Raw genomic sequence first — 230686 nt, 5'->3', positions numbered from 1 at the left:
GTTTTCCAACCAGCACGGGCCCCAGCTGACGAAATCATGCAGGAAACCGGCGCGGTAGGCGTATATGCCGATATGGCGGCGGTAGGGCACGCCTTCCGGCAACACATCAGGTTGCCTGGCAAACGCATCGCGGGCCCATGGCAAGGTCGAACGGCTGAATGTCAGCGCCAGGCCGTTGATGTCGCTGACCACCTTCACCACGTTCGGGTTGAACAGGGTCGCGATGTCTTCGATCGGCTCGGCCAGGGTCGCCATGCGGGCTTCGCCATGGGCTGCCAGGTTGGCGGCTACCTGGTCGATCACGCTCGGCGGGATCAACGGCTCGTCACCCTGCACATTGACCACGATGGCATCGGGCGCGAGGCCAAGTTTTGTGGCGACTTCGGCCAGGCGATCGGTGCCGGAGTTGTGATCTTCACGCGTCAGTACGGCTTCGGCGCCGAAGCCTTGGCAGGCTTCAATGATACGCGGGTCATCGGTGGCCACCACCACGCGCTCGGCGCTGCTTTTGCAGGCCTGTTCCCACACCAGCTGGATCATCGGCTTGTCGCCGATCAGTTGCAGCGGCTTGCCCGGCAGGCGGGTCGACGCATAGCGGGAGGGAATGACAACGGTAAAGGCTGTGGTCATTTATCCAGGCGCTCATCGGTGGTCAGGGTGCGGGCTTCGCTTTCGAGCATCACCGGGATGCCATCACGGATCGGGTAAGCCAGGCCGGCGCCTTTGCTGATCAGCTCGGTTTTGTCGGCGCTGAGCTTGAGCGGGCCTTTGCAGATCGGGCAAGCGAGGATATCGAGCAGTTTGGTGTCCATGAGTGTTTCCTGGAAAGAAGCGGTTTAAGGCAAGAGACGGGCAGGCAACAGACGCATCAACTGCGTGTCGAACCAGGCGACGAACGCCGGCGACGGCAGTGCATCCACCGCAAGGTACCACCAGTCGGGCTGGGCAAAGGCGCGGCACTTCACCGCGTCCTTCTCGGTCATGACCAGCGGCAATGACGGCGTAAAATTCAAGACCTCGGCACTGTATGGCGCGTGGTCGGCAAACGCATGGGGTATCGGCTGCCAGTGTAGCGTTTCAAGGGTATTGAAGAAACGTTGCGGGTTGCCGATGCCGGCGACCGCATGCACTTGCTGGCCCGGTGCAAAATGATCGACCGGCTGGCGCTCGCCGGTCTGTAGATTGACCAGCGCGGCGGGCTGCAAGCGAAAGGCAAAACCGTCCTCGCGGTCGCTGGCGGCGCCGTTATAGAGCAGCGCGTCGACACTCTGCAGCCGCTCCACCGGTTCGCGCAACGGCCCTGCCGGCAGGCAACGGCGGTTGCCCAGGCCACGGGCGGCGTCGATCAGCACCAGTTCAAGGTCACGGGCCAGGCGGTAATGCTGCAGGCCGTCGTCGGAGAGAATGAGGTCCAGGGTTTCACTGGCCAGCAGCGCCTTGACCGCACGGCTGCGATCGGGATCGATCATTAGCGGTACACCGCAGCGCTGCACAATCAACAAAGGTTCGTCACCTGCCACGTCAGCGCTGTGGCTGGCTTCGACCCGCCACGGCAACTGTGGTGGCTTAGCGCCATAACCGCGACTGACTACGCCCACGCGCAAGCCACTGCGTCGGCAGTGCTCGATCAACCAGAGGATCAAAGGCGTCTTGCCCGTGCCCCCCACGGTGATATTCCCGACCACCACCACCGGCACCGGCGATTGATAGATCTCGCCCTCACCCGCCAGGAAGCGTGCGCGCTTGCGTTGCACCACCCGGCGATACAGAGATTCCAGCGGCCGCAACAGTGCGAGTGCCGGATGGCCTTCGTACCAGGCCTTGAGCAAACGATCGGACATGGCCATCAGGGTGGGCTCGCCGCCTCGACGGTGGTCATGCGCAGATGGCTGAAGCCGAGCTTGCCGGCGGCATCCATCGCAGTGATCACGGCTTGGTGCTGGGTCTTGCCATCGGCGCTGATGGACAACGGCCGCTGGGTGTCACCGCCGGACTCTTTCTGCAACGCATCCATCAGGCTGGCGAGGTCGTTTTTCTCGAGCAACTGATTGTTCACCGAAAACACCCCGTCAGCGCTGATGGCGATGTCCAGTTGCTTGACTTCCTGGTCTTCGGCCGGCGAGCCGCTCACGGCTTCCGGCAGGTCGACGCGCAGCTCGGTTTGTCGGGTGAAGGTGGTGGTGACGACAAAAAACAGCAGCAGGATAAACACCACGTCGATCAGCGACGCGAGGTTGATATCGACATTTTCCCGTTGCTTGCGGCGAAATTTCACGCTTTGCCCCCAACCAGATCCACGTCACGGTCGCCCTGCACCACTTCCACCAGTTTGATGGCTTCCTGTTCCATACCCACCACCAGTTCATCAATGCGACGCTGCAGGAAACGGTGGAAGAATACCGAAGGAATACCCACCATCAGGCCTGCTGCCGTGGTGATCAGCGCCTTGGAAATACCGCCGGCCAGCACGGCCGCGTTGGTAGTCATGCCGGAGCCCATGAACGAGCTGAAAATATCGATCATGCCCAGTACCGTACCCAGCAAACCGAGCAATGGCGCCATGGCGGCGATGGTGCCGAGGGCGTTGATGTAGCGCTCCAGTTCATGGATGACGCGCGCGGCGGCCTCTTCGATGCACTCTTTCATGATCTCGCGACCATGTTTGGAGTTGGCCAGGCCGGCGGCGAGGATTTCACCCAACGGTGAATTGGCGCGCAGCTCCTTGAGTTTGTCCTTGTCCAACTGCTTGTTCTTGATCCAGGACCAGACCTGCCCCAGCAGATGCTCGGGGGTAACGCGACTGGCACGCAGGGTCCACAGGCGTTCGGCGACGATGCCGAGTGCGGCGATAGAGCTCATGATGATCGGCAACATCATCCAGCCGCCGGATTTGACCAATTCCCACACAGTGAATGTCCCCTCGAAAAAGTGCGCCACTTTACCATATAGGTTCGTCGGCCACAGACCCCATCGGCCGCGGCTGCCAGAGCCTAAGGTAACCGCTCGCGCCAGAACCTGCGTTGACTGCGCGCAACAACCGGTGGTGCGAAAGCGCCCAATTGCACGCGCACAGCACCCTGCTCGGCACTGTCATACACCTGGCTGCCCAACCGCTGGTAGCGCGCCATCACCTGGGGATGCGGATGGCCGAACGCATTACCCCGCCCCCGTGAAATAAGCACGGAAACAGGGGCGAGGCGCTCCAGAAACGCCCACGACGAAGAACTGCGACTGCCATGGTGCGGCGCTTGCAACCATTCAGTGGGCACCGCCAGCGGGGAAGCGAGCATGGCCTGTTCGGCGGCGCGGTCAATGTCGCCGGTCAGCAGCAGGCGCTCGCCATTGGCCTGCACCTGCAACACGCAAGACTTCGGATTGCCACTGATGGCGCCAGGCCACTGCCAGAGTTCGAACGTCACGCCGTCCCAGGTCCAGCGCTCGCCACTGATGCACGGCCGGGTGCCGAGAAACGCCGGCAGCCGGTCGGTTTCTCCACCCACCACGCGCTTGATCGGCAGGCCCTTGGCAATCGCTGCCGCACCACCGGCATGATCGGCGTCGGCGTGGCTGAGCAGCATCAGGTCCAAGGCCGCTACCCCAAGCTTTCGCAACGACGGCAACACCACGCGGGCGCCCAGGTCAAAGGTTCCGGAGCGTGGACCGGCGTCATACAGCAAAGTGTGGTGACGCGTGCGCAAAATCAGCGACTGTCCCTGCCCGACGTCCAGCTGCACGACCTCCACCTGCCCATGGGGCACCCGTTCTTGCGGCGGAAACACCGCCAGTAACAGCATCGGCCAGCCCAGCAGCCGAAACGGCACGCCCTTGGGCAGCAGGAGCAGCACCGCACCGAGCAGACTCACCAGCCAGTAGCCCAGCGGCACCTCGGCCGGGATCCAGGCAGGCATGTACCCGGCCAGCCACGCCAAGCCGTTGAACAAGCCGTCCAGCGCACCGCCCGCCAGCCACAGCAATCCATCACCCACCCACGGCAGCGGCAGCAACGCGGTCCCCAGCAACGCCAGCGGCAATACCACCAGGCTAATCCAGGGCACCGCAACCAGATTAGCGAACGGTGCGCTGAGGCTGATAGGCAGCCCCAGCACCAGCAAGACCGGAAACAACCCGATGGCAATCAACCACTGCGGGCGGGTCCACGCCTGCCAAAGGCTCCACGGTCCCAGCCGTCCGCCAAACGCCAGGACCAGCACAGCCACCGCCGCAAACGACAGCCAGAACCCTGGCTGCAGGCTGGCCAACGGCTCCAGGACCAGCACCGCATTGAGTGCCAGCAGCAATGGCCACCACAGCCCCAGATGCCGGAAGCGCAAGCGCCACAACAACACCAACCCGACCATCACGCAGGCGCGCTGCACCGGCACGCCAAACCCTGCCAGCACGCCGTAACCCAACGCGGCGCTGAACGCCAGGCCGCACGCCCAGGGCAGCCACGGCCAGGTTCGCGGCCAGCAGCCGTAGCGCGCCAACCCGGCGATCAACCCGTAGATCAAGCCTGCGAGCAAACCGATGTGCTGGCCGGAAATGACCAGCAGATGCACGGTGCCGGTGTCCTGCAACACCTGCCAATCGGTAGCGGCCAATCCGGAACCATCGCCCAATACCAGGGCCATCAGGCCGGCTTCCCGGCCCTGGGCATCCACCACCATCAGGCGCTGGCGCACGCTGTCGCGCCAGGCGTGACGGGCATGTGCCAGACGCTCGCCGTCCTTCACCGTACCGGTGGCGCCAATCCGCTGGGCCAGCAGCCAGGCTTCCTGATCAAAACCGTGGAAATTCAGCAACCCGGCCGGTCGCTTGAGGGTGATCGCCAGGCGCCAGCGTTCACCGCTGCGCACCGGCGGCCCGCCACGCCAGGACACCCGGATGCGCGTAGGCAACCGCGCGTTACGTGACCGGCTGTCGGTCAGTACGAAACGCACGCCCTCGCCCGTCTGTTGCGGCAGACCGGTGACCCACCCTTCCACCCAACGCGTCTGGCCGTCCAACGCTGGCCGCAGGCGGTCATCCAGGGCCCACTGTGCGCTGATGCACGCCCAACTCAGCCCCAGCAGGAAAAACGCCAAGGGGTAAGTGCGAAACGGCAACAGCATCAACGCCAGCACCAGCAGGGCGATCAGCCAGCCGGTTGCCGGCAATGCCGGTAGAAAACGCAAGGCCAGCAGCCCCAGCGCAAACGCGAACATCCCTGTCCTCATGAATCATCCTTTTCAAGTGATCCACTCAGTCTTAGCCGAGCACCCAGCGCGGCCTATGATGTTTTGTCACAAAGTCTGAATTTTCTGTTTATAGAATGCGGGCATACTTGCCCCTCGAACTGACCTGGACCCCTTATGCCCCGGCGCTTATTCAAACGGTACATGCCTGATCCCAGCAGTATCCGGGAACACAAGTCATTACAGTTTCTCGGCACGTTGCTGCATGACCCGAACCTCTGGCACCTCAACCGCCACTCGGTCGCACGCGCAATGGCCGTGGGTTTGTTCGCGGCCTTTATCCCGATTCCTTTGCAGATGCTGCTGGCGGCGGTCCTGGCGATCACGGTGCGCGGCAATATGCCCATCGCGGTCAGCCTGGTATGGCTGACGAACCCGATTACCATGCCGGTGGTCTTTATCTGCACCTACATGACCGGCGCCTGGCTGATGAATGTGCCGCCCCGCAGCCTGCCCGATGACCTGACCTGGGAATGGATCAGCGGCCAACTGAGCACCTTATGGCAGCCGTTCCTGCTCGGTTCAGTGGTGTTGGGGCTGGTGCTGGGCGCCCTCGCCTACTGCCTGACCATGGGCTATTGGCGCTGGTGGGTTGCCCATCAGTGGAAAAAGCGCAAACAACGCCGCGCCTAGCAGGCCCGCAAGCGCAACTGCACGCGCAACCCTTGCCCCACACCCTGCGCACTTCGCGCTCGGTGTAGCCGATGGCCTTGAGCTTACGGCGGGTCTGGCTGATGTGCATGCCGAGGCTGCTGTCATGGAGGCATAACCGCGTTGCAGCACGTGCTGATATAGAAAGGCTTTGCTGAGCACTTCTTCGCTGTTGCGATGCAGGTAGGCGGACTGCTGCGGGATTCATTAGTCTCTGCCAGTCATTCTTAATGGCTGATTACTCAATATTCCCCCGCCGCGGCCAATCGCCGCCGGACGCCAATTGGCTTGAAGATTGCCATCTGTCATTAATTTGCAAGATTCCTCACCGCGCAAATGGCTACACTGCGCAGGTGGCGCGGGCCGGATGCCCGCGCAATTCCGTAGATATCAATGTGGTAGCAGGAGAGTGGCGTGCTGACAAGAATGGGGATAAAAGGCCGCGTACTGTTGCTGACGTTATTACCGACCAGCCTGATGGCCTCGCTGTTGGGGGGCTATTTCACCTGGATGCAGCTCTCCGAACTGCAGACCCAACTGCTGCAACGCGGCGAAATGATCGCCGAGCAGTTGGCCCCGCTGGTGGCGCCCGCCCTGAGCGCTCGCAACACCGACCTGCTGGAGCGCATCGCCACCCAGTCCCTGGAGCAGCCGGACGTTCGCGCCGTGTCATTCCTCAGCCCGGACCGCGCATCGCTCGCGCATGCCGGCCCGACCATGCTCAACCAGCCGCCGATCGGCAACAGTTCCCACCTGCTGCAGCGCACCGGCAATGACGCCACCCGCTACTTGCTGCCGGTGTTTGGCCGCCATCGCAACCTCGCCGGCGACCTGATCCCGGATGAGGCCGATCGCCTGCTGGGCTGGGTCGAGGTGGAACTGTCCCACAATGGCATGCTGTTGCGTGGCTATCGCAGCCTGTTCGCCAGCCTGCTGCTGATCGCCATCGGCCTGATCTGCACCGCGGCGCTGGCCTTGCGCATCAGCCGTACGATCAACTCACCGATCGGCCAGATCAAGCAAGCCGTGGCCCAACTCAAGGACGGCAACCTGGAAACCCGCTTGCCACCGCTGGGCAGCCAGGAACTCGACCAGCTCGCCTCAGGCATCAACCGCATGGCCGAGACCCTGCAGAATGCCCAAGAAGAACTGCAACACAGCATCGACCAGGCCACCGAAGACGTGCGCCAGAACCTGGAAACCATCGAGATCCAGAACATCGAGCTGGACCTGGCGCGCAAGGAGGCCCTGGAGGCCAGCCGCATCAAGTCGGAGTTCCTGGCCAACATGAGCCACGAGATCCGCACGCCGCTCAACGGCATCCTCGGCTTTACCCACTTGCTACAGAAGAGCGAACTCACGCCGCGCCAGCTCGATTACCTGGGCACCATCGAAAAATCCGCCGACAACCTGCTGGGCATCATCAACGAAATCCTCGATTTCTCGAAAATCGAAGCCGGCAAGCTGGTGCTCGACAGCATCCCGTTCAACCTGCGGGACTTGCTGCAAGACACCCTGACCATCCTTGCCCCCGCCGCGCATGCCAAGCAGCTGGAACTGGTGAGCCTGGTCTACCGCGACACGCCGCTGGCGCTGGTGGGCGACCCGCTGCGCCTCAAACAGATCCTCACCAACCTGATCAGCAACGCGATCAAGTTCACCCGCGAAGGCACCATCGTCGCCCGGGCGATGATCGAGGACGAGCAGGAAGACAGCGTGCAATTGCGCATCAGCGTGCAAGACACCGGCATCGGCCTGTCCAGCCAGGACGTGCGCGCGCTGTTCCAGGCCTTCAGCCAGGCCGACAACTCACTGTCGCGCCAGCCCGGCGGCACCGGGTTGGGGTTGGTGATCTCCAAGCGCCTGATCGAGCAGATGGGCGGTGAAATCGGCGTCGACAGTACGCCGGGCGAAGGCTCGGAGTTCTGGATCAGCCTGAACCTGCCCAAGACCCGTGACGACGTCGAAGACCTGCCGTCCGCGCCGCTGCTGGGCCATCGCGTGGCCGTGCTGGAAAACCACGAGCTGGCGCGCCAGGCGCTGCAGCATCAACTGGAAGACTGCGGCCTGGAAGTCACGCCGTTCACCAGCCTTGAAAGCCTGACCAACGGCATCACCAGCGCCCACCAAACCGACCAGGCGATTGACCTCGCGGTCCTCGGCGTGACCGCCAATGACATCCCGCCCGAGCGCCTCAACCAGCACTTGTGGGACCTTGAACACCTGGGCTGCAAAGTGCTGGTGCTGTGCCCCACCACCGAACAGATGCTGTTCAACCAATCGGTGCCCAACCCCAACAGCCAGTTGCAGGCCAAGCCGGCGTGCACGCGCAAACTGCGCCGTGCGTTGTCCGACCTGATCAGCCCACGCCCGTCGCGCAGCGAACCGGGCGAGCCGCTCTCCAGCCGGGCGCCGCGCGTGCTGTGCGTGGACGACAACCCGGCGAACCTGCTGCTGGTGCAGACCCTGTTGGAAGACATGGGCGCACGGGTGCGTGCGGTGGAAAGCGGGTATGCAGCCATCGACGCGGTGAAACAGGACACCTTCGACCTGGTGCTGATGGACGTGCAGATGCCCGGCATGGACGGCCGCCAAAGCACCGAGGCGATCCGCCAGTGGGAAAGCGAGCGCAGCGGCACGCCATTGCCGGTGGTTGCCCTTACCGCCCACGCCATGGCTAACGAAAAACGCGCCTTGCTGCAAAGCGGCATGGACGATTACCTGACCAAACCCATCAGCGAGCGGCAACTGGCCCAGGTGGTGTTGAAATGGACCGGCCTGGCCCTGCGCAATCAAGGCCCGGAACGCGCCACCGACGGTCTCGGCCCCGGCGTGCAACTGCCGGTGCTGGATCATGAAGAAGGCTTGCGCCTGGCCGCCGGCAAGGCTGACCTGGCGGCGGATATGCTCGCCATGTTGCTGGCCTCCCTGGAGGCCGATCGCCTGGCCATCACCATTGCCCGCGACGCCAACGACAACAGCGCCCTGATCGAACGTGTGCACCGCCTGCACGGCGCGACCCGTTACTGCGGCGTACCGCAACTGCGCGCCGCCTGCCACCGCGCCGAAACCCTGCTCAAGCAGGACGACGCCAAGGCCCAGCACGCGCTGGACGAGCTGGACATGGCCATTGCCCGGCTGGCGAGTGAAGCGCGGGTTAACGCCTGAATACATTTTATGGGCTTTGGTCAATGTGGGAGCAAGCCCCCTCCCACCATTGATCAGCGTTTGCGACGGATTAATTGCAGGGAGCTTTTTGATGCGCGTCATTTTTTTCAGCAGCCAAACCTACGACCGCGACAGCTTTCTCGGCGAGCCGCTGCCGCCAGGCCTGGCGCTGCAGTTCCAGCCCGCCCGGCTCAACCTCGACACCGTGGCCCTGGCCGAACACCACGAAGTGGTGTGCGCGTTTATCAACGACGACCTCAGCGCCCCGGTGCTGGAACTGTTGACCAAGGGCGGCACGCGGCTGATCGCCCTGCGCTCGGCGGGCTACAACCATGTGGACCTGACCGCCGCCAAGCGCCTGGGCCTGACCATCGTGCGCGTGCCGGCCTATTCGCCCCACGCGGTGGCCGAACACGCGGTCGCGCTGATCCTCGCGCTTAACCGCCGCCTGCACCGCGCCTACAACCGCACCCGCGATGGTGATTTCAGCCTGCATGGCCTCACCGGTTTCGACCTGGTGGGCAAGACCGTCGGCGTGGTCGGTACCGGCCAGATCGGCGCCACCTTCGCCAAGATCATGGCCGGCTTCGGTTGCCAACTGCTCGCCTATGACCCCGTCCCCAATCCGCAGGTCGAGGCCCTGGGCGCACGCTACGTAACCCTGCCCGAATTGCTGGCCCAGGCGCAGATCATCAGCCTGCACTGCCCGCTCACTGCCGACAGCAAACATGTGATCAACGCCCGCTCGCTGGCGCAGATGCAGCCCGGCGCGATGCTGATCAACACCGGCCGCGGCGGGCTGGTCGACACCCCGGCGCTGATCGAGGCGCTCAAGGACGGCCAACTCGGCTACCTCGGGCTGGATGTGTATGAGGAAGAAGCGCAGCTGTTTTTCGAGGACCGCTCCGACCTGCCCCTGCAGGACGACGTCCTCGCGCGCCTGCTGACCTTCCCCACTGTGATCATCACCGCCCACCAGGCGTTTCTCACCCGCGAAGCCCTGGCGGCCATCGCCGGTACCACGTTGGCCAACATTGTCGCCTGGGCCGAGGGCCGGGCGCAGAACCTGGTCGAAGGATGATCAGCGGTCACATACCAGGCTCATGATGAGCCGGCACCCGTGATAGGATGCCGCGCCTATTTGGAGGATCCATGGCCGAACACGATTTCCGCTTCAGTTTGCTGAGCCCGCAACACACCCTGATCGAATGCCGCGCCCTGGTGCCGGGCCGTTACCAGGTGACTGGCAACGGTGGTTCGATCAAGCATGGCGACGTGCTGATCGTCACCCTGCGCGGCAGTAAAACCCTGTCGATGCGCCTCACCGTCGAAGGTGACGCGCGCTACTCCATCCGCCCGGCGGGCCAGTGGGTCGCGATGGCCCAGGGGCCGAAGTTCGGCGAGTTGGAGATTCACACCTGGAAGGTCAACTGCGACAGCTGCGATGCGGTGTTGGAGTTCGAATTTGCGGTGGAAACCAAGCTGACCAAAGCGCCGCTGCAACCGGCCGCCAATGCGCGGATCGCCGAGTTGGGCTGGGCCAGCGAGGGCGACAAGCACCGCTGCCCTAAATGCCAGAAGGCCGCACAATGAAAGGCCTGCTTCTGCTCGCCGCCGTCGGTGCGGCCTTGACGGGCTGTGCCGGGGACTCGGTCAAGCTCAAGCAGGATCACAGCTACGTGGTGGAATGGATTGGCGAACGGCCGCTGATGGATTACGCGCACCTGACCGTCACCCTCGGCGCCGATGGCCGCGCCTACGGCAATGGCGGCTGCAACCATTGGTTTGCGCCGTACACCCTGGAGGGCGACACGCTCAGCTTCGGCAAGATCGGCAGCACTCGCAAACTCTGCGGCGAAGCCCTGATGGAACAGGAACACCGCTTCTTCCAGGCCCTGCAAGGCGTGCAGCGCTGGGACATCTCGCCGATCGAACAGACGCGGTTCTGGCCGGCCGAAGGCAAGCCGATTCGCCTGTGGCTCGAAGAAGGCTGATGTTCCCAATCTATGGATTGATGGAAGCTAAATGTGGGAGGGGGCAAGCCCCTCCCACAGTTGTTTTGAGTTGTGGCTTTAACCGCGCAAGGCCTTGAGCTTGGCCAACACCCCTTCCGCCGTCTGCTCACCCATCAACTGCTCGCGCACCTTGCCCTTGTCATCGATGATGTAGGTCACCGGCAACGCCTCGCTGCGTGGAATATCGAAGATCCCCTCCGGATTCTGCGCCAGCACCGTGAACTTGATGCCCAGCTTCTCACTGGCTTCCTTCAATTCGGCGCCCTGCACATTGTCGAAGTTGACCCCGAACACGCCCACGTTCTGCGCCTTCAGTTGTTCGGCCAAGGCATTGAGCTCGGGGATTTCCGTGCGGCACGGGCCACACCATTCAGCCCAGTAATTGACCACCAGCCACTGCTTGTCCAAGCGCTCGGCCGCCACTTTCTGGCCATATTGGTCAACGCCGTAATCGTTACCGCAGCCGCTGAGCAGCAGGGTTGTGATGATCGCCAATGCACCGATCAGTCGCCTAGTCATGGGGTAATCCTTCGCAAAAATGAACGTTGGCTGCGACCTATCGCCTCTTACGGTTTAAGGACAGGTCGCTGCGCGGGTAGAATACCCGCCACCTTACGCAAGATGCGACCCGCACATGACCGATCTGACGCTTTATCACAACCCGCGCTGCTCGAAATCCCGCGGTGCGCTGGAACTGCTGGAAGCCCGCGGCCTCACGCCTACCGTGGTGCGTTACCTGGAAACCCCGCTGGACGCCGCACAGTTGAAGGCGTTGCTGGGCAAACTGGGGATCAGCGCGCGCCAACTGCTGCGCAGCGGTGAAGACGAATACAAGACCCTCAACCTGGCCGACGCCAGCCTCAGCGAAGCCCAATTGATCGCTGCCATCGCCGCGCACCCGAAGCTGATGGAACGCCCGATCCTGGAGACCGCCGACAAAGCCATCATTGGCCGTCCGCCGGAAAACGTAGTGGAGATCCTGCCGTGACGTCTCCGTATGTGCTGGTGTTGTATTACAGCCGCAACGGCTCGGTGAGCGAAATGGCCCGGCAGATTGCCCGGGGCATCGAGCAAGGCGGGATGGAAGCCCGGCTGCGCACCGTGCCGGCGATCTCCACCGAGTGCGAAGCCGTGGCGCCGAGCATTCCGGAGGAAGGCGCGCTGTATGCCAGCCTCGATGACCTGAAGCACTGCTCGGGCCTGGCCCTGGGCAGCCCGACCCGCTTCGGCAACATGGCCGCGCCGCTCAAGTATTTCCTCGACGGCACCAGCAACCTGTGGCTTACCGGCGCCCTCGTCGGCAAGCCGGCCGGTGTGTTTACCTCCACCGCCAGCCTGCATGGCGGCCAGGAGACCACGCTGATGTCGATGCTGCTGCCGTTGCTGCACCACGGCATGCTCATCACCGGCCTGCCCTACAGCGAACAAGCGTTGCTCGATACCCAGGGCGGCGGCACGCCGTATGGTGCCAGCCACCATACGGGGCCGGACGGCAAGCGCCTGCTCGATCAACATGAAATCGCCCTGTGTCGCGCCCTCGGCCTGCGCCTGGCCAGCACTGCCACGCTGCTGGAGAACGGCCGTGGCCAGAAAGCCTAAGGTCCTGCCGCCCCAGGCGTGGCTCGAGCCACGGGTCAAGGTGGCCCGGGCACTGAGCCTGCTGGCGTTTTTTGGCCTGGTGGGTTTGCTCTGCGTGTACTACCTGTTCGTCGCTGACCTGCACGGCGCACGGCCGTGGGTGATCCTGCTGATCGAATTGGTGCCACTGCTGGTGCTGGCGCCGGGCATGCTGCTGGGCAGCGCACGCGGGCATTCGTGGATGTGCTTTGTGGTGAACCTGTATTTCATCAAGGGCGCGCTGGCGGCGTATGACCCGAACCGGCAAGGGTTCGGGGTGCTGGAGATGCTGGCGAGCCTGGCGGTGTTTTGTACGGCGTTGTTGTATGTGCGGTGGCGACATCAGCTCAATCGCCGCCTGGCCGTTGATTCGCAAGCCAACTGATCACACCCTGTGGCGAGGGAGCTTGCTCCCGTTGGGCTGCGCAGCAGCCCCAAGATCGTTTGGGAGCGCTTCGCACTCCAACGGGAGCAAGCTCCATCGCCACAATAAGCGCTGATCAGTGGTTGACGGTGTAGGCCAACATCATCGACAACTGGCACATCGGCCGGCCACTCTCGGCATGCCACCGGTTGAACGCGCCCTGCACCGTCGCCAGGTCGCGCAGGCTGGTCGGCGCCTTGTCGACGATCTTCTGCGCGTTCAGCGCGGCAACCACGTCATAACTCGGCACAAACGTATCCTTGCCGACCATACGCAAGAAACGCGGCGCTGACAGCCCGCCGAGTTGATGGCCGTGCTTGCTCAGGTACTTCCACAGTCCGACGATATCGGTCACCGGCCAGTCGGCGACAAACGCGCCGAAGCTGCCCTTCTCCTGCTCAATGTCGAGGATCATCTGCGCATTGCGCGGCACACTCTTGAGCTTGCCCAGGTGGCGGATGATCCGCGTGTCCTGCATCAGCCGCTCCAGGTGCTCAGCGCCCATCAGCACGACCTTTTCCGGGTCGAAGCCAAAAAACACCTGTTCGAACGCCGGCCACTTGGCATCGACCACGCTGTGCTTCAAGCCCGCACGAAACACGCGCAGCGCCAGGGTCGACAGGTAGCGATCATCACTGATCTTGCGCAACTGCGCCGCAGTCTTGGGAACCGGCAGATGGGCTTCCAACTCGGCCGCCGAACCGAAGCGGTTCAGACAATATTCGTGCAGCCACTTGTAATCGCGCATGCCCTCTCCTGGCAATTGAATTGAAAACGGCGCCCGCGAGCGCCGTGTGTCAGAGCATCGAATCAGCTCAGAGGTTCACAACATTAACGAAGCGCGATGCGGCGGTTTCATCAATCTTCAGGCTGGCGAAGTCGAACAGGTTGCGGTCGGCCAACTGCGAGGGGATCACGTTCTGCAGACTGCGGAAGATGCTTTCGGTACGACCTGGGGTCTTGCGCTCCCAGTCCAGCAGCATTTCCTTGACCACCTGGCGCTGCAGGTTCTCCTGGGAACCGCACAGGTTGCACGGGATGATCGGGAACTGCTTGAAGTCGGAGTAGGCCTGGATGTCTTTCTCGTTGCAATACGCCAGCGGGCGGATCACCACGTTGCGCCCGTCATCGGCGCGCAGCTTGGGCGGCATGGCCTTGAGCGAGCCGTTGAAGAACATGTTGAGGAAGAAGGTCTCGACGATGTCATCGCGATGATGACCCAGGGCCATCTTGGTCGCACCGATCTCATCGGCGAAGGTGTAGAGCGTGCCACGGCGCAGGCGCGAGCACAGCGAGCAGGTGGTCTTGCCTTCCGGGATCAACTCCTTGACCACCGAATAGGTGTCCTTTTCAACGATGTGGTACTCGACGCCCAGCGCTTTGAGGTAGGCCGGCAGCACATGTTCAGGGAAACCTGGTTGTTTCTGGTCCATGTTGACGGCCACGATCTCGAACTGGATCGGCGCGACCTTTTGCAGATGCAGCAGCACGTCGAGCAGGGTGTAGCTGTCTTTGCCGCCGGAGAGGCAGACCATGACCTTGTCGCCGTCCTCGATCATATTGAAATCGGCGACCGCTTCACCGGCCAGGCGACGCAGGCGTTTTTGCAGTTTGTTCTGGTTGACCGTAAGAGTGCCCATGGCGCTTGGATCCGCAAAAGGTGTGTGACGAAAAGCCGGGTATTTTACCTTCATGACCCGCTGAGTTCCAATGTGGGATTGGGCTTGCTGTGGTGAGCGGGCTTGCCCCGCGCTGGGCTGCGCAGCAGCCCCATTGGATAGGCGATGAAAGCCCCCCTCCCACCTTGAATCACATCGCCACCTACAGACCCCGCCGCGATTAACCCCCGTGTTTACAGCGCAATTTGCTCTAAAGGCCTTACAGTCATTCCGGTCATCCCTTCCTATACTGCGACTAGAGGTCGCACATGTATCCAGGACCTTTGAGGCCATTTGGCCCGTGGGCGCTCCGATGGGGGGCGATGGTAACAACGACAGGAGTGACTGGCATGATCCATCACGTCGTGGGGCTATTTACCCATCCCGACCAGGAATGGCGGGAAATCCGTGGCGATAAAGAAGAAAGCATCGGCCACATGTACCTCACCCATACCTTGATTCTCGCGGCAATCCCCGCCGTATCCGCCTTTATCGGCACCACTCAGGTCGGCTGGGTCATCGGCAACCGCGCACCGGTGATGCTGACCCAGGAAAGCGCACTGTGGATGACCCTCATGTCCTACGCCGCCATGCTCGGCGGCGTGGCAGTGATGGGGGCGTTCATTCACTGGATGGCACGTACCTACGATGCCAACCCCAGCATGGCGCGCTGCGTGGCGTTTGCCACCTACACCGCCACGCCGCTGTTCATCGGCGGGCTGGCCGCGCTCTATCCGCATATGTGGCTGGGCATGGTGGTGGGCACGGCGGCCATTTGTTACACGGTGTACCTGCTGTACGTGGGGCTGCCGACGTTCATGAGCATCGACCCGGACGAGGGTTTCCTGTTTTCCAGCTCGGTGCTGGCCGTGGGCCTGGTGGTACTGGTGGCGATCATGGCGTTTACCGTGATCGTCTGGGGCTTGGGCGTGGGTCCGATCTACACCAACTGAGCGGATAAAACCGTAGGCAAGGCCACCGCAAGGTGGCTTTGTGCGTTATGCATGACCATTCGGCGCCTGACAGATTCGGAAACACCCAGCTTTGCGGCATACTGGACGTCTCTGGAGATATGTACAGCATGCCCGAGCAACTCAATACCCGCGTCGAAGATTGTTTCCTGCAAGCCGAATCCTTTTTCAAACGAAGCTTCAAACGCCCCCAGGTCAGCCTCAAGCTGCGGGGCCAGAAGGCCGGTGTCGCGCATTTGCACGAGAACCTGCTGCGTTTCAACCCACAGTTGTACCGTGAAAACAGCCAACACTTCCTCAAACAGACCGTGGCCCATGAAGTGGCGCACCTGATTGCCCACCAATTGTTCGGCGAGCGCATCCAGCCCCATGGCGAGGAATGGCAATTGATCATGCGCGGGGTCTATGAACTGCCGCCGGACCGTTGCCACACCTATGAAGTGAAGCGCCGCCAGGTGACTCGCTATATCTACCGATGCCCGTGTGCGGACAGTGACTTTCCGTTTTCGTCACAGCGCCATGGCATGGTGGCCCAGGGGCGGCGGTATTTGTGTCGGCGGTGTCGCCAGACCTTGGTGTTTACCGGGGAAACCCGCGTGGAGTAAGGGCCTCAACGAGGGCAAGCCCCCTCCCCATCCAAAGGGTGAACCGGGTAAAAATGTGGGAGGGGGCTTGCTCCCGATGGCGTCTGCTCAGTCACCCTACAACCCTGGCCCGCCGCAAGTCCTCTATGCGCTGGGCACTGAACCCCAACTCCGCCAATACCTCATCACTGTGCGCCCCAACCGCAGCGCCCATATGCCTGGGCTCAGGCAACCCCTCGGAAAACTTCAGCGGGCAGGCCAGTTGCGCCTGGGTCGAGCCATCGCCCCGTGGCACCTGGCTCACCAACCCCCGCGCCTTCAGCTGCGGATGCTCCACCGCCTCACGTAAGCTCAGCACCGGCTCCACACACGCATCCACCGCGGCGAACAACGCGCACAACTCATCAAAGCTGCGCTTCTCAAACTCGACCTGCAGCGCCTGCTTCAGCGCTGGCTGCTGATCAGGCCTCAGGCCCATCGACACCAAATCCGGACGACCCAACGCGTCACACAATGGCTGCATGAACGCGGGCTCGAGGCTGCCCACCGACATCCAGCGCCCATCCCGCGAGCGGTAATAGTCGTAGAAGCTGCCGCCATTGAGCACGTGGCCTTCTCGCTCCGGTTCCACCCCACACGCCAGGTAACCCGCACCGGCCATGGCGTTCAGGCTGAACGAGCAGTCGGTCATGCTCACGTCCAAGTATTGGCCGACCCCGCTCTGCTGCCGGGCAATAACCGCCGCCAGCAGCCCCACCACCGCATGCAGCGAACCGCCGCCCACATCCGCCAACTGCACGCCCAGCGGCAACGGCCCGGTGTCCTGGCGTCCGGTGTAGCTGGCCACCCCGGCCAGCGCCAGGTAATTGATGTCGTGCCCGGCGCGGTCCTTGTAGGGCCCGGTCTGGCCGTACCCGGTGATCGACACATAGATCAACCGGGGGTTGATCGCCTTCAATGCCTCATATCCCAGCCCCAACCGCTCCATCACCCCTGGTCGGAACTGTTCGAGCACAATGTCGTACTCTTTCACCAGCGCCCGTACGATCTCCAGCGCCTCGGCCTGCTTGAGGTCCAGCGCCAGGCTACGCTTGTTGCGGTTGAGGTAGGCATGGCTGGCTGACGTGCCCTGGTCGTGAGGCGGCAGGACGCGCAACAGGTCCATGCGCGTGGGCGATTCGATGCGCAGCACCTCCGCGCCCATGTCCGCCAGCATCAACGAGGCGAATGGGCCAGGCAGCAAGGTGGAAAAATCCAACACTTTGAGTGACGCCAAGGGACCTGACATGGAAACTCCATTTCGGCATTTGAATGCCCACAGACTAGGCAGCCTTGCGCCTACCGGCAATCGCCTGAACAGTCATCGACAGTGACCGTTTTGATCACGGCGGGCTTTTTCAGGGCGACGGCTTTATCATTGGCCGACGTTTGCTTGCAGAGTGTTCCATGAAGTTTGCGATTGCACTGTTTTCCGCCGCCCACGCGCCCTCCTCGCGCCGCGCCCTGCTGTTCGCCCAGGCGGCGCTGGCCGGCGGGCATGAGATTGTGCGGCTGTTTTTCTATCAGGACGGCGTCTACAGCGCGTCCAATAACCTCGTTGTGCCCCAGGACGAACAAGACATTGCGCACCAATGGCGCGAGTTTGTCAGCGCGCACCAGCTTGATAGCGTGGTGTGCATCGCCGCCGCCTTGCGCCGTGGCGTGCTCAACCAGGAGGAGGCCACGCGCTATCAACGCAGCGCGGTCAACCTCGAGGCGCCTTGGGAGCTGTCGGGTTTGGGGCAATTGCACGACGCCACCCAGGCCGCCGACCGCCTGATCTGTTTTGGAGGGCCGTGACATGTCCAAATCCCTATTGGTGATCAGCCGCCAGGCGCCGTGGTCCGGGCCAAGCGCCCGCGAAGCGCTGGACATCGTTTTGGCCGGTGGCGCCTTCGATCTGCCGATTGGCCTGCTGTTCCTCGATGACGGTGTGTTCCAACTGGCGCCGCACCAGGACGCCAAGGCCGTGCAGCAAAAAGACCTCAGCGCCAACCTCCAGGCGCTGGGCCTGTTCGGCATCGATGAGGTGTTCGCCTGCCGCCACAGCTTGGCCGCGCGCGGCCTCACGATGCCCGTCAGCGCCGAGCCGCTGGACAGTGCCGCGATCGCCGCGCTGATTGACCGTTACGACCAGGTGATTACCCTCTGATGTCGACTCTCCATGTGGTTTCCCACTCCCCGTTTACCGATAGCCGCCTCGACAGCTGCCTGCGTATGTGCGGCGCCGAAGACGCCATCCTGCTCTGCGGCGATGGCGCCTACGGGCTCCACAGCCCCGCCCTGCACACCAAAGGCGTGAAAGTCTTTGTGCTGGCCGAGGACATGCAGGCACGCAACCTGCCGCTCCCGGATTGGGCCGATAGCGTGGATTACCCAGGCTTCGTGCAGTTGTCGCTCGACTACGACAAGGTCAACAGCTGGCTATGAACACCCTGACCGTTGGCGCACGCACCCTGGAACTGGACAAGGACGGCTACCTCGTTGACCTCAACGCATGGTCCGATGAGGTGGCCAACGCCCTGGCCGCCGCCGAACCCCTGGAATTGACCGCGGACCATTGGGAAATCCTCACGCTGCTGCGTCAGTTCTATGCCGAATTCCAGCTGTCCCCGGCCACGCGCCCATTGATCAAGTACACCGCCTTGAAACTGGGCCCGGAAAAGGGCAACAGCCTGCACCTCAACAAACTGTTCAACGGCACTCCCGCCAAACTCGCCGCCAAGCTGGCGGGCCTGCCCAGGCCGACGAATTGCTTATGACCGACTTTGCCCCGCTGACCCTTGAAACGCCTGCCGAGCACCCGTTTGCGCCATTCGTGCGCATCCTGGGCAAAGGCAAGCGCGGTGCGCGCAACCTCACCCGCGAAGAGGCCCGCGAGGCCATGGGCATGCTGCTCGACGAAAAAGTCGAGGACACCCAGCTCGGCGCCTTCCTGATGCTGTTGCGCCACAAGGAAGAAAGCCCAGAGGAACTTGCAGGCTTCACCGAAGCCGTGCGCGAGCGCCTGCACGCCCCGGCACTGAACGTGGATGTCGACTGGCCCACCTACGCCGGCAAGAAACGCCATTTGCCGTGGTACCTGCTGGCGGCCAAGTGCCTGGCGCAGAACGGCGTGCGCATCCTCATGCACGGGGGTGGCGCACACACGGCGGGCCGGCTGTACACCGAGCAATTGCTCGAAGGTTTGCAGATCCCGCTGTGCCGTAACTGGCAGCAGGTCGAGTCCGCCTATGCGCAAGGCAACCTGGCGTTTATTCCACTGGGTGATTGGGCGCCGCAATTGCAGCGCATGATCGACCTGCGCAACACCCTGGGCCTGCGCTCGCCAATCCACTCATTGGCGCGCCTGCTCAACCCGCTGCAGGCACGCCTGGGGCTGCAAAGCATTTTCCATCCGGGTTATCAGGGCGTGCACCGCGATGCCAGCGGCCTGCTGGGTGACAATGTGATTGTGGTGAAAGGGGATGGCGGCGAGGTCGAGATCAACCCTGACACCCTCAGCCATCTGTACGGCACCACCGCTGGCGAAAGCTGGGACGAAGAATGGCCCGCCCTCTCCGCCCAACGCCACGTCAAGCCGGCCACGCTCGAACCCGAACACCTGAAGGCCGTGTGGCGCGGTGACGTTGAGGACAGCTACCCGCAATTGGCGCTGATCGCCACCATGGCCCTGGCCTTGCGCGGCCTGGGCCACCCAAGGGAGCAGGCCTTTGAATTGGCCCAGCAGTATTGGGCCGCACGGGACAAATCGATTTAATCGATTATTCACGCCCGGTATTTGCGCTTTTAGTTCGAACTCATCCCTTTAGACTGGGCTCCAACGCTTATTAGCCAAGGAGCCAGTCATGGGTTTGCTGATCGAAGGACACTGGAAAGACCAGTGGTACGAAAGTAGCGCAGATGGCGCTTTCCAACGCGAACAAGCGCAACGCCGCCACTGGGTGACCGCCGATGGCGCGCCCGGCCCGAGCGGCGAAGGCGGCTTCAAGGCCGAGGCCGGTCGCTACCACCTTTACGTGTCCCTGGCCTGCCCGTGGGCGCATCGCACCCTCATCCTGCGCAAGCTCAAGGGTCTGGAAAGCCTGATCGATGTGTCCGTGGTCAGTTGGTTGATGCTCGAAAACGGCTGGACCTTCGACAAGGCCCATGGCTCGACCGGCGACAAACTCGACGACTTTGCGTTTATGCACCAGCGCTACACCGCCGACACTGCGGACTACACCGGACGCGTCACCGTGCCGGTGCTGTGGGACAAAAAGCTGCAGCGCATCGTCAGCAATGAATCGGCGGAGATCATCCGCATGTTCAACAGTGCCTTTAATGAATTGACCGGCAACACTCTGGATTTCTACCCCGAGCCGCTGCGCACGACCATCGACACGTTGAACGAACGTATTTACCCAGCGGTGAACAACGGCGTGTATCGCGCAGGCTTTGCCACCTCACAGCAGGCGTATGAACGTGCGTTTGATGATGTGTTTGCGGAGCTGGATCACCTGGAACAGCATTTAGGCGACCATCGTTACCTGGCAGGCGAATACCTGACTGAAGCGGATGTGCGGCTGTTCACCACGCTGATTCGCTTTGATGCGGTGTATTACAGCCACTTCAAATGCAACCTGCGCAGGATTGCGGACTATCCGAACCTGTCGAATTGGCTGAGGGAAATGTATCAGTGGCCGGGGGTGGCCGAGACGGTGGATCTCGAGCATATCAAGGGGCATTACTACGCGAGTCACCGCACGATCAACCCGACGGGGATTGTGCCGAAGGGGCCGTTGCAAGCGTTTGATACTGCGCATGATCGGGCACAACTGAACGGCAAAGGCGTCTGCAGCTGATAAGTTACTGTGGTGAGCGGGCTTGCCCCGCGCTGGGCTGCGGAGCGGTCCCAGTAAAAACGCCGAGTTTTTTCAGAAAGAACTCGACGTCTGGTTTTGGGGCCGCTCCGCTGCCCAGCGCGGGGCAAGCCCGCTCACCACAGAAAGCCTGCCAGCTACAATAGCGCTGTCAGACCTGGGATTGTGCGCCTTCGAACCACTTCAGCTTCTCGCGCAACACCACCACTTCACCGACGATCACCAGCGTCGGTGCATGCACTTCATGCTCCGCCACCATGCGCGGCAAATCCGCCAGGGTGCCGGTGAACACGCGCTGGTTGGACGTGGTGCCCTGCTGGATCAACGCCGCCGGTGTATCCGCCGCACGCCCGTGCTTGATCAGCTGTTCGCAGATGATCGGCAAGCCGATCAAACCCATATAGAACACCAGGGTCTGCGAGGGTCCCACCAGGTCCTGCCAAGGCAGGTCCGACGTCCCATTCTTCAAATGCCCGGTGATAAAGCGTACGGACTGCGCGTAATCACGGTGGGTCAGCGGAATCCCGGCATATGCCGCGCAACCGCTGGCCGCCGTGATCCCCGGCACCACCTGGAACGGGATGCCATGGGCCGCCAGTTCTTCGATCTCTTCGCCACCACGACCAAAGATGAACGGATCGCCACCCTTGAGGCGCAGCACGCGCTTGCCTTGCTTGGCCAGGTCCACCAGTTGCTGGTTGATCTGGTCCTGCGGCACCGCGTGGTCGGCGCGACGCTTGCCGACATAGATGCGTTCGGCATCACGGCGACACAGTTCGAGGATCGCGGGCGCGACCAGGCGGTCATACAGCACCACGTCAGCTTGCTGCATCAGACGCAGGGCGCGGAAGGTCAGCAGGTCGGGATCACCCGGGCCGGCACCGACCAGATAGACCTCGCCCGGCGCATAAGGTGGCGCGCCATTGACCTTTTCGATCAGCAGGCGCTCAGCTTCATCGCCCTGCCCGGCCAACTGGCGGTCGGCAATCGGGCCTTGGAACACCTCTTCCCAGAACGCACGACGCTGCTGCACATCCGGGTACAACCCTTTGACTTGGGCACGAAAACGCGCCGCCAACCCGGCCAATTGGCCGTAAGTGGACGGAATCCAGGTTTCCAGCTTGGCGCGGATCAAGCGCGCCAGCACCGGCGCATCGCCGCCGCTGGACACGGCAATCACCAACGGTGAGCGGTCGACGATCGCCGGGAAGATCACACTGCACAAGGCTGGCGCATCCACCACATTGACCGGCACGCAACGACGCTTGGCATCGCTGGACACTTGCGCGTTCAGCGGCTCGTCGTCCGTTGCCGCGATGATCAGGGTGCAACCGTCGAGGTCGGCCTCCTGATAACCGCGCAACATCAGTTCCCCGCCACTGCCCTGCACCAGCTCACGCAACTGGTCTTCGATCTGGGGAGCAACCACTCGCAGCACCGCACCGGCATCCGCCAGCAGCCGGGATTTGCGCAAGGCAATCTCACCGCCACCGACGACCAACACGCGACTGCCGCGCAGGTTATGAAACAGCGGCAGAAATTCCATTTAGCGGATGACCTCAACGCCCGCCATGTACGGCTTGAGCACTTCAGGTACGCGGATAGAACCGTCAGCCTGCTGGTAGTTTTCCAGCACGGCCACCAGGGTGCGGCCTACAGCCAGACCGGAACCGTTGAGGGTGTGGACCAGCTCCGGCTTGCCAGTTTCCGGGTTGCGGAAACGCGCCTGCATGCGACGGGCCTGGAAATCACCGCAGTTGGAGCACGACGAAATCTCGCGGTATTTGTCTTGGCTCGGCACCCACACTTCCAAGTCGTAGGTTTTAACGGCGCTGAAACCCATGTCGCCGGTGCACAGCGCGAGTACGCGGTACGGCAGCTCCAGCAGTTGCAGGACGCGTTCGGCGTTGGCGGTCAGGCCTTCGAGGGCCTCCATGGAGGTCGACGGCTCGACCACCTGCACCATCTCGACTTTGTCGAACTGGTGCTGGCGGATCATGCCGCGGGTGTCACGGCCCGACGCACCGGCTTCGCTGCGGAAGCACGGGCTGTGGGCCACGAACTTCAGCGGCAGTTGCTTGGCGTCGAGGATCTCGCCGGAAACGATATTGGTCAGCGACACTTCGGCGGTAGGGATCAGGTACAGGTCGGCTTCGCCGTCGCGGCTGATCTTGAACAGGTCTTCTTCGAATTTCGGCAGCTGGCTGGTGCCCATCAGCGCCGGTGCCTGCACCAGATACGGGGTGTAGGCCTCTTCGTAACCGTGTTCGGCGGTGTGCAGGTTGATCATGAACTGCGCCAGGGCGCGGTGCATGCGCGCGATCGGGCCGCGCAGCAAGGCAAAGCGTGCGCCGGACATCTTGGCGGCGGTTTCGAAATCCAGGCCACCGGTCAGTTCGCCCAGGGCAACGTGGTCCTTGATCTCGAAATCAAAGGCTGTTGGCGTGCCCCAACGGCGGACTTCGACGTTGCCGTCTTCGTCTTCGCCAATCGGTACGGATTCGTGCGGGAGGTTAGGGATGCCGAGCAGGATCGAATCCAGCTCGGACTGAATTTTTTCCAGCTCGACCTTGCCGTCGGACAGCTCGGTGCCCATGCGCTCGACATCCGCCATCAGCGGCGCAATGTCTTCGCCGCGCTGCTTGGCCTGACCGATGGACTTGGAACGCGCATTCCGCTCAGCCTGCAGTGCTTCGGTGCGGGTCTGGACGGTCTTGCGCTGTTCTTCCAGCGCTTCGATGCGCGCAACATCCAAGGCAAAGCCACGGGATGCCAGGCGGTCCGCTACGTCCTGAAGGTTGCTACGTAACAGTTTGGAATCGAGCATGTCGGTCTCTCGTTTATCAAAGTTTGGTCAAGGACAGGCCGGCCCAGGTGGCGAGCAGCCCGCCGAACACGCTGATGCCCAGGTACCCGAAGGCTATCAGGGCCTGCCCGCTTTCCAGCAGGCGCAGCGTATCCAGTGAAAAGGATGAAAAGGTCGTCAGACCGCCTACAAAGCCGACAATCAAGCCGGCACGAATTTCAATCGGCACTTCCGGGCGCAACAGGAACCAGCCGTACAAGAGCCCGATGATCAGGCAGCCCACCAGGTTGACCGCCAGGGTCGCCGCATAAAAATGCTTCGGCCAGTTGGCGCTGACCCAGGTGCCAGCGGCGAAACGCAATAATGTACCAGCGATGCCGGCTGCGGACACGGCAAGAATCGTCTTAAACACTACTTTCTCCGTTGTTTGGGGCTGAGCCGGTCGAGTTGCGCGAGGTGATTGAGCTTTTCACCGATTTTCAGCTCCAGGCCACGGGGCACGGGTTGATAGAGCGGCAGCGGCTCAAGCTCATCGGGGAAGTAGTCTTCACCGGCCGCGTACGCATCCGGCTCATCGTGGGCATACCGGTATTCATCGCCATAACCCAGCTGTTTCATCAGCTTGGTCGGCGCGTTGCGCAAATGCATCGGCACTTCGAGGGAGCCGTGTTCGGCGGCGGCGCGCAGTGCGGACTTGAAGCCCATGTACACCGCATTGCTCTTTGGCGCACACGCCAGGTAGGTGATTGCCTGGGCCACGGCCAACTCGCCTTCCGGGCTGCCCAGGCGCTCCTGCACGTCCCAGGCGGCGAGGCACAGGCTCAAGGCGCGCGGATCGGCGTTGCCGATGTCTTCGCTGGCCATGCGCACCACGCGGCGGGCGAGGTACAGCGGGTCGCAACCACCGTCGATCATCCGCGCAAACCAATACAACGCGCCGTCCGGGTTAGACCCGCGTACGGATTTGTGCAGCGCCGAAATCTGATCGTAGAAGGCTTCGCCGCCCTTGTCGAAACGCCGGCGCGTATCACCGAGCAAGCTTTGCAGCAGGTCGACGCCAATCTCACCGCCGTCTTCGGCCAGGTCGGAGGCGTTCTCCAACAGGTTGAGAAAGCGGCGGCCATCGCCATCGGCGGCGGTGAGCAGGATTTTGAAACCCTCTTCGCTCACGCTGAGTTGCCGCTTGCCCAACCCCTTGTCTTCGTTCAAGGCGCGGTGCAGCAGCTTCTGCATCGCCACTTCATCCAGGCTCTTGAGTACGTAGACCCGCGCCCGCGAGAGCAAGGCGTTGTTCAACTCAAACGAAGGGTTTTCGGTGGTGGCGCCGATAAAAATCAGCGTGCCGTCTTCGACATAAGGCAGGAACGCATCCTGCTGCGACTTGTTGAAGCGATGCACTTCATCGACAAACAGGATGGTGCGCTTACCGTATTGCCCGGCCTGCTGCTTGGCGACTTCAACCGCCTGCCGGATCTCCTTGACCCCGGCGAGCACCGCCGAGACCGTTTCGAAGTGTGCATCCGAGACCTTCGCCAGCAGCCGTGCCAGGGTGGTCTTACCCACTCCCGGCGGCCCCCAGAAAATCATCGAATGCAGCGCGCCCTGCTCCAGGGCTTCGCGCAAAGGCTTGCCGCGAGCGAGCAGGTGTTCCTGACCGACGTACTCATCCAGGTTGGTCGAACGCAAGCGCGCCGCCAAAGGCTGGGCAATCGGGTCACTTCGAAACAGATCCATGGGCAGCGTTTGAAACCTCTAGATTATTCCTGGATCACGTCGGCACCCTTGGGGATGTCGAACTTGAACTTGGACGCGGGCACCCGCTGGTTGGCCTTGACCCCGGAGAACAGGATATCGGTGCGCTGGCCGACGCTGTCGACCAGGCGCATGTTATTGATCACGCCGTTGCCGAACGACAGGGACAGTGTGTCAAACAGCGTGTCCTTGGATTTCGGCTTGAGGGTGAACTCGATCACGTTGCTGGTTTGCTTGGAGGTGATGTCGAAACTGTCGTTGATTTTCGACACATCACCCGACAGCAACAGCGCCGGGGTCTGGTTCAAGCGCGGGTCGAGCTTCTTGATGGTCGCTTGCTCCAGGTCCGGGTCCCACAGGGTGACCTTCTGGCCGTCGGAAACGATGGTTTGCTCGGCCTTGCCTTCGGTGTGCCAGTAGAACAGGCCAGGGCGCTGCACGGCCATTTCGCCGGCAGTTTCCTGCAACTGGGTGCCACCGGCATCCAGGGTCATCTGGGAGAAGCGCGCGGTCAGGGTCTGGGATTTGTCCAGCAGGTTCTTCAGGCTGGCGACGGAGGCCGGGTCGGCGTGCGCCGAAACAGCAGTCAGGGCCAGTGCCGGCAACAACAGCATGCGGATAAGACGCATGGGAGTCCTCATTGAGTAGTCAGGGCGCGCCGCGTGTTGCCACGCGGCACGGGATCAGTCGCGCATCTGCCCGGGGGCAATGACTTCGCGCGAGCCGTTGGTGTTCATTGCGGTGACGACGCCGGCGTTTTCCATGGCTTCGATCATGCGGGCGGCGCGGTTGTAGCCGATTTTCAGCTTGCGCTGTACCGCCGAGATCGAGGCGCGACGGCTTTCCAGCACAAAGGCCACGGCTTCGTCGTACAACGCGTCGGTCTCGGCATCATCGTCGCCACCACTGCTGCCGCCGTCGAAGCCACTGCCGGCCTCTTCAACGCCCGCGAGGATGTCGTCGTTGTACTCCGGCGCACCGCGCAGTTTCCAGGCTTCCACCACACGGTGGACCTCATCGTCAGAAACGAAGGCGCCGTGAACCCGGATCGGCAGGCTGGTGCCCGGTGGCATGTAGAGCATGTCACCGTGGCCGAGCAGTTGTTCGGCGCCGCCCTGGTCGATGATGGTCCGTGAGTCGATCTTGCTCGACACCTGGAACGCCATGCGCGTCGGAATGTTGGCCTTGATCAGGCCGGTGATCACGTCCACCGACGGACGCTGGGTCGCAAGAATCAAGTGAATACCGGCGGCACGGGCCTTCTGGGCAATACGCGCGATCAGTTCCTCAACCTTCTTGCCGACGATCATCATCATGTCGGCGAATTCGTCGACCACCACCACGATGGTCGGCAGCTTGGTCAACAACGGCGCTTCGTCGTGAATGCTTTCGCGCTTGTACAGCGGATCGGTCAGCGGTGTACCGGCGTCCTGGGCTTCCTTGACCTTGGCGTTAAAGCCCGACAGGTTCCGTACGCCCATCTTCGCCATCAGCTTGTAGCGACGCTCCATCTCGGCCACGCTCCAGCGCAGGGCGTTGGCGGCGTCCTTCATGTCGGTCACCACCGGGCACAGCAGGTGCGGGATGCCTTCGTAGATCGACAATTCCAACATCTTCGGGTCGATCATGATCAGCTTGGCGTCGTCCGGGCCGGACTTGAACAGGATCGACAGGATCATCGCGTTCACACCCACCGACTTACCCGAGCCGGTGGTACCGGCCACCAGCAGGTGGGGCATTTTCGCCAGGTCGGTGATCACCGGCTTGCCGCCGATGTCGTGACCCAGGGCCAGGGTGACCGGCGATTTGAAGTTGTCGTACTCCGGCGTCGACAGCACCTCGGAGAAGCGCACGATCTGGCGGTCTTCGTTGGGAATCTCGATACCCACGGTGGTCTTGCCGGGGATGACTTCCACCACGCGCACGCTGGTCACGGCCAGGGAACGGGCCAAATCCTTCGCCAGGTTGGAGATACGGCTGACCTTCACCCCCGCGGCCGGCTGGATTTCATACCGGGTAATCACCGGGCCTGGGTGGATGGAGTCCACCGACACTTCAACGCCGAATTCCTTGAGCTTGATTTCCAGCAGATGGCCGACGGCCGCCAGGGATTCCGGCGAATAGTTGAGTTGTTTCTTTTCGGCCGGGTCAAGGATCGAGATCGGCGGCAAGGTGCCTTCGACGGCGCTGTCGACGAACAGCGGCGCCTGCTTCTCTTTCTGCACGCGGTGGCTCGGCTCGGCCGGTTTAGGCGGCGCGGGAGCGATCACCGGCGGCACCTGCTTCTCGCGGTCCGACATGTGTTTGCTCAGGGCCTGCTCGCGTTCGATCAGGCGTTCCTTGACCTTGGCCTGCTCACGCCGGTCCGGTGTGCTTGGGGCCACGACTTCGTTGACGCGGGTGTCCACTTCACGCAGCTGCGCCACCATGCGCTTGCGCTCGACGCGGGCCGCCCACCAGCGGTTGGCGGCGCCCTGGAACAGTTCCAGCAGGTCGAGGGTGATCTTGCCGGTCACGTCCATCACCTTGAACCACGATAGGTCGGTGAACACGGTGAGGCCGAACAGGAACAGCGCGATGAACATCAGGGTGCTGCCCTGGATATTCAGCGTCTTGCGCGCCAGGTCGCCGAGGCTTTCGCCCAGCGCCCCGCCCGCGCCCGCCGGCAGGCCGGTGGGTGCATGGAAATGAATGTGCGCCAATGCCGCCCCGGACAACACCAGGAACACCAGGCCGATCAGCCGCCAGGAGAACAGCCAGCCGCTCCACTGCCACGGCTCGTGACGCTGGCGGAAGATCTGCCAGGTCTTGATCGCCAGCAGCAATGGGAAGATATAGGCGAAGTACCCCAGCACCATGAACAGGATATCGGCGCTGTAGGAACCGGCAGGCCCACCGAAGTTCTGCACGTCTTCGATCTTGCTGTTATGGCTCCAGCCCGGATCGTCCTTGCCGTACGTCAGCAAGGCCATCATCAGGAACAGGCACAGCGCGCCGATGGCGATCAACGCACCTTCCTTGAGGCGATAATGCAGGTGCTGGCGCCAAGCGGGCACGACTGCTGCTTTAGGTGTTGCGGCGGATTTCTTCAAAACGGGTCTTTTCCTGCGCCTTTAGCGCGTCCATCTGTTGAATGACTGCAAATACTGCCCAATCCGGGCAGCTGAAAAATGAACGAGCGTGGTTGAATCTACTTTTAACACCGGGCGATTGCTGGATGAAATGGCAGCAGCGCCACAATGGCCGCATTGTACGGGTTTGTGTGCCTGATGCCACGCCGCTTGGCGTTCTTCAAACAGCCTGGCCAATGACATCTCACAAGAGGCCCAATTTGAGCATGCATTGTCTTTGCTGACAAAGGCTTATGAGCTGTTTTTACTAATCCAGGCAAGCTTGGCAAAATGCCTGCATGGGCCAGACCCGATTACGACCACGCCTTATGCAGAGAGTTGCAGAAACACCCGCTCACGCTAATGCGCGTCAATGGCCGATTCGGACTGGCCCCAGAGCGCTGTGTCGACAATAATCAACTCTTGGGGCAGACACCATCGCTGCCCACTCCCCTCCCCTTCCGTAAGCCTGGATGCCATGCTGACCTGGTTACAACGCGACTCACTGACTTTCCCCCCGCTGGCCAAAGCCATGCGCGAACCCAATGGCCTGCTCGCGGCCGGTGGCGATTTATCGGCCGAGCGACTGATCCAAGCCTACCGCCACGGTTGTTTCCCGTGGTTTTCGCAGGGCCAGCCGATCCTCTGGTGGTCGCCCGATCCCCGCACGGTGATATTCCCCGACGAGCTGCATATATCGCGCAGCCTGGGCAAATTGTTGCGCCAGCAGCGCTACGCCGTGACCTTCGACCAAGACTTCGCTGCCGTCATCCAAGCGTGTGCAGCACCGCGCGCCTATGCCGACGGCACCTGGATCACCCAGAGCATCCAGAACGCCTACTTGGCACTGCACCAGCGCGGCTATGCGCATTCGGTGGAGGTCTGGGACAACGGTGAATTGGTGGGCGGCCTGTATGGCCTGGCGATGGGCCAGCTGTTTTTCGGCGAATCCATGTTCAGCCGCGCCGACAACGCCTCAAAATTCGGCTTCGCCACCCTGACCTGCCAATTGCAGGCCTGGGGTTTTGTACTGATCGACTGCCAGATGCCCAATGACCACCTGCACAGCCTGGGTGCCCGCGCCATCTCCCGCAGCGACTTCGCAGGTTTCCTGCGCGACCATCTGGACCAACCCAACACTGGACCGTGGGTTTCTTAGGCGACTTGCGCGCTCCTGGCTTACACTTATTTGAAAGCTTATCCGAGGGTTGATCATGACCGAGTTGGCGCGTTTGAAGTTTTATGCCACTCAACCCCACTCTTGCAGCTATCTGCCCGACGAGCAGGCCACCACGCTGTTCCTCGACCCCAGCCAGCCTATGGACGTGCATGTGTATGCCGACCTGTCGGAGATGGGTTTTCGGCGCAGCGGCGATCATCTGTACCGGCCTCACTGCCAGAACTGCAATGCCTGTGTACCGGCACGCATCCCCGTGGCGCAGTTTCTGCCGGACCGCAACCAGAAACGCATCCTCAAGCGCAACGCCGACCTCACAGTGATGCCGGCCAAGCCTCGGTTTACCGAAGAATACTTCGACCTTTACCAGCGCTATATCGAGGAGCGACACGCCGATGGCGATATGTTCCCACCCAGCCGCGACCAGTTCTCTACCTTCCTGGTGCGCGACCTGCCCTTCTCGCGCTTCTACGAGTTTCGTGCAGACGGCCGACTGGTGGCCGTTGCCGTGACCGATTTGCTGCCTAACGGCCTGTCAGCGGTCTACACCTTCTACGAGCCGGCCGAAGAACGCCGCAGCCTGGGACGCTTTGCGATCCTCTGGCAAATCGGTGAGGCACTGCGCCAGGAACTGGAGGCGGTGTACCTCGGATACTGGATCAAGAACTGCAAAAAGATGAATTACAAGACCCAATATCGGCCTATTGAACTGCTGATTAATCAAAGATGGGTAACACTTAACTAGAACCCCTTGGCTTAAACACCCTTTTTCGGGCACAATGCACGCCGCTTTTGCCTGGCGCAGTTGCACCGGGCCATTCACTGGATACCGAGGGCTTTACTGCATGTCGAAAGAAGACAGCTTCGAAATGGAAGGCACTGTCGTCGACACCCTGCCCAACACCATGTTTCGTGTGGAGTTGGAAAATGGGCACGTCGTAACCGCGCATATCTCCGGCAAGATGCGCAAGAACTACATTCGTATTCTTACCGGTGACAAAGTGCGCGTCGAGCTGACGCCCTATGACTTGAGCAAAGGGCGCATCACTTACCGCGCTCGCTAAGCAAGTCAATACAAGACGCCCGGTTATGCCGGGCGTTTTTGTGTGCGTGCTATTTACCAAGCGCCAAAACCAAATGTGGGAGAGGGCTTGCTCCCGATAGCAGTGTTTCAGTCGCTACATGAGTGACTGATCTACCGCTATCGGGAGCAAGCCCCCTCCCACATTGGCGCCCGCAGCTATCGATCAGGCCATTTCAGCTGTGGTTTCGAACTCGAAGGTCAGCTCGCCATCCTTGAGGTCGATGTGCACCACGCCACCATGGTCGGAGAGCTCGCCGAACAGGATCTCTTCGGCCAATGGCCGCTTGATCTTGTCCTGGATCAGACGTGCCATTGGACGTGCGCCCATTGCCGCGTCGTAGCCACCCTCGGCGATCCAACTGCGCGCCGCCTCGGAGACTTCCAGTTGCACGCGCTTGTCTTCCAACTGCGCCTGAAGCTCGGTGAGGAACTTGTCCACCACGCTTTTGATAACCTCATGGCTGAGGCGACCAAACTGGATGATGGTGTCCAGGCGGTTGCGGAACTCCGGCGTGAAGCTTTTCTTGATCACTTCCATGGCATCGGAAGAGTGATCTTGATGACTGAAGCCGATCGAAGCCCGCGCAGCCGTTTCGGCACCGGCGTTGGTGGTCATGATCACGATCACATTGCGGAAGTCCGCCTTGCGCCCGTTGTTGTCGGTCAGGGTGCCGTGGTCCATCACCTGCAGCAGCAGGTTGAAGACTTCGGGGTGAGCCTTCTCGATTTCATCGAGCAGCAATACGCAGTGCGGCTGCTTGGTGATCGCTTCGGTCAACAGGCCGCCTTGGTCGAAACCGACATAACCCGGAGGCGCACCGATCAGGCGCGATACCGTGTGGCGCTCCATGTACTCGGACATGTCGAACCGCACCAACTCAATACCCATGGCCTTGGCCAACTGCCGCGCGGCTTCGGTCTTGCCGACGCCGGTCGGGCCTGCGAACAGGAACGAACCGACAGGCTTGTCCGGCGACTTGAGGCCCGCACGCGACAGCTTGATCGCGGTGGACAGCGCGTCGATGGCTGCATCCTGGCCGAATACGGTGAGTTTCAGGTCGCGCTCCAAGTTACGCAGCAATTCCTTATCGGAACTGTTGACGTGCTTAGGCGGAATCCGCGCGATCTTGGCCACGATGTCCTCAACCTGAGCAACGTCGATGCGCTTCACACGCTTCTCGACCGGCTGCAGGCGCTGGTAAGCGCCCGCCTCGTCGATCACATCGATGGCTTTGTCCGGCATGTGCCGGTCATTGATGTAGCGCGATGCGAGCTCAGCAGCCGCACGCAGAGCCTCATCGGTGTACTCGATGCCATGGTGCGCTTCGAAACGCCCCTTGAGCCCGCGCAGGATACCGATGGTGTCTTCGACTGAAGGCTCGGACACGTCGACCTTCTGGAAGCGACGCGCCAAGGCACGGTCTTTCTCAAAGATGCCACGGAATTCCTGGAACGTGGTCGAACCGATGCAGCGGATATCACCCGACGAGAGCAGCGGTTTGAGCAGGTTGGAGGCATCCATTACCCCGCCGGACGCCGCACCGGCACCGATGATGGTGTGGATCTCGTCGATGAACAAAATCGCCTGAGGGCGTTTTTTCAGTTCACCCAGCAACGCCTTGAAGCGTTTCTCGAAATCGCCACGGTATTTGGTCCCGGCGAGCAAGGCGCCCAGGTCCAGGGAGTAGACGACGCTGTTTGCCAGCAGGTCCGGCACCTGGTTATCGACGATGCGCTTGGCCAGGCCTTCGGCAATCGCGGTTTTACCCACGCCCGCCTCACCCACCAGCAACGGGTTGTTCTTGCGACGACGCGCGAGGATCTGCGCTACACGCTCAACCTCAAGCTCGCGCCCCACCAGCGGATCGATCCGCCCCTGGCGCGCCAGTTCGTTGAGGTTGCTGGCATAGGCATCCAGTGGATTGCCCGAAGAAGAAGACTCACCGCCCTCGTCGTCCTGCATTTCCTGCTCACCTTCGGAATGATCGCCGTGCCCAGGCACTTTGGAGATACCGTGGGCGATGTAATTGACGACATCAATACGGGCAACGCTCTGCTGTTTGAGCAGGAACACTGCCTGGCTTTCCTGTTCGCTGAAAATGGCCACAAGCACATTGGCGCCCGTGACTTCACGCTTACCGGAGCTCTGAACGTGGAAAACAGCGCGCTGCAATACCCGCTGAAAGCCCAGGGTTGGCTGGGTTTCACGGTCCTCGTCGTGCACGGGGATCAGTGGCGTGGTGGAGTCGATAAACTCCTGCAGGTCGTGCTTGAGTTTGTCGAGGTTGGCGCCGCACGCACGTAGAACGGTGGCGGCAGCTTCGTTATCCAAAAGTGCCAGCAGCAGGTGTTCGACGGTCATGAATTCATGACGCTTCGAACGGGCCTCCTTGAAGGCAAGATTGAGGGTGACTTCGAGCTCGCGGTTTAACATAGCTTCACCTCATACCCAAGTGGTCGGCGTTAACCGTCCTTCTCGATTTCACAGAGTAGCGGATGCTGGCTTTCCCTGGCGTACTGGTTGACCTGCATGGCCTTTGTCTCGGCGATGTCGCGGGTAAACACTCCACATACTGCCCGTCCTTCTGTGTGAACGGCCAGCATTACCTTGGTCGCCAACTCGCGGTTCAGGTTAAAAAACACCTCGAGCACTTCGACCACGAAATCCATCGGTGTGTAGTCATCATTGAACAAAACCACCTTGTACATCGGCGGCGCCTGTAAAGCAGGCTTGGCCTCCTGAACAGCAATGCCTGCAGAACCGTCGTCATCGTGTTCGTGATCCGGTCGATCCTGATTGAATGTTAGTCGAATCTGGCTGATTGCATGCATGGAAAGAAAGGTTCGTCAGTGGTTCAAATACAGTGGTGGGGGCGACCTGTCAGAATTTCAACTGCTGACCGATCGGTCGCCTTGACTATCGGCGAAACGGTGTTACAACCAATAGAACCCACAGTGGGTAAAAAAGGTCCGCGCAGTCAACCTTATTTATTCGGGTTAGGACGGATAAACTGGATGATACTCCAGTGATGGAGTCTGGTGCAGAGGGATATGGGTATGTCTGGCGTCAAGATCAGTGGCAAGGTCAAATGGTTTAACAATGCCAAGGGGTACGGTTTTATCATTGAAGACGGTAAATCCGAGGACCTGTTTGCGCACTTTTCAGCGATCATCATGGACGGATACAAAACGCTGAAAGCGGGACAAGCAGTCAGCTTTGAGATCATTCAAGGCCCTAAAGGACTGCACGCCGTGAATATCGACACAGTGAAAGAAGTCATTGCGAGCCCAGCAGCACGTGCGAGCGAAGCAGAAAAGAAACAAACGGCCTGACTCGCCGCCGAGCGTGTAGCTTGCGATAAAAAAACGGCCACCCCAATCAACTCGGGATGGCCGTTTTTTATGCCCGCGCGATTACATATGCGAAATCAACGCATCACCAAAGCCCGACGACGACACCAGTTTCGCGCCCTCCATCAGGCGTTCGAAGTCGTAGGTCACGGTCTTGGCCGAAATCGCACCGTTGGTGCCCTTGATAATCAAGTCAGCCGCCTCGGTCCAGCCCATATGGCGCAACATCATCTCTGCCGACAGAATCAACGAACCTGGGTTGACCTGGTCCTTGCCTGCATATTTAGGCGCAGTACCATGGGTTGCCTCGAACATCGCCACGGTGTCGGACAAGTTAGCCCCCGGCGCGATACCGATACCGCCCACTTCCGCCGCCAGGGCATCAGACAGGTAGTCACCGTTCAGGTTGAGGGTGGCGATCACGTCATACTCAGCCGGACGCAGCAGGATTTGCTGGAGCATCGCGTCGGCAATCGCATCCTTGACCACTACATTCTTGCAGGTCTTCGGGTTCTTGAACTGCATCCACGGCCCACCATCGAGCAGCGTCGCGCCGAACTCTTCGGCCGCCACTTCGTAGGCCCACTCCTTGAAGGCCCCTTCGGTGAACTTCATGATGTTGCCTTTGTGCACGATAGTCAGCGAATCGCGGTCATTATCCACCACATATTGCAGGGCCTTGCGCGCCAGACGCTTGGTGCCCTCCAGCGATACCGGCTTGATGCCGATCCCGCAATCCTGGTCGAAACGGATCTTGGTGACGCCCATTTCTTCCTTGAGGAACTTGATGACCTTGGTGGCCTCCGGCGAACCGGCCTTCCATTCGATCCCGGCGTAAATGTCTTCGGAGTTCTCGCGGAAGATGGTCATGTCCACATCGCCTGGCTTCTTGACCGGGCTGGGCACGCCTTCGAACCAGCGCACCGGCCGCAGGCACACGTACAGGTCGAGTTGCTGACGCAGGGCCACGTTCAGCGAGCGGATGCCGCCACCGACCGGCGTGGTCAGCGGCCCCTTGATGGACACCACGTAATCCTTGACCGCATCCAGGGTTTCCTGAGGCAGCCAGGTGTCCTGGTCGTAGACTTGGGTCGCCTTCTCACCGGCGTAAACCTCCATCCACGAGATTTTGCGCTTGCCGCCGTAGGCCTTTTCAACAGCTGCGTCGACCACCTTGATCATCACCGGACTGATGTCGACGCCAATACCGTCACCTTCGATGTAAGGGATGATCGGTTGGTCAGGAACATTGAGAGAATGGTCTGCATTGACGGTGATTTTGTCGCCGACTGCCGGAACCTGAATCTTCTTGTATCCCATGCTGAACTCCATCTATGGATTGAACATCTGGCTGCGTTCGAGCCTACTCCAGATAAATGGCGACTGAAACCTCGCGCCATGCTCATTTGCATCGAAAACAGCATAAATTGTCGCCTACAAGCCTGAAAGCAAAGGGAAAAGCGCCAATCTTGAGCACATCGTGCGACTTTAGGCGTAACCCGGCACCTGCGACCTTTAGACCAATGGACGACACACCTTTTGTATGAAGGCTCGGCGTAAGCATAGCGACCTATGTATAATGCCGCCGCTGACCAAAGAGTCACGACGGCGGACCGCTCTAGAACAGTGCCTTCCGCTACAAAGCAGGGCTAATACAATAGTCCACCCGCTTGACGCTCGACTGATGCAACCCAACATCACCGCGAAGAAACCTCGACATTTCGCTCATGGATGACTTTGAACGAACGCGCTCCACCCGGCGCATCTCGAGTTTCTGCGCACGCTTTCAGCAAAGAAGAGAGTTAATCCGAATATGCCCACCCGCTCGAAGATCATCTATACCTTCACCGACGAAGCCCCAGCCCTCGCCACCTATTCACTGCTGCCTATCGTAGAGGCCTTCACCGCTTCCGCTGATATTGCCGTGGAAACCCGCGACATCTCCCTCGCAGGGCGCATCCTCGCAAGCTTCCCCGAGCAACTGGGCACCAAGGCTATCCCGGACCACCTCGCCGAACTGGGCGACCTGGCCGTTACACCTGAAGCCAACATCATCAAGCTGCCTAACATCAGCGCCTCGACCCCGCAGCTGCAAGCCGCGATCAAGGAATTGCAGGCCCAGGGCTACGCCCTGCCGGACTACCCGGAAACCGTAACCACCGACGCGGAAAAAGAAACCCGTGCACGTTACGACAAGGTCAAGGGCAGCGCCGTGAACCCGGTACTGCGCGAAGGCAACTCCGACCGTCGCGCTCCGCTGTCGGTCAAGAACTATGCACGCAAGCACCCGCACAAAATGGGCGCCTGGGCTGCCGACTCCAAATCCCACGTTGCCCACATGAGCAGCGGCGACTTCTACGGCAGCGAAAAATCCGTACAGATCGAAGCCGCTGACGCTGTCAAAATCGAGCTGGTCGCTCAAGACGGCACTACCACCGTCCTGAAAGAAAAGACCACGGTCAAGGCCGGCGAAATCATCGACAGCGCCGTGCTGAGCAAAAAAGCCCTGCGCAGCTTCATCGCCGCTGAAATCGAAGACGCCAAGAAGCAAGGCGTACTGCTGTCGGTTCACCTGAAAGCCACCATGATGAAGGTCTCCGACCCGATCATGTTCGGCCAGATCGTTGCCGAGTTCTATAAAGACGCCCTGGCCAAGCACGCCGACGTGCTGGCACAGATCGGCTTCAACCTGAACAACGGTATCGGCGACCTGTACGCGCGCATCAAGGCCTTGCCTAGTGATCAGCAAGCGCAGATCGAAGCTGACATTCAAGCGGTCTACGCCGCTCGCCCTTCCCTGGCGATGGTCAACTCCGACAAAGGCATCACCAACCTGCACGTACCGAGCGACGTCATCGTCGACGCGTCGATGCCGGCCATGATCCGTGACTCCGGCAAAATGTGGGGCACCGACTGCCAACTGCACGACACCAAGGCCGTGATCCCGGATCGCTGCTACGCCACCATCTACCAGGCGGTGATCGAAGAGTGCAAAGCCAACGGCGCTTTCGACCCTACCACCATGGGCAGCGTGCCAAACGTTGGCCTGATGGCGAAAAAGGCTGAAGAGTACGGCTCCCACGACAAGACCTTCCAGGTCAAGGCTGACGGCGTCGTCCGCGTGACCGACAGCAAGGGCAACCTGCTGATGGAACAGAAAGTCGAGGCTGGCGACATCTTCCGCATGTGCCAGACCCAAGACGCGCCGATCCAGGACTGGGTCAAACTGGCCGTCAACCGTGCCCGCGCCAGCAACACCCCGGCCATTTTCTGGCTGGACCCTAAGCGTGCACACGATGGCGTCGTGGTCGAGAAAGTTCAGGCCTACCTGAAAGACCACAACACCGAAGGCCTGGAGATCCGCATCATGTCGCCGGTCGACGCGATGAAGTTCACCCTGGAGCGTACCCGCAAGGGCCTGGACACCATCTCGGTGACCGGTAACGTACTGCGCGACTACCTGACCGACCTGTTCCCGATCATGGAACTGGGCACCAGCGCCAAGATGCTGTCGATCGTGCCGCTGATGAACGGCGGTGGCCTGTTTGAAACCGGCGCCGGCGGTTCGGCTCCGAAGCACGTGCAGCAGCTGCTGGAAGAAAACTTCCTGCGCTGGGACTCCCTGGGTGAGTTCCTGGCCCTGGCCGCCTCCCTTGAGCATTTGGGTGTGACGTACAACAACCCGAAAGCCTTGGTACTGTCCAAGACCCTGGACCAGGCCACTGGCCAGTTCCTTGACAACAACAAGTCGCCATCGCGCAAAGTCGGCAACATCGACAACCGCGGCAGCCACTTCTACCTGGCGCTGTACTGGGCTCAAGCCCTGGCCGCCCAGACCGAAGACACTGCCCTGCAAGCGCAGTTCGGCGAACTGGCCAAGACCCTGGCCGCGAACGAAGCCACCATCGTGGCCGAGCTCAACGCCGTACAGGGCAAGCCAGTGGACATCGGCGGCTACTACGCGCCGAACCCTGAGCTGACCAGCAAGGCCATGCGCCCAAGCAACACCCTCAACGCGGCGATTGCCAAGTTGAAGTAAGGTTGTAAGGATGCAAAGAAGCCCCGGCCCTGTGCCGGGGTTTCTGTTTTATGTGCTTTTTTGCTGAAAAAACCTAATCAAAATGTGGGAGGGGGCTTGCCCCCGATAGCGGTGGGTCAGGCACAGATAGATCAACTGACACGCCCTCATCGGGGGCAAGCCCCCTCCCACACTGACGGTTATCCTGTTCCAGGACAGCACCGCATCTTAAATCCAGAGGTAACCATGACCTGGCAACCCCACATCACTGTCGCCACCCTCGTCGAAGACAACGGCCGCTTCCTGATGGTCGAGGAACTCAAGGGCGGTCGCGCCGTGCTCAACCAGCCTGCCGGCCACCTCGACCCGGATGAAACCCTCATCCAAGCCGCGGTTCGCGAAACCCTCGAGGAAACCGGCTGGGACGTCGAAGCCACCGGTATCGTCGGCATCTACCTCTACACCGCCCCCAGCAATGGCGTGACCTACCAGCGGGTCTGCTTCACCGCCAAAGCCCTGAAGCACCACCCGGACTATCAACTCGACGAAGGCATCCTGCGCGCCCGCTGGCTGACCCGTGACGAGCTGATGGCGCTGCGCGACGACTGGCGCAGCGAGCTGATCATCCGCTGTATCGATGATTATCTGGCCGGCCAGCGCCACAGCCTGGAATTGATCCGCCCTTCTCTTTAGCCTTGCGGGCCCAGGCCTGCTAGAATCGCGTCCTTTTTCAAGACACCCGTTGAAACCCTATGCGTGATCCAGCCCCTTCTGACACACAAAAGAAGCGCGTTATCGTCGGCATGTCCGGCGGCGTGGATTCTTCCGTTTCCGCCGTTCTGCTCATGGAGCAGGGTTATGAGGTGGAAGGCCTGTTCATGAAGAACTGGGAAGAAGACGATGGAACGGAATACTGCACCGCCATGGACGACCTGGCGGACGCCCAGGCCGTGTGCGACAAGATTGGCATCAAGCTGCACACCGCCAACTTCGCCGCCGAGTACTGGGACAATGTGTTCGAGCACTTCCTGGCCGAATACAAGGCCGGCCGCACGCCGAACCCGGACATCCTGTGCAACCGTGAAATCAAGTTCAAGGCGTTCCTCGACTACGCCATGATGCTCGGCGCCGACCTGATTGCCACTGGCCACTACGTGCGTCGCCGCGATATCGATGGCCGCACCGAACTGCTCAAGGGCGTGGACCCGAACAAGGACCAGAGCTACTTCCTGCACGCCGTCGGCGGTGAACAGATCGCCAAGACCCTGTTCCCGGTGGGCGAGCTGGAAAAACCCGAAGTGCGCAAGATTGCCGAGAAACATGGCCTGGCCACCGCCAAGAAGAAGGATTCCACCGGGATCTGCTTTATCGGCGAACGCCGCTTCAGCGACTTCCTCAAGCAGTACCTGCCGGCGCAGCCGGGTGAAATCAAGACCACCGACGGTGAAGTGATCGGCCGCCACCACGGCCTGATGTACCACACCATCGGCCAGCGCCAGGGCCTGGGCATCGGCGGCCTGAAAGACGCCGGTGAAGAGCCGTGGTACGTGCTGGTCAAGGACCTGGACAATAACGTGTTGATCGTCGGCCAGGGCAACGAACACCCGCTGCTGTTCTCCGGCGCGCTGTTGGCTTCCGAGATCTATTGGGTCAACCCGATCGACCTGAGCACGCCGCGCCGCCTGACCGCCAAAGTGCGCTATCGCCAGGGCGACCAGCCTTGCACCCTGGAAAAAACCGCCACCGGCTACCGGGCCACCTTCGATGACCCGCAACGCGCGGTCACCCCGGGCCAGTCCGTGGTGTTCTATGACGGCGAAATCTGCCTGGGCGGCGGCGTGATTGAAGTCGCCGAAGCCTGGAGCAACCCGGCATGAGCCCGACCCAGGAGCAATTGACGGCACTCGGCGGGGTTTTCCTTGCCGCCGTGCTGGTGGACAAGATCGCCAAGACCGGCCAGGTCACCGAGGCAGGCTTGACCTGCATGCTCGGCAGCCTGTTGATCCGCGACCCCAAGGACACCCTGGAAGTCTACGGGGGCGACGACCTGGCGCTGCGTGAAGGCTACCGCGCACTGATCGGCGCCCTGGAGCGCGACCCCAGCACCCTGCAGCGCGAGCCGTTGCGCTATGCCCTGTCGATGCTCGGCCTGGAGCGTCAACTGGCCAAGCGCGAGGACATGCTGGAGGTCATCGGCAAGCGCCTGCCGCAAATCCAATCCCAAGTGGAACACTTCGGCCCGGCCCACGAAAACGTGGTTGCCGCCTGCGGTGCGTTGTACCAGGACACCTTGAGCACCTTGCGCCAGCGGATCCAGGTCCACGGCGACATGCGCAACCTGCAGCAACCGAACAACGCCTCGAAAATCCGCGCCCTGCTCCTGGCCGGTATTCGCTCGGCACGGTTGTGGCGCCAGTTGGGCGGACATCGTTGGCAACTGGTGATCAGCCGACGCAAATTACTTAAAGAGCTTTACCCGTTGATGCGCAACGAATAAGTCGCACCAGCAGGCCTTTTTCAAGCCGTTACGCGTAATACGCCGGTCAGTTGGCAACGGACCGGCGGATTTTTTCATGTATGATACGCGCCCCATTTCGTTGCCCGACTGTCCGAGAACACCCCATGCAGCTCTCTTCGCTCACTGCGGTTTCCCCTGTTGACGGCCGCTACGCCGGCAAAACCCAGGCCCTGCGCCCTATTTTCAGCGAATACGGCCTGATCCGTGCTCGCGTGCTGGTTGAAGTGCGCTGGCTCCAACGCCTGGCCGCTCACCCCGCCATCAGCGAAGTGCCGGCGTTTTCCGCGCAAGCCAACGCTGTGCTCAACACCCTGGCGGAAAACTTCTCCCTGGAGCACGCCGAGCGTGTGAAAGAGATCGAGCGCACCACCAACCACGACGTCAAAGCCATCGAGTACCTGCTCAAAGAGCAAGCGGCCAAGCTGCCGGAACTGGCCCAGGTCAGCGAGTTCATCCACTTTGCCTGCACCAGTGAGGACATCAACAACCTGTCCCACGCCCTGATGCTGCGTGAAGGCCGTGATGACGTCATGCTGCCACTGATGCGCCAGACCGCCGAAGCCATCCGCGAACTGGCGATTCGCTTCGCTGCGGTGCCGATGCTGTCGCGCACCCACGGCCAGCCGGCCTCGCCGACCACCTTGGGCAAAGAACTGGCCAACGTGGTGTACCGCCTGGAACGCCAGATCGCTCAAGTCGCCGCCGTACCGCTGCTGGGCAAGATCAACGGCGCCGTAGGCAACTACAACGCCCACCTGTCGGCCTACCCGGAGATCGACTGGGAAGCCAACGCCCGAGCCTTCATCGAAGACGAGCTGGGCCTGGGCTTCAACCCGTACACCACGCAGATCGAACCGCACGACTACATCGCCGAGCTGTTCGACGCCATTGCGCGCTTCAATACCATCCTGATCGACTTCGATCGCGATATCTGGGGCTACATCTCCCTGGGCTACTTCAAGCAGCGCACCATTGCCGGTGAAATCGGCTCGTCGACCATGCCGCACAAAGTCAACCCGATCGACTTCGAAAACTCCGAAGGCAACCTTGGCATCGCCAACGCCCTCTTCCAGCACCTGGCCAGCAAGTTGCCGATCTCCCGCTGGCAGCGCGACCTGACCGACTCCACCGTACTGCGCAACCTCGGCGTGGGCTTTGCCCATAGCGTGATCGCGTACGAAGCCAGCCTCAAAGGCATCAGCAAGCTTGAGCTCAATGAGCAGAAGATCGCCGCTGACCTGGACGCGTGCTGGGAAGTATTGGCCGAGCCGATCCAGACCGTGATGCGCCGCTACAACATCGAAAACCCGTACGAGAAGCTGAAAGAGTTGACCCGTGGCAAGGGCATCAGCCCTGAAGCACTGCAAACTTTCATCGACGGCCTGGACATGCCAGCCGCGGCCAAGGCTGAGCTGAAACTGCTCACCCCGGCCAACTACATCGGCAACGCTGTAGAGCAAGCCAAGCGCATCTGATCCACGCAAGCCCCTTTGAGACGCCCGGCCGCGCCGGGCGTTTTTATTCCAGTCTGAAAAGTGCTTTTTTTCAATAGGTTACACATGAATCCTGATATCCCTCTTCAACTTCTGGGCGGCATCACGGCACGGGAATTCCTGCGCGACTACTGGCAGAAAAAGCCGCTGCTGATCCGTCAAGCCATCCCTGATTTCGAAAGCCCGATCGACGCCGACGAACTCGCCGGCCTGGCGCTGGAAGAAGAAGTCGAGTCGCGCCTGGTGATTGAACACGGCGAGCGTCCGTGGGAATTGCGTCGCGGCCCGTTCGCCGAAGATGCCTTCAGCACCCTGCCTGAGCGCGAGTGGACCCTGCTGGTGCAGGCGGTCGACCAGTTCGTGCCGGAAGTGGCCGAGCTGCTGGAGCAGTTCCGCTTCCTGCCCAGCTGGCGCATTGACGACGTGATGATCAGCTTCGCCGCACCCGGCGGCAGCGTCGGCCCGCACTTCGACAACTACGACGTGTTCCTGCTGCAAGCCCAGGGCAAGCGCAACTGGAAGATCGGCCAAATGTGCAGCTCCGAGAGCCCGCTGCTGCAGCACGCCGACTTGCGCATCCTCGCCGAATTCGAAGAAAGCGCCGAATGGGTGCTGGAACCGGGCGACATGCTCTACCTGCCACCGCGCCTGGCGCACTTCGGCATTGCCGAAGACGACTGCATGACCTACTCCGTGGGTTTCCGCGCACCGAGCGCCGCCGAAGTGCTGACCCACTTCACCGACTTCCTCAGCCAGTACCTGACTGACGAAGAGCGCTACACCGACGCCGACGCCCAGCCGGTCAGCGACCCCCACCAGATCCAGAGCGACGCGCTGGACCGCCTCAAGAGCCTGCTGGCCGAGCACATGAGCGACGAGCGCATGCTACTGACCTGGTTCGGCCAGTTCATGACCGAACCGCGCTACCCGGAACTGGTGGCCGGTGAAGAACTGGGTGAAGAAGACTTCATCAGCAGCCTGCAAGATGGCGCGATCCTGGTGCGCAACCCAAGCGCGCGCCTGGCCTGGTCCGAAGTCGACGACGACGTGCTGCTGTTCGCCAGCGGCCAGAGCCGTTACCTGCCCGGCAAGCTGCGTGAGCTGCTGAAGCTGGTGTGCTCGGCCGATGCGCTGCACAGCGAGAACCTCGGCGAATGGCTGGCGGATGAAGACGGCCGCGATCTGCTGTGCGAACTGGTCAAGCAAGGAAGCCTGGGATTTGCCGATGAATAAGATTCACGTCAGTGTCGCGGATTGGCAAAAGGATATCGCCGAGATTCGGCGCATTCGTGAAGCGGTCTTTATCGCGGAACAATCGGTCCCACCGGAGCTGGAGTGGGACGCGGACGACGCCGGCGCGGTGCATTTCCTCGCATTTGAAGGCGATTTTCCGATTGGCACCGCGCGCCTGCTGCCCAGCGGCGAGATCGGCCGCGTGTCGGTACTCAAGGACTGGCGCGGGCTGAAGGTCGGCGACAAGCTGATGGCTGCGGTGATTGGTGTAGCCGAGCAGCGCGGCCAGGCCAAGCAGTTCCTGAGTGCGCAGGTGTATGCGGCGCCGTTTTATGAGCGGCTGGGCTTCAAGATCGTCAGCGAGGAATTCCTGGAAGTCGGGATTCCGCACGTCGATATGGTGCGCGGGGCCTGATCCGAGACCGCGTCGCTTGCCCCCGATAGCTATTTCAGCAACACCCTTAATGCCCTGCCATGCCAGGGCATTTTGCCGTCTACGATTCAATTTGCGACCTGCCAGGCCGACAAACTGGCACTATCCAGCCTTTGACTCGCAGAGATAACGGACATGTCCCTACGCACCCTGCTCACCGCCCTCCTCCTGACCGCCAGCGTCTCGGCCGTGGCCGACACCGAAGTCGTCAACCTGAGCAACCGCACCAGCGCCGATCTGCTCCCCGTGGCACAGAACTTCATCGGTAAGGACGGTACCGTCAGCGCTTACGGCAACCAGTTGATCGTGAATGCCGCCCCCGCCAAGATCCAGGACCTGCGTGCCCTGCTTTCTCAACTCGACACACCCGCCAAACGCCTGCTGATCACCGTCGACACCAACGAAAACAACCAGCAGAACAGCGGCGATAGCCAAACCCGCATCATCAGCTACGGCACCACCAGCCGCGATGGCGGCATCCAGCAGATCCAGGCCAGCGAAGGCGTACCCGCACTGATCCAGGTCGGCCAGAGCGTGCCGCTGACCACCACCCAGCAGGACAGCTACGGCCGACTGCAAAACCAGACTCAGTATCGCAACGTGACCCAGGGTTTCTACGTGACCGCCAGCGTCACCGGCGAGACCGTTCATCTGGCGATCAGCACCAACCGTGACCGCATGAGCCAGGAACGTCCCGATGTAGTGAACGTGCAAAGCACCGACACAACCGTCAGTGGGCGGCTGGGCGAGTGGATCTCCCTGGCTGGCATCAATCGCGAGACCCAGGCCGACAAATCCTCTACAACCCGCAGCTACTCTACTCAGGGTCGCGATGACCTGACGGTACGGGTTAAAGTCGACACCTTGAACTGAAGCACCAAAAACTGACTGATGAGTCGTCTTAGACTAAAGATGTAGTGCTTGAAAAAAAGCACTACAAAACATTTGACGATCCAAAAAAGCATGGGCATGATGGCCTCGCTCCCGCTAATCAGGGGCCCTGGCAAGGGCCTTCGGATCGTCGCTCCAAGTTACCCACCTGAGCCGATTCGTGTCTGTACCGCCCACAAGGTGTGTTTGACGAGGTTGCGACTGGAACGAAGTTGTCCCGAGGGACGGAAGCTAACCAGGTAACCCGGCTACACACTGATGGATCGTACAAAGGCCCACGACGCCCGAAGACCGTTCGCAGTTCGCCCTTACCTGCTCAACTCTCCCTTGAGCCATCGTTCATCCCGTCGCATTCCCCGCCGAACCTGACTTGACCACCTAAGCTTCTGGTCAGCGAGCAGCCCTGCCCACGCAATGAATGCGTGGCTGGCAAACGGATACTTCAAACAAGACGCGACGAGGTTTTTTCCCATGGCACTGACACGCGAACAGCAAATTGCAGCCCTCGAGAAAGACTGGGCTGAAAACCCACGCTGGAAAGGCGTGACCCGCGCTTATTCCGCTGCTGACGTCGTCCGCCTGCGTGGCTCGGTTCAACCTGAGCACACCTTTGCAAAACTCGGCGCCGAAAAACTGTGGAAGCTGGTCACCCAGGGTGCCAAGCCGTCCTTCCGCCCCGAGAAAGATTTCGTCAACTGCATGGGCGCCCTCACTGGCGGCCAGGCAGTCCAACAGGTAAAAGCCGGTATCCAGGCGATCTACCTGTCCGGCTGGCAAGTGGCAGCGGACAACAACTCCGCTGAATCCATGTACCCCGACCAATCGCTGTACCCGGTGGACTCGGTGCCGACCGTGGTCAAGCGCATCAACAACTCGTTCCGCCGCGCCGACCAGATCCAGTGGAAAGCCGGTAAAGGCCCGGGCGATGAAGGCTACATCGACTACTTCGCGCCGATCGTGGCGGACGCTGAAGCCGGTTTCGGCGGCGTACTGAACGCCTACGAACTGATGAAGAGCATGATCGAGGCCGGCGCTGCCGGCGTGCACTTCGAAGACCAACTGGCGTCGGTGAAGAAATGCGGCCACATGGGCGGCAAGGTATTGGTTCCGACCCAGGAAGCCGTACAGAAGCTGACCGCCGCCCGCCTGGCCGCTGACGTTGCCGGCACACCGACCATCATCCTGGCCCGTACCGATGCTAACGCCGCTGACCTGCTGACCTCGGACTGCGACCCGTACGACCAGCCGTTCGTAACGGGCGAACGCACCCAGGAAGGCTTCTATAAAGTACGCGCCGGTCTCGACCAGGCCATCGCCCGCGGCCTGGCCTACGCGCCGTACGCCGACCTGATCTGGTGCGAAACCGCCAAACCGGACCTGGACGAAGCCCGTCGCTTCGCCGAAGCGATCAAAAAGGAATACCCGGACCAACTGCTGTCCTACAACTGCTCGCCTTCCTTCAACTGGAAGAAGAACCTGGACGACGCAACCATCGCCAAGTTCCAGCGCGAACTGTCAGCCATGGGCTACAAGCACCAGTTCATCACCCTGGCCGGCATTCACAACATGTGGCACAGCATGTTCAACCTGGCGCACGACTACGCCCGCAACGACATGACCGCCTACGTGAAGCTGCAGGAGCAAGAGTTCGCTGACGCCGCCAAGGGTTACACCTTCGTGGCGCACCAGCAGGAAGTGGGCACCGGCTACTTCGACGACATGACCACCGTGATCCAGGGCGGCACCTCGTCCGTGACCGCGCTGACCGGCTCGACCGAAGAAGAGCAGTTCCACTAAGCACCGCGTACACGGCCACTGCGGCCGCAAGGAAGACCTAACCGCAGTGCCGCACAACAATCACGCCCCGACTGGTTCGGGGCGTTTTTTTGCCTGAGCGATCTGCTCCGGGCCAATGAGAATCCAACTGTGGGAACGCATGCGGCCTGGAAATTTTGGGCAAAATATTGATCCAGAGCGGTATTTGCGTCGGATAAATCGGTTAAAAGATCCGCGTCAGCAACTAAGCGGTAATCAAGCAAGTAACGGCAACTTCCCTCGCTGCATGAGAAACAATCGCTTAAACTCCACGCAAACAATATTCATTATCATTTGGAGCATGAAAACTTCGTTACCGGTTAAACAAAACACATTTGATTAAATGCCCGCTAATGCCCGCCCCATAAGGGCTACAGCCCCAAGAAGGTGCACTATGTGCTTATTCCATCGAATAATTTCGCTATAGGAATTTTACTTGCCCGGTGTTTAGCCATAAAATCACCGCGATTGATTGCAGTGCGACATATCGTCACTGCATCGTTACTTTTTCGAGCTCAGAGACCTTTGCTCTCTGTTAAGGATTTCCAGCATGACCGAAGCGACAGGACTCATGGCCCACAACTGGGGCTTTGCCATTTTCCTTCTCGGTGTTGTCGGCCTTTGCGCCTTCATGCTTGGTGTCTCCAGCCTCCTCGGGTCAAAAGCCTGGGGCCGCAGCAAAAATGAACCGTTCGAGTCCGGCATGCTGCCTACAGGTGGCGCCCGCTTGCGGCTCTCAGCCAAATTCTATCTGGTCGCGATGCTCTTCGTGATCTTCGATATCGAAGCCCTTTTTCTCTTTGCCTGGTCTGTGTCCGTCCGCGAAAGCGGCTGGACCGGATTCGTCGAAGCTCTCGTTTTCATAGCAATTCTGTTGGCAGGCCTTGTCTACCTATTCCGAGTGGGCGCCCTTGATTGGGCTCCGGAAGCTCGTCGTAAGCGGCAAGCGAAGCTGAAACAATGAGGCTTTGGCGATGCAATACAATCTCACCAGGATCGACCCGGATGCTCCTAACGATCAGTACCCTATCGGCGAACGGGAAACCGTCTCCGATCCGTTAGAAGACCAAGTCCACAAAAACATCTACATGGGCAAGCTGGAAGACGTGCTGAGTGGCGCGGTCAACTGGGGGCGTAAAAACTCCCTGTGGCCGTACAACTTCGGTCTGTCCTGCTGCTACGTGGAAATGACCACCGCCTTCACGGCGCCCCACGACATCGCGCGCTTTGGCGCCGAAGTTATCCGGGCATCGCCGCGCCAGGCGGATTTCATGGTTATCGCCGGTACCTGCTTTATCAAGATGGCGCCGATCATTCAGCGTCTCTACGAGCAAATGCTCGAGCCAAAGTGGGTTATCTCCATGGGTTCGTGCGCCAACTCCGGTGGCATGTACGACATCTACTCCGTCGTTCAAGGGGTGGACAAGTTCCTGCCCGTGGACGTCTACGTGCCTGGCTGCCCGCCCCGCCCTGAAGCTTTCCTGCAAGGCTTGATGCTATTGCAGGAATCGATTGGCAAGGAGCGTCGCCCGCTTTCCTGGGTCGTCGGCGATCAAGGCGTGTACCGCGCCGAGATGCCTTCGCAAAAGGAACAACGCCGCGAACAGCGAATCGCAGTCACCAACCTGCGCAGCCCCGACGAAGTCTGATCCAGCACCGCTTCTTTTATAGAACGAAAACCTGGCTTCATTCTTTACGTTGACCGAAAGCGATAAAAAACCATGACTACAGGCAGTGCTCTGTACATCCCGCCTTATAAGGCAGACGACCAGGATGTGGTCGTCGAACTCAATAACCGTTTTGGCCCTGACGCCTTCACCGCCCAGGCCACACGCACCGGTATGCCGGTGCTGTGGGTGGCGCGTGCCAAGCTTGTCGAAGTCCTGACCTTCCTGCGCAACCTGCCCAAGCCGTACGTCATGCTCTATGACCTGCATGGCGTGGACGAGCGTCTGCGCACCAAGCGCCAGGGGCTGCCGAGCGGCGCCGATTTCACCGTGTTCTACCACCTGCTGTCGATCGAGCGTAACAGCGACGTGATGATCAAGGTCGCCCTGTCCGAGAGCGATCTGAGCGTGCCGACCGTCACCGGTATCTGGCCGAACGCCAGCTGGTATGAACGCGAAGTCTGGGACATGTTCGGGATCGACTTCCCGGGCCACCCGCACCTGACGCGCATCATGATGCCGCCGACCTGGGAAGGTCACCCGCTGCGCAAGGATTTCCCTGCGCGCGCCACCGAATTCGACCCCTTCAGCCTCAACCTCGCCAAGCAGCAGCTTGAAGAAGAAGCTGCGCGCTTCCGTCCGGAAGACTGGGGCATGAAGCGCTCCGGCACCAACGAGGACTACATGTTCCTCAACCTGGGCCCGAACCACCCTTCGGCTCACGGTGCCTTCCGTATCATCCTGCAACTGGACGGCGAAGAAATCGTCGACTGCGTACCGGACATCGGCTACCACCACCGTGGTGCCGAGAAGATGGCGGAACGTCAGTCGTGGCACAGCTTCATCCCGTACACCGACCGTATCGACTACCTCGGCGGCGTGATGAACAACCTGCCGTACGTGCTCTCGGTCGAGAAGCTGGCTGGCATCAAGGTACCGGACCGCGTCGACACCATCCGCATCATGATGGCCGAGTTCTTCCGGATCACCAGCCACCTGCTGTTCCTGGGTACCTATATCCAGGACGTCGGCGCCATGACCCCGGTGTTCTTCACCTTCACCGACCGTCAGCGCGCCTACAAGGTCATCGAAGCCATCACCGGTTTCCGCCTGCACCCGGCCTGGTACCGCATTGGCGGCGTGGCCCACGACCTGCCGAATGGCTGGGAGCGCCTGGTCAAGGAATTCATCGACTGGATGCCCAAGCGTCTGGACGAGTACCAAAAGGCTGCGTTGGACAACAGCATCCTCAAGGGCCGCACCATCGGCGTCGCCGCCTACAACACCAAAGAGGCCCTGGAATGGGGCGTCACCGGTGCCGGCCTGCGCTCGACTGGCTGCGATTTCGACCTGCGTAAGGCGCGCCCGTACTCGGGCTACGAGAACTTCGAGTTCGAAGTGCCGCTGGCGGCCAATGGCGATGCCTACGACCGTTGCATCGTGCGCGTCGAAGAAATGCGCCAGAGCCTGAAGATCATCGAGCAGTGCATGCGCAACATGCCGGCCGGCCCGTACAAGGCGGATCACCCGCTGACCACGCCGCCGCCGAAAGAGCGCACGCTGCAGCACATCGAAACCCTGATCACGCACTTCCTGCAGGTTTCGTGGGGCCCGGTGATGCCGGCCAACGAGTCCTTCCAGATGATCGAAGCGACCAAGGGTATCAACAGTTATTACCTGACGAGCGATGGCGGCACCATGAGCTACCGCACCCGGATTCGTACGCCAAGCTTCCCGCACTTGCAGCAGATCCCTTCGGTGATCAAAGGCGAGATGGTCGCGGACTTGATTGCGTACCTGGGTAGTATCGATTTCGTTATGGCCGACGTGGACCGCTAAGCATGAACAGCACGCTTATCCAGACAGACCGTTTCACCCTGAGTGAAACCGAGCGCTCGGCCATCGAGCACGAGCTGCATCACTACGAAGACCCGCGCGCGGCGTCGATCGAGGCGCTGAAGATCGTCCAGAAGGAACGTGGCTGGGTGCCCGACGGCGCCCTCTACGCCATCGGCGAGATCCTCGGCATCCCCGCGAGCGACGTTGAAGGCGTGGCCACGTTCTACAGCCAGATCTTCCGCCAGCCGGTGGGTCGCCACATCATTCGCGTGTGCGACAGCATGGTCTGCTACATCGGTGGCCACGAGTCCGTGGTCAGCGAGATCCAGAACAAGCTGGGCATCGGCCTCGGCCAGACCACTCCGGACGGCCGCTTCACGCTGCTGCCGGTGTGCTGCCTGGGCAACTGCGACAAGGCGCCGGCGTTGATGATCGACGACGACACATTCGGTGACGTGCAGCCCGCTGGCGTGACCCAATTGCTCGAGGGCTACCCATGACCCTGACTTCTTTCGGCCCGGCCAACCTGATCAAGCGTTCGCCTGAGACCCACCCGCTGACCTGGCGCCTGCGTGACGATGCCGAGCCCGTGTGGCTCGACGAGTACCAGGCCAAGAACGGCTACGCCGCTGCGCGCAAAGCCTTCGCCGACATGGCCCAGGACGACATCGTCCAGACCGTGAAAGACGCCGGCCTCAAAGGCCGCGGCGGTGCAGGCTTCCCCACGGGCGTGAAGTGGGGCCTGATGCCCAAGGACGAATCCATCAACATCCGCTACCTGCTGTGCAACGCGGATGAAATGGAGCCCAATACCTGGAAAGACCGCATGCTGATGGAGCAACTGCCCCATCTGCTGATCGAAGGCATGCTGATCAGCGCCCGCGCGCTGAAAACCTACCGGGGCTACATCTTCCTGCGTGGCGAATACACCACCGCCGCCAAGCACCTCAACCGTGCCGTGGAAGAAGCCAAGGCCGCCGGCCTCTTGGGCAAGAACATCCTCGGTTCGGGCTTTGACTTCGAACTGTTCGTGCACACCGGCGCCGGGCGTTATATCTGCGGTGAAGAAACCGCACTGATCAACTCCCTCGAAGGCCGTCGCGCCAACCCGCGCTCCAAGCCGCCCTTCCCCGCCGCCGTGGGCGTGTGGGGCAAGCCGACCTGCGTGAACAACGTTGAAACCTTGTGCAACGTGCCGGCGATCATCGCCGACGGCGTGGACTGGTACAAATCCTTGGCCCGCGAAGGCAGCGAAGACATGGGCACCAAGCTCATGGGCTTCTCCGGCAAGGTCAAGAACCCTGGCCTGTGGGAGCTGCCTTTCGGCGTGACCGCCCGCGAGCTGTTCGAGGACTACGCCGGCGGCATGCGCGACGGCTACACCTTGAAGGCCTGGCAACCAGGCGGCGCCGGTACCGGTTTCCTGCTGCCCGAGCACCTCGACGCACAAATGTATGCCGGCGGCATCGGCAAGGTGGGCACCCGGATGGGTACCGGCCTGGCGATGGCGGTCGACAACACCGTGAACATGGTCTCGTTGCTGCGCAACATGGAGCAGTTCTTCGCCCGCGAATCCTGCGGCTTCTGCACCCCCTGCCGCGACGGTCTGCCATGGAGCGTCAAGCTGCTGATGGCCCTGGAAAACGGCGAAGGCCGCGAGGGTGACATCGAGACCCTGCTGGGCCTGGTCGGTTTCCTCGGCCCAGGCAAGACCTTCTGTGCTCACGCACCGGGCGCCGTGGAGCCATTGGGCAGCGCAATCAAATACTTCCGCTCGGAGTTCGAAGCCGGCATCGCGCCTACCAGCGCCGCCGTCCCGCCTCTGGCGAGGCCGATCGTAGTCGGCGCGTAACGCTTAAAACAGGCGAAGGGTCCGTGCCCTTCACCTGCTCATGGGCTGACGCCGTAAAGGCTGTGTTGATGCCCATGAATAACAAGATTCCATTAGCCACGCCCGCTGACAACGGGCCAACGAAGAACTTTGAACCATGGCCACTATCCACGTAGACGGCAAAGCGCTCGAAGTCGATGGGGCGGACAACCTGTTACAGGCATGTCTCTCACTCGGCCTCGACATCCCGTATTTCTGCTGGCACCCCGCGCTTGGTAGCGTCGGTGCCTGTCGCCAGTGCGCGGTCAAGCAGTACACCGACGAGAACGACACGCGTGGTCGTATCGTCATGTCCTGCATGACCCCAGCCACCGACAACACCTGGATCTCCATCGACGATGAAGAATCCAAGGCGTTCCGCGCCAGTGTCGTCGAATGGCTGATGACCAACCACCCCCACGACTGCCCGGTCTGTGAGGAAGGCGGTCACTGCCACCTGCAAGACATGACGGTGATGACCGGCCACAACGAGCGCCGCTATCGCTTCACCAAGCGTACCCACCAGAACCAGCAACTGGGCCCGTTCATTTCCCACGAAATGAACCGCTGCATCGCCTGCTATCGCTGCGTGCGCTTCTATAAGGACTACGCCGGCGGCACCGACCTCGGCGTATTCGGCGCCCACGACAACGTGTACTTCGGTCGCGTTGAAGACGGCGTACTTGAAAGCGAGTTCTCCGGCAACCTCACCGAGGTCTGCCCGACCGGTGTGTTCACCGACAAGACTCACTCCGAGCGCTACAACCGTAAGTGGGACATGCAATTCTCGCCGAGCATCTGCCATGGCTGCTCCAGCGGTTGCAACATCTCCCCAGGCGAGCGCTACGGCGAACTGCGTCGCATCGAAAACCGCTTCAACGGCTCGGTCAACCAGTACTTCCTGTGCGACCGGGGCCGTTTCGGCTATGGCTACGTCAACCGCGAAGACCGCCCACGCCAGCCGCTGCTGGCCGATGGCGCCAAGCTGAGCCTCGACGCGGCGCTGGATAAAGCCGCCGACCTGCTGCGCGGCCGTAACATTGTCGGTATCGGTTCGCCGCGTGCCAGCCTCGAAAGCAACTACGCGTTGCGTGAGCTGGTGGGCGCCGAGCACTTCTACTCCGGTATCGAAGCCGGTGAGCTGGAGCGCATCCGCCTGGTCCTGCAAGTGCTGAACGACAGCCCGCTGCCCGTTCCGAACATGCGCGACATCGAAGATCACGATGCGATCTTCGTGCTCGGTGAAGACCTGACCCAGACCGCCGCGCGTATCGCGCTGTCGCTGCGCCAGTCGGTGAAAGGCAAGGCCGAAGACATGGCCGACGCCATGCGCGTCCAGCCTTGGCTCGATGCCGCCGTGAAAAACATCGGCCAGCACGCGCTGAACCCGCTGTTTATCGCAAGCCTCGCTGAAACCAAGCTCGACGATATCGCTGAAGAATGCGTCCATGCGGCTCCAGATGACCTGGCGCGCATCGGTTTTGCCGTGGCCCACGCCCTGGACGCCAGCGCACCGGCCGTCGAAGGCCTGGACGCTGAAGCCGGTGAACTGGCCCAGCGCATCGCCGACGCCCTGTTGGCCGCCAAGCGCCCATTGATCATTGCCGGCACCTCCTTGGGTTCCAAGGCACTGATCGAAGCCGCCGCCAACATCGCCAAGGCCTTGAAGCTGCGCGACAAGAACGGTTCCATCAGCCTGGTCGTGCCGGAAGCCAACAGCCTCGGCCTGGCCATGCTCGGTGGCGAGTCGCTGGACGCCGCGCTGCAAGCGGTGACCGACGGCAACGCCGACGCCATCGTGGTGCTGGAAAACGACCTGTACACCCGCACCGATGCCGCCAAGGTTGACGCTGCGCTGAACGCCGCCAAAGTCCTGATCGTCGCCGACCACCAGAAAACCGCCACCAGCGAGCGCGCCGACCTGGTGCTGCCGGCCGCCACCTTCGCCGAAGGCGACGGTACCCTGGTCAGCCAGGAAGGCCGCGCCCAGCGCTTCTTCCAGGTGTTCGATCCGAAGTACATGGACGCCAGCATCCTGGTCCATGAAGGCTGGCGCTGGCTGCATGCCCTGCGCGCCACCTTGCTGAACCAGCCAATCGACTGGACTCAGCTCGACCACGTCACCGCCGCCGCCGCCGCAAGCGCGCCGCAGCTGGCGCGGATCGTCGACGCCGCACCGTCCGCCGCGTTCCGCATCAAGGGCATGAAACTCGCCCGTGAGCCGCTGCGTTACTCCGGTCGTACAGCCATGCGCGCCGACATCAGCGTGCATGAACCGCGTACCCCGCAAGACAACGACACCGCGTTCGCCTTCTCCATGGAAGGTTATTCGGGTTCGGTCGAGCCCCGTCAGCAGGTGCCGTTTGCCTGGTCGCCGGGCTGGAACTCGCCACAGGCCTGGAACAAGTTCCAGGACGAAGTCGGGGGTCATATCCGCGCTGGCGACCCAGGCACCCGCCTGATCGAGACCCAGGGCGACTCGCTGAACTGGTTCGCTGCCGTACCGCGTCCGTTCAACCCGGCCCAGGGCACCTGGCAGGTTGTGCCGTTCTTCCACCTGTTCGGCAGCGAAGAGAACTCTTCGAAAGCCGCGCCGGTACAAGAGCGCATTCCAGAAGCCTACGTGTCCCTGGCCAAGTCCGAAGCCGACCGCCTGGGCGTCAACGACGGTGCCCTGCTCAGCCTGAACGTGGCCGGCCAGACCTTGCGTCTGCCGCTGCGCATCAACGAAGCATTGGGTGCCGGCTTGGTTGCACTGCCTAAAGGCCTCGCCGGCATTCCACCGGCGATCTTTGGCAAAACCGTTGACGGTCTGCAGGAGGCAGCGCAATGACCTGGTTCACCCCTGAAGTGATCGACGTGATCATCTCGGTCGTCAAGGCCATCGTGATCCTGTTGGCCGTGGTCGTCGCGGGCGCCCTGCTCAGCTTCGTCGAACGTCGCCTGCTGGGCTGGTGGCAGGACCGTTACGGTCCGAACCGCGTTGGCCCATTCGGCATGTTCCAGATCGCTGCCGACATGCTGAAAATGTTCTTCAAGGAAGACTGGACCCCACCGTTTGCCGACAAGGTGATCTTCACCCTGGCACCGGTCGTGGCCATGAGCGCCTTGCTGATCGCCTTCGCCGTTATCCCGATCACCCCGACCTGGGGCGTGGCGGACCTGAACATCGGCTTGCTGTTCTTCTTCGCCATGGCCGGTCTGTCGGTCTACGCGGTGCTGTTCGCCGGTTGGTCGAGTAACAACAAGTTCGCCCTGCTGGGCAGCTTGCGGGCCTCGGCCCAGACCGTGTCCTACGAAGTGTTCATGGGCCTCGCGCTGATGGGCATCGTGGTGCAGGTCGGCTCGTTCAACATGCGCGACATCGTTGAGTACCAAGCGCAGAACCTGTGGTTCATCATTCCGCAGTTCTTCGGCTTCTGTACCTTCTTCATCGCTGGCGTCGCCGTGACTCACCGTCACCCGTTCGACCAGCCGGAAGCGGAACAGGAACTGGCCGACGGTTACCACATTGAATATGCCGGTATGAAATGGGGCATGTTCTTCGTCGGTGAATACATCGGCATCATCTTGATCTCGGCCCTGCTGGTCACACTGTTCTTCGGCGGCTGGCACGGTCCATTCGGCATCCTGCCGCAGTTGGCGTTCTTCTGGTTCTTCCTGAAGACCGCGTTCTTCATCATGTTGTTTATCCTGCTGCGCGCTTCCATTCCGCGCCCACGGTACGACCAGGTGATGGATTTCAGCTGGCGCTTCTGCCTGCCACTGACCCTGATCAATTTGCTGGTGACTGCTGCCGTTGTGTTGTTGAACACGCCAGCGGCCGCGGTTCAGTGAGGATTTGACCCATGTTCAAATATATTGGCGACATCGTTAAGGGTACCGGTACCCAGTTGCGAAGCCTGGTGATGGTGTTCGGTCACGGCTTCCGCAAACGCGACACCCTGCAATACCCGGAAGAAGCGGTGTACCTGCCGCCGCGCTATCGCGGCCGCATCGTGCTGACCCGCGACCCCGATGGCGAAGAGCGTTGCGTAGCCTGCAACCTGTGCGCCGTGGCGTGCCCGGTGGGTTGCATCTCCCTGCAGAAAGCTGAAACCGAAGACGGTCGCTGGTACCCGGACTTCTTCCGCATCAACTTCTCGCGCTGCATTTTCTGCGGCCTCTGCGAGGAAGCTTGCCCGACCACCGCGATCCAGCTCACACCGGATTTCGAGATGGCCGAGTTCAAACGTCAGGACCTGGTGTACGAGAAAGAAGATCTGCTGATCTCTGGTCCCGGTAAAAACCCTGATTACAACTTCTATCGTGTTGCAGGTATGGCCGTTGCCGGTAAGCCGAAAGGCGCCGCACAAAACGAAGCCGAGCCGATCAACGTGAAGAGCTTGCTGCCTTAAGGAAGAAAGATGGAATTCGCTTTCTATTTCGCATCGGGTATCGCGGTTGTGTCCACGCTTCGCGTGATCACCAACACCAACCCTGTGCACGCCCTGCTCTACCTGATCATTTCACTGATCGCCGTGGCCATGACCTTCTTCAGCCTCGGCGCACCGTTCGCCGGTGTGCTGGAAGTGATCGCCTACGCCGGCGCCATCATGGTGCTGTTCGTGTTTGTGGTGATGATGCTCAACCTGGGGCCGGCTTCGGTCGCCCAGGAGCGCGTCTGGCTCAAGCCCGGCATCTGGCTCGGCCCGGTTGTCCTCGCAGCCCTGCTGCTGGGTGAACTGCTGTATGTGCTGTTCGCTCACCAGAGCGGCCAGGCCATCGGCCACACCACCGTAGACGCGAAAGCCGTGGGCATCAGCCTGTTCGGCCCGTACCTGCTGGTGGTCGAACTGGCGTCGATGCTGCTGCTCGCCGCAGCCATCACTGCCTTCCACTTGGGCCGCAACGAAGCCAAGGAGCAATGACGATGCCTGCTATCCCTTTGGAGCATGGTCTGGCGGTCGCCGGCATCCTGTTCTGCCTTGGCCTGGTCGGCCTGATGGTCCGCCGTAACATTCTGTTCGTGTTGATGAGCCTGGAAATCATGATGAACGCCGCCGCACTGGCGTTCATCGTTGCGGGTGCACGTTGGGGCCAGCCGGATGGACAAGTCATGTTCATCCTGGTGATCAGCCTGGCAGCCGCCGAGGCCAGTATTGGCCTGGCGATCCTGCTGCAACTGTATCGTCGCTTCCACACGCTTGATATCGACGCTGCCAGTGAGATGCGCGGATGAACATGATCTTTCTGACTTTCGTATTCCCCCTGATCGGTTTCCTGCTGCTGTCGTTCTCCCGTGGACGCTGGTCGGAAAACCTCTCGGCCCTGGTGGGCGTGGGTTCCATTGGCTTGTCGGCCATCGTTGCCGCCTATGTCATCTGGCAATTCAACGTGGCGCCGCCGGAAGGCGGTCACTACACCCTGGTACTGTGGCAGTGGATGTCGGTGGAAGGCTTCAAGCCTAACTTCGCCCTCTACGTCGACGGCCTGTCGATCACCATGCTCGGCGTGGTTGTCGGCGTGGGCTTCCTGATCCACCTGTTCGCGTCCTGGTACATGCGCGGTGAAGCGGGTTACTCGCGCTTCTTCTCGTACACCAACCTGTTTATCGCCAGCATGCTGTTCCTGGTGCTCGGCGATAACCTGTTGTTCCTGTACTTCGGTTGGGAAGGCGTGGGCCTGTGCTCGTACCTGTTGATCGGTTTCTACTACAGCAACCGCAACAACGGTAACGCGGCACTTAAAGCCTTTATCGTCACCCGGATCGGCGACGTGTTCATGGCTATCGGCCTGTTCATCCTGTTCCAACAGGTGGGCACGCTGAACATCCAGGAACTGCTGGTGCTGGCACCGCAGAAATTCCAGGTCGGCGACTTCTGGATCACCCTGGCCACCCTGATGCTGCTGGGCGGCGCCGTGGGTAAATCCGCGCAACTGCCCCTGCAAACCTGGCTGGCGGACGCGATGGCGGGCCCTACCCCGGTTTCCGCACTGATCCACGCGGCAACCATGGTAACTGCCGGTGTCTACCTGATCGCCCGTACTCACGGCCTGTTCACCCTGGCGCCGGATATCCTGCATCTTGTAGGCATCGTCGGTGGCGTGACCCTGGTACTCGCCGGTTTCGCCGCGCTGGTGCAGACCGATATCAAGCGGATCCTCGCCTATTCGACCATGAGCCAGATCGGCTACATGTTCCTGGCCCTGGGCGTTGGCGCCTGGGACGCGGCGATCTTCCACCTGATGACCCACGCCTTCTTCAAGGCCTTGCTGTTCCTTGCCTCCGGTGCGGTGATCGTTGCCTGCCACCACGAGCAGAACATCTTCAAGATGGGCGGCCTGTGGAAGAAGCTGCCACTGGCCTACGCCAGCTTCATCGTCGGTGGCGCCGCACTCGCAGCCCTGCCGCTGGTGACCGCCGGTTTCTACTCCAAGGACGAAATCCTCTGGGAAGCCTTTGCCAGCGGTAACCAGAACCTGCTGTACGCAGGCCTGGTGGGTGCATTCATGACCTCGCTGTACACCTTCCGCCTGATCTTCATCACCTTCCACGGTGAAGCCAAGACCGAAGCACACGCAGGCCACGGCATCTCGCATTGGCTGCCATTGTCGGTGCTGATCATCCTGTCGACCTTCATCGGCGCGCTGATCACCCCGCCCTTGGCCGGTGTACTGCCGGAAAGCGCCGGCCATGCCGGTGGCGCCGCCAAGCACAGCCTGGAAATCGCCTCGGGCGCCATCGCCATCGCCGGTATCCTGCTCGCGGCCCTGCTGTTCCTCGGCAAGCGTCGCTTCGTGACAGCCGTTGCCAACAGTGGCATTGGCCGCTTCCTGTCAGCCTGGTGGTTCGCCGCCTGGGGCTTCGATTGGATCTACGACAAACTGTTCGTCAAGCCCTACCTCGCCATCAGCCACATGCTGCGTAAAGACCCGCTCGACCAGACCATCGGTTTGATCCCGCGTGCCGCCAAGGCCGGTCACACCGCCCTGAGCCGCAGCGAAACCGGCCAATTGCGTTGGTATGCAGCTTCCATGGCGGCCGGTGCCGTGCTGGTGATCGGCGCCATCGTGGTGGTGGCGGTATGACTATGAACTTTGCGAACTTGCGAAAGGAAACGAGCCCGTCATGATTCTGCCCTGGCTAATCCTGATCCCCTTTATCGGCGGCCTGCTCTGCTGGATGGGTGAACGCTTCGGCGCCACCCTCCCCCGCTGGATTGCGTTGCTGACCATGTCCCTGGAACTCGCACTCGGCCTCTGGCTGTGGGCCCATGGCGACTATTCATTTGCTCCGGCACCGGGTGTCGATCCGACCTTCGCGCTTGAATTCAAGCACGTGTGGATCCAGCGCTTCGGCATCAATGTGCACCTGGCCCTCGATGGCCTGTCGCTGTTGATGATCCTGCTGACCGGCCTGCTGGGTATCCTCTCGGTACTCTGCTCCTGGAAAGAGATCCAGCGTCACGTGGGCTTCTTCCACCTGAACCTGATGTGGATCCTGGGCGGCGTGGTCGGCGTGTTCCTCGCCCTCGACCTGTTCATGTTCTTCTTCTTCTGGGAAATGATGCTGGTGCCGATGTACTTCCTCATCGCGCTCTGGGGTCACAGTTCTTCGGACGGCAAGAAAACCCGGATCTACGCGGCAACCAAGTTCTTCATCTTCACCCAGGCTTCCGGCCTGATCATGTTGGTGGCGATCCTGGGCCTGGTACTGGTCAACTTCAACAGCACGGGCGTGATTACCTTCAACTACGCCGACCTGTTGAAGACCAAGATGTCCCTGACCACCGAGTACATCCTGATGCTGGGCTTCTTCATCGCCTTCGCGGTGAAGCTGCCGGTGGTGCCGTTCCACTCCTGGTTGCCTGACGCTCACGCCCAGGCGCCGACCGCCGGTTCCGTGGACCTGGCCGGTATCCTGCTGAAAACCGCTGCCTACGGCCTGCTGCGTTTCGCCTTGCCGCTGTTCCCGAATGCTTCGGCCGAGTTCGCGCCGATCGCCATGACCCTGGGTCTGATCGGGATTTTCTACGGCGCGTTCCTGGCCTTCGCACAAACCGACATCAAGCGTCTGATCGCCTTCTCGTCCGTTTCCCACATGGGTTTCGTACTGATCGGCATCTACTCCGGCAGCCAACTGGCGCTGCAAGGCGCGGTGATCCAGATGTTGGCCCACGGTGTTTCGGCCGCTGCACTGTTTATCCTGAGCGGTCAGCTGTACGAGCGCCTGCATACTCGTGACATGCGTGAAATGGGTGGCGTGTGGTCGCGCATCGCGTACCTGCCGGCGATCAGCCTGTTCTTCGCTGCTGCATCCCTGGGCTTGCCGGGTACCGGTAACTTCATCGGCGAGTTCCTGATCCTGATGGGTGCCTTCGTGCAGACGCCGTGGATCAGTGCGATTGCTACCTCCGGCCTGGTGTTTGGTTCGGTCTACTCGCTGATCATGATCCACCGCGCCTACTTCGGCCCGGCCAAGTCCGACACCGTCCTGCAAGGGATGGATGCGCGCGAACTGATCATGGTGCTCGGCCTGGCGGTACTGCTGATCTACATCGGCGTGTACCCGCAACCGTTCCTGGACACTTCTGCCGCAACGATGCATGGCGTGCAGCAGTGGTTCGGCACCGCCTTCTCTCAACTCGCTTCGGCCCGGTAAGAGCGCTATGGAATTCACGATCCAACACTTTATCGCGCTTGCGCCGCTGCTGATCACCAGCCTCACCATCGTGGTGGTGATGCTGGCGATCGCCTGGCGCCGCAATCACTCGCAAACGTTCCTGCTGTCCTGTGCCGGTTTGAACCTGGCCCTGCTCTCGATCATCCCGGCCCTCAAGGTCGCACCACTGGCGGTCACGCCATTGATGATGGTCGATGACTTCGCGTTGCTGTACATCGCGCTGATCCTGGTCGCGACCCTGGCTTGCGTCACCCTCGCCCACGCCTACCTCGGCGAAGGCGGCACTGGCTACCCAGGCAACCGCGAAGAGCTGTACCTACTGATCCTGCTGGCTGCGGCCGGTGGCATCGTGCTGGTCAGCGCGCAGCACCTGGCGGGCTTGTTCATCGGCCTGGAACTGCTGTCGATCCCAACCTACGGCCTGGTGGCCTATGCCTTCTTCAACAAGCGCTCCCTGGAAGCCGGCATCAAGTACATGGTGCTGTCGGCGGCCGGTTCCGCGTTCCTGTTGTTCGGTATGGCCCTGCTCTACGCCGAAGCCGGCAACCTGAGCTTCACCGGTATCGGTCACGCCCTGGCGGCCACCAGCATGCCTGCGCCGATTGCCCAGTTGGGCCTGGCCATGATGCTGATCGGCCTGGCGTTCAAGCTGTCGCTGGTGCCCTTCCACTTGTGGACCCCGGACGTGTACGAAGGCGCCCCGGCGCCGGTGGCTGCGTTCCTGGCCACCGCGTCGAAAGTGGCTGTGTTTGCGGTGATGGTGCGTCTGTTCCAGATCTCCCCTGCCGCCAACACCGGTGTGCTGAGCACCGTACTGACCGTGATCGCCATCGCGTCGATCCTGTTCGGCAACCTGCTGGCCCTGACGCAGAACAATCTCAAGCGTCTGCTGGGTTACTCGTCCATCGCTCACTTCGGCTACCTGCTGATCGCCCTGGTGGCGAGCAAAGGCCTGGCCGTGGAAGCCATGGGCGTGTATCTGGTCACCTACGTGATCACCAGCCTCGGCGCGTTCGGCGTGATCACGCTGATGTCCTCGCCGTTCAAAGGCCGTGACGCCGACGCCCTGTACGAATACCGCGGCCTGTTCTGGCGCCGTCCGTACCTGACCGCCGTACTGACCGTGATGATGCTGTCCCTGGCCGGTATCCCGCTGACTGCCGGCTTTATCGGCAAGTTCTACATCGTCGCCACCGGCGTTGAAGCGCACGAGTGGTGGCTGGTTGCCTCGCTGGTCCTGGGCAGCGCCATCGGCGTGTTCTACTACCTGCGCGTGATGGTCACCCTGTACCTGATCGAGCCAAACCTGCGTCGTGTGGATGCCGAGCTGCATTGGGAACAGAAGGCAGGCGGCGTGATGCTGCTGGCCATCGCCCTGCTCGCGTTCTTCCTGGGTGTTTACCCACAACCGTTGCTCACCCTGGTGCAGCACGCGGTGCTGGGCGTTTGATCGCTTAGCGGGATGCAGTAAACAAAACGGCGCCTTCGGGCGCCGTTTTGCGTTTCTGGGGCCGGTGCTTTTACCCTCCTCTACTCAGGGAAATTTCCTCCTCCACCTGCCTCCTTATCTGGCATCTACCCGATGAGGGCCGCCGTATGGTGTTTGCGTTTTAGGAAAGTTCCCACAGCAGGGTCACTTGACCCAAGGCGGGTGGGCCACCAAACTATACGCAGGCTACGTACAGAGCATGGATGCTCTATTTATCGAACTGCCGGCCTTCGAGCGGCATCGCAAGGACTATCTGAGTGACGAGCTTTTCCACGGTTTCCAACAGGCGTTGATGAAGAACCCGGAAGCGGGAGACGTGATCGAGGGAACAGGCGGTTTACGCAAGGTTCGCTTTGTCGACGAACGACGCAACAAAGGCAAGCGCGGTGGCCTGCGGGTCATTGACTACGGGTGGTCGGGCGGCACGCAATTCTGGTTATTCACCCTGTACGGCAAACATGAACAGGACGACCTGACGCCACAGCACAAAAAAGCCCTAAAACACATGCTGGACAGGGAAATCAAAGCGAGAACACATCATGAAACGTGAAATCTTTTCCGAACTGGTCGAAGGCTTCGACGCCCTGGCAAACGAACGCCAAGGCAAAGTCACCCTGCGGACCCACAAGGTTCATCTCAACAACCTGGAGCCGCTCACCGCAGAGGAAGTGGTCGCCGTGCGTCAACAGCTCAACCTCTCCCGTGCCGTCTTCGCCATGTACCTGCGCACCAACACGCGTACGCTGGAAAACTGGGAGCAAGGCCGGGCCAAACCTAATGCCCAGGCCGCCACCCTGATTCGCCTGGTGGCGCGTTTTCCCGAGACCGTGGCACAACTTGCGGCGTTGGGTTGACCTGCAATGACCCCAATAAAAACGCCCCGAACATTCGGGGCGTTTTCCATTACAACGGCGTCAGAATGCGATACCGACCTTGAACCCGTACTCATCACGCTTGAGCTTGGTGTTGTCGGCCACGTCGGAATCACCGTCGAGCTTGTATTCGGTGCGGGTGTAGTACAGGCCTGCCATCACCGGCAAGTCGCCTTTCTGATTCATCAGCAGGCTGACTTCGGCGTATGGGTTGGTGCGGTCCTTGAGGTCCACGGTGTCGCTGCCAACATCATCCACCTTGAGCCTGGTGCGGCCATCGATAGTGCGACGGGCGCCGGCTTCGACGCGCAGGGTCATGTCATCGAACTGGTGGTTGTAGCCCAGGGCCGCCTTGGCGAACGGTGATTTATTGGTGAGCTTCACATCAAGGTTGTTGATTTCCGGCTCGTAGCGGGTCCAGCTGTAGCCACCGCCCACGATCACGTCGACAAAGTTGCGCGCATCCAGCGCGGCGCGCCAGCCGAGATCCAGGTCGGCCTGGCCTTCCTTGAGTTTGTTGTCGCTCTTTTCGCCGTACTTGGCTTCGATACCGGCTTGGTAGATGAAACCGGATTCGGCGGTGAGCTTGTTGCCAAAGTTGTAGAACAGGCCCGCTTCCGGCATGTGGCTCTTGTCGCTTTGGCTGCCGCCTTCGAATTTGAAGTCGTTGTAGCTGCCCAGGATCCCGAAGATGGAAATCGGGTCGGTGGACGGTGCGGCGAACACCGCAGCAGGCGCAGCGACCAGCGCCAGCAGCGAGGAACCCTTGAGAAATTTTCCGAATAGCTTGGACATCGTTTTACATCTCCTTGTCTGGTGAGCAAATTATTCAGGAACCGCTTCGAACCCTTGCTGGCGCGAAAGGTTCGAATTAATTTGCACCGATTTGAAGGTAAAACGGTTCAGCGAAGGCTCTGGATCAATACTCTCAAAAAACAGCCACTACGAGGCTATCAAGGATCTGGCGAAGCGACGCCGAGACCGGCACTTGAATGTCAAAGGTCCTGCCCAGCACATCCAGCAGCTCATCGGCACTGCCAAGCGTGCGTTTTTCGCTCGGCCGATCCAGGTAATGAACCGCGTAGCTGGCGTTGTTCAACGTATAGCGTTTACCCGGCGCCAAGCGTGCGACTTTCAGCTGGCCCACAAAGGGCGAACCCGGGTGCGTGGAGACGTACCAGTTGCCGATTTCATAGTCGATGCCCGCCTGTACTTGCAGATCGAACACATACAAGCCGCGCCACTCCCCGGCCACTTGCGCCCACAGCGTGTAACTGCCCTGCCCGTCGAAGGTCAGGCGATAAGGTTCATGCGCCGTGACCTGCAGCGCTTCAGTGTCCAACTGCAACGGGCTGCTGGGCACCATGCCGCCAAAGCCGACATCGCTGATATAACGCACGCCGTCCAGGGTCACCAGGCTCAAGCGATGGGTGCGCGCCGTGTGCGCATCCGGCGGCCCTCCCATCACCACCCGGCCGGTAATGCCGCGTGCATCAAAGCCGAGTTCCTGCAACAGCGCCAGGAACATCTGGTTCAGCTCATAGCAATAACCACCCCGTCCCTCCAGCAGCACTTTTTGCTCGACACTGGGCAGGTCGATCGGCACCGGCAGGCGCATCAACGTCGACAGGCTTTCGAAAGCAAAGGTGCACACATGGCGCAGTTGCAGAGTCTGCAACGTCTGCAAGGTCGGCGCTGGCGGCGCGTCATAGCCCAGGCGTTGCAGATAGAGGCGGCTATGGGTCAGCAGAGGCATGGCGCAATCCTTGGGCGCGAGATGAAGACGTCACTATGCCGCGCCAGCATGCAGATTGTCATTTTGAATGAACCTTTTTGAACGCTCCCGTATCCATCTATAACAACACAGGGAGGCAACATGAGTACCGCAAAAATCTACACCATCCACTACCAACTGCATGGCAAACCGAAGTCCTTTGTGGTGCGTGCCGAAGTGATGAACAACGCCGAGGCCTGGCACTGGGCGGCGGTCGATGCCGATATTGCGCACGTGAGTCGCGTGGGCCGCGTGGGGCACGAGCAGGTGAAGAAAACGACTCGGCCGTGGGCTGAAAAGTTTGGGATTACTGAAGTGACGTGGGTTGCGCCGAAGTAATCAGATGTCGCTAGACGAAGAAGGAAAGAATGCAACACCACCTGTGGTGAGGGAGCAAGCTCCCTCACCACAACGCTGGTTTTATGGCTTCTTTTATGGCTTCAAGTCGCCCAACGGATCATAGGCCGGCTTCTTTTCATCCTTGTCTTTCTTGTCCTTATCCAACGGTGCAATAGCCGGGCCGATAGGATCAACCTGCGGATCCGCCACGTCCGGCGAATCCGGGTCAAAACCCAGCTCATCCTTACCGCTGGAATGCTCGTCTGAAGACGGGCCTTTCGGAGTATCAATCACGGTGCTCTCCTTATAAAAAACGGACGGGCCTTGTTTAAAGCGGGCGGGCCTTGTCGTGGAGGTTTTCCAGGTCTTCCTCTACGCGTTCTACGTCGTCGTCCTGACGCTCCGCCGGGTCGTTGGGACGCAACGCATCGTTGTCGCGCTCCTCCTCACCGGGTGTGCGGTCAGGGTTCGGGGTACCGGGCGGTGGCTGGTTGTATTCAGACATGATGGTTCACCTCAAAGGGTCTACACAGGTTTAGAGAAACCGCCCTGCGCCATCGTTCAACTTGTTTGCCCAAGCGTGAGATGATGCTGGCCCCTTCTGGAGATACGACCCGGATGTTCGAGCTCAAACCCTGCGACCCTGTCACCTTCCGCCAGCAGACCCGGCGCAGCACGCTGATTGTCGCGGTGCTGTTCATGGCCCTGGCCATGTTGCTGTCGAGCCTGGCAGTGATGCTGTTCGGCGAGCCCGGCGGTGACAATTTACGTTTCAATGTCGGCGGCGTTTTCGCCGGGGTGCTGATCACCGTGGCGCTGGTGCGTGGCCCCTTCTGGACTCAGCCGTGGCTGGCGCCGGCGGTGTATGGCTGGCAACTCAAGCGCTGCCTCATGAGCGTGACCAATGTGATGCACAAGGTCACCGAGCAGGTCCAGGCCAGTGACCCGACGGCGATCAAAGTGCTGCGCTTCTATCACCTGGGCCTCACGCAGATGCATGAACTGGATGCCAACTCCAGCGCCCAGGTGCAGTTGGTCGCCGAGGTCGAGGCACATAAAGCCAAGATGCAGGCGCTGGGGATCGATATCGAGCAAACCCGTTTCGACCCCGCCTGGCTGCAAGTGCTTAAAAGCGCTTAAACCTGAGGGACTCGCACGCTTACGAAATGCTCTTGAACGGACACACACCACCTCACGGCGTCAGTTGGAAAGCTTTGCCCGCCAGCAGAACACCGCGCTCACCGCAATCGCCAAGCCCGCCAGACCGAACACCCACGGCGCCGAGGCAATCGGCAGCAGCAGGCCGGCGAGCAAGGGCCCGAGGCCGGCGCCGATATCCCGCCACACGGCATTCGAGGCCAGGGCCGACACGCGCATCGAACCGGGGTTGCGCTCGGCCACCAAGGTGGTCACCAGCGGCAGTTGCAGCGCGCGCAGCACCAGCACCGCCGCCGCACCGACGATCACCCAGTAACTGCCGAATGCGGTCAGGGCCAGCGCACTCAGGAACGAAAACAGCAGCAGCATCGAGGTGGCGCCAAAGCGCTGGGCCGCACGGCCGCCCAGCGGGCTCAGGAGCATTTCCGAGACATAGCGCAGCGCCATCAGGCCACCGGCGATCAATACCGCATCACCGCCCAGCAGCTTCTGCGCCTGGATCGACAGGCCGAAGATAAACAGGCCATCCAACGCCACCCCTTCGATAAACGACCACACCGCCACGCTGTCCGGCCACTTGAAGCGCCGCCCCGGCGTGCTGTGCAAATCATGCCCCACCGTCGGCAAGCCGCGCGCCATCCACACGCCCACCAGGCAGCACCCGGCCAGAATCAGAAAGATCGGACGCGGCCCGGCCCACAGCGTCAACCAGCCGCCCAACGGCAGCGCCAGCATCGGCCCGAGGGCGATCAGCGCACGGGAACGCCCGGCCCGGCGTGCGGCGCCGGCCGGTTCCGAGGTGGCCAATACTTGGGTGGACAGGTTCAACGCGGCAAAACACAGGCCCCACACCAGCCGCAGCCCCAACAACGCAGCGAAACCCGACAACAGCGAGTTGCCCACGGCGCACAGGGTCGCCGCACCGGCGGCAATCATGCAGGTCAGGCGGTCGCCGTTGCGCGCGTAGAAATTGAGCACATGCCGGTAGCCGAAAATCCGCACCAGGCGGTTAGCCGCCAGCAGCACCCCGGCCTGGGCCAGGGTGATGCCGAACGCCTGGGATTCCATCGGCAGCAGCAGGTAAAGCAGCACATCACTGGGCAAGCATAAAGCCAGGGTCAGCGCAGCGCGGCGGGAGTTCGTATCAGCGGTACGGAGGGCCAGGCTGGACATAAATCTGAAACATCCCGAAATATTCAGGTCGCCACGGTAGCCTTCCACACCGGTGTTTTACAACGCCCAATCATGGCTTTTTCCCATAGGGCAACAGACGCAAGCCACTCGCCACGGCCCCCACCGCTGCAAACCCGCAGCCCAGCCACAGCGCAGAGTGCGGGCCGCTGGCCAGGGACAGGTGGAAACACAAAGCCACCAGCGACGCCCCCAGCGTTTGCCCCAGTAAGCGCGAAATCGCCACGATGCCGCTCGCCCCACCGCTGCGGGCCAACGGCGCACTGGTCATCAACGCCTTGAGGTTGGGTGACTGGAAGAATCCAAACCCGGCGCCGCACAGCGCCATGCGCCAGCCGATATCAAACGCCGAGGCGCCGCTGTCCAGGCTGGCCAATGCGGCCATCCCCACGCTGAGCATCAACAGGCCGATGCCGCACAGCAAACCCAGGGACACCCGGTCGGCGAGGCGCCCCGCCACCAGCGCCATCACCGCGACCACCGCCGGCCAGGGCGTCATCAGGAAACCGGTTTCCACCTGGCTATGGCCCAGCACCGCCTGCAACAAGAAGGGCAGCGACACAAAGGCCAGGCCCTGGGCGCTGAAGGCACAAATAGCGGTCAGGGAAGACAAGGCAAACACCGGGCGCTTGAACAGGTCCAGTGCCAGCATCGGCGCCGGGTGCCCGGCCTGGCGCCGCAGCAGCAAGGCGCCGCACACCAGCGCCACGGCGATCAGGCCCAACGTCAGCGCGCCCTGAGCACCGTGCACGGCCGTGCCGAGCCCCAGCACCAGCAGGGCGAACAGCCCAGCGCACAACAACGCTGCGAGTCGGTCAAAGGCATGCCCGGTCATCGGCAACGTGGGTAATGAACGCAGGCCCAGTGCCAAGGCAAGCAAGCCCAGCGGCACGTTGATCAGGTACAGCCAGTGCCAGGTCGCCACCGACAGGATCGCCGACGCAGCAGTCGGCCCTAACGTAAATGCCAGCCCCACCACCAACGAGTTATAGCCCAAGCCGCGCCCGAGCATTTTTGACGGGTAGATATGCCGCAGCAGCGCCGTGTTGACACTCATGATCGCCGCCGCCCCCAGACCTTGCGCCACCCGCGCGGCAGTCAACGTCAGCAGCGACCCGGCCAGGCCGCAAAACAACGACGACACGATAAACAGCAGCAGCCCGCCGAGATACACCCGGCGGTGCCCCAGCACATCACTGAGCGACGCAAACGGCAGCACCGTGGCAATGATCGCCAACTGGTAGGCGTTGACCACCCAGATCACCGACGCGGAATCAGTGCCGATGCCCTCAGCCAGGGTCGGCAACGCCGTGTTGACGATGGCCGTGTCCAGGGTCGCCATGCCGATCCCCAGGGAGATCGCGATCACGGCAGGCAGGCGTTTATTGAGGGGCAACCCATCGGCAACAGAAGACATGAACAATCCGCGCAGGTGACAAAGGCCTTTAGATTAAGGGCTGCGGCGATTTTTTTCAGTGCTGGATTGGGTGGCTGTCAGTATTTTCATGTTCGCCAGTGCCCGGTCCTCGCCATCACGCCCACGGCTTCGGCAAAACCGGCTTGGGGCGCCGTATTCAGCGTGACAAGCCCCACACAACGGCTCGGCCTCAACACCGCTGCACGCGTGGCCACCCGCCCGCCCACTTCCACGCCTGCCAACACCGCCTCGGGGATATGCAGGGCATTCATCAGTTCCAGCACATCCTGGCCGAGCACGGCGTCATCCTGCTCACGCCAGGTGCCTTTGCCTGCGGCGCAGTCGTTGGCACCGGCAAGGGACACGCCGAAGCATTTTTCCTGGGGCTTGGGCTCATCGGCATGGGCCACGGTGGCGAAAGCGCTGAGGGACAGGGCGAGGGTTGCCGCGAGGGCTGCGTAAGGACGCTTCATGGGGTGAGTCTCCTGGCTTGACTGAGTGTGGCCAGGGCGCCTTGGGGGTCGATGACCGCCTGCGCCAACTGGTGAACAGAGTTAACGCCAGGCGTGTATCCGGTCTGTGTCGCGAACGCGATAGAACGTCATGCGGGTGTATCAGGAGGGTGCGGGGATACAGTTCGATACACAGTCACTGACACAGTGCTGAAAACCGACCCTCGCCCCAGGAGGTGGAAAACAGGTCACGATCAATAGGTAATCTGCAGGGTGGGCCCTTGCACCGTCATGCAGCGATTGCAGGCCAACTGGTCAGCCGCCATCTGGGGGTTCCACGGCCCGATGACACCGTCGCGCTTGCCCTTGTCATCCACTGAGTCCAGTGCGGCCATCACGTTGTCGCGATTGGGCTTGAGCAGTTCCCGGGCCAGTTGCGTTTCTTTATCTTTTTGCGCGTCGCCCGTCAGCGAACGACCGGCCACTTCGCGGATTTTATCCGTCGTTGCATTCGCCGTCGTGGGGTGTTTGAACGCTTGGAAATTGTCACCAAAGGCTTTGGCCAGGTCCGAATCCGACATCTTCGAAAAGGGCGTGGACGCCGGACTTGGCGGCGGTGAGGCGTGCGATATGGAAATACGTGAAATCAGCATGTGTGAGCGCTCCTGGACGGTTCGACGATTGCGCCTTGCATCCCGTATGACAGACACCCGGCAAGTAGCGAGTGTGTGGCGGCGTGTGCTGAGACGGTTCCAGCGTGCCTGCGAGGCAGGCACCTGCGCGAATCAGGCGGATCGTGCTGAAACTATCCCACGCAAGCCAGCGCTCACCGTCTAGAGGTTTGCTGCCGGGAGGATCGCACTCAGGTCCAAATGGCCATCCTTCAACGGCGGGCACCAGTAGTAACCGCCGGTCAACGGCGTGCTGATGCGGTACAGGCCATCGACAATCCCGTCTTCCAGGCCGCTCATGCGGCGCAGTTGCGCCTCGAACGCATCGAAGGAGTGGCCGAACGCGAGGAACATCAACCCGGCCTGGCCGTTCTCGGCCCATGGCATCGAGCGGCGTACCACGAAGGCTTCCGGGGTGAAGCTTTCCTGGGCGGTGCGCTTGGTGTGGGCGGATTCGGGGGCGTCTTCGAGTTCTTCGTTGTCACCATGGCGGCGGCCGATGATGTGATCACGCTCTTGTGCAGGCAAGGCGGCGAAGCCGTCGAGGTCGTGCTGCCATTGCTGGAGGGCGGCGAAGCTGGCGCCGCTGTCGGTCAGGGCGGCTTCAACCGCCGCGTCGTCGTGGGGGTTTTCGGTGCCGTCTTCGTAGTCGGTGAGGTCGAAGCCCGTCTTGTAGCGGAAGCCTTCGATCATCTGCACCAGCCGAAACGCCGGGGCCAGGGCCTTTTCAACGGTGCGGCTGCGCAACAGTAGCTCACCGCGATCCACGCCATGCAGCCACACCCACAACGCCTGTTGGGTGGACGGGTTATGCGCGCCCGGCCCGCTGACCATCGGGAAGGCGCGCAGGCCTTCAATCCGGGCGCCGAGTGCGGTGACCAGCGGCTCACCCACCCCGATCACTGCCGCCGAATCGGCCCACTGCACCAGTGCGTCCAGCGCAGCGGGCACGGCGGCCAGGGAGTCCACGGCAAAAAACAGATGACGTGCCTGCAACGGCACCGGTGCGGCAAGAATGCCCGGCTGGTACTGACTCATGTGAACTCCTTCAAGAAAGCCGCGCAGTTTACCCGGCGAGCGCCCCTGTGCGTACTGCAAAGCGCACAAGCCTTGCCATAGAGCCCCGTGTTGGGTGACTCTCTAGTCATGTTTTGCAACTATTCCAGGGGTAGCGACATGACCACCAGCAACCTGCTCACCCAGCTGTTTCCCACCTCCGCCGCCGATATTCCCGAACAGTTCCGCCTGGCGGCGCCTATCGAACAGCGTGATTACTTGGTCGACGGCCAGTTGCAGGTATGGAGCGGCCCCTTGGCCCAAGTCCTCAGCCCGGTGCAACTGGGCGATGCACGCGTGCACATCGGCAGCACGCCATTGCTGGATGCCGACACCGCCCTCACCGCCCTCGACGCCGCCGTGCGCGCTTATGACCGTGGCCAGGGCGAATGGCCGACGATGCGCGTGGCAGACCGCATCCAGCATGTCGAAGCGTTCTTGCGGCGCATGCGTGAACAGCGTGATGCGGTGGTCAAGCTGCTGATGTGGGAAATCGGCAAGAACCTCAAGGATTCGCAGAAAGAATTCGACCGCACCTGCGACTACATCACCGACACCATCAATGCCCTAAAGGAACTCGACCGTCGCTCCAGCCGCTTCGAGCTGGAACAGGACACCCTCGGCCAGATCCGCCGCGTACCACTGGGCGTGGCGCTGTGCATGGGCCCCTACAATTACCCGCTGAATGAAACCTTCACCACGCTGATCCCGGCGCTGATCATGGGCAACACCGTGGTGTTCAAGCCGGCCAAGCTCGGTGTGCTGCTGATCCGCCCGTTGCTGGAGGCGTTCCGCGACAGCTTCCCGGCCGGGGTGATCAACGTGATCTACGGCAGCGGCCGCGAAACGGTCAGCGCGCTGATGGCCAGCGGCAAGATCGATATCTTTGCGTTTATCGGCACCAACAAGGCCGCCAGCGATTTGAAAAAGCTGCACCCCAAGCCGCACCGCCTACGTGCGGCGCTGGGCCTGGATGCGAAAAACCCCGGCATCGTGCTGCCTGAGGTGGACCTGGACAATGCCGTCAGTGAAGCCGTCACCGGTTCGTTGTCGTTCAATGGCCAGCGCTGCACCGCGTTGAAAATCCTGTTCGTGCATGAAGATGTCGTCGACAGTTTTATCGACAAATTCAATAAAAAAGTCGCCACGCTCAAGCCCGGCATGCCGTGGGAAGACGGTGTGGCGCTGACGCCATTGCCCGAAGCAGGCAAGGTGGATTATCTCAACAGCCTGGTAGCCGATGCCGCGCAACACGGCGCCAAGGTGGTGAATGAACACGGCGGTGAAAGTCGCGGCACGTTCTTCTACCCGGCAGTGCTGTACCCGGTGAACCCGCACATGCGCGTTTACCATGAGGAACAGTTCGGCCCGGTGGTGCCGATCGTGCCTTACCGTGACCTGGAGACCGTGATCGAGTACGTGCTGGACTCGGATTTCGGCCAGCAACTGAGCCTCTTCGGCACCAACGCCGTGGAGGTCGGGCGCCTGGTGGACGCTTTCGCGAACCAGGTCGGCCGTATCAACATCAACGCCCAGTGCCAGCGCGGCCCGGACACCTTCCCGTTCAATGGGCGCAAGAACTCGGCCGAAGGCACGTTGTCAGTGCATGACGCCTTGCGCGTGTTCTCCATCCGCACGCTGGTGGCGACCAAGTTCCAGGAGAGCAACAAGGCGCTGGTCAGCGACATCCTGCGCAACCGTGACTCAAGCTTCCTGACCACCGACTACATCTTCTGAAAACAACACACACCTGAATTTTGAGGCCACTTTAAGACCGATGAACCTGCCCTTCTTCGCCCGGCGCCTGCTGCGCCCCTTGCTCGACCCGTACCGCCGTTATCGCCATGCCAAGCTGATCCACGCCGTGCGCGTGTCCATCGGCTTGCTGGCCACCATCCTGCTGACCACCGGCATCAACCTGCCCCACGGTGAGTGGGCCTCGGTGACCATGCTGATCGTGATCGGCGGCTTGCAGCACCACGGCAATATCGGCAAGAAAGCCGTGGAGCGCGCCTACGGCACCTTGATCGGCGCCAGCGTCGGTTTGGTGCTGGTGGTGCAACAGGCTTATTTCGGCCAGCCGTTTTTGACCTACCTGTTGATGTCGGCGGTGTGCGGGTTCTTTTCGTATCACGCCATTGGCAAGGGCGGCTATATAGCGCTGCTGTCGGCAATCACCGTGTTTATCGTCGCGGGCCATGGAGACAACCCGATCTCGGACGGCCTGTGGCGCACGGTCGATATCCTGATCGGCATCGTCCTGGCCCTGGCGTTCTCCTTCGCCCTGCCGCTGTACGCCGTGTACTCCTGGCGCTACAACCTGGCCAGCGCGCTGCGCGATTGCGCCGAGATTTACAGCCGGATCATTAATGGCGAGTCAGTCACCGACGATCAACACCTGAAGCTGCTTAACCGGCTGAATGCGGCGATGTTGCAGTTGCGCTCGTTGATGCCGTCGGTGTCCAAGGAAGTGCGGATATCGATGACCGAACTGGACGCCCTCCAGCGGCATTTGCGCATGTGCATCAGCACCCTGGAGATTCTCGGCAATACGCGCCCGGATCCGCGGGATGAACAGGCGACGGCACGGATGCAGGTGATGTTGAAGGCCGAGCACCGGCAGATCCGAGTGCAATTGGTGGGGATGGCGCGGGCCTTGAAGTCGGGGGTAACGGAGCGATTGGAGCGGCCGAGTCACGCCAGCGGTGCAGAGACTGTGCTGGACGTGCCGGTGTATAGCGCGTTGGATGGCTATCGGCTGCTGACGTTGCAGCTGGCGCAGAATGTGGATGCGATGCGCCAGCGGCTGGCCAAGAGTGCGGGTCGTTGGAAAATCTGAATCCGCTCGCCGAAATAGGAAAATTCCCAAACATTTACGGATTTCAAGGTTTTCACACTTTGCCTTACAAAGTTTTCACGTTTTATTCACATCGCGGAACGTAGGGTGAAGCCTCATCCGTTACAAACGTTGTACATCAAGCCCGCCGCCCCAGCGGGCTTTTTTTTGCCTGAAAAACCGCTCAGCGAGAAGCCTTGGCGACAGGCGCTGCGGCGTGCTCACGGATGGCGCGCTGAGTGTCCAGCACCTTGGCCAACGCATGTTCCGCTTCCGGGCTCTGCTGCGGGACGCGAATCGCCGCCGACACCAGGGTGATCAACTTGGCCATCACCTCGGCATCCGTCGCCGGACGGCCCAGGCTCATGGAGTTCATCAACAAGCGCAGCTCGGTGCCGGCCATCACGCCAGAAATGGCCTTCAGGGCAAACTGCAAACGCACCCCCAATTCATTGCGCGGCAGGTCCGGCAACGCCAGGGCGAAGGCTTCGAAGAAACGCTGGAACACCGGCTGGTAATGCACCTTGAGGTATTCCTGGATAAACGGCGACGTATCGCTGTACACCCGCCCCAGGAAACGGATGAACGAACGCCCTTCCCCACTGGCGCTGGCCGGGTCGCTGCGCTCCAGGCCCATGGCCGGGGCGAACAGCACGCCGAGCAACGTGTCGCAATCCAGCGGCCCGTCGGACTCGGCTTCACAGCGGGCCAACAGTTCCAGGCGCTGCTCGTTGAGCGGCTCCAGACGCTGCTTCAGCAGGGTTTGCATCAGGGAATCCTTGTCCCCGAAGTGGTAGTTCACCGCCGCCAGGTTGACCTGGGCACGCTCGGTAATCTGCCGCAACAAAACCGCGTCATAGCCGTATTTGATGAAGAGAGCCTCTGTCGCATCCAGCAGTCGAGTCTTGGTGATGTTTGGAGCGCTGACTTTCTTCGCGACCATAGAAGTTCCACGTGGGAAATATTGTTTTAAAAAATAATTTGATTTTTTATACCGGTGCCGTCGCTCGAAAGCAAGTAGTGACACTGCGCCATATGATCGAAAGCCTTGGCCGACGGGTTCCACGGAGCGAGGCAAGCGTGTTTTGATCCGCGTTCCGGCCCCCTGAAGTAAGCCTTTTCCCAAGCTGAAACGGCTCTACATCGATGGCTGGCGAAGCGGCTGGAACGCGGTTAGTATTCAAACAATATTTTAAAAACAAGAAACAAAACAGGTCCATGGCGCGCGCCGAGGCGACCCCCTAACTTGTTACAAGGCTTTACCAGGGGAAGAGGACGGCAGCGTCGAGACTGAAGGCGTATTCATGACAGACACCCCCGCGCACCCAGGCTTGATCTCCCTGCAAGGCATCGGCAAGCACTATCAGCTGGCCGGGCAACACCTGTCCATTCTCAATGATGTATGCCTTTGCATCGCCCGTGGCGACAGCTGCGGCATCCTCGGCGCCTCGGGTTCCGGCAAAAGTACCCTGCTCAATATCCTTGGCCTGTTGGACCTGCCCAACGGCGGCCAGTACCACTTTGCCGGCCACGACATTTTCAACGCCACCCCTGATCAGTTGGCGGCCATCCGCAACCAGCAGATCGGCTTCGTGTTCCAGAGCTTCAACCTGCTGCCACGCCTCAGTGCCCTGGATAACGTCGCCCTACCCTTGAGCTATCGCGGCGTATCGCGCCAGGAATCGGTGGAGCAGGCCCTGCGCATGCTCCAACAGGTCGGCCTGGCCGACCGCGCCCACCATCGCCCCGCCGACCTCTCCGGCGGCCAACGCCAACGCGTCGCCATTGCACGCGCGCTGGTGGGCAAGCCCTCGGTCATATTGGCCGATGAACCCACCGGCAACCTCGACAGCACCACGGCCCAGGACATCATGGACCTGCTGCTGGCCCTGAACCGCGAGCAACAGGTCACCCTGATCATCGTCACCCACGACCCGCATATTGCCGAGCGCCTGGAACGTAAGATCCTGGTACGCAATGGCGTGGTGCAAGAGGTTGGGCGCCTATGACCCCGCAGGTAGAGAGCAGCCTGCGGGTCGAACAGAGCCTCAGCCAACTGCTGCATGAAGCGTTCGTCAGCCTGCGCACCCTGGGCAAGCGCTCGATCCTGGCGCTGCTGGGTATCGTCATCGGCAGTTCATCGGTGGTGGCGTTGATCAATATCGGGCACAACGCGGCGGTGGACGCCGCGATGATTTTCAAGGACATGGGCACCGACACCCTGGTCGCCCAGTTCCCGGCCAAGAACGGCGGCACTATCACCATGCCCGCTCGCCTTGACCTGGACGCCGTGCGCCAAGCGGTACCGGGCATTACCCACATCGGCGCCCTCACCTTGTTCAGCGGGCCCATCGTGTTCCACGGCCGGACCGTCAACGCCAACTTCGTCGGCAGCACGCCGGACATCAAGGACGCGATGCGCCTGGTGGTGCAACAGGGACGTTTTCTGTCGAGCTTCGATGCCAACGAAACCTACGCCGTGATCGGTGACCCGTTGGCCGAGGCCCTGGGTTCGCCGGGCGACCCCCTGCAACTGGGCGACCGCGTGCGCATCAACGACTACCTGTTCCTGATCGTGGGCATCCTGCGCAGCCAGCCACGCGCGATGCTGATGCCGGTGCAGGCCAATGAGTCGCTGTTCATTCCTGCCGAAGGCATGCGCCGTATCTACGCCACGCCGCAGATCGGCAACGTGATCATCCGCGCCGCGCCCGGCCAAGACATGGAACGCCTTGCCCAAGAGGCCGCCGCAGCCTTGAAACCACAACTGCCCGACCACGATGTGGACATCCAGGTGCCCCAGCAAATGATCGACGGCATGACCCGGCAAAGCCGCACCTTCGCCTACCTGCTGCTGGCCCTCGGCGCGATCTCCCTGGTCGGCGGCGGCGTGGGGGTGATGAACGTGATGTTGATGAACGTCTCGGAGCGCCGTCGTGAGATCGGCATTCGCATGGCCCTCGGCGCGCGCCAGCGAGATATCCGTAACCTGTTCCTGCTTGAAGCCGTAACCCTCACCGCCGTCGGCGCCCTGTGTGGTGCGGTGCTGGGCATGACCGCTGCCTGGCTGTATGCCTGGCTGTCAGGCTGGGCGTTTGCCCTGGCCGTCGCCGCCCTCCCGCTGGGCGTGGGCAGTACGCTGCTGGTGGGGTTGTTCTTCGGCCTCTACCCGGCGATCTCGGCCTCACGGCTGCAGCCGGTGGAGGCCCTGCGCGATGAATAAGTGGCTGCTGTGGCTTGCCGTGGTCAGCCTTCCGGGCGTGGCGGCCGACGTGGTGATCAAGCCTTCGGCACCGAGCACGACGCGCAGCGGCTATGAGCGCAGCGTCTCGCTGAATGCCCAGCTCACCACCCTGACCCTGGGCGATGCGGTGTACCTGGGCCTGCGCAACAACCCGGCGATCCGCAGCGCGTACCTGCAACGGGTGGCCCAGAAATTCGACCTGCGCGTGGCCGAAGACGTGTTCAACCCCAAACTCACGCTCAACAGCGCGTACCGCAGCACCCGCGGCTCTGCCGACAATGCGCGCAATGCCAACGTGGCGCCGGCCACCAGCCTGCTCGGCGAGTACGGTACGCGCTTGAGCATGGCCTGGACCCAGCAACTGAACACCGCCGACCGCGCCGGCCGCTACCGCAGCGACGGCCTGGACCTGGCGATCATCCAACCGCTGCTGCGTGGCGCCGGCTGGGACGCCACCACCGCGCCGCTGCGCCTGTCGCGCCTGTCGGAGCAGGCCAACCGCCTGAACCTCAAGGCCGCGGTGGCGCAGACCATCAGCCAGATCATCGCCACCTACCGCGAACTGCTGCGCGCCCAGGAACAACTGAGTATCGTCCAGGACGCCCTCAAGCGGTCCGGTACCTTGCTGGAAGTGAACAAGGCATTGATCAGTGCCGGGCGCATGGCCGAGTTCGAAATCGTACAGACCGAAGCCGATATCGCCACCCAGCAACTGGGGGTGGAAGAGGCGCAAAACCAACTGGACACCAACCGCCTGTCGCTGCTGCGCCTGCTGGCCCTCGACCTGTCCACGCCGATTCGCGCCACCGAAGCCCTGGAGGCCAGGCCCATGCAGATCGACAAGCGCCAGGCGTTCAACCTGGCGCAGACCCAGCAGCCGGAATACCTCGCCGCCCTGCTTGGCAGCCAACAGGCTGACCTCAACCTGGTGATCGCCAAGGACTCCGGGCGTTGGCAGGTGGACCTGGTGGCCGGCGCCAACCAGGTACGCGACGCCTACGACAACGACACAGGCCGCTCTAACAACCGCACCTGGGACAGCTACGCTGGGGTGCAGGTGCAAATCCCCATCGGCGATATCAGCACGCGCCAGGCCGAAGTGCGCGCGCGGGTGAATGTGGAGGACCAGGAGATCCGCATCACCGATGCACGCCAGGAACTGGAACGCAGCGTCAACGATGTGGTGCGCGACCTCGGCACGCGCTGGCGCCAGTATGAAATTTCCCAGCGCGCGGTGGAGTTGTCGCGGCGCAAGATCGAGATCGAGCGGGAGAAACTCAGCGCCGGGCGCTCCACCAACTTCCAGGTGCTGAGTTTCGAGACCGACCTGCGCAACGCCGAAAATGCGCGCCTCAATGCGCTGATCGCTTATTTGAACGCCCAGACCCAGCTCGACTTGACCCTGGGCATGACGCTGGAAAGTTGGGAAATCGCCCTCAATGACTACTAATCAGAAACGCCTGCTGGGCGCTGTATTGATCGTGCTGCTGGCGGGCGCAGGCCTGGCCCTGCGCAGCCCTGCGTCCGATCCGGCGACCACCGCCGAGCACTGGCAGGAGGTGAAAGCCGACGCGCTGGTGCACCAGATCGGCCTGGTGGGCAGGATCGAACCCGACACCACCATCACCCTCACCGCGCCCTTCGACGGCAACGTACAGGCCAACCTGGTGGAACAAGGCCAGCGGGTCGAGGCCGGCCAAGTGCTGTTGCGCATGGACCCGGCGACCCTCGAAGTGCAGCTGCGTGAAGCCCTCTCCACGCAGCTCAAGGCCCGGCGCACCGTGCAAGAGATGCAGGACTGGAACAACGGCCCTACCGTCAGCCGCGCGCGCCGCAGCCTGCGCACCGCCGAAATGATCGCCGGCAACACCCAGCGCAAACTCACTGAAAGCGAAAACCTGTTCAAGCGCGGCATCATCCCGCGCAATGAGCTGGACGACCTCAAGCAACAGACCCAGCAGCAACAACTGGACCTCGCTTCCGCGCGCAGCGAACTGCAACAGGCCATCGACCAGGGCAAAGGCGAATACCGCCAGATCGCCGATATGGAACTGACCAATGCCACGGTGAAATACGAGGCCCTGCACACGTTGCTCGAAGGCAAGGACATCAAGGCGCCGTTCGCCGGCATCGTGGTGCCACCGCCCGGCAATCCGTCACCCCAAGGCGGTGGCAACAACACGGCCCCGGTGCAGGCCGGCAGCAAGGTCAGCCAGGGCCAGGTGCTGTTTGGACTGGCGAATATCGAACGGCTGAAAATCGTCGCCAAGGTGTCGGAGCTGGATATCAACCAACTGCACCAGGGCCAGGCGGTTGAAGTACTGGGGGATGGGTTTGATGGCGAGCGGCTGACCGGTTCGGTGAGCGTGGTCAGTGGCTTGGCGATTACCAGTGACAGTCAGGGCAGCGCGCAGTTTCCGGTGACGTTATCGATTCCCAAGCTCACGCCGCAGCAGTTGCAGCGGGTGCGGCTGGGGATGAGTGCGCGATTGACCATCGTGACCTACAACAATGCGCAGGCGATTGTGGTTCCGAGCCAGGCGATCCAGGCGGACAAAACCGTTGAGTACCGCGAGGCGATGGATAAGCCGGTGGAGCGGGTGAAGGTGACGACCGGGCAGTCGACGGCGCAGGGGGTTGAGGTGTTTGGGCTTAGGCCGGGTTTCGTAAAAGTCGGAAGCTGAACACGGTTCAAACTGTGGGAGCTGGCAAGCCAGCTCCCACCTTCAGATTTGTGTGAGCTTTGAGGCCAGCGCCTTGGCTTGCAGCGCTACATCCGTTACCGCCGTACTCTCCCACCACATCCCCCGCAACGGCGGCCCCATGGCGAACAAGCGCTGGCTGACCTGCCCCTGCGCATCCACCACCGCCCCCGACGCATCAGCCGCAATCCCCAACGCCAGCGGCCCAGGCTGGATCAGCCCACGCTTGAGCAACTGCTGCGGGAGCGGCCGGGCCACGCGGCGCCAATCGTATTCGATGCCGCTGGAGTTGATCAGCGCTGCGCCCGACACCTGGGTCACCGCGTGCTCGCCGCGATAACGCAAGCGAATGGTCACCCCTTGCGCCGAAGGCTCCAGGCCTTTGAACGACGCCGCCCGGATCCGCAACCGCCCTTCCTCATGCAAGCGCGCCACCAACTGCGCGCTCAACGGCGGCGAGCGGTGGTGATGGCTCTCCCACCACGGCCGCACATGCCTCACGAACTGGCGTTTCTCGCCCTCGCTGGCCTGGCTCCATAGACGGCCGATGTGCGCACGCACGGTGTCCAGCGGTGCTTGCCAATCGATGCCCTGCGCGTGCGCAATAGCGCATTGCCGACGCACCTCACGCAGCAATTGCCGGGGGCTGCGCAGGCGGTGATCCTCGCCGAGGAAATCCACCCAACTCGGCGGTTGCCGGCGCACATGGGGCAGCAGGCCGTGGCGCGAGAAAATTTCGATTGGCCCGCGATGCCCGGCCTGCTCGAGGGAAACCACGGCGTCGACCATGGTCAGCCCGGAACCGATGATCAGCACCGTCGCTTGCGGGTCAATCTCGGTCATCGCGCTCACATCCCAGGGGTCCACCGCCGCCGCGTTCAACCCGCTGGACTCGGTCTGTGGCGTACGCGCCGCCGGGAACATGCCGGTGGCCAGTACCGCGAACGCGCCGCGCAGTTGCTGGCCGTTGTCGAGGGTCAGCAGCGTTGAGGCTTCCTCCACGCGCAGGTCGACCACTTCACCGCGCACATGTTCGACGCTGGACGCTGACTGCGCCTTCGCCTCGGCCAAGCGTTGCTGGGCGTACACGCCGAAAATCCCGCGCGGCGGGAACAGTTCGCTGATCGGTACGTGCTGCTGATCCGACTCAGGCCAGCCGCCAGCGCCGATAAAATCGGTCAGCCATTCGGTCAGGTCGTCGGCATTGTCCGGGTCGACACTCATGCGCGCCGCATTGCCGTTCAGGGTGTGGCCCAGTTCGACGGCGCTGTAGGCCTCGCCCCGGCCGAGTTCCGCGCGCGGCTCGATCACCAGGATCTGGCGCTGGCCAGGCAGGCGCAACAGTTGCACGGCCAGCATCGTGCCGCTCAGGCCGCCGCCGATGATCAGTACATCAGCGTTGCGGATGGATTCAGTCATGCGGAGTCGCCCTTACTGTTTGCCCAGATAAATGTCATGCAAGTCGCCCCGCGCCAGCAGTTCAGCGGCGCTGCCACTCAAGGCCACGCGGCCAGTATCCAATACGTAGCCGTGGGACGCATAGTTCAGCGCGACGTTGATGTTCTGCTCGGCGATCAGGAAGCTCACCTGCTGCTCACGGTTGAGCTGCGCGATGATCGCGAAGATCTCCTGCACGATCATAGGCGCCAATCCCATGGACGGCTCGTCGAGCAGTACCAGCGTAGGACGGGTCATCAACGCCCGACCGATGGCGACCATCTGCTGCTCGCCGCCGGAGGTGAGGCCGGCGCGGGTGTGGCGCTTGGTCTTGAGCCGTGGGAACCAGGCGTAGATGCGCTCCAGGTCGTGCGCCATGTCCTTGCGGCTCAGGCGCCGCACGAAGCCGCCGCTGCGCAGGTTGTCTTCCACGCTCAACTGGCCGAACACATGGCGGCCTTCCAGCACGTGGACCATGCCCTGGCGCACGCGCTGGCTGGGGTCGATGCCGGCCAGGTCGGCGCCGGCGTATTCGATCGTGCCCCGGCTGACCTCGGCCCGCTCGGCATGCACCAACCCGGAGATGGCCTTGAGCGTGGTGCTCTTGCCGGCGCCATTGGCACCGAGCAAGGCAACGATGGCGCCCTTGGGCACGCTCAGCGACACCCCGGCGACCGCAAGGATGGCACCGTCGTAGATCACTTCAATATCGTTGACCGTCAGCAGCGACGGGCGTGTGGTGTCGGTGGCGGGCTGGCTCATGGTTTATTCATCCCCGGTGCAGGTACGTGGCGTCAGGCCTTTTTCCTTGGCGAACGCTGCCGACTTTTCATCGATCAGCGGGCGCAACAGGGCGCGGTCGGCGGCGATCCAGTCGCTGATCAGCGTCCAGTGAGCGCCGTCCCACTGCTGCACGCGCGCCGAGCCGCCGCCTTCGTGGTCGCGGCACGACAGCTTGAGGTTCTGCATCAGGCCCAGGTAACCCATGTCCTTCAAGCGCGCATCGTCGATGTTCAAGTGCTCCAGGCCCCAGCGGCCTTCTTCGCCATTAAGCGGGCGCTTGCCGAACTTGGCCTGGCCGGTGCGGATCGCTTCCACCGCCACGGCGGCGTTCACCAGGCCGGAGTTGTAGTAGACGCTGCCGAAGTTCTTCAGGTCCTTCAGGTCACTGTGGCCTTTGTCGAGGATGTAGCGCTTAAGGCGCTTGTGGATCTCAAAGTCGGCACCGGCTGGGTACGGCGTGAGCGCCAGGTAGCCTTTGGCGGCGGCACCGGCGGGTAATACGTCTTCGCTGGAGCTGGCCCAGATATCGCCGATGATGTGGTCCACCGGGAAGCCGAAGCGCGCGGCGGTCTTCACCGCGACCGGCGTGGACACGCCCCAGGTGCGCAGGAACACCCAGTCCGGGTTGGCCTGGCGCACCTGGCGCCATTGCGCAGATTGTTCGTTGCCAGGGTCGGCGACCGGAATCTGGATGTTTTCGAAGCCGTATTTTTCGGCGAGCAGTTTCAGCGGGCCCAGGGTTTCACGACCGTAGGCCGAGTCGTGGTAGACCGTGGCGATCTTCTTGCCCTTGAGTTTGTCGAAACCGCCTTCGCGCTGCGCGATGTAGTTCACCAGCGTCGACGCCTCGCTGTAGAAGGTCAGCATCACTGGGAAATTGTAGGGGAACACCGTACCGTCGGTGGCTTCGGTGCGGCCGTAGCCGAGGGTGATCAGCGGGATCTTGTCGACTTCCGCCCGCTCGCTCAGCGCGTACGCCGCCGGGGCGCCGTTGGGCTGGTACACCGCGACCGGGGCGCCATCCAGGCCATTCTTGAAGCGCTCGTAGCACTCGATGCCCTTCTCCGCCGTCCATTCGGTCTCGCATTCCTGCCACACCAGTTTGACGCCGTTGATACCACCTTCGACCTCGTTGATGTAACGCAGGTAATCGATCATCCCCGCCCACACCTGCACGCCACTGGACGCATAGGCACCGACACGGTAAGTCGCGAGGGGAAAGAATTGCTGGTCGGGCGAGGCCACCGCCTGAGGCACAGCACCGGCCAGGGCAGCCAGCGCGAAGGCGGCGCCGGCCAGGGAACGTTTCAAGGATGCACGCATTTGGATTCTCTTAGTCAGTCAGAAACGTAGGGGCCATTGACGCAGCCGATCGCGAAGGTTGTGCAACAGGCGAATCAAGCCCTCGGGTTCCTTGATCAGGAACACGATGATCAACACGCCAAAGATGATTTTCTGCAGGTTCTGCAACTGCCCCGCATCCACCGCGCCACCAAACAGCGCCTGCCCGGCATGGCTGAGAAAGATCGGCAGCAGGCTTATAAAGGCCGCGCCGACAAAGTTGCCGGCGATGCTGCCCATGCCGCCGATAATGATGATGAACAGGATCTGGAACGAACGATTGATATCGAAGCTGCTGGCGCTGGCCGTTCCCAGGTAGGCAAAGGCCCACAGCGCGCCGGCGATGCCCAGGTAGAACGAGCTGACCGCAAACGCCAGGCGTTTGTAGCGCACCACCGGAATGCCGACCACGGCGGCGGCGGTGTCCATGTCACGGATCGCCATCCAGTTGCGCCCGACCTGGCTGCGCACCAGGTTGATCGCGGTCCAGGTCAGCAGCAGCACGGTGACCAGGGTCAGCAGGTAGCGGCCCAACGGCGTGTTGAGGTCGTGACCGAACAGCGCCAGCTTCGGCGCGGAGATAGTCCCGGACGAACCGTAGTTGTAGAACCAGGGAAATTTGACGAACAGCCACTCCAGGAAAAACTGTGCGGCCAGGGTGGTGACCATCAGGTAGAAGCCCTTGATCCGCGAACTGGGCAGGCCGAACAGTAGGCCGACCAAGGCGCTGATGACCCCACCGCCGAGCAGCGCCACCGGCAAACCCAACTCAGGCAGGCGCAACAGAAATCCATAGGTGGCAAACGCGCCGACGGCCATGAAGCCGGCCGCCCCCACCGATGTCTGTCCGGTGTAGCCGGTGAGCAGGTTAAGGCCCAGCCCGGCCAGCGACAGCACCAGGAACGGGATCAGGATCGCATTCAGCCAATAGTCATTGCCCCACAGCGGCACCGCGATAAAGGCCAGCGCCAACAGGCCGATCAGGGCCCAGGGGATGCGCCGCTGAATCAGCAGCAACGGCGCGGTTTCTTGCGCAAGGGGGATCGACATGGTTTCAGACTCGCTCGATGGCGCGCTCGCCGAACAGGCCGGCGGGACGGATATACAGGAAGGCCAGGGCCAATACGTAGGCGAACCACGGCGTGATACCGCCGCCGATCAACGGGCCGATGTACACCTCGGCGAGGTTCTCCGCCGCGCCGACAATGAGCCCGCCGACAATCGCCCCGCCAATCGAGGTAAACCCGCCGATAATCAACACCGGCAAGGCCTTGAGCACCACCAGCGACAACGAGAATTGCACGCCTTGACGCGCGCCCCACAGCAGCCCGGCCACCAGCCCGACGATCCCGGCCACCGCCCAGACAATCTGCCAGATGCGGTTGAGGTTGATGCCGATGGACAGCGCCGCCGTGGTGTCATCCGCCACCGCGCGCAGCGACACGCCGATGCGGGTCTTGTTGAACAGCAACGCCAGCACCGTCACCAGCACCACGGCGGCGGCGGCAGCGATCAGGTCGAACTGGCTGAGCATCAGCGGGCCGACGAACAGCGGTACGTCGTCGATGCCCAAGTCGAGGGCGCGCACCTGAGCGCCCATCAGTCCCTGGGCCAGGCCTTCGATAATGAACGACAGGCCCAGCGTCGCCATGAACAAGGTGATCTGCGAACGGTTCACCAACGGCCTCAAGACCAGGCGCTCGATGAACAAGGCGCCGACGATCATTACGATCACCGTCAGCAGCAGTGCCAGGGCAAACGGCACGCCTTGGTCATGCAGGCTGACAAAGGTCAGCGCGGCGAACAGCAGCATCGAGCCCTGGGCGAAATTGAACACGCCACTGGCCTTGTAGATCAGCACGAAGCCGATGGCGACCAGCGAGTACATGGTGCCGGCGAGCAGGCCGCCGAGCAGGGTTTCAAAGAAGAACGTCATCCGTTTACCACTCCCAGGTAGGCCGCGATCACCTCGGGATTGGCCTGCACGTCGGCAGGCGTGCCGTCACCGACCTTGCGCCCGTAATCAAGCACCACCACGTGGTCGGACAGGCCCATCACCACGCCCATGTCGTGTTCGATCAACACCACGGTGGTGCCGAGGTCGCGGTTTACGTCGGCGACGAAGCGCGCCATTTCCTGCTTTTCTTCGGCGTTCATGCCGGCCATAGGCTCATCCAGCAACAACAAGCTCGGCCCTGCGATCAACGCCCGGCCGAGTTCCACGCGTTTTTGCAGGCCGTAGGAAAGGTTGCCCACCAACACATCCCGGTGAGCTTGCAGTTCAAGAAATTCGAGAATGCCCTGGGCCCGTAGCCGGAACGCTTCGGCTTCGCGGCGTGCGCGGGGTAAGCCGAGGGCCTGTTCGATAAAACTGCTGCGCATGTGCCGTGACAGGCCGGTGAGAATGTTGTCGAGCACGCTCATCTTTTTGAACAGCGCGTTGTTCTGGAAGGTGCGACCAATGCCGCGACGCGCAGCCCCCAAGGGGTCGATGCGGTGGAAGTGTTGGTCTTCGAAGACAATCTCGCCGGCATCGAAGCGATACACACCATTGAGCACGTTGAGCAGAGAACTTTTACCTGCGCCATTCGGCCCGATCAGCGCGCAGATTTCGCCGCGCGCCACCTCGAAGGACAAGGCATTGATCGCTTTGACGCCCTTGAACGACAGCGAGATATCCCGCACCTGCAAAATGGCCTGGCTCATGCGATGTCCCGTGTGAACTCAGCCAACCAGGTCGGTTCGGCCGTCGGTTTAAGCGGTTGCCAGATGTAGGCCAGGCGTTGGAAACCCAGCAGCTTGCGCACGCGGTTTTTCAGCAGGCGACGCACGCCGCTCTGCGGGTGGGCGATGGCCCAGTCGCACAAACGTCGGCGCCAGGTGCCGTGAGGCGCCAGGCGACTTTCGATCTCATCGGCCAGATGCTGCAAACGCACGGGCGACAACAGCAGGCCGGTGGGGGCTACTTCGCTGCGATCGCGCCGCGCCGAGGCCAGGCTTTCCGGGAAGGCCAGGCCGTGACCGCTGTTCAGCCATTGCTCCAGCACCACCGCGAGACCGCCCTGCCAGTGGGTGCCCTCTTCGCTCCACAACGCGGTTTCGCCCGTGGGCTGCCACCAGCGTGCGAGGTGTTGCGCGGGGTCCAGCGGGCCGAGTAATTGGGCGAAATCCAGTAGATTCGCCGACTGCCAATCCCGTACGTGCTGGCGGCCTTGCACATAAGAGTGAGTGGGGCGGATGCGCCACAGGTGGTGCTGGAGCGCCTCGGGATCCAGGTCATCGGCCAGGGTCAAGACCTGTCCACCGATGGCGTGCGCCGCCAGCGCCAGCAGCAACAGGTTCGGTTCAAACGCACCGCTGAGGGCCAGCCGCGACTGCTCGCTGAAACCCTGATGGCGTAACCCGTCGGCCAGGCGCTCTACATCGCGCAAGGCGTCGATCCAGCGCCACGCATACCACTGCCCCTGGCGCTTGTGGCGCAGGGCGGTGTGCAGCGGCGTGATCTGCGCCCAGTGGCGCAACTGTTCCAGCGCCTTGGGCAGGTTGCCGAGCAGTTCGGCGGGCCATTCCAGGGCCAGTGGGCGGTTGAGTGCGAGCACGCTCATAGGGACTTGCTCCTATTGAAGTGTTAAGCGTGCGGTGGTCCGCTGGCTGGATTATTTGGATCAACACCGATCTACTGTGGGAGGGGGCTTGCCCCCGATGGCGGTGTGTCAGTCACAAGTGCCTTGACTGGACTGCCGCTATCGGGGGCAAGTCGAATCGTCGCACCGCCCCTCCCACATTGGTTATGTGCGCGTCAGATAAATTGCGGTAACCGGCACCAGGGTGGTTGGAGGCCAACCTTGCGCCGTCGCCAAACAACTTCTCGCGCAACGTACCCTGGGCGTATTCGGTCTTGTACACGCCACGCTTCTGCAACTCCGGCACCAACAGGTCCACGGCGTCGATGAAGGTTTCATGGGTCAGCGCGTAGGCCAGGTTGAAGCCGTCGACATCGGTCTCTTCGACCCATTCCTGCAACAGGTCCGCCACGGTTTCCGGGCCGCCGACAAACAGCGGGCCAAAGCCGCCGATGCCGACCCAATCGGCCAGTTCGTTTGGAGTCCAGACCTTGTTCGGGTCCGCCGTGGAGAAGGCTTCCACCGCCGACTGGATGGCGTTGGTGTGCACGTGCTTGAGCGGTTCATCCGGTTTGAACTGGCTGAAATCGATGCCGGTCCAGCCGGAGATCAGCGCCATTGCACCTTCGTAGCTGACGTAGGATTTGTATTCATCAAACTTGGCTTTGGCCTTGGCATCGGTCTCGCCGACGATCACCGTCTGCAAGTTGAAGATCAGGATTTTCTTCGGATCGCGCCCGGCTTCGGCGGCACGGCGGCGGATGTCGGCGACGGTCTTTTTCAGCAGCACCTTGGACGGCGCGGCAACGAACACGCACTCGGCCTGCTCGGCCGCAAACTGCTTGCCACGGCTGGACGCACCGGCCTGGTAGAGCACCGGCGTGCGCTGCGGCGACGGCTCGCACAAATGAATGCCGGGCACCTGGAAGTGTTTGCCGACATGGCGGATCTCGTGGATCTTGCTCGGGTCGCTGAAAATCCGGCGCTCGCGGTCGCGCAACACCGCGCCCTCCTCCCAACTGCCCTCCCAGAGTTTGTAGCAGACCTCCAGGTATTCCTCGGCGTAGTCGTAGCGCGCGTCGTGTTCGGTCTGGGCTTTCTGGCCAAGGTTCTTGGCGCCGCTTTCCAGGTAGGAGGTGACGATGTTCCAGCCGATGCGGCCCTTGGTCAGGTGGTCGAGGGTGGAGAGTCGGCGGGCGAACGGGTACGGATGTTCGAAGGACAACGACGCCGTCAGGCCAAAACCCAGGTGCTCGGTAACCAAGGCCATCGGCGCGATCAACGACAGCGGGTCATTGACCGGCACTTGGGTCGCCTGACGAATCGCCGCTTCGCCATTGCCGTTGTAGACGTCATAGATGCCCAGCACATCGGCGATAAACAGGCCATCAAACTTGCCGCGCTCAAGGATTTTGGAGAGGTCTGTCCAGTATTCCAGGTCCTTGTACTGCCACGAACGGTCACGCGGATGCGCCCACAGGCCCGGGGATTGGTGGCCGACACAGTTCATGTCGAAGGCGTTCAAGCGGATTTCACGGGACATCAAAGCACTCCGTTGAGGTGGTAGTTACCGACAACCTGGTATTTCCAGCGCAGAGGGTCATCGAGGGTCGGCGGCAGTGCAGTGCGTTGACCGGTGAGTTCGAATTCGGCGTTGCTGGCAGCGATCAAGGCTTCGGCGGCCGCGATCTGCGCTTCGGTCGCAGCGACCGGGCTGGGATGGGTTTCGGCGCGCTCAAGCAAGGCGGCGGCCACGTCGACGCGGATCTGCAGATCGCCGAAGCGACTGATCACATAGGGGTCATCGCTTTTCTCGACATGGCGGCGGGTGCTGTCCAACAGTTGGCGCGCAAGCTTCAGTGTGGTCATGAAATACGGCTCCTCAGTTCCAGGCGTGGCGCGCTGGCTTCACGCCGTTAAGCACGAAATTGCCGATCAGGTGGTATTTCCAGCGGGCCGGGTCGTGCAGGGTGTGGGTGCGCGCGTTGCGCCAGAAGCGATCAAGGTTATGTTTGCCGGTGACCGAGCGCGTGCCGGCCAGTTCGAAGAGTTTGCTGCTGGCGAGCAAGGCGGTTTCAGCCGAGAGGACTTTGGCCTGGGCAACCACCAGCGAGGCGTGGGCGACGGTGTCTTCGCTGGGCTCGGCGAGGGCGCGATCAACCGCCAAACCTGCTTTGGCGAGGATGGCTTCGGTGCCGTGGACGCGCCATTCCAGGTCGCCGATGGCGGCGATGGTGAAGGGGTCTTGCCAGCCGTGCTCCTGCTGGCTGTCGATCCACGGTCGCGCCTGGCGGGCGTAGATCTTCGCCTGTTCGAGGGCACCGAGGGCGATACCGGTGTCGACGGCGGCCTGGATGATCTGCGAGATCGGGCCGTTGGCGGTGGGTTGGTCGAAGGCTTGATGGGCGGGGATCACCGCTGTCAAGGGCACCTTTACCCCGTCGAGGGTCACGCCGCCGCTGGCGGTGGTGCGCTGGCCGAAGCCGTCCCAGCTGTCGATCACGCTAAGGCCCGGCGCATCGCGTTCGACAAAGGCGATAAACGCCTGGCCGTGTTCGTTGTTGCCGACCGTAGGCACGATGTGGGCGAACAGCGCGCCGGTGCAGTAGAACTTCTCGCCGTTGATGTGCGCGGTGTCGCCGTGGACGCGAATCTGGGTATCGAAGGTGCCGGCATTTTTGCTCTTGGCTTCGGAGAAGGCATTGCCGAAACGGTAGCCGGCCAGCACCTTGCCGAAGTAATGACGTTTTTGTTCCTCGGTCGCGGTTTGCAGCAGGATGTCCACCACGCCCAGGTGGTTCTGCGGGATCTGCCCCAGGGACGGGTCGGCGGCGGAGATCAGCTTGATCACCTCAGCGACCGTCACATAGGACACTCCAGCGCCGCCGTACTCTTTGGGAATGGTGATGCCCCACAGGCCGCTGGCAGAGAACGCTTCGAGTTCGGCGAAAGGCAGGATCCGATCACGGTCGCGCGCGCTGGCGTCGACGGCAAAACGTGCGGCCAGGCGCGTGGCCACCTGGATGGCTTCCGCGTCCGAGCGGATGATATGGGCAGGGTGTTGAGGGTGGGCTGACATGGGCCGACTCCAGGCTCCGTGGGGATGACCTGGGTGATTGCAGGAGTCGTGCCTGAAAGTAATCGCCAATAAAATCAGCGGGTTGGTGAGAGTACGAGGCGCTTATTGCTCGCGCTAAGCAGCAAAATGTTCAAGCACTGTTGCGCTACGAACACTTTTAGCCACTCACCCTCCTGCCTACTCAATCGACACAGGCTTCAATACTCACGGCTAATTAATTTGAGTATTAAAGCCTCACAACGTCGACTTAAACTTAAGGGCGATCTATCACGGTATATACACTTTGATGAGAAACACCAATTACCTCGTCATTCTCGCGAACGCTATAATCGGCTGTGACTTGCTCGGTATCGAAGACAATATGAAAACGCACTTTGACCTCATACTGGGGCTTCAACTCTAGAATTTTAAAACTAGCAAATGCAATTCCATTACCGCGTATCCCCCAGGAAACTTCTTGTCCGAGCGTAATACCGGGATAACTAGGGAAGATAATCTCGGCAGTACCGCCGGTCACTTCGGGGTACTTCAATACATTCCCGTGGGACGGCGTAATCTTCGGCTGGGGAAGCAGATTCTTGCTTGAGACATGTTTTGGGTTCATTCGTTTTCACTCCATGAAGTCATGACAACTACCCAACGTCACTGACTGAGTAGTATCGTCCACCCTAGCACCCGTCCCTTTTGAACATAAGCTGTCAACCTGCACAGTTGACAAACAGCAAAAACATGCTAACTACAACACCACATTCCTTACAAATCTTGCCGCCACCTTGCCTCCGTTGTAATAAGAGTGGGGCTGGTGGCTGGCAAACATAAAAAACTCACCGGCATCAATAGTGTTTTCCTTGTCGCCTATCACCAAGGTCAAACTGCCCTCAAAGACGAACAACTGCTCGCTCCAACCCTCTTGGTCTGGATCCGGGCAGTACCGATCACCGGGTTCAAGGCGCCACTCCCAGAGTTCGACTTCACGCCGCGCCGTGGCCTTGGCCAACAACACCGCCTTACTCCCAACAATTTCCCCCGCCCAAGCCAATTCGTTGATGCGACTGTGGTCGCGCACCTCCGGCGCCTGGATGAGGTCGCTGAAGGCCACGTTTAACGCTTCGGCCACCCGGTCGAGGGTGGACAGGCTGACGTTCTTTTCGCCCGCTTCGATGGCCACCAGCATGCGCCGGCTGACCCCGGACTTTTCCGAGAGCGCAGTCTGGCTCAGGTCGGCGGCGTGGCGCAGGCGACGGACGTTCTGGCTGACGTGCTGCAGGACCGAAGCCCGATGTGGATTTTCTTTGTGCACTATATTGCTCAATGGGTGGGTGTGCGCAGTATACTGCCCAGCGTGCGGCGCATTGTGCGGTCCGTGCCTTTCCCTTGCAAGACCGAGCCGCCATGACCACCCCAAACGTCTCCCCTCGTTTCAACCGTTTCAGCAAAGCCGAATGCATCCTGGTGGTGATCACCATGATCTGGGGCGGCACGTTTTTGCTGGTGCAGCACGCGATGACCGTCAGTGGGCCGATGTTTTTCGTCGGCCTGCGCTTTGCGGCAGCGGCGATCGTGGTGGGGTTCTTTTCCTTGCGCACCCTGCGCGACCTGACGCTGTTCGAGTTGAAGGCGGGGGTGTTTATCGGTGTGGCAATCATGTTTGGCTACGGTTTGCAGACCATTGGCTTGCAGACGATCTTGAGCAGCCAGTCGGCGTTTATCACGGCTTTATATGTGCCGTTCGTGCCGCTACTGCAATGGCTGGTGCTTGGGCGTCGTCCGGGCTTGATGCCGAGCATTGGCATTATGCTGGCGTTTGCCGGGTTGATGCTGCTGACCGGGCCGGCGGGCGCTTCGCTGAACTTCAGCGCCGGCGAAATCGCCACGTTGATTGGCGCGGTGGCGATTGCGGCGGAGATCATCCTGATCAGCGCGTTTGCCGGGCAGGTGGATGTGCGCCGGGTGACCGTGGTGCAACTGGCCACCGCGTCGCTGTTGTCGTTCCTGATGGTGGTGCCGATGGGCGAGGCGTTGCCGGGGTTTTCGTGGCTGCTGCTGTTCAGTGCGGTGGGCCTGGGCTTGACCAGTGCGGTGATCCAGGTGGCGATGAACTGGGCGCAGCAAAGTGTTTCGCCGACCCGGGCCACGTTGATCTATGCCGGTGAGCCGGTATGGGCAGGCGTGGTGGGGCGGATTGCCGGGGAGCGCTTCCCGCCGATTGCGATGGTGGGGGCGGCGTTGATTGTGGTGGCGGTGATTGTCAGTGAAATTAAGACTAAGGGGCAGAAGGCGCTGGCGTTGGAAGAAGAGCTGGAGCAAGAGCGTCAGAACTGAGGTGCCGGTTGTGGGGCGGCTGCACGGTCCAGCGGGAGCAAGCTCCCTCGCCACAGGGTCCTAAACACTGCCAAATGGGTTTATTCGACCTATCTTGTAGGATCCTGCCACATCTTGCCGTTTGGTGATCGTGAAAGCGGCACGTATGATGCATCCCAAACTCCCGCAGATTAGAAGCCTATGTCTCTGATAGTTCTACTGCTTCTGCCTTTTATTGGCAGCTGTCTGGCGGCCTTGCTGCCGCACAATGCACGTAACACCGAATCCCTGCTGGCCGGCCTTGTGGCCCTGGTCGGCACTATTCAAGTCGCCCTGCTCTACCCCCAGATCGCCCACGGTGGCGTGATCCGCGAAGAATTCATATGGTTGCCCAGCCTCGGGCTGAACTTCGTGTTGCGCATGGACGGGTTTGCCTGGCTGTTCTCGATGCTGGTGCTCGGCATCGGTTCGCTGGTGGCGTTGTATGCGCGTTACTACATGTCGCCGGATGATCCGGTGCCGCGATTCTTCGCGTTTTTCCTGGCCTTTATGGGCGCCATGCTCGGCCTGGTGATCTCCGGCAACCTCATCCAGATCGTGTTCTTCTGGGAACTGACCAGCCTGTTCTCGTTCCTGCTGATCGGCTATTGGCACCACCGCGCCGACGCGCGCCGCGGTGCGTACATGGCGTTGATGGTCACCGGCGCCGGCGGCTTGTGCCTGCTGGCGGGCGTGATGCTGCTGGGGCACATCGTCGGCAGCTATGACCTCGACCAGGTGCTGGCGGCGGGCGATCAGATTCGCGCGCACTCGCTGTACCCGGTCATGCTGGCCCTGGTGCTGATAGGCGCCTTGAGCAAAAGCGCGCAATTCCCCTTCCACTTCTGGCTGCCCCATGCGATGGCGGCCCCCACGCCGGTGTCGGCGTACCTGCATTCGGCAACGATGGTGAAGGCCGGCGTGTTCCTGCTGGCCCGCCTGTGGCCGTCGCTGTCGGGCAGCGAAGAATGGTTCTGGATCGTCGGCGGTGCCGGCGCCCTCACCCTACTCCTCGGCGCGTACTGCGCCATGTTCCAAAATGATCTGAAGGGCCTGCTGGCCTATTCCACCATCAGCCACCTCGGGCTGATCACCTTGCTGCTGGGCCTCAACAGCCCGCTGGCCGCCGTCGCGGCGGTGTTCCATATCCTCAACCACGCCACCTTCAAAGCCTCGCTGTTCATGGCCGCGGGCATCATCGACCACGAAAGCGGCACGCGGGACATCCGCAAGCTCAGCGGGCTGGTCAAGCTGATCCCGTTTACCGCGACCCTGGCGATGGTGGCCAGTGCGTCCATGGCGGGCGTGCCGTTGCTCAACGGCTTCCTGTCCAAAGAGATGTTCTTTGCCGAGACCGTGTTCATCACCTCGACGGCCTGGGTGGAGTTCGCCCTGCCGTTGATCGCGACCATTGCCGGGACATTCAGCGTGGCCTATGCGCTGCGTTTCACCGTGGACGTGTTCTTCGGCCCGCCGGCGACCAACCTGCCGCACACGCCCCACGAACCACCGCGCTGGATGCGCGCACCGGTTGAGTTGCTGGTGTTCACGTGCCTGCTGGTAGGGATTTTCCCGGCCCAGGTGGTCGGCTCGATCCTTGCCGCCGCTGCGCTGCCGGTGGTGGGCGGCGTGCTGCCGGAGTACAGCCTGGCGATCTGGCACGGCTGGAACGCGCCGATGATCATGAGCCTGGTGGCCATGTCCGGCGGCGTGGTGCTGTACCTGCTGCTGCGCAAGCAACTCAAGCTGGGGCGCTTCAAGTACCCGCCGATCATCAGCTATTTCAACGGCAAGCGTGGTTTCGAGCGCAGCTTGGTGGTGATGATGCGCGGTGTGCGCAGGATCGAGAAACGCATCAGTACCAAGCGCCTGCAGACTCAGCTGTTCCTGCTGGTGCTGGTGGCGGTCATCGGCGGCATGATCCCGATGCTCAACAGTGGCTTGAGCTGGGGCGACCGCCCGAAAATCCCAGGGTCGATCGTGTTCGTCACCCTGTGGGTGCTAGCGATCGCCTGCGCCCTTGGCGCCGCCTGGCAAGCCAAGTACCACCGGCTGGCGGCCCTGACCATGGTCAGCGTGTGCGGCCTGATGACCTGCATCACCTTTGTGTGGTTCTCGGCGCCGGACCTGGCGTTGACGCAGTTGGTGGTCGAAGTGGTGACCACCGTGCTGATCCTGCTGGGCCTGCGCTGGCTGCCGCGGCGGATCGAGGAGGTCTCGCCGCTGCCGAACACCTTGCGCAAGGCGCGGATTCGCCGGGTGCGCGACTTCCTGCTGTCCACCGTAGTGGGCGGCGGCATGGCGCTGTTGTCCTACGCGATGTTGACGCGCCAGACCCCCAACGATATCTCTTCGTTCTACCTCAGCCGTGCCCTGCCCGAAGGCGGCGGCAGCAATGTGGTGAACGTGATGCTCGTCGACTTCCGGGGCTTTGATACCCTCGGCGAAATCACCGTGCTCGGCGCCGTGGCGCTGACGGTGTACGCCCTGCTGCGCCGCTTCCGCCCTTCCAAGGAAAGCATGCAGCTGCCCGCGCAACAGCGCCAGCTTGCGCCGGACGTGGCCACCGACCTGGTCAACCCACGCCAGGCCAGCGACACCGCGCTGGGCTTCATGATGGTGCCGGCGGTGCTGGTGCGCCTGCTGCTGCCGATTGCGCTGGTGGTGTCGTTCTACCTGTTCATGCGCGGCCACAACCAGCCGGGCGGCGGGTTTGTCGCCGGGCTGGTGATGTCGGTCGCGTTTATCCTGCAATACATGGTCGCCGGCACCCAATGGGTCGAGGCACAGATGAGCCTGCGGCCGATGCGCTGGATGGGCTTCGGGCTGTTCTCCGCGACCCTGACCGGGCTTGGCGCCTTGTTTGCCGGCTACCCGTTCCTCACCACCCACACCTGGCATTTCAGCCTGCCGGTGCTCGGCGACATTCATGGCGCCAGCGCGCTGTTCTTCGACGTCGGCGTGTACGCCATGGTCGTCGGCTCGACGCTGCTGATGCTCACCGCCCTCGGTCACCAGTCCGTGCGGGCCCATAAACCGAGCAACCAGGCCAAAGTGGTTGCCGCTACGGAAGGAGCCGCCTGATGGAAGAAGTCATTGCAATTGCCATTGGCGTCCTGGCCGCCTCCGGGGTCTGGCTGATCCTGCGGCCACGGACGTTCCAGGTGGTGATGGGCCTGTGCCTGCTGTCGTACGGGGTCAACCTGTTCATTTTCAGCATGGGCAGCCTCTTTATCGGCAAGGAGCCGATCATCAAGGACGGTGTGCCGCAAGACCTGCTCCACTACACCGACCCGCTGCCCCAGGCGCTGGTGCTCACGGCCATCGTGATCAGCTTCGCCATGACCGCCTTGTTCCTGGTGGTGTTGCTGGCCTCACGGGGCCTGACCGGCACTGACCATGTGGACGGCCGGGAGCCCAAGGAATGACGTGGATGAATCAACTGATCGTCGCGCCGATCCTGCTGCCGTTGCTTACCGCCGCCTTGATGCTGATGCTCGGCGAGAAGCATCGGCCGCTGAAAGCGCGCATCAACCTGTTCTCGAGCATGATCGGCCTGGGCATCGCCATTCTGCTGCTGTACTGGACGCAAAAAGGCGGCCCCGGCTCGATCGGCGTGTACCTGCCGGGCAACTGGCAGGTGCCGTTCGGCATTGTGCTGGTGGTGGACCAACTATCAGCCTTGATGCTGGTGCTCACCGGGATCATCGGCGTGAGCGCGCTGCTGTTCGCCATGGCCCGCTGGGACCGTGCCGGCACCAGCTTCCATGCGCTGTTCCAGATCCAGATGATGGGCCTCTACGGCGCCTTCCTCACGGCCGACCTGTTTAACCTGTTCGTGTTCTTCGAGGTGCTGCTGGCGGCGTCCTATGGCTTGATGCTGCACGGTTCCGGCCGTGCGCGGGTGTCGTCGGGGCTGCATTACATCGCGATCAACCTGCTGGCCTCGTCACTGTTCCTGATTGGTGCGGCGATGATCTATGGCGTCACCGGCACGCTGAACTTTGCCGACCTGGCGCTGAAGATCCCGCTGGTGCCGGAAGCCGATCGCGGCCTGCTGCACGCGGGTGCGGCGATCCTTGCGACGGCGTTCCTGGCGAAAGCCGGCATGTGGCCGCTGAACTTCTGGCTGGCCCCCGCCTACTCCTCGGCCAGCGCGCCGGTGGCGGCGATGTTTGCGATCATGACCAAGGTCGGCGTGTACACCGTGCTGCGCCTGTGGACCCTGTTGTTCTCCGGCCAGGCCGGTGCGTCGGCACTGTTTGGCGGCGATTGGCTGGTGTATGGCGGCATGGCCACCATTGTCTGCGCCGGTCTGGCGATGGTGGCGGCGCAGCGCCTGGAGCGCATGGCCAGCTTGAGCATTCTGGTCTCGGCCGGGATCCTGCTGTCGTCGGTGGGCTTCGCCCAGCCGAGCCTCACCGCCGGCGCGCTGTTCTATCTGGTCAGTTCCACCTTGGCCTTGAGCGCGCTGTTCCTGCTGGCCGAATTGATCGAGCGTTCGCGCTCGGCCAACGACCTGCCGCTGGATGAAGAGATCGATGCACTGCCCAAGGCCATGGAGTCCCTGCATCCACGCCCTGGCGTCAACCTCGATGACGAACAGAAAGCCGTGGTCGGCCAGGTGATTCCCTGGACCATGGCCTTCCTGGGCTTGAGTTTTGTCGCCTGCGCCCTGCTGATTATCGGCATGCCGCCGTTGTCCGGGTTTATCGGCAAGCTCAGCCTGTTGAGCGCGCTGGTCAACCCGCTGGGCCTGGGGGTCAGTGTCGAGGAGCCGATCCGCCCGGCTGCCTGGGGCCTGGTCGCACTGCTGATCCTCTCCGGCCTGGCCTCGCTGATCGCCTTTGCGCGCTTGGGCATCCAGCGCTTCTGGACCCCGGAAGAGCGCCCGTCGCCGTTGCTGCGCCGCTATGAGTGCGTGCCGATCTTCTTCCTGCTGGGCCTGAGCATTCTGCTGACCTTCAAGGCAGAGCCGCTGATGCGCTACACCCTGGGCACCGCCCAGAGCCTGAACAACCCGGAAAACTACGTGATGGCGGTGATGGCAACGCGTCCCGTACCCAGCCCTGAAGCCAAGACCGCCGCGCTGGAGGTGCAACCATGAAGCGCCTGTTCCCTGCCCCGTGGCTGTCGCTGGCGTTGTGGGTGCTGTGGCTGGTGCTGAACCTGTCGGTCAGCCCCGGCAACCTGCTGCTGGGCGCCCTGCTGGGCTTTCTTGCGCCGCTGCTGATGGCACCGCTGCGCCCGTTGCCGATCCGCATCCGCCGCCCCGGCGTGATCATCCGCCTGTTTTTCCTGGTGGGACGCGATGTGATCGTCTCCAACCTGCAAGTGGCCTGGGGCGTGCTGACCTGCGGCTCGCGCCCGCCGCGCTCGCGCTTCGTCAAGATCCCCCTGGACCTGCGCGACGCCAACGGCCTGGCCGCGCTGTCGATGATCACTACCGTGGTGCCCGGCACCATCTGGTCGGAACTGGCACTGGACCGCAGCATCCTGCTCTTGCACGTGTTCGACCTGGAAGATGAAGCGCCGTTTATCGAGCACTTCAAGACCACCTACGAGCGGCCCCTGATGGAGATCTTCGAATGAGCGCCCTGCTCTCCAATGCGATCCTGTTCAGCCTGTTCCTGTTCTCCCTGGCCATGGTGCTGACCTTGGTGCGCCTGTTCAAAGGCCCGTCGGCACAAGACCGCGTACTGGCGCTGGACTACCTGTACATCCTGGCGATGCTGATGATGCTGGTGCTGGGCATTCGGTATGCGAGTGACACCTACTTTGAAGCGGCGCTGCTGATCGCGCTGTTTGGCTTCGTGGGCTCGTTTGCCCTGGCGAAATTCCTGCTGCGTGGGGAGGTGATTGAATGATGCCGTTATGGGTGGAAGTGATCGTGGCGGTGCTGCTGGTGCTGAGCAGTGTGTTTGCGTTGATTGGCGCGATCGGATTACTGCGGATGAAGGACTTTTTTCAACGCATGCACCCACCGGCACTGGCTTCAACGCTAGGGGCCTGGTGTGTCGCGTTGGCGTCGATTATCTACTTTTCGGTGCTCAAATCCGGGCCGGTGTTGCACGGGTGGTTGATTCCGATATTGTTGTCGATCACGGTGCCGGTGACTACCTTGTTGCTTGCTCGCACTGCGCTGTTCCGCAAGCGCATGGCCGGTGATGATGTCCCCGCCGAGGTCAGCAGCCGCCGCTGATCCCTCAAGTGGGCAGCTCCCACATTTGAATCGTTGCCAGGCGCAAGATTGGATATGTGCCAGAGACGTCTTTCGGACATCAGGAAAAGGAATTCCCATCATGGATATCAAGTGTTCCGTGTTTATCGCCGCAAGCGTTGACGGCTTTATCGCCCGGCCAGATGGCGATATCGAGTGGCTGCACCGGCCGGAATATGACCTGGCAGCGCTGAACGGCCTGACGTATGAAAGCTTCATCGCGACGGTTGATGCGCTGGTGATGGGCCGCAAAACCCTGGAAAAAGTCCTGTCGTTTCCGGAGTGGCCCTATGAGGGTATGCCGGTCATCGCCCTTTCTCACCAAGCCGGAGAAATTCCAGCGTATTTGCAGGGCAAGGTCGAGGTGATGTCCCTGGACCCAATCGCGCTGGTGGCACAGTTAGCCGAGCGCGGCATGAAGCATCTCTATATCGACGGTGGCCAAACGATCCAGGCGTTTCTTGAAGCGGGCCTGATCGATGAGCTGATCATTACGCGTATCCCGGTGCTGCTGGGGCAAGGGATTCCATTGTTCAGCCAGGTCGGCTGTGAGCATGAACTTCGCCATATCGGCACGTACGTGTCGGAGAATGGATTTGTTCAGAGTCGGTACGAAGTCACTGACAAGCGCTGATGCTCAGGCATCAGCTCCCGGAAATTTCCGACAGCGTTCTAAGGTTGCCCCTCGGAAGATGACGCCCTAATCTTCGGTGGTCGCTGAAAACTCAGCGACCGGGTTTCGCAGCCCGGTTAAACTCTAGACGCACAGCGTCCACCTCAAGATAGCGGGCGCTTTTTTATGCCTGATGTTATGGCGGCTGTGCGCGGGATACCTTCGGGTATGCCGGGTGCCTAGAGTCCCGGTCTGCGAACCTGCGTACAGCTGCCACCCGGGTATCGTTTCGCAGCGATGGGTGATGGCTCCAATACTCTAGGAGCTTCGTCATGATCAAAGACAGTCCGAATCCGCCGTCAGACTCAGCCGCGTTTCACACTGCGGCTCATCGAGCAATTAACCACCATCTGAACCCGCCTGAGAAACCAGAGCCGTCTACTGAGGGCCATGGTTTATTTACCGTACGCGAAGGATTAGACGTCGAGACGCTGCTGGTCAACGCGTCGGAGGATCTTGCCTCGGTTCAAGCGCTGGCAAGCCATTTGGCTTTTGAGATCGACGGCAATCCTCGCAGCGTGGTCTTGGGAATGTGTCGGATGCTGGAGGGGATCCAGCTAATGGTAGATAAAACACTAAGCCTCAAAGACCATCCAACTCACACATAAATCTGCAACCGAAGAGTTCGCAAAGTGGGCACGGTAAAAAATGTGGGAGCTGGCTTGCCTGCGATTGCGGTGGGTCAGTCAGCATTTTCGGTGACTGACACGCCGTCATCGGGGGCAAGCCCCCTCCCACACTGGATCAGGTGAGCCGCTCACTAAAACGGTGTGCAAAAAAACGCCCCGAACCAATCGGGGCGTTTTTCATTCAGCGTTTACCGATCAAGCCTGATCAGCCAACCGCCACGTCGTCCCACCCTTGCCGTCTTCCAACACCACACCCATCGCGGTCAGTTGGTCACGGATACGGTCAGATTCCGCCCAGTCCTTATTGGCCCGCGCAGACAAACGCGCCTGGATCAGCGCATCCACTTCAGCCGCATCCACACGCCCTTCGGCGCCGGCTTGCAGGAAATCCTCAGGCTTCATTTGCAGAACTCCCAGCACGCTGGCCAGCTCTTTCAAGCGTGCCGCCAGACCGGCCGCCGCGTCGAGATCGCTCTCGCGCAGGCGGTTGATCTCGCGCACCATCTCGAACAGCACGGCACAGGCTTCCGGGGTGCCGAAGTCGTCGTTCATGACTTCGGTGAAGCGTGCCACGAACGCTTCGCCGCCGGCAGGCGCCACGGATGGCAGGCCTTTCAACGCGTGGTAGAAACGCTCCAGGGCGCCCTTGGCGTCCTTGAGGTTGTCTTCCGAGTAGTTGATGGCGCTGCGGTAGTGGCTCGACACCAGCAGGTAACGCACGACTTCCGGGTGGTACTTTTCCAGCACGTCGCGGATGGTGAAGAAGTTGTTCAAGGACTTGGACATCTTCTCGCCATTGATGCGGATCATGCCGCAGTGCATCCAGGCGTTGGCGTACGTCTTGCCGGTGGCGGCTTCGCTCTGGGCGATTTCGTTTTCGTGGTGCGGGAACTCAAGGTCGCTGCCGCCGCCATGAATGTCGAAGGTGTCGCCCAGGCAGCAGGTGGACATCACCGAGCATTCGATGTGCCAGCCCGGACGCCCGGCGCCCCACGGCGACTCCCAGCTCGGCTCGCCAGGCTTGGTGCCTTTCCATAGCACGAAGTCGAGCGGGTCTTGCTTGGCTTCATCGACTTCGATCCGTGCGCCGATGCGCAGGTCTTCGATTTTCTTGCGCGACAGCTTGCCGTAGCCCATGAACTTGGCGACGCGGTAGTACACGTCGCCATTGCCCGGGGCGTAGGCGTAACCCTTGTCGATCAGGGTCTGGATCATCGCGTGCATGCCAGGGATGTGGTCCGTGGCACGTGGCTCCATGTCCGGCTTGAGGATGTTGAGGCGCGCCTCGTCCTCGTGCATCGCGGCAATCATGCGCTCGGTCAGCGCGTCGAACGACTCGCCGTTTTCATTGGCGCGGTTGATGATCTTGTCGTCGATGTCGGTGATGTTGCGCACATAGGTCAAGTCATAGCCGCTGAAACGCAACCAGCGGGTCACCAGGTCGAAGGCAACCATGCTGCGCCCGTGGCCGATGTGGCAGTAGTCGTACACGGTCATGCCGCAAACGTACATGCGCACCTTGTTGCCATCCAGCGGCTTGAAGACTTCTTTGGTCTTGCTGAGTGTGTTGTAGATCGTTAACACGACATTTCCCTTAAATCACTGGCCCCACGAATCACGCAAGGTCACGGTACGGTTGAATACCGGATGACCGGGTTTCGAGTCCTTGATATCCGCGCAGAAGTAACCTTCGCGCTCGAACTGGAAACGGTCTTCCGGCTGTGCGTCGCCAAGCGATGGCTCGGCACGACAACCGGTGAGCACTTGCAGGGAGTCAGGGTTGATGTTGTCGAGGAAACTGGCGCTGTCTTCAGCCTTTTCAGGGTTCGGCGAGCGGAACAGGCGATCGTACAGGCGCACTTCGCACTCGACGCTGGCAGCGGCCGGCACCCAGTGGATCACGCCTTTGACCTTGCGGCCTTCAGGGTTCTTGCCCAGGGTTTCCGGGTCGTAGGAGCAGCGCAGTTCGACGATGTTGCCATCGGCGTCCTTGATCGCTTCGTCGGCACGGATCACGTAGCTGCCACGCAGACGTACTTCGCCGTTCGGCTCCAGGCGCTTGTAGCCCTTCGGCGGTTCTTCCATGTAGTCATCGCGGTCGATGTAGATTTCACGCGCGAACGGCAGCTTGCGCACGCCGAGCGCTTCGTTCTGCGGGTGACGCGGCAGCTCGAGGTGGTCGACCTTGTCTTCCGGGTAGTTGGTGATCACGACTTTCAACGGACGCAGCACGCACATGGCACGCGGCGCGTTGGCGTCGAGGTCCTGGCGGATGCTGAATTCGAGCATGCCGAAGTCGACCACGCCGTCGGAACGGTTGGTGCCGACCATGTCGCAGAAGTTGCGGATCGATGCCGGGGTGTAGCCGCGACGGCGGAAGCCCGACAGCGTCGACATGCGTGGATCGTCCCAGCCGTGCACGTGCTTTTCATCCACCAGTTGCTTGAGCTTGCGCTTGCTGGTGATGGTGTAGTTCAGGTTCAGGCGGCTGAATTCGTACTGACGCGGGTGCGCCGGTACCGGCAGGCTGTCGAGGAACCATTCGTACAGCGGGCGATGGCTTTCGAACTCCAGGGTGCAGATGGAGTGGGTGATGCCTTCGATGGCGTCCGACTGACCGTGGGTGAAGTCGTAGTTGGGGTAAATGCACCACTTGTCACCGGTCTGGTGGTGGTGGGCATGACGGATGCGGTACATGATCGGGTCGCGCAGGTTCATGTTCGGCGAGGCCATGTCGATCTTGGCGCGCAGCACGCGGGCGCCGTCCGGGAACTCACCGTCGCGCATGCGGTTGAACAGGTCCAGGTTCTCTTCCACCGAACGGTCGCGGAAGGGGCTGTTCTTACCCGGCTCGGTCAGGGTGCCACGGTATTCCTTGGCTTGCTCAGGCGTCAGGTCGTCGACGTAGGCCTTGCCGGCCTTGATCAGCTCGACGGCCCAGTCGAACAATTGGTCGAAATACTTCGAGGCATAGCGCACTTCACCGGACCATTCGAAGCCCAGCCACTTGATGTCGCTTTCGATGGCGTCGATGTATTCCTGGTCTTCCTTGGCCGGGTTGGTGTCGTCGAAACGCAGGTGCGTGACGCCACCGAACTCCTGGGCCAGGCCGAAGTTCACACAGATCGACTTGGCGTGACCGATGTGCAGGTAGCCGTTGGGCTCTGGCGGGAAGCGGGTGACGATCTGCGTGTGCTTGCCCGAATCCAGGTCCGCCTGGATGATCGGGCGCAGGAAATTGACCGGGACGGCAGGTCCGGCCTTGGCATTCGAGGTAGGGTCGACAGTGGGCTTGCTCATAGGATCCTTGAACAGACAGGTTCGTGGCCGGGTGAGGCCAGATAAAACAAAGGCGATATCATAGCCGATGCTGTCAAGCACCTGACAGGCCAGCACCGAAAACTGCAGCATTTATTGCATAGGCGGTAAAAAACCACCTCGAAATTCCTGCAGGTCACGCTAAACTGCGCCCCTTGGCCTCTGTTTAGCCAGACCGGTCGAGGCGCCCAGGCGTCCAAACCCACGAATTCCCTGAAAAGAGTAGTGAACATGACTCAAGTCAAACTGACCACCAACCACGGTGACATCGTCATCGAGCTGAACGCCGAGAAAGCGCCGATCACCGTCGCCAACTTCATCGAGTACGTTAAAGCCGGCCACTACGAAAACACCGTTTTCCACCGTGTCATCGGCAACTTCATGGTCCAGGGCGGCGGTTTCGAGCCTGGCATGAAAGAAAAGAAAGACAAGCGTCCAAGCATCCAGAACGAAGCGGACAACGGCCTTTCCAACGACAAGTACACCGTTGCGATGGCCCGTACCATGGAGCCACATTCGGCCTCCGCGCAGTTCTTCATCAACGTCGCCGACAACGCCTTCCTCAACCACAGCGGCAAGAACGTGCAGGGCTGGGGCTACGCGGTATTCGGTAAAGTGACCGAAGGCCAGGACGTCGTCGACAAGATCAAAGGCGTGCAAACCACCGGTAAAGCCGGCCACCAGGACGTTCCGGTAGAAGACGTTATCGTCGAGAAAGCCGAGATCGTTGGGTGATATTGCTGATTTCAGATTTGCATCTGGAAGAGGAGCGCCCGGACATCACCCGGGCGTTTCTGGATCTGCTCCACCACCGCGCCCGTGGCGCCCAGGCGTTGTACATTCTGGGGGACTTCTTTGAAGCCTGGATTGGCGACGATGGGATGACCCCCTTCCAGCGTTCGATTTGCGCAGCCCTGCGCGAGCTGAGCGACAGCGGCACCCCGATTTTCATCATGCACGGCAACCGCGATTTCCTCATCGGCAAGGCGTTCTGCAAAGCCGCAGGTGCCACCTTGCTGAAGGACCCGAGTGTTGTGCAGCTCCATGGCGAGCCCGTGCTGTTGATGCACGGCGACAGCCTCTGCACCCGCGACGCCGGCTATATGAAGCTGCGGCGCATCCTGCGCAACCCGATTGTGCTGTTTATCCTGCGGCATCTGCCGCTGCGCACGCGGCACAAGCTGGCGCGCAAGCTGCGCAGCGAAAGCCGTGCGCAGACGCGCATGAAGGCCAACGACATTGTCGATGTGACCCCCGAGGAAGTCCCACGGGTGATGCAGCAATTTGGCGTGCGCACCCTGGTCCACGGCCACACGCACCGGCCGGCCATCCATAAGCTGCAGATTGGCGACCAGGCGGCCAAGCGCATTGTGCTGGGGGATTGGGATAAGCAAGGCTGGGCATTGCAGGTGGATGAGCAAGGGTTTCAATTGGCGGCGTTTGATTTTGTGAACCCGCAATTGGCGTTGCCCGGCGCCTGAACCTCAGACACCACAAATCCAATGTGAACAAAGATCCAAATGTGGGAGGGGGCTTGCCCCCGATAGCAGTGTGTCAGTCAGCTCATACTCAACTGACAGAATGCCATCGGGGGCAAGCCCCCTCCCACATTTGGATGTTGTACGTTTTCGGAATCAGTGGCCTGAGGCTTCCGGCCCGGCCTTGGCGCCAAACGGCGGCTTGGCCAACCACACCAGCAACATCAACGCCATGAACATCCACCCCAGCAACGTGAAGTAATCCACGGTGGACATCATGTACGCCTGGCTGGTGAGGATCTGGTCCAGCTGCGTGTAGGCCTTCTGCCCTGCCCCGCCGAGCGCCTGCAAGGCATCGCGGGTCGCGGAGTCGTAGGTGGTCATGTTCTCGCTCATGTACGCATGGTGCTGGTCCGCGCGGCGGATCCAGATCCAGGTGGTCAGCGAAGCGGCAAAGCTACCGCCCAAGGTCCGCAGGAACGTCGCCAGACCTGCGCCGTCGGCAATCTGGTGCGGCGGCAGGTCGGACATCAAGATGCTCAAGGTCGGCATAAAGAACAGCGCCACGCCGATCCCCATGAACAGCTGCACCATCGCGATGTGCGTGAAGTCCACCTCATTGGTGAAGCCCGCACGCATAAAGCAGCTCAAGCCAATCGCCAGGAACGCCAGGCCTGCCAACAGGCGCAGGTCGAACTTGTGCGCATACTTGCCCACGAACGGCGACATCAGCACCGGCAGGATGCCGATCGGCGCTACCGCCAGGCCCGCCCACGTGGCCGTGTAGCCCATCTGGGTCTGCAGCCATTGCGGCAGGATCAGGTTGATGCCGAAGAAGCCTGCGTAACCCAGGATCAACACGATGGTGCCGATGCGGAAGTTGCGGTAGGCGAACAGCCGCAGATTCACCACCGGGTGCTTGTCGGTCATCTCCCAGATAATGAACACCGCCAGGGCAATCACCGAAATCGCGGCGCCAATGATGATGAAGTTGGATTCAAACCAATCCAGGTCATTGCCCTTGTCGAGGATGATCTGCAAGGCGCCAACCCCCACGATCAGGCTCAGCAGCCCCACGTAGTCCATGGGTTGGTAGCTGGTCTCCACCGGGCGTTTCTTCAGTTGCGAACGCACCACCATCACCGCAAAAACACCGATCGGCACGTTGATAAAGAAGATCCACGGCCAGCTGTAGCTGTCGGTGATCCAACCGCCGAGGATCGGCCCCGCAATCGGCGCCACCACCGTGACCATCGCCAGCAGCGCCAGGGCCATGCCCCGCCTCGCCGGCGGGTAGACCGCGATCAGCAGCGTCTGCGTCATCGGGTACAGCGGCCCGGCCACCAGGCCTTGCACAACCCGAAAGGCGATCAGTTCAGGCATCGACGTGGAAATACCACAGAGGAACGACGCCAGCACAAACAGCATGGTCGCCCACAAAAACAGCTTCACCTCGCCAAACCGGCGGCTCAGCCAACCGGTGAGTGGCAACGCGATGGCGTTGCTCACCGCAAACGAGGTGATCACCCAGGTGCCCTGCTCCGAACTCACGCCGAGGTTGCCGGAAATGGTCGGCAACGCCACGTTGGCAATGGTGGTGTCGAGCACCTGCATAAAGGTCGCCAGCGACAGGCCAATAGTGGCCATCAACAGGCTGGGTGGCGTGAAGGAGGCGTTATTGCTCATCAGCGTTGCGCGCCTTGGGAGCGGCGAGGCTGTTGTCATGGATCAACTGGGTGATCATGGCGTCAGCTTCGGCCAATTGGCGGTCATACACGTTGGTGGTGAACGAGGCCTTTTGCGGCGCCTGTTGCGCCAGCACCGGGCCGCTTTGGTCGTGCAGGTCCACATTGACCACGGTGCTCAAGCCCACGCGCAGTGGGTGCTTGGCCAGCTCCTCGGCGTTGATATGGATGCGCACCGGCACCCGTTGCACGATCTTGATCCAGTTACCGGTGGCGTTCTGCGCCGGCAACAGGGCAAATGCGCTGCCGGTACCGGCGCCCAAACTGTCCACGGTGCCGCTGTACTTCACGTCGCTGCCGTAGATGTCCGACTCAATGTCCACCGGTTGGCCAATGCGCATATCGCGCAGTTGGGTTTCCTTGAAGTTGGCGTCGATCCACAGCTGGTTCAGCGGGATCACTGCCATCAACGCTGTGCCGGGCTGAACGCGCTGGCCCAGTTGCACGGTGCGCTTGGCGACGTAGCCGGTGACCGGTGCGATCAGGGTGCTGCGCGCATTGGCCAGGTAGGCTTGGCGCAATTGCGCGGCGGCGGCCTGCACATCCGGATGGGAGCTGATCACCGTGTCGTCCACCAACGCGTTGCTGGTTTTCAGTTGCTGTTCAAGGTTGGTCAACGCGTTCTTGGCGGCGGTCAGGCTGTCACGGGCGTGGGACAGTTCTTCCTGGGAAATCGCCCCGCCCTGGGCCAGGGTTTTACGGCGGTTGAAGTTGTCCTGGGCCGTTTGCACATCGGCTTTCTGCGCATTGACCTGGGCCTTCATGCCATCGACGTTGCTGTACAAACCGCGCACCTGGCGCACGGTGCGGGCCAAGTTGGCCTGGGCGCTTTGTAGGCCGACGGCGGCGTCGTTCGGGTCGAAGTTGATCAGCACCTGGCCTTCGTGGACCAGGTCGCCGTCGTCGGCGCCGATGCTGACCACGGTGCCGGTGACCAGCGGGGTGATTTCCACCACGTTGCCGTTCACGTAGGCGTCGTCGGTGCTTTTGCTGAAGCGGCCGTAGAGCTCATACCAGCCCCACACGCCGACCACGGCGAGGATGACGATCAGCGTCAGGCCGATCAGCATCACTTTGCGTTTGCGGGGGTTGTTGTCTTGCTTGGGTTGTTCGCTTGCAGGGGTGTTTTCGGCAGTGGCCATGACAAATACCTCAAATTATTCCGTGCGGGTGGCTGGGGTGGTCGCAGCCACGTTGTCGGCGCTGTAGCCGCCGCCCAGGGCCTGCATCAATTGAATCGACAGATCGATCTGCGCAGCATTCAGCGTTGCCAACTGGCGCTGGGCCTGCAGCAATTGCTGTTCGATGCTGAGTACATCCAAGTAGTTACCGATCCCGGAGCTGTAGCGCTGCACGCCGGTGTCGTAGGACTGCTGGGCAATGTCCGCGGCGTGTCGCTGGGCCTGGATCTGCCGGCCGGTGTCGCGCAGTTGCGAAAGGGTGTTACCGATATCGCCCAGGGCTTGCACCAGGGTCTTGTTGTACTGCGCCACCGCCAGGTCGTAGTCGGCGTCGCGGGCATCGAGGTCGGCGCGCAGGCGGCCGCCGTCGAAGATCGGCAGCGAGACCGTCGGCGCAATATTGAAGAAGCGGCTGGCCGAACCGAACATCGCATCGCCCAGCAACGACTCGGCCCCAGCGCTCGCGCTCAGGTTGAGGTTGGGGTAGAAGCGGGTCTTGCTCGCATCGATGTTCTTGCCCGCCGCCTCGACGCGCCAGCGCGCGGCGATCAGGTCCGGGCGACGGCCCAACAGCTCGGCCGGCAGCACCGATGGCACGGCAACGGCGCTGGGTTTCAGCACGGCGGGCCGGGCCAGTTCACTGCCACGGTCCGGGCCTTTGCCGAGCAACACCGCCAACGCAATCTTGGCGCTCTGCAGTTGTTTTTCCGCGTCGATCAGCTGCGACTGGGCGCTGGCTTCGAGGCTTTCGGTCTGTTGGTACTGGTACTGGCTGTCGATGCCCGAGTTCAGGCGGCGCTTGCCCAGGTCGAGCATCTGCCGGGTGCGCTTGAGGTCGTCATTGGCCAGGTCCCGCACGATATGGGCCTGGCCCAAGTCGCTGTAAGCCTTGGCCACATTGGCGGCCAGCGTCAGGCGCGCCGCCTGCTGGTCGACTTGGGCGGCACGCGCCTCGCCCAACGCGGCTTCCCAGGCAGCGCGCTGGCCGCCCCAGAGGTCGAAGTTGTAATTGAAGCTGGCGCCGATGTTGCGCACGGTCGAATAGGCATCGCCTTCGCCGCGTGGGTCCTGGTCTTTGGCCAGGCGCGAACGGCTCACGCCGGCGCTGGCATTCAGGGTCGGCATGCGCTCGGCGTTGGCGGCGTAGGCGGCGGCTTCGGCCTGGTGGGCACGGGCGCTGGCCACTTGCATGTCGGGGCTGTTTTGCAGGGCTTCCTGGATCAGGCCGTCGAGTTGTGGGTCGCCGAGGCTTTTCCACCAGTCGGCGCTGGGCCAGGCAGCGCTCGACAAGGTCGCACCGCTCAGGGTTTTTCCGCTTTGCAGGGTGCTCGCGTCGAGGCGTTTGCCTTGGGTGTCGAGGCCGCTGTAGTTGGCGCAACCGGCCATGCTCATGGCCACCAGCACCAGGCAAAGGGCACGTGTGTTCATTGGTTACCTACCCGCTGGATAGTGATGGGATCACCCGCAGCTATCAGAATTTTCTTTAGGATCTTTTCCAGGGTTTCCAACTCACCCGGCTCCAGTGCGCCGGCCAGCTGGTTCAATGCATCGGCGCCGATGAACGGCAGCATGTCTGCCAGACGCTGGCCCTCCGGGGTGAGTACAAGCTGCACTTGGCGTCGATCCAGCGCTGAACGTTTGCGGTCCAGCAGCCCCTTCTGCTCCAGGCGGTCGAGCATGCGGGTCATTGAACCGCTGTCCAAAGACAGGTTGCGGCACAGCTCCGCCGGGGTGTCGACGCCGAACTGAGCCATGATGATCAACACCTTGAACTGCGCGGCGGTGATGCCGTGGGGTTCCATGTGGGTGTCGATGATCCGGTCTTTGAGGATTGCGGCACGCCCGAGCAAGAGGCCGAGGTGGCAGTTGTGGAAGTTATCCGGGGTGAAGTGTTTCATCGGAAGTCACCTTATTACTGCCTAGGCAGTGAATGTGTGACGAGATGTTACTGCTTAGGCAGCAAATGTCAAATGGAATAATTAGCTTGCTTGCTAATGTGGAGGGGGCTTGCTCCCGATGGCGGTGTTTCAGTCGACTTCAACATGACTGACCCACCGCCATCGGGAGCAAGCCCCCTCCCACATGTTTAATCGCGTAAGCGTTAGAAATCGCGCTTGTAGAAGATATCCAGGGAGCTGGCCACGCCGCTTGCCACTTCCAGATACACCTTCTTGCTCAACAGGTAGCGCAAGGCAATCGTGCTGGCGGGCTCGAACACGCCCACGCCGTAACGCAGGCTGAGTTTCTCGGTGATCTTGCCGCTGGCCACCACGGCGGTGTTGTTACCGCTGCCCTGGGTGTCGAGGTCGAAGTCCTGGATACCCAACTTGTTGGCAAGGTCCGAGGTGACCCCGGCGCTGCCCATCAACCCCAGGCCCAATGCGGCTTGCGCCAGCATATTGTTATCTTCGCCGGTGCTGCTCAACGGACGCCCCAGCACCAGATACGACAGCGCCTGTTCCTGGCTCATGGCCGGTTCCGAGAAGATTTGCGTGGTGGGCTGCTCGGCACTGCCGCTCAGGCGGATACCGGCGACCACATCATCGGTCTTGCGGATCGCTTCGATGTCCAGGTACGGCTGGTCCAGGGGCCCGGCGAACAACAAGCGTGCTCGTCGCACATCCAGCCGCTGCCCGTAGGCACGGTAGCGGCCATCGTTGAGCCACAGCTCGCCACGGGTATCGAGGTTGTCGCCGATATGCACCTGGCCCTGCACCTTGGCAGTGAGGCCGAAGCCCGAGAAGTTGAGTTTGTCTTCACCCACCACCACGTCGATATCCATGGCCATCGCCATCGGCGGCTTGCCCTCCTCGGTCTGGCTGCCGATGATCACCGTGTCATCCGAGACTTTGACGGTGGACGGCGGCAGCTCACGCACGGTGATATCGCCACGCGGGATGTGCACTTTACCGGCCACCGCCAGCTTGTCGTTCTTCAGGCTGATTTTCAGGTCGGGCGCCACCTCCAGCACCGCGTACGGTTCAACCGTGACCGGCAGTTGCGAGCCTTGCAGGCTGAGGTCCACGACCAGCGCCTGGCCCCAGTCGATCTGGCCCTTGAGGCTGCCCTGCCCCGCCTTGCCGCTGCGCCAGCCACCGTTGAGCTGCACGCTTTCGCCCGCGATCAGCGCTTGCACATTCAAGCCTTCGAGGCTGATGGGCAGTTCCGGCCCGGCAATCTCGCCACCCACCAGGTTCACGTTGCCGTTGACCTGCGGTGCCAGCAAGCCACCGGAAATACGACCATTGCCATTGAGCTTGCCGCTGAGGGTTTCCACCATCGGTACAAACGGCCGCGCCACCGCCAAGTCCAGCCCGACGAGGCTGAAGTTGCCGGTGATCGGCTTGCTCTTCGGCAACGGGTTGATCTGCGCCTGCAGCATCAACTCACCGAGCTTGCCGCCACGGAAGTTCAGCTGCGTGTCGATGCGTTTAGGGTTGAGGGTGGTTTCCAGCTTCAGGGTGTCGTAAGGGAAATCCAGCCACTGGTCCTTGTCCTTGACGCGCAGGATGCCACCACTGGCGTCCACCGAGACCAGGCCTTTAGGGCCGCTGTCCGGCAGGTCCAGTTGCAGGTCGGCGTTGAGCTTGCCCTGCCAGGCAAAATCCTTGGGCAAGAACGCCGCCAGGCTGTCGATGGGGAATTGCTTGAGGTGGTAGCGCAGCTTCGGTTCCGGCATCAGGCGCTGGTCTTCGCCGCACAGGCTGGCGGGCCCGGACACCCAGCAGTGCGCGGCAAAAGTGAGCTTGCCATCGGCCAGGCGCTCGATCTTCGCCGGCGCCTGCAGCTTCCAGTCCTGCCCGCCGGCTTGTACATCACCGCTGGCCAAGCGCCCGCGCCAGTTGCCTTTATCGAGAGTGCCATCCAAGGCCAGGGCCAGCTTGACCAGCGGGCCGACCAAGTCCAGCTGGACCTTCTGCTGCTGGATATCGCCTTGGGCGCTGGCCGTCAGGTTACCAACCTGGGTGTCGCCGGACTGAATGCCGCTGCCCTTGAGGTCGATCTTGGCGCGCTGGGCATTGTCCAGGCTGGCATCGAGGGTGAGGCTTTGCAGGCGATTGTCGGCAAACGCCAGTTGCTGGCCCTTGAGGCCCAATTTGCCTTGGGGCGCCTTGAGGCTGCCGGCGACGTCGAGGCGGCCGTTGACCTGCCCGCGCAGTTGCGGCCACAACTGGGCCAGGCGCGCCAGCTTGATATCAATCTGCCCGGCCAAGCGTTGTTGCAGGCTGCCACTGCCGTTGATGCGGTTGTCGCCGAGGCGGATATCCAGGTTAGCCAACGTCCACTGCTCGCCCGCCCCGTCGGCCTTGGCCGCCAGCACCGCGGTTTGACCGCGCAGGCGGCCCTTGAGGTCGAGGTCGGCATTCAGCTTGAGTTGCTCGTTCTTGAACTCGCCTTTGCTGCGCAACGGCCCGGCCAGGGTGCCGGGCAATTCAGCCACCCAGTAAGCCGGGTTCAGCGCCGACAGGTCGAGGGCCGTGTCCCAGGCAATGCCGTCGGCGAATTGCAGGTTCAGGTGGCCTTCAGCCTTGCCTTGGCCAGCGGTGAGTTTCAGTTCAGGCAGGAAAATTTGTTTAAGGTCGCCACTGAACGGCGTGACCACATTGAACTTGCCCGCCGGGCCATCGAGGTCGGCCTTGAGGTTGCCCAAGTAGTTGCCGTCCTTGTAGGAGATCTCACCATTGAACGTACGCAGCGCGACTTGCGGCTCGTCGATCACCGGATAGAGGCGATGCCAGGGGAAATCCAGCCAATCGATCTTGGCCTCGGCGCTGAAGCCTTGCTGCCAATCGAGTTGGGCGGTCAGCTTAAGGCTTTGCTTGTCACCGGCATTCAGGTCCAGGCCGGCAATCTGCGCGCCCTTGGCGTCGACCTTGCCCTGCAGCAGCAAGTCCACCGGGCCCTTTTCCGCCGGCAGCACGGCCTTGCCCAGTAATTGGTAGCCGCTGTTCAAGTCGCCTTTGGCGGTGAGGTCGAGTTGATTGAGTTGCAAGGTGTCGGGCAGATCGGCGCTGGGCTTGAAGCCGTCGGCAGTGAGGTGCAATTGGGCCGGGAGGTTTTCCACCAGCGGTTGCAGCTCGCCGGTGAGCTTGGCCGGCAGGTAGCCGCTGCTGTCAGCATTGAGCTTGAGGGTCTTGAGCAGGTCGCCGTCGACGTTGAGAGCGACCTGCCACGGTGCGCCGCCCGGCGCGTAGGGCAGGCTCAGGTTACCGCTGGCGCTCAACGGCCAGTCGCCAATGGGTTGCAGCAGGCCGGCGAGGTCCAGCACCAGGCCATCGCGCTGCACATGCACCGAGTCGATCTGCAGGCCGGCGGCGGTCCAATGCGCCGCCAGTTGCAAGCCTTTGAGTTCTTCGCTGCCGTTAAACAGCAGGCTACCGACGCGAACGTCGCCCAGCTGGATGGCCAGCGGCAGTTTCAAGTCAGGCAGTGCGATCGGCCCGCTGCTTTCCTCGGTGCTTGGCGGGAATTGCAGGCTGACCTGTTCCACGTCCAAGCGGTCGATACACAAGGTCATGCGCAACAGGCACGCCGGCGACCAATCCCATTGGGGGGCCTGGAGTTCGACGCGACTGCTGTCCTGCTGCCACAACACATGGTCGGCGCTCCATTGGCCGCCCAGATGCCCCTGGAAATGCTCTACGCTCAACCCCGGTACACGCCCCAACGCCCAGCGGCTGCCCGCCTGAGTGCCCAGTACCGCCCACAGTGCCAGCAACAGCACCCCAAGGAGGGCCACCACGGCCAACCCTGCTATTTTCACACCACGCATCACAGCTCAGGCCCCATGGAAAAGTGCAATCGAACGCCGCCCGGATCTTCGAGGGCATGGGCCAGGTCAAGGCGGATCGGGCCGACCGGCGAAACCCAGCGGATACCCACGCCCACGCCGGTCTTGAGGCTGGGCATTTCCAGGGAATTGAAGGAATTGCCCTGGTCGATAAAGGTCGCGACCCGCCATTTCTCGGCGATGGAATACTGGTACTCGGCGCTCAGGGCCACCATGTAGCGGCCACCGATGCGGTCGCCACGGTCGTTCTCGGGTGACAGCGTCTGGTACTCGTAGCCGCGCACGCTCTGGTCGCCACCGGCAAAGAAGCGCAGCGACGGCGGCACCGACTTGTAGCCATTGGTGGCACTGCCGCCTACCTGGGCACGCGCCAGGAAGCGATGGTTGTCCCACAAGGTGGTCAGGCCTTTGACCATGGCCGTGCCGTAGAGCAGGTTGGTGTCGGAGCCCAAGCCCTCTTTCGCCACCTTGCTATCAAATTGCAGGCGATAGCCGTGGTGCGGGTCGATGCGGTTGTCACTGCGCAGGTAGGAATAGCTGATCCCCGGCATTACCAGGTTGCTCAGGCCGGAGTCACTACCCAGGCGATATTCTTCGCGCTGGTACTTGAGCGAGATCACTCGGGTCCAACCGCTGGGCAATTTGCTGTGCCACTCGGGGCCGAGGGTGAGCAATTTACTCAGGGTGTCGGTGTTGGCGATTTCTTCATTCTGATAGCCACCGGCGAAACGCAGCTTGTCGGTGAGCGGAGGGTCGAGCGGGATGTCATACCACAGGCCGACGTTCTGGCGTGGCGCCGACAGCTCGGCTTCCCAGCCATAGCTATGACCCTGGGGGTTGACCCAGTGCCGGGTCCAGTTGGCTTTGCCGCGTGGGCCGACGTCAGTGGAGAACCCCAGGCCCAGGCCCATGGTGCGCGGCTTGCGGGTCTCCAGGCGCACGGCGACCGGGATGATGTCGTTGGCCGAGGCGGCCGGGGCCGCGTCCACGCGCACGCCTTCGAAAAAACCGCTGGCTTGCAGGTTCTGGTTGAGTTCGGCGATCAGTTCGGAATCGTAGGGCGTGCCACTTTTGAACGGCACCATGCGTTGCAGCAGCTCTTCGTCAAACGGCGTATCGCCGGCGAAGCTGACCTTGCCCAGGGTGTAGCGCGGGCCGCTGTCGTAAACGAGTTCGATATCGGCGACACCCGCCTTCGGGTCCACCGCGAGTTGCTGTTGGGTGAAGCGCCCGCTGAAAAAGCCGTAGCGCGACGCCTGGTTCTGGATCAGACGCTTGGCGTCTTCGTAATGGCCGTGGTTGAGCACGGCGCCGGAGGTGAGGTCGTCGCTGACGGGCACGCGAAAGGCCTTGAGGTCGGCGGCAGGGCCGTCCACCCGAATGGTCACGTTACGCAGATGCACCGGCTCGCCGGGGTCGATGGTGAGGATCAGGCGCGGATTCTTGCCGCCCTTCACATCGCTTTCGATCTGTGGCTGATAGAAACCCAGCGCCTGGGCGGCCTTGCGCGCCTGCTCCTCGGCGCCGCGGCTGAACCGCAGCAAGGCCTCTTCATCACGATCGCCCACCCCGCCGATATAGCCTTCGATGTTGGCTTTCAACGCGTCGTTTGAGGGCTTGATCCGCACGTCCAATTCGCTCTGCGCCAAGGCGCCGCAGCTTGTGAACAGCAGAACCAAGCCGCTGGTAAATCTTCCTGGAAACTTCATAGGCGCGGATGCTACACGAGCTGGGGAGAAACTTAGAACTCAGACAATTCTGAAAAATTCTGTGCTAAACCGTTACGGCCTGTAAGGCCTGGGGGTTGGGATGGAAAAAAACGTGCTCCAGGATCGGTCCTACAGCGACCTCACCAATTTCCTCATAGCCCTGACGCTTATAGAAATCCAGGTAGCGTGAATTGCCCGTGTCGAGCACCACACCGGACGAATGCGGGTCTTCGGCGCACCAGTTGTGCACGGCCTCCAGCAACTGCTCGCCATAATGTTTGCCCTGGAATTGCGGGTGGATCCCCAGCAGCGGTAACACGTGCACCGACTCATTGGGCAGGCACGCCAGCACGGCGTGGTGGTAGTCGAGATAACGCCGGGTACCGCGCACACCCGTGCTCAACCACATGCGCAATTGCCAGGCCCAGCTCTCGGTGATGCCCAGGCGCCGTTGCGGTGGCGCGATCAGGGCGATGCCGATCAGCCGGTCGTTGACGAACAGGCCAATCGCCGGCAGTTTCTGAAAGAAATGCTGTTTGACCAACTCGCGCACGGTGGCCCGTACGCGCTGCTCGTAGCCCGGACGCTCGGCTTCGAAGATATAGGCAAAGGTCGGCTCATGACGATAGGCCTGATACAGCAGGGAACGGGCCTCGCGGGAATAGCCGCTGTTGAGCAGGCGAATTTCAGCAATGGCAATCGAAGTGTCCGGCATACAGTCAATCTCCCTGGGCGCCGCTCAGGAGGCGACGTTCTTATGGGTACGAACCCACGCAGCACGAGTCGTTCCCAGACATTAGCAGCGCATCTGCCCTACCGCCATGCTGGCCCCCGTCCGACTTGTCCGCTAGCATCGCCCTTTTGCCAGACTGGACTGCCGACCATGAAAATCGTCTCCTTCAATATCAACGGGCTGCGCGCCCGCCCTCATCAGCTGGCGGCGCTGATTGAAAAGCACCAGCCCGACGTGATCGGCCTGCAGGAAACCAAGGTCCACGATGACCAATTCCCCCTCGCCGAAGTACAAGCCCTGGGCTATCACGTGTACTACCACGGGCAGAAAGGCCACTACGGTGTAGCCCTGCTCTCGCGCCAGCCGGCGCTAAGCCTGCACAAAGGCTTTGCCAGTGACGAAGAAGACGCCCAGCGCCGGTTTATCTGGGGCACTTTCGCCGACGAACATGGCCAGCCAGTGACCATCATGAACGGCTATTTCCCACAAGGCGAAAGCCGCGACCACCCCACCAAATTCCCGGCCAAGCAGCGCTTTTACGAAGACCTGCAACAGTTGCTGGAAAGCCAGTTCAGCAATGACCAGGCGCTGGTGGTGATGGGCGACGTGAACATTTCCCCGGAAGACTGCGACATCGGCATCGGCGCCGACAACGCCAAGCGTTGGCTGAAAACCGGCAAGTGCAGCTTCCTGCCGGAAGAACGCGAATGGATGGCGCGCCTGAAAAACTGGGGCCTGGTGGACAGCTTCCGCCACTTGAACCCGGACGTGGCGGACCGCTTCAGCTGGTTCGACTACCGTAGCCGTGGGTTCGAAGATGAGCCCAAGCGCGGCCTGCGGATTGACGTGATCATGGCGTCCAATGGCCTGCTGCCGCGGGTCAAGGACGCCGGGGTGGACTACGACCTGCGCGGGTTGGAAAAGCCGTCGGACCATGCGCCGATCTGGCTGGAACTGAGCTGATCTCAGGACCGTACGCGGTCAAAATGTGGGAGGGGATTGCCCCTTCCCACATTTAGCCTTGCGGCGCGCCAGTCATATTTATGCAACCTGCCTGACTTATTCTCGCGGCACTCCCTTTGGCTTGAGAAGGTGCCGGCATGAGGCTGCGCGTTCTGTTCCTGCTGACCCTGTTTCCCGTCTTCGCTGTTTGCGCTCCCCTTCCCGTTCCCGACCAAGGCCCTGCACTGCGCATCCAGGGTTCCAATACCATTGGCGCTGCGTTGGGCCCGGCGCTGGTCAAGGGCTTGATGGAGCATCAGGGCCTGCAGGCAGTGCACACTGAACCGGCCGAAGGTGCCAATGAACAGCGCGTGATCGGCAAGACGCGTCAGGGCAAGACCGTGACCATTGAGGTCGCCGCCCACGGTTCCAGTACCGGTTTCACTGCGCTTAAAAAACTCTCTGCCGACCTGGCGGCCTCCTCCCGTCCGATCAAGGACAGTGAACTGGTCGATCTCGAACCCCTCGGCGACCTGAAAAGCCCTGAAGCCGAACAGGTGATCGCCATCGACGGCTTGGCCATCATCCTCCACCCGCAAAACCCGTTGAACACCCTGAATACCGAGCAACTGGCGCAGCTCTTCAATGGTGAGATCAGTACCTGGGAGACCGTGGGCGGCGTCGGCGGGCCGATTCATGTGTACGCGCGCGATGATCAGTCCGGCACCTACGACACGTTCAAGGACCTGGTACTGCGCCTGCGCGGCAAACCACTCGTGCCCTCCGCCAAGCGTTTCGAGTCCAGTGAGCAGTTGTCCGATGCGGTCAGCCAGGACCCGCAGGGCATCGGCTTTATCGGCTTGCCCTACGTGCGCCAGGCTAAGGCAGTGGCAATTGTGGACGGCGACTCACAACCGATGTTGCCGCTCAATAGCCTGATCGCCACCGAGGATTACCCGTTGTCCCGTCGGCTGTTCTTTTACCTGCCGCCGTCGGGGCACAACCCGTGGGCCAAGGCGCTGGTGGACTTTACCCAGAGCAGCAAGGGCCAGGCGATTGTCGCGGCGAGCGGGTTTATCGCCCAACAGGTGCAGGCGATGGACGTCGAACCGCGCGCCTCGATGCCCGAGGGCTATCAAACCATCGCCCGCGAGGCACAGCGCCTGACGGTGAATTTTCGTTTCGAAGAAGGCAGCGCCAGCCTCGACAACAAAGCACGCCAGGATTTGCAGCGGGTGGTGGCTTATATAAAAAGCCACGACAAGCTGGATAAGCAGGTGACGCTGGTGGGGTTTGGTGACGCGAAGAATGACCCGCAGCGCGCCGCGTTACTGTCCAAGCTCAGGGCGATGGCGGTGCGCCGGGAGCTGGTCAAGAGCGGTGTGGTACTGAGGGAGATTCGCGGGTTTGGCGCGCAGATGCCGGTGGCGGCGAATACGGCGGATGAGGGCCGGATCAAGAATCGGCGGGTGGAGGTGTGGGTTTACTGAGGACTGATGGATCTTCATTGCCTGATCCGGCCTCATCGGGGGCAAGCCCCCTCCCACATTTTGATCTGTGAACACATCCAAGTGTGGGAGGGGGCTTGCCCCCGATGCAGGCGACGCGCTGTTACTGCCCGCTGCGCATCAGCTCTTTAGGCACGTACTTGCCAATCTCGAACTTGCCGATCGCCGCCCGATGCACTTCGTCCGGGCCATCGGCCAAGCGCAGGGTGCGTTGCATGGCATACATGTAGGCCAGCGGGAAGTCGTTGGAAACCCCGGCTCCGCCATGGATCTGGATCGCGCGGTCGATCACCTTCAACGCTACGTTCGGCGCCACCACCTTGATCTGGGCGATTTCACTTTTCGCCACTTTGTTACCCACGGTGTCCATCATGTACGCCGCCTTCAGGGTCAGCAGGCGCGCCATGTCGATCTCCATCCGTGAGTCGGCGATCTTGTCGATATTGCCGCCCAGGCGGGCCAGCGGTTTGCCAAACGCGGTACGGCTGACGGAACGCTTGCACATCAATTCCAGTGCGCGCTCGGCCATGCCGATGGAACGCATGCAGTGGTGGATACGGCCAGGGCCCAGACGGCCTTGGGCGATTTCAAAGCCGCGGCCTTCGCCGAGCAGAACGTTCTCATAAGGCACGCGTACGTTGTCGAACAGCACTTCGGCGTGGCCGTGGGGGGCATCGTCGTAGCCGAACACCGGCAGGGGGCGCACGATTTTCACGCCAGGAGTGTCCACTGGCACCAGGATCATCGAATGCTGCTGGTGGCGCGGTGCATCGGGGTTGCTCAGGCCCATGAAGATCAGGATCTTGCAGCGCGGGTCGCAGGCGCCGGAGGTCCACCATTTTTTGCCGTTGATCACCCATTCGTCGCCCTTGCGTTCGGCGCGGGCGGCCATGTTGGTTGCGTCCGAGGACGCCACGTCCGGCTCGGTCATGGCGAACGCCGAGCGGATCTCGCCGCGCAGCAGCGGTTCCAGCCAGCGTTGTTTCTGCTCTTCGTTGGCGTAGCGCACCAGCACTTCCATGTTGCCGGTGTCGGGGGCGGAGCAGTTGAACGGCTCCGGGCCCAGCAGGGAGCGGCCCATGATTTCGGCGAGTGGCGCATATTCAAGGTTGGTCAGCCCGGCGCCCAATTCGGATTCCGGCAGGAACAGGTTCCACAGGCCTTCAGCTTTGGCCTTGGCTTTCAGCTCTTCCATGATTGCGGTGGGCTGCCAGCGGTCGCCTTCGCTGACTTGGCGCTCGAACACCGGCTCGGCCGGGTAAACGTAAGCATCCATGAACGCAGTGACGCGTTCACGCAGTTCCTGAACCTTGGGCGAATAGGCGAAATCCATGAGCAGCTCCCTTCTCTGAGAGGTTGTTTAGGTCATGCAATCGATGCTAGAACAGCGTTGATAATTTACCTAGCCTATTCTCGGCGTGTATTAACATTCATCACCGATATATGATCGACGTATGGCCACCTAACAATAAGAGCGCTACGCAATGAATCTGAGCAAGGTCGACCTCAACCTGTTTATCGTCTTTGACGCGATCTACACCGAAGCCAACCTGACCCGCGCCGGGCAGATTGTCGGCATCACCCAGCCGGCGGTGTCCAACGCGCTAGCCCGTCTGCGTGAGACCTTCAACGATCCGCTGTTCGTGCGTACCGCCCAAGGCATGGTGCCCACGCCGATGGCGCAGAACATCATCGGCCCGGTGCGCAATGCGTTGTCGTTGCTGCGGGTGTCGGTACAGGAAAGCCGCATTTTCAACCCACAGCAGGCGGCCAAGACCTACCGCATCAGCATGACCGACCTCACCGAGGCGGTGATCCTGCCGCTGCTGTTTCAGCGCCTGCGCCGCTTGGCGCCCACCGTGGTGATCGAGAGTTTCCTGTCCAAACGCCGCGAGACCACCAAGGAACTCGCCGCCGGGCGCCTGGACTTCGCCGTGGATGCGCCGTTGAACACCGATCCGCAGGTGCGCCACGTCAAGCTGATGGAAGACCGCTACGTGTGCGCCATGCGCAAGGGCCATCCCATGGCCGGTAAGGACAAACTGACCCTGGATGACTACCTGTCGCTGACCCATATCCATATCTCCAGCCGCCGCAACGGCTTGGGCCACGTCGACCTGGCCTTGGGCAAGATGGGCATCCAGCGCAAAATTGCCCTGCGCTCCCAGCATTACCTGATGGCTTCACAAGTGTTGCAGCAGACCGACATGGTCATGACCGTGCCCGAACGCTTCGCCCGCCGCCACGAACTGCACTGGTTCAACCTGCCGGTCAACGATGTGCCGCCGGTGGAAACCCACCTGTACTGGCACGAAAGCACCGACCAGGACCCGGCCAACCGCTGGATGCGCGAGCAGATGATTGAGTTGTGCCAGCAGGTCACGGCGCACGAAAAGAAACTGGACGGCAAACAACCCTAACTTGTAGTGAGCGGGCTTGCCCCGCGCTGGGTGGCGAAGCCGCCCTAGAAAAGACACCACCGAGTCCCAGATAAACCCAGGTCGCCTGGTTTGGGGCGGCTTCGCCGCCCAGCGCGGGGCAAGCCCACTCACTACAAGAGCGCGACCCTTGACGTTAACGTCAAGCAGCCATTAGCTTAGCGCCCAAGACATCTTCTCGGGCACTACCATGAGCACGACCTACAGCATCTCCGACCTCGCCCGCGAGCTCGACATCACCACGCGCGCCATTCGCTTCTATGAAGAACAAGGGCTGCTGGCCCCGGAACGCCGGGGCCAGGAGCGTATCTACTCGGCCCGCGACAAGGTCAGCCTCAAGCTGATCCTGCGCGGCAAACGCATCGGCTTTTCCCTGGCGGAATGCCGCGAGCTGATCGAACTCTACGACCCCGCCAGCGGCAACCATGTGCAACTCAACAGCATGCTGGCAAAAATCGCCGAGCGCCGTGAGCAGTTGGAACAGCAACTGCTGGATATCGAACAGATGAAGCTGGAACTGGACACCGCCGAAGAGCGCTGCACCCAAGCCCTGGCCACCACCCTGCGCCAGGCCGGCCATTGATCAGAAGGTAACTGCCATGTCCCTCCCCTCACACGTACGCTTGGTGGAAGTCGGCCCGCGCGACGGCCTGCAGAACGAAGCCCAACCTATCAGCGTGGCGGACAAAGTCCGGTTGGTGGACGCACTCAGCGCTGCCGGCTTGAGCTATATCGAAGTCGGCAGTTTCGTCTCGCCCAAGTGGGTGCCGCAGATGGCCGGCTCGGCCGAGGTATTCGCGCAGATCCAGCGCAGGCCCGGCGTGACCTACGGTGCCCTGGCGCCGAACCTGCGCGGTTTCGAGGACGCATTGGCAGCAGGCGTGAAGGAAGTGGCGGTGTTTGCGGCCGCGTCCGAGGCGTTTTCCCAGCGCAATATCAACTGTTCCATCAGCGAAAGCCTGGAACGCTTTGCGCCGATCATGGCGGCGGCCAGGCAGCACGGAATCAGCGTGCGAGGTTATGTGTCGTGCGTGCTGGGCTGCCCGTATGAAGGCGAGATTGCGCCGGCGCAAGTGGCGGCGGTCGCGCGGGAGTTGTATGCCATGGGCTGCTATGAAGTGTCCCTGGGCGACACCATCGGCACCGGCACGGCGGGCGCCACGCGGCGGCTGTTCGAGGTGGTCGGCGCGCAGGTGCCACGAGACAAGCTGGCGGGGCACTTCCACGATACGTATGGCCAGGCTATCGCGAATATCTACGCCAGCCTGCTGGAGGGCATCGCGGTGTTCGACAGCTCTATCGCGGGCCTCGGCGGCTGCCCCTACGCCAAGGGCGCCAGCGGTAACGTCGCCACCGAAGATGTGCTGTACCTGCTCAACGGCCTGGGCATCGAGACCGGAATCGACCTGCAGGCATTGATTGGCGCGGGCCAGCAAATCAGCAACGTGTTGGGCCGACCCACCGGGTCACGCGTGGCCAAGGCGCGTAACACCGGTTGAGTAGCGTAGCCGTGACAATGTGTTACCGCACGTCTACACATCGAGTAACACGGGAACATATTTTGTCGTATTTGCCGCAGGACATTTCCCATCAAAAAATCAAGCCATTGATTTTAAAGGCTTTTTAAAAGTTGGCACGGCTTCTGCTATCTCTATGGCATAACAAGAATAAAAAGCACCAAGCCTAATAAAAATAAGACGAAACGACTCTGACATAACAAAAACAACACGGCAGAGACGCAGCTAACAGATTTTTTTGGAGAAGATGTGCTTCGCAGGGTACGGCGTGCCGAAACCCGCAACCGGTTAGAGAAAAATAAAACTACCTCAGGTAGCTACCCACTGGTTGGATCGATAACGAAGAAGCAGATCAGCGCTCAAAAAAATACGTTTGCTCTTGACCCCGAATGGGGGTCGCCCAAAACAGCGGTAAAGGGTAACGGTTGCCAAAAACAACAATAGACCGCCCCTCAATAATAAAAAAAGAGCACGCAACGACAAATTAAAGGGGACCCTCGGGTCCCCTTTGTGCTTTCTGCGTTTCGTTCATGTGTTGATTCACCGCAGCCAACATGTGAGGGAGCAAGCCCCCTGCCTCATGGGTTCTGTGGTGTTATTGAGACTGCGTGCGCAGCTCTTCGATGGTGATTTCACGCATGCGGAATTTCTGGATCTTGCCCGTGACCGTCATGGGGAATGCCTCCACGAACTTGAAGTACTTGGGCGTCTTGAAGTGCGCAATGCGGCCCTTGCACCAGGTTTGCAGCTCAAGCTCATTGGCCACATGACCGGGATGGAACTTGATCCAGGCGACGATGGCTTCACCGTAGCGCTCATCCGGAATGCCGATGACCTGCACATCCGCCACCGCCGGGTGGGTGAAGAAAAACTCCTCCAGCTCACGCGGGTACACGTTCTCGCCGCCGCGAATGATCATGTCTTTGTTGCGCCCGGCGATGCACACGTAGCCGTGGGCGTCCATGCTCGCCAGGTCACCGGTGTGCATCCAGCCGGCGTCGTCGATGGCCTCGCGGGTGGCGTCGGGGTTGTTCCAGTAGCCGAGCATCACGCTGTAGCCACGGGTGCACAACTCGCCGATCTCGCCGCGCGCAATCGTATTGCCATCGGCGTCGATGATCTTGTTTTCCAACTGCGGCTGGGTGCGCCCGACGGTGGTCACGCGGCGTTCCAGGTCGTCATCCGCTCCGGTTTGCAAGGACACCGGGCTGGTCTCGGTCATGCCGTAGGCAATCTGCACCTCGCTCATGTGCATCTCGCTGATGACCCGGCGCATCACTTCGATGGGGCACGTAGAGCCGGCCATGATGCCGGTGCGCAGGGTGGACAGGTCAAAGTCGCCCAGGCGGGGGTGATCGAGCATGGCGATAAACATGGTGGGCACGCCGTACAGGCCTGTGGCGCGCTCCTCGGCGACGGCGGTGAGGGTCAGCAGCGGGTCGAAGCCGTCATTCGGGTAGATCATGGTGGTGCCGTGGGTGATGCAACCGAGGTTGCCCATGACCATGCCGAAGCAGTGATACAACGGCACCGGGATCACCAGGCGGTCCTGCGCGGTGAGGCCCAGGCTTTCGCCGACCATGTAGCCGTTATTGAGGATGTTGTGGTGGCTGAGGGTGGCACCTTTGGGAAAGCCGGTGGTGCCGGAGGTGTACTGGATATTCACCGGTTGATCGAAATGCAGAGCGGCCTGGCGGGCATGCAGTTGCTCGAGCGGGATGCCTGCACCGCGCGCTGCCAGCTGCGACCAGGGCAGGAATCCCGGTGGCGGGTTGGGGTCTAGGCTGATCATGCCGCGCAGGTCCGGCTTCAGCGCCTGCAGCATCGCGTGGTAATCGGAAGTCTTGAACGACCCGGCACACACCAGCCACTGGCAGCCGGACTGCTTGAGCACGTAGTCCAGTTCACTGCTGCGGTAGGCCGGGTTGATATTGACCAGGATGACCCCGAGCTTGGCACTGGCGATCTGGCTGATGCACCACTCGGCGCAATTGGGCGCCCAGATACCCAGGCGGTCGCCGGCGTGCATGCCCAAGGCAAGAAAAGCGCGGGCGTGTACATCCACCGCCTCGGCCAACTGCCGCCAGGTGTAGCGAAGCTGCTGGTGGCGCACCACCAGGGCCTCGCCGTCAGGATGCTGCGCAACCGTGCGATCAAAGGCCTGGCCGATGGTCATGGCCAGCAAGGCTTTGTCTTGAGGGCCACGGCTGTAGCTCTGATTCGATTGATCCATAACGACCCCTGTTGTCTTTTTTGTAGGTTGACGTAAACGTAAACTACGATTGACAGCGCCGCAACGCAAGCTTACGTTAACGTAAAGGTGAGCGCCCTCCCCTGGCGCGCCCTCCACACAAAAACAATGCTCACATTAAGGTGCCTGTCATGAGTTACCCGTCCCTGAACTTCGCCCTCGGTGAAACCATCGACATGCTGCGCGACCAGGTGCAGTCCTTCGTGGGCAAGGAAATCGCGCCCCGCGCGGCCCAGATCGACATCGACAACCTGTTCCCCGCCGACCTGTGGCGTAAGTTCGGCGATATGGGCCTGCTGGGCATCACCGTGCCGGAAGAGTACGGCGGCGCCGGCCTGGGTTACCTGGCCCACGTGGTGGCCATGGAAGAGATCAGCCGGGGCTCGGCGTCAGTGGCGCTGTCCTACGGCGCGCATTCCAACCTGTGCGTGAACCAGATCAACCGCAACGGCAACCACGAACAAAAACTCAACTACCTGCCCAAACTCATCAGCGGCGAACACGTCGGCGCCCTGGCCATGAGTGAGCCGAATGCCGGCTCCGATGTGGTTTCGATGAAACTGCGCGCCGATAAACGCGGCGACCATTACGTGCTCAACGGCAGCAAAACCTGGATCACCAACGGCCCCGACGCCAGCACCTATGTGATCTACGCCAAGACCGACCTGGAAAAGGGCCCTCACGGCATCACCGCGTTCATTGTCGAGCGCGACTGGAAAGGCTTCAGCCGCAGCAACAAATTCGACAAACTGGGCATGCGCGGCTCCAACACCTGCGAACTGTTTTTCGATGACGTGCAAGTGCCGCAGGAAAACATCCTCGGCGTGCTCAATGGCGGCGTCAAAGTGCTGATGAGCGGCCTCGACTACGAGCGCGTGGTGCTGTCCGGCGGCCCCACCGGGATCATGCAGGCGTGCATGGACCTGATCGTGCCCTACATCCACGACCGCAAGCAGTTCGGCCAGAGCATCGGCGAATTCCAGCTGATCCAGGGCAAGGTCGCCGACATGTACACCCAACTCAACGCCAGCCGCGCCTACCTCTACGCGGTGGCCCAGGCGTGCGAGCGTGGCGAGACCACGCGCAAGGACGCGGCCGGGGTGATCCTCTACAGCGCCGAACGCGCCACGCAAATGGCCCTTGATGCCATCCAGATCCTGGGCGGCAATGGCTATATCAATGAATTCCCGGCCGGGCGCCTGCTGCGTGACGCCAAATTGTATGAGATCGGCGCCGGCACCAGTGAGATCCGCCGGATGCTGATCGGTCGCGAACTCTTCAACGAAACCCGCTGAAGGAGCGCACCATGGCCACCTTGCACAGCCAGCTCAACCCCCGCTCGGCGGAGTTTGCCGCCAACAGCGCGGCGATGCGCCAACAGGTCGACGCCCTGCACACCCTGCTCGCCCACGTGCAACAAGGCGGCGGCGCCAAGGCCCAGGAGCGGCACACCTCGCGCGGCAAACTGCTGCCTCGCGAGCGCATCAATCGCTTGCTCGACCCCGGCTCGCCGTTTCTTGAACTCAGCCAACTGGCCGCCCATCAGGTGTACGGCGAAGACGTACCGGCCGCTGGGGTGATTGCCGGGATCGGCTGCGTGGAAGGCGTCGAATGCATGATCGTCGCCAACGACGCCACGGTGAAAGGCGGTTCCTACTACCCGCTCACGGTCAAAAAACACCTGCGCGCGCAGACCATTGCCGAGCAGAACCGCCTGCCGTGCATCTACCTGGTGGACTCCGGCGGCGCCAATCTGCCGCGTCAGGACGAAGTGTTTCCCGATCGCGAGCATTTCGGCCGGATCTTCTTCAACCAAGCCAACATGAGCGCCCAAGGCATCCCGCAGATCGCCGTGGTGATGGGCTCGTGCACTGCCGGCGGCGCGTATGTGCCGGCGATGGCCGACGAAGCGATCATGGTGCGCAACCAGGCCACCATCTTCCTCGCGGGCCCGCCGCTGGTGAAAGCCGCGACCGGTGAAGTGGTCAGCGCCGAAGACCTCGGCGGTGCCGATGTGCACTGCAAGGTCTCCGGCGTAGCCGACCACTATGCCGACAGCGATGAACACGCATTGGCGCTGGCCCGCCGCAGCGTGGCCAACCTCAATTGGCGCAAACAGGGCGAGTTGCTGCAACGCCCGCCCGTGGCGCCGCTGTACAGCAGCGAAGAGCTGTACGGCGTGATCCCGGCCGACGCCAAGCAGCCCTTTGATGTGCGCGAAGTGATCGCACGCCTGGTCGACGGTTCAGTGTTCGATGAGTTCAAGGCGCTGTTTGGGACCACCCTGGTGTGCGGTTTTGCGCACTTGCACGGCTACCCGATTGCGGTCCTGGCCAACAACGGGATTCTGTTCGCCGAAGCCGCGCAGAAGGGCGCGCACTTTATCGAGCTGGCCTGCCAGCGCGGCATTCCCCTGTTGTTCCTGCAGAACATCACCGGCTTCATGGTCGGCCAGAAGTACGAAGCCGGTGGCATCGCCAAGCACGGCGCCAAGCTGGTCACCGCTGTGGCCTGCGCCAAGGTGCCGAAGTTCACGGTGATCATCGGCGGCAGCTTTGGCGCGGGTAACTACGGCATGTGTGGCCGCGCCTACGACCCACGTTTCCTGTGGATGTGGCCGAATGCACGCATTGGCGTGATGGGCGCCGAGCAGGCGGCCGGTGTGCTGGTGCAGGTCAAGCGCGAGCAGGCTGAACGCGCGGGCGTGGGATTCAGCGCCGAAGAAGAGGCGGCAATCAAGCAGCCGATCCTCGACCAGTACGACACCCAGGGCCACCCCTACTATTCCAGCGCGCGCCTGTGGGATGACGGCGTGATTGACCCGTTGCAGACCCGTGACGTGCTGGCGCTGGCCTTGTCCGCCTCGCTGAATGCCCCCATCGAGCCGAGCCGCTTCGGCGTGTTCCGCATGTAAATGGAGCCGTACCCCATGAGCGATTTCAATACCCTCGAACTGATCACCGACAGCCGTGGTTTTGCCACGCTGTGGCTTAGTCGTGAAGCCAAGAACAACGCGTTCAATGCCGAGATGATCCGCGAACTGATCATCGCCCTCGACCAGGTGCAAGGCGATCCGTCCCTGCGTTTTCTGGTGCTGCGCGGGCGCGGCAAACACTTCAGCGCCGGTGCCGACCTGGCCTGGATGCAGCAATCGGCCGAGTTGGACTACCACACCAACCTGGACGATGCCCGCGAACTGGCGGAGCTGATGTACAACCTGGCCAAGCTGAAAATCCCGACCCTCGCAGTAGTGCAAGGCGCAGCCTACGGTGGCGCGCTGGGCTTGATCAGTTGCTGTGACATGGCAATTGGCGCGGATGACGCGCAGTTCTGCCTGTCGGAAGTACGCATCGGCCTGGCGCCGGCCGTGATCAGCCCGTTCGTGGTGCAAGCCATCGGCGAACGCGCGGCGCGGCGCTATGCCCTGACCGCCGAGCGCTTTGGCGGCCAACGCGCGCGGGACATCGGTTTGTTGGCGGAGAGTTACCCGATTGGCGAGCTGGACCGTCAGGTCGAACAGTGGATCGCCAACCTGCTACACAACAGCCCGGCGGCGATGCGCGCCAGCAAGGACTTGCTGCGCGAAGTGGGCAACGGCGCCCTCACCCCGGCCTTGCGCCGCTACTGCGAAAACGCCATCGCGCGTATTCGCGTGAGCGCCGAGGGCCAGGAAGGCTTGCGCGCCTTCCTGCAAAAACGTCCACCGAGCTGGCAGCCTCAGGAGCCGCGTTCATGACAACATTGACGACCGTGCTGGTGGCCAACCGAGGCGAGATTGCCTGCCGGGTGATGCGCACCGCCAAGGCGATGGGCCTGACCACCGTGGCGGTGCACAGCGCCATCGACCGCGATGCGCGTCACAGTCGCGAGGCGGATATTCGTGTCGACCTGGGGGGCAGCAAGGCCACTGACAGTTACCTGCAAATCGACAAACTGATCGCCGCCGCCCAGGCCAGCGGCGCCCAGGCGATTCATCCGGGTTACGGTTTTTTGTCGGAGAACGCCGGGTTTGCCCGCGCCATTGAAGCCGCTGGCTTGATCTTCCTCGGCCCACCCGCCTCGGCGATCGATGCCATGGGCAGCAAGTCGGCGGCCAAGGCCCTGATGGAAACCGCCGGTGTGCCGCTGGTGCCGGGTTATCACGGCGAAGCTCAGGACCTGGACACCTTCCGCGCCGCCTGCGAACGCATCGGCTACCCCGTGCTGCTCAAGGCTACAGCCGGTGGCGGCGGCAAAGGCATGAAGGTGGTCGAGGACGTCAGCCAATTGGCCGAGGCGCTCGCGTCGGCCCAGCGTGAGGCGCTGTCGTCCTTCGGCAATGGGCAGATGCTGGTGGAAAAATACCTGCTCAAGCCGCGTCATGTGGAGATCCAGGTGTTTGCCGACCAGCATGGGCATTGCCTGTACCTCAATGAACGCGACTGCTCGATCCAGCGCCGCCACCAGAAGGTGGTCGAGGAAGCGCCCGCGCCGGGGTTGAGCGTTGAACAACGCAAGGCCATGGGCGAAGCTGCCGTGCGTGCAGCACAGGCCATCGGTTATGTCGGCGCCGGTACGGTGGAGTTTTTGCTGGACGCGCGCGGCGAGTTCTTCTTCATGGAGATGAACACGCGGCTGCAGGTGGAGCATCCCGTGACCGAGGCGATCACCGGACTGGATTTGGTGGCCTGGCAGATTCGTGTCGCCCAGGGCGAGGCTTTGCCGATCACCCAGGAGCAGGTGCCGCTGATCGGCCATGCAATCGAAGTGCGACTGTATGCCGAGGACCCCGCGAATGATTTCCTGCCGGCTACCGGGCATCTCGCGCTGTACCGCGAATCCACGCCTGGGCCAGGGCGCCGGGTGGACAGTGGCGTCGAGCAAGGCGACAGCGTGTCGCCCTTCTACGACCCCATGCTCGGCAAGCTGATTGCCTGGGGCGAGGACCGTGAACAGGCGCGGCTGCGGTTGCTGGGCATGCTGGATGAGTTTGCCGTGGGCGGGCTGAAGACCAACCTGGGCTTTTTGCGGCGCATTATCGGGCATCCGGCGTTCGCGGCGGCCGAGTTGGATACCGGGTTTATTCCGCGATATCAGGACGATTTGCTGCCGGCGCCCGGGGAACTGGGCGATGAATTCTGGCAAGCCGCAGGCGCGGCCTACATCCAGAGTTTGCCGCCGGGTGAAGGGCCTTGGGCGGATAAGCGTGGGTTTCGTGCTGGATTGCCGGCCGAGGTTTCGCTGCATTTGATCTGCAACGGCCAAGATCGGCTGGTCACTCTGGCCGCGGACGGCGCCCAGCTACGCGGCGAACAGCTGCTGATCGAGCAACAGGGCGTGCGTCGCAGCCATTTGGCGGTGCGCCATGACCACACGGTGTATCTGCGCTGGGACGGCGAGATGCAGGCGGTGACGCTGTTCGACCCGATTGCAGCAGTCGAGGCCAACCAGTCCCACCAAGGCGGCCTTACCGCGCCGATGAACGGCAGCATCGTGCGGGTGCTGGTGGAGGTCGGACAAAACGTGGAGGCCGGCACGCCACTGGTGGTCCTGGAGGCCATGAAGATGGAACACAGTATCCGCGCGCCCCAGGCTGGAGTGGTCAAGGCGCTGTTCTGCCAGGAAGGTGAAATGGTTGCAGAAGGTTGCGCGCTGGTGGAGCTCGAAACGGCTGGCTAGAACTTCGCCGTGGCTTGAACCACCACGCCGAGGATGCGGCATTCGTCAGTGAACAGCCGTTTCGGGTAGGTGGGATTGAGCGGCACCAGGTAAAGCTGGCCGCTCTCTTCCAGCAACTGGCGGAAGGTCGCGTGTGGGCTCTCGGCCCATTGGGCGACCACCAGCTTGCCGGGCTCGGCCGCGATGGCCGGGTCTACCAGGATCATCATGCCCGCACTGACACTCAGGCCGCTGGGGGCGGTCATGGCGTCGCCTGTGACCGGCAGCCAAAAGGCGTCGCCCTGGGCGTGATAATCCGTCAGTTCGAAGCGGGACACGCCATAAGGCGCCCGTTCTTCGCGCACCTCGCACACCCCTCTCCAATCGCTGACCGGGTAGCGGTAATACGGGTTGTAGTTTTTCTCCGGTGGGGCTTCCTCGGCCCGCTCGCGGATATCCAGTGCGACTTCAAGGTACCCCAGCCCCAGCGCCGCCAGGACCCGGTTCATGTCCACCAGGCTTGGCGCCCGCCGTTTGTTGAGCCAATGGCCAACGCCGCCCTGGGACATGCCCAAGCGCTCGGCCAACTCCCCTTGTGTGACCTTGCGGTCTTCCATGTTGGTCCTGACCAACGCAATCCAGTTATCCATGGGGCTGACAATACGTCATGGAGTTTTCAGGGCAATAAACAGTTTGTAGTAATCCATAAAACGACATAAATACGATACGTACTATCATCGGACATAAGGTTTTCGACACCCATCCGGAGTACCGCCCCCCCATGACGACCAGCCCCAACTTCCTGCCTGAAACCGCTGAAGACACTGAACTGCATGACCTGCGCCATAGCGGTGCCGCCAAGCGCGCGCTGGATTTTTACTTGAAAGAAGATAGTTCGGAATCATTTCCGGATGGAGCCCTATTCACCCTCAAGCCAGGCATCAGCCAGGAGGAAGCCCTGATACACGCTTCAGACCTGCTGCGCAGCGCCGCGGCCACCGCCTATGAATCAGCAAGCAGCCATCAGGGCAATCATCGTGACCTGGCGTTTTCCGTGGTGTATTTGATTGATATGGCGAAGGCGATGGTGGAGCGGTCGTTGCAGGTGCCAGTGGCTCAGGCAAACGGGTAACCGGCGCGGAAGAAAAATATTTCTATCTCACGGATAAAAACATTTGACTTGCAAATGATAATGATTATTATTGGGTTCAGCTGATCGCGAGATCAGTCGATAGACCAAGGGACCTTAGGTCGGACTCTTGGAATATCTCCTCATCAGGCTAATCACGGTTTTTGACCCGGCTCTTTGGCCGGGTCTTTTTTTTGCCGGTTTCCCCGGCATGGCTTCAGGCTAATGAAGACTGTGTGTTGCTCGATGGCGCGCATGGTAGCAAAAGACAATCGCCGAAAGAAAGTCGGTCGAGCGCTCTGGCTCACATCTTTGCGAAATAGCGCTTGAGAATCAATCTCATAGATTCTAAGCTGCGGCGGCGTCACGGATGACGCCCCCCCTTCCCCCAGCAACAATTTTGCGTCCAGCCTTTACCAGACTCCTGTGTAATATGGCGCCACAACACTCATATTCAGGCACCCAGACTATGACCGTGGCCTTGACCTCCATCAAAATCAGCACCGACTTCGACAGTGGCAATATCCAGGTACTGGATGCCCACGATGCCTATCAGTTGTTGCTGGCAATCAAACCCGACACGCGCAGCCCACACTTCCAGTGGTTCCACTTCAAGGCCGAAGGCATGCACGTGGGCCACACCCACACGTTCCGCCTGAGCAACGCGAGCAAGTCTTCCTACCCGCACGCGTGGAGCGGCTACAACGCCGTGGCCTCTTACGACCATATCAACTGGTTCCGGGTGCCTTCGCGCTTTGATGGGGAAATCCTGCACATCAGCCTCGAAACCCGCGAGAAACACGCCTGGTTTGCCTACTTCGAGCCCTACAGCCGCGAGCGCCACGACGCATTGATCGACAAGGCCCTGAGCCGTGCCGGCACGAAGCTGCTGGCCACCGGTAAAAGTGTCGAAGGCCGTGATATCCAACTGCTACGTCGCGGCAAAGGCGGCGAAGGCCGCCGCAAGATCTGGATCATCGCCCAACAGCATCCTGGCGAGCACATGGCCGAATGGTTTATGGAGGGCATCATCGAACGCCTGCAGCAGGACGGTGACGCCGAGCTGAAAAAACTGCTGAAAGTCGCCGACCTGTACCTGGTGCCCAACATGAACCCGGACGGCGCCTTCCACGGTCACCTGCGCACCAACGCCATGGGCCAGGACCTTAACCGTGCCTGGCAGAGCGCCAGCCAGGAGATCAGCCCGGAAGTGCTGTTCGTACAGCAGCAAATGGAAACGTACGGCGTCGACCTGTTCCTCGATATCCACGGTGACGAGGAAATTCCCTACGTGTTCACCGCGGGCTGCGAGGGTAACCCCGGTTATACCCCGCGCATCGAGGCGTTGGAAAAACACTTCCGCGGCCACCTGAGCGCGCTGACCCGCGACTTCCAGACCACCTACGGCTACACCCGCGACCTGCCGGGCGAAGCCAACATGACCCTGGCTTGCAACGCGGTAGGCCAACAATACGACTGCCTGTCGCTGACCCTGGAAATGCCATTCAAGGATAACGACGACGCGCCCGACCTGCACACCGGCTGGTCAGGCAAACGCTCGATGCAGTTGGGCAAGGACGTGTTGAGTACGGTCGCTGATATCGTCGACGTCCTGCGCTGAGGTTGTGGCTTGCTTGCGCGGGGCTGCTTAGCGGCCCCAATCCTGGCGCGGCGATGCTTCAGAGGCATCGGCTGGGCCTATTTTGGGCTGCTTCGCAGCCCAGCGCGAGCAAGCTCGCTCACTACAGGGTTAGTGTTTGGAGCCGGTCATGCTTTGCAGTACGCCATCGCGTCGGACCAACCCATGGAACAGCGCCGCCGCCAGGTGCAAGAGCACCGTCAGGAACAACAGGTAGGCGAGAAACCCGTGGGCCTTGCGCAGCACCGCGAACAGCGGCGCATTCGCCCCCACCAGCGCCGGCAACTGCACCGAACTGCTGAGCATCACCGGGTCGCCGGCCGCCGAAATCATTGCCCAACCCAGCAGCGGCAGCACCAGCATCAAGGCATACAGCACCAGGTGGGACGCCTTGGCCGCCAGCACTTGCCACAGCGGCAAGTCGGCTGGCAACGGCGGTTGGCGAGTGGAAAAACGCACCACCAACCGCACGATCACCAACGCCAGAATCGCAATACCCAGCGGCTTGTGCAGGTGAATCAACCACTCATGCCGCTCCGACACCGAAGCCGCCAGGCCCGCGCCGATAAACAGCATGGCGATGACCATCAGCGCCATCAGCCAGTGCAACAGACGCGCCAAGGGGGCGAAAAACCGGGGTTGGGCATTCATGGCTTCGACTCCTGAGGGGCGCTATGCAACGGGCTGACTTCACCGGCACGGCGCAGGTACGAGCTCGCGTACGCTGCCGAACGTGCCGCCAGCAGGGGGTCATTGGAGGCTTCAATGCCACTGGGCAAAATCAGCGGATCAAAGTTGATATCACGGCAAGCACCGTCCGCTTGCGGCTGGCTGCTTTGCAAGACCAGGGTGCCGGCGTTAATGACCTTATGCTCGCCGGTCCAGGCCTTGCTCGCATCGTCCAGCGGGTCGCCGGGGTTGGCCAGGGTCATGCTTAACTGCCAACGCAGCGGCCCGGCAGACAGGCGCTGTACCAGGTCTTTCTCGAGGAAATCACTCCCCGCTGGCGCGGTATCGCCCGGTGCGTCTTGACTCAGGGGTACGACGCCCCAACGCACGGCCTGGCGCTTGCCATCGGCCCCCACCAGGTAAAACGCGTTGATACCGTTGTAGGTTTCGGTCGCATAACTGGCCGAAGGCTTGGCGGTCTTGACCCATGCCAGAAACGACGCGGTCTCGGGATGGGCGGCAAAGAACGCTGGCATACTCGCCGGGTTCGGTTTGCCGGTGGCGGGCTCCGGTGCGCCGGCCTTGAGCATCTGGTAGAACGCCTCGGGCGTGCCCACCGGGAACACCGGCATGCTGTTCATGCCGGTGCGCCACTGCTGGCCGTTGGCCTGGCTGAATTGCACGGCAAAACTGCGGATCGGTACACTGCTGTCCGGCGCATAGGGGTTGCCACTGGGCAACGCAAACCGACCGATCAGCGGGGTCTTGGCCGCACTGAACACCTGGGCGCTGGAGTAGGCGCGGGCTTCGGCACTGCTCTCGAAATACCCCGCCACGCACACGCCCTTGGCATGGTTACGTCGGAAGCCGGGGTGCACGCCATTGTTGGTTTCCAGGGCGTTGACCAAGGTTTTCGGGCGCAGGCGCTGTGGGTCGAGGGTGCCATTGACGTAGGCAAATGCCCCCGCCACAACCGCAACCACGGCACCGATACCCGCCAGGCGCGCGATCAGGCTCGCAGTGCTCAACGGGGGACGGGGCGGTGATGAGTGATCTACCATGAAGGAACTCCAGGGCCAAAGGCCTTAGGGGTGAACATAAGGTCGGAGCATTAAGACGAACGCCGATCCGCTCTATTCCCGGGCCGTGGATTTATTTCCCAACACAGGGAATAACCTTCAACGCCGCACGTCTCTCTAGTCCCAGCGTAGTGACCCGCCAGACGCCCATGCATGAACTCGACGAACAGTTACGTGAACTCATCCCCAGGCTACGGCGCTTTGCCGTGTCCCTGACCCGTAACGCCAGCAGCGCCGACGACCTGGTGCAGTCGACCCTGGAGCGGGGGATCATCAGTTGGGCCGATAAACGCATCGAAGGCGACTTGCGCGCCTGGCTGTTCTCGATCCTCTACCGACAATTTCTCGATGCCCACCGCCGCACCCGGCGCTACGCACGCATGCTGGAGTTCTTCACCGGACGCGACGATGTGCAACCGTCGGTGGAACGCACGGTGATCGCCCAGTCGACCCTGCAAGCCTTCGATCAACTCAGCACCGAGCAGCGCGCGCTGCTGCTGTGGGTCTCCGTCGAAGGCTTGAGCTACAAGGAGGTCGCCGAGATCCTCGAGGTGCCCATCGGTACCGTGATGTCGCGCCTGTCGCGGGCACGCCAAGCCCTGCGTCAACTCAGTGATGGCGAAATTGCCAGCCCTTCCCTGCGGAGACTCAAATGATCAGCCTGCCCCCCAGCGAACGCGATTTGCATGCCTACGTCGATCATCAACTGCTGGAGAGTGATCGCCGTGTGCTTGAAACCTATTTGGCCGCCCACCCGGACGTTGCGGCTCAGGTCCACGCCTGGCAGCACGATGCACAGTTGCTGCGCGCGGCATTGGGCGGTGCGCTGCAACAGCCGGCCAACCCGGACCTGGACCCGGCGCTCATCCGCCAACGCATCAAGCACCAGTCGCGTCGTCACTTCGCCACCGCAGCCGTGCTGCTGATCGCCGTCAGCCTCGGCGGCCTCGGCGGCTGGCACGCCCGTGAAGCCACCCAACCGCCCCTGCTGCCAATGGCCGACGCGATGCAGGCGTTCCGCTTGTTTGCCCAGGACGGCATCATGCCCGCCGACTACAAGGTCCAGGGCGACGGCACGATGCAGGCCTGGCTCGACCGCTACTTCAACCAGGCGCACCGCCTGCCTGACTTGAGCGCATCGGGCTTCACGCCGGTCAGCGGGCGCTTGCTCACCACCGAGCAAGGCGCGGCGGCCATGGTGCTGTACGAAGACCGGCAAGGGCGGCGCATCAGTTTCTACATCCGTCCACCGGGTCCCGAAAACGGCTTCCTGCCCCGTGGCAGCCGCAGTGCCGATGGCTTGCAGGCCCAATACTGGTCCGGCGCCGGCTACAACTATGCGGTGGTCAGCCCGGTGGGTCAGCCCACACCACCGATGCAGACGTTCTAAAAGCCCACGTCGAGTACCACGTTGTCGAGATAGGTACCCGCGGGTGGCGTGTTCTGGTCGGTGTAGACCCTGGCGTTGTAGTTGAACACCTGGCTACCGGTGCCCAGGCCGTTGCCGGGGTTGATTTCGGCGGTGGAGCTGTCGCGACGCGCTGCGCCCACGCTGCCCCAGCGGGTGGTCCCGGCGCTTTTGAAGATGTCGTAGGCCAGGTAGTTGCCGCCGGACACCATGCGCCGTCGCCCGCCCACGCTGAGCGGGTTCTGGCCGTCACTCAGGCCGACGCTGTAGGCGCTGCCTTTGGTGCAGGAAATGCTGGTCTGCCCGGTCACGGTGGAGAACCCACTGACAACCGGCGCGCTGCCAAAGCTGATATTGGGCGCGGTGATCTGGCAGTCATTGGTGACGGTCATGCTCACGGTCAACGCTGCCGTGCCGCTGCCGATGTCGCGGCCCAGGCAGATACCTCCAATGCCGATCCCCGAGCAGTAGTTCCAGTTCCAGGCAATGTTCAAGGTCTCGGTGTACAACCCCGCAGCAACGTTGCTGCCGGTGATGCTGCTCACGTACAGCGGTACGGTTTTTGTCCCAGGCCCCGCGATCAAACCGATGCCTTGGGCAATGCCCCCGGCTCCACCGAATTCAAATTGGGTACCTCTGGTTATCGGGAAACTGGTGCTGTTGCTGCCGTAAATCGTATAGCCGATGACATCGCCGGTTGGCCCGACCATCCCGGTGTTGGAGGAGGTGATCGTCGCGTAGAAGTGGTCGGAGGACACCAGCAGCGAAATCAACGCCGAGGCGCAGCTCAACCCTGCGTTGGCCGTCGAACTGGCCTGCGCCGCCGTGCGCACCGTCATTGAGCTGATCGAACCGAAACTCGCCGGCGTCGTGGTCACCACCGAACACAGCGCCATGGCCTGGCCCGAAAACACTACGCCCACGACACACAGCCACCCCATTCCCCTCATTGGCATACCAACGGCCCGATCAGCGGCACATCCTGTTGTTGCTCATCGATATCAAACCGCGCCTGGCAGGTACGCCCTTCGCCCAGCGTGACGTGCAGGGTGTTATGCCCCGAGAGATTTTCCAGGTACACCAGGCCATCCCAGCCGACCACCGCCTGCTGGTTGCTTTGCTCGTGCACCACCAGGCTGCCCAGGGGCAACTCCTGATGCTGGGTGTCCACCAGGGTGACGCTGGCCGCGAGTACCCGGCGCAATGGAAACTCCAGCAGGTAACCGCTGCCACGCCGCACCGACACACGCTGTTCCACATTCGGGCTCTGCACGTTGAGCGGCAGGTTCAGCGGATCGATTTCATACTTGGCGCGGTAATACGCGCTGCTCCACGGCACCAGAAGATGGCCGTTACGGTCGGTTTCGCCCACCAACTGGTTCTCGTAGCGCACCGGAATCCCGGCGAACCCCTGGGTACTCACCACCACAAAGGCATCGTTGATGCGGTTGGCGGCAAAGGCGTCGCCGCCCATCCACACCAGCGAGCCGCTGGCATCCGCCCAACGCGTCTCGGCATCGCTGCTGCCGTATACGCCAGCCTGCAACTGCACCGATTGCAAACGCCACGTCAGGTCGGCCTGCCGGTACGCCGGGCCAGCGCCCTGGGCATAACCGAGGTTGTAGCCTACCCCGCCTTCGCTGGGCACCGCGTGGCTGTAGTTGAGGCGCTGGCGGCTGGCGCCCTCCTTGCTGCGCTCGGTGCTCAGGGCCAGGCTGCCGTTGAGATCAAACGGAATCACAAGTTGCGCCTGCATCGCCCAATTGCTGTCGCCGATCTCACGGTTGGCCGACAGGTAGAAACTGGTGTTGCGCCACAGCGGTTTGCTCCAGCTCAGGTTGAGCAGGCGCGTGCGCGAATCGTCCGCCGCCTGCACGTCGAAATACCCCACACCCAGGCTGCCGAAACGCTCAAGGTTGAGGCTCAGGGTTACCTGCTCGCTGCGCTTGCTGAGGCTGGCGTAAGGCGTGTCGACCAGGGTCAGGTCGGCGTACGCTTCGTGTCGCTCCACCCGCTGATAGGACAGGCTGTAGCGCGTGCTGTTGTACTGATACCCCAGGCTCAGTTGCTGGCCGGTGCGGCCTTCAAACTGGCTTTGACTGACGGCCGTGTTGAGCACGCCGAAGTTGCCCAGCCGCAGGTTGCCGCCCAGGCCGCCCAGGGTCAGGTCGCTGGACGCTTCGGCATGGGTTTCCAAGGTCAGGTTGTCGGAATACCCATAACGAAAGGTGCCGCTGGCCACACCCGAACCATAGGCAAAATCCTTCAGGGCGTACTCCCGGCGCAAGGTACCGGCGGCCACCGAGAAATCCGTCAGACCCTGTTGCAGCAACGTGCTGGTCACATAGAACGGCACGGTGGTCGAGACCTGGCGACCCAGGGCGTCGGTGGTCACCACCACGGCTTCGCCCGCTCCGTTGATAAACGGCACATTGGTCAGCGTGTAAGGCCCTGGTTGCAGCAGTGCGCTGTCGGACTTGTAGCCGTTGATAAACAGGTCCACCGACGATGGCACCGCAGCCTCACCGGCAAATTGCGGCAAAGGATAGGTCACCAGGTCCGGGCGCACCGCAAAGTCCCGCGACAGTTGCACGCCGCCCAGGCGCACCGAACTGCTCCAAGGCAAGGCGCCGCTGATCACGTCACCGGCCTCGTAGGTCAGCAGCTGCTCATCATCGGAGAAACGCCAGGTGGTGTCGTAGCGCCGGTAGCCGTTGTTGAGCGTACTGCTGCCGACCCCATCGGCCAGGGTCTGGCGGTACTGACCGGTATTGGACAAGGTGCCCCAGTTGTCGAACAGCCGCACTTCGTTCCAGGCGGCGAGGTAGCTGCCGCCTTCGTCGGTGTCGTTGAAATACAGGTCATAGTTGAGCAAGGCGCCGAAGCTGCTCATCGCCTGGGTACGCGGATAGGTGTTGCGGTTGCCGATGAATTGCGCCTGCAGCCACGACGGTGGCACATCCAGCAACAGGCGCTGTCCATGGCTGTCGTACTCGCTGTGCAGGCCGGGGATCTGGTCCAGCGCCACACTGCCACTCGGTTCACCGGGCAGCTTCATGCCCACATCCTGCAGCGCACTGGCCGGCACGTAGAGTTGCCCGGCCCGTTGATCGACCGCAATAACACGGCCGGTGTCCATCTGGTTGACCACCAACTCCAGAAACAACTGTGCATCGGCGACAGCCTCCATACTGCTCGGGGGCGGTGGCAGGTCGCCAGCCACGCCCGGAAGCGCAATTATTGCGCCGCCCAGCCCGCTTACCACCGACAGCCATATACCACGAGCCAGACCACGACTCATCATGGCGTTGTGTCCTTCAATGGACATCTCCATCCGTTTAAAACCCGGGGCTTCCCAGCCCCGCTACCCTGCGGTTATCGCTTCGGCGCCAGGTTCTCCAATTGCGGCGCACCGTTGATCCTGACCTGCAGCGGCTGGTCGGCCGACAACGTATCCGGCACCGGCCAGCGCATGGTTGCGCCCGGCAGTACGTAGCCCAACAGGCCGTCCACCAACGGCCGCGTCTGCCCACCCTGCTTGAATGACGCATCGGTGAGGCGCGCATGCACGGCGCCCTGGTTGCGCACTTCGATGTAGTTGCGCCCTGCCACCGTGACCTTGTGCCAGCTCAGCTCCGGTTTGCCGGCGCCCTTGGGGTCGCGCTGGCGCGTGCTGTCGTCCTTGCTCCACAGGCCCGCGCCGTAGGCAAACAGCGGCACCGAATAACGCATCTGAAAGCGGATCGCCGCTGCCGTGTTCTTGCCTTCCGGCGGCGTGGGTACCTGCAAGGGTGAAGGGATTTCATCGATGATGATGCGGTAGGCCAACTCTTGCCCAGGCGGCACTTCACGGGTACGGGTCAGGCGTACCAGTTGTTTCTGCCCCGGCTCGATCCGCGCTACGGGAGGGCTGCCGATCACCTCGCGCTGGTTTTGGTATTGCTCGTCGAAGCCGCTCTGGCTCCAGGCAAAGACGCGAATCTGCAAGCTCGCGGTTTCGGTCCCACGGTTTTCCAGCCACAGTGCGCTGGCCTGTTGATCGGCCTCCAGCACCGGATCGATGGGCCAGATCAGCACCGAGCTGGCCGCTTGCACTAGCCCTGCCGTGCACGCGGCACTCAAGGCAAGACCCGCGGCCCATAGCCGCCGGGAAGGTGAACGCATAACCCCACTCCTTATACCAATAGCCTTACCACGTCAGCTGCACTTGCAGCGTGTCGCTGTACGTCCCCCCAGGCTGATTGCCCGGCAATTGCACCCGCCCGTAGATCGGCAGGCTGATGGTGTTCGCATCGCTGTAAGCCACGTTGACGCTCTGGCCGATCCCCAGGCTCTGGCTGAACGCCGCATCCCGAAATAACTGATACGCCACCCGCGCACTGCCGCTGTTGAGCTGCAAATTGCGCCCGGTGCTGCTGTGCAGCCCGCCGTCGACGCTCATGCTCAGCGCCACCCCCGGCGTGCATTGCAACGTGACGCCCGCTGTCAGCGCCGCCGTGACGGTGCTGGTCGCCAGGGCCGAATGACTGCCGTAGGTCAGCGCGCCGTAATTGGAGCTCCCGCCCACAATCAGGCAGCCAGGGGTGATGGTCGCGCTCACCTGGAAGCTCTGGCTGGTCACCGCCGATAACGGCAGCGGCACCGCCAGTGCACAGACCAGCAACGCTCTGAACCACATCGCTAGAACGTCAGTTCCACGGCCACGGTGTCGGTGTAGGTGCCTGCCGGCAGCCCCGCCTTGCCCACCGCCCGACCGTAGAGGCTGACGGTCTGCGCCACGCCGGTACTGGCGGCGAGGGTGATCACGCCGTCGATCGCCAACAACGCGGAGTGGCCGCTGTCGGTGTAGAAGTCGTAAGGCACGAAGTTGCCCGCACCGTCGGCCAGCGCACGGCTGCCGCCTGGGGAAGCGCCGTCATGCGCACCGGCGCGCACCTTGACGGCTGGCGTGGTGCCACTGGAACACAGGATCGACAATCCGCCACCCGTACCGGTACCGCCGAGCAACTGCGCATCGGCGTTGGTGAACAGGCTGTTGGTGGTGCCGAAGTTCAAGCTACCGAAGTTCAGGCCGGTGGCCGCTCCAGAGCCGTTGACCTGACAGCTGGAGATCAATATCAGGCTGGACGTGATCTGCCCGGTCACCGTGGTTGCCGCGTTGAGGCTGGAGGCCATCGCTAGGCCCAGCGCGCAAACGCCTAATCGAGAAACAAGTACATACATGGTTTCCATCCTCTTGAGTTACCAGTCCAGTGTCACCGTCAACGTGTCGGTGTAGATCCCTGCCGGTAAGGCACTGGTATTGGCGACCACGGAGCCAAACACCGGGATCGGTATCTGGGTGCCCTTGGCCACGACAAAATTGTGTTGCTGCCCGATGCTGTAGGTGCTGTGACCCTGCGGGTCGGCGGACAGGCGATAAGGAATCATCTGGCGCCCATTGCTCAGGCGCCGGGTGGTGCCATCGCCGTTGGTACCGCCGTCGATGGTCACGGTGAAGCTCGAGACCGAGGGGTTGCACGACACCGCCAGTGGCGCCTTGTCGCCCGCGGTGACGCCAGCGCCCAGCGGGTTGCTCCAGGTCGGCCCTTGGCTGCCGAAGTCGAGCATCGCCGTGCCGCCCGTGGGGTTGACCGGCGCGCTTTCAACCCCTTTGCTCACTTCGCAACTGGCGGTGATCACCAGCCGCGCCTGGATCAGCCCGGTGGCGGCAGCCGCCTGCGCGTCATCCGCCAGCACCAGCAGACCGCCCATGACCACCAGGGCCATACAGCGGCTTACCATGTCACCGTCACCTTGAGCAGGTCGGTGTAGCGGCCGACGGCGGGGATGTCTTTGAGCGGTTCAATGCGGCCGTAAAGCGGCAGGTCAACAAAGCCTGCGTCCGGCACCCGGCCGCTCAGCGGCACGTCCACCGGCAACGGCACGCGCCGCGCGGCGTCGGCATACAGGCGATAGGGAATGGGTTGGGTCGAAGGGGTGGCGCTCAGGTAGCGCACTTCACCGGTGCCGCCATGCAGGCCACCGTCCACGCGCACTTGATACGGCGTGTCGGGGTTGCACTCCAGGCGCGGCTGGCGCTGGCTGATCAACGCCGCACTCAAGGGCCCTGCCGGGTCGTTGAGACGCGGGCCGCTGCCGAAATCCAAGATACCCAGTTGCTCGATGCCAGCCTCGCGGGTGGTACCCACCAACTGACAGCCCCGCTGCACGTCGATACGCACCTCCACCTGGAGTTGTGCGCCGTAAGCCGTGCTGCAGAGCATCGCGCCCATGACTGCCAATACTGCTCGTCCCTTCACTGCCCCAAATCCTTGTACAGGAATTACTCCTTTGTAGGAGGTTAGACACTCAGCGAGAAACTGCCAGTCTGGACAGGATTACCTTCGTGACAGGCTTTTTCGAGATAGCGGGCAACGCCCTTCTCTATTGGTCAAAACGCGGCGAGCGCCCTAAAGTGAGCAACCACTGAACTATAGAGTGACTTGCATTGGCCGCGCTTTCCTTGATCCGTCGCCTGCTCGGTAAACACACCGCCCCCCTCGACGCCTCGCCCATCCCCGCGTTCTTTCAGCAAAAGGCCGAACAACAGGGTTACACCCTCAGCACCGGTCAAACCCGAGCCATTGCAGCATTGGCCCGGGAAACCCAGCACTTGCTCGCCGGCCAACCCGCCCGCAGCCTGTACCTGCACGGACCGGTGGGGCGCGGCAAAAGCTGGCTGCTGGACGGTTTTTTCCAGGCGTTGCCGATTGCGCAGAAGCAGCGCGTGCACTTCCATGACTTTTTCGCCCAACTGCATCGCGACATGTTCACCCACCGTGAGCAGGACGATGCCCTGGCCGTGGCCCTCGATGAACGGCTGGCAGATTGCCAGGTGCTGTGTTTCGACGAATTCCACGTCCACGATATCGGCGATGCCATGCTGATCACGCGGCTGTTCAAGGCCTTGTTCGAGCGCGGTGTGCTGGTGCTGGTGACGTCCAACTATGCGCCGCAGGGCTTGCTGCCCAACCCCTTGTACCACGAGCGATTCAAGCCGGTGATCGACCTGATCGACGCGCGCATGGAGGTGCTGGAGGTCAGCTCGCCGCAGGACTTTCGCAGCCTGCCCCAGGCGCAGAGCGCGCAACGTTTTACCAGCGGTCAGTACGTATGGCCGGGAACCGCAAGCCAGCGTGCAGCACTTGATCTGCCCGCTGCGGACTGCCCGCCCCTGCCCTTGGCCGTCGGCCACCGGACCTTGATGTGCCGGCGCCACGCGGGACGCAGCGTTGCCTTCACGTTCAACGACCTGTGCGAACAACTCACGGCGGTCATGGACTACCTGCTGCTGTGCCAGGACTACGATCACTGGGTCATCGACGGCCTGCCTCAACTGGCGGAGTGTCCGATTGCCGTGCAACAGCGGTTTATCAACTTGGTGGACGTGCTCTACGACCGGGACAAGCACCTGGTGCTTATCGGTGAGCAGCCCCTCGACATCGCCTTGGGCGGCCAGGCCATCGACCTCGCCCGTACTGCCAGCCGTCTCGGGCAGTTGCAACAGACCTGCCCGCAACCGGTGCCCGACCCGGTATCATGAGCGCCATTTACGCCTTCTTGCCGAGTGACCGCGCCGTTCATGAATACCCTCGCCCAACTCAAGGCCGGCCAATTGGCCGGCATCACGCGCCTGGACCTGTCCTGCGGGCTGACCGAATTCCCCCGGGAAATCTTCGAACTGGCCGACTCCCTGGAAATCCTCAACCTCAGCGGTAACGCCCTGAGCCGCCTGCCCGACGACCTGCACCGCCTGCCGCACCTGCGCGTGCTGTTCTGCTCGGACAACCTGTTCACCGAGCTGCCGGCCAGCCTGGGCCAGTGCGCCAAGCTGAGCATGATCGGCTTCAAGGCCAACCGGATCAGCCACGTGCCCGCCGCCGCATTGCCGCCCCTGCTGCGCTGGCTGATCCTGACCGATAACCGCATCAGCCAGTTGCCGAGTGAATTGGGCGAACGGCCACTCCTGCAAAAGCTGATGCTGGCCGGCAACGAGCTGACGCACCTGCCGGAAAGCCTGGCCAACTGCCACAACCTCGAATTACTCCGCATTGCCTCCAACCGCTTCACCCGGTTACCGCAGTGGCTGCTGACGCTGCCCAGCCTGACCTGGCTGGCCTATGCCGGTAACCCGGTGGAAATGGCCGTCGAGGTGGCGGGCGATGAGACTACCGCGAATATTCCCTGGTCCGACCTGGCACTGGCCGAAGTCCTCGGCGAAGGCGCTTCCGGCGTCATCCGTAAAGCGCTGTGGAGACCGTCGGGCAAAGCCGTCGCCGTCAAACTGTATAAAGGCAGCATCACCAGTGATGGCTCGCCGCTGCACGAAATGCAGGCCTGCATTGCCGCCGGCTTGCACCCCAACCTGATCAAGGTCGAGGGCCGCGTTGTCGGCCACCCTGACGACCAGGCCGCACTGGTGATGGAGCTGATCGACCCGAGCTACCGCAACCTCGCGGCCTTGCCGAGCCTGGCCTCGTGCACACGCGATATCTACGAAACGGGCGCTTGCTTCAGCCTTGAAGTGGCGCTGCGCATGGCACGCGGGGTCGCGTCGGTAGGCGCGCATCTGCATCGGCATGGCATCACCCATGGCGACCTGTATGGCCACAATATCCTCTGGAATGAAGCGGGGGACTGCCTGCTGGGGGATTTTGGCGCGGCGTCGTTCCATGCCACGGCGGAAACCCTGGAGACCAAAGCGTTGCAGCGTATTGAAGTGCGGGCGTTCGGCGTGTTGCTGGGGGAGTTGTTGGAGCGGGTTGAGGATCAGGTGAGTGATGGACTGGTCGCGCTGCAAATAAGCTGCTGTCAGCCCGATGTATTGGCGCGGCCGGGGTTCGATGAAATCGAATTACTGCTGAACCGGGGCTGAAACCCAATCCAAATGGGGGAGCTGGCTTACCTGCGATGTCGGCGGGTCAGCTACAACCAAGCTGACTGACAGACCGCTGTCGGCGCATAGAGCGTAACCACGATGCGAAGCGAGCCGCTCTTGATCGTGATCTTGATCTCGCTTTTGATCTCAGGCGCACCGTCAAACACGCTGGCCGGAATTCGACAGGGATTTGGGGGGGTAAACCGGCAGGGATGCCGGTTTAGCCGCCCCGCGCCATGGATGGCGCGTGGCGGCGGCCCCCCAAATACCTGTCGGATTACGGGCACACCGAGCGTGAGCGAGGTGCCGAGTGTTGGGGCAAGAGCGTTTTGCTTACTTTTGCGCTTTTCAAAAGTGAGCCGCCGTAGGGGCGGAACCCATAGCGGCCGTTACCTAAATAACGGATATGTACCCGGTCTGATCCAACATCCTGATCGTCTACCAGGCCGCCAACGGGAGCAAGCTCCCTCGCCACAGGTCCAGCGCCATACACAGAGTGGTGTAGATACCGAGGCCCCGATGGCGCTGAATCAGTCACCTGATGAATCGACTGACACACCGCTATCGGGGGCAAGCCCCCTCCCACATTTGGATCGAGGTCTAACCGTTAGATGGCGCTCGTCTACCAGGCCGCCAACGGGAGCAAGCTCCCTCGCCACAGGTCCAGCGCCATACACAGAGTGGTGTAGATACCGAGGCCCCGATGGCGCTGAATCAGTCACCTGATGAATCGACTGACACACCGCTATCGGGGGCAAGCCCCCTCCCACATTTGGATCGAGGTCTAACCGTTAGATGGCGCTCGTCTGCCAGGCCGCCGGCGGGAGCAAGCTCCCTCGCCATAGGTCCAGCGCCATACCCAGAATTGTGTAGATACCGAGGCCCCGATGGCGCTGAACCAGTCACCTGAGGAATCGACTGACACACCGCTATCGGGGGCAAGCCCCCTCCCACATTTGGATCGCGGTCTAACCGTTAGATGGCGCTCGTCTGCCAGGCCGCCAGCGGGAGCAAGCTCCCTCGCCACAGGTCCGACGCCATACCCAGAATGGTGTAGATACCGAGGCCCCGATGGTGCTGAATCAGTCACCTGAGGAATCGACTGACACACCGCCATCGGGGGCAAGCCCCCTCCCACATTTTTTACCGTGTTTCAGCCAGCCAGGCCGACGAACATATCCTGCACGTCATCGTGGTTGTCCAAGCCTTCCAGGAAGGCTTCCACTTCCGCCATCTGCTCATCGCTCAAACCGCTCACCGGGTTCTTCGAGATATAACCCAGCTTGGCCGACAGCACGGTGAAACCCTGCTCAGGCAAGGCTTTCTGTACGGCATCGAGGTCGGTGGTCTCAGTGATGAACAGGGTGGTGCCCTCTTCTTCGCCGTCTTCAAAATCCTGTGCGCCGGCTTCGATAGCGGCCATTTCCGGGTCGGCGTCCGGGCTGTCCGGCGAGGCTTCGATCAGGCCGACGTGGTTGAAATCCCAGGCCACGGAACCAGAGGCACCGAGTTGGCCCTTGCGGAACGCTACGCGGATTTCCGCCACGGTGCGGTTGATGTTGTCGGTCACGCACTCAACGATCAGCGGCACCTGATGCGGGGCGAACCCTTCATAGGTCACGCGGTGGTACTGCACGGTTTCGCCGAGCAGACCGGCGCCTTTCTTGATGGCGCGTTCCAGGGTTTCCTTGGGCATCGAGGCCTTTTTGGCCTGTTCCACCACCAGACGCAAGTGGGCGTTGGTCGCGGTGTCGGCACCGTTGCGGGCGGCGATGGTGATTTCTTTCACCAGCTTGCCGAAGATCTTGCCCTTGGCATTGGATGCCGCTTCTTTATGTTTGACTTTCCACTGTGCGCCCATGACTCACTCTCTATTCGTCCATCGCGCCGAAACGTCTACTGGCCGGCGCTTTGGGGGCAGAGTTTATAGCGCAAGAACACATCGTTCCACCAAAAACCGATCAGGGCGTCAACGCGAAAAAGGCCTGGATCAGGCGCAACGAGCGGCGCCGCTCCAGGCAACCGAGCATGTGCCGATTGACCAGCCCATCAGCGTGCAGGGGAATCGCTTGCACCCGTGGGTCCGGGCTGACCTCCATCGACGACACCACCCCAACCCCCAACGCGGCGGCGACGGCCTCGCTGACCGCCTCGCGACTGTCCAATTCCAGCAGCACCTTGGGCTGCACACCCGCCGCCACGCAGGCGTTGTCAAAGGTGCGACGAGTGATGGAACTGGGCTCGCGCAGCACCATGATCACCTCATGCAACTGCTCCAGGCGGATACCTGCCGCCGACGTGGCCCACGCATGGCCCGCCGGCACCAATGCGCAGATACGCGACTCGCTCAAGGGTTGCAGGTGCAAACCATTGCGCGGTTCCACCTCGGTCAGCACCGCCACGTCCGCATGTTCGGACAACAGTGCGGCCAGGGTTTCCTGGGCATTGCCCAGGCGCAGGTTCACGGTGATCCCAGGGTAACGCGCACGCAGGCTGGCGATCATCGGCATCACCAGGTGCGGTCCGTCAGCCGCCACTTCCAGGCGCCCGGTGAGCAATTGGCGGTTGGCCTCCAGCAGGGTCTGAGCTTCATCCACCAGGCCAAAGATCGCCCGGGTGATCGCCGCGAGGCGTGCGCCCTCTTCCGTCAACTCGACACGTCGCGCGGTGCGGCGCAGCAACGGGATCTGGTAATGCTCTTCAAGGGCCTTGATGTGTCCGGTCACCGCCGGCTGGCTGATAAACAACCGCGCCGCCGCGCGGGTAAAGCTGCCCTCACGGGCCACGGCATCGAATGCACGCAGTTGGAACAGGTTCATGGCTATCGGCCTCACTGATAGCTCGCATAAAAACAAACAATTTGATTGATGACAAGCCAAACTGCAATTTAGGCGCCGTAGCTTGACTCAACGGCTTTACGAGGATTTGCAATGACCGCGCCCCTCCTGCTCACGCCCGGCCCGCTGACCACATCCGCCCGCACCCGCCAGGCCATGATGGTGGACTGGGGTTCATGGGACGACCGCTTCAACCAACTCACCGCCAGCGTCTGCGAACAATTGCTGGCGATCATCGATGGCGTCGACAGCCACCACTGCGTGCCATTGCAAGGCAGCGGCACCTTCGCCGTCGAAGCGGCCATCGGCACGCTGGTCCCGCGCGACGGCAAGGTGCTGGTGCTGATCAACGGCGCCTATGGCAAGCGCCTGGCGAAAATCTGCGAAGTACTGGGCCGCGCCTTCAGCACCTTTGAAACCGCCGAGGACGAACCGACCACCGCTGCCGATGTGGACCGCCTGCTACAGGCCGACCCGGCCATCACCCACGTCGCCCTGATCCACTGCGAAACCAGCACCGGCATTCTCAACCCGCTGCCGGAGATCGCCCAGGTCGTTAAAACCCACGGCAAACGCCTGATCATCGACGCCATGAGTTCCTTCGGCGCGCTGCCGATCGATGCCCGCGAAGTCCCGTTCGACGCGCTGGTCGCCGCCTCCGGCAAGTGCCTGGAGGGCGTGCCGGGCATGGGGTTCGTCTTCGCCGACAAACAAGCGCTGGCCGCCGCCCAAGGCAACTGCCACTCCCTGGCAATGGACCTGTTCGACCAGCACAGCTACATGGCCAAGACCGGCCAATGGCGCTTCACGCCGCCGACCCATGTGGTCGCCGCCCTGCACGAAGCGCTGCTGCAATACCAGGAAGAAGGCGGCCTGCCCGCGCGGCATAAACGCTACGCCAGCAACTGTCAGGCGCTGCTCGACGGCATGGCCGAACTGGGCGTGTGCAGCTTCCTGCCGGCCGCCATCCAGGCGCCGATCATCGTCACCTTCCATGCGCCGCAAGACCCGCGCTACCAGTTCAAGGACTTTTACGAACGGGTTAAGGCCAAGGGTTTCATTCTGTATCCAGGCAAGCTGACCCAGGTGGAGACCTTCCGCGTGGGCTGCATCGGCGATGTCGACGCGGCAGGCATGCGGGCAGCGGTCAAGGCGATCGCCGAGGTGCTGCACGCCATGGAAGTGTTGGACATTTGATTCCCCCTTTTACCGATAGGATCTGAACCATGCAGTATCAAAACCCCAACACCCTCCAGGCCGTTATCCTTGATTGGGCCGGCACCGTGGTCGATTTCGGCTCGTTTGCCCCCACGCAAATCTTCGTCGAGGCCTTCGCCGAGTTCGACGTGCAAGTCTCCATCGAAGAAGCCCGTGGCCCGATGGGCATGGGCAAGTGGGACCACATCCGCACCCTCTGCGATCAACCACAGGTTGCCGAACGCTACCGCAAGGCCTTCGGCCGCACGCCCACCGATGACGACGTGACCGCCATCTACCAGCGCTTCATGCCGTTGCAGATCGAGAAGATCGCCGAACACTCGGCGCTGATTCCCGGCGCCCTCGACACCATCGCCCGGCTGCGCGTGCAAGGCATCAAGGTCGGCTCCTGCTCCGGCTACCCCAAGCAAGTCATGGACAAGGTGGTTGCCCTGGCCGCCACCAACGGCTACATCGCCGACCATGTGGTGGCCACCGACGAAGTGCCCAATGGTCGCCCATGGCCGGCCCAGGCCCTGGCTAACGTGATCGCGCTGGGGATCGATGATGTCGCCGCGTGTGTGAAGGTCGACGACACCGTGCCGGGCATCCTCGAAGGTCGCCGCGCCGGGATGTGGACGGTGGCCCTGACCTGTTCCGGCAATGCCTTGGGCCTGACCTATGAGCAATTTCGCGCCCTGGACGCGGCCACACTGGCCAGCGAGCGCAAACGCATCGAGGCGATGTTCGAAGGCTCGCGCCCGCACTACCTGATTGACACCATCACCGACCTGCCGGCGGTGATCAGCGACATCAACGCCCGCCTGGCCCGCGGGGAAATGCCACAGAGCAACTGACAGAGATCAAGTCAACGCTATTCGCGCCGGGCAAATCGCTTAAAACAGGCTTACAGTAAAAGGACTCCGTCGCCAAAGAATGGAGGTTTGCCCTGATGAGTGAGGAACCCAGCGATGCCGTGGAAAAATTCCGATACGCGCTACAGCACCATGTCGATTGCGTTGCACTGGTTGATGGTGGTGCTACTGGCGGTGGTCTACGCCTGCATTGAGTTACGCGGCCAGTTCCCCAAAGGCAGCGGTGCGCGAACGCTGATCGTCGAGATGCACTTTATGTTTGGCCTCACCGTGTTTGTGCTGGTGTGGCTGCGCCTGTTTGCACGCAGCCTGGGGGTGGCACCGAAGATCGTCCCGGCGCCGCCGCAATGGCAAAGCCTGTTGGCCACCCTGATGCACGTCGCGTTATACGCGTTGATGATCGGCATGCCGATTGCCGGTTGGCTGATCGTCAGTGCCGAGGGGCATTCGGTGATGTTCTATGGCATGGAATTGCCGCCGCTGATCGCTGAGAACAAGGACCTGGCCAAGCAGATCGAGGGCTGGCACGTGTGGTTCGGCAAGGTCGGTTATTGGCTGATCGGGCTGCATGCGCTGGCCGGGATTGCCCACCATTACATCCTGCGCGACAACACCGCGTTGCGCATGATGCCAGGCAAACGCGCTAACCCTTGAAACCTCGGCGACCTTGCAGGCCGCCGGTGTGGACGAAGACCAGGCGAGTGCCGGGGGCTAAGCCCCCGGCTTCGATGTGGGTCTTTAAAGCCAGTAAGGCCTTGCCGGTATAGAGCGGCTCCAAGGGCACGCCGCAGGCCTGCTCTGTTGCGTCGATAAACTCGAGCAGCAAGGGGTCGACGTTGGCAAAGCCACCGCGGCTGGCGTCCACCAGCTCATATCCGCCCTGCACGATAGCCTCGACGTTCTGCGCCACACCGTGGCCATCCGGCACCGCCATGGCGCCGTACACCGGGTGTGCGCCCCTTTCCGCGAGTGCCAGGCCGGCCAGCGTTGTGCCGGTGCCTGCCGCCAGCCACCAGGCGTCGTAATCCGCCCAGCCCACCCGGTGTAACTGCGCACGCACCTGCTCGACCAGCACCGCGCAGCCCATGGCGCCCGTGATGCCACCGCCGCCTTCGGGCACGGGATGCAGGTCGGGATACTGTTCACGCCACGGCAGCCAGAAACCCGGTTCATGCCGAGCGCGATAGCCGCCATAACCCAGCCAATGCAGTTGCATGCCAAAGGCTTTCAGGTCGACGACGGTCGGGGTGTCTTGCGCATGCCCGCGTAACAGGCCGACGGTGGGAAAACCGAAACGCTTGCCGGCGGCGGCCAACGCGTGCAGATGGTTGGAGTAAGCGCCGCCCAGGCTGATGAGACCGCGCGCGCTGTGCGCCTGGGCCAAGTGCCCGGTGAGCTTGAACCACTTGTTGCCGCTGATCAGTGGGTCGATACGGTCCAGGCGCAGCACGGCCAACTCGACGCCGTTCAGCCAATCGAGCTGCAAGCGTTCAAGGGGGGCGTGGGGAAGCCAATCGAAGGGACCCATCGGAAGGGATCTGCATGAAAACGGGGCGGTAGTCTAACACCGCCCCGCTCGGGGTCTTACAGCTCCGCCGCGAGACGCGAGCCCTGGTTGATGGCGCGCTTGGCATCCAACTCGGCCGCCACGTCGGCGCCGCCGATCAGGTGCACGTTCTGGCCGGCCGCGACCAGGCCGTCCTGCAATTCGCGCAGCGGGTCCTGGCCGGCGCAGATGACGATGTTGTCCACTGCCAGCACCTGCGGTTCGCCCTCGGCACCGATGCGGATATGCAGGCCTTCATCGTCGATCGTCAGGTATTCGACGCTGTTGAGCATCTGCACGCGCTTGTTCTTCAAGCCAGTACGGTGGATCCACCCGGTGGTCTTGCCCAGGCCATCGCCGACCTTGGAGGCCTTGCGTTGCAGCAGGAACACTTCTCGCGCCGGCGCATGCGGTTGCGGCTTGATGCCCGCTACGCCGCCACGGGCTTGCAGCTGGGTGTCGATGCCCCACTCTTTCCAGAAGGCTTCGCGGTCCAGGCTGGTGGACACGCCTTGGTGCACGAGGAATTCCGACACGTCGAAACCGATACCGCCCGCGCCGATCACGGCGACGCGCTTGCCGACCGGTTTACGTTCCAGGATCACGTCCAGGTAGCTCAGCACCTTGGCGTTATCGATCCCTGGGATCGCCGGCGTGCGTGGTGCGATGCCGGTCGCCAGGATGATCTCGTCGTAACCGCCCGCCGCCAGTTGCGCCACGTCCACGCGGGTATTGAGGCACAGCTCGACGTGGGTGGTCTGCAACTTGCGTTTGAAGTAGCGCAGGGTTTCGAAGAACTCCTCTTTGCCCGGCACACGCTTGGCGATGTTGAACTGGCCGCCGATCTCGCTGGCGGAGTCGAACAGGGTGACTTGATGGCCTCGCTCGGCGGCGACCGTTGCGGCGGCCAAACCGGCAGGGCCGGCACCGACCACGGCGATCTTCTTGATCTGCTTGACCGGCAGGTAGTTGAGCTCAGTCTCGTAGCACGCACGGGGATTGACCAGGCAGGTGGTCAGCTTGCCGCCAAAGGTGTGGTCCAGGCACGCCTGGTTGCAGCCGATGCAGGTGTTGATTTCATCGGCGCGGCCGGCGGCGGCCTTGTTGACGAACTCTGGGTCGGCCAGGAAGGGGCGTGCCATCGAGACCATGTCGGCATCGCCTTCGGCGAGGATCTGCTCGGCGATTTCCGGGGTGTTGATGCGGTTGGTGGTAATCAACGGGATCTGCACCGCACCGCGCAGCTTGGCGGTGACTTTGCTGAACGCGCCACGCGGTACTTTGGTGGCGATGGTCGGGATCCGCGCTTCGTGCCAGCCGATCCCGGTGTTGATAAGGGTCGCACCGGCACCTTCGATGGCCTTGGCCAACTGCACGATTTCTTCCCAGGTGCTGCCGCCTTCCACCAGGTCGAGCATCGACAGGCGGAAGATAATGATGAAGTTCGGGCCCACGGCTTCACGCACACGGCGCACGATGTCTACCGCCAGGCGCATGCGGTTTTCGTAGCTGCCACCCCAGCGGTCGGTGCGATGGTTGGTGTGGGCCGCGAGGAACTGGTTAATGAAGTAGCCTTCAGAACCCATGATTTCCACGCCGTCGTACTCGGCGACCTGGGCCAGCAACGAGCACGTGACGAAATCCTGAATCTGCTTTTCGATGCCCTCTTCGTCCAGCTCCTTGGGTTTGAACGGGTTGATGGGCGCCTGGATCGCACTGGGTGCCACCTGCTTGGGGCTGTAGGCATAACGGCCGGCGTGGAGGATCTGCATACAGATCTTGCCGCCCGCCTCGTGCACGGCCTGGGTGACGATCTTGTGCTTCTGCGCTTCTTCGTCGGTGGTCAGTTTGGCTGCGCCTGAATACACGCCGCCCTCATCATTCGGGCCAATGCCGCCCGTGACCATCAGGCCCACCCCTCCTCGGGCACGCTCGGCGAAATAGGCCGCCATGCGTTCGAAACCGCCGGGTTTTTCTTCCAGGCCGGTGTGCATCGAGCCCATCAGGGTACGGTTGCGCAAGGTGGTAAAACCCAGGTCCAACGGGGCCAGCAGGTGCGGGTAGGCAACAGCGGTCATGGTCAAGCTCCACAACGGATCATCACGGGACGTGACACGCTCGAACGGCGCGCCATCGGTTTATGTCCCACAGACTAAGAGCCGGTGGACGACGGCTCAATGACCGAAACTGACAAGTTATTGATCCAAATGCACAGCGCCCCTTGGCAAGCCCGCCCATGGGCCCTACCCTAGTCGGCGAACCCTGCACACGGTCTGTTGTCTGTTCCCCCATGCGTAAACTTCTAGCTTTTACCGTCACCATGGCCCTGGTTGCCGCCGTCGCCGCGTATCTGGTCTGGACCCAGGAGCGCCCCGTCGCGCATTACCTGTCGGACCTGCGTATCACCCTCGCCGTCAACGAAGGCCTGCCCGCCGACCGGGGCAACTTGCTGGGCATCCAGCCGGAGCTGTTTCCCGCCGACTACCAGAGCCTGGAACGCCTGCACCTGAAGCTCGCGGCCTACCTGCAAAAAGCCCGCGATCAGGGGCTGATCAACGACAAGACCATCGTGGTGCTGCCTGAACATATCGGCACCTGGCTGATGCTCACCGGCGAAAAGAACGAGGTTTACCAGGCCCTCCACGTGAAGGATGCGATGAATTGGCTGTCGGTCAGCAACCCGCTGCTGTTCGCGCGCGCCTGGATCAGCGCGACGGGCGACAACCGCACAGACGACGCCTACCTGCGCATGAAAGCCTCCGGCATGGCACGGGACTATCAGTTGGTGTTCGGCGGCCTGGCCAAGGAATTCGGCGTCACGCTGGTGGCCGGTTCCATCACCCTGCCCAACCCGAGTGTCAGCCAGGGGCAGCTGCAGGTCGGCCATGGCGCGCTGTACAACGCCAGCCTGGTCTTCAACGCAGACGGCTTGCCGGTGGGCCAGCCGCAGCGCCAGCTCTACCCGATCTACGATGAACGCGGCTTTATCGAGCCCGGTGACGAAAACATCGTCAGCGTGGTCGACACCCCGGCCGGGCGCCTGGGGGTGCTGGTGGGCAGCGACAGTTGGTACCCGGACAACTACCGCAAACTCAACGAACAAGGCGCGCAGCTGATCGCGGTGCCGGCCTTTGTGCTCGGCCGCGATACCTGGGACCGCCCTTGGCGCGGCTTCAAAAGCGTGTCCACCCCGACCGAAATCAGCCTCAAGCCCGAAGAACTCAGTGAGGGCCAAGCCTGGCACCGCCTTACGCTGATCAGCCAACAACCGGTCAGCCAGGCCAGCGCCGGTATGAGCGTGTTCCTGCGCGGGCAGTTCTGGGACTTGGGCACCGCCGGGCACAGCTTTCTCAGCAGCAATGGACAGGTCAGCGCCGATGGCGAAGCCCGTGGCGCGCGCCTGTTGAATATCTGGTTGTGAAACCGGTACGGCTGGGGGATCTGTCGGTGGGCTTCGTGCACACCTTGGCCGATGCCATCCACAGCCATGGCCTGGACCCGCAGCCGCTGTTGCTGCAATACGGACTCGACCCGGCGCGCCTCGCCGAGGCCGGTGCCCGCTTGTCGATCCCGCGCTACATGCGCCTGGGCCATGCGGCCATTCAACTGACCGGCGACCCAGGCCTGGGCCTGCGCATGGGTCAGCTTAGTCGCTTGAGCCAGGCCGGGCTGGCGGGCGTCACCGCCGCCCAGGCGCCCAACGTGCGCGAGGCGGCGCGTGCGCTGACACGCTTCGAAGCACTGTACGGCTCCAATTATCGTGGGCAGTCGAGCTTTGTCGAAGATGCCGAAGGCGCCTGGCTGCGCTTCTATTCCATCAGCCCCTACAACGCCTACAACCGCTTTGTAGTGGACTCGATCATCGCCGGCTGGCTGCATCAATTGTCCAGCCTGGCCCAGCAACCGGTGCAGGCGCAGCGCATCGATATCGAGTTCGAAGCGCCGGAGTACAGCGAACACTACAACGCGCTTGGCGACGTTCACTTCGGTGCCGACGCCAATCAACTGCGCCTCAACCAGCACACCCTGGCGCTGCGCAATCCGCAACACTGCCCGAGCACCTGGCAATTGCTGTTACAGCTGTGTGAAAGGGAATTGGAACAGTTGACCCGCACCCGCAGCCTGCGCGAGCGCATTACCCGGTTGCTCGGGCCGATGCTCAATGGCGGCCGGGAACCCGACCTGGAAGAAGTGGCGGCACGCCTGAAGCTGCCGACCTGGACGTTGCGCCGCAAACTGGCCGAAGAAGGCACTCAGTTCCGCGCGATTCTCAACGATACCCGCCGCGACCTGGCCATGACCTACATTCGCGATACGGAACTGGCGTTCGGCGAGATCGCCTACTTGCTCGGTTTTGCCTCGGCCCAGGCGTTTCAACGAGCCTTCAGGCGGTGGAACAACCAGACCCCAGGGGAATTTCGCCGCAGTCAGCGGCATTCCGCCTGAAGCCGGTCTTACAGCTCTGTCGCATCGTCTGCGGGTTCCAGCGGGTCCAACTCAATCGCGCGGTACTCGAGCAGTTCTTCCTGGTAATCGTCCATGCTGGACTCCTTGTTGAATTAAAAGCGGCTGCTGATTAATGACCTGCACAGCCAGCCTAAAGTGCCGTCATGACGAAAAAATGTCTGCACCATGACGTTCCTGCACTCAAGGATTAAACGTAGCAGCGTTACAGGGATTTAGCACCTGGGCTTTGAAGAACTATTGCAATCATTGCAATTGCAATCACATGCGAATTTCCATTAGGGTAATGGCATTCGTCGCCAGGTAACCCTCTCCATGACCGCCGCTACCGCACACGCCGCGCAGCTCTGTATCGACGCCTTGAGCACTGCTGCCGCCGCCAGCCGTTCGCCGCTGTACACCGTGACACGCATGGCCGACACCCTTGAATTCAGCCGACACGCCTGGGTGATCCGCGGCCAGTCACGCTCACGCCGCGCGGGTCACTGGCCCGGCTGGTTTGCCCGTAATACGGCGGAAAAACCTTTGTTGTACCTGCACAGTGCGCAATCCTCCGCACAGCTGAGCGCGCTGTCGGACGTCACCCAACAGCGCGGCATCCTGTGCAACGACATTGAAAACCAGCCCTCCCGTTGGCCCAAAGGTGCGCAGCCGTCCTTGCCGTTGTGGCTGGCCACTCATCCGCGCTGCACACCGTATGACCCGGCCTCGGGGGACGAAGCCCAAGCGATTGTGCTGGCAGCGCTGCGTACGCTGTATGTCGACGGCAAGCCTGGGTTTTACTACCTGGCCCTGCATGATCATGACAATACAGCGGCCCTGAATGAGCAGGACCGTGAAGCTGCGCTCAAGGGTATGTACCCGCTCCAGCAGGACACGCCAGGGGATGTGCGACTGCTCGGCGCAGGCCGCGCGCTGGAAGAGGTCGTGCAGGCCAAGCGCTTGCTGGAACAGGACTGGAATATCACCGCGCAACTCTGGAGTTGCCCCAGCTACACACGGCTGGCCCGCGAGGCAGCGACCGCTGAACGCTGGAATCGCCTGCATCCCGAGGCGCCCAGGCGCAGTTGCCATTTGCGTGATTGCCTGGCGGGGAATGCAGCGCCGGTGATTGCGGTGACCGGTTATCCGCAGGCGATTGTCGATCAGTTGGCGGGGCACGTGGAGGCGCGGTTCGTGGCGTTGGGGGCGGGCTCGGTGCAGACGGCGGCGCCGAGTCGGTATTGGATTGTGGTGTCGGCGCTCAGGGCGTTGGCGGATGAGGGGCGGATCGATGCCCTGCTAGTGGAAAAAGGCATCAAGCGGTACGTCCTGAAATGAGCTGGAATGCGATCAAAAAATGTGGGAGCGGGTTTGTTGTGGTGAGTGGGGCTTGTCCCCCGACGGGTTCACCGTCGACCCAAGGGGCTGCTTCGCAGCCCAGCGCAGGGCAAGCCTGCTCACCACAGCAAGCCTGCTCACCACAACAAGCCTGTTCACCACAACAGGCCTGCTCACCACAACCAGCCCGCGCCCCTATTTGAACTCCATGTTTCTCAGACTTTGCGGCGGCTGCGGGTCTGCACGCCTGCGTCCATCGCCAGCCCGGCGGTGCGTTCCAGCGCATCCGCAAACCCCTGGCGCTGCTCCGGCTCGAGCTGAGACAGAAACAACTCATCCACCGTGCTTTCGTAGATCTTCCACATCTTTTTACGCAGCACCCGGCCGGCATCGGTGATCGAGGCAAACGCCGCGCGGCCATCGCCGTCGGAGCGGGAACGCACCACCAGGCCGTCCTTTTCCAGACGGTCGACCAAGCGCGTGAGGTTGTAGCGCTCGATGGCCAGCACATCGGCCAATTCGTGCATGCGGCGGGTGCCGTCGGGTCCGCTTTCCAGGCCCCACAACGCGTCGTACCAGGCATACGGCGGCAGGTCCGCCGCTGCCAGGCGCCGCTCGATTTCACGGATCACCGTCCTGTGGGCCCTGACAAAACGGAACCATACATCCGGCTCTTTCGACGACATGCAACACCATCCGGGGAATTTCAAGAAGGTTGCAATAGTAGCTCATCCCGCGCTAGATTCGATCATGTAGTTGCAATTGCAATTACTTTGTCGGCACTCCCACAAGGAGCCCGCCACTTGAAATCCGCCTACCCTGGAGCCTCACATGACCCCGAACAACGCAGTCAGACGCGACGACGATCCGCAGGAAACCCGCGAGTGGCTGGAGTCCATCGAATCGGTGCTGTCCACCGAAGGTCGCCCGCGCGCGCACTACCTGATCGATCAGTTGCTGGATTTCGACGTGGCGCGGCATGGCGACTTCTACGGGAGGGTGACCACGCCCTACGTCAATACAATCCCGGTGGACCGCCAGTTGCCCTACCCCGGCAACCTGGCCATCGAACGCCGTACCAATGCGTTTATCCGCTGGAATGCCATGGCGATGGTGTTGCGTGCAGGCAAACATTCAGGTGTCGGTGGGCATATTGCGACCTATGCGTCAGCCGCCGTGTTGTACGACGTAGGCTTCGACCACTTCTTCCGTGGCCGTACCGACAGCTTTGACGGCGACCTGGTCTACATCCAGGGCCACTCCTCTCCCGGCATCTATGGTCGCGCCTACCTCGAGGGCCGCATCAGCGAAGCGCAGCTCGACAACTTCCGCCGCGAGGCCGGTGGCGACGGTATTTCGTCCTACCCGCACCCACGACTGATGCCGGACTTCTGGCAATTTCCCACGGTGTCCATGGGCCTTGGCCCGATCACCGCCGCCTACCAGGCGCGCTTTATGCGTTACCTGGAACTGCGCGGCCTCAAGCAACACCAGGGCCGCAAGGTCTGGGCATTTCTCGGTGATGGCGAAATGGACCAGCCGGAATCCCTGGCGTCCATCTCCCTGGCCGGGCGCGAGAAACTCGACAACCTGATCTTCGTGGTCAACTGCAACCTGCAACGCCTGGACGGCCCGGTGCGCGGCAATGCCAAGGTGATCCAGGAGTTCGAAAGCCTGTACCGCGCCGCCGGCTGGAACGTGATCAAAGTGATCTGGGGCGGTGGCTGGGACGCGCTGCTGGAGAAAGACCAAAGCGGCCTGCTGCGCCAACGCATGATGGAATGCGTGGACGGCGACTATCAGAATTACAAATCACAGAACGGCGCTTACGTGCGCGAACATTTCTTCGGCAAATACCCAGAATTGCTGGCGCTGGTTGCGGACATGTCCGACGACGACATCTGGAAACTCTCACGGGGCGGGCATGACCCGGACAAGGTCTACAACGCCTACGCCGCTGCCGTGCGTCACAGTGGACAGCCTACGGTGATCCTGGCGAAAACCGTCAAGGGCTTTGGTATGGGTGAGGCCGGCGAAGGCCAGAACATCAACCATCAATTGAAGAAAATGGGCGCTGATGCGGTAAGGGCTTTCCGCGATCGCTTTGGCCTGGAAGTCGCTGACGAGCAGCTCGCCGACATTCCCTACCTCAAGCCCGCGGCCGACAGCGAAGAAGCCCGCTACTTCGCCGCACGCCGCCAGGCCCTGGGCGGCTACGTACCGGCGCGCCACAGTGCGGTCGAGCCCCTGCAGGTTCCCGAACTGTCCGCCTTCGCCACCCAACTCAAGGACACCGGCGAGCGCGCGATCTCCACCACCATGGCGTTTGTGCGCATCCTCGGCACCCTGCTCAAGGACCCGCACCTGTGCAAACTGATCGTACCGATTGTGCCCGATGAGTCGCGCACCTTCGGCATGGAGAGCCTGTTCCGTCAGATCGGCATCCACTCCGCCGTAGGCCAGCTCTACACCCCACAGGACGCAGGGCAATTGAGCTACTACAAGGAAAGCAAGGACGGACAGATCATGCAGGAAGGCCTGAATGAATCCGGCGCCATTTCCTCGTGGATTGCGGCGAGTACGTCCTACAGCAATCACGGCCTGATGACGGTGCCGTTCTATATCTTCTATTCGATGTTCGGCTTCCAGCGGGTCGGCGACCTCGCCTGGGCGGCCGGTGACGCGCGGGCGCGCGGCTTCCTGCTGGGGGCCACGGCCGGGCGCACCACGCTGATGGGCGAAGGCTTGCAGCATGACGATGGGCACAGCCATATCCTGTCGTCGGTGATTCCGTGCTGCGTGTCTTACGACCCGACGTTTGCCTACGAGCTGGCGGTCATTATTCGCGAAGGTATGCGGCGGATGTATGTGCAGCAGGAGGACATTTATTACTACATCACCCTGCTCAACGAAAACTACCCGCACCCGGCAATGCCCGAAGGTGTGGAAGACGGCATTCTCAAGGGCATGTACCGGCTCAAGGCCAGCCAACAGGCCCAGGTGCAACTGATGGGCAGTGGCTCAATCCTGCGCGAAGTGATCGCGGCGGCGGAGCTGCTGGAGAAGGACTTCGGCGTGCAAAGCGCTGTGTGGAGCACCACCAGCCTCACCGAATTGCGGCGTGACGGGCATGAGGTGGAACGCTGGAACCTGCTGCACCCGCAGAGCGAGCCACGGGAGAGCTACGTGGAGCAATGCCTGGCCGGGCAAACGGGGCCGGTGGTGGTGGCGACGGACTACATGAAACTCTTCGCCGATCAGATTCGCCCCTTTGTCCCCAACCGGCGCTTTGTGGCGCTGGGCACGGACGGCTTCGGGCAATCGGATACCCGTGAAAGCTTGCGGGCGTTTTTTGAAGTGGACCGGCATTTCATCGCGCTGGCGGCCTTGAAGGCACTCGCGGATGACGGCGTGATCGGCCGTGAAAAAGTCAGTGAGGCCATCAGCCGCTACGGGATCAACGTCGACAAGGCGAACCCCGTAGCGGTCTGAGTTACTGCGCAGGCGTCGGCAGGGGCGGGATCGCTTCTGTCGGCGGTGGCAGGTCCGGGTTGGTGGCTGCGGGTGCGGGCTCTGCTTGCGGTGCAATCGGCGCGGCCTCGGCAGGCGGCGTGACGGGTTGCGAAACGGCAGGCTCTTCCTTCGCCTCCTTCGCCGGCTCGACCTTCTCGGCAGCCGGTGCCACTTTAGGTTCCGGCACCCCCAGTTCAGCTTTCGGCTGCTCGGGAATATGCGCAGCCTTCTTCACTTCCTGAGGCAGGAACACATCCACCAGCGCAAAGTAGCGCTCGTAGAATTTCGGCGCCGAGACGGTTTCGCTTGCCACCTTCACCATCGAATCATCGGTGGAGCCGATCGGCATCGACACCGACCCCAGCACACCCACCCCCACACTCGCGGAGTTGTTGACCTTCTTCAGCGCGTAGCGATCCTGCAAGGCATTGGCGAACATCGTCGAATGGTTGGTGCCTTTGCCATCATCGGCACACACCACGTTGAAGCTGATTTGCAGATGGGTCTCGCCCGTCTGCTGAAAGCTCTTGTTACCCACGACTACTTTCGCATCGTTACTGGTGATGATGTAGCCCTGGCTCAGCAGGGCACGCCGCGCGGCCTCGCACGCCGCGACATCACTGACCGGGTAATCCCGCGAAAACGTGCCGGAGTCGTCGAAACTCTCATGTTCATAGATAGCGGTCTTGGGTGACGAGCAGCCCGCGGCGCCCGCCAACACCAGCGCCACCCCAAGGCTACGCAAGTAAAATGATGTCGACATTGAAAATCCCGAGGAAAACAGTCAGGGCGGTATTGTGCAACAGAACGAGGCCTTGGCGCGCGCATTCCTGTCGGTAAAACGTCACAGCCTCACACGACGCCGCTCGTAGGAAAAAGCCCAGCGCACATATGATCGATAAACACCCGCACTTTGGCCGTGGCATGGCGACTTGATGGCCATAACATCCAGAAACTGCCACGGTGCTCGATACAGTCGTCCAGCACCCTTTGCAGGCGCCCCTCACGCACCGCGTGGTTGACCATGTAATCCGGCAGGCAAGCGATTCCCAATCCTTCGAGCACCACATGGTTGAGGGACTCGATGGTCGTGCTGACCAGTGGGGTGCGCAAAGTGGGCTCCGACGCACCGGGAGCCAGGTGCAAAGGCCAAGGCTCCAGCTTGCCCGTGGCGCAGAATTTGTGGCGAAGGCAGGCATGTTCGCTCAACTGCTGCGGGTGCTGCGGGGTGCCATGCTCACGGAAATAGCCCGGGGTGCCCACCAACACCAGCTGATAGTGCCCCAGGTGACGGGCCATCAAGCGTGAATCTTCCGGCTTGCCCGTACGAATCACCGCGTCGAAACCTTCTTCGATCACGTCCACCATACGGTCGGAGAAATCCACATCCAGCTCGATCTCCGGGTAGGCGCGCATAAAGTCACTGAGCACCGGCATCAGCAAACCGCGCACTTGCGGCACGCTGATGCGTAACTTGCCACGGGGTGTGGCGCTGGCCTCCGTCAGTTCCCGTTCGGCAGCCTCGACCTCAGCCAGGATACGCCGCGAACGCTCGAGGAACAGCGCGCCTTCGCTGGTCAAGGTGATGCTACGGGTACTGCGGTGAAACAGCCGAACCCCCAGGCGCTGTTCCATCCGCGCGATGCTTTTGCCGATGGCCGAAGACGACACGCCGAGCAGACGGCCGGCGGTGGTGAAACTGCGCGTCTCTGCCACCTGCACGAGTACCGAAAGGCTGCCCAGACTGTCCATGATGTGCCCTTTGAGATTGCGGACACCGAAGTCCGATAAGTTCGGAACCTTAGCCTGTTTTTCCGCCGACCACAGCCCCCTACTCTGCCTGCTTGACCTTTTGCATGGACAGAACACGATGACCTCCCTCACCGATTCCCCAGTCACAACCCGGCCTGAAACACTTCCGATGGCTGGCTTGCTGGCCTTGGCCAGCGCCGGCTTTATCACCATTCTCACTGAAGCCATGCCCGCCGGGCTGCTGCCGCAGGTGGGCGAAGGCCTGGGCGTGTCGCCCGCGCTGGTCGGCCAATTGGTCACGCTGTATGCACTTGGATCGCTCCTCGCCACCATCCCGCTGACGCTGTTGACCCGAGGCTGGCGGCGCCGCCCCTTGTTGCTGGTGGCCATTGGCGGCTTTGCGCTGGTCAACAGCGTGACCGCACTGTCCAGCCACTACGGGCTGACCCTGGTTGCGCGCTTCTTTGCCGGCGTATTCGCCGGGCTACTTTGGGCGCTGCTGGCGGGTTATGCCAGCCGGATGGTTGCGCCACACCTGCAAGGCCGGGCAATCGCGGTAGCCATGCTGGGTGCACCGCTGGCGCTGTCATTGGGTGTGCCCGCCGGCACCTTTCTGGGTGCCGCGGTTGGATGGCGCCTGAGTTTTGCGATCATGACCGGGCTGACGCTGGTGCTACTGATCTGGGCGCGCTGGCAACTTCCGGATTTTGCCGGCGAACGCGCCGAAAAACGCTTGGGGCTGCATCAAGTGCTGACATTGCCAGGCATTCGTCCGGTGCTGTGGGTGACCTTCACCTACGTGCTGGCCCACAACATTCTCTATACCTATATCGCCCCGCTGCTGGTACCGGCTGGAATTGTCACCGATATCGATCGGGTGCTGCTGGTGTTCGGCCTCGCTGCATTGCTGAGCATCTGGCTGGCCGGCGTGTTGATTGATCGGTGGTTGCGCGCACTGCTGCTGATCAGTTGCGCCCTATTTGGCCTGATCGCCTTAGCGCTGGCGTTTTGGATCGACCTGCCAGCCGTCATCTACGTCACCGTGGCACTCTGGGGTTTGGCCTTCGGCGGGCTGCCCGCGCTGCTGCAAACGGCACTGGCCAAGTCGGCGGGCGAGTCAGCAGATGCCGCGCAATCGATGCTGGTGACCGTATGGAACCTGGGCATAGCGGGCGGCGGTTTGGCGGGCGGCGCGTTACTACAAGGCTGGGGCGTCGGCGCATTTCCATGGGTGGTTGTGCTGCTGATGCTTTTGGCAATAACCGGCGCGCTACAGGCTGCGCCCCAACAACTGGCCCGGCCATCCCTCCAGGTCGAACGTTGAAATGCGCTCATAGCCACAGGACTCATAAAACCGCACCAGGTCGCCGGTCCCACCGCCGTAGCAGTCCACCCGCAAACGCCTTACTCCCGCAGCATGGGCACGGTCGTCGGCGAAAGCCATAAGGCGCCGCCCGATACCCCGTACACGCTGATCCCGCGAGGCGATCAGCAGCCGCACATACACCTCCGGCGCTGTCGCCGCGGGCACATAAGCCATGGGCTCGCCCAACACGAGTGCCGCCAGGATCTGGCCGCCGCGCGCCTCAACCACCCACGCACCCGGCATCGCGCAGGCATCGGTGACTTGCGCAACCCGTCGCGGCGAAGCCGACCAAGGCTCAGTCCCCCATTGACCGTGATTGCCCATGGACACGAACCAGGCAATCACTTCGTCGAACACCTGCAAAACCGCCGGGGCATCCGCCACACTGGCGCGGCGGATCATCACACCCTCACTTCCTTGATCGAACATGCTGCAAACTCCCTGGTCCGCACAGTGAAGGCCCAGTCTAGCGCACATAAAAAACCCCCGGACTTTTCAGGCCGAGGGCTTTTTATTCAAACCGACATCAGTACTTCTTGATGTCAGCCTTGGTCTCCAACTGCTTGCGGTAAGCCGCGAAGTCTTGCTGACCGACACGGGAAGCGAGGAAGCGGCGGTATTGCGCCTTTTCTTCGTCCGTCGGGGCAGCGGCTTCGTTGACGCCATTCAAGCGCACGATCACCAGGCTACCGTCAGCCAGGGTCACCGTGGTAAACGTCGGCTTATCCTTGGCCGCAGGCTTAGGCATGCGGAACAGGGCTTGCAGCACGGCCGGGTCAATGGTTTCCTGGCTACGGGTAGCCGCTTCAGTGACCTTCCATGCCTGGCCGTCGACCGGCTGGTTCAGCGGGGTCTTGCCATCACGCAGGCTGGCGATCAACTCATCAGCGTGGGTCTTGGCAGCCGCGCTGGCGCGCTCTTTGGCCATCTGGGTGCGAATCGCCGCTGCAACACTTTCGAGCGGCAGTTGCGCAGGCTTCAGGTGCTCTTTGGCACGCAGCACGATGATGGTTTCCGGGTCCAGTTCGATGGCGGTGCTGTTGGCACCCTCATCCAACACTTCCGGGCTGAACGCGGCGGTGACCACGGCACGGTTGGCCGCAACACCTTCACCACCTTCACGGCCAAATGGCGCAGAGGTGTGGACTGTCAGCTTCAGGTCGGACGCCGGCTGGGCCAGGTCGGAGGCTTCGAATGCCGCATCTTCCAATTGCTTGGTCGCTTCGACAAAACGCTGCTCGACTTGCTGGGTCTTGAGCTCTTTGGTCAGCTTGTCTTTCAGGCTGGCAAACGTCGGCACTTGCGGTGCTTCAACGCCCAACAGCTTGATCAGGTGCCAACCGAAGGTGCTGCGCACCGGCGCCGAGACCTGGTCCTTGTTCAACGCGTACAAGGCCGTCTCGAAGTCCGGGTCGTAGACGCCAGGGCCAGCAAAGCCCAGGTCGCCGCCATTGCTGGCCGAACCTGGATCCTGGGAGAACTCCTTGGCCAGGGCTTCGAACTTCTCACCCTTGGCCAGGCGTGCCTGGATTTCCTCGATCTTGGCCTTGGCTTGCGCGTCGGTGACCTTGTCGTTGACTTCAATCAGGATGTGCGCGGCACGACGCTGTTCAGCGAGGTTCGCGGTTTCTTTCTGATAGGCAGCCTGCAACTCATCGTCCTTCACGGCAACCTGGTCGAAGAAGGATGACTTCTTCAGTTCCAGATAGTCGATGACCACTTGATCAGGGGTCATGAACTCTTTGGCGTGCTGGTCGTAGTAAGCCTTGACCTCGTCATCGGTGAGTTTCACCGCCGCTGGGTTGGCCTTGATGTTGACGGTGGCGAAGTCGCGGGTCTGTTTTTCCAGACGGGCGAATGCCAGCACTTCGGAATCGGTGACGAAACCGCTGCCGGCGATACCTGCACGCACCTGGCCGATCAGCATTTCCTGGGTCAGCATCTGACGGAATTGCAGACGGCTGTAGCCCAACTGACGGATCACCTGGTCAAAGCGTTCAGCGTTGAACTTGCCGTCCACCTGGAATTCCGGCGTCTGCAGGATCACTTGGTCCAAGGCAGCTTCAGAGAAGCCAAACTTGGAATCGGCGGCGCCTTGCAGCAACAGCTTGCGATCGATCAGGCTTTTGAGGGCCGCTTCGCGCAGCAGTTTTTCGTCCAGCAGAGAAGCATCGAAATCCTTGCCCAGCTGTTGCATCAGCTGGCGACGTTGCATGTCGACGGCCTGGCTCAGTTCGGTCTGGGTGATTTCTTCACCGTTGACCTTGGCCACGTCCTGCTTACTATTACCCGAAGCCTGGAAAATGGCCTCGATACCGGTGAACGCCATCAATGCGACGATGATCCCGATGATGGTCTTGGCAATCCAGCCTTGTGAATTGTCCCTGATATTTTGCAGCATGCGTCCCCCAGAAACGGTTGAACTTCAAAAATAGGCAACCGTGGAGCGTGGGTAGAGTCCGGATAGAAGAAAGGCGCATCCGAGGATGCGCCTTCTCGTAACTGGCGGAGCGGACGGGGGTTTGAACCCACACCCCCGGCGTGGCGACCCGATGGATACGTGGGTCAGCTGCCGCTCCGCTGCCAGGTCGAACCTGCGTTCGACCCGGGTAGGTAAAGGCTTGATCGAAACTTAGTTGACGGCTTCTTTCAGGGCTTTACCGGCTTTGAAACCTGGTTTTTTGGCAGCAGCGATTTGCAGTGCTTTGCCAGTCTGTGGGTTACGGCCAGTGCGAGCTGGGCGGTCAGTCACAGAGAAAGTACCGAAGCCTACCAGTACCACGGAGTCGCCGGCCTTCAGAGCGCCAGTGACGGATTCGATTACTGCATCCAGCGCACGGCCAGCAGCAGCTTTCGGGATATCAGCGGATGCAGCGATAGCATCAATCAGTTCCGACTTGTTCACTCTAAGTCCCCTTATATATCTATTGAGTATGATTCTAAGTTTTTTTGGTAAAAGCAAAAACCAGTGCTGAATGGCCTACAGACACTTAAGAGCCGCTTTATAACAAGGGCTCTAAAAAGCTGTCAAGGAAGCCCCCAGGCTCCAGCACATTAATGCGTGCTAATTCGTTCCTTGGAATCAGACTCGCGTTTTTCGTCCTTCGCGACTATCTCCGGAGCCACATCCGGCAAGGGCTCCGGCGCGTATTGCAGCGCAATTTGCAGGACCTCGTCAATCCATTTAACCGGTTTAATCTGAAGATCCTGCTTGATATTGTCAGGAATCTCCTTCAAGTCGCGAACATTCTCTTCAGGAATGATCACGGTCTTGATACCGCCCCGGTGTGCCGCAAGCAATTTCTCTTTCAGGCCACCGATGGCCAATACCTGGCCACGCAGGGTGATTTCCCCAGTCATTGCGACATCGGCTCGCACCGGAATGCCGGTCAATGCCGACACCAGCGCCGTGCACATGCCTACGCCGGCGCTAGGGCCGTCTTTAGGCGTCGCCCCTTCCGGCATATGGATGTGGGTGTCGTGCTTCTCGTGGAAGTCCAGGGGGATCCCCAGGCTCCTGGCGCGGCTGCGCACCACGGTCTGCGCGGCGGTGATGGATTCGACCATCACGTCACCCAGGGAACCGGTCTTGATCAGTTGGCCTTTACCCGGGATCACCGCGGCTTCGATGGTCAGCAATTCGCCGCCCACTTGGGTCCACGCCAGGCCCGTCACCTGCCCTACCTGATCCTGTTGCTCGGCCAGGCCATAGCGGAATTTACGCACGCCCAGGAAGTGTTCCAGGGAGTCGGCCGTGACCTTCACTGAGAAGCGTTTTTCCAGCGCATGTTCCTTGACCGCCTTGCGGCAGATCTTCGCGATCTGGCGCTCCAGGCCCCGTACACCGGCCTCGCGGGTGTAATAACGCACGATATCGCGGATCGCCTCGACCTCGAACTCGATCTCGCCCTTCTTCAGGCCGTTGGCCGAAATCTGCTTGGGCGCGAGGTATTTGACCGCGATGTTGATCTTCTCGTCTTCGGTGTAGCCCGGCAGACGAATCACCTCCATCCGGTCCAGCAATGCCGGCGGAATGTTCATGGAGTTGGAGGTGCACAGGAACATCACGTCGGACAAGTCGTAGTCGACTTCCAGGTAATGGTCGTTGAAATTGTGGTTCTGCTCAGGGTCGAGCACTTCGAGCAAAGCCGAGGCCGGATCGCCACGCATGTCGCTGCCCATCTTGTCGATTTCATCGAGCAGGAACAGCGGGTTGCGCACACCCACCTTCGTCATCTTTTGAATCAATCTTCCTGGCATCGAACCGATGTACGTCCGGCGATGACCACGAATTTCCGCTTCATCGCGTACACCACCGAGGGCCATGCGCACGAATTTACGGTTGGTGGCATTGGCAATCGACTCGGCCAGCGAGGTTTTACCCACACCAGGCGGGCCCACCAGGCACAACACCGGACCGCGAATCTTTTTCACGCGCTTTTGCACGGCGAGGTATTCGAGGATGCGTTCTTTGACTTCTTCAAGGCCATAGTGGTCGGCATCGAGGATGTCTTCAGCGCGGGCCAGGTCGAGGCGCACCTTGGTCTGAGCCTTCCACGGCACCTGCACCAGCCAGTCGATGTAGGAGCGCACCACGGTGGCTTCGGCCGACATCGGCGACATTTGCTTGAGCTTGTTCAGCTCGGCGTTGGCCTTGGTCAGGGCGTCTTTCGGCAGGCCGGCGGCATCGATACGCTTTTTCAGCTCTTCGATTTCGTTGTGGCCTTCCTCGCTGTCGCCGAGTTCCTTCTGAATGGCCTTCATCTGCTCATTCAGGTAGTACTCGCGCTGGCTGCGCTCCATTTGTTTCTTCACACGACCACGGATGCGTTTCTCAACCTGCAACAGGTCGATTTCGGCATCCAGCAGTGCCAGCACATGCTCAACACGGGCCGGCAGGTCGATGATTTCGAGGATGTCTTGCTTCTGCTCGATTTTCAGCGCCATGTGCGCGGCCATGGTGTCGACCAGGCGGCTTGGCTCATCGATGCTGTTAAGGGACGACAGGACTTCAGCCGGTACTTTCTTGCCCAACTGCACATACTGCTCGAATTGCGAGAGCAGGCTGCGTACAAAAACTTCAGACTCGCGCTCCGGGGCCTCGACTTCGTCGATCAGCGCTACTTCGGCGCGCAGGTGACCATCCACCTCCATGAAGCGCTCGACCGCACCGCGCTGCTCGCCTTCCACCAACACCTTGACGGTGCCATCCGGCAGTTTGAGCAATTGCAGAACAGTGGCAATGGTGCCAACGCGATACAGAGCCTCTTCGCCCGGATCATCATCAGCAGGATTTCTTTGGGCCAACAGCAGGATCTGCTTGTCGCCCGTCATCGCTGCCTCAAGGGCTTCGATAGACTTCTCGCGCCCCACGAACAGCGGGATAACCATGTGCGGATAGACGACGACATCACGCAACGGCAGGAGAGGCAATTCGATGGTTGTCTTCATGATTTCGCCTCTATGACAGTTGAAAAGTAAGCTTGAAACCAAGATGGGGGCTGCATGCAAAAAAAACAAGCTTATTGCCAGCAGTTAAACGCAGTAAACGCTCTGGCGTAAAAACCTCGTAAAAACAAAGGGGCCCCTGGAGGCCCCTTGTTTATACCGACACTGCGAAACGCTTACGCGTCTGGCGCAGCCTTGGCAGTCGGCTCACTGTTTTCGTAGATATACAGTGGCTTGGACTTACCTTCTATAACGCTTTCGTCGATCACCACTTTACTCACCTCGGACTGCGAGGGGATTTCGTACATGGTGTCGAGCAGTACGCCTTCAAGAATCGAACGCAGACCACGTGCACCGGTCTTGCGCTCCAGTGCCCGCTTGGCCACCGATTTGAGCGCGTCGGTACGGAACTCGAGGTCTACACCTTCCATCTCGAACAACTTGGCGTATTGCTTGGTCAGGGCGTTTTTCGGTTCGGTGAGGATCTGAATCAGAGCAGCCTCATCCAATTCGTCCAACGTGGCCAGGACCGGCAGACGGCCAACGAATTCTGGGATCAGACCGAACTTGACCAGATCGTCAGGCTCGACTTCACGCAGGGATTCGCCCACCTTCTTGCCTTCTTCCTTGCTGCGCACTTCCGCACTGAAACCAATGCCACCACGGGTGGAGCGTTGCTGGATAACTTTTTCCAGACCGGAGAACGCACCGCCACAGATGAACAGGATGTTGCGCGTATCAACCTGAAGGAATTCCTGCTGCGGGTGCTTGCGGCCGCCTTGTGGCGGTACGGAAGCAACCGTGCCTTCGATCAGTTTCAACAGGGCTTGCTGCACGCCTTCACCGGAAACGTCCCGGGTGATCGACGGGTTGTCCGACTTGCGCGAAATCTTGTCGATTTCGTCGATGTAGACAATACCCATCTGGGCTTTCTCTACGTCGTAGTCGCACTTCTGCAGCAGCTTCTGAATGATGTTCTCGACGTCCTCACCCACGTAGCCAGCCTCGGTGAGGGTGGTGGCGTCGGCGATAGTGAACGGAACGTTCAAGAGACGAGCGAGGGTTTCTGCAAGCAAGGTTTTACCCGAGCCTGTAGGACCGATCAGCAAGATGTTGCTCTTGCCGAGTTCAACTTCGTCGCCTTTCTTGTCACGCTGGTTCAAGCGCTTGTAGTGGTTGTACACCGCTACGGCCAAAACCTTCTTTGCACGCTCTTGACCAATCACGTATTGATCAAGGATGCCGCTGATTTCTTTAGGCGAAGGCAATTTATGCGCGCTGCTTTCGGCCTGGGCTTCCTGCACCTCCTCACGGATGATGTCATTGCACAGGTCGACGCACTCGTCGCAGATAAAGACCGAGGGGCCGGCAATCAATTTGCGTACTTCATGCTGGCTTTTGCCACAGAAGGAGCAATAGAGCAGCTTGCCGTTGTCCTCGCCGTTGCGGGTGTCAGTCATTCGTTCGATCCAAATCCGATAGGCTTGCAACACAAGATGAAGGCTTATGCGGGCTTTTTCAAGCCCGCCAGTGGTCGGACATGCCGACCAGCCCTATTTTGAGCGGCTTATATTAAGCGGGGCGCTTGTCGATCACTGCGTCGATCAGCCCGTAATCACGCGCTGCCTCGGCACTCATGAAGTTGTCGCGGTTGGTGTCGCGCTCGATTTCTTCCAGGGTGTGCCCGCTGTGCTTGGCCATCAGCGTGTTGAGACGCTCACGGATAAACAGGATTTCCTTGGCGTGGATTTCGATGTCCGACGCCTGGCCCTGGAAACCGCCCAATGGCTGGTGAATCATCACGCGCGAGTTAGGCAGGCAGAAACGCTTGCCTTCAGCACCTGCGGTCAACAGGAATGCGCCCATGCTGCAGGCCTGACCGATACAGGTGGTCGATACATTCGGCTTGATGAACTGCATGGTGTCGTAGATCGACATGCCAGCTGTCACCGAACCGCCTGGGGAGTTGATGTAGAGATGGATGTCCTTGTCCGGGTTTTCCGCTTCAAGGAACAGCAGCTGCGCACAGATCAGGTTGGCCATGTAGTCCTCTACCGGGCCCACCAGAAAGATCACTCGCTCCTTGAGCAGGCGCGAGTAGATGTCGTAGGCGCGTTCGCCACGAGCGGACTGCTCGACAACCATCGGGACCAGGCCGCCAGCGGCCTGGATATCAGAGTTCTGCTGAATATAGGAATTACGGAACATGCTCTGCAGTTACTCCCAAATAGTCATGTCTTGAAAACGCATAAGCCAGCGCGAGGCTGGCTTATGGTTGAATTTCCAACGAGTTGGACAATCAGTCGGCTTGTGCTGCTTCCGCCGGTTTGACTGCTTCTTCGTAAGAGACCGCTTTATCGGTCACCTTAGCCTTCTGCAGAACAGTATCCACAACTTGTTCTTCCAGCACAACCGAACGCACTTCGTTCAGCTGCTGATCGTTCTTGTAGTACCAAGCCACGACCTGCTCAGGCTCCTGGTAGGCCGAAGCCATTTCCTGGATCATTTCGCGAACGCGGTCTTCGTCAGGCTTGAGGTCGAACTGCTTGACCACTTCAGCCACGATCAGGCCCAGCACAACGCGGCGCTTGGCTTGCTCTTCGAACAGCTCGGCCGGCAGTTGGTCAGGCTTGATGTTGCCACCAAACTGCTGAACAGCTTGTACGCGCAGGCGATCCACTTCGTTGGACAGCAGGGCCTTAGGCACTTCGATCGGGTTGGCGGCCAGCAGACCGTCCATGACCTGGTTCTTGACCTTGGACTTGATGGCCTGACGCAGCTCGCGCTCCATGTTCTTGCGAACTTCGGTGCGGAAGCCTTCGATACCGGTTTCCTTGATACCGAATTGAGCGAAGAACTCTTCGTTCAGCTCTGGCAGCTTAGGCTCGGAAACACTGTTGACGGTCACGGTGAACTCGGCGGCTTTGCCAGCCAGGTCCAGGTTCTGGTAGTCAGCAGGGAATTCCAGGTTCAGTACGCGCTCTTCGCCGGCTTTGGCGCCAACCAGGCCGTCTTCGAAACCAGGGATCATGCGGTTGGAACCCAGCACCAGCTGAGTGCCCTTGGCGGAGCCGCCGGCGAACGCTTCGCCGTCAACCTTGCCAACGAAATCGATGTTCAGCTGGTCTTCGTTCTGGGCAGCACGCTCGGCCACTTCGAAACGAGTGTTCTGCTTGCGCAGGATTTCCAGCATGTTGTCCAGGTCCGAATCAGCCACTTCGGCGCTCAGGCGCTCGATGGCGATACCGTCGAAACCGGCCACTTCAAATTCAGGGAACACTTCGAATACGGCAACGTATTCCAGGTCCTTGCCCGCTTCCAGGGACTTAGGCTCGATCGACGGCGAACCCGCCGGATTCAGCTTTTGCTCAACGACCGCTTCGTAGAAGGAAGCCTGGATCACGTCACCGACAGCTTCCTGGCGCGCATCGGCACCAAAACGGCGCTTGATTTCGCTCATTGGCACTTTGCCTGGACGGAAACCAGCGATCTTGGCCTTTTGGGCAGTCTGCTGCAGACGCTTGTTGACCGCAGTCTCGATACGCTCAGCCGGCACGGTGATGCTCAGGCGACGCTCGAGAGCAGTAGTATTTTCAACAGAAACTTGCATGGATATTCCTCGTTGCACAGACGTTAGCCGGCCATTTCCGACCCCAATCAAGGGCATGCATTCTAGTGGGTCAAACTCAAGAAGTCACCCTACTGGAAATACGCCCGAAAACAGCCGGCAATTTATCGGTACGAAGGCATTGATGCACCTCGCCCCGGTGACAAATACAGCCCATCACGCCAGGGCTCTGCGCCGCCCCTTCTATATATAGAAGAAGTCGTCATCCATCACCCCGACGGCCAACCCACACACAGGGCTGGCAGGCAGTGCGGCATCATCGAGATACATAAATACGACGAAACGCCCTGCCATTGCGACCCAGTACCTGCAGCCGCGGAATATTCGAACCGCTAAAACCAAAAAAGGCGCCAGACTGTTAAATCTGGCGCCTTTCGAATATGGGGTGGACGAAGGGGATCGAACCCTCGACAACGGGAGTCACAATCCCGTGCTCTACCAACTGAGCTACGCCCACCATATTGCGTTAACAAAGAAACCAAACTACTTCTTTGTCGAGCTTTACCCTGTCTTTCAACGGGGCCAAGCTTTAATTGGTGCGGATGAAGAGACTCGAACTCTTACGCCTCGCGGCGCTGGAACCTAAATCCAGTGTGTCTACCAATTCCACCACATCCGCGCTTGAAGCTCTTAAAGCAAAGGCGCCAGACGATTAATCTGGCGCCTTTTCAAAATATGGGGTGGACGAAGGGGATCGAACCCTCGACAACGGGAGTCACAATCCCGTGCTCTACCAACTGAGCTACGCCCACCATCTAACGCTACTTGTGCCAAAGCTGCCTAATGGCGCACCCGGCAGGACTCGAACCTGCGACCATCCGCTTAGAAGGCGGATGCTCTATCCAGCTGAGCTACGGGCGCCTTATTAATCTGTACTCTTGGAGGATTACAAACTAAGTGCTTCCAGCCTTGCAGAACAATCATCTATTCCGCCCGACCTTCTTAACCAGTGCTAGGCTGTGCCCGACAAGTGCGACGAATAGTATAGATGCCCCCGAAACCCGTCAAATCTTTTTTGAAAAAAACTGATTTTATTTAAGGAGTTAGGGCAATTTGCAGACCAAGCGCCTTTGCCCTCACGTCCTGGCATGCGAGAATGCGCGCACTTTTCTTCCCCCTCTCGATGGTTAATCACGCGTAATGACTGCACAACTTATCGACGGCAAATCAATCGCCGCCAGCCTGCGCCAGCAGATCGCCAAACGCGTCACCGAGCGTAGCCAGCAAGGCCTGCGCACGCCCGGCCTCGCGGTGATCCTGGTCGGCAGCGATCCTGCCTCTCAGGTTTATGTCTCGCACAAGCGTAAAGACTGTGAAGAGGTCGGCTTTATTTCCAAGGCCTACGACTTGCCTTCCGAGACCACCCAGCAGGCCCTTACGGACCTGATCGATGGCCTCAACGAAGACCCGAAGATGGATGGCATCCTGCTCCAGTTGCCGCTGCCCGACCATCTGGACGCCTCCAAATTGCTGGAGCGCATTCGCCCGGACAAAGATGTCGACGGTTTCCACCCTTATAATGTCGGCCGCCTGGCCCAGCGTATCCCGCTGCTGCGCCCGTGCACCCCGAAAGGCATCATGACCCTGCTGGAAAGCACCGGCGTCGACCTGTACGGCCTCGACGCCGTGGTTGTCGGCGCGTCCAACATCGTGGGTCGCCCGATGGCCATGGAGTTGCTGCTGGCCGGCTGCACCGTGACCGTCACCCACCGCTTCACCAAGGACCTCGCCGGCCACGTCGGCCGCGCCGACCTGGTGGTAGTCGCCGCCGGCAAGCCGGGGCTGGTCAAGGGTGAGTGGATCAAGGAAGGCGCCATCGTCATCGACGTGGGCATCAACCGCCAGGAAGACGGCAAGCTGGTCGGCGATGTGGTGTACGAGACCGCCCTGCCCCGTGCTGGCTGGATTACCCCAGTACCCGGCGGTGTCGGCCCGATGACCCGTGCCTGCCTGCTGGAAAATACCCTGTACGCCGCAGAAACCCTGCACGATTAATAACCAGGCGTACTGAAAAAGCCCTGCCTTATCGCAGGGCTTTTTATTGCCCGTGATAAACCCTGTTTTTTCTTAGTTTTTAAGTACTTTCGTCTGGTTTTAGAAGAACATTCGACAGTCTCTCGTCCATACTCCTAAAATGTAACGGCATTTATCAAAAAACCGTTCCTGAACGGTATTTCCTTACTTTTTAGCGAGTTCATCCGCGTGAAAATTCGTCTCTCTATCATCAGCCTGTTTTTCGCTTTCACAGGCAACTTCGCGCACGCCGCCGAAACCACCCAGGCGCCGCGTGACACCTCCAAACTGCAAATTGCGTCCGGCAGCGCCATGCTGGTCGACCTGCAGACCAACAAGGTGATCTATTCCAGCAACCCTGACGTGGTGGTGCCCATCGCCTCGGTGAGCAAATTGATGACCGGCCTGATCGTGCTGGAAGCCAAGCAGAACATGGACGAGTACATCGACATCAACATCACCGATACGCCAGAGATGAAAGGCGTGTTCTCCCGCGTGAAAATCGGCAGCCAGATGCCCCGCAAGGAAATGCTGCTGATCGCCCTGATGTCTTCGGAAAACCGCGCCGCGGCAAGCCTGGCCCACCACTATCCGGGCGGTTACGCCGCGTTCATCGCCGCGATGAACGCCAAGGCCAAGGCCTTGGGCATGACCAGCACGCACTATGTCGAACCCACCGGTTTGTCCATCCACAACATCTCCACCGCCCGCGACCTGAGCAAACTGCTGGCCGCCGCGCGACACTATCCGTTGCTCAGCCAACTGAGCACCACCAAGGAAAAGACCGTGTCGTTCCGCAAGCCCAACTACACCTTGGGCTTCTCCAACACCGACCACCTGATCAACCGCGCCAACTGGGATATCAAGCTGACCAAGACCGGCTTCACCAACCAGGCCGGTCATTGCCTGGTGCTGGTGACGAGCATGGGCAACCGCCCGGTGTCGCTGGTAATCCTGGATGCCTTTGGCAAATTCACCCACTTTGCCGATGCCAGCCGTATTCGTAATTGGGTAGAGACCGGCAAGAGCGGCTCGGTGCCGGATGTGGCGTTGCGCTACAAGGCCGACAAGAACCTGAAGAACCGTCCGAACGCGGCAGAGGTGCGTCGCTAAGCAACAACGCCCGATCCAATGTGAAATACCGATCTGGGAGCGGGCTTGCCCCTCCCACATTTTTTATCGGTGTTCCGCCAGCACTTTAAGCGCCTGCGCCGCCGCCCGCTCCTGCCCGGCCTGGGCCGTGGCGTTGGCCGCATCCCGCCAGCGCTGGGCGTCCACATTTGCCGGCAATTGGCTCGGCCGCTGGGTGAGGATTGCCCAACTCCCGGCGCTTTTCCACTTCGACTCAAAGTCGCTGAAGCTCATCAACAGCCGCCGGTCCATGCCCGAACGCAGCAACACCGTGCTTTTCTGTTGATTGAACCCCACCACAACCACGTAGTGCGCGTCGGACCACAGCCCGCCGCCGATCCGCGCCATCACCGGATACCCCGCCGCCACTTGCGCCAGCACCGCCGTCAGCTTGGCATCCAGCGGGTACACCATCAGCCCGTACTCGCGCGCCAACACCTGCATGTTGCGCTCAAGGTCCGCTTCGCCGCCCGGTAGATGCAGTGGCTTATCCAGCAACCCCGGTGTCATGACAATGCCTTGTTGCGACAGCATGCTGGCTAACGCCGTAGGACCGCTCTGATAAGCCTCGCTGCGAAACGTCGGCACGCCATTGAGTTCGACACGCTCCGGCAGACCCGCCAGTTTCGACGGGGTTGCGGAACAGGCCACAAGCCCCAGGGCGCAGGCCAATAGAAAGGATGTTTTAAGGTTCGACCGTAACCGCAATTTTCTACTCTCTTGATCAACTGCCGGTGAGGGCCCTGATCATAGGACGCCCGGCCACGCGGGTATAGCCCGCAGGCTTAGTAAAGGAAGCGGATAGAGCAAACAAGTTGGACGGACACGACCATTGGTCAATAGCAGGCAACCGCCGGGTAGCTAGACTGTCCATTGAGAAGACTGTGTGTGCCCCGTACGGGGCGAGAGGAGGCCCGAATGAGCCTTGCAACGACGATTTTCCTGTTGATCTGCGGTTGGCTGTCGGTAGCCGCCGCCATGTTGTGGGGGGTGTTGCGCATCACCCGCCGGCACCATCACCCCCACGTAAAACCCGCTGCGCCCGCCAAGCCTCATAAGGCGGCGGTGCACCACGCCTAGCCAGGCATGCAATTGAAGTCCTGAGTCGCTGCGACCTCCTTGCCGTGACCATCCATCAAGGCTGCGCGCACGGTGGTGCCCAGGCTGGACTCCACCAGGGTGTAATGCTCACCCGCCTTGAAATGCTTGTATTCGACGCGTCCCTGGCAGTCCTGCTGGTTGTCGTCACCCGCCTCCTCCTCGAACAGCGTCACATCCAGGCGATGGTCCCCCGGTGTGACCTCAAAAAAGCGGCCGTCATCCACACGCTTGCCGTCCACGCGTTCAGCCATCAGGTCGTTCGGCGCTTCTTCCTTCAAGCCGATCCAGGCTTCACTCGGATCGGCTTTGGGCATTGGCCCGGCGCACGCCGACAACAACAGCGCAGCACCGAGGGCGGGAATTAGTAACAGTGGTTTGAGTGACATGGCAGGGCTCCAAAGCAGGACAATGTGTCCGATGGGTTACAAGCTTGGGCGGCTGACCTGTCTAGAACAAATGAATGCCTATGAAACGATTTTCAGCCCTTACCTAAATGTTCCTTCACCTGGCTGAAAGGTGCGTGTTAGGTGGGTCGCGTGAGACTGCCGGGGTTTGCAATCCTGCTCCTCCGGAGGTTCACGCATGCTCGGGCTGGTAAAGACCGCACTGCAAAAGCCGTACACGTTTATCGTGTTGGCCATATTCATCTGCATCATCGGGCCGATGGCGGCCCTGCGTACGCCCACTGACGTTTTCCCCGATATCGGCATCCCCGTGGTCGCCGTGGTCTGGCAGTACAACGGCCTGTCGCCGGACGCCATGGCTGGTCGTGTGATCTACACCTACGAACGCTCCCTGAGCACCACCGTCAACGACATCGAACACATCGAATCGCAATCGCTGCCCGGCATGGGCATCGTCAAGATCTTCTTCCAGCCCGGCGTGGATATCCGCACCGCCAACGCCCAAGTGACGGCGGTGTCACAAACCGTGCTCAAGCAGATGCCGCCGGGTATCACACCGCCGCTGATCCTCAACTACAGCGCCTCCACGGTGCCGATCCTGCAGATGGCGTTCTCCAGCCCCAGCCTGTCGGAAGCCAGGATCCGCGACCTTGTGCAGAACAACATCCGCCTGCCCTTGAGCGCCCTGCCCGGCTTGGCCATGCCCACGCCCATGGGCGGCAAGCAACGCCAGATCACCCTCGACCTTGACCCACAGGCACTCGCCGCCAAAGGCCTGTCGGCCCAGGACGTGGGCAACGCCCTGGCGCTGCAGAACCAGATCATCCCGGTGGGCACCGCCAAGCTCGGCCCCAACGAATACACGATCCTGCTGAATAACAGCCCCAAGGCCATCGATGAACTCAACGACCTGCCGATCAAGACCGTCGACGGCGCGCTGATCACCATCGGCCAGGTCGCCCACGTGCGTGACGGCTCGCCGCCGCAGACCAACATCGTGCGCGTCGACGGCCACCGTGCAGTGCTGATGCCGGCGCTTAAAAACGGCAGCATCTCGACCCTGTCGATCATCGACGGCATCCGCCAGATGCTGCCGCGCATCAACGAAACCCTGCCACCGTCACTGAAGACCTCACTGCTGGGCGACGCCTCGGTGTTCGTCAAACAATCGGTCGGCAGCGTGGCCCAGGAAGGCATCATCGCCGCACTGCTGACGAGTGCGATGATCCTGCTGTTCCTCGGCAGCTGGCGCTCCACGATCATTATTGCCGCCTCGATTCCGCTGGCCGTGCTATCGGCCATCGCACTGCTGGCGGTCAGCGGGCAAACCCTCAACGTGATGACGCTCGGCGGGCTGGCGTTGGCGGTGGGGATCCTGGTGGACGACGCCACGGTGACCATCGAAAACATCAACTGGCACCTGGAACAAGGCAAGCCGGTGAAGACTGCAATCCTCGACGGTGCCGCGCAAATTGTCGGCCCGGCGTTCGTCTCGCTGCTGTGCATCTGCATCGTGTTCGTGCCGATGTTTTTGCTGCAAGGCATCGCCGGTTATCTGTTCCGGCCGATGGCGCTGGCGGTGATCTTTGCCATGGCCAGTTCGTTCATCCTCTCGCGTACGTTGGTGCCGACCCTGGCAATGTTCCTGCTCAAGCCGCACACGCCGGAGCCAGGTGCGGGGCATCACCCGGAAGACGAATTCATCAACCACCACGAGGGCGAGCAGCACACCCAGCAGCGCAATGCCGTGCTGCAATCGGTGCTGAATTTCCAGCAGGGTTTCGAGCGTCACTTCTCGAACATCCGCGACACCTATCACGGCCTACTGACCTTGGCCCTGGGCAATCGCAAGCGCTTTATCGTCGGTTTCCTGGCCTGCGTGCTGGCGTCATTCCTGCTCCTTCCGAGCCTGGGCCAGGACTTCTTCCCGGCCACCGACGCAGGTGCCCTGGCGTTGCATGTGCGCCTGCCGCTGGGCACGCGCATAGAAGAAAGCGCCGCCGCCTTCGACCGCATTGAAGCGCGGATCCGCGAAATCATCCCTGCCGAAGAGCTGGACACCATCGTCGATAACATCGGCATCCCGCTCAGCGGCATCGACATGGCCTACAGCAGCAGCGGCACCATCGGCCCGCAGGATGGCGACATCCAAGTCAGCCTGAAGAAGGACCACGCACCGACCGCCGACTACGTGAAAAAACTGCGTGAAGCGCTGCCGCACAGTTTCCCTGGCAGCCACTTCGCCTTCCTGCCGGCGGACATCAGCAGCCAGATCCTCAACTTCGGTGCCCCGGCCCCGCTGGACGTGAAAATCTCCGGGCGCAGCGATGAAGAAAACCGCGCCTACGCCGTGGAGCTTGAGCGCCGGTTGCAGCACGTACCGGGCATCGCTGACCTGCGCATCCAGCAGTCCACCGGCTATCCGTCGCTGCAGGTGAACGTCGACCGCATGCGCGCCAATGGCCTGGGCATCACCGAGCGTGACGTGACCAACAGCATGGTCGCCTCGCTCGCCGGCAGCTCCCAGGTAGCACCGACCTTCTGGCTTAACCCGGCCAACGGCGTGTCCTATTCCATCGTCGCCGCCACCCCGCAATACCGCCTCGACAGCCTGCCCTCTCTGGAGGCCTTGCCGGTGACCGGCGCCGACGGCCAGTCGCAGATCCTCGGCGGCGTGGCGACCATCTCCCGCGTGCAAAGCCCGGCGGTGGTGACCCACTACAACATCGAACCGACCCTGGACCTGTACGCCAACGTGCAAGGCCGCGACCTCGGCGGCGTGGCCCGTGATGTGCAAAAAGTGCTGGATGACACCGCCGCCCTGCGGCCCAAAGGTGCGGTAATCAGCCTGCATGGGCAGATCGACGCACTGCATGAAGCCTTCAGCGGCTTGAGCCTTGGCCTGCTCGGCGCCGTGGTGCTGATCTACCTGCTGATCGTGGTCAATTTCCAGTCGTGGTCCGACCCGTTTGTGATCATCACGGCCTTGCCGGCGGCGCTCGCCGGGATTGTGTGGATGCTGTTCCTCAGCGGCACCTCATTGTCGGTACCGGCACTCACCGGCGCCATCTTGTGCATGGGCGTCGCCACGGCCAACTCGATCCTGGTGGTGAGCTTCTGCCGTGAGCGCCTGGCCGAACATGGCGACGCGTTGAAAGCCGCCATGGAGGCCGGTTACACACGCTTCCGTCCGGTGTGCATGACCGCCCTGGCGATGATCATCGGCATGCTGCCGCTGGCGATTTCCGAGGAGCAGAACGCCCCGCTCGGGCGCGCCGTCATCGGCGGCTTGATCTTCGCCACCCTCGCCACTTTGTTGTTTGTTCCCGTGGTCTTCAGCCTGGTCCACGGTCGTCAGCCTACTCGCGCAGTTGCAGGAGAAACCCCACATGTCGTCTGATCACAAACCCTCGCGCAAGCGTCTGATGCTCATGGGTGTCGGCGGCCTGACCCTGGCCGCCCTGTTGGTCGCCAACGGCCTGCATGCCCGCACGCTGCACGAACAATCGGTCACGGCCTGGACTGAAACCGCCGCCATCCCGCAGGTGATGGTGTTCCAGCCCAAGCAGAACGTCGCCGGCGATACCCTGCGCCTGCCTGCGCACCTTGAAGCCTGGAGCAAGGCACCGATTCATGCCCGGGTCAGTGGCTATTTGAAGGACTGGAAAGTGGATATCGGCAGTCAGGTCAAGGCCGGGCAGATCCTTGCCGAAATCGACAGCCCCGACCTCGACCAACAGTTGGCGCAGACCCATGCGCGCTTGATCCAGGAGCAGGCGAATGCACGCCTGGCCGCCACCACGGCGACACGCTGGCAAAACCTGCTGGCCAGTCATTCGGTGTCGCGCCAGGAAGCCGATGAAAAAACCTCCAACGCGGCGGCAGCCAAAGCCAATGCTGAAGCCGCCGCTGCCGACTATGCGCGCTTGTCGGCCCTGGAAAGCTACAAGACCCTCCGTGCGCCCTTCGCCGGCACCATCACCGCGCGCAACACCGATATCGGCCAGTTGATCAAGGCCGATACCGACAGCGACCCGGAACTGTTCAACATCGCCGACACGCATCAATTGCGCCTGTATGTGCCGGTGCCGCAGAACTACGCGGCCGTCATCCACCCAGGGCTTGAAGCCGAACTGACCGTGCCCGAGCATCCCGGCGAGCATTTCAAGGCGCGCCTGATCGGCGACTCCACCGCCATCGACCGCCGCTCCGGCACGTTGCTCGCGCAGTTCGTCGCCGACAACCCCAATGGCGAGTTGCTGCCCGGCGACTACGCCGAAGCCACCTTGCCGATTCCAGCCGACACCCATGGCGTGAGCATCCCGGCCAGCGCGTTGATCTTCCGTGCCCAAGGCACCCAAGTGGCGGTGCTGGATGCGCAGAATCATGTGCACCTGCAAGACATCCACATAGGCCTCGACCTGGGCGAACGCCTGGTCATCGACCAAGGTTTGAAACCCGCCGACCGTATCGTCGACAACCCGCCCGATGCCCTGCGCGAAGGCGACCCGGTGCAGTTGGCCGATGCCTCGGGAGGTGCGCATGCGCCCAACGCTTAAACCTCTCGCAGCATTGATGCTGCTGGCGTTGCAGGGCTGCTCGATGGCGCCCGCCTACAAGGTGCCGTCGCTTGACCTGCCCGCGCATTACCGCGAACAGACCAGCGACGGCCCTTGGCACAGCGCGCAACCGTCCGACCAAATGGCCCCCGAATGGTGGACGCTCTACCACGACGCGCGCCTGAATGGCCTGCAACAGCAACTGCTCCGGGCCAACCCGGACCTGGCGGCGGCGCTGGCGCACTTCGATGCGTCCCAGGCGTATGCCAGCCAACTGCATGCCGGGCTGTTCCCGCAGATCACCGCCAGCGCGCAGCCGCTGCGCCAGCGGCAATCGGACTCGCGGCCGCTGCGGGGAACCACGCAGCCGTCGGTGTACAACAGCAATACGGCAGGCTTCTCGCTGAGTTACGACCTGGACCTGTGGGGAAAAATCCGTAACCAAGTCGCGGCCGGCGATGCCCAGGCGCAAGCCTCGGGTGACGATTTGGCGGTGGCGCGCCTGAGCTTGCAGCATCAGTTGGCAACCTTGTATGTGCAGCTCAATGGGCTGGACGCGCAGGCGCGGATTCTCGACCGTTCGCTGGATGACTTCAGCCAGGCACTGCAACTGACCCGCAGTCGGTATGAGGGCCAGATTGCTTCGGAGTTGGACCTGACCCGTGCGCAAAACCAGCTCGCCGAGGCCAAGGCGCAACGGGATGAAGTGCGCGGGCAACGCAACCTGACCGAGCATGCGATAGGCGAGTTGGTGGGTGTGGCGGCCAGTGACTTCACCCTGCCGCCGAGCCAGCAACTGATCGCGCTGCCGGGCATTCCCTCACAATTGCCGAGCCACCTGCTGCAACGCCGCCCCGACATCGCGGCGGCAGAGCGCCGGGTGTTCGCCGCCAACGCCAATATCGGCGTGGCCAAGGCGGCGTGGTACCCGGATTTCAGCCTGACCGGGCTGATTGGCGGGCAAACCCAGGGCGTTGGCAACTTGCTGTCCGCCGGTAATCGCTACTGGGCGTTGGGGCCGCTGGTGAACCTGCCGATCTTCGATGGCGGGCGCTTGAGCGCCAATGAACGCCAGGCCAAGGCCGAGTTTGAAGAAGCCTCGGCGCACTACCGCAGCCAGGTATTGAAGGCCGTGCGCGAGGTGGAAGACAACCTGGCGCAACTGCGGGATTTGCAGCTTGAGGCGCAGGATGAACAAGCGGCGGCGGATGCGGCGCAGCACACCCAATCGCTGGCGATGAACAGCTACCAGGCCGGGGCCGTGAGTTACCTGGACGTGGTGACGGCGCAGACGGCGGCGTTGCAGGCGCAGAGGACGTTGCAGGCGGTGCAGACACGGCAGTTGCAGGCGAGCGTGGGGTTGGTGACTGCGCTGGGCGGTGGGTGGCAACCTGGCGCCTGACACGGCGGGTCAGTCACATCACTATCAACTGAACGGCTGCCATCGGGGGCAAGCCCCCTCCCACACGTGTCCGGTGCCGGACACATAATGTGTGAACACCGCAGAGCCAAGGTGGGAGGGGGCTTGCTCCCGATGGCGCTCTTCCAGACACATCCTGCCAAAAGTCCGCCCCTCACCCTGCGGCCCTCCAATCTAGCCTCTCTAGACGCATCTTGAGAGGGCCAGGGAATGGCAGAATTACCCGCGTCACACCGCCTGCGCATCGGACGCTTCAGCGAACCCAACCGCATCTACCTCATCACTACCAACACTCACGAACGCATTCCCATTTTCAGCAACTTCCACTTGGGTCGGCTGCTGGTCTGGCAATTTCGGCTGGCACAACACCAAGGGCTCGCGAACTCAATTGCGTGGGTGATCATGCCGGACCATTTCCATTGGATTATTGAGCTGAAAAAAGGCTCTCTTGCAGATCTGATGCGACAGGTAAAATCCAAGAGCACGCGGTCCGTTAATGGCGTGAGTGGTCGCAAGGGAAGACTCTGGCAGGAAAGCTTTCATGACCGCGCACTGCGCAAGGAGGATGATCTAGTGAAGATGGCGAGGTATGTAGTGGCCAATCCATTGAGAGCAGGTCTGGTTAAAAAGATCGGCGACTACCCATTGTGGGATGCCATCTGGATCTAACATCACACACTGTTCAAATGTGGGAGGGGGCTTGCCCCCGATAACAGGGTGACTGACCCACCGCTATCGGGGGCAAGCCCCCTCCCACATTTTTTCTACCGTATTTCAGGCGGCTAACTTGCCGCTGGCGATTGCGGCGGAAGCTGCCACCATTGCGCGTAATAGAACCGCACACCCAGCAGCCAGATCATCCGGTGCGGCATTCTCGATTTCGTTATGGCTGATGCCGCCTTCACAGGGCACAAAGATCATCCCCGCCGGGCCCAGCTCTGCGACGAAGATCGCGTCGTGCCCTGCCCCGCTGACGATGTCCATGTTCGACAGGCCCAGGCCGTTCGCCGCATCGCGCACGGCGTCGACGCAGCCTTTGTCGAAATACAGCGGTGGGAAATCCGCCGTGGGCTCCATCTCAAAACTCAAGCCATGCTTGGCACAGGTTTCATCGATCACCTTGCGCACCTGGGCAATCATCGAGTCCAGCCGCGCCGGCTCAAGGTGACGGAAATCCAGGGTCATGCGCACTTCGCCAGGGATCACGTTGCGCGAGCCGGGATAGGCCTGCAGGCAACCCACCGTCCCACACGCATGGGGTTGATGACCCAGCGCTGCGGCATTCACCGCCGCCACCACTGCCGCCGCGCCGACCAGGGCGTCCTTGCGCAAATGCATCGGCGTCGGCCCCGCATGCGCTTCGACGCCGCGCAGTTTCAGGTCAAACCACTTCTGCCCCAGTGCGCCGAGCACCACGCCGATGGTTTTCTGCTCGTCCTCAAGAATGGGTCCCTGTTCGATATGCGCCTCGAAATACGCCCCCACTTTATGACCGCTGACGGGACGTGTGCCCGCATAACCAATCGCATTCAGTGCATCGCCGACGCTGACGCCGTCCACATCGACCTTGGCCAGGGTATCGGCCAGGGTGAATTTCTCGGCGAACACGCCGGAGCCCATCATGCACGGCGGGAAACGCGAGCCTTCCTCGTTGGTCCACACCACCACTTCCAGCGGCGCCTCGGTTTCGATCTTGAGGTCGTTGAGGGTACGCAGCACTTCCACGCCCGCCAGCACACCGAAGCAACCGTCGAACTTGCCACCGGTGGGCTGGGTGTCGATATGGCTGCCGGTCATCACCGGTGGCAGGTCAGGATTGCGGCCGGGGCGGCGCGCGAAGATGTTGCCGATACCGTCGATGGTGACGGTGCAACCGGCGTCCTCGCACCACTGCACAAACAGGTCGCGGGCCTTGCGGTCGAGGTCGGTCAGGGCCAGCCGACACACGCCGCCCTTGGGGGTGGCGCCGAGTCTGGCCAGGTCCATCAGGGATTGCCACAAGCGGTCGCGGTTGATGTGCTGATGGGTCGATTGCAGAACGTCGAGGGCAGCGTTCATGGGGATCTCCTCAGGCTGGTTTTTTATAAGTGGAACAGGTGGAACCCCCTCCCACATTTGGATTGCATTCCACTTCCGTTACAGCGGTGACTTAGCAGTGACCGGGCTGATACCACGCTTGGCATTCAAGCCGTAATACAGCAAGCCGCCCAGCGCCGAACCGGTGAACCAGCCATAGCTGTAGAACCAGCTGAACGCATCGCTGCCCAATGACAGCAAGGTCAGCACCACCGGCACGCCAAACGCGATAAAGCCACTCCAGTTCCACGCCGGGTACACGTCATCGCGGTACAGCCCGGCCAGGTCCAGTTGTTGTTTGCGGGTGATGAAGTAGTCCACCACCATGATCCCGGCAATCGGCCCCAACAGGCTTGAATAGCCGAGCAACCAGTTGGAATACACGGTTTCCAGGCTCACATCGGAAACGATCAGGCCAAGCTTTTTCAGCAGTTCATGGCCCATCAACGCCAACCCCACCAACCCGGTCAGGATCACGGCGGTGGTGCGGTTGATCAGCTTGGGCGCGATGTTCTGGAAGTCGTTGGTCGGCGACACGATGTTCGCCGCCGTGTTGGTGGACAGGGTGGCGACGATGATCAACGCCATCGCCACCGCCACCCACACCGGGCTCTGGATATGCCCGATCAGGGTGACGGGATCGGACACGCTGACGCCCACCAATTTCACCGAGGCGGCGGTCATGATCACGCCGAGGGCGGCGAACAGGAACATGGTCAGCGGCAGGCCGAAAATCTGCCCGAGAATCTGGTCCTTCTGGCTTTTTGCGTAGCGGCTGAAGTCGGGAATATTCAGCGACAAGGTGGCCCAGAAACCCACCATCGCGGTGAGGCCGGCCATGAAGTAACCGGTGAGGCTCGCGCCCTCGGGACGCTTGGGCGGGATCGCCATCAATTCGCTGATCGACACGTTAGGCATTGCCCACACCAACAGGCCGATCCCCACCGCCACCAGCAACGGCGCCGACAACGTTTCAAGGCGCTTGATCGATTCGGCGCCGCGCAGCACCACCCACAAATTCAGGCACCAGAAAATCATGAAGCCAATCACTTCACCCGTGCCGCCGAGGGACTTCCAGCCGTCGAAAATCGAGCCCAGGAACAGATGAATCGCCAGCCCGCCAAACATCGTCTGGATACCAAACCACCCGCACGCCACCAGCGCCCGGATCAGGCACGGCACGTTGGAACCGAGGATGCCGAACGATGAGCGCAACAACACCGGGAACGGTATGCCGTACTTGGTGCCGGGGAAGGCGTTGAGGGTCAGCGGGATCAGCACCACGATGTTGGCCAGCAAAATCGCCATCAGCGCCTCGCCCACCGACAAGCCGAAATACGCGGTGAGCACCCCGCCCAAGGTATACGTGGGCACGCAGATCGACATGCCGACCCACAGCGCGGTGATGTGCCACTTGTTCCAAGTGCGTTCATGCACCTTGGTCGGTGCCATGTCGTGGTTGTAGCGCGGGCTGTCGAGGACGTCGGGGCCGGCGTCGAGTTCGTACAGGCCGTTGCGTTCAATGACTTGCGATCTGTTCTGTTGCATGGCCGCTCCACGGTTTTTTCGAATTATTGTTGCTCATCCAACGCGCTGCGCCGGATGGCCGGAGTACCTCATAAACAACATGACATCACGGACCCGGCCAGCCGCCACTGCACTCAATAACCGTGCCGACTACGGCCCTCGAACCCGTACCGCTTATATAACTGGCTGATGTTAATCAGCTTTCCGATTGAGCCCGCGGTACTTGCCACGTTACTCAGGCTAAATAATGCGTAAGTTGCCCGAACCCTCCGGACTCAATCTGGTGCAACACAATTATTTTTATTAACTGTCTTCGTCAAGAGGCATCTCTCAAGCGTCTGATTTGCAATAAGAAATGTTGCTCAATTTACGAACCTGTCAAGTGCGTCAAAATGGTGAGTGGCCGCCACATTTTGGTGATTTATTAACTTTTACCTTATAAATCAACAAATTAAACACGGTATAAGCTTATAAAAAATCTTCTTGCTCAATCGAAAAACTCGGGCTAGTTTCTATTCCTGTCACCGATGACAGGAATTAACCGACCATCGGTAAGCAGCATTACAACACTTAGAACTGGCACAAGCCGGTCAAGCCTGTGAGGAACTCGACATGTCGCTGTTGATCCGTGGCGCCACCGTTATTACCCATGATGAAAGTTACCGCGCCGATGTGTTATGCGCAGGCGGTCTAATTCGCGCCATTGGCACGAACCTGGAGGTTCCCGCCGGCACTGAGACACTCGATGGCAGCGGTCAATATTTGATGCCCGGCGGCATCGACCCCCACACCCACATGCAACTGCCCTTCATGGGCACCGTGGCCAGTGAAGACTTTTTCAGTGGCACGGCAGCAGGCCTGGCGGGGGGCACTACGTCGATCATCGACTTTGTGATTCCCAACCCGCAGCAATCCTTGATGGACGCGTTTCACCAGTGGCGCGGCTGGGCGGAAAAATCCGCGTCCGACTATGGCTTCCATGTGGCGATTACCTGGTGGAGCGAGCAGGTGCGCGAGGAAATGGCCGAGCTGGTCAGCCACCATGGCATCAACAGCTTCAAGCATTTCATGGCCTACAAAAACGCGATCATGGCGGCGGACGACACCCTGGTCGCCAGCTTCGAGCGTTGCCTGGAATTGGGCGCGGTGCCCACCGTGCACGCCGAGAACGGCGAGCTGGTGTACCACCTGCAACGCAAGCTGATGGCGCAGGGCATCACCGGGCCGGAAGCGCACCCGCTGTCGCGCCCATCCCAGGTCGAAGGTGAAGCGGCCAGCCGTGCGATCCGCATCGCCGAGACTATCGGCACGCCGCTGTACCTGGTGCACGTGTCGACCAAAGAAGCGCTGGATGAGATCACCTATGCGCGCAGCAAGGGCCAACCGGTGTATGGCGAAGTCCTCGCTGGCCACCTGTTGCTGGACGACAGCGTCTACCAACACCCCGACTGGCAAACCGCCGCCGGCTACGTGATGAGCCCGCCGTTCCGCCCCCGCGGGCATCAGGAGGCGCTGTGGCATGGCCTGCAATCCGGCAACCTGCACACCACCGCCACCGACCATTGCTGCTTCTGCGCCGAGCAAAAAGCCGCCGGCCGAGACGACTTCAGCAAGATCCCCAACGGCACCGCCGGCATCGAAGACCGCATGGCGCTGCTGTGGGACGAAGGCGTCAACACCGGGCGCCTGTCGATGCAGGAGTTCGTCGCGCTGACCTCCACCAACACCGCGAAGATCTTCAACCTCTACCCGCGCAAAGGCGCGATCCGCGTGGGTGCGGATGCCGACCTGGTGTTGTGGGACCCCGAGGGTACACGGACCATTTCCGCCAAGACCCATCACCAGCAGGTCGACTTCAATATCTTCGAAGGCAAGACCGTGCGCGGTGTGCCGAGCCACACCATCAGCCAGGGCAAGCTGGTCTGGGCCGATGGCGACCTGAGGGCCGAGCGCGGTGCGGGGCGGTATGTGGAGCGGCCGGCGTACCCGGCGGTGTTTGAGCAGTTGAGCAAGCGGGCGGCGCATTCCAAGCCAGTGGCTGTGAACCGCTGAGACCGCTATCGGGAGCAAGCCCCCTCCCACCCAATGTGGGAGGGGGCTTGCTCCCGATGAGGCCAGTACAGGCAACACAAAAACCACTGCCCAGCAGAGGCAGCACCTCAATAACCGTGAGGCCACCACCGTGATCCAGACCCTGACCCACCTCCCCCATCCCGTTGAGGATGGAGCCACCCTCGCCAGCCATTTCACCGACTTGGCACCGCCCCTCAACGCACGCCAGGCACAATTGGAAGCCTCGCGCTGCCTGTACTGCTACGACGCGCCGTGCGTGAACGCGTGCCCCAGCGAGATCGACATCCCCTCGTTCATCCGCAACATCCACACCGACAACGTACAAGGTGCCGCGCAGAAAATCCTCTCGGCCAACATACTCGGCGGCAGCTGCGCGCGGGTGTGCCCCACCGAGATCCTGTGCCAGCAGGCCTGCGTGCGCAATAACGCCGAAGAATGCGCCCCGGTGCTGATCGGCCTGCTGCAACGCTATGCCGTCGACAACGCGCACTTCAGCGAACACCCCTTCCAGCGCGCAGCCCCCACCGGCAAGCGCATCGCCGTGGTCGGCGCCGGGCCTGCCGGTTTGGCCTGCGCCCATCGCGCCGCCCTGCACGGCCATGACGTGGTGATCTTCGAAGCCCGCGAGAAAGCCGGTGGCCTGAATGAATACGGAATCGCCAAGTACAAACTGGTGGACGACTTCGCCCAGAAAGAGCTGGATTTCCTCCTGCAGATCGGCGGCATCGAGATCCGCCACGGCCAGCGCCTGGGGGACACTCTCACCCTCAGCGAACTGCATCAGCAATTCGATTCGGTATTCCTGGGGCTCGGCCTGGCCGCGAGCAAACAGCTGGGCCTGCCCCACGAGGACGCCCCCGGCCTGCTCGCCGCCACCGACTACATCCGCGAACTGCGCCAGGCCGATGACCTCACACAACTGCCCCTGGCCGACCGCTGCATCGTGCTCGGTGCCGGCAACACCGCTATCGACATGGCTGTGCAAATGGCCCGCCTCGGCGCCCGCGACGTCAACCTCGTCTACCGTCGAGGCCTGGCCGACATGGGCGCGACCCACCATGAACAGGACATCGCCAAGGCCAACCAAGTGCGCCTGCTGACGTGGGCCCAACCCGAAGAAGTGCTGCTGGACGACCAGGGCCATGTGCGCGGCATGCGTTTCGCCCGCACGCGCCTGGACAACGGCCGCCTGCAACCCACCGGCGAAACCTTCGAACTGGCTGCCGATGCGATCTTCAAGGCCATCGGCCAGGGTTTTGACAGCGAGGCACTGCACGATCCGCTGGCACAACAGCTGCACCGCGTGGGCGAGCGGATCTTCGTCGACGAGCAGCTGCGCACCAGTATTCCCGGGGTTTACGCCGGTGGCGACTGCGTCAGCCTTGGCCAGGACCTCACCGTGCAGGCCGTGCAACATGGCAAGCTGGCCGCCGAAGCCATGCACGCCCAACTCATGCTGAATGTGGAGGCTGCATAATGGCCGATCTCTCGATTGTATTCGCCGGCATCAAGGCCCCCAACCCGTTCTGGCTGGCCTCCGCGCCGCCCACCGACAAAGCCTACAATGTGGTTCGCGCGTTTGAAGCTGGCTGGGGCGGCGTGGTGTGGAAAACCCTGGGTGAAGACCCGGCGGCGGTCAACGTGTCCTCCCGCTACTCGGCGCACTATGGCGCCAACCGCGAAGTGCTGGGCATCAACAATATCGAGTTGATCACCGACCGCTCGCTGGAGATCAACCTGCGGGAAATCACCCAGGTAAAAAAGGACTGGCCGGATCGAGCGCTGATCGTGTCGCTGATGGTGCCGTGCGTTGAGGAGTCCTGGAAAAACATCCTGCCGCGGGTGGAAGCCACCGGTTGCGACGGTATCGAACTGAACTTCGGTTGCCCCCACGGCATGCCCGAACGTGGCATGGGCGCGGCGGTGGGCCAGGTGCCGGAGTATGTGGAACAGGTGACGCGCTGGTGCAAGACGTATTGCTCGCTGCCGGTAATCGTCAAACTCACGCCGAACATCACCGACATCCGCGTCGCGGCCCGGGCGGCGTATCGCGGGGGGGCCGACGCGGTGTCGCTGATCAACACCATCAACTCCATCACCAGCGTGGACCTGGAACGCATGGTCGCCCTGCCGATGGTCGGCACTCAGAGCACCCACGGCGGGTACTGCGGTTCAGCGGTGAAGCCGATTGCGCTGAACATGGTCGCCGAAATCGCCCGTGACCCGCAAACACAAGGCCTGCCGATCTGCGGCATCGGCGGTATCGGCAACTGGCGCGACGCGGCTGAATTCGTCGCCCTGGGCTGCGGCGCGGTGCAGGTGTGCACGGCGGCGATGCTGCATGGGTTTCGGATCGTGGACGAGATGAAGGACGGGCTGTCGCGGTGGATGGACAGTCAGGGTTACACCAGCCTGCAGGAATTTTCCGGTCGTGCGGTGGGCAATACGACGGATTGGAAGTACCTGGATATCAACTATCAGGTGATTGCGAAGATCAATCAGGAAGCCTGCATTGGTTGTGGGCGTTGCCATATCGCCTGCGAGGATACGTCGCACCAGGCGATCGCGAGCTTGAAGCAGGCGGATGGCACGCATCAATACGAAGTGATTGATGATGAGTGTGTGGGCTGCAACCTGTGCCAGATCACCTGTCCAGTGGCGGACTGTATCGAGATGGTGCCCATCGACACGGGCAAGCCGTTCTTGAATTGGACGCAGGATCCGAGGAATCCTTACCGGGAGGCTGTGTAGGCCTTTAGACCGCCATCGGGGGCAAGCCCCCTCCCACATTCGACCGCATTCTTTCAGGTGAAATGCAGTCAGGTGTGGGCGGGGGCTTGCCCCCGATGAGGCCCTCAGCCCCAACAAAGATCAAGGCTCCAACCCAATCCCGCGCAAAATCACACCCGTCACCGTCTGTATTGCCCTCTCGAACTGCATGTCCGACAACGGCTGGTGATCATTCAGGATCTTCACCTGATGATCAAAGTCGGCGTAGTGCTGCGTCGAGGCCCAGATCATGTACAGCAGGCTCGACGGCTCCACCGGGAGGATGCGTTTGTCTTCCACCCACTGGCGAATTTTCGCTTCCTTCATCTTGGCCCAGTCGTACAGGCTTTCATCCAGCGCCTCGCCGAGCGTCGGCGCGCCATGGATGATTTCGTTGGCCCAGACTTTCGAGCCATAGGGCCGCGTACGCGAGCGCTGCATTTTGGCGCGGATATAACTGCTGAGCACCACCCGTGGGTCATCGAAGGTTTCGAAGCTCAGGGCGTCCTGTTTCCACACTTCCAGCAGGTCGAACAGCACGGCGCTGTACAGCTCGCTCTTGGTGGTGAAGTAGTAATGCAGGTTGGAGCGCGGCAGTTGCACTTCTTGCGCGATATCGGCCATGGCGGTGCTGCCATAGCCCTTTTCGGCGAAGATTTTCTCCGCCGCCAAAAGGATTTTCTCGACGTTGACCCGACGAATTCCGATCTTGTGATTGCCCATAAGGGCTCCCTGACGACGACATGCCCCAAAGACTACCATCCGCTCTAGATCGGGGCGACAAGCGAAGTCGAAACTTCGTACACTCCCGGCTCCTATCCATTGATTGGTATTGCCCAATGTTGATCAAGAAAGCCCTGACTGCCGTCGCCCTGCTCGCCTCCCTGCTGGGCGCCTCGGCCGCATTTGCCCATGCCCACTTGAAAAGCGCTACCCCTGCCGCCGACAGCACCGTCGCCGCCCCTGCCGACCTGCGCCTGACCTTCAGCGAGGGCGTCGAAGCCACGTTCACCAAGGTGTCCCTGAGCAAGGACGGTACCGAAGTCGCCATCAAGGGCCTGGAAACCCCGGACGCCGACAAGAAAACCCTGGTGGTCACGCCGGCCGCCCCTCTTGCCGCCGGGAACTACAAAGTGGTGTGGAACGCGGTGTCGGTCGACACCCATAAGAGCAACGGCGAATACAGCTTCAAGGTCGGCCAATAACCCATGGCGACGCTGCTGGTGCTGTGCCGTTTCCTGCATTTCATCGTCGTGTTGCTGATGTTCGGGGCCTGCGTATTCAGGCCCTGGCTGCTGGGCGCTGAACCGCAGCCGGCGCTGGACCGGCAGTTGCTGCGCATCACGCGCGCCTTGGCCTGGCTCGGGCTGATCTCTGGCGTGGCGTGGTTGATACTGATCACCGCCAGCATGGCCGGCAGTTGGGACGCGGCGCTGCAACCGGCCACCGTGCAATTGGTGTTGGGCAAGACGTTTTTTGGCCAGGTCTGGGCCTGGCATTTGTTGCTCAACCTGTTGCTGGTGATGGTGCTGATCAGGCCCAGGGCGGCGCTGCGCCTGCCCTTAATCGCGCTGCTGCTGGCAACCCTCGCTCCCGTCGGCCATGGCGCGATGCTCGATGGCCTGAGCGGGCAATTACTGATCCTCAACCAGGTGGTGCATTTGGTCTGCGTCGGCGCCTGGCTTGGCGGGTTGTTGGTGCTGGTGCTGATCCTCCGGCAGCCGCAACGCTTCGCGCTGGAACCGATCCTGCGGCGCTTCAGCGGTGTGGGTTATGGGCTGGTGACGGGCTTGCTGATGACCGGGCTGATCAATGTGCGCGTGCTCACCGGGCAGCTGTGGCCCACACCGCTGTTCGATGGGTTTGCGTTGATCTTGCTGATCAAGGTGATGTTGGTGCTGGGCATGCTGGCGCTGGCGTTGCTGAATCGTTTGCGCCTGGAGCGTTGTGACGAGCGACTGGGCAGTTTGAAGTCCAGCGTGATGTTGGAATGGTTACTAGGTGTTTCAGCGGTGGCGGCCGTTTCCCTGCTGGGTACGTTGCCGCCCATGGTTCTGGCCGGCTGATTCCCCCCGACCACATTGACCCAGCCCACTTTTGGCCAACGTCGAGCCAGTCATCCTATAACTTCCAGTTGACAAGCCCTGAAAAGCCCGCAAATATCCCGCTCGATGTTGTACGACGACGTATAACAAATAATAAAAACAACAAACGAAAGGGAGCTCCACCGTGAGTCAATTCGCCCGCAATTCGTCCTCGTGTATCGGCCTCATCGCGCTCGGCAGCCTGGCGTTCACCCTCCCCCCCAGCGTCCACGCCGAAGGTTTTATCGACGACGCCAAGTCCACGCTCAACCTGCGCAACGCCTACTTCAACCGCAACTTCACCAACCCGACCAACCCCCAGGGCAAGGCCGAAGAGTGGACGCAGAGCTTCATTCTCGATGCGAAGTCCGGCTTCACCCAGGGCACCGTAGGTTTCGGGATTGATGTGCTGGGCCTGTATTCGCAAAAGCTGGATGGCGGCAAAGGCACTGGCGGTACGCAACTGCTGCCGATCCACGACGACGGCCGCCCTGCCGATAACTTCGGGCGCCTGGGCGTGGCGCTGAAGACAAAACTGTCGAAGACCGAATTGAAGGTCGGCGAATGGATGCCGGTACTGCCGATCCTGCGCTCCGACGATGGCCGCTCACTGCCCCAGACCTTTCGTGGCGGCCAGGTCACCTCCAACGAGATCGCCGGCCTGACGCTCTATGGCGGCCAGTTTCGCGGCAACAGCCCGCGCAACGACGCGAGCATGGAAGACATGTTCATGAACGGCAGGGCCGCGTTTACCTCCGACCGCTTCAACTTCGGCGGCGGCGAATACACCTTCAACGACAAGCGCACCCAGGTCGGCCTGTGGTACGCCGAATTGACCGATATCTACCAGCAGCAATACTTCAACCTCACCCACAGCCAACCGGTGGGTGACTGGACCCTGGGCGCCAATCTCGGTTTCTTCAACGGCAAGGAAGACGGCAGCGCCCTGGCCGGCGACCTCGATAACAAGACCGCCTTCGCCCTGCTTTCGGCCAAATACAACGGTCACACCTTCTACGTGGGCTTGCAGAAACTCACCGGCGACAGCGCCTGGATGCGCATCAACGGCACCAGCGGCGGTACCCTGGCCAACGACAGCTACAACGCCAGCTACGACAACGCCAAGGAAAAATCCTGGCAGTTGCGTCACGACTTCAACTTCGTGGTGCTCGGCGTGCCGGGGCTGACCCTGATGAACCGCTATATCAGCGGCAGCAATGTGCACACCGGCGCGATCACCGATGGCAAGGAATGGGGCCGTGAGTCGGAACTGGCCTACACGGTGCAGAGCGGTGCGCTGAAGAACCTCAACGTGAAGTGGCGCAACTCGACCATGCGTCGGGATTTCAGCAACAACGAGTTTGATGAGAACCGGATCTTTATCAGCTATCCGATCTCGTTGCTCTAGCCCCTGGAATACTTGTAGTGAGCGGGCTTGCCCCGCGCTGGGCTGCGAAGCAGCCCCAATAGGTCTATGCGTTTTATCAGGTCGTTCTCGGCGTCTGGTTTTAGGGCTGCTTCGCAGCCCAGCGCGGGGCAAGCCCGCTCACTACAGGAAGAACGTTGACAACCTGGGGGCTCACTCACAATACTTCGGCATAGTCATACGACAACCTACAACAAAAATTTGGAATCCCCATGACCACGACCACCCCTGCTCCCTTCAACCGCCTACTGCTCACCGGCGCCGCCGGCGGCCTGGGTAAAGTCCTGCGTGAACGCCTGCGTCCTTACGCCCACGTGCTGCGCCTGTCCGACATCGCCAACATGGCTCCGGCTGCGGACGCGTCCGAAGAAGTGCACACCTGCGACCTCGCCGACAAACACGCCGTGCACCAGTTGGTGGAAGGTGTCGATGCGATCCTGCACTTTGGCGGCGTTTCGGTTGAGCGTTCGTTCGAAGAAGTCCTCGGCGCCAATATCAGCGGCATTTTCCATATCTACGAGGCCGCCCGCCGCCACGGTGTGAAGCGCGTGATTTTCGCCAGCTCCAACCATGTCATCGGCTTCTATAAACAAGGCGAGAAAATCGACGCCCACTCCCCTCGCCGTCCGGACAGCTACTACGGCCTGTCCAAGTCCTACGGCGAAGACATGGCGAGCTTCTACTTCGACCGCTATGGCATCGAGACCGTCAGTATCCGCATCGGCTCCTCGTTCCCGGAACCGCAGAACCGTCGGATGATGCACACCTGGCTGAGCTTCGACGACCTCACTCAACTGCTCGAGCGCGCGCTGTACACGCCAAACGTCGGCCACACCGTGGTCTACGGCATGTCGGATAACCTCGACACCTGGTGGGACAACCGCTACGCCGCACACCTGGGCTATGCCCCCAAAGACAGCTCCGAAGTCTTCCGCTCACAGGTCGAAACCCAGCCACCGGTCGCCGCCGACGACCCGGCCAAGGTTTATCAGGGCGGTGCGTTCTGCGCCGCTGGGCCATTCGGTGACTGAGCGCACAACAACCCAAGGGAATGAGTTGCCATGAACGCTGAATTGATTGTCGACGCCCGCAATGCCGTGGGCGAATGCCCGGTGTGGGTGCCGGAGGAAAACGCCCTGTACTGGGTGGATATTCCCAACGGTGGCCTGCAACGCTGGAGCGCCGACACCGGCCACGTTGCCGCCTGGACTGCCCCGCAGATGCTCGCCTGTATCGCCCGCACCGACGCGGGCAACTGGGTCGCGGGGATGGAAACCGGCTTCTTCCAACTCACACCGCACAACGACGGCAGCCTCGACACCACGTCTCTGGCGAGCGTCAAACACCCACGCCCGGACATGCGCCTCAACGACGGCCGCTGTGATCGCCAAGGCCGTTTCTGGGCCGGTAGCATGGTGCTGAACATGGGCGCGAACGCAGCCGAAGGCATCCTCTATCGCTATGCATCGGGTTCATTGCCCCATGCCCAGTTGAACGGTTTCATCACCCTCAACGGCCTGGCCTTCAGCCCCGATGGCCGCACGATGTACGCCTCGGATTCACACCCGCTGGTGCAACAGATCTGGGCCTTCGATTACGACATCGAGACCGGCACGCCGTCCAATCGCCGCGTGTTCGTGGACATGCATAAGCACCTCGGCCGACCCGACGGCGCCGCCGTGGATGCCGATGGCTGCTACTGGATCTGCGCCAACGACGCCGGGCTCATCCACCGCTTCACCCCCGAGGGGCGTCTCGACCGCTCCCTCACCGTACCGGTGAAAAAACCCACCATGTGCGCCTTTGGCGGCAGTCGCCTGGACACCCTGTACGTCACCTCGATCCGTGACGACCAGAGTGAGCAGTCGCTGGCCGGCGGCGTATTCGCCCTCAATCCTGGCATCACCGGTTTACCCGAGCCCACGTTCACCCTCTAGCTGCATCGCTGTGCCTTGAATACAACAATAACAAGACTGGAGACGTACCCCATGGACTTCAAACGCACCTTGCTCGCCGCTGCATGCTTCGCCCTGAGCAGCGCCGCCCACGCGCTGGAAATCAAATTCGCCGACATCCACCCCGCCGGCTACCCCACCGTCGTGGCCGAAGAAAACATGGGCAAGGCCCTGACCAAGGAAAGCAACGGCGAACTGACCTTCAAATACTTCCCTGGCGGTGTGCTGGGCTCCGAGAAAGAAGTGGTCGAGCAGGCCCAGGTCGGAGCCGTGCAGATGACCCGCGTCAGCCTCGGTATCGTCGGCCCGGTGGTCCCGGATGTGAACGTCTTCAACTTGCCGTTCGTGTTCCGTGACCAGGCCCATATGCGCAAGGTCATCGACGGCGAGATCGGCGACGAGATCCTCGCCAAGATCACCAACTCCGAATTCGGCCTGGTCGCCCTGGCCTGGATGGACGGCGGCACGCGCAACCTCTACACCAAGAAGCCGGTGCGCAAGATCGAAGACCTGAAGGGCATGAAGATCCGCGTGCAAGGCAACCCGCTGTTCATCGACGCCTTTAATGCGATGGGTGCCAACGGCATCGCCATGGACACCGGCGAGATCTTCAGCGCCCTGCAGACCGGCGTGATCGACGGTGCGGAAAACAACCCCCCGACCCTGCTGGAACACAACCACTTCCAGAATGCCAAGTACTACACCCTCACCGAGCACTTGATCCTGCCGGAACCCATCGTGATGTCGAAAATCACCTGGAACAAACTCACCCCCGCGCAACAGGACATGGTGAAAAAAGCCGCCAAGGCCGCCCAAGCTGACGAGCGCGTGCTGTGGGACGCCAAGTCCGCCAGCAGTGAGGAAAAACTCAAAAAGGCCGGTGTCGAGTTCATCACCGTCGACAAAAAACCCTTCTATGACGCCACCGCAGCGGTACGGGCGAAGTACGGCGCACCCTACGCCGACATCATCAAGCGTATCGACGCCGTTCAGTAACCTCCCTTCCCTTAGCAAGGCCCGGCGCGGCCCATGCGGACGCGCCCGGTTACGGTGAACGCCATGAAGAATTTACTGCTGCGCATCAACGACCGCATTTATATGACCTGCATCTGGGTCGCCGGCCTCTCGGTACTCGGGGTCGCACTGATCATCCCCTGGGGCATCTTCGCCCGCTATATCCTCGGCACCGGCTCGAGTTGGCCGGAACCCACCGCCATCCTGCTGATGCTGGTGTTCACCTTTGTCGGCGCGGCCGCCAGTTACCGCGCGGGGGCCCACATGTCGGTGGCGGTAGTGACCGACCGCCTGGCACCGCGCCAACGCCAAGTGGTCGGCGTCGTCTCACAACTGTTGATGGCCATCATCTGCCTGTTCATGACCGTCTGGGGTACCAAGCTGTGCCTGTCCACCTGGAACCAGTTCATGAGCGCCATCCCCACCCTGCGCGTGGGCATCACCTATATGCCGATTCCCATTGGCGGCCTGCTGACGCTGATCTTTGTCGTGGAAAAACTCCTGCTCGGTGACCAGAGCAACCGTCGGGTCGTGCGTTTCGATCTGGTTGAAGAAAGCGAAGGGGCCGCCTGATATGGACGCATTGATTCTGTTGGGCAGTTTTATCGCCTTGATCCTGATCGGCATGCCCGTGGCCTATGCCCTCGGGCTGTCGGCGCTGATCGGCGCGTGGTGGATCGACATTCCGTTCCAGGCCCTGATGATTCAGGTGGCCGGCGGGGTGAACAAGTTTTCGCTGATGGCGATTCCGTTCTTTGTGCTGGCCGGGGCGATCATGGCCGAAGGCGGCATGTCGCGGCGGCTGGTGGCGTTTGCTGGGGTGCTGGTGGGCTTTGTGCGGGGCGGCCTGTCCTTGGTGAATATCATGGCCTCGACGTTTTTCGGCGCGATTTCCGGTTCGTCGGTGGCGGACACCGCCTCGGTCGGTTCGGTGCTGATTCCGGAAATGGAACGCCGCGGGTATCCCCGTGAGTTCGCCACGGCCGTGACCGTCAGCGGTTCGGTGCAGGCGCTGCTGACCCCGCCCAGCCATAACTCGGTGCTTTACTCCCTCGCGGCGGGCGGTACGGTGTCGATCGCCTCGTTGTTCATGGCCGGCGTGGTACCGGGCCTGCTGATGAGCGCCTGCCTGATGGTGCTGTGCCTGATCTTCGCGAAAAAACGCAATTATCCCAAGGGCGACGTCATCCCCTTGAAGCAAGCGCTGAAGATCGCCGCCGACGCACTCTGGGGCCTGATGGCCATGGTGATCATCCTCGGCGGCATCCTCTCAGGCATCTTCACCGCCACCGAGTCCGCCGCGATTGCCGTGCTCTGGGCGTTCTTCGTGACCATGTTCATCTACCGTGACTATAAGTGGCGCGAGCTGCCCAAGCTGATGCACCGCACGGTGCGCACCATTTCCATCGTGATGATCCTGATCGCCTTTGCCGCCAGCTTCGGCTACATCATGACCCTGATGCAGATCCCGGCGAAGATCACCACGATGTTCCTGACCCTGTCGGACAACCGCTACGTGATCCTGATGTGCATCAACGTCATGTTGTTGTTGCTCGGCACGGTGATGGACATGGCGCCATTGATCTTGATCCTCACGCCGATCCTGCTGCCGGTGGTGCTCGGCCTCGGCGTCGACCCGGTGCACTTCGGCATGATCATGCTGGTCAACCTCGGCATTGGCTTGATTACGCCGCCGGTGGGTGCCGTGTTGTTCGTGGGGGCGGCAGTGGGCAAGGTCAGTATCGAGAAAACCGTGAAGGCGCTGCTGCCATTCTATGGGGTGCTGTTCCTGATCCTGATGGCCGTGACCTACATTCCGGCGCTGTCGCTGTGGCTGCCCAGCGTGGTGCTGTGATGATGATTGAACTTGAAGACAACCTGACCCACCTCACGGTGAATCCGGCCGTGGGCGGCAGCCTCGTCAATTGGACGGTGCGCGCCACCGGGCAGCCGTTGCTGCGCCATAACGATGAGCAGGCGATCCTCACCGGTTTGCCGGGCAAGCTGGGGTGCTATCCGTTGGTGCCTTGGTCCAACCGCATTGCCCACGGCGGTTTCGATAACCCCGAGGGTTGGCTGGCACTCACGCCCAACAGCCTGACCGATCCGCTGCCGATTCACGGTTCGGCCTGGCAGCAAGCGTGGCAGGTGGTTAGCCAGTCGGCGGATGAAGCCGTGCTGGAAGTGCGATGTGACACGCCGTTTGCCTATCGCGCCGAGCAGCGTATTCGCTTGAGCGATGGGGCCTTGCGTATCGAACTGCGGGTGACTCATCTGGCCGAAACAGCCGCATGGCATGGCGTGGGCTTGCACCCGTACTTTCCGCGTCGGCCGGGTACCCGGTTGCGGGCCAAGGCCGCACAGGTGTGGATGAGTGATGCGTCCAAGCTGCCGACGGGGTTGGCGCCGGTGCCGGGCGAGTGGGATTTCCAAGGATTGAAAAACCTGCCCGAAGGCCTGGTGGACAATGGGTTTTGCCAGTGGGATGGGCAGTGCCGGATCGAGCAACCGGAGCTGGGTTATGCGCTGGAATGCCAGGCGAGCGGCGCGGATTACTTCCTGCTGTATTGCCCGCCGGGGTTGGGGTTCTTTTGCATCGAGCCGGTGAGCCATCCGGTGAATGCCCATCACCTGCCGGGGCGGCCCGGTTTGAAACTGCTGGAACAGGGCCAGTCAACCCACCTCACCTTCAACCTGAAATACATTCAAAATGTGGGAGGGGGCTTGCCCCCGATGGCGGTGAATCAGTAATACATTGGGTGGCTGAGACACCGCTATCGGGGGCAAGCCCCCTCCCACAGTTTTGATTTGTGTTGTGTCAGTGATGTCAGGGTGGGCTGTTTTTCAGGCGGCCAGCGGTGTCGATGCTGACGACAACCGACAACCCCGGCCGCAACCGCTCGCTCTCGGCCTGGTCGGGATCCACCGTAATTCTCACCGGCACCCGCTGGGCGATCTTCACGAAGTTGCCGGTGGCGTTGTCTGCCTGCAACAGGCTGAACTCCGAGCCGGTGGCCGGGGAAATATGCTGCACCGTGCCGTGGAATTTGCGGTGGTTCAGGGCGTCGACCGTGAAGGTCACCGGCTGGCCGACCTGCACATTGTCCATCTGGGTTTCTTTCATATTGGCGATCACCCACAGCTGCTTGGGCACCAGCGCCATCAACTGCGCGCCGGAGTTGACGTAGGCCCCAAGGCGCACGCCAATCTGCCCCAACTGACCGTCACGCGGTGCGATGATGCGGGTGTTGGACAGGTCTATACGCGCCAGCTCCACCGCCGCCTCGGCACTCGCCACGGCCGCTTCCAGGGAACCGCGGTTGACGATCACCGTCTGCAGGTCCTGACGCGCGATTTCCAGGCTGGCCTGGGCCTGGGCCACCGCCGCGACGGTCTGCGCGTTGGCGGCACGGGTCACGTCCAGCTCGCGCTTGGACACCGAACCGTCACTGATCAACGCTTCATTGCGGCGCAAGTCGGCCGTGCTTTTGCGCGCCTGCGCCTGGCTGTCCACCAAGGCCGCCTGGCGTAACTGGATGGTGGCTTCGGCGCTGTTGCGCTGCTGCACCACATTCGCCAACGACGCCTTCTGCACCGCCAGTTGCGCCAGCGCCTGGTCGAGGCGCTGCTTGTAGATGCGATCATCCAGGCGCACCAGCAGATCGCCTGCCTTCACGTACTGGAAATCCTGCACCGGCACGTCGAACACATAGCCGCTGAGCTGCGGACCGATAATCGTGACTTGCCCACGCACCAGCGCGTTTTCGGTGGTTTCCACCGCGCTGCTGAACGGCGGCAATTGCCAGGCATACAGCACAATCAACACACCAACGATGGCAATCGCGGCAAAGCCCAGGGACGAGACGATGCGCACCCGCAAGGAGCGCGGCTCGGTCACCGTGGCCCCGGGAGGCGTGCTGCCTTCCGGCGTGGAAGCGATGGCGTTGGTGGTCGTGGTGGTGGAAGTCGGTTCGGTCATGAAGAAGCGCCGCTGGGTTGAACGGAAGGGGCTGCTGCCTGGGTGGTGCTCATCAGCCACAGACTGCGGATAAAGATCCAGATCATGGTCAGTATTGCGATGATCGCGATCAGCATGAAGACATCGTTGTAGGCCATCACGTTCGCTTCACGGGTCGCCGCCGTGGCCAGGCTGCGAATGCCCATCAAGTTGCGCAGCTCGGGGTCGGCGACAATGCCGCCGTAGGCCGAGCCGCCGCTCTGCACCCGCGCGGCTACACGCGGGTCGAGCAGGGTCAGGTGTTCGACGATCATGCTCGAGTGATATTTCTCGCGCACGATCTGGAACGTCCCCAACAACGCCGCGCCGATCAGGCCGCCGAGGTTCTGGCAAATGCCGAACATCACCGAAAAACTCACCAGGTTGCGCGGGTTGGCCAGCACGTTCTTGGTGCCCAGCACCATGGTCGGCCCCAGGAAGAACGTCCCGCCGAAGCCTAGCAGGAACTGGCTGATATACAGGTTCTGCGGCCGGGTGAGGTTGCTGGAAAAGCTGTCCATCACCGACCCCGTGGCCATCAGCGCCAGGGAAATCACCAGCGGCATCAGCAAATGCGCCGGGTTGATAGTCAGGGCGCTGACCGCCAGCCCCGCAATCGCCCCGGCGAGCATCACCACATAGAGCGTGTGCATCTGCTGGTAGCTCATGTTCAACATCTGCATGAACCCCACGGCACCGGTGGACTGCTCGGACAGCACCATGCGAATCAGGATCACCGCCAGTGCCAGGCGAATCATCACGCCGCTGCCCAGCCAGCGGGTCATGAGCATCGGGTTGGCGCGGTTATGCTCGATGGCCAGGCCAGCCATGATCAGCACCAGGGAGCAGGCCGAGGCCACGCCGATCCACGGTGCCTCCAGCCACCAGTCGATGCGGCCCAGGGACAGCACGGCGCAGAGCAACGCGACACCGGTAGCCAGGATGGCGAAGGTCAGGAAGTCGAGTTTTTCAAAGGTCTTGAAGCGGTCACCGGGCGGTAACTTGAGCAGGAATACACAGCCCAGGCAGATCAGCGCCATGCCCAGTTCGAACAGGTACAGCCCGCGCCATTCGGCGATTTGCAGCAAATCTTCGGAGAACAACCGCGCCAGCGGCAAGGCCAACTGCGCCGTGCCCAACCCCAGCACCAGCGACTTCAAGCGCCACTTGGCCGGGAAGGCCTGGATCATGTAGTACAAGCCCAATGAACTCAGCGCCGCCCCCACCATGCCGTGGGCCGCCCGCACCGCAATGGCGGAGTTGAGGTCGTTGACGAACAAGTGGCCGAAGGTCACCAGCGCATACAGCACCAGGAACACTTCGGTGAATGCGCGCAGGCCGAACTGCTGGCGAAACTTCACCAGCAGCAGGTTCATGCACACGTTGGTCATCACATAGGCGGCGGGAAGCCAGGCCATTTCAGCGGTGGTCGCGCCCAGTGCACCTTGCAGGTATTGCAGGTTGGCGATCACCAGCGCGTTACCCAGCCCGCCGGTAATTGCCACCAGCACCCCCACCATCGCGAACAACCAACGCTTATAGGTGGGGTGCAACGGCGTCGACGGCGAACCGGGCAGGCTGGGCCGCTCGTGGGGCTCCCAGGTGTGGGGGGTGTATGTGTTCATTCGATGACCTAGATGACCCGACGCAGGATGTCGGTAAAACCATTACTCAGGGAGTAGTAAACCTGAGGGGAGTTCATCTTGTCATTTCGAAGGAACAACGGGTCATCGAAGTGAGCACGGTAAAACCGGTGGGAGCGGGCTTGCTAGCGACACACCGCCATCGGGGGCAAGCCCTAATGCCAGTCAGTTAAGAAGCAGCAAGAGCGAAAAGTAACCCGTGGCGAGGGAGCTTGCTCCCGCTGGACTGCGCAGCAGTCCCAGTCTTTTGAAACAAAGAGCTGGGGCCGCTTCGCGACCCAGCGGGAGCAAGCTCCCTCGCCACAGGTACGGTGCTCATTTTTAACTGACTGGCATTAGGGCAAGCCTCCTCCCACATGGAATCTGCAGTGTATTGGAGACAACCTTCACACTGTCAGACCCAGCCGAGCCAGCTCCAGTAAGTGGCGGCAAACACCAGCATCAGCGCATAGCCGATCACCGTCACCAGAACCCCCACCTTGGCAAATTGCCGCGCCGTAAACGTCCCCGTTCCCAGGCACACCATATTCTGCGGCGCATTGATCGGCAGAATAAACCCATAACTCATCACAAACCCCAGCAGCATCGTCATCCCCAACCGACTGAACTCCCCCGGTAACGTCTGCAACACCGCAATCAGGATCGGCAGCAACGCCGAGGTCAACGCCGTGGCACTGGCAAACCCCAAATGAATCACGATCAAAAACGCCCCAAGAATCGCAAACACCCCCAGCGGCCCAACCTGATCCAACCCCGTGTGAGCCACCACGGCAGCCCCCAACCACTGCCCCGCCTGGGTGGTCAGCAGCGCCGTACCCAGGCTGATGCCCACCCCAAACACAATCACCGTGCCCCAAGGAATCCGCGACTGCACATCCTTCCACGTCATCACGCCGATGCCTGGCAGCAACAGAAACACCAACCCCGCATACGTGGTCGAGGTGGTGTCAAAACTGTGCAAACGCCCTTCCGTGGCCCAGGCCAGCAGCAACAACACCGACACCGTCAACAGGCGCTTCTGCGGCCCCGTCATCGGCCCGATGTCCACCAGCGATTGCGCCACCGCCTCTTTACCGCCCGGGATGCTGTCGGTCTCCGGCGGCAACAATTTGAGCACCAGGAACAGCAACACCGCCGACATGATCAACGCCCACGGTGCCCCCGCAATCAGCCAGTCGATCCACGACACGCGCTGGCCGAGCATCTTGTCCATGAAGCCGACGGTCAGCAGGTTCTGCGCGGCGGCGGTCTGGATGCCGACGTTCCAGATGCTGGTGCCCTGGGCCACCACGATCATGATGCCGGCCGCGATGTTCGAGCGTCTGTCCACGCCAAACGCGGCGATCACGCCCATCATGATCGGCACCACGCAGGCACTGCGCGCCGTGGCGCTGGGCACAACGAGGCTGAGCAGAATGGTCACCGCAACCGCTCCGAGCAGGATGCGCCGGGTACTCGTGCCGATCCGGCTCAGCGTCACCAGGGCGATGCGCCGGTCCAGACCGGTATGCGTCATCGCGGCGGCGATGAACAACGCGCCCGCCACCAGCGCCAATGCCGGGTTGGAAAAACCGGTAAGCGCCATGCTGATGGCCGGGCTGGTGCCGATCAGATGGACAGGGTCTTGCACCGACGGCGCCGTGCCGAGCAGAAAAGCCATCAGCGAGGTGATCATGATCGCACTGGCCTCATAGGACACCGCCTCGGTGATCCACACCACCACGGCAAACGCGAGGATCGCCAGCATGCGGTGCCCAGCCACCGGCAGGTCGGCGGGCAGGGGCAACAGCAGCACCCCGGCCATCACCAGCACGGCGACTACCAGGCCCAGGGGAAACTTGAATGATGCGGCGGTTGTGGCGGGGGCGTTCATGGCGGGCTCCATCAGCCTTCAAATCAGGCCGCAAGCATGCCCTGGATTGCCACAGGCTGCGTTGACAGGTATCAACGCCTCAAGCCAAAAGCGGGCTCAATACGGCCCGCCACTCGCCGGGCGTGACCGGTTTGTTCAACAACGGTGCTGGGCACTGGGTGGAGGACACGAGAGGATGAGCCGATCAGATGGCCGCTTTAACCACCATGCCAATAGCAACCAGTACACACAAACTGGCAAAACCCACCTGCAAGGTACGCGCGGGAATCACCGAGCACAGGCGTCGGCCGGCCAGCATGCCGACGATGCTTGCGCCGATAAATACCCAGCCTATCGGTTCAATGCGGACACCGGCATGGAACGCACCGGCCACACCGATCAGCGAGAGCAGGCTGATCACCATCAAGGAGGTGGCGACGATGCCGCGCATCTGCACATCGGTGAGCTGCTTGAACGCCGGCACGATCAGGAACCCGCCGCCGACGCCCAGCAGGCCGGACACCGCTCCCGTCACCGCACCGAGGGCGGCCAGGGTTGCGCTGCACTTGGCGGTCCAGGCGAAGCGCCCGGTTTGCTGGTCGAGCATGCAGTTTTTCTGGGCCCAGGAGGCGGTGCCATGGTCACTCGGCCCGGCCTCGCGTTTTTCGCGCTGCAACATGCGCCAGGCCACCAGCACCATCAACGCGCTGAACAGGCCCATCAGCACGGGCTCCGGCAACTGGTGGGCAAAGAACACGCCCACTGGCGAAAACAACGCGCCAAGCAACGCGATCAGCAACGCAGCACGGTAGCGCACCAGGCCATGGCGCAAACCGTCAATCGCCCCCACCGCTGCCGCCGCGCCCACGGCGAGCAGCGACACCGGCGCCGCCTGGGTCATGCTCAACCCCAGGCCCAGCACCAGCGCCGGCACCCCGAGGATGCCGCCGCCCGCGCCGGTCAGGCCCATGACCAGGCCCATCAATAATCCCAACACACTGGCCAGCAGCATTCAGTCCACCTTGCTCAGGCGGGTCAGCCATTCGCGGCCCTTGAGCATGCCGTTCCAGTAGAACCACGGCAGCAAGGTGGCCTTGAGGAACCACATTGAGCGGCGCGCCTGGGTCGGGTCCAGGGGAAAGGTCGGCAGCAATTTGCCGCCATAGCCGAACTCGGCCAGCACCACCTTGCCCTTCTCCACCGTCAGCGGGCAGGAACCGTAGCCGTCGTACTTGAGCGGCAGCGGCGCCTGTTTGCGCAGGGCCAGCAGGTTTTCGGCGACCACCACGATTTGCTTGCGCGCCGCAGCGGCGGTCTTGGCATTGGTGGTGCCGCACACGTCGCCCAGGCCGAAGATATGCGGGTAACGCAGGTGTTGCAGGCTGTGGGGGTTGACTTCGCACCAGCCGGCGGCGTCAGCCAACGGGCTCTGGCGGATGAACTCCGGGGAGACTTGGGGTGGGACCACGTGAAGCATATCGAAGGATTTCTCTTCAACCGTCGCATTGCCTGCGGCGTCCTTCACTTCGAACCAGGCCTTGCGTGCCGGGCCATCAACCTTCACCAGGTTGGAATTGAACGCCAGGCGGGCAGCGTATTTTTCGATGTACTTCATCAGCGGCGGCACAAACGTCGCCACGCCGAACAGCGCGGCGCCGGCCAGGTTGAATTCGACGTCGATGTTTTTCAGAGCGCCCTGTTTGAGCCAGTGGTCGCACGACAGGTACAGGGCTTTTTGCGGCGCCCCCGCGCATTTGATCGGCATGGCCGGCTGGGTAAAGATCGCCTTGCCGCCCTTGAGTTGCTGCACCAACTGCCACGTATAGGCCGCGTGCTGGTAACTATAGTTGGAGGTGACGCCATGCTGGCCAAGGGTGTCTTGCAGCCCTTCGATCTTCTCCCAGGCCAGGCGCAGGCCAGGGCACACGATGAGGTTGTTCCAGGTGACGCGTTGGCCGCTGTCGAGGACCAGCGTCTGCTCGTCCGGCAGCAGTTCGGTGACGGCGGCCTGTACCCAGGTGACGCCATTGGGCAGTACGTCGGCCAGCCGGCGGCGGGTCTTTTCCAGGTCGTAGGCGCCGCCGCCCACCAGGGTCCAGGCGGGCTGGTAGCAGTGGTGGTCGCTCGGCTCGATCAGGGTGATATTCAGGTGGGGGTCGCGCTTGAGCAGGCTGGCCAGCAGGCCGATCCCCGCCGAGCCGCCGCCGATGACTACGATATCGCCACTGATGGTAGGGCCCCAGTGTTGTTCGGTCATGGTCTATCGCCTTTTGAATTCGATGCACACAAGGAGCGTTGCCGTATGGCGTCACGTCCCGTTACAGGTCGATCCTTTGCCTCGGACCGTTTTTTTCCCTTAAGCTCGCAAGCCTATGTGGAAAACATCTCGAATGTAAGCCGCAATCCACTACAAGGACCGCCGCCATGCCCGCGTTGATACAAGCCTTTCTGGACGAGGCGTCGTCGACCTACACCTACGTCCTACACGAGGCAGATGATGGCCCCTGTGCCATCGTCGACTCGGTGCTCAACTACGACCCGGCCTCCGGGCGCACCGACACCCGCCAGGCCGACAAGGTGATCGCCTACGTGCGCGAACATCGCCTGCAGGTGCTGTGGTTGCTCGAAACCCACGCCCATGCCGACCACCTCTCCGCCGCGCCTTACCTGCGCCGGACGCTGGGCGGCAAGATCGCGATTGGCCAGTCCATCAGCAAAGTGCAGGACGTGTTCAAGAACCTGTTCAACCTGGAGCCGGAATTTCGCGTGGACGGCTCGCAGTTCGATCACTTGTTTGCGCCGGATGAGGTGTTTCATATCGGCTCTATCAAGGCCCAGGCCCTGCATGTACCCGGGCATACCCCGGCGGACATGGCCTACCTGATCGACGATCGGCTGATCCTGGTGGGCGATACGCTGTTCATGCCCGACGTTGGCACGGCGCGCTGCGACTTCCCCGGCGGTGATGCGCGGCAGTTGTATGCATCGATGCGCAAGCTGCTGGCGTTTCCTTTGGAGACCGAGCTGTACGTGTGCCATGACTACCCGCCCGAAGGCCGTGAAGCAAAGTGCCTGACCACGGTGGCCGAGCAGCGCGCGGGGAATATCCATGTGCATGACGGAGTGGATGAAGCGGCGTTTGTCGCGATGCGCACCCAGCGTGATGCCGGGCTGGGGATGCCGACGCTGTTGCTGCCGGCGATCCAGGTGAATGTGCGGGCGGGGAATATGCCGCCTGCAGAGGAAAATGGGGTGACTTACCTGAAGATCCCCTTGAACCAACTGTGAAAGCGGGCAGGCGCGGCCTACGTGCCGCGCCATGTTGCGCGGGTTGCGCGGGTTGCGCGGGTTTTATCAGGCGACGGAGAACTTCGACACGATCTGCTTGAGGTCCACCGCCAGCCTTGACAGCTCTTGACTGGCAATCGAAGTCTGGCCGGCCGCCGAAGAACTCTGGATGGACAGGTCACGGATACTGATCAGGTTCTGGTCCACGGAGCGGGCTACATGGGCCTGCTCCTCGGACGCTGTCGCAATCAACAGGTTGCGCTCATTGATATCCGTGATGGCTTCGGTGATCTGTGTAATGGCCAGGCCCGCTTCATGGGCGATCTTCAAGGAATCCACCGCCTCGTTGCGGTTAAGCGCCATGGAGGACACCGCTTCGCTGGAGCAGCTCTGGATTTTGGCAATCATCTGCTCGATTTCCTGCGTCGATGTCTGCGTTCTATGCGCCAGTGCCCTCACTTCGTCGGCCACCACCGCAAACCCCCTGCCCTGTTCTCCTGCCCTGGCCGCCTCAATGGCGGCGTTCAACGCCAGCAGGTTGGTTTGCTCGGCAATCGAGCGGATCACTTCAACCACCCGTGCAATATCCTGAGCCTGCTTGGCCAGGCCTTCAACTTCCACGCCGGTCTGTTGCACCGTGGCGCTGAGTTTCTCGATTGAGGCGATGGTTTGCGTCACACGCTCCTGACCCATTTTGGCCGAGCGCTGGGAATCTTGCGTCGATTGGGACGCCGACACCGCATTGCGGGCGACCTCCTCCACTGCCGCCGTCATCTCGTTTACGGCCGTGGCGGCCTGGTCCGTCTCCAGGCTTTGGCGCTCGATCCCCGCACTGGATTCGCGGGTAATGGCACTCATCTCCTCCGCCGCCGACGCCAACTGCCCGGACGCTTCCGAGATGTGCTGCAGGGTACTTTTCAGATTCATTTGCATGGACGCGGTAGACCGTTGCAACGCCGTCAGCTCATCATTGCCATTGATCGCAATGGCTACACGTAAATCACCGTCGGCAATTTTGCCGGTCGACACCAGCAATTCACGTACCGGAGCAATGATGCTGCGGGTAAACAAGCGTGCGACCACGACGGTGATCAGCAAGGAGCCGACCATCAGTATCCAGGTAAACAAGCGTGCTGTTTCATACTCGCCGGAGGCAACTTGTACCGCCGCCTTAGAGCCCTTCTCATTCAACGCGATCAGCTCACGGATGGCACGCTGCACATCCAGGGCGATAGGTCCGTTTACATCCCGCAAGTAGGTCGACATCTGTTCAACGGACAGGCTGGAGGCCTGCGCGAGAAACTCATCCATCTTCTGGCTGTAGTTCTTGATGCTGGCTAATGCCCCGTTGTAGGTGGATTGCTCCTCGGGGCTCGACACAAACGGCACATAACGCTCGGCAATGTCGAGCACTTCCGTACGCGTCGCCTTAAGCTTTTCAAGGGAGGCCGGATCCTGGCGGGTGGTTTCCATGGCATAACGACGCAGGTCAAGACGAAGTTTATAAAATGCAGAATCTATCTCACCGGCCAAACGGATACTGGGGAGCCAATTGTTTTCGATTTCAACTGTCGACGAATAAACTTTATCGACTTTTATCAGCGTCATGGCTCCTTGTACTAACAGCAGGAGGCACACCACACCAAAACAAAGTGTGGTACGAAAGTTTAACTTCAAGGCTCTCATGGACATCGCGGCTCACCCCTTTCCTGGACCGCGAACTTCACGGCCTGATGGGGGTTAATGTGTTAAAACACATGTGAAAAATACGTGACTGATTACGCATTTTTTTATTAGCCGAAAAAATAAAATACGATGAAGTTAGTTACCCAGCTAACGATCAAAGTACCCAATGTAATAGCGCGCCGTTATCAAACCATCAGTCCGTCCCTTGGCAGTGGCAGTGCGGTTTTGTAACGCACTTGCTTGAGGGCAAAGCTTGAGCGGATGTTGGCCACGCCCGGCACCTTGGTCAGAAAATCCATCATGAAACGCTCAAGCGACTGGATCGTCGGTACCAGCACCCGGATGAGGTAGTCCGGGTCGCCAGCCATCAGGTAGCACTCCATGACCTCGGGCCGGTCGGAAATCGCGCCTTCGAACTGCTGCAACGCCAACTCATTCTGTTTTTCCAGGCTTACGTGGATGAACACATTGACGTGCAGCCCCAGTAGATCGGCGTCCAGCAAGGTGACCTGCTCGCGAATCAGGCCCAATTCCTCCATTGCCTTCACCCGGTTGAAACACGGCGTGGGCGACAGGTTGACCGAGCGGGCCAGGTCGGCGTTGGTGATGCGGGCGTTCTCCTGCAGGGCGTTGAGAATGCCGATATCGGTACGGTCCAGTTTGCGCATGAGACAAAATCACCTGTTTATTATGTTTATGCAGTTTTTTTATCCGCAAATGATCGTGAGCGCAATGAAACACAGATAAATATTCTTCTACGCCCCGCCTATGATTGTTGTAGGACAAGATTTCTCCTATCCGGAGACTGACTGTCAGCTAGCGCGCCCACTACAAGAAATTCACAAGATCGAGCGTAGAAGCCATGAATCAGCCGTACGAACCGCTGCGCCTGCACGTCCCTGAACCCTCGGGACGCCCAGGCTGCAAGACCGACTTCACCTACCTGCGCCTGACCGACGCCGGCCTGGTGCGCAAACCCGCCATCGACGTAGAACCCGCCGACACCGCCGACCTCGCCAAGGGCCTGATCCGCGTGCTCGACGACCAGGGCCAGGCCCTCGGCCCCTGGGCTGAGGGTGTTCCCGTCGAGATCCTGCGCAAAGGCATGCGCGCGATGCTCAAGACGCGGATTTTCGATAACCGCATGGTCGTCGCCCAGCGTCAGAAAAAAATGTCGTTCTACATGCAAAGCCTTGGCGAAGAAGCCATCGGCAGCGCCCAGGCCCTGGCCTTGAACATCGACGACATGTGCTTCCCCACCTACCGCCAGCAAAGCATCCTGATGGCTCGCGACGTGCCCTTGGTGGACCTGATCTGCCAGTTGCTGTCCAACGAGCGTGATCCGCTCAAGGGCCGCCAGTTGCCGATCATGTATTCGGTGAAAGACGCTGGCTTCTTCACGATCTCCGGCAACCTCGCCACCCAATTCGTACAAGGCGTGGGCTGGGGCATGGCCTCGGCGATCAAGGGCGATACCAAGATCGCCTCCGCCTGGATCGGCGACGGCGCCACCGCCGAATCCGACTTCCACACGGCCCTCACCTTTGCCCACGTGTACCGCGCGCCGGTGATCCTCAACGTGGTCAACAACCAGTGGGCCATCTCCACCTTCCAAGCCATCGCCGGCGGCGAAGCCACCACCTTTGCCGGACGCGGCGTGGGTTGTGGTATCGCCTCCCTGCGTGTGGACGGCAACGACTTCATCGCGGTATACGCCGCTTCCGCCTGGGCTGCCGAACGTGCGCGCCGCAACCTCGGACCCACGCTGATCGAATGGGTCACCTACCGTGCCGGCCCGCACTCCACGTCGGACGATCCATCCAAATACCGCCCCGCCGATGACTGGAGCCACTTCCCCCTCGGCGACCCGATTGCCCGCCTCAAGCAGCACCTGATCAAGATTGGCCAGTGGTCCGAAGAGGAACACGCGGCGGTCAGTGCCGAACTTGAAGCCGAAGTAATTGCGGCGCAAAAACAAGCCGAACAGTACGGCACCCTTGCCGGCGGCCAGATTCCAAGCGCCGCGACCATGTTCGAAGACGTCTACAAAGAGATGCCGGAGCACTTGAAGCGCCAGCGTCAAGCGTTGGGGATCTGACATGAACGATCACAACAACAGCATTGAAGTGGAAACCGCCATGACCACCACCACCATGACCATGATCCAGGCCCTGCGCTCGGCCATGGATGTGATGCTCGAACGTGACGATAACGTGGTGGTATTCGGCCAGGACGTCGGCTATTTCGGCGGCGTATTCCGTTGCACCGAAGGCTTGCAGACCAAGTACGGCAGTTCGCGGGTGTTTGACGCGCCGATCTCCGAAAGCGGCATTATCGGCGTGGCCGTGGGCATGGGCGCCTACGGCCTGCGCCCGGTCGCCGAAATCCAGTTCGCCGACTACGTCTACCCTGCCACCGACCAGATCATCTCCGAAGCGGCACGCCTGCGTTATCGCTCGGCCGGCCAGTTCACCGCGCCGCTGACCATGCGCATGCCTTGCGGCGGCGGCATCTACGGCGGCCAGACCCACAGCCAGAGTATCGAAGCGGTGTTCACCCAGGTGTGCGGCCTGCGCACGGTGATGCCGTCCAACCCCTATGACGCCAAGGGCCTGTTGATCGCCTCCATCGAAAACGATGACCCGGTGATCTTCCTTGAGCCCAAACGCCTGTACAACGGTCCGTTCGATGGCCATCACGACCGGCCCGTCACCCCATGGTCGAAGCACCCGCAAGCCCAAGTGCCGGACGGTTACTACACCGTGCCGCTGGACGTGGCCGCCATCGTGCGTCCGGGCTCGGCCGTGACCGTGCTGACCTACGGCACCACGGTGTATGTGTCGCAAGTCGCCGCCGAAGAAACCGGCATCGACGCCGAAGTCATCGACCTGCGCAGCCTGTGGCCGCTGGACTTGGAAACCATCGTCAACTCCGTCAAGAAGACCGGCCGCTGCGTGGTGGTGCACGAAGCCACTCGCACCTGCGGCTTTGGCGCCGAGTTGGTCGCACTGGTGCAGGAGCATTGCTTCCACCACCTGGAAGCGCCGATCGAACGCGTCACCGGTTGGGACACCCCCTACCCGCACGCGCAGGAGTGGGCGTATTTCCCAGGCCCGTCCCGAGTGGGCGCGGCGTTGAAACGGGTCATGGAGGTCTGAATGGGCACGCACGTTATCAAGATGCCGGACATTGGCGAAGGCATCGCGGAAGTTGAACTGTCGGTGTGGCATGTGAAGGTCGGCGACATGGTGGTCGAAGACCAGGTGCTGGCGGATGTGATGACCGACAAGGCGATGGTGGACATTCCCTCGCCGGTGCATGGCAAGGTGATTTCCCTCGGCGGCGAGCCGGGTGAAGTCATGGCCGTGGGCAGTATTTTGATCAGCATTGAAGTGGAGGGTGCGGGCAACGCCAAGGACGCGCCGGTCGTGAAGGAGGCGCCGAAGGCCGCCCCGGTGGTGCAAGCCAAGCCTGCACCGGTGGTGGTTGAAAGCCAACCCGCTCCGGTTGTCGCAGCCCAGGCCCCGGTGGCCCGTACCGCCGACGAACGCCCATTGGCCTCCCCTGCCGTGCGCAAACATGCGCTGGATGCGGGGATTCAACTGCGCCTGGTCCAGGGCTCAGGCCCGGCGGGCCGGATTCTGCACGAAGATCTGGACGCTTACTTGCAGCAGCGTCCGACGCAAACCCAAACCGCAGCCAACCCCTACGCCGAACGCAACGACGAAGAACAGATCCCGGTGATCGGCATGCGCCGCAAGATCGCCCAGCGCATGCAGGACGCCACCCGGCGGGCCGCGCATTTCAGCTACGTGGAAGAAATCGACGTCACCGCTCTCGACGAACTGCGCGTGCACCTCAATGAGAAGCACGGAGACACGCGTGGCAAGCTGACCCTGCTGCCGTTCATCGTGCGAGCCATGGTCGTGGCGCTGCGGGACTTTCCACAGATCAATGCGCGTTACGACGACGAAGCCCAGGTCATCACCCGCCTTGGCGCGGTTCACGTAGGTGTCGCCACCCAAAGCGACGTGGGCCTGATGGTACCGGTGGTGCGTCACGCCGAGGCCCGCAGCCTGTGGGGCAATGCCGAGGAAATCGCACGTTTGGCCACTGCTGCACGCAATGGCAAGGCCAGCCGTGACGAGCTGTCCGGTTCGACCATCACCCTGACCAGCCTCGGCGCCTTGGGCGGCATCGTCAGCACGCCGGTGCTCAACCTGCCGGAAGTGGCCATCGTCGGCGTCAACCGCATCGTCGAGCGGCCGATGGTGATCAAGGGCCAGATCGTGGTGCGCAAGATGATGAACCTCTCCAGTTCCTTCGATCACCGCGTGGTCGATGGCATGGATGCAGCGCAATTCATCCAGGCCATTCGCGGCCTGCTCGAACAACCCGCCAGCCTGTTCCTGGAGTAAGGCATGACGCAGACATTGAATACCACGCTGCTGATTATCGGCGGCGGCCCTGGCGGTTATGTGGCGGCGATCCGTGCCGGCCAACTGGGCATCCCGACCCTCCTGGTGGAAGGCCAGGCGCTGGGCGGCACCTGCCTGAATATCGGCTGCATCCCGTCCAAGGCGTTGATCCATGTGGCCGAGCAATTCCAGCAAACAGTCCAGCACAGCCAGGGTTCACACCTGGGCATCGAAGTGGATGTGCCAACCCTGGACATCCGCAAGAGCGTGGAATGGAAAGACGGCATCGTTGACCGCCTGACCACCGGCGTCGCCGCGCTGCTGAAGAAGCACAAGGTGCAAGTGATCTACGGCTGGGCCAAGGTGGTGGACGGCAAGACCGTCGACGTCGGCGACCAGCGCATCCAGTGCGAACACCTGTTGCTGGCCACCGGTTCGAAAAGCGTCAACCTGCCGATGCTGCCGATTGGCGGGCCGATCATCTCGTCCACCGAGGCGCTGACGCCCACGCGGGTGCCCAAGCGCCTGATCGTGGTGGGTGGCGGCTACATCGGCCTGGAACTGGGGATTGCCTACCGTAAGCTTGGCGCCGAGGTCAGCGTGGTCGAGGCGCAGGATCGCATCCTGCCGGCCTACGACGCCGAATTGACCCAACCGGTGAACGAGTCCCTCAAGCACTTGGGGGTGAAGCTGTTCCTCAAGCACAGCGTCAGCGGTTTTGCCGACAACCAGTTGCAGGTACGTGACCCGAAGGGTGACACCCTCTCGCTGGAAACCGACCAGGTGCTGGTCGCCGTGGGTCGCACCCCCAACACCCAGGGCTGGAACCTTGAGGCGCTGAACCTGGAGATGAACGGCGCGGCGGTCAAAATCGACAGCCGCTGCCAGACCAGCATGCGCAACGTGTGGGCCATCGGCGACCTGAGCGGCGAGCCGATGCTGGCCCATCGGGCCATGGCCCAAGGTGAAATGGTTGCCGAACTGATCAGCGGTAAATCCCGCGAATTCAACCCGGCGGCAATCCCGGCCGTGTGCTTTACCGACCCGGAACTGGTGGTGGTCGGCAAGACACCCGATGAAGCCAAGGCCGCCGGCCTGGACTGCATCGTGTCGAGTTTCCCGTTTGCCGCCAACGGCCGCGCAATGACCCTGGAGTCGAAAACCGGCTTCGTACGGGTGGTGGCACGCCGCGACAATCATCTGATCGTCGGCTGGCAAGCAGTTGGCGCCGGCGTCTCGGAGCTGTCCACCGCCTTCGGCCTGAGCCTGGAAATGGGCGCGCGCCTGGAAGACGTGGCCGGCACCATCCACGCCCATCCGACCCTCGGCGAGGCGGTGCAGGAGGCTGCGCTGCGGGCGCTGGGCCACGCGCTGCACCTGTAAAACCGCGGGGAGGCCATCGGGGGCAAGCCCCCTCCCACAGGGGAATGCATGCCAAATGGGGGTGGGGGCTTGCCCCCGATAGCGGTGGATCGGTCAATACAGAGGCTGAAGGCGTCCACCCAGTGGCTCCCACACAAGCCAAGAATGCAGTATTGTTGCGCCCATTCAGAAAAAAAACCGACTTGACCAAAGATAGAGGGTGTCATGGGTAACGAAAGCATCAATTGGGACAAGCTGGGTTTTGACTACATCAAGACCGACAAGCGGTTTCTCCAGGTCTGGAAAAACGGCGAATGGCAAGCTGGCACCCTGACCGACGACAACGTGCTGCACATCAGCGAGGGCTCCACCGCCCTGCACTATGGCCAGCAATGCTTTGAAGGCCTCAAGGCCTACCGCTGCAAGGACGGCTCGATCAACCTGTTCCGCCCGGACCAGAACGCCGCCCGCATGCAGCGCAGCTGCGCGCGCCTGCTGATGCCGCATGTGTCGACCGAAGACTTCATCGACGCCTGCAAACAAGTGGTCAAGGCCAACGAGCGCTTCATCCCGCCGTATGGCAGTGGCGGCGCGCTGTACCTGCGCCCGTTCGTGATCGGCACCGGTGACAACATCGGTGTGCGTACCGCGCCGGAGTTCATCTTCTCGGTGTTCGCCATCCCGGTTGGCGCCTACTTCAAAGGCGGCCTGGTGCCACACAACTTCCAGATCTCCACCTTCGACCGCGCCGCCCCCCAGGGCACCGGTGCCGCCAAGGTCGGTGGCAACTACGCCGCCAGCCTGATGCCGGGCGCCGAAGCGAAGAAATCCGGTTTCGCCGATGCGATCTACCTGGACCCGATGACTCACTCGAAAATCGAAGAAGTCGGCTCGGCCAACTTCTTCGGGATCACCCACGACAATAAGTTCATCACACCGAAGTCGCCTTCGGTGCTGCCAGGCATCACCCGCCTGTCGCTGATCGAACTGGCCAAGACCCGCCTGGGCCTGGAAGTGGTCGAGGGCGAAGTGTTCATCGACAAACTGGACCAATTCAAGGAAGCCGGTGCCTGCGGTACCGCTGCGGTGATCTCGCCGATCGGCGGTATCCAGTACAACGGCAAGCTGCACGTGTTCCACAGCGAGACCGAAGTCGGCCCGATCACCCAGAAGCTCTACAAAGAGCTGACCGGCGTGCAGACCGGCGACGTTGAAGCGCCAGCGGGCTGGATCGTCAAGGTCTAAGCCACACCAAGCTACGCCCCAACCCCATGTGGGAGCTGGCTTGCCAGCTCCCACATTTGAGCTCAGGTGTTCTCAGGATCGAGTCGGAATATTCCCAACAATTTTCTTCCCCATACTGATCCTCGGCTCCACCCCATACCCCAACGCCTCGTAAAACCCCGCCACCGCCTCATTGCCACTGGTGATCTGCAGGTTGATCTTCATGCAGCCCAGCGCCGTCAATGCCTGTTCCGCATGCCGCACCAGTGACGAACCCAGGCCATGACGCCGATAGTCAACGTGCACCGCCACCGAATACAGCCAGCCACGATGGCCGTCGTAGCCCGCCAGAATCGTCCCGATCACAGTTTTTTTGTCGGTCGCCACAAAAAACAACCCATCGTTGACGGCCAGCTTTTTATCAATCGCCAGGGTCGGCAGGTTATGGGCGGTTTCGTAGCCAAAAGCCTCCTGCCATAGCGCAACCACTTGCGCACGATGCTGACGGTCGCGATAGGGCCCGATGGGATGCCTGGACAGCAGCGCCTTTTCCATCACCAACGTACGCTCGTTGCCGTGGTAGACGTCGCGCACAGTATGGAACCCCAACTTGGCATAGAACGGTTCGGCGGTCAGCGAAGACGGCACGCTCAGTACCGTGACCCCGGCCTCGCGGGCGCGTAACTCGATTTCAATCAACAACAACCGCCCAATGCCCTGCCCTTGCAGCACCGGATTGACGAACACCGAGCGCACCACACTGCCGTCGAGTGCGGCGGTGGCCACGATCACCCGATCCTGAATCGCCACCAGCACCACGCGGCGCTCAAGCAATGCCAGTACCGCATCCGGCGTGAAGTTACTGGCGACCCGGGCAATCACATCCGCCGGATAATCCCGCGCATTACTGCTGTGCAATGCCGCCAGAATCACTTGGCTAATCCCCTCGGCATCGGCGGGCTGGGCAATACGAACAACGGTAGACATGGCTCCTCCTGGCTGACCGCGCTATCAGAGTCGCCACTGTAGCAATGTGGGAAGGAGCACGCTCCCTCCCTTATTTGATCGCCTCTCAGGCTCGACAGCCGATTCGGCTGCCCGACCCCACTTTTCAGCTTTACCGGCTGAGCCACCCCCCAGTTTCAGCCGAGATCCTTGCGCAACAACCGCCACAATAACCGCACTGGCCCACTCCATGACGGCGCTCTGTGCGCAGCAGAAACCGCTGGCCGCCTTCCAATAACAAGGAGCATTTCCATGACCCGCTATATCGACGTCAATGACCTCAGCTATCTGGTCGCGCAAAAAGGCCTGCAAACCTGCCTGACCGAAATGGCCGAATACATTCGCGCCGACTACCTGCGCTGGCAGGATTTCGAGAAATGCGCACGCCTGGCCAACCACTCCCCGGATGGCGTGATCGAGCTGATGCCGGTGTCCGACGCGTCGCTGTATGCCTTCAAGTACGTCAACGGTCACCCGAAAAACACCCTGGCCGGCATGCTCACCGTGATGGCCTTTGGCGCGCTGGGCGATGTCGACACAGGCAAGCCGGTGCTGCTGGCGGAAATGACCCTGACCACTGCCATTCGTACAGCCGCCACCTCAGCCCTGGTCGCCCGCTACCTGGCGCGCGAGAACAGCCGCAGCATGGCGTTGATCGGTAATGGCTCGCAGAGTGAATTCCAAGCCCTGGCCTTCCACGCCATGCTCGGCATCACGGAAATCCGTCTGTTCGACATCGATGCCAAAGCCACCGCCAAACTGGCCGACAACCTCAAGGCTTTTCCGGCCATCAAGGTGATCCTGGCCGGCAGCGTCGCCGAAGCGGTCAAAGGCGCGGATATCGTCACCACCGTCACGGCCGACAAGGCCTACGCCACCATCCTCACAGACGAAATGATCGAACCCGGCATGCACCTCAACGCGGTGGGCGGCGATTGTCCAGGCAAAACCGAGCTGGACCGACGCATCGTCGAGCGCGCCCGCGTGATCGTCGAGTACGAGCCACAAAGCCGCATCGAAGGTGAAATCCAGCAGATGCCGCACGACTCACCGGTGACTGAACTGTGGCAAGTGATCAACGGCCAGCAGCCCGGCCGTGAGAACGCGCACCAGATCACCCTGTTCGACTCCGTGGGCTTTGCCATCGAAGACTACTCGGCGCTGCGTTACGTACTGGATGTGGCCAAGGCACTGGACGTGGGCAGCGAACTTGAGCTGGTGCCGGACCTCGCCGACCCGAAAGACTTGTTTGCCCGACTCGCCCAGCAGCCTCGCGTGCAACAGCAAAAGCGCGCCTGAAGTGTGCAGGCACGTCCCCGAGCGCATACAGACGTTGACGGAGGAAGGCCGTACCATGTGAAGGGTCAGGCAAACACGCAAGGTTTGCCGCCATTTATTCCAACCGTTTGAAGTGAACCCCATGGATACCAAGGCCTCCGGACCCCATTCCGCCCCCGTACTGGACCGCATCGATGAAGCCATCATCGAAGTGCTGCGCCACCAGGGCCGTATCACCTACGAAAAGCTTTCGTCGCTGGTGCACCTCACCCCCAGGCCCTGCCTGGAGCGGGTGCGCAAGTTGGAGCGACGCGGGGTGATCCGTGGCTATGGGGCGATCATCGATGTGCAGATGGTCTCGCCAGGGCTGTCGCTGCTGGTGTTGGTGGCTTTGTCCAACCAGAGCGGGCGCTCGGCGCAAAAGGCCTTCGAAGCCTGCGTGAAGGCCTGCCCCCAGGTATTCGAATGCCAACTGATCAGCGGGCCGTTTGACTACAGCCTGCGCATGCGTTGCCGGGACATGGAGCACTACCGGGTGCTGACGGAGACTTGGTTGAACAATGATGAGTTACACATTGATAAGCTGGTGGCGCATCCGGAGTTGGCGGTGGTCAAGAACACCGCCACCGAGCTGGCCTGAACCTATCGCTCCAAAACGATGCAGATCTAATGTGGGAGCGGGCAAGCCCCCTCCCACACCAGCCCCTCCTGCATTTTCAACCTTGCCCGATTAAGATTTTCTTGCCGGGCCTGGCCCCAATCAGCCTGGCCTGCCCATCCTTCTGCTTCCCCGTCCGCGCTTCACTGATCAACCCCGGTATCAACTTGCCCTCCGGCAGATTCTTCCAGAACCGGCTCGGCAAATGCCCTTCCATGACCTTGGGGTTCAACCGCGCCGGGTTGAAGATATGGCTGTAGTAGGTCAGCCACATCGCACTGTGGGGATCCTCGACATTCTGCGCCAGCTGCCGCCACGCTTCGGGGCACTCGCGCTGATGGATCAACTGTTCGCCATCGTAGTAAACCCCATCCAACGGCGTGGCGATCATCCAGCGATGACGACCCATGCGCCCGATAAAGTGCTGGCTGGCTGATTTCAGGATGTCATGGGCCGGTTCATGCCAGGCCACGTACTCGGGCAATTCCGGCCCAGCCCCGGCCGGCAACGCGATAAACCGCACAAATGCATGCAGGTGGTGCGCCTCGCGACTGACCTGCTTGATCCGCCGCTGCAACTCGCTGCCCAGCTTGTCCCCGGCCAGCATTGCGGTGCGGTCGCCGTGGCTGACTCGCCACAACACTTCGTATAACAAGCTCCAGCGCTGGTCGCCGTGGTAACAAGCGGCCGACTCCAGCAGCTGCAGCAGGGCCTTGGGCACCCGCGTCTGGAAAGGCCCCGGTGCCTCGGGAATCGACTGGTCAGTGGCAAACAGGTCCGCCACCTCCGCCTCCCCCCAGCTCACCTGGCTGGGGTCGACCTGATGGCTGAGCAGCCAGCGCGCCTGTTCGCGCCAGGTGCTGAACAGGTTGTCGCATTCCAGGCTGATCATCCCCACAACCCCATTTGCTGCGGTTGCGGGCGGTCGCGCAATTGCTCGCGCAGCAACACGCTGGTGCTGTCGGCCTGTTGCGGGTGGTAGTCACTGGTGATGAAAAACGGCTTGGCTTTCGCCAGCACGCAGCGCATGCGCGCCAGGTCTTCGAAGCGGATCTTGCGTTCACGACGCAGGTCCACCAGGCGCTGGGTGGTACGCAAGCCAATGCCCGGAATGCGTGCAATCAAGGTCGGTTCGGCGCGGTTCAGGTCCAGGGGGAACACGTCGCGGTTATCCAGGGCCCAGGCCAGCTTGGGGTCGATGTCCAGGGCCAGGTGGCCGGGGCCTTCGAATAATTCGTTCGCACTGAAACCGTAGCTGCGCAGCAGGAAGTCAGCCTGGTACAAACGGTGTTCACGCATCAGCGGCGGCGCGGCCAGGGGCACGCTTTTAGGGCTGTTGGGGATGGGGCTGAAGGCCGAGTAATACACACGGCGCAATTTGAAGTTGCCGTACAACGCCTCGGCCCCGTGAAGAATGGTGCTGTCGTCGGTGTCGTCGGCGCCCACGATCATCTGCGTGCTCTGCCCGGCCGGGGCAAAGCGCGGGGCGCGCGGTTCGTTGAGCACGGTCTGCTCGCCGGTGTAGATGGTCTGCATGGCCTGCTTGATCGAAACGATCTGTTTTTCCGGCGCCAGGGTGTGCAGGCTGGCCTCGGTGGGCAGTTCGATGTTCACGCTCAACCGATCGGCATACCGCCCCGCTTCGGCGATGAGCGCCGGATCTGCATCGGGGATGGTCTTGAGGTGGATATAGCCGCGAAAATCGTGTTCTTCGCGCAGCAGTTTGGCCACGCGCACCAATTGCTCCATGGTGTAGTCGGACGAACGGATGATACCGGAGCTGAGAAACAGCCCGCTGACGCAATTGCGCCGGTAGAAATCCAGGGTCAGGGTGACCACCTCCTCCGGGCTGAAACGCGCGCGGGGCACGTCGCTGGAGCGGCGGTTGACGCAGTACTGGCAGTCATAGAGACAGAAATTGGTGAGCAACACCTTGAGCAACGACACACAACGCCCGTCGGGGGTGTAGCTGTGACAGATGCCCATGCCATCGGTGGAACCCAGCCCCGCCTTGCCCTCGGAGCTGCGCTTGGGCGCGCCACTGCTGGCGCAGGACGCGTCGTACTTGGCGGCGTCGGCGAGGATGCTGAGTTTTTCGATCAACTGCATGGAGGGCTACCGATACTGGTTTTTTGTACAGTACCAGTAGCTCAACCATCACGCCAGTGCCGTCTGTAGGACCGTGTGTTTGTGGCGAGGGAGCTTGCTCCCGCTGGGCTGCGGAGCGGCCCCAAAAAAGCCGGCTCCAGCTGCGCTGTCGAGCGGGAGCAAGCTCCCTCGCCACAACGATCAGCTGGCGGTAGCGAGTAGCAAGTCCTGCACCGACCGCCCCTTGCCGCGCCCACGGTCCAGCGCATACAACGACGCCGCAATCTCATCCGCCCGAATCGGCAGCACCGACAGCAAGGTGTCGCTCAACCCATGGCTGGCCTGGCTGAAACCCTGGATGTAGATGCCGGCGTTGCAACGCTCGTCGGTGACGATGCGGTAGTCGCGCGCCACGTCAAAGTCGCCCAGGTAGCCTTCCAGCGGCGCCAACAAGGCGCGGTGTGTCTGGCGCTCGTAGCCGGTGGCCAGGATCACCGCGTCGTAATGGTTGACGCTGGTTTCCCCGTTGGCGTTGTTGCGCAGCACCAGTTCAATGCCCAGCGGGCCTGGCGTGGCCTTCTCGACCACGGTCATGGTGCGGAACGCCTGGCGGGCGATGCCGGAGACTTTCTGGCGGTAGAAGATGCCGTAGATGCGCTCGATCAGGTCCAGGTCGACCACCGAATAGTTGGTGTTCTGGTACTCGGCCACCAGGCGTTCACGTTCGGCGCCCTCCTGCTGGAACACCAAGTCGGTAAAGGCCGGCGAAAACACTTCATTGACGAACGGGCTGTCATCGGCGGGCTTGAGTGCCGAGCCGCGCAGGATCATGTCGACCTGCACCGACGGGAAGCTGTCGTTCAGGTCGATAAAGGCTTCGGCCGCACTCTGGCCGCCGCCGATAATGGCGATGCGCATGGCCTTGCCCTCGACACACGGCTGCGAGGCCATGCGCTCCAGGTACTGGGAGTGGTGGAACACCCGGCTGTCACCCTTGAGCGCCTTGAACGCTTCGGGAATCCGCGGCGTGCCGCCGGCGCTGACCACCACCGAGCGGGTGGTGCGCACATGCTGCTCGCCGAGGGCATCGCGGGAGATCACGCGCAGGGCTTCGACCTGCTGCTGATGCAGGATCGGCTCGATGGCCAGCACTTCCTCGCCATAGCGCGCCTGGGCCTGGAACTGCCCGGCGACCCAGCGCAGGTAGTCGTTGTACTCCATGCGGCAGGGGTAAAAGGTGCCGAGGTTGATAAAGTCCACCAAGCGGTCGTGGGCTTTCAGGTAATTAACGAACGAATACGGGCTGGTGGGGTTGCGCAGGGTCACCAGGTCCTTGAGGAACGAAATCTGCAATTCGCTCTGGGTCACCAGGGTATTGCCGTGCCAGCGGTAGTCGGCCTGTTTGTCGAGAAACAGCACGTCCAGTTTGCCCTGGGCCTTTTCGCGCTCCTGCAGGGCGATGGCCAGCGCCAGGTTCGAAGGGCCGAATCCGATACCGATCAGGTCGTGAACCGCGGGCGAAGCAATTGCCTGTGTCATTCCAGTGTCCTCTGGATAAGCCCCTTGGCGGTGGGGCGGGAATACCTTCAAGACCTGCACAACAGGTCATGTGTTGATAGGAAACGAGGACAATGAAATAAAATTTAACTGATCATTGATCAGTGGGCTTCCCACTCGCGCATCCGCACCCGGCAATGCTTCATGGCATTGACGATGTGTTTTTCCACCAGCGCGCGGGAAATGCACAGACGTTCGGCAATTTGCACATGGGTCAAACCCTCGAGTTTGCGCAGCAGGAAGCTGTCGCGACAGGCAGGGGGCAGCTCGGCCAGGGCGCGCTCGAGCAGTTCCAGGCGCTGGCTGTGGTCATGGGTGGTGTGAGGTGAACAGGCGGCGAAACGCTCTTCGCTGTCCAGCACATCCAAGGGCTCAACCTGGCGCAAGGCGTTGCGCCGGTGGCCATCGATCACCAGATTGAGCGCGGTGCGGTACAAAAAGGCGCGGGGTTGTTCGATCGGCGTGTCGCTGGAACGTTCCAGCACCCGGACATAAGCGTCATGCACCACATCCTCGGCCACCTGACGGTTGCCCAGCTTGGCGTTGAGGAAACACACCAGCTCGCGATAGTAGTTTTCCAACATGACTCCCGACCGCCGGGTGGCGGCATTAGGTCCCTGAGTACAAAAAAAGACGGCGTTTACGTAATGGCAGTTTGGATGTGTGCAATTTATAGTAATTCTCATCTACTTTTAAAGCAGACTTGCATCAACGGAGGTTTTTTTTCTTCGAGGGCTGATGTAACTGCTTGTGTAACCGCCTAAATCCCCGCGCCTTTCTCTCGTTTACTTGTCAGCTCCCCGCAACTGCGGTCCGAACTTTCCTGGCTGGAAACCCAAGCATGAAACGCCCTCGACCTGCCCGACGCGCCTTGCTCGCTATCGCGTGCCTGATCCCCATCATCGCCGTCGCCGCCTGGCAGGTGCTGCCGCCCGGGCGTGACGCCCTCACCACCGTCGCCGTCACCCGCGGCAATATCGAAAACAGCGTGACTGCCCTGGGCACCCTGCAACCTCGCCGCTACGTGGACGTGGGCGCCCAGGCATCGGGGCAGATCCGCAAGATCCACGTCGAGGCCGGCGACCACGTCCAGGAAGGCCAATTGCTGGTGGAGATCGACCCGTCCACGCAAAAAGCCAAGCTCGACGCCAGCCGCTACGCCATCGAAAACCTCAAGGCCCAGCTGCAGGAACAAAAGGCCCAGCATGAACTGGCACGCCAGAAGTACCAGCGCCAGCAACGCCTGGCTGCCGGCAACGCCACCCGTGAAGAAGATGTGCAAACCGCCAAGGCTGAATTGAGCGCCACCCAGGCCCGAGTCGACATGTTCCAGGCGCAGATCCTGCAAGCCCAGGCCAGCCTGCGCAGCGATGAGGCCGAGTTGGGCTACACGCGCATCTACGCGCCGATGACCGGCACGGTGGTGGCGGTGGACGCGCGGGTCGGCCAGACCCTCAACGCCCAGCAGCAGACGCCGCTGATCCTGCGCATCGCCAAATTGTCGCCGATGACCGTGTGGGCGGAAGTCTCGGAAGCCGATATCGGCCACGTCAAACCTGGCATGACCGCGTATTTCACCACCCTCAGCGGCGGCAACCGGCGCTGGAGCAGCACGGTGCGGCAAATCCTGCCGATCCCGCCCAAGCCATTGAATGAAACCCAGGGCAGCGGCAGCCCCAACAGCTCGAGTAAAAGCGGCAGCGGCCGCGTGGTGCTGTACACCGTGCTGCTGGACGTGGACAACAGCGACAACGCGTTGATGGCCGAAATGACCACCCAGGTGTTTTTCGTCGCCGGCCAAGTCAAGGATGCCCTCACCGCACCGGTCGCCGCACTGCAAGGCACGTCCAGTGCCGACAGGCAGATCGCCCGGGTCGTGACCGACAACGGTCGTATCGAGGAGCGCCACGTGCGGCTGGGCATCAGCGACCGCCTGCGCGTACAGGTGCTCGACGGCCTGAACGAAGGCGACCGCCTGCTGATCGGTCCGGCCGACGGCAATGGGGGTTGAGGTGAGCACGCCCCTGATCGAACTCAAGAACATCCGCAAATCCTACGGCGGCGGCGACAGCCCGCAGGTCGACGTGTTGCGCGGCATCGACCTGTCGATCCATGCCGGGGAATTCGTCGCCATCGTCGGCGCCTCCGGCTCCGGCAAGTCCACGTTGATGAATATCCTCGGCTGCCTCGACCGTCCCAGCGTCGGCGACTACCTGTTCGCCGGCGAGAACGTCGCGCACCTGGACAGTGACGAACTCGCCTGGCTGCGCCGCGAAGCCTTTGGTTTTGTGTTCCAGGGCTACCACTTGATTCCCTCGGGTTCAGCCCAGGAAAACGTCGAGATGCCGGCGATCTACGCCGGTATCAGCGCCGCCGAGCGCCATGCCCGCGCCAGCGCCCTGCTCACCCGCCTGGGCCTGGCCGAGCGCACCGGCAACCGCCCGCATCAGCTCTCCGGTGGCCAGCAACAACGGGTGTCCATCGCCCGTGCGTTGATGAACGGCGGGCACATCATCCTCGCCGACGAACCTACCGGCGCCCTCGACAGCCACAGCGGCGCCGAGGTCATGACCCTGCTCGACGAACTGGCCAGCCAGGGCCACGTGGTGATCCTGATCACCCACGACCGCGAAGTCGCGGCGCGGGCCAACCGCATCATCGAGATTCGCGATGGCTTGATCATCAGTGACTCGGCCCAGGACAGCGACGCAGTCCCAGGCGCCTCAACGGGCGCCCTGCAAGCCGTGGACCTGCGCCAACGCCTGGCCGACGGCGCCGAACACAATGGCGCGTGGAAAGCCGAACTGGTGGACGCGGTGCAGGCCGCCTGGCGGGTGATGTGGATCAACCGATTCCGCACCGCGCTGACCCTGTTGGGCATCATCATCGGCGTGGCGTCGGTGGTGGTGATGCTGGCGGTGGGTGAAGGCAGCAAGCGCCAGGTCATGGCGCAGATGGGCGCGTTCGGCTCCAACATTATCTACCTCAGCGGGTCGTCGCCTAACCCGCGTACGCCGCTGGGGATCGTGACCCTCAACGATGTCCATGCACTGGCGGCCTTGCCCCAGGTGCAACGCATCATGCCGGTCAACGGCAGCGAAGCCGGCGTGCGTTTCGGCAACGTCGATTACATGGCCTATGTGGGTGGCAACGACACCAACTTCCCGGCGATTTTCAATTGGCCGGTGGTCGAGGGCAATTACTTCACGGCCGCCGACGAGCGTGCCGCTGCCACCGTGGCGGTGATCGGTCATCGCGTGCGTGAAAAGCTGTTCAAGGGCGAGGTCGACCCCATCGGCCAGTACATCCTGATTGAGAACGTGCCGTTCCAGGTCATCGGCGTGCTCGCGGAAAAAGGCGCCAGCTCCGGTAACAAGGACAGTGACGACCGTATCGCCATCCCTTACACCGCCGCCAGCGTGCGCCTGTTCGGCAGCTACAACCCCGAGTACGTGGTGATCGCCGCGGCCGATGCGCGCAAGGTGCGCGAGGCCGAGTTGGCGATCGACCAGTTGATGCAAACGCTGCACAACGGTAAGCGCGATTACGAGCTGACCAACAACGCCGCCATGATCCAGGCCGAGGCGCGCACGCAGAACACCCTGTCGCTGATGCTCGGTTCGATTGCCGCGATTTCCCTGCTGGTGGGCGGCATTGGCGTAATGAATATCATGCTGATGACCGTGCGCGAGCGGACCCGCGAAATCGGCATCCGCATGGCCACCGGCGCACGCCAGCGCGACATCCTGCGCCAGTTCCTCACCGAAGCGGTGATGCTCTCGGTCGTCGGCGGCCTGTGCGGCATTGCCCTGGCGCTGCTGGTGGGTGGCGTGCTGGTGCTGGCCAAGGTGGCGGTGCAGTTTTCCCTGGTGGCCGTAATGGGCGCATTTGGTTGCGCGCTGGTCACCGGTGTCGTATTCGGCTTCATGCCGGCCCGTAAAGCTGCCCGGCTCGATCCGGTTAAGGCGTTGACCAGTGAATAAACGATCCCTGTGCATGCCCGGCCTGTGCGTGTTACTCAGCGCCTGCGCCGGCCACCCTCCCGCCCTCGACAGCGGCATCGCTGCGCCCGCCAGCTGGCAATATGCCGAGCGTGACGCGGCGCAGGCCACCAACCAGCACTGGTGGACACAGTTCGGCAGTGCGCAGTTGAACCGTCTGGTCGAGCAAGCCCGCCGTGACAGTTTTAACGTGGCCGCCGCCACGGCCCGCGTGCGCCAGGCCCAGGCCAGTGCAGTGATCGCCGGGGCACCGTTGTTGCCGGAGGTGAAGTTCAACCTCGCCACCAGCCATCAGAAATTGCTGCGTGGCCAGGGCGGGCCGGACCTGGACGTGTCACAAAGCGATGACGCCGTCGACAACTTCGGCGCCAACCTCACGGCCAGTTACGAAGTGGACTTCTGGGGTGGCCGCGCCGCCGCCCGTGACAGCGCCCTGCACAGCCTGCGCGCCAGCGAGTTTGACCAGGCTACCGTGGAACTGACCCTGCTCAGCAGCGTGGCCGACCGCTACGCCCAGACCCTCGCCGCCCACCAGCGCGAGCAAATCGCCGCGCTTAACCTGGCCAACGCCCGCAACGTGCTCGACCTGGTGCAGACCCGCTACGATGCCGGCTCCGCCACCGCCCTCGAACTGGCCCAGCAAAAAAGCCTGGTAGCCAGCCAGCAACGCCAGTTGCCCCTGATACAGCAACTGGCCGAAGAATCCCGCATCACCCTCGCCGCCCTGCTCGGCCAGCCGGTGCAGGCCCTGAATCTGCGGGCCGAGCCCTTCCAGGCGCTGACCTGGCCAACCATCGGTGCCGGCATGCCCAGCCAATTGCTCAGCCGCCGGCCCGATATCGCCAAGGCCGAGGCGCAATTGGCCGCGGCGCAAGCCGACGTCACCGTGGCCCGCGCCGCCATGCTGCCCGCCGTCACCCTCGGCGCAACCCTGGGCTCGGATGCCTACAAGGCCATGGATATCCTGCGCAGCCCCTACTACACGCTGACCGCCGGCCTGGTCGGCCCGATCTTCAACAACGGCCGTTTAAGCGCTGAACGCGACAAGGCCCGCGCCCGCCAGGATGAACTGCTGCACACCTATCGCGGCGCGATCATCAACGGCTTTGCCGACGTGGAAAAAGCCCTCAGCAGCATCACCCGCCTCGACCAGCAGCGCCAATGGCAAAGTGAAGAACTGCAACAGGCGCAGAGCGCGTTCCAGATCGCTGAAAGCCGCTACCAGGCAGGCGCCGAGGATTTGCTCACGGTCCTGGAAACCCAGCGCACCCTGTACGCGGCCCAGGACCAGAACGTGCAACTGCGGCTGGCGCGCCTGCAGGCCAGCATCGCGCTATACAAAGCACTGGGCGGCGGCTGGCAGACGGAGATCCGATAAACAAAACTCCGAATTCGTACACATTCCGTCTTTTCACCCTACATTCCTCGACCCAAGGTCCTTGGTAAAAAAGCCGTTATCACACGGTTGCCCGGGATCTCTCGATGACTGCTGCAAAACACCTGACGTGCGCCTGCCTGTGGCTGATAGCGGGCCTGGCCCACGCTCAACCGCTGATCCCTCCCACCGCCATCGACTGGCTGCTGGACTGCCCGCTCCCCACCGTTGAACGCCTGGACCCCGAGGTGATGCAACGCACCCAATGCGGCATCGTGACCGTACCGCGCAACCACGCGTCCCCCCGGCAAGGCAACCTGCGCCTTTACCTCACCCGCGTCGGCGCACGCGATCCGCTGAACCGTGAAGGCGTGCTGTTTGCGCTGGCCGGCG

General features: G+C 61.7%; 210 protein-coding genes, 4 tRNA genes and 1 pseudogene (2 of these 215 cut by a window edge). 117 read left to right on the top strand and 98 right to left on the bottom strand.

Annotated features, from left to right (window positions below; genetic code table 11):
- The 6 genes from kdsB to QCBJ_RS03605 form a co-directional block, all read right to left on the bottom strand.
- A protein-coding gene (gene kdsB, locus QCBJ_RS03630) for a 3-deoxy-manno-octulosonate cytidylyltransferase (protein WP_064055417.1) crosses the window boundary here: on the bottom strand, positions 1-630 show its 5' portion. It extends 135 nt beyond the left edge of the window; only the first 630 of its 765 coding nucleotides appear in the window; the start codon lies at positions 628-630; its stop codon lies beyond the left edge, outside the window.
- A complete protein-coding gene (locus QCBJ_RS03625; RefSeq protein ID WP_003174668.1) occupies positions 627-812 on the bottom strand; it encodes a Trm112 family protein in 186 nt (61 codons plus the stop codon). Before QCBJ_RS03625 ends, kdsB begins: the two co-directional genes overlap by 4 nt.
- A gap of 24 nt (positions 813-836) precedes the next feature.
- The gene (gene lpxK, locus QCBJ_RS03620) at positions 837-1847 is read right to left on the bottom strand and encodes a tetraacyldisaccharide 4'-kinase (RefSeq protein ID WP_102060146.1); all 1011 of its coding nucleotides are present in this window, start codon (positions 1845-1847) and stop codon (positions 837-839) included.
- Positions 1847-2275 carry a biopolymer transporter ExbD gene (locus QCBJ_RS03615; protein WP_012724910.1) on the bottom strand — a complete coding sequence of 143 codons (429 nt, stop codon included), beginning with the start codon at positions 2273-2275 and terminating at the stop codon, positions 1847-1849. Before QCBJ_RS03615 ends, lpxK begins: the two co-directional genes overlap by 1 nt.
- Complete coding sequence (locus QCBJ_RS03610) at positions 2272-2907, bottom strand: MotA/TolQ/ExbB proton channel family protein (RefSeq protein ID WP_012724911.1); 636 nt, start codon at positions 2905-2907, stop codon at positions 2272-2274. The genes QCBJ_RS03615 and QCBJ_RS03610 overlap by 4 nt, the downstream gene beginning before the upstream one ends.
- Positions 2908-2990: 83 nt before the next feature.
- Positions 2991-5216, bottom strand: coding sequence for a DNA internalization-related competence protein ComEC/Rec2 (locus QCBJ_RS03605; RefSeq protein ID WP_102060145.1), 2226 nt, complete (start codon positions 5214-5216; stop codon positions 2991-2993).
- 135 nt (positions 5217-5351) lie between these two features.
- Between QCBJ_RS03605 and QCBJ_RS03600 the strand changes: the two genes are divergently transcribed.
- Positions 5352-5867: a DUF2062 domain-containing protein gene (locus QCBJ_RS03600; protein WP_012724913.1), complete on the top strand. Its 516-nt coding sequence runs from the start codon at positions 5352-5354 to the stop codon at positions 5865-5867.
- Positions 5868-5883: 16 nt separating this feature from the next.
- Here the strand turns inward: QCBJ_RS03600 and QCBJ_RS03595 are convergent.
- Positions 5884-6068, bottom strand: a pseudogene (locus tag QCBJ_RS03595) (helix-turn-helix domain-containing protein); the annotation flags it as partial.
- 231 nt (positions 6069-6299) lie between these two features.
- Between QCBJ_RS03595 and QCBJ_RS03590 the strand changes: the two are divergent.
- From QCBJ_RS03590 to QCBJ_RS03575, 4 genes are all read left to right on the top strand, one after another.
- Complete coding sequence (locus QCBJ_RS03590; protein ID WP_046035508.1) at positions 6300-9053, top strand: response regulator; 2754 nt, start codon at positions 6300-6302, stop codon at positions 9051-9053.
- Between the two features lie 91 nt (positions 9054-9144).
- The gene (locus QCBJ_RS03585; RefSeq protein ID WP_102060144.1) at positions 9145-10134 is read left to right on the top strand and encodes a 2-hydroxyacid dehydrogenase; all 990 of its coding nucleotides are present in this window, start codon (positions 9145-9147) and stop codon (positions 10132-10134) included.
- Between the two features lie 71 nt (positions 10135-10205).
- Positions 10206-10646 (top strand): hypothetical protein, encoded by a 441-nt coding sequence (locus tag QCBJ_RS03580; protein WP_046035510.1) that lies wholly within the window; start codon positions 10206-10208, stop codon positions 10644-10646.
- Positions 10643-11047 (top strand): META domain-containing protein, encoded by a 405-nt coding sequence (locus QCBJ_RS03575; protein ID WP_064055409.1) that lies wholly within the window; start codon positions 10643-10645, stop codon positions 11045-11047. The genes QCBJ_RS03580 and QCBJ_RS03575 overlap by 4 nt, the downstream gene beginning before the upstream one ends.
- 78 nt (positions 11048-11125) lie before the next feature.
- Here QCBJ_RS03575 and QCBJ_RS03570 read toward each other — a convergent pair whose 3' ends face one another.
- Positions 11126-11587 (bottom strand): TlpA disulfide reductase family protein, encoded by a 462-nt coding sequence (locus tag QCBJ_RS03570; protein WP_012724918.1) that lies wholly within the window; start codon positions 11585-11587, stop codon positions 11126-11128.
- A 115-nt stretch (positions 11588-11702) separates the two neighbouring features.
- On the opposite strand from QCBJ_RS03570, the gene arsC reads away from it, so the two are divergent.
- The 3 genes from arsC to QCBJ_RS03555 are packed head-to-tail and all read left to right on the top strand — an operon-like array spanning position 11703 to position 13070.
- Positions 11703-12056, top strand: a complete 354-nt coding sequence (gene arsC, locus QCBJ_RS03565; protein WP_012724919.1) for an arsenate reductase (glutaredoxin) — start codon at positions 11703-11705, stop codon at positions 12054-12056.
- The gene (wrbA, locus tag QCBJ_RS03560) at positions 12053-12667 is read left to right on the top strand and encodes an NAD(P)H:quinone oxidoreductase (protein ID WP_102060143.1); all 615 of its coding nucleotides are present in this window, start codon (positions 12053-12055) and stop codon (positions 12665-12667) included. The genes arsC and wrbA overlap by 4 nt, the downstream gene beginning before the upstream one ends.
- Positions 12651-13070, top strand: a complete 420-nt coding sequence (locus tag QCBJ_RS03555) for a DUF2069 domain-containing protein (protein ID WP_046035513.1) — start codon at positions 12651-12653, stop codon at positions 13068-13070. Before wrbA ends, QCBJ_RS03555 begins: the two co-directional genes overlap by 17 nt.
- A gap of 115 nt (positions 13071-13185) precedes the next feature.
- On the opposite strand, the gene QCBJ_RS03550 is transcribed toward QCBJ_RS03555, so the two are convergent.
- Both QCBJ_RS03550 and ttcA read right to left on the bottom strand, forming a co-directional pair.
- The gene (locus tag QCBJ_RS03550; RefSeq protein ID WP_102060142.1) at positions 13186-13857 is read right to left on the bottom strand and encodes a DNA-3-methyladenine glycosylase I; all 672 of its coding nucleotides are present in this window, start codon (positions 13855-13857) and stop codon (positions 13186-13188) included.
- Between the two features lie 67 nt (positions 13858-13924).
- Positions 13925-14749 carry a tRNA 2-thiocytidine(32) synthetase TtcA gene (ttcA, locus tag QCBJ_RS03545; RefSeq protein ID WP_093541552.1) on the bottom strand — a complete coding sequence of 275 codons (825 nt, stop codon included), beginning with the start codon at positions 14747-14749 and terminating at the stop codon, positions 13925-13927.
- A 368-nt stretch (positions 14750-15117) separates the two neighbouring features.
- Here ttcA and QCBJ_RS03540 point away from each other — a divergent pair, with 368 nt between their 5' ends.
- Complete coding sequence (locus tag QCBJ_RS03540; RefSeq protein ID WP_012724924.1) at positions 15118-15720, top strand: Yip1 family protein; 603 nt, start codon at positions 15118-15120, stop codon at positions 15718-15720.
- A 128-nt stretch (positions 15721-15848) separates the two neighbouring features.
- Entirely contained in the window at positions 15849-16343 is a 495-nt protein-coding gene (locus tag QCBJ_RS03535; protein WP_010209629.1) for a SprT family zinc-dependent metalloprotease, read from the top strand.
- A 91-nt stretch (positions 16344-16434) separates the two neighbouring features.
- On the opposite strand, the gene QCBJ_RS03530 is transcribed toward QCBJ_RS03535, so the two are convergent.
- The gene (locus QCBJ_RS03530; protein ID WP_102060141.1) at positions 16435-17610 is read right to left on the bottom strand and encodes a CaiB/BaiF CoA-transferase family protein; all 1176 of its coding nucleotides are present in this window, start codon (positions 17608-17610) and stop codon (positions 16435-16437) included.
- 158 nt (positions 17611-17768) lie between these two features.
- On the opposite strand from QCBJ_RS03530, the gene tusD reads away from it, so the two are divergent.
- From tusD to QCBJ_RS03500, 6 genes are all read left to right on the top strand, one after another.
- Complete coding sequence (gene tusD / locus QCBJ_RS03525; RefSeq protein ID WP_012724926.1) at positions 17769-18161, top strand: sulfurtransferase complex subunit TusD; 393 nt, start codon at positions 17769-17771, stop codon at positions 18159-18161.
- 1 nt (position 18162) lies between these two features.
- The gene (tusC, locus tag QCBJ_RS03520) at positions 18163-18513 is read left to right on the top strand and encodes a sulfurtransferase complex subunit TusC (RefSeq protein WP_012724927.1); all 351 of its coding nucleotides are present in this window, start codon (positions 18163-18165) and stop codon (positions 18511-18513) included.
- Entirely contained in the window at positions 18513-18791 is a 279-nt protein-coding gene (gene tusB, locus QCBJ_RS03515; RefSeq protein WP_102060140.1) for a sulfurtransferase complex subunit TusB, read from the top strand. The genes tusC and tusB overlap by 1 nt, the downstream gene beginning before the upstream one ends.
- A complete protein-coding gene (locus tag QCBJ_RS03510; protein WP_046035520.1) occupies positions 18788-19123 on the top strand; it encodes a TusE/DsrC/DsvC family sulfur relay protein in 336 nt (111 codons plus the stop codon). The genes tusB and QCBJ_RS03510 overlap by 4 nt, the downstream gene beginning before the upstream one ends.
- Positions 19120-20121: a glycosyl transferase family protein gene (locus QCBJ_RS03505; protein WP_012724930.1), complete on the top strand. Its 1002-nt coding sequence runs from the start codon at positions 19120-19122 to the stop codon at positions 20119-20121. Before QCBJ_RS03510 ends, QCBJ_RS03505 begins: the two co-directional genes overlap by 4 nt.
- 88 nt (positions 20122-20209) lie before the next feature.
- Positions 20210-21205, top strand: a complete 996-nt coding sequence (locus tag QCBJ_RS03500) for a glutathione S-transferase family protein (RefSeq protein ID WP_102060139.1) — start codon at positions 20210-20212, stop codon at positions 21203-21205.
- 169 nt (positions 21206-21374) lie between these two features.
- Here QCBJ_RS03500 and cysG read toward each other — a convergent pair whose 3' ends face one another.
- The 6 genes from cysG to QCBJ_RS03470 are packed head-to-tail and all read right to left on the bottom strand — an operon-like array spanning position 21375 to position 28873.
- A complete protein-coding gene (gene cysG / locus QCBJ_RS03495) occupies positions 21375-22769 on the bottom strand; it encodes a siroheme synthase CysG (protein ID WP_012724932.1) in 1395 nt (464 codons plus the stop codon).
- Positions 22770-24050: a serine--tRNA ligase gene (gene serS / locus QCBJ_RS03490; RefSeq protein ID WP_012724933.1), complete on the bottom strand. Its 1281-nt coding sequence runs from the start codon at positions 24048-24050 to the stop codon at positions 22770-22772.
- 16 nt (positions 24051-24066) lie between these two features.
- On the bottom strand, positions 24067-24441 hold the full coding sequence (gene crcB / locus QCBJ_RS03485; protein ID WP_012724934.1) for a fluoride efflux transporter CrcB: 375 nt from the start codon (positions 24439-24441) through the stop codon (positions 24067-24069).
- The gene (locus tag QCBJ_RS03480; RefSeq protein WP_012724935.1) at positions 24441-25763 is read right to left on the bottom strand and encodes a replication-associated recombination protein A; all 1323 of its coding nucleotides are present in this window, start codon (positions 25761-25763) and stop codon (positions 24441-24443) included. The genes crcB and QCBJ_RS03480 overlap by 1 nt, the downstream gene beginning before the upstream one ends.
- 23 nt (positions 25764-25786) lie before the next feature.
- Positions 25787-26410, bottom strand: coding sequence for an outer membrane lipoprotein chaperone LolA (gene lolA, locus QCBJ_RS03475; protein ID WP_102060138.1), 624 nt, complete (start codon positions 26408-26410; stop codon positions 25787-25789).
- 54 nt (positions 26411-26464) lie between these two features.
- The gene (locus tag QCBJ_RS03470; RefSeq protein WP_012724937.1) at positions 26465-28873 is read right to left on the bottom strand and encodes a DNA translocase FtsK; all 2409 of its coding nucleotides are present in this window, start codon (positions 28871-28873) and stop codon (positions 26465-26467) included.
- Between the two features lie 496 nt (positions 28874-29369).
- Here QCBJ_RS03470 and aat point away from each other — a divergent pair, with 496 nt between their 5' ends.
- The 3 genes from aat (at position 29370) to infA (ending at position 31132) form a co-directional block, all read left to right on the top strand.
- Complete coding sequence (gene aat, locus QCBJ_RS03465; RefSeq protein WP_102060137.1) at positions 29370-30050, top strand: leucyl/phenylalanyl-tRNA--protein transferase; 681 nt, start codon at positions 29370-29372, stop codon at positions 30048-30050.
- A 55-nt stretch (positions 30051-30105) separates the two neighbouring features.
- Positions 30106-30813, top strand: a complete 708-nt coding sequence (locus QCBJ_RS03460; protein WP_012724939.1) for an arginyltransferase — start codon at positions 30106-30108, stop codon at positions 30811-30813.
- A 100-nt stretch (positions 30814-30913) separates the two neighbouring features.
- Positions 30914-31132: a translation initiation factor IF-1 gene (gene infA / locus QCBJ_RS03455; protein WP_002553999.1), complete on the top strand. Its 219-nt coding sequence runs from the start codon at positions 30914-30916 to the stop codon at positions 31130-31132.
- A gap of 183 nt (positions 31133-31315) precedes the next feature.
- Here the strand turns inward: infA and clpA are convergent, their stop codons facing one another.
- Positions 31316-33586 (bottom strand): ATP-dependent Clp protease ATP-binding subunit ClpA, encoded by a 2271-nt coding sequence (gene clpA, locus QCBJ_RS03450; RefSeq protein WP_012724940.1) that lies wholly within the window; start codon positions 33584-33586, stop codon positions 31316-31318.
- Positions 33587-33615: 29 nt separating this feature from the next.
- Positions 33616-33984 carry an ATP-dependent Clp protease adapter ClpS gene (gene clpS / locus QCBJ_RS03445; RefSeq protein ID WP_010567912.1) on the bottom strand — a complete coding sequence of 123 codons (369 nt, stop codon included), beginning with the start codon at positions 33982-33984 and terminating at the stop codon, positions 33616-33618.
- A gap of 225 nt (positions 33985-34209) precedes the next feature.
- Here clpS and cspD point away from each other — a divergent pair, with 225 nt between their 5' ends.
- Positions 34210-34485, top strand: a complete 276-nt coding sequence (gene cspD, locus QCBJ_RS03440; protein ID WP_012724941.1) for a cold shock domain-containing protein CspD — start codon at positions 34210-34212, stop codon at positions 34483-34485.
- 81 nt (positions 34486-34566) lie between these two features.
- Here cspD and icd read toward each other — a convergent pair whose 3' ends face one another.
- Positions 34567-35823 (bottom strand): NADP-dependent isocitrate dehydrogenase, encoded by a 1257-nt coding sequence (icd, locus tag QCBJ_RS03435; RefSeq protein WP_102060171.1) that lies wholly within the window; start codon positions 35821-35823, stop codon positions 34567-34569.
- A gap of 493 nt (positions 35824-36316) precedes the next feature.
- Between icd and QCBJ_RS03430 the strand changes: the two genes are divergently transcribed.
- The 24 genes from QCBJ_RS03430 to QCBJ_RS03315 all read left to right on the top strand — a co-directional run bounded on the left by QCBJ_RS03430 (position 36317) and on the right by QCBJ_RS03315 (position 63288).
- Positions 36317-38542, top strand: coding sequence for an NADP-dependent isocitrate dehydrogenase (locus QCBJ_RS03430; RefSeq protein ID WP_102060136.1), 2226 nt, complete (start codon positions 36317-36319; stop codon positions 38540-38542).
- Positions 38543-38767: 225 nt separating this feature from the next.
- Positions 38768-39214: an NUDIX hydrolase gene (locus tag QCBJ_RS03425; RefSeq protein ID WP_012724944.1), complete on the top strand. Its 447-nt coding sequence runs from the start codon at positions 38768-38770 to the stop codon at positions 39212-39214.
- Between the two features lie 59 nt (positions 39215-39273).
- Positions 39274-40398, top strand: a complete 1125-nt coding sequence (gene mnmA / locus QCBJ_RS03420; RefSeq protein WP_102060135.1) for a tRNA 2-thiouridine(34) synthase MnmA — start codon at positions 39274-39276, stop codon at positions 40396-40398.
- Positions 40395-41018, top strand: a complete 624-nt coding sequence (gene hflD / locus QCBJ_RS03415; RefSeq protein ID WP_012724946.1) for a high frequency lysogenization protein HflD — start codon at positions 40395-40397, stop codon at positions 41016-41018. The genes mnmA and hflD overlap by 4 nt, the downstream gene beginning before the upstream one ends.
- Before the next feature lie 125 nt (positions 41019-41143).
- The gene (gene purB, locus QCBJ_RS03410) at positions 41144-42514 is read left to right on the top strand and encodes an adenylosuccinate lyase (RefSeq protein ID WP_012724947.1); all 1371 of its coding nucleotides are present in this window, start codon (positions 41144-41146) and stop codon (positions 42512-42514) included.
- An 84-nt stretch (positions 42515-42598) separates the two neighbouring features.
- Positions 42599-43765 carry a cupin domain-containing protein gene (locus tag QCBJ_RS03405; RefSeq protein WP_012724948.1) on the top strand — a complete coding sequence of 389 codons (1167 nt, stop codon included), beginning with the start codon at positions 42599-42601 and terminating at the stop codon, positions 43763-43765.
- Positions 43758-44180 (top strand): GNAT family N-acetyltransferase, encoded by a 423-nt coding sequence (locus tag QCBJ_RS03400; protein WP_064055391.1) that lies wholly within the window; start codon positions 43758-43760, stop codon positions 44178-44180. The genes QCBJ_RS03405 and QCBJ_RS03400 overlap by 8 nt, the downstream gene beginning before the upstream one ends.
- Before the next feature lie 153 nt (positions 44181-44333).
- Complete coding sequence (locus tag QCBJ_RS03395) at positions 44334-45071, top strand: secretin N-terminal domain-containing protein (protein WP_012724950.1); 738 nt, start codon at positions 44334-44336, stop codon at positions 45069-45071.
- 489 nt (positions 45072-45560) lie between these two features.
- Entirely contained in the window at positions 45561-46886 is a 1326-nt protein-coding gene (gene aceA, locus QCBJ_RS03390; protein WP_003219577.1) for an isocitrate lyase, read from the top strand.
- A gap of 568 nt (positions 46887-47454) precedes the next feature.
- Positions 47455-47868: an NADH-quinone oxidoreductase subunit A gene (locus QCBJ_RS03385; protein WP_003219575.1), complete on the top strand. Its 414-nt coding sequence runs from the start codon at positions 47455-47457 to the stop codon at positions 47866-47868.
- A 10-nt stretch (positions 47869-47878) separates the two neighbouring features.
- Positions 47879-48553, top strand: coding sequence for an NADH-quinone oxidoreductase subunit B family protein (locus QCBJ_RS03380; RefSeq protein WP_012724951.1), 675 nt, complete (start codon positions 47879-47881; stop codon positions 48551-48553).
- A 72-nt stretch (positions 48554-48625) separates the two neighbouring features.
- Entirely contained in the window at positions 48626-50410 is a 1785-nt protein-coding gene (gene nuoC / locus QCBJ_RS03375; protein WP_012724952.1) for an NADH-quinone oxidoreductase subunit C/D, read from the top strand.
- 2 nt (positions 50411-50412) lie between these two features.
- Entirely contained in the window at positions 50413-50910 is a 498-nt protein-coding gene (gene nuoE / locus QCBJ_RS03370) for an NADH-quinone oxidoreductase subunit NuoE (protein WP_003174721.1), read from the top strand.
- Positions 50907-52262, top strand: a complete 1356-nt coding sequence (gene nuoF / locus QCBJ_RS03365) for an NADH-quinone oxidoreductase subunit NuoF (RefSeq protein WP_003174722.1) — start codon at positions 50907-50909, stop codon at positions 52260-52262. The genes nuoE and nuoF overlap by 4 nt, the downstream gene beginning before the upstream one ends.
- Positions 52263-52398: 136 nt before the next feature.
- Entirely contained in the window at positions 52399-55113 is a 2715-nt protein-coding gene (gene nuoG / locus QCBJ_RS03360; protein WP_046035528.1) for an NADH-quinone oxidoreductase subunit NuoG, read from the top strand.
- Positions 55110-56117 carry an NADH-quinone oxidoreductase subunit NuoH gene (nuoH, locus tag QCBJ_RS03355; RefSeq protein ID WP_012724954.1) on the top strand — a complete coding sequence of 336 codons (1008 nt, stop codon included), beginning with the start codon at positions 55110-55112 and terminating at the stop codon, positions 56115-56117. The genes nuoG and nuoH overlap by 4 nt, the downstream gene beginning before the upstream one ends.
- 11 nt (positions 56118-56128) lie before the next feature.
- Positions 56129-56677, top strand: coding sequence for an NADH-quinone oxidoreductase subunit NuoI (gene nuoI / locus QCBJ_RS03350; protein WP_003174725.1), 549 nt, complete (start codon positions 56129-56131; stop codon positions 56675-56677).
- 9 nt (positions 56678-56686) lie between these two features.
- Positions 56687-57190 (top strand): NADH-quinone oxidoreductase subunit J, encoded by a 504-nt coding sequence (gene nuoJ / locus QCBJ_RS03345; protein WP_003174726.1) that lies wholly within the window; start codon positions 56687-56689, stop codon positions 57188-57190.
- Between the two features lie 2 nt (positions 57191-57192).
- Positions 57193-57501, top strand: coding sequence for an NADH-quinone oxidoreductase subunit NuoK (gene nuoK, locus QCBJ_RS03340; RefSeq protein ID WP_003174727.1), 309 nt, complete (start codon positions 57193-57195; stop codon positions 57499-57501).
- On the top strand, positions 57498-59351 hold the full coding sequence (nuoL, locus tag QCBJ_RS03335; protein WP_012724955.1) for an NADH-quinone oxidoreductase subunit L: 1854 nt from the start codon (positions 57498-57500) through the stop codon (positions 59349-59351). The genes nuoK and nuoL overlap by 4 nt, the downstream gene beginning before the upstream one ends.
- Before the next feature lie 40 nt (positions 59352-59391).
- Positions 59392-60924, top strand: coding sequence for an NADH-quinone oxidoreductase subunit M (nuoM, locus tag QCBJ_RS03330; RefSeq protein ID WP_003232072.1), 1533 nt, complete (start codon positions 59392-59394; stop codon positions 60922-60924).
- Positions 60925-60931: 7 nt separating this feature from the next.
- Positions 60932-62395 carry an NADH-quinone oxidoreductase subunit NuoN gene (gene nuoN, locus QCBJ_RS03325; RefSeq protein ID WP_012724956.1) on the top strand — a complete coding sequence of 488 codons (1464 nt, stop codon included), beginning with the start codon at positions 60932-60934 and terminating at the stop codon, positions 62393-62395.
- A 238-nt stretch (positions 62396-62633) separates the two neighbouring features.
- Entirely contained in the window at positions 62634-62984 is a 351-nt protein-coding gene (locus QCBJ_RS03320) for a toxin (protein WP_102060134.1), read from the top strand.
- Positions 62974-63288, top strand: coding sequence for a DNA-binding transcriptional regulator (locus QCBJ_RS03315; protein WP_010209571.1), 315 nt, complete (start codon positions 62974-62976; stop codon positions 63286-63288). The genes QCBJ_RS03320 and QCBJ_RS03315 overlap by 11 nt, the downstream gene beginning before the upstream one ends.
- A 60-nt stretch (positions 63289-63348) precedes the next feature.
- On the opposite strand, the gene QCBJ_RS03310 is transcribed toward QCBJ_RS03315, so the two are convergent.
- Together QCBJ_RS03310 and QCBJ_RS03305 are read right to left on the bottom strand one after the other, a co-directional pair.
- Positions 63349-64101, bottom strand: coding sequence for an outer membrane beta-barrel protein (locus QCBJ_RS03310; RefSeq protein WP_093541531.1), 753 nt, complete (start codon positions 64099-64101; stop codon positions 63349-63351).
- A 133-nt stretch (positions 64102-64234) separates the two neighbouring features.
- A complete protein-coding gene (locus QCBJ_RS03305; RefSeq protein ID WP_102060133.1) occupies positions 64235-65062 on the bottom strand; it encodes an arylamine N-acetyltransferase in 828 nt (275 codons plus the stop codon).
- Between the two features lie 120 nt (positions 65063-65182).
- On the opposite strand from QCBJ_RS03305, the gene QCBJ_RS03300 reads away from it, so the two are divergent.
- Positions 65183-65419, top strand: coding sequence for a DUF6555 family protein (locus QCBJ_RS03300; RefSeq protein WP_012724960.1), 237 nt, complete (start codon positions 65183-65185; stop codon positions 65417-65419).
- Positions 65420-65512: 93 nt separating this feature from the next.
- Here the strand turns inward: QCBJ_RS03300 and QCBJ_RS03295 are convergent, their stop codons facing one another.
- Positions 65513-65713 carry a DUF6021 family protein gene (locus QCBJ_RS03295; protein WP_046035532.1) on the bottom strand — a complete coding sequence of 67 codons (201 nt, stop codon included), beginning with the start codon at positions 65711-65713 and terminating at the stop codon, positions 65513-65515.
- A gap of 34 nt (positions 65714-65747) precedes the next feature.
- Positions 65748-65924 carry a hypothetical protein gene (locus QCBJ_RS30155; RefSeq protein ID WP_163825853.1) on the bottom strand — a complete coding sequence of 59 codons (177 nt, stop codon included), beginning with the start codon at positions 65922-65924 and terminating at the stop codon, positions 65748-65750.
- A gap of 113 nt (positions 65925-66037) precedes the next feature.
- Between QCBJ_RS30155 and QCBJ_RS03290 the strand changes: the two genes are divergently transcribed.
- Positions 66038-66559 (top strand): DUF3087 domain-containing protein, encoded by a 522-nt coding sequence (locus tag QCBJ_RS03290; protein WP_102060132.1) that lies wholly within the window; start codon positions 66038-66040, stop codon positions 66557-66559.
- 60 nt (positions 66560-66619) lie between these two features.
- Here the strand turns inward: QCBJ_RS03290 and QCBJ_RS03285 are convergent, their stop codons facing one another.
- The 5 genes from QCBJ_RS03285 to QCBJ_RS03265 all read right to left on the bottom strand — a co-directional run bounded on the left by QCBJ_RS03285 (position 66620) and on the right by QCBJ_RS03265 (position 71346).
- A complete protein-coding gene (locus QCBJ_RS03285; RefSeq protein WP_046035534.1) occupies positions 66620-67750 on the bottom strand; it encodes an MFS transporter in 1131 nt (376 codons plus the stop codon).
- Between the two features lie 70 nt (positions 67751-67820).
- Entirely contained in the window at positions 67821-69185 is a 1365-nt protein-coding gene (locus tag QCBJ_RS03280; RefSeq protein ID WP_093541523.1) for an MFS transporter, read from the bottom strand.
- Positions 69186-69271: 86 nt separating this feature from the next.
- Positions 69272-69658 carry a DUF2282 domain-containing protein gene (locus QCBJ_RS30620; RefSeq protein WP_371913989.1) on the bottom strand — a complete coding sequence of 129 codons (387 nt, stop codon included), beginning with the start codon at positions 69656-69658 and terminating at the stop codon, positions 69272-69274.
- 233 nt (positions 69659-69891) lie between these two features.
- Entirely contained in the window at positions 69892-70290 is a 399-nt protein-coding gene (locus QCBJ_RS03270) for a hypothetical protein (protein ID WP_102060131.1), read from the bottom strand.
- Between the two features lie 180 nt (positions 70291-70470).
- Positions 70471-71346 carry a Dyp-type peroxidase gene (locus QCBJ_RS03265; RefSeq protein ID WP_012724968.1) on the bottom strand — a complete coding sequence of 292 codons (876 nt, stop codon included), beginning with the start codon at positions 71344-71346 and terminating at the stop codon, positions 70471-70473.
- Between the two features lie 138 nt (positions 71347-71484).
- Between QCBJ_RS03265 and QCBJ_RS03260 the strand changes: the two genes are divergently transcribed.
- Both QCBJ_RS03260 and QCBJ_RS03255 read left to right on the top strand, forming a co-directional pair.
- Positions 71485-73101: an NADP-dependent glyceraldehyde-3-phosphate dehydrogenase gene (locus QCBJ_RS03260; RefSeq protein ID WP_012724969.1), complete on the top strand. Its 1617-nt coding sequence runs from the start codon at positions 71485-71487 to the stop codon at positions 73099-73101.
- A gap of 40 nt (positions 73102-73141) precedes the next feature.
- A complete protein-coding gene (locus QCBJ_RS03255; RefSeq protein WP_102060130.1) occupies positions 73142-74203 on the top strand; it encodes an FUSC family protein in 1062 nt (353 codons plus the stop codon).
- A gap of 181 nt (positions 74204-74384) precedes the next feature.
- Here the strand turns inward: QCBJ_RS03255 and QCBJ_RS03250 are convergent, their stop codons facing one another.
- Positions 74385-75143, bottom strand: a complete 759-nt coding sequence (locus QCBJ_RS03250; protein WP_012724971.1) for a TetR/AcrR family transcriptional regulator — start codon at positions 75141-75143, stop codon at positions 74385-74387.
- A 361-nt stretch (positions 75144-75504) separates the two neighbouring features.
- Here QCBJ_RS03250 and QCBJ_RS03245 point away from each other — a divergent pair, with 361 nt between their 5' ends.
- The 4 genes from QCBJ_RS03245 to QCBJ_RS03230 are packed head-to-tail and all read left to right on the top strand — an operon-like array spanning position 75505 to position 80128.
- Positions 75505-76209: an ABC transporter ATP-binding protein gene (locus QCBJ_RS03245; RefSeq protein ID WP_102060129.1), complete on the top strand. Its 705-nt coding sequence runs from the start codon at positions 75505-75507 to the stop codon at positions 76207-76209.
- Positions 76206-77423, top strand: a complete 1218-nt coding sequence (locus tag QCBJ_RS03240) for an ABC transporter permease (protein ID WP_102060128.1) — start codon at positions 76206-76208, stop codon at positions 77421-77423. Before QCBJ_RS03245 ends, QCBJ_RS03240 begins: the two co-directional genes overlap by 4 nt.
- Positions 77416-78894, top strand: a complete 1479-nt coding sequence (locus QCBJ_RS03235; protein WP_102060127.1) for a TolC family protein — start codon at positions 77416-77418, stop codon at positions 78892-78894. Before QCBJ_RS03240 ends, QCBJ_RS03235 begins: the two co-directional genes overlap by 8 nt.
- A complete protein-coding gene (locus QCBJ_RS03230; protein WP_012724975.1) occupies positions 78884-80128 on the top strand; it encodes an efflux RND transporter periplasmic adaptor subunit in 1245 nt (414 codons plus the stop codon). The genes QCBJ_RS03235 and QCBJ_RS03230 overlap by 11 nt, the downstream gene beginning before the upstream one ends.
- A gap of 42 nt (positions 80129-80170) precedes the next feature.
- On the opposite strand, the gene QCBJ_RS03225 is transcribed toward QCBJ_RS03230, so the two are convergent.
- From QCBJ_RS03225 to QCBJ_RS03170, 12 genes are all read right to left on the bottom strand, one after another.
- Positions 80171-81565 carry an FAD/NAD(P)-binding protein gene (locus QCBJ_RS03225; RefSeq protein ID WP_102060126.1) on the bottom strand — a complete coding sequence of 465 codons (1395 nt, stop codon included), beginning with the start codon at positions 81563-81565 and terminating at the stop codon, positions 80171-80173.
- A 12-nt stretch (positions 81566-81577) separates the two neighbouring features.
- On the bottom strand, positions 81578-82345 hold the full coding sequence (locus tag QCBJ_RS03220; RefSeq protein ID WP_102060125.1) for an ABC transporter ATP-binding protein: 768 nt from the start codon (positions 82343-82345) through the stop codon (positions 81578-81580).
- A gap of 3 nt (positions 82346-82348) precedes the next feature.
- The gene (locus QCBJ_RS03215) at positions 82349-83689 is read right to left on the bottom strand and encodes an ABC transporter substrate-binding protein (RefSeq protein WP_064055366.1); all 1341 of its coding nucleotides are present in this window, start codon (positions 83687-83689) and stop codon (positions 82349-82351) included.
- 18 nt (positions 83690-83707) lie between these two features.
- A complete protein-coding gene (locus QCBJ_RS03210; protein ID WP_012724979.1) occupies positions 83708-84757 on the bottom strand; it encodes a branched-chain amino acid ABC transporter permease in 1050 nt (349 codons plus the stop codon).
- Positions 84758-84761: 4 nt separating this feature from the next.
- On the bottom strand, positions 84762-85643 hold the full coding sequence (locus QCBJ_RS03205) for a branched-chain amino acid ABC transporter permease (protein ID WP_064055365.1): 882 nt from the start codon (positions 85641-85643) through the stop codon (positions 84762-84764).
- The gene (locus QCBJ_RS03200; protein ID WP_102060124.1) at positions 85640-86413 is read right to left on the bottom strand and encodes an ABC transporter ATP-binding protein; all 774 of its coding nucleotides are present in this window, start codon (positions 86411-86413) and stop codon (positions 85640-85642) included. The genes QCBJ_RS03205 and QCBJ_RS03200 overlap by 4 nt, the downstream gene beginning before the upstream one ends.
- Positions 86410-87312: an AMP-binding protein gene (locus QCBJ_RS03195; protein ID WP_102060123.1), complete on the bottom strand. Its 903-nt coding sequence runs from the start codon at positions 87310-87312 to the stop codon at positions 86410-86412. Before QCBJ_RS03195 ends, QCBJ_RS03200 begins: the two co-directional genes overlap by 4 nt.
- A gap of 112 nt (positions 87313-87424) precedes the next feature.
- A complete protein-coding gene (locus tag QCBJ_RS03190; RefSeq protein ID WP_102060122.1) occupies positions 87425-88873 on the bottom strand; it encodes an LLM class flavin-dependent oxidoreductase in 1449 nt (482 codons plus the stop codon).
- Positions 88873-89199 carry an acyl-CoA dehydrogenase gene (locus QCBJ_RS03185; RefSeq protein ID WP_012724984.1) on the bottom strand — a complete coding sequence of 109 codons (327 nt, stop codon included), beginning with the start codon at positions 89197-89199 and terminating at the stop codon, positions 88873-88875. Before QCBJ_RS03185 ends, QCBJ_RS03190 begins: the two co-directional genes overlap by 1 nt.
- A gap of 13 nt (positions 89200-89212) precedes the next feature.
- Positions 89213-90409, bottom strand: coding sequence for an SfnB family sulfur acquisition oxidoreductase (locus QCBJ_RS03180; protein WP_102060121.1), 1197 nt, complete (start codon positions 90407-90409; stop codon positions 89213-89215).
- A 253-nt stretch (positions 90410-90662) separates the two neighbouring features.
- Positions 90663-91013, bottom strand: coding sequence for a hypothetical protein (locus QCBJ_RS03175; protein ID WP_102060120.1), 351 nt, complete (start codon positions 91011-91013; stop codon positions 90663-90665).
- A 132-nt stretch (positions 91014-91145) separates the two neighbouring features.
- Positions 91146-91709 carry a helix-turn-helix domain-containing protein gene (locus tag QCBJ_RS03170; RefSeq protein ID WP_102060119.1) on the bottom strand — a complete coding sequence of 188 codons (564 nt, stop codon included), beginning with the start codon at positions 91707-91709 and terminating at the stop codon, positions 91146-91148.
- A 92-nt stretch (positions 91710-91801) separates the two neighbouring features.
- Here QCBJ_RS03170 and QCBJ_RS03165 point away from each other — a divergent pair, with 92 nt between their 5' ends.
- The 9 genes from QCBJ_RS03165 to QCBJ_RS03125 all read left to right on the top strand — a co-directional run bounded on the left by QCBJ_RS03165 (position 91802) and on the right by QCBJ_RS03125 (position 100250).
- Positions 91802-92731 (top strand): DMT family transporter, encoded by a 930-nt coding sequence (locus QCBJ_RS03165; protein WP_102060118.1) that lies wholly within the window; start codon positions 91802-91804, stop codon positions 92729-92731.
- Between the two features lie 180 nt (positions 92732-92911).
- Positions 92912-95833 (top strand): monovalent cation/H+ antiporter subunit A, encoded by a 2922-nt coding sequence (locus tag QCBJ_RS03160; protein ID WP_102060117.1) that lies wholly within the window; start codon positions 92912-92914, stop codon positions 95831-95833.
- Positions 95833-96177 carry a Na+/H+ antiporter subunit C gene (locus QCBJ_RS03155; RefSeq protein ID WP_007986256.1) on the top strand — a complete coding sequence of 115 codons (345 nt, stop codon included), beginning with the start codon at positions 95833-95835 and terminating at the stop codon, positions 96175-96177. The genes QCBJ_RS03160 and QCBJ_RS03155 overlap by 1 nt, the downstream gene beginning before the upstream one ends.
- Entirely contained in the window at positions 96174-97856 is a 1683-nt protein-coding gene (locus QCBJ_RS03150) for a monovalent cation/H+ antiporter subunit D (protein WP_064055357.1), read from the top strand. The genes QCBJ_RS03155 and QCBJ_RS03150 overlap by 4 nt, the downstream gene beginning before the upstream one ends.
- A complete protein-coding gene (locus QCBJ_RS03145) occupies positions 97853-98341 on the top strand; it encodes a Na+/H+ antiporter subunit E (protein WP_064055356.1) in 489 nt (162 codons plus the stop codon). Before QCBJ_RS03150 ends, QCBJ_RS03145 begins: the two co-directional genes overlap by 4 nt.
- Positions 98338-98616 carry a K+/H+ antiporter subunit F gene (locus QCBJ_RS03140; RefSeq protein WP_003211751.1) on the top strand — a complete coding sequence of 93 codons (279 nt, stop codon included), beginning with the start codon at positions 98338-98340 and terminating at the stop codon, positions 98614-98616. The genes QCBJ_RS03145 and QCBJ_RS03140 overlap by 4 nt, the downstream gene beginning before the upstream one ends.
- Positions 98613-98951 (top strand): Na+/H+ antiporter subunit G, encoded by a 339-nt coding sequence (locus QCBJ_RS03135; RefSeq protein ID WP_043205555.1) that lies wholly within the window; start codon positions 98613-98615, stop codon positions 98949-98951. Before QCBJ_RS03140 ends, QCBJ_RS03135 begins: the two co-directional genes overlap by 4 nt.
- A gap of 100 nt (positions 98952-99051) precedes the next feature.
- Positions 99052-99603, top strand: a complete 552-nt coding sequence (locus QCBJ_RS03130) for a dihydrofolate reductase family protein (RefSeq protein WP_102060116.1) — start codon at positions 99052-99054, stop codon at positions 99601-99603.
- A 311-nt stretch (positions 99604-99914) separates the two neighbouring features.
- Positions 99915-100250: a DUF6124 family protein gene (locus tag QCBJ_RS03125; RefSeq protein WP_046035544.1), complete on the top strand. Its 336-nt coding sequence runs from the start codon at positions 99915-99917 to the stop codon at positions 100248-100250.
- Between the two features lie 216 nt (positions 100251-100466).
- Here QCBJ_RS03125 and cysS read toward each other — a convergent pair whose 3' ends face one another.
- On the bottom strand, positions 100467-101855 hold the full coding sequence (cysS, locus tag QCBJ_RS03120; protein ID WP_093541493.1) for a cysteine--tRNA ligase: 1389 nt from the start codon (positions 101853-101855) through the stop codon (positions 100467-100469).
- A 15-nt stretch (positions 101856-101870) separates the two neighbouring features.
- Positions 101871-103571, bottom strand: coding sequence for a glutamine--tRNA ligase/YqeY domain fusion protein (locus QCBJ_RS03115; RefSeq protein ID WP_012724993.1), 1701 nt, complete (start codon positions 103569-103571; stop codon positions 101871-101873).
- A 249-nt stretch (positions 103572-103820) separates the two neighbouring features.
- Between QCBJ_RS03115 and QCBJ_RS03110 the strand changes: the two genes are divergently transcribed.
- The gene (locus tag QCBJ_RS03110; RefSeq protein WP_043205556.1) at positions 103821-104324 is read left to right on the top strand and encodes a peptidylprolyl isomerase; all 504 of its coding nucleotides are present in this window, start codon (positions 103821-103823) and stop codon (positions 104322-104324) included.
- Entirely contained in the window at positions 104321-105070 is a 750-nt protein-coding gene (gene lpxH, locus QCBJ_RS03105) for a UDP-2,3-diacylglucosamine diphosphatase (RefSeq protein WP_102060115.1), read from the top strand. Before QCBJ_RS03110 ends, lpxH begins: the two co-directional genes overlap by 4 nt.
- Before the next feature lie 153 nt (positions 105071-105223).
- Here lpxH and QCBJ_RS03100 read toward each other — a convergent pair whose 3' ends face one another.
- From QCBJ_RS03100 to QCBJ_RS03070, 7 genes are all read right to left on the bottom strand, one after another.
- Positions 105224-106753 (bottom strand): DHA2 family efflux MFS transporter permease subunit, encoded by a 1530-nt coding sequence (locus QCBJ_RS03100; RefSeq protein WP_093541489.1) that lies wholly within the window; start codon positions 106751-106753, stop codon positions 105224-105226.
- Positions 106743-107954, bottom strand: a complete 1212-nt coding sequence (locus QCBJ_RS03095) for an efflux RND transporter periplasmic adaptor subunit (protein WP_102060114.1) — start codon at positions 107952-107954, stop codon at positions 106743-106745. The genes QCBJ_RS03100 and QCBJ_RS03095 overlap by 11 nt, the downstream gene beginning before the upstream one ends.
- A 15-nt stretch (positions 107955-107969) precedes the next feature.
- Positions 107970-109421, bottom strand: coding sequence for an efflux transporter outer membrane subunit (locus QCBJ_RS03090; RefSeq protein ID WP_102060113.1), 1452 nt, complete (start codon positions 109419-109421; stop codon positions 107970-107972).
- Entirely contained in the window at positions 109418-109891 is a 474-nt protein-coding gene (locus tag QCBJ_RS03085) for a MarR family winged helix-turn-helix transcriptional regulator (protein WP_012724999.1), read from the bottom strand. The genes QCBJ_RS03090 and QCBJ_RS03085 overlap by 4 nt, the downstream gene beginning before the upstream one ends.
- Before the next feature lie 203 nt (positions 109892-110094).
- The gene (locus tag QCBJ_RS03080) at positions 110095-113766 is read right to left on the bottom strand and encodes a translocation/assembly module TamB domain-containing protein (RefSeq protein WP_102060112.1); all 3672 of its coding nucleotides are present in this window, start codon (positions 113764-113766) and stop codon (positions 110095-110097) included.
- Positions 113766-115493, bottom strand: a complete 1728-nt coding sequence (locus QCBJ_RS03075) for an autotransporter assembly complex family protein (RefSeq protein ID WP_102060111.1) — start codon at positions 115491-115493, stop codon at positions 113766-113768. Before QCBJ_RS03075 ends, QCBJ_RS03080 begins: the two co-directional genes overlap by 1 nt.
- Before the next feature lie 64 nt (positions 115494-115557).
- A complete protein-coding gene (locus QCBJ_RS03070; RefSeq protein WP_012725002.1) occupies positions 115558-116208 on the bottom strand; it encodes an N-acetyltransferase in 651 nt (216 codons plus the stop codon).
- Positions 116209-116376: 168 nt separating this feature from the next.
- Between QCBJ_RS03070 and xthA the strand changes: the two genes are divergently transcribed.
- Positions 116377-117189 carry an exodeoxyribonuclease III gene (gene xthA / locus QCBJ_RS03065; protein ID WP_046035549.1) on the top strand — a complete coding sequence of 271 codons (813 nt, stop codon included), beginning with the start codon at positions 116377-116379 and terminating at the stop codon, positions 117187-117189.
- A 137-nt stretch (positions 117190-117326) separates the two neighbouring features.
- A complete protein-coding gene (locus QCBJ_RS03060) occupies positions 117327-118658 on the top strand; it encodes a substrate-binding domain-containing protein (protein WP_102060110.1) in 1332 nt (443 codons plus the stop codon).
- A 121-nt stretch (positions 118659-118779) separates the two neighbouring features.
- On the opposite strand, the gene QCBJ_RS03055 is transcribed toward QCBJ_RS03060, so the two are convergent.
- Positions 118780-120009 (bottom strand): acyl-CoA dehydrogenase, encoded by a 1230-nt coding sequence (locus QCBJ_RS03055; protein ID WP_102060109.1) that lies wholly within the window; start codon positions 120007-120009, stop codon positions 118780-118782.
- 151 nt (positions 120010-120160) lie between these two features.
- Here QCBJ_RS03055 and QCBJ_RS03050 point away from each other — a divergent pair, with 151 nt between their 5' ends.
- The 3 genes from QCBJ_RS03050 to QCBJ_RS03040 all read left to right on the top strand — a co-directional run bounded on the left by QCBJ_RS03050 (position 120161) and on the right by QCBJ_RS03040 (position 122613).
- On the top strand, positions 120161-121096 hold the full coding sequence (locus QCBJ_RS03050; protein ID WP_012725006.1) for a LysR family transcriptional regulator: 936 nt from the start codon (positions 120161-120163) through the stop codon (positions 121094-121096).
- Between the two features lie 208 nt (positions 121097-121304).
- Positions 121305-121697, top strand: coding sequence for a MerR family DNA-binding transcriptional regulator (locus tag QCBJ_RS03045; RefSeq protein WP_012725007.1), 393 nt, complete (start codon positions 121305-121307; stop codon positions 121695-121697).
- Positions 121698-121713: 16 nt separating this feature from the next.
- Entirely contained in the window at positions 121714-122613 is a 900-nt protein-coding gene (locus QCBJ_RS03040) for a hydroxymethylglutaryl-CoA lyase (protein WP_012725008.1), read from the top strand.
- A gap of 613 nt (positions 122614-123226) precedes the next feature.
- On the opposite strand, the gene QCBJ_RS03035 is transcribed toward QCBJ_RS03040, so the two are convergent.
- The gene (locus tag QCBJ_RS03035) at positions 123227-124864 is read right to left on the bottom strand and encodes an AMP-binding protein (protein WP_102060108.1); all 1638 of its coding nucleotides are present in this window, start codon (positions 124862-124864) and stop codon (positions 123227-123229) included.
- Between the two features lie 149 nt (positions 124865-125013).
- Here QCBJ_RS03035 and QCBJ_RS03030 point away from each other — a divergent pair, with 149 nt between their 5' ends.
- From QCBJ_RS03030 to QCBJ_RS03015, 4 genes are read left to right on the top strand one after another with little or no spacing between them, the layout of a single operon-like run.
- A complete protein-coding gene (locus tag QCBJ_RS03030) occupies positions 125014-126177 on the top strand; it encodes an isovaleryl-CoA dehydrogenase (RefSeq protein ID WP_043205557.1) in 1164 nt (387 codons plus the stop codon).
- 11 nt (positions 126178-126188) lie between these two features.
- The gene (locus tag QCBJ_RS03025; protein ID WP_046035553.1) at positions 126189-127796 is read left to right on the top strand and encodes a carboxyl transferase domain-containing protein; all 1608 of its coding nucleotides are present in this window, start codon (positions 126189-126191) and stop codon (positions 127794-127796) included.
- A 15-nt stretch (positions 127797-127811) separates the two neighbouring features.
- Positions 127812-128618, top strand: a complete 807-nt coding sequence (locus QCBJ_RS03020; protein WP_046035554.1) for a gamma-carboxygeranoyl-CoA hydratase — start codon at positions 127812-127814, stop codon at positions 128616-128618.
- On the top strand, positions 128615-130540 hold the full coding sequence (locus QCBJ_RS03015; RefSeq protein WP_102060107.1) for an acetyl/propionyl/methylcrotonyl-CoA carboxylase subunit alpha: 1926 nt from the start codon (positions 128615-128617) through the stop codon (positions 130538-130540). Before QCBJ_RS03020 ends, QCBJ_RS03015 begins: the two co-directional genes overlap by 4 nt.
- Here the strand turns inward: QCBJ_RS03015 and QCBJ_RS03010 are convergent.
- Complete coding sequence (locus QCBJ_RS03010; protein ID WP_046035555.1) at positions 130537-131169, bottom strand: LexA family transcriptional regulator; 633 nt, start codon at positions 131167-131169, stop codon at positions 130537-130539. The genes QCBJ_RS03015 and QCBJ_RS03010 overlap by 4 nt on opposite strands.
- 131 nt (positions 131170-131300) lie before the next feature.
- On the opposite strand from QCBJ_RS03010, the gene QCBJ_RS03005 reads away from it, so the two are divergent.
- Together QCBJ_RS03005 and QCBJ_RS02995 are read left to right on the top strand one after the other, a co-directional pair.
- Positions 131301-131651, top strand: a complete 351-nt coding sequence (locus QCBJ_RS03005; RefSeq protein ID WP_046035556.1) for a DUF6124 family protein — start codon at positions 131301-131303, stop codon at positions 131649-131651.
- Positions 131652-132117: 466 nt separating this feature from the next.
- The gene (locus tag QCBJ_RS02995) at positions 132118-133269 is read left to right on the top strand and encodes a M14-type cytosolic carboxypeptidase (RefSeq protein WP_043205559.1); all 1152 of its coding nucleotides are present in this window, start codon (positions 132118-132120) and stop codon (positions 133267-133269) included.
- A gap of 129 nt (positions 133270-133398) precedes the next feature.
- Here the strand turns inward: QCBJ_RS02995 and QCBJ_RS02990 are convergent, their stop codons facing one another.
- Both QCBJ_RS02990 and QCBJ_RS02985 read right to left on the bottom strand, forming a co-directional pair.
- Entirely contained in the window at positions 133399-133938 is a 540-nt protein-coding gene (locus QCBJ_RS02990; protein WP_012725017.1) for a cytochrome b, read from the bottom strand.
- Positions 133935-135017: a catalase family peroxidase gene (locus QCBJ_RS02985; protein ID WP_093541471.1), complete on the bottom strand. Its 1083-nt coding sequence runs from the start codon at positions 135015-135017 to the stop codon at positions 133935-133937. The genes QCBJ_RS02990 and QCBJ_RS02985 overlap by 4 nt, the downstream gene beginning before the upstream one ends.
- 167 nt (positions 135018-135184) lie before the next feature.
- Here QCBJ_RS02985 and QCBJ_RS02980 point away from each other — a divergent pair, with 167 nt between their 5' ends.
- Both QCBJ_RS02980 and QCBJ_RS02975 read left to right on the top strand, forming a co-directional pair.
- Positions 135185-135691 (top strand): sigma-70 family RNA polymerase sigma factor, encoded by a 507-nt coding sequence (locus tag QCBJ_RS02980; protein WP_043205560.1) that lies wholly within the window; start codon positions 135185-135187, stop codon positions 135689-135691.
- Complete coding sequence (locus QCBJ_RS02975; protein ID WP_102060105.1) at positions 135688-136425, top strand: anti-sigma factor; 738 nt, start codon at positions 135688-135690, stop codon at positions 136423-136425. Before QCBJ_RS02980 ends, QCBJ_RS02975 begins: the two co-directional genes overlap by 4 nt.
- Here QCBJ_RS02975 and QCBJ_RS02970 read toward each other — a convergent pair.
- The 7 genes from QCBJ_RS02970 to QCBJ_RS02940 form a co-directional block, all read right to left on the bottom strand.
- Entirely contained in the window at positions 136422-137399 is a 978-nt protein-coding gene (locus tag QCBJ_RS02970; RefSeq protein ID WP_093541466.1) for a spore coat U domain-containing protein, read from the bottom strand. The two genes, QCBJ_RS02975 and QCBJ_RS02970, sit on opposite strands and share 4 nt — an antisense overlap.
- Positions 137390-139747, bottom strand: coding sequence for a fimbria/pilus outer membrane usher protein (locus tag QCBJ_RS02965; protein ID WP_046036935.1), 2358 nt, complete (start codon positions 139745-139747; stop codon positions 137390-137392). Before QCBJ_RS02965 ends, QCBJ_RS02970 begins: the two co-directional genes overlap by 10 nt.
- 71 nt (positions 139748-139818) lie before the next feature.
- Positions 139819-140607: a molecular chaperone gene (locus tag QCBJ_RS02960; RefSeq protein ID WP_012725023.1), complete on the bottom strand. Its 789-nt coding sequence runs from the start codon at positions 140605-140607 to the stop codon at positions 139819-139821.
- A gap of 25 nt (positions 140608-140632) precedes the next feature.
- Complete coding sequence (locus tag QCBJ_RS02955) at positions 140633-141121, bottom strand: spore coat U domain-containing protein (protein ID WP_102060104.1); 489 nt, start codon at positions 141119-141121, stop codon at positions 140633-140635.
- Between the two features lie 2 nt (positions 141122-141123).
- On the bottom strand, positions 141124-141666 hold the full coding sequence (locus tag QCBJ_RS02950; RefSeq protein ID WP_102060103.1) for a spore coat protein U domain-containing protein: 543 nt from the start codon (positions 141664-141666) through the stop codon (positions 141124-141126).
- An 18-nt stretch (positions 141667-141684) separates the two neighbouring features.
- Complete coding sequence (locus QCBJ_RS02945; protein WP_015884701.1) at positions 141685-142227, bottom strand: spore coat protein U domain-containing protein; 543 nt, start codon at positions 142225-142227, stop codon at positions 141685-141687.
- Complete coding sequence (locus QCBJ_RS02940; RefSeq protein ID WP_175538050.1) at positions 142221-142709, bottom strand: spore coat U domain-containing protein; 489 nt, start codon at positions 142707-142709, stop codon at positions 142221-142223. Before QCBJ_RS02940 ends, QCBJ_RS02945 begins: the two co-directional genes overlap by 7 nt.
- Positions 142710-142933: 224 nt before the next feature.
- Here QCBJ_RS02940 and zapE point away from each other — a divergent pair, with 224 nt between their 5' ends.
- Together zapE and QCBJ_RS02930 are read left to right on the top strand one after the other, a co-directional pair.
- Positions 142934-144028, top strand: a complete 1095-nt coding sequence (gene zapE, locus QCBJ_RS02935) for a cell division protein ZapE (RefSeq protein ID WP_102060102.1) — start codon at positions 142934-142936, stop codon at positions 144026-144028.
- Between the two features lie 39 nt (positions 144029-144067).
- Positions 144068-145360, top strand: a complete 1293-nt coding sequence (locus QCBJ_RS02930) for a protein kinase (RefSeq protein ID WP_102060170.1) — start codon at positions 144068-144070, stop codon at positions 145358-145360.
- A gap of 1156 nt (positions 145361-146516) precedes the next feature.
- Here QCBJ_RS02930 and QCBJ_RS02925 read toward each other — a convergent pair.
- Together QCBJ_RS02925 and QCBJ_RS02920 are read right to left on the bottom strand one after the other, a co-directional pair.
- Positions 146517-147224: a YebC/PmpR family DNA-binding transcriptional regulator gene (locus QCBJ_RS02925; protein ID WP_015884705.1), complete on the bottom strand. Its 708-nt coding sequence runs from the start codon at positions 147222-147224 to the stop codon at positions 146517-146519.
- A gap of 100 nt (positions 147225-147324) precedes the next feature.
- Positions 147325-148182, bottom strand: coding sequence for a LysR substrate-binding domain-containing protein (locus tag QCBJ_RS02920; protein WP_046035630.1), 858 nt, complete (start codon positions 148180-148182; stop codon positions 147325-147327).
- A 111-nt stretch (positions 148183-148293) separates the two neighbouring features.
- Here QCBJ_RS02920 and QCBJ_RS02915 point away from each other — a divergent pair, with 111 nt between their 5' ends.
- From QCBJ_RS02915 to QCBJ_RS02905, 3 genes are all read left to right on the top strand, one after another.
- Positions 148294-149397, top strand: a complete 1104-nt coding sequence (locus QCBJ_RS02915) for a 2-aminoethylphosphonate--pyruvate transaminase (protein WP_102060101.1) — start codon at positions 148294-148296, stop codon at positions 149395-149397.
- A 29-nt stretch (positions 149398-149426) separates the two neighbouring features.
- Entirely contained in the window at positions 149427-150254 is an 828-nt protein-coding gene (gene phnX, locus QCBJ_RS02910) for a phosphonoacetaldehyde hydrolase (protein WP_015884708.1), read from the top strand.
- Between the two features lie 114 nt (positions 150255-150368).
- Positions 150369-150926 carry a cytochrome b gene (locus tag QCBJ_RS02905; protein ID WP_015884709.1) on the top strand — a complete coding sequence of 186 codons (558 nt, stop codon included), beginning with the start codon at positions 150369-150371 and terminating at the stop codon, positions 150924-150926.
- Here the strand turns inward: QCBJ_RS02905 and QCBJ_RS02900 are convergent.
- A complete protein-coding gene (locus QCBJ_RS02900; protein WP_015884710.1) occupies positions 150916-151800 on the bottom strand; it encodes a 1-aminocyclopropane-1-carboxylate deaminase/D-cysteine desulfhydrase in 885 nt (294 codons plus the stop codon). The genes QCBJ_RS02905 and QCBJ_RS02900 overlap by 11 nt on opposite strands.
- Positions 151801-151856: 56 nt before the next feature.
- On the bottom strand, positions 151857-153896 hold the full coding sequence (locus QCBJ_RS02895; RefSeq protein WP_102060100.1) for an NADPH-dependent 2,4-dienoyl-CoA reductase: 2040 nt from the start codon (positions 153894-153896) through the stop codon (positions 151857-151859).
- Between the two features lie 212 nt (positions 153897-154108).
- On the opposite strand from QCBJ_RS02895, the gene QCBJ_RS02890 reads away from it, so the two are divergent.
- The 3 genes from QCBJ_RS02890 to QCBJ_RS02880 all read left to right on the top strand — a co-directional run bounded on the left by QCBJ_RS02890 (position 154109) and on the right by QCBJ_RS02880 (position 157602).
- Positions 154109-155239, top strand: a complete 1131-nt coding sequence (locus QCBJ_RS02890) for a carbon-nitrogen hydrolase family protein (RefSeq protein WP_015884712.1) — start codon at positions 154109-154111, stop codon at positions 155237-155239.
- The gene (locus QCBJ_RS02885; protein ID WP_093541393.1) at positions 155236-156264 is read left to right on the top strand and encodes an AraC family transcriptional regulator; all 1029 of its coding nucleotides are present in this window, start codon (positions 155236-155238) and stop codon (positions 156262-156264) included. Before QCBJ_RS02890 ends, QCBJ_RS02885 begins: the two co-directional genes overlap by 4 nt.
- Before the next feature lie 333 nt (positions 156265-156597).
- On the top strand, positions 156598-157602 hold the full coding sequence (locus QCBJ_RS02880; RefSeq protein WP_102060099.1) for a pyruvate dehydrogenase: 1005 nt from the start codon (positions 156598-156600) through the stop codon (positions 157600-157602).
- A 215-nt stretch (positions 157603-157817) separates the two neighbouring features.
- Here QCBJ_RS02880 and QCBJ_RS02875 read toward each other — a convergent pair whose 3' ends face one another.
- A complete protein-coding gene (locus QCBJ_RS02875; protein WP_015884715.1) occupies positions 157818-158288 on the bottom strand; it encodes a MarR family winged helix-turn-helix transcriptional regulator in 471 nt (156 codons plus the stop codon).
- 145 nt (positions 158289-158433) lie between these two features.
- On the opposite strand from QCBJ_RS02875, the gene aceE reads away from it, so the two are divergent.
- Positions 158434-161094 carry a pyruvate dehydrogenase (acetyl-transferring), homodimeric type gene (aceE, locus tag QCBJ_RS02870; protein WP_102060098.1) on the top strand — a complete coding sequence of 887 codons (2661 nt, stop codon included), beginning with the start codon at positions 158434-158436 and terminating at the stop codon, positions 161092-161094.
- Between the two features lies 1 nt (position 161095).
- Here aceE and QCBJ_RS02865 read toward each other — a convergent pair whose 3' ends face one another.
- Complete coding sequence (locus QCBJ_RS02865; protein WP_102060097.1) at positions 161096-161878, bottom strand: DUF2242 domain-containing protein; 783 nt, start codon at positions 161876-161878, stop codon at positions 161096-161098.
- Between the two features lie 89 nt (positions 161879-161967).
- On the bottom strand, positions 161968-162867 hold the full coding sequence (locus tag QCBJ_RS02860) for a LysR family transcriptional regulator (protein ID WP_102060096.1): 900 nt from the start codon (positions 162865-162867) through the stop codon (positions 161968-161970).
- Positions 162868-162985: 118 nt separating this feature from the next.
- On the opposite strand from QCBJ_RS02860, the gene QCBJ_RS02855 reads away from it, so the two are divergent.
- The gene (locus QCBJ_RS02855) at positions 162986-164191 is read left to right on the top strand and encodes an MFS transporter (RefSeq protein WP_102060095.1); all 1206 of its coding nucleotides are present in this window, start codon (positions 162986-162988) and stop codon (positions 164189-164191) included.
- Here the strand turns inward: QCBJ_RS02855 and QCBJ_RS02850 are convergent.
- From QCBJ_RS02850 to QCBJ_RS02800, 11 genes are all read right to left on the bottom strand, one after another.
- Entirely contained in the window at positions 164138-164662 is a 525-nt protein-coding gene (locus QCBJ_RS02850) for a GNAT family N-acetyltransferase (RefSeq protein ID WP_093541382.1), read from the bottom strand. The two genes, QCBJ_RS02855 and QCBJ_RS02850, sit on opposite strands and share 54 nt — an antisense overlap.
- A gap of 97 nt (positions 164663-164759) precedes the next feature.
- Positions 164760-166634: a SurA N-terminal domain-containing protein gene (locus QCBJ_RS02845; protein WP_046035621.1), complete on the bottom strand. Its 1875-nt coding sequence runs from the start codon at positions 166632-166634 to the stop codon at positions 164760-164762.
- Between the two features lie 231 nt (positions 166635-166865).
- Positions 166866-167138: an HU family DNA-binding protein gene (locus QCBJ_RS02840; protein WP_003174819.1), complete on the bottom strand. Its 273-nt coding sequence runs from the start codon at positions 167136-167138 to the stop codon at positions 166866-166868.
- A 149-nt stretch (positions 167139-167287) separates the two neighbouring features.
- Positions 167288-169684: an endopeptidase La gene (gene lon, locus QCBJ_RS02835; protein WP_015884722.1), complete on the bottom strand. Its 2397-nt coding sequence runs from the start codon at positions 169682-169684 to the stop codon at positions 167288-167290.
- 173 nt (positions 169685-169857) lie between these two features.
- Positions 169858-171141: an ATP-dependent Clp protease ATP-binding subunit ClpX gene (gene clpX, locus QCBJ_RS02830; protein WP_003238279.1), complete on the bottom strand. Its 1284-nt coding sequence runs from the start codon at positions 171139-171141 to the stop codon at positions 169858-169860.
- 112 nt (positions 171142-171253) lie between these two features.
- Positions 171254-171889 (bottom strand): ATP-dependent Clp endopeptidase proteolytic subunit ClpP, encoded by a 636-nt coding sequence (clpP, locus tag QCBJ_RS02825; RefSeq protein WP_015884723.1) that lies wholly within the window; start codon positions 171887-171889, stop codon positions 171254-171256.
- 91 nt (positions 171890-171980) lie between these two features.
- A complete protein-coding gene (tig, locus tag QCBJ_RS02820; protein ID WP_015884724.1) occupies positions 171981-173291 on the bottom strand; it encodes a trigger factor in 1311 nt (436 codons plus the stop codon).
- A 399-nt stretch (positions 173292-173690) separates the two neighbouring features.
- A tRNA-His gene (locus tag QCBJ_RS02815) sits at positions 173691-173766 on the bottom strand.
- 77 nt (positions 173767-173843) lie between these two features.
- Positions 173844-173928 (bottom strand) — tRNA-Leu (locus QCBJ_RS02810).
- Between the two features lie 57 nt (positions 173929-173985).
- Positions 173986-174061: transfer RNA gene (locus QCBJ_RS02805), tRNA-His, on the bottom strand.
- Positions 174062-174093: 32 nt separating this feature from the next.
- A tRNA-Arg gene (locus QCBJ_RS02800) sits at positions 174094-174170 on the bottom strand.
- A gap of 279 nt (positions 174171-174449) precedes the next feature.
- On the opposite strand from QCBJ_RS02800, the gene folD reads away from it, so the two are divergent.
- Together folD and pbpG are read left to right on the top strand one after the other, a co-directional pair.
- Entirely contained in the window at positions 174450-175304 is an 855-nt protein-coding gene (gene folD / locus QCBJ_RS02795; RefSeq protein ID WP_015884725.1) for a bifunctional methylenetetrahydrofolate dehydrogenase/methenyltetrahydrofolate cyclohydrolase FolD, read from the top strand.
- Between the two features lie 207 nt (positions 175305-175511).
- On the top strand, positions 175512-176435 hold the full coding sequence (gene pbpG / locus QCBJ_RS02790; protein ID WP_102060094.1) for a D-alanyl-D-alanine endopeptidase: 924 nt from the start codon (positions 175512-175514) through the stop codon (positions 176433-176435).
- Between the two features lie 63 nt (positions 176436-176498).
- Here the strand turns inward: pbpG and QCBJ_RS02785 are convergent, their stop codons facing one another.
- On the bottom strand, positions 176499-177161 hold the full coding sequence (locus QCBJ_RS02785; RefSeq protein WP_015884727.1) for a C39 family peptidase: 663 nt from the start codon (positions 177159-177161) through the stop codon (positions 176499-176501).
- Positions 177162-177371: 210 nt separating this feature from the next.
- Between QCBJ_RS02785 and QCBJ_RS30150 the strand changes: the two genes are divergently transcribed.
- The gene (locus QCBJ_RS30150; RefSeq protein WP_163825860.1) at positions 177372-177533 is read left to right on the top strand and encodes a hypothetical protein; all 162 of its coding nucleotides are present in this window, start codon (positions 177372-177374) and stop codon (positions 177531-177533) included.
- On the opposite strand, the gene QCBJ_RS02780 is transcribed toward QCBJ_RS30150, so the two are convergent.
- Positions 177530-177940: a hypothetical protein gene (locus tag QCBJ_RS02780; protein ID WP_046035570.1), complete on the bottom strand. Its 411-nt coding sequence runs from the start codon at positions 177938-177940 to the stop codon at positions 177530-177532. The two genes, QCBJ_RS30150 and QCBJ_RS02780, sit on opposite strands and share 4 nt — an antisense overlap.
- A 196-nt stretch (positions 177941-178136) precedes the next feature.
- Here QCBJ_RS02780 and QCBJ_RS02775 point away from each other — a divergent pair, with 196 nt between their 5' ends.
- From QCBJ_RS02775 to QCBJ_RS02760, 4 genes are all read left to right on the top strand, one after another.
- A complete protein-coding gene (locus QCBJ_RS02775; RefSeq protein ID WP_015884730.1) occupies positions 178137-181358 on the top strand; it encodes an efflux RND transporter permease subunit in 3222 nt (1073 codons plus the stop codon).
- On the top strand, positions 181348-182517 hold the full coding sequence (locus tag QCBJ_RS02770) for an efflux RND transporter periplasmic adaptor subunit (RefSeq protein WP_102060093.1): 1170 nt from the start codon (positions 181348-181350) through the stop codon (positions 182515-182517). The genes QCBJ_RS02775 and QCBJ_RS02770 overlap by 11 nt, the downstream gene beginning before the upstream one ends.
- The gene (locus QCBJ_RS02765) at positions 182501-183919 is read left to right on the top strand and encodes an efflux transporter outer membrane subunit (protein ID WP_102060092.1); all 1419 of its coding nucleotides are present in this window, start codon (positions 182501-182503) and stop codon (positions 183917-183919) included. The genes QCBJ_RS02770 and QCBJ_RS02765 overlap by 17 nt, the downstream gene beginning before the upstream one ends.
- A 228-nt stretch (positions 183920-184147) precedes the next feature.
- Positions 184148-184606, top strand: a complete 459-nt coding sequence (locus QCBJ_RS02760) for a transposase (protein ID WP_015884733.1) — start codon at positions 184148-184150, stop codon at positions 184604-184606.
- 105 nt (positions 184607-184711) lie between these two features.
- On the opposite strand, the gene QCBJ_RS02755 is transcribed toward QCBJ_RS02760, so the two are convergent.
- Together QCBJ_RS02755 and QCBJ_RS02750 are read right to left on the bottom strand one after the other, a co-directional pair.
- Complete coding sequence (locus QCBJ_RS02755) at positions 184712-185995, bottom strand: Zn-dependent hydrolase (protein WP_015884734.1); 1284 nt, start codon at positions 185993-185995, stop codon at positions 184712-184714.
- A 78-nt stretch (positions 185996-186073) separates the two neighbouring features.
- Positions 186074-187561 carry an NCS1 family nucleobase:cation symporter-1 gene (locus QCBJ_RS02750; protein ID WP_046035772.1) on the bottom strand — a complete coding sequence of 496 codons (1488 nt, stop codon included), beginning with the start codon at positions 187559-187561 and terminating at the stop codon, positions 186074-186076.
- A 591-nt stretch (positions 187562-188152) separates the two neighbouring features.
- Here QCBJ_RS02750 and hydA point away from each other — a divergent pair.
- The 3 genes from hydA (at position 188153) to preA (ending at position 192364) form a co-directional block, all read left to right on the top strand.
- Positions 188153-189592, top strand: a complete 1440-nt coding sequence (gene hydA / locus QCBJ_RS02745; protein WP_102060091.1) for a dihydropyrimidinase — start codon at positions 188153-188155, stop codon at positions 189590-189592.
- A gap of 130 nt (positions 189593-189722) precedes the next feature.
- Positions 189723-191090: an NAD(P)-dependent oxidoreductase gene (locus QCBJ_RS02740; RefSeq protein ID WP_102060090.1), complete on the top strand. Its 1368-nt coding sequence runs from the start codon at positions 189723-189725 to the stop codon at positions 191088-191090.
- On the top strand, positions 191087-192364 hold the full coding sequence (gene preA, locus QCBJ_RS02735) for an NAD-dependent dihydropyrimidine dehydrogenase subunit PreA (protein ID WP_177410642.1): 1278 nt from the start codon (positions 191087-191089) through the stop codon (positions 192362-192364). The genes QCBJ_RS02740 and preA overlap by 4 nt, the downstream gene beginning before the upstream one ends.
- 120 nt (positions 192365-192484) lie before the next feature.
- Here the strand turns inward: preA and QCBJ_RS02730 are convergent, their stop codons facing one another.
- On the bottom strand, positions 192485-193105 hold the full coding sequence (locus QCBJ_RS02730; RefSeq protein WP_043205574.1) for a TetR/AcrR family transcriptional regulator: 621 nt from the start codon (positions 193103-193105) through the stop codon (positions 192485-192487).
- A 116-nt stretch (positions 193106-193221) separates the two neighbouring features.
- Here QCBJ_RS02730 and copC point away from each other — a divergent pair, with 116 nt between their 5' ends.
- From copC to QCBJ_RS02685, 9 genes are all read left to right on the top strand, one after another.
- Entirely contained in the window at positions 193222-193587 is a 366-nt protein-coding gene (copC, locus tag QCBJ_RS02725) for a copper homeostasis periplasmic binding protein CopC (protein ID WP_015884740.1), read from the top strand.
- A gap of 3 nt (positions 193588-193590) precedes the next feature.
- Entirely contained in the window at positions 193591-194448 is an 858-nt protein-coding gene (gene copD, locus QCBJ_RS02720; RefSeq protein WP_046035775.1) for a copper homeostasis membrane protein CopD, read from the top strand.
- 163 nt (positions 194449-194611) lie between these two features.
- A complete protein-coding gene (locus QCBJ_RS02715) occupies positions 194612-195874 on the top strand; it encodes an OprD family porin (protein WP_102060088.1) in 1263 nt (420 codons plus the stop codon).
- Between the two features lie 230 nt (positions 195875-196104).
- Positions 196105-196923, top strand: coding sequence for an NAD(P)-dependent oxidoreductase (locus QCBJ_RS02710; RefSeq protein ID WP_102060087.1), 819 nt, complete (start codon positions 196105-196107; stop codon positions 196921-196923).
- A gap of 30 nt (positions 196924-196953) precedes the next feature.
- Positions 196954-197829: an SMP-30/gluconolactonase/LRE family protein gene (locus QCBJ_RS02705; RefSeq protein ID WP_015884744.1), complete on the top strand. Its 876-nt coding sequence runs from the start codon at positions 196954-196956 to the stop codon at positions 197827-197829.
- Positions 197830-197880: 51 nt separating this feature from the next.
- Complete coding sequence (locus QCBJ_RS02700; RefSeq protein ID WP_102060086.1) at positions 197881-198843, top strand: TRAP transporter substrate-binding protein; 963 nt, start codon at positions 197881-197883, stop codon at positions 198841-198843.
- Between the two features lie 63 nt (positions 198844-198906).
- A complete protein-coding gene (locus QCBJ_RS02695) occupies positions 198907-199434 on the top strand; it encodes a TRAP transporter small permease (RefSeq protein ID WP_046035779.1) in 528 nt (175 codons plus the stop codon).
- A 1-nt stretch (position 199435) separates the two neighbouring features.
- Complete coding sequence (locus QCBJ_RS02690; protein ID WP_015884747.1) at positions 199436-200716, top strand: TRAP transporter large permease; 1281 nt, start codon at positions 199436-199438, stop codon at positions 200714-200716.
- 2 nt (positions 200717-200718) lie between these two features.
- Positions 200719-201612, top strand: a complete 894-nt coding sequence (locus QCBJ_RS02685) for an aldose 1-epimerase (protein WP_102060169.1) — start codon at positions 200719-200721, stop codon at positions 201610-201612.
- 76 nt (positions 201613-201688) lie between these two features.
- Here the strand turns inward: QCBJ_RS02685 and QCBJ_RS02680 are convergent, their stop codons facing one another.
- From QCBJ_RS02680 to QCBJ_RS02660, 5 genes are all read right to left on the bottom strand, one after another.
- Positions 201689-202840, bottom strand: a complete 1152-nt coding sequence (locus QCBJ_RS02680) for an HlyD family secretion protein (protein WP_015884749.1) — start codon at positions 202838-202840, stop codon at positions 201689-201691.
- On the bottom strand, positions 202837-204483 hold the full coding sequence (locus QCBJ_RS02675) for an MFS transporter (RefSeq protein WP_015884750.1): 1647 nt from the start codon (positions 204481-204483) through the stop codon (positions 202837-202839). The genes QCBJ_RS02680 and QCBJ_RS02675 overlap by 4 nt, the downstream gene beginning before the upstream one ends.
- 412 nt (positions 204484-204895) lie before the next feature.
- Positions 204896-206374, bottom strand: coding sequence for a DASS family sodium-coupled anion symporter (locus QCBJ_RS02670; protein ID WP_102060085.1), 1479 nt, complete (start codon positions 206372-206374; stop codon positions 204896-204898).
- A gap of 184 nt (positions 206375-206558) precedes the next feature.
- Positions 206559-207365 carry a sulfite exporter TauE/SafE family protein gene (locus QCBJ_RS02665; RefSeq protein ID WP_102060084.1) on the bottom strand — a complete coding sequence of 269 codons (807 nt, stop codon included), beginning with the start codon at positions 207363-207365 and terminating at the stop codon, positions 206559-206561.
- A complete protein-coding gene (locus QCBJ_RS02660) occupies positions 207366-208610 on the bottom strand; it encodes an FAD/NAD(P)-binding oxidoreductase (protein WP_102060083.1) in 1245 nt (414 codons plus the stop codon).
- A gap of 167 nt (positions 208611-208777) precedes the next feature.
- Between QCBJ_RS02660 and QCBJ_RS02655 the strand changes: the two genes are divergently transcribed.
- Positions 208778-209641 (top strand): MBL fold metallo-hydrolase, encoded by an 864-nt coding sequence (locus QCBJ_RS02655; protein ID WP_102060082.1) that lies wholly within the window; start codon positions 208778-208780, stop codon positions 209639-209641.
- Positions 209642-209707: 66 nt separating this feature from the next.
- Here QCBJ_RS02655 and QCBJ_RS02650 read toward each other — a convergent pair whose 3' ends face one another.
- Positions 209708-211327: a methyl-accepting chemotaxis protein gene (locus QCBJ_RS02650; protein ID WP_371913988.1), complete on the bottom strand. Its 1620-nt coding sequence runs from the start codon at positions 211325-211327 to the stop codon at positions 209708-209710.
- Between the two features lie 185 nt (positions 211328-211512).
- Positions 211513-211995, bottom strand: a complete 483-nt coding sequence (locus tag QCBJ_RS02645; protein ID WP_015884756.1) for an Lrp/AsnC family transcriptional regulator — start codon at positions 211993-211995, stop codon at positions 211513-211515.
- Positions 211996-212189: 194 nt separating this feature from the next.
- Here QCBJ_RS02645 and QCBJ_RS02640 point away from each other — a divergent pair, with 194 nt between their 5' ends.
- The 5 genes from QCBJ_RS02640 (at position 212190) to QCBJ_RS02620 (ending at position 218352) form a co-directional block, all read left to right on the top strand.
- On the top strand, positions 212190-213425 hold the full coding sequence (locus tag QCBJ_RS02640; RefSeq protein ID WP_046035783.1) for a 3-methyl-2-oxobutanoate dehydrogenase (2-methylpropanoyl-transferring) subunit alpha: 1236 nt from the start codon (positions 212190-212192) through the stop codon (positions 213423-213425).
- A 1-nt stretch (position 213426) separates the two neighbouring features.
- Positions 213427-214485, top strand: coding sequence for an alpha-ketoacid dehydrogenase subunit beta (locus QCBJ_RS02635; protein ID WP_043205577.1), 1059 nt, complete (start codon positions 213427-213429; stop codon positions 214483-214485).
- Positions 214486-215745: a dihydrolipoamide acetyltransferase family protein gene (locus QCBJ_RS02630; protein ID WP_102060081.1), complete on the top strand. Its 1260-nt coding sequence runs from the start codon at positions 214486-214488 to the stop codon at positions 215743-215745. It begins immediately after the preceding gene.
- Between the two features lie 3 nt (positions 215746-215748).
- Complete coding sequence (gene lpdA, locus QCBJ_RS02625; RefSeq protein WP_102060080.1) at positions 215749-217128, top strand: dihydrolipoyl dehydrogenase; 1380 nt, start codon at positions 215749-215751, stop codon at positions 217126-217128.
- 204 nt (positions 217129-217332) lie between these two features.
- Positions 217333-218352 carry a branched-chain amino acid aminotransferase gene (locus QCBJ_RS02620; protein ID WP_015884761.1) on the top strand — a complete coding sequence of 340 codons (1020 nt, stop codon included), beginning with the start codon at positions 217333-217335 and terminating at the stop codon, positions 218350-218352.
- A 72-nt stretch (positions 218353-218424) separates the two neighbouring features.
- Here the strand turns inward: QCBJ_RS02620 and QCBJ_RS02615 are convergent, their stop codons facing one another.
- Positions 218425-219318 (bottom strand): GNAT family acetyltransferase, encoded by an 894-nt coding sequence (locus QCBJ_RS02615; protein ID WP_102060079.1) that lies wholly within the window; start codon positions 219316-219318, stop codon positions 218425-218427.
- A 270-nt stretch (positions 219319-219588) separates the two neighbouring features.
- Between QCBJ_RS02615 and QCBJ_RS02610 the strand changes: the two genes are divergently transcribed.
- Together QCBJ_RS02610 and QCBJ_RS02605 are read left to right on the top strand one after the other, a co-directional pair.
- On the top strand, positions 219589-220635 hold the full coding sequence (locus QCBJ_RS02610; RefSeq protein WP_015884763.1) for an ornithine cyclodeaminase: 1047 nt from the start codon (positions 219589-219591) through the stop codon (positions 220633-220635).
- Positions 220636-220756: 121 nt separating this feature from the next.
- On the top strand, positions 220757-221254 hold the full coding sequence (locus QCBJ_RS02605) for an Lrp/AsnC family transcriptional regulator (protein ID WP_043205579.1): 498 nt from the start codon (positions 220757-220759) through the stop codon (positions 221252-221254).
- Positions 221255-221330: 76 nt separating this feature from the next.
- On the opposite strand, the gene QCBJ_RS02600 is transcribed toward QCBJ_RS02605, so the two are convergent.
- The 4 genes from QCBJ_RS02600 to QCBJ_RS02585 all read right to left on the bottom strand — a co-directional run bounded on the left by QCBJ_RS02600 (position 221331) and on the right by QCBJ_RS02585 (position 225501).
- Positions 221331-222164 (bottom strand): TIGR03915 family putative DNA repair protein, encoded by an 834-nt coding sequence (locus QCBJ_RS02600; protein ID WP_046036492.1) that lies wholly within the window; start codon positions 222162-222164, stop codon positions 221331-221333.
- Positions 222161-223381, bottom strand: a complete 1221-nt coding sequence (locus QCBJ_RS02595; protein WP_015884767.1) for a putative DNA modification/repair radical SAM protein — start codon at positions 223379-223381, stop codon at positions 222161-222163. Before QCBJ_RS02595 ends, QCBJ_RS02600 begins: the two co-directional genes overlap by 4 nt.
- 180 nt (positions 223382-223561) lie before the next feature.
- Positions 223562-224899 (bottom strand): lysine N(6)-hydroxylase/L-ornithine N(5)-oxygenase family protein, encoded by a 1338-nt coding sequence (locus QCBJ_RS02590; protein ID WP_015884768.1) that lies wholly within the window; start codon positions 224897-224899, stop codon positions 223562-223564.
- 119 nt (positions 224900-225018) lie between these two features.
- Entirely contained in the window at positions 225019-225501 is a 483-nt protein-coding gene (locus QCBJ_RS02585) for a sigma-70 family RNA polymerase sigma factor (RefSeq protein ID WP_064055287.1), read from the bottom strand.
- 257 nt (positions 225502-225758) lie between these two features.
- Between QCBJ_RS02585 and QCBJ_RS02580 the strand changes: the two genes are divergently transcribed.
- The 4 genes from QCBJ_RS02580 to QCBJ_RS02565 all read left to right on the top strand — a co-directional run.
- A complete protein-coding gene (locus tag QCBJ_RS02580) occupies positions 225759-226928 on the top strand; it encodes an efflux RND transporter periplasmic adaptor subunit (RefSeq protein WP_015884770.1) in 1170 nt (389 codons plus the stop codon).
- Positions 226918-228900: a MacB family efflux pump subunit gene (locus QCBJ_RS02575; protein ID WP_145994215.1), complete on the top strand. Its 1983-nt coding sequence runs from the start codon at positions 226918-226920 to the stop codon at positions 228898-228900. The genes QCBJ_RS02580 and QCBJ_RS02575 overlap by 11 nt, the downstream gene beginning before the upstream one ends.
- Complete coding sequence (locus QCBJ_RS02570; RefSeq protein WP_102060078.1) at positions 228893-230296, top strand: efflux transporter outer membrane subunit; 1404 nt, start codon at positions 228893-228895, stop codon at positions 230294-230296. Before QCBJ_RS02575 ends, QCBJ_RS02570 begins: the two co-directional genes overlap by 8 nt.
- A 104-nt stretch (positions 230297-230400) precedes the next feature.
- On the top strand, positions 230401-230686 hold the 5' portion of the coding sequence (locus QCBJ_RS02565; protein WP_102060077.1) for an alpha/beta fold hydrolase. 464 nt of this gene lie beyond the right edge of the window; only the first 286 of its 750 coding nucleotides appear in the window; the start codon lies at positions 230401-230403; the stop codon falls past the right edge of the window.

This window comes from Pseudomonas sp. QC2 (assembly GCF_002859085.1).
Lineage (GTDB): Bacteria > Pseudomonadota > Gammaproteobacteria > Pseudomonadales > Pseudomonadaceae > Aquipseudomonas > Aquipseudomonas petroselini.
Note: the sequence above shows the minus strand (reverse complement) of the source record. Positions and strands in the feature narration are given on the sequence as shown.

Bases quoted from the DNA above. Each gene is read 5' to 3' on its own strand.
- QCBJ_RS03625 (WP_003174668.1), bottom strand. From the start codon at position 812: ATGGACACCAAACTGCTCGATATCCTCGCTTGCCCGATCTGCAAAGGC.
- lpxK (WP_102060146.1), bottom strand. From the start codon at position 1,847: ATGGCCATGTCCGATCGTTTGCTCAAGGCCTGGTACGAAGGCCATCCG.
- QCBJ_RS03605 (WP_102060145.1), bottom strand. From the start codon at position 5,216: ATGAGGACAGGGATGTTCGCGTTTGCGCTGGGGCTGCTGGCCTTGCGT.
- QCBJ_RS03600 (WP_012724913.1), top strand. From the start codon at position 5,352: ATGCCCCGGCGCTTATTCAAACGGTACATGCCTGATCCCAGCAGTATC.
- QCBJ_RS03585 (WP_102060144.1), top strand. From the start codon at position 9,145: ATGCGCGTCATTTTTTTCAGCAGCCAAACCTACGACCGCGACAGCTTT.
- QCBJ_RS03580 (WP_046035510.1), top strand. From the start codon at position 10,206: ATGGCCGAACACGATTTCCGCTTCAGTTTGCTGAGCCCGCAACACACC.
- QCBJ_RS03575 (WP_064055409.1), top strand. From the start codon at position 10,643: ATGAAAGGCCTGCTTCTGCTCGCCGCCGTCGGTGCGGCCTTGACGGGC.
- QCBJ_RS03570 (WP_012724918.1), bottom strand. From the start codon at position 11,587: ATGACTAGGCGACTGATCGGTGCATTGGCGATCATCACAACCCTGCTG.
- arsC (WP_012724919.1), top strand. From the start codon at position 11,703: ATGACCGATCTGACGCTTTATCACAACCCGCGCTGCTCGAAATCCCGC.
- QCBJ_RS03550 (WP_102060142.1), bottom strand. From the start codon at position 13,857: ATGCGCGATTACAAGTGGCTGCACGAATATTGTCTGAACCGCTTCGGT.
- ttcA (WP_093541552.1), bottom strand. From the start codon at position 14,749: ATGGGCACTCTTACGGTCAACCAGAACAAACTGCAAAAACGCCTGCGT.
- QCBJ_RS03540 (WP_012724924.1), top strand. From the start codon at position 15,118: ATGATCCATCACGTCGTGGGGCTATTTACCCATCCCGACCAGGAATGG.
- QCBJ_RS03535 (WP_010209629.1), top strand. From the start codon at position 15,849: ATGCCCGAGCAACTCAATACCCGCGTCGAAGATTGTTTCCTGCAAGCC.
- QCBJ_RS03530 (WP_102060141.1), bottom strand. From the start codon at position 17,610: ATGTCAGGTCCCTTGGCGTCACTCAAAGTGTTGGATTTTTCCACCTTG.
- tusD (WP_012724926.1), top strand. From the start codon at position 17,769: ATGAAGTTTGCGATTGCACTGTTTTCCGCCGCCCACGCGCCCTCCTCG.
- tusC (WP_012724927.1), top strand. From the start codon at position 18,163: ATGTCCAAATCCCTATTGGTGATCAGCCGCCAGGCGCCGTGGTCCGGG.
- tusB (WP_102060140.1), top strand. From the start codon at position 18,513: ATGTCGACTCTCCATGTGGTTTCCCACTCCCCGTTTACCGATAGCCGC.
- QCBJ_RS03510 (WP_046035520.1), top strand. From the start codon at position 18,788: ATGAACACCCTGACCGTTGGCGCACGCACCCTGGAACTGGACAAGGAC.
- QCBJ_RS03505 (WP_012724930.1), top strand. From the start codon at position 19,120: ATGACCGACTTTGCCCCGCTGACCCTTGAAACGCCTGCCGAGCACCCG.
- QCBJ_RS03500 (WP_102060139.1), top strand. From the start codon at position 20,210: ATGGGTTTGCTGATCGAAGGACACTGGAAAGACCAGTGGTACGAAAGT.
- cysG (WP_012724932.1), bottom strand. From the start codon at position 22,769: ATGGAATTTCTGCCGCTGTTTCATAACCTGCGCGGCAGTCGCGTGTTG.
- serS (WP_012724933.1), bottom strand. From the start codon at position 24,050: ATGCTCGATTCCAAACTGTTACGTAGCAACCTTCAGGACGTAGCGGAC.
- QCBJ_RS03480 (WP_012724935.1), bottom strand. From the start codon at position 25,763: ATGGATCTGTTTCGAAGTGACCCGATTGCCCAGCCTTTGGCGGCGCGC.
- lolA (WP_102060138.1), bottom strand. From the start codon at position 26,410: ATGCGTCTTATCCGCATGCTGTTGTTGCCGGCACTGGCCCTGACTGCT.
- aat (WP_102060137.1), top strand. From the start codon at position 29,370: ATGCTGACCTGGTTACAACGCGACTCACTGACTTTCCCCCCGCTGGCC.
- QCBJ_RS03460 (WP_012724939.1), top strand. From the start codon at position 30,106: ATGACCGAGTTGGCGCGTTTGAAGTTTTATGCCACTCAACCCCACTCT.
- infA (WP_002553999.1), top strand. From the start codon at position 30,914: ATGTCGAAAGAAGACAGCTTCGAAATGGAAGGCACTGTCGTCGACACC.
- clpA (WP_012724940.1), bottom strand. From the start codon at position 33,586: ATGTTAAACCGCGAGCTCGAAGTCACCCTCAATCTTGCCTTCAAGGAG.
- clpS (WP_010567912.1), bottom strand. From the start codon at position 33,984: ATGCATGCAATCAGCCAGATTCGACTAACATTCAATCAGGATCGACCG.
- cspD (WP_012724941.1), top strand. From the start codon at position 34,210: ATGTCTGGCGTCAAGATCAGTGGCAAGGTCAAATGGTTTAACAATGCC.
- icd (WP_102060171.1), bottom strand. From the start codon at position 35,823: ATGGGATACAAGAAGATTCAGGTTCCGGCAGTCGGCGACAAAATCACC.
- QCBJ_RS03430 (WP_102060136.1), top strand. From the start codon at position 36,317: ATGCCCACCCGCTCGAAGATCATCTATACCTTCACCGACGAAGCCCCA.
- QCBJ_RS03425 (WP_012724944.1), top strand. From the start codon at position 38,768: ATGACCTGGCAACCCCACATCACTGTCGCCACCCTCGTCGAAGACAAC.
- mnmA (WP_102060135.1), top strand. From the start codon at position 39,274: ATGCGTGATCCAGCCCCTTCTGACACACAAAAGAAGCGCGTTATCGTC.
- hflD (WP_012724946.1), top strand. From the start codon at position 40,395: ATGAGCCCGACCCAGGAGCAATTGACGGCACTCGGCGGGGTTTTCCTT.
- purB (WP_012724947.1), top strand. From the start codon at position 41,144: ATGCAGCTCTCTTCGCTCACTGCGGTTTCCCCTGTTGACGGCCGCTAC.
- QCBJ_RS03405 (WP_012724948.1), top strand. From the start codon at position 42,599: ATGAATCCTGATATCCCTCTTCAACTTCTGGGCGGCATCACGGCACGG.
- QCBJ_RS03400 (WP_064055391.1), top strand. From the start codon at position 43,758: ATGAATAAGATTCACGTCAGTGTCGCGGATTGGCAAAAGGATATCGCC.
- QCBJ_RS03395 (WP_012724950.1), top strand. From the start codon at position 44,334: ATGTCCCTACGCACCCTGCTCACCGCCCTCCTCCTGACCGCCAGCGTC.
- aceA (WP_003219577.1), top strand. From the start codon at position 45,561: ATGGCACTGACACGCGAACAGCAAATTGCAGCCCTCGAGAAAGACTGG.
- QCBJ_RS03385 (WP_003219575.1), top strand. From the start codon at position 47,455: ATGACCGAAGCGACAGGACTCATGGCCCACAACTGGGGCTTTGCCATT.
- QCBJ_RS03380 (WP_012724951.1), top strand. From the start codon at position 47,879: ATGCAATACAATCTCACCAGGATCGACCCGGATGCTCCTAACGATCAG.
- nuoC (WP_012724952.1), top strand. From the start codon at position 48,626: ATGACTACAGGCAGTGCTCTGTACATCCCGCCTTATAAGGCAGACGAC.
- nuoE (WP_003174721.1), top strand. From the start codon at position 50,413: ATGAACAGCACGCTTATCCAGACAGACCGTTTCACCCTGAGTGAAACC.
- nuoF (WP_003174722.1), top strand. From the start codon at position 50,907: ATGACCCTGACTTCTTTCGGCCCGGCCAACCTGATCAAGCGTTCGCCT.
- nuoG (WP_046035528.1), top strand. From the start codon at position 52,399: ATGGCCACTATCCACGTAGACGGCAAAGCGCTCGAAGTCGATGGGGCG.
- nuoH (WP_012724954.1), top strand. From the start codon at position 55,110: ATGACCTGGTTCACCCCTGAAGTGATCGACGTGATCATCTCGGTCGTC.
- nuoI (WP_003174725.1), top strand. From the start codon at position 56,129: ATGTTCAAATATATTGGCGACATCGTTAAGGGTACCGGTACCCAGTTG.
- nuoJ (WP_003174726.1), top strand. From the start codon at position 56,687: ATGGAATTCGCTTTCTATTTCGCATCGGGTATCGCGGTTGTGTCCACG.
- nuoK (WP_003174727.1), top strand. From the start codon at position 57,193: ATGCCTGCTATCCCTTTGGAGCATGGTCTGGCGGTCGCCGGCATCCTG.
- nuoL (WP_012724955.1), top strand. From the start codon at position 57,498: ATGAACATGATCTTTCTGACTTTCGTATTCCCCCTGATCGGTTTCCTG.
- nuoM (WP_003232072.1), top strand. From the start codon at position 59,392: ATGATTCTGCCCTGGCTAATCCTGATCCCCTTTATCGGCGGCCTGCTC.
- nuoN (WP_012724956.1), top strand. From the start codon at position 60,932: ATGGAATTCACGATCCAACACTTTATCGCGCTTGCGCCGCTGCTGATC.
- QCBJ_RS03320 (WP_102060134.1), top strand. From the start codon at position 62,634: ATGGATGCTCTATTTATCGAACTGCCGGCCTTCGAGCGGCATCGCAAG.
- QCBJ_RS03315 (WP_010209571.1), top strand. From the start codon at position 62,974: ATGAAACGTGAAATCTTTTCCGAACTGGTCGAAGGCTTCGACGCCCTG.
- QCBJ_RS03310 (WP_093541531.1), bottom strand. From the start codon at position 64,101: ATGTCCAAGCTATTCGGAAAATTTCTCAAGGGTTCCTCGCTGCTGGCG.
- QCBJ_RS03305 (WP_102060133.1), bottom strand. From the start codon at position 65,062: ATGCCTCTGCTGACCCATAGCCGCCTCTATCTGCAACGCCTGGGCTAT.
- QCBJ_RS03300 (WP_012724960.1), top strand. From the start codon at position 65,183: ATGAGTACCGCAAAAATCTACACCATCCACTACCAACTGCATGGCAAA.
- QCBJ_RS30155 (WP_163825853.1), bottom strand. From the start codon at position 65,924: ATGTCTGAATACAACCAGCCACCGCCCGGTACCCCGAACCCTGACCGC.
- QCBJ_RS03290 (WP_102060132.1), top strand. From the start codon at position 66,038: ATGTTCGAGCTCAAACCCTGCGACCCTGTCACCTTCCGCCAGCAGACC.
- QCBJ_RS03285 (WP_046035534.1), bottom strand. From the start codon at position 67,750: ATGTCCAGCCTGGCCCTCCGTACCGCTGATACGAACTCCCGCCGCGCT.
- QCBJ_RS03280 (WP_093541523.1), bottom strand. From the start codon at position 69,185: ATGTCTTCTGTTGCCGATGGGTTGCCCCTCAATAAACGCCTGCCTGCC.
- QCBJ_RS30620 (WP_371913989.1), bottom strand. From the start codon at position 69,658: ATGAAGCGTCCTTACGCAGCCCTCGCGGCAACCCTCGCCCTGTCCCTC.
- QCBJ_RS03270 (WP_102060131.1), bottom strand. From the start codon at position 70,290: ATGCTGATTTCACGTATTTCCATATCGCACGCCTCACCGCCGCCAAGT.
- QCBJ_RS03265 (WP_012724968.1), bottom strand. From the start codon at position 71,346: ATGAGTCAGTACCAGCCGGGCATTCTTGCCGCACCGGTGCCGTTGCAG.
- QCBJ_RS03260 (WP_012724969.1), top strand. From the start codon at position 71,485: ATGACCACCAGCAACCTGCTCACCCAGCTGTTTCCCACCTCCGCCGCC.
- QCBJ_RS03255 (WP_102060130.1), top strand. From the start codon at position 73,142: ATGAACCTGCCCTTCTTCGCCCGGCGCCTGCTGCGCCCCTTGCTCGAC.
- QCBJ_RS03250 (WP_012724971.1), bottom strand. From the start codon at position 75,143: ATGGTCGCGAAGAAAGTCAGCGCTCCAAACATCACCAAGACTCGACTG.
- QCBJ_RS03245 (WP_102060129.1), top strand. From the start codon at position 75,505: ATGACAGACACCCCCGCGCACCCAGGCTTGATCTCCCTGCAAGGCATC.
- QCBJ_RS03240 (WP_102060128.1), top strand. From the start codon at position 76,206: ATGACCCCGCAGGTAGAGAGCAGCCTGCGGGTCGAACAGAGCCTCAGC.
- QCBJ_RS03235 (WP_102060127.1), top strand. From the start codon at position 77,416: ATGAATAAGTGGCTGCTGTGGCTTGCCGTGGTCAGCCTTCCGGGCGTG.
- QCBJ_RS03230 (WP_012724975.1), top strand. From the start codon at position 78,884: ATGACTACTAATCAGAAACGCCTGCTGGGCGCTGTATTGATCGTGCTG.
- QCBJ_RS03225 (WP_102060126.1), bottom strand. From the start codon at position 81,565: ATGACTGAATCCATCCGCAACGCTGATGTACTGATCATCGGCGGCGGC.
- QCBJ_RS03220 (WP_102060125.1), bottom strand. From the start codon at position 82,345: ATGAGCCAGCCCGCCACCGACACCACACGCCCGTCGCTGCTGACGGTC.
- QCBJ_RS03215 (WP_064055366.1), bottom strand. From the start codon at position 83,689: ATGCGTGCATCCTTGAAACGTTCCCTGGCCGGCGCCGCCTTCGCGCTG.
- QCBJ_RS03210 (WP_012724979.1), bottom strand. From the start codon at position 84,757: ATGTCGATCCCCCTTGCGCAAGAAACCGCGCCGTTGCTGCTGATTCAG.
- QCBJ_RS03205 (WP_064055365.1), bottom strand. From the start codon at position 85,643: ATGACGTTCTTCTTTGAAACCCTGCTCGGCGGCCTGCTCGCCGGCACC.
- QCBJ_RS03200 (WP_102060124.1), bottom strand. From the start codon at position 86,413: ATGAGCCAGGCCATTTTGCAGGTGCGGGATATCTCGCTGTCGTTCAAG.
- QCBJ_RS03195 (WP_102060123.1), bottom strand. From the start codon at position 87,312: ATGAGCGTGCTCGCACTCAACCGCCCACTGGCCCTGGAATGGCCCGCC.
- QCBJ_RS03190 (WP_102060122.1), bottom strand. From the start codon at position 88,873: ATGTCCCGTGAAATCCGCTTGAACGCCTTCGACATGAACTGTGTCGGC.
- QCBJ_RS03185 (WP_012724984.1), bottom strand. From the start codon at position 89,199: ATGACCACACTGAAGCTTGCGCGCCAACTGTTGGACAGCACCCGCCGC.
- QCBJ_RS03180 (WP_102060121.1), bottom strand. From the start codon at position 90,409: ATGTCAGCCCACCCTCAACACCCTGCCCATATCATCCGCTCGGACGCG.
- QCBJ_RS03175 (WP_102060120.1), bottom strand. From the start codon at position 91,013: ATGAACCCAAAACATGTCTCAAGCAAGAATCTGCTTCCCCAGCCGAAG.
- QCBJ_RS03165 (WP_102060118.1), top strand. From the start codon at position 91,802: ATGACCACCCCAAACGTCTCCCCTCGTTTCAACCGTTTCAGCAAAGCC.
- QCBJ_RS03160 (WP_102060117.1), top strand. From the start codon at position 92,912: ATGTCTCTGATAGTTCTACTGCTTCTGCCTTTTATTGGCAGCTGTCTG.
- QCBJ_RS03155 (WP_007986256.1), top strand. From the start codon at position 95,833: ATGGAAGAAGTCATTGCAATTGCCATTGGCGTCCTGGCCGCCTCCGGG.
- QCBJ_RS03150 (WP_064055357.1), top strand. From the start codon at position 96,174: ATGACGTGGATGAATCAACTGATCGTCGCGCCGATCCTGCTGCCGTTG.
- QCBJ_RS03145 (WP_064055356.1), top strand. From the start codon at position 97,853: ATGAAGCGCCTGTTCCCTGCCCCGTGGCTGTCGCTGGCGTTGTGGGTG.
- QCBJ_RS03140 (WP_003211751.1), top strand. From the start codon at position 98,338: ATGAGCGCCCTGCTCTCCAATGCGATCCTGTTCAGCCTGTTCCTGTTC.
- QCBJ_RS03135 (WP_043205555.1), top strand. From the start codon at position 98,613: ATGATGCCGTTATGGGTGGAAGTGATCGTGGCGGTGCTGCTGGTGCTG.
- QCBJ_RS03130 (WP_102060116.1), top strand. From the start codon at position 99,052: ATGGATATCAAGTGTTCCGTGTTTATCGCCGCAAGCGTTGACGGCTTT.
- QCBJ_RS03125 (WP_046035544.1), top strand. From the start codon at position 99,915: ATGATCAAAGACAGTCCGAATCCGCCGTCAGACTCAGCCGCGTTTCAC.
- QCBJ_RS03115 (WP_012724993.1), bottom strand. From the start codon at position 103,571: ATGAGCAAGCCCACTGTCGACCCTACCTCGAATGCCAAGGCCGGACCT.
- QCBJ_RS03110 (WP_043205556.1), top strand. From the start codon at position 103,821: ATGACTCAAGTCAAACTGACCACCAACCACGGTGACATCGTCATCGAG.
- QCBJ_RS03100 (WP_093541489.1), bottom strand. From the start codon at position 106,753: ATGAGCAATAACGCCTCCTTCACGCCACCCAGCCTGTTGATGGCCACT.
- QCBJ_RS03095 (WP_102060114.1), bottom strand. From the start codon at position 107,954: ATGGCCACTGCCGAAAACACCCCTGCAAGCGAACAACCCAAGCAAGAC.
- QCBJ_RS03090 (WP_102060113.1), bottom strand. From the start codon at position 109,421: ATGAACACACGTGCCCTTTGCCTGGTGCTGGTGGCCATGAGCATGGCC.
- QCBJ_RS03085 (WP_012724999.1), bottom strand. From the start codon at position 109,891: ATGAAACACTTCACCCCGGATAACTTCCACAACTGCCACCTCGGCCTC.
- QCBJ_RS03080 (WP_102060112.1), bottom strand. From the start codon at position 113,766: ATGCGTGGTGTGAAAATAGCAGGGTTGGCCGTGGTGGCCCTCCTTGGG.
- QCBJ_RS03075 (WP_102060111.1), bottom strand. From the start codon at position 115,493: ATGAAGTTTCCAGGAAGATTTACCAGCGGCTTGGTTCTGCTGTTCACA.
- QCBJ_RS03070 (WP_012725002.1), bottom strand. From the start codon at position 116,208: ATGCCGGACACTTCGATTGCCATTGCTGAAATTCGCCTGCTCAACAGC.
- xthA (WP_046035549.1), top strand. From the start codon at position 116,377: ATGAAAATCGTCTCCTTCAATATCAACGGGCTGCGCGCCCGCCCTCAT.
- QCBJ_RS03060 (WP_102060110.1), top strand. From the start codon at position 117,327: ATGAGGCTGCGCGTTCTGTTCCTGCTGACCCTGTTTCCCGTCTTCGCT.
- QCBJ_RS03055 (WP_102060109.1), bottom strand. From the start codon at position 120,009: ATGGATTTCGCCTATTCGCCCAAGGTTCAGGAACTGCGTGAACGCGTC.
- QCBJ_RS03050 (WP_012725006.1), top strand. From the start codon at position 120,161: ATGAATCTGAGCAAGGTCGACCTCAACCTGTTTATCGTCTTTGACGCG.
- QCBJ_RS03045 (WP_012725007.1), top strand. From the start codon at position 121,305: ATGAGCACGACCTACAGCATCTCCGACCTCGCCCGCGAGCTCGACATC.
- QCBJ_RS03040 (WP_012725008.1), top strand. From the start codon at position 121,714: ATGTCCCTCCCCTCACACGTACGCTTGGTGGAAGTCGGCCCGCGCGAC.
- QCBJ_RS03035 (WP_102060108.1), bottom strand. From the start codon at position 124,864: ATGGATCAATCGAATCAGAGCTACAGCCGTGGCCCTCAAGACAAAGCC.
- QCBJ_RS03030 (WP_043205557.1), top strand. From the start codon at position 125,014: ATGAGTTACCCGTCCCTGAACTTCGCCCTCGGTGAAACCATCGACATG.
- QCBJ_RS03025 (WP_046035553.1), top strand. From the start codon at position 126,189: ATGGCCACCTTGCACAGCCAGCTCAACCCCCGCTCGGCGGAGTTTGCC.
- QCBJ_RS03020 (WP_046035554.1), top strand. From the start codon at position 127,812: ATGAGCGATTTCAATACCCTCGAACTGATCACCGACAGCCGTGGTTTT.
- QCBJ_RS03015 (WP_102060107.1), top strand. From the start codon at position 128,615: ATGACAACATTGACGACCGTGCTGGTGGCCAACCGAGGCGAGATTGCC.
- QCBJ_RS03010 (WP_046035555.1), bottom strand. From the start codon at position 131,169: ATGGATAACTGGATTGCGTTGGTCAGGACCAACATGGAAGACCGCAAG.
- QCBJ_RS03005 (WP_046035556.1), top strand. From the start codon at position 131,301: ATGACGACCAGCCCCAACTTCCTGCCTGAAACCGCTGAAGACACTGAA.
- QCBJ_RS02995 (WP_043205559.1), top strand. From the start codon at position 132,118: ATGACCGTGGCCTTGACCTCCATCAAAATCAGCACCGACTTCGACAGT.
- QCBJ_RS02990 (WP_012725017.1), bottom strand. From the start codon at position 133,938: ATGAATGCCCAACCCCGGTTTTTCGCCCCCTTGGCGCGTCTGTTGCAC.
- QCBJ_RS02985 (WP_093541471.1), bottom strand. From the start codon at position 135,017: ATGGTAGATCACTCATCACCGCCCCGTCCCCCGTTGAGCACTGCGAGC.
- QCBJ_RS02980 (WP_043205560.1), top strand. From the start codon at position 135,185: ATGCATGAACTCGACGAACAGTTACGTGAACTCATCCCCAGGCTACGG.
- QCBJ_RS02975 (WP_102060105.1), top strand. From the start codon at position 135,688: ATGATCAGCCTGCCCCCCAGCGAACGCGATTTGCATGCCTACGTCGAT.
- QCBJ_RS02970 (WP_093541466.1), bottom strand. From the start codon at position 137,399: ATGCCAATGAGGGGAATGGGGTGGCTGTGTGTCGTGGGCGTAGTGTTT.
- QCBJ_RS02965 (WP_046036935.1), bottom strand. From the start codon at position 139,747: ATGATGAGTCGTGGTCTGGCTCGTGGTATATGGCTGTCGGTGGTAAGC.
- QCBJ_RS02960 (WP_012725023.1), bottom strand. From the start codon at position 140,607: ATGCGTTCACCTTCCCGGCGGCTATGGGCCGCGGGTCTTGCCTTGAGT.
- QCBJ_RS02955 (WP_102060104.1), bottom strand. From the start codon at position 141,121: ATGTGGTTCAGAGCGTTGCTGGTCTGTGCACTGGCGGTGCCGCTGCCG.
- QCBJ_RS02950 (WP_102060103.1), bottom strand. From the start codon at position 141,666: ATGTATGTACTTGTTTCTCGATTAGGCGTTTGCGCGCTGGGCCTAGCG.
- QCBJ_RS02945 (WP_015884701.1), bottom strand. From the start codon at position 142,227: ATGGTAAGCCGCTGTATGGCCCTGGTGGTCATGGGCGGTCTGCTGGTG.
- QCBJ_RS02940 (WP_175538050.1), bottom strand. From the start codon at position 142,709: ATGCTCTGCAGCACGGCTTACGGCGCACAACTCCAGGTGGAGGTGCGT.
- QCBJ_RS02930 (WP_102060170.1), top strand. From the start codon at position 144,068: ATGAATACCCTCGCCCAACTCAAGGCCGGCCAATTGGCCGGCATCACG.
- QCBJ_RS02925 (WP_015884705.1), bottom strand. From the start codon at position 147,224: ATGGGCGCACAGTGGAAAGTCAAACATAAAGAAGCGGCATCCAATGCC.
- QCBJ_RS02920 (WP_046035630.1), bottom strand. From the start codon at position 148,182: ATGAACCTGTTCCAACTGCGTGCATTCGATGCCGTGGCCCGTGAGGGC.
- QCBJ_RS02915 (WP_102060101.1), top strand. From the start codon at position 148,294: ATGACCGCGCCCCTCCTGCTCACGCCCGGCCCGCTGACCACATCCGCC.
- phnX (WP_015884708.1), top strand. From the start codon at position 149,427: ATGCAGTATCAAAACCCCAACACCCTCCAGGCCGTTATCCTTGATTGG.
- QCBJ_RS02905 (WP_015884709.1), top strand. From the start codon at position 150,369: ATGCCGTGGAAAAATTCCGATACGCGCTACAGCACCATGTCGATTGCG.
- QCBJ_RS02900 (WP_015884710.1), bottom strand. From the start codon at position 151,800: ATGGGTCCCTTCGATTGGCTTCCCCACGCCCCCCTTGAACGCTTGCAG.
- QCBJ_RS02895 (WP_102060100.1), bottom strand. From the start codon at position 153,896: ATGACCGCTGTTGCCTACCCGCACCTGCTGGCCCCGTTGGACCTGGGT.
- QCBJ_RS02890 (WP_015884712.1), top strand. From the start codon at position 154,109: ATGCGTAAACTTCTAGCTTTTACCGTCACCATGGCCCTGGTTGCCGCC.
- QCBJ_RS02880 (WP_102060099.1), top strand. From the start codon at position 156,598: ATGACCGCCGCTACCGCACACGCCGCGCAGCTCTGTATCGACGCCTTG.
- QCBJ_RS02875 (WP_015884715.1), bottom strand. From the start codon at position 158,288: ATGTCGTCGAAAGAGCCGGATGTATGGTTCCGTTTTGTCAGGGCCCAC.
- aceE (WP_102060098.1), top strand. From the start codon at position 158,434: ATGACCCCGAACAACGCAGTCAGACGCGACGACGATCCGCAGGAAACC.
- QCBJ_RS02865 (WP_102060097.1), bottom strand. From the start codon at position 161,878: ATGTCGACATCATTTTACTTGCGTAGCCTTGGGGTGGCGCTGGTGTTG.
- QCBJ_RS02860 (WP_102060096.1), bottom strand. From the start codon at position 162,867: ATGGACAGTCTGGGCAGCCTTTCGGTACTCGTGCAGGTGGCAGAGACG.
- QCBJ_RS02855 (WP_102060095.1), top strand. From the start codon at position 162,986: ATGACCTCCCTCACCGATTCCCCAGTCACAACCCGGCCTGAAACACTT.
- QCBJ_RS02850 (WP_093541382.1), bottom strand. From the start codon at position 164,662: ATGTTCGATCAAGGAAGTGAGGGTGTGATGATCCGCCGCGCCAGTGTG.
- QCBJ_RS02845 (WP_046035621.1), bottom strand. From the start codon at position 166,634: ATGCTGCAAAATATCAGGGACAATTCACAAGGCTGGATTGCCAAGACC.
- lon (WP_015884722.1), bottom strand. From the start codon at position 169,684: ATGAAGACAACCATCGAATTGCCTCTCCTGCCGTTGCGTGATGTCGTC.
- clpX (WP_003238279.1), bottom strand. From the start codon at position 171,141: ATGACTGACACCCGCAACGGCGAGGACAACGGCAAGCTGCTCTATTGC.
- clpP (WP_015884723.1), bottom strand. From the start codon at position 171,889: ATGTTCCGTAATTCCTATATTCAGCAGAACTCTGATATCCAGGCCGCT.
- tig (WP_015884724.1), bottom strand. From the start codon at position 173,291: ATGCAAGTTTCTGTTGAAAATACTACTGCTCTCGAGCGTCGCCTGAGC.
- folD (WP_015884725.1), top strand. From the start codon at position 174,450: ATGACTGCACAACTTATCGACGGCAAATCAATCGCCGCCAGCCTGCGC.
- QCBJ_RS30150 (WP_163825860.1), top strand. From the start codon at position 177,372: ATGAGCCTTGCAACGACGATTTTCCTGTTGATCTGCGGTTGGCTGTCG.
- QCBJ_RS02780 (WP_046035570.1), bottom strand. From the start codon at position 177,940: ATGTCACTCAAACCACTGTTACTAATTCCCGCCCTCGGTGCTGCGCTG.
- QCBJ_RS02775 (WP_015884730.1), top strand. From the start codon at position 178,137: ATGCTCGGGCTGGTAAAGACCGCACTGCAAAAGCCGTACACGTTTATC.
- QCBJ_RS02770 (WP_102060093.1), top strand. From the start codon at position 181,348: ATGTCGTCTGATCACAAACCCTCGCGCAAGCGTCTGATGCTCATGGGT.
- QCBJ_RS02765 (WP_102060092.1), top strand. From the start codon at position 182,501: ATGCGCCCAACGCTTAAACCTCTCGCAGCATTGATGCTGCTGGCGTTG.
- QCBJ_RS02760 (WP_015884733.1), top strand. From the start codon at position 184,148: ATGGCAGAATTACCCGCGTCACACCGCCTGCGCATCGGACGCTTCAGC.
- QCBJ_RS02755 (WP_015884734.1), bottom strand. From the start codon at position 185,995: ATGAACGCTGCCCTCGACGTTCTGCAATCGACCCATCAGCACATCAAC.
- QCBJ_RS02750 (WP_046035772.1), bottom strand. From the start codon at position 187,561: ATGCAACAGAACAGATCGCAAGTCATTGAACGCAACGGCCTGTACGAA.
- hydA (WP_102060091.1), top strand. From the start codon at position 188,153: ATGTCGCTGTTGATCCGTGGCGCCACCGTTATTACCCATGATGAAAGT.
- QCBJ_RS02730 (WP_043205574.1), bottom strand. From the start codon at position 193,105: ATGGGCAATCACAAGATCGGAATTCGTCGGGTCAACGTCGAGAAAATC.
- copC (WP_015884740.1), top strand. From the start codon at position 193,222: ATGTTGATCAAGAAAGCCCTGACTGCCGTCGCCCTGCTCGCCTCCCTG.
- copD (WP_046035775.1), top strand. From the start codon at position 193,591: ATGGCGACGCTGCTGGTGCTGTGCCGTTTCCTGCATTTCATCGTCGTG.
- QCBJ_RS02710 (WP_102060087.1), top strand. From the start codon at position 196,105: ATGACCACGACCACCCCTGCTCCCTTCAACCGCCTACTGCTCACCGGC.
- QCBJ_RS02705 (WP_015884744.1), top strand. From the start codon at position 196,954: ATGAACGCTGAATTGATTGTCGACGCCCGCAATGCCGTGGGCGAATGC.
- QCBJ_RS02700 (WP_102060086.1), top strand. From the start codon at position 197,881: ATGGACTTCAAACGCACCTTGCTCGCCGCTGCATGCTTCGCCCTGAGC.
- QCBJ_RS02695 (WP_046035779.1), top strand. From the start codon at position 198,907: ATGAAGAATTTACTGCTGCGCATCAACGACCGCATTTATATGACCTGC.
- QCBJ_RS02690 (WP_015884747.1), top strand. From the start codon at position 199,436: ATGGACGCATTGATTCTGTTGGGCAGTTTTATCGCCTTGATCCTGATC.
- QCBJ_RS02685 (WP_102060169.1), top strand. From the start codon at position 200,719: ATGATTGAACTTGAAGACAACCTGACCCACCTCACGGTGAATCCGGCC.
- QCBJ_RS02680 (WP_015884749.1), bottom strand. From the start codon at position 202,840: ATGACCGAACCGACTTCCACCACCACGACCACCAACGCCATCGCTTCC.
- QCBJ_RS02675 (WP_015884750.1), bottom strand. From the start codon at position 204,483: ATGAACACATACACCCCCCACACCTGGGAGCCCCACGAGCGGCCCAGC.
- QCBJ_RS02670 (WP_102060085.1), bottom strand. From the start codon at position 206,374: ATGAACGCCCCCGCCACAACCGCCGCATCATTCAAGTTTCCCCTGGGC.
- QCBJ_RS02665 (WP_102060084.1), bottom strand. From the start codon at position 207,365: ATGCTGCTGGCCAGTGTGTTGGGATTATTGATGGGCCTGGTCATGGGC.
- QCBJ_RS02660 (WP_102060083.1), bottom strand. From the start codon at position 208,610: ATGACCGAACAACACTGGGGCCCTACCATCAGTGGCGATATCGTAGTC.
- QCBJ_RS02655 (WP_102060082.1), top strand. From the start codon at position 208,778: ATGCCCGCGTTGATACAAGCCTTTCTGGACGAGGCGTCGTCGACCTAC.
- QCBJ_RS02650 (WP_371913988.1), bottom strand. From the start codon at position 211,327: ATGAGAGCCTTGAAGTTAAACTTTCGTACCACACTTTGTTTTGGTGTG.
- QCBJ_RS02645 (WP_015884756.1), bottom strand. From the start codon at position 211,995: ATGCGCAAACTGGACCGTACCGATATCGGCATTCTCAACGCCCTGCAG.
- QCBJ_RS02640 (WP_046035783.1), top strand. From the start codon at position 212,190: ATGAATCAGCCGTACGAACCGCTGCGCCTGCACGTCCCTGAACCCTCG.
- QCBJ_RS02635 (WP_043205577.1), top strand. From the start codon at position 213,427: ATGAACGATCACAACAACAGCATTGAAGTGGAAACCGCCATGACCACC.
- QCBJ_RS02630 (WP_102060081.1), top strand. From the start codon at position 214,486: ATGGGCACGCACGTTATCAAGATGCCGGACATTGGCGAAGGCATCGCG.
- lpdA (WP_102060080.1), top strand. From the start codon at position 215,749: ATGACGCAGACATTGAATACCACGCTGCTGATTATCGGCGGCGGCCCT.
- QCBJ_RS02620 (WP_015884761.1), top strand. From the start codon at position 217,333: ATGGGTAACGAAAGCATCAATTGGGACAAGCTGGGTTTTGACTACATC.
- QCBJ_RS02615 (WP_102060079.1), bottom strand. From the start codon at position 219,318: ATGTCTACCGTTGTTCGTATTGCCCAGCCCGCCGATGCCGAGGGGATT.
- QCBJ_RS02610 (WP_015884763.1), top strand. From the start codon at position 219,589: ATGACCCGCTATATCGACGTCAATGACCTCAGCTATCTGGTCGCGCAA.
- QCBJ_RS02605 (WP_043205579.1), top strand. From the start codon at position 220,757: ATGGATACCAAGGCCTCCGGACCCCATTCCGCCCCCGTACTGGACCGC.
- QCBJ_RS02600 (WP_046036492.1), bottom strand. From the start codon at position 222,164: ATGATCAGCCTGGAATGCGACAACCTGTTCAGCACCTGGCGCGAACAG.
- QCBJ_RS02595 (WP_015884767.1), bottom strand. From the start codon at position 223,381: ATGCAGTTGATCGAAAAACTCAGCATCCTCGCCGACGCCGCCAAGTAC.
- QCBJ_RS02590 (WP_015884768.1), bottom strand. From the start codon at position 224,899: ATGACACAGGCAATTGCTTCGCCCGCGGTTCACGACCTGATCGGTATC.
- QCBJ_RS02585 (WP_064055287.1), bottom strand. From the start codon at position 225,501: ATGTTGGAAAACTACTATCGCGAGCTGGTGTGTTTCCTCAACGCCAAG.
- QCBJ_RS02580 (WP_015884770.1), top strand. From the start codon at position 225,759: ATGAAACGCCCTCGACCTGCCCGACGCGCCTTGCTCGCTATCGCGTGC.
- QCBJ_RS02575 (WP_145994215.1), top strand. From the start codon at position 226,918: ATGGGGGTTGAGGTGAGCACGCCCCTGATCGAACTCAAGAACATCCGC.